The following is a 227,060-nucleotide window of genomic DNA, read 5'->3' as shown; positions in this document are numbered from 1 at the left end:
CGATTAAAAAATGAAATGTATTATGGCTATGAAAAAAACTATTCTTCTTTCGAAGAATTTTCACAAGCGGTTGAAGAATATATAGATTATTATAATAACAAAAGAATTCAGGCAAAAACAAAATGGATGCCGCCTGTACAATACAGGATAGCATCCATGTGTTCAGTCTAGTTCGTAAATATGTGTCCAGGATTCTGGGTACATATCAATATGCTGGCGTCGTTTTTCATTATGCTTTGTAGAAATCCAAAATTTGACGCTATGGGTGTTTATACAAAAATTAAAGAGAAATTATTGTATCCTGTTTTTGAGTCAATGTGTAAAGATGAGGAAGCAGAAACACTAGATGTAGGGAAAAGCGAAGGAAAAGAGTATGCAGATGAGTTAATGACCGGAATATGGTATTCTGAATTATATAAAATGTTTTTTAAGAACAAAGGTGGCTTTTATCATAATGTTGTACAACATGCTTTAAGTGGTTGTCAGATGATTCTTTTTGAAACCTACGATAATGCAGGACAATTTATTACGTCTGATAATCCAGCGTTTGAGCATAAATCTACTGTTGTCGAAAGCAATAATGGAAGTGGTCTTATATTTCCGATATCTCCTAAATATCTAGTTTTTGTCGCTAAGGGAGATGAAGGAATTAATGTTGTTGACCATAGATTTGCAGATACAGATACTGTTAAGTATTTTAATAGAATAATAAATGCACACAAGACAGAGATAATAATATCTTCATCGAAAAGCTTAATGGATATGATTTGATTCGCGAAATTTACAAGGCCTATTATAGAAAACCAAAGGAGGTATTTTATGGCAATAGCGCAAGATGCATATTTCATTCCTGATGATATAGCAACAGGATTAGCAACAGGAATATATCGAAGAATCGGTAGTGTGGTAAGGTGGGCAACTGGTCCTAATAAGGGACAAATAGTAAAGCACCTTAAGCCAATTGACCTACCAGCAGCAGAGCAGGTTCAGGGTGTTGGTGCTAAAGCATTACAGTTTGTAAAACAGCATAAAAAAGGAACAATAATTGTTGTGGCGAGTGCAGTAGCTGTTGGCGCTGGTGCTTGGGTTTGCAATAAAGTAAAAAAACATGAACCAAAGGTTGTAACAGAATTCAGAGCTAGCCTGAAAAGCTATATTGATGCAATTCGCAAGGGGGAGATGGATATTGATAAGATTAATAATCTAATGAGCTCTTTGGAAGCGTTGAAAGCTGACAAAAATTATTCAAAAATCAGTATTCAGCTTACATCAGAAGAACTTGATGTTTTAGTAGGACGAATTTATGAATATACCCTGAAGCTGGCAAGTGATAATGAAATAGAAATAGCCGCAGACGATTTAGAAGAAGAAAAAGATGTTATCAAGAATCTGCAATATTATCTTAAGGTACAGAGACGTATATTTGCTGAAGCTGCATAGAATGGAGGATAAATATGGGCTTTTTCGGGAATTTATTTAAAAGTAAATTTGAAAAATGGGTTGAAGGAGCTTCTCATGAGGAGTTATCAGAGGCTTATGAAGAAGAAAGACAGGATTGGATTAAGAACGGATTCAATGGTGGAACCGGTGAAAAAACTCCTAAAATGAATCGTCTTAATAAAGAAATAAGTAAACGTGTAGCTGAAGAATGGGAAAATGACCCACGAAGAAATAAAGACCCAAACTTCCGTTGGACAGATGCTAATCGTTGGGATAAGGATTAAAATGATAAAGACTCCCCATCACCGGATGTATTCCAGTGGTGAGGAGCCTTTTTGAGTCTAAGGGACATCATCCTTCAATCTCAATTTTCAGTCCGGACTTAAGCTCCACAGTGAAGTGGTCATCCCAGACGATGATTCGCTCAAGCCAGCGCTTTACCAGGGCCTCGTCGAAGGCTTCCAGGTGAGAGGGTTGCTGCTTGATGAAGTCCTGCAGTTCATTGATGCGGGCAATCTGTGCGTCCCTGGCCGCGGTGTCAACCGTGCATTTTTCTCGCTGTTCCCGGAGTTTGAAGATCTCGTCGGCAATCTCATCATAGGCCTCTTTGTTATTGGCTTTTTTGAGAAGCTCTTTCTGGAGCTCCTGCAGTCTTTCATTGATACCATCAGCGGTATTTTGCTGAGCGCTTCGGATCACCTTTGCAATCCGGACAGGTTGAACGTATTGTTCAGCGAATGATAAAATTGCTTGAAAAATAAGGAAAGGTTTATTTATAGCATTTAACTGCAACAGGATTCAGTTATTCGAAAAATTCGAATAACTCATAATTACAAGAGTGGTCAGTTATCCGATAATTTTGGATAACTGCTGGTAGCGGTTATTCACAGGGCGAAATTGGAAAAACAGTATCTACTCAATTCGCAAATCAGTTTAAATGAACTATTCGGAATTTCCGGATAGTTCAAATCTAATGGAAGCTAGGGCATATGTAATACCGATAAAATAATGACCGGATACCAGGTCGAGACAGTGGCAGGGAGCAGCAGTGTAAAATTGCCTTGCATTATATAGATAGCAAAGGCCTTATACAGATTTGTTCCCATAGACTTCAACGGTCAAGACCGTGATATGAATGTCAATTTTGCTACAGATTGCATCTGTTTGCATCTGTGAATGTGCGATTTCAGAAGCTGTGGACATGTTTCCGTTTTGACAGGATATGTTTCCGCGAACGGGTACAAAACCTGACATCAATCAGAAGGTATCTAAAACTGATAGGAATGATATCTATCTTATCTATTGTTACTTGTTCTGATTTCTCCATTCCCGTGGGGAGACACCATAAATATTTTTAAATGCACGGGAAAAATGAAGCTGATTTTCGTATCCGACAGCAGAGCCGACATCTGCAATGGATAAGGAAGTCAGCTTTAATAATTCCGTAGCCTTTACCATGCGGTAGTTCATAAGAAATTCCTGCGGGGAGCGGCCGATCGAGTTGCGGAAGATTTTTCCGAAATAACTCCGGTTGATGCCGCATACCGCAGCGATATCTTCAATCGAAATATTATTCTGAAAATTCTGTTCCATATAATTGATCGCTTCTTTTATATAATAATCACTCATGCGTCCGCTGGAGACCAGCTTTGTCGATTTTGCCGACTGTAGCAGATAATCCAAAAACAGATACAGATGCCCAATCAGATGGAAGGAGGATTCCTGCGGATGATTGACGATATAAAGCATTTCATCGGCAAGCTTTTCCCGTAATTCTTTGGAGTGTGAATGATAAATGGGCGCGTCTTTGCACAAATCTGTGACACTTAAAGCCTCTTTTACACGTAAGCCGTCAAATTCGATCCACATATATTCCCATGGAAGCTGTTCATCGGAAATGTAAGTATTGATCTGCCCCGGGAAAATCATAAATCCCTGTCCGCTTTTTACGGAATAGGTCTGTGTATCCCCGTTTGCATTGTCTGCCATGAGAGTTCCGGTTCCGGAAAGAATGTAGTGAAACAGGTAGTGGTTGCGTGTTGCAGGCCCGAATGAATGGCCGGGATCACACTGTTCATATCCAAACTGATACATGCACAGATCGATAAAATTTTCATTTGGAAAAATATTAAAAAATGTATTACTCATAAAACACTCCGTATATACCAAAATGCGATATTTGTATCTATTATAGCACAAAATATTGCATTTGGGTATAAAATTTAAAAAAAACGGGTATTTAAGGATGCATAAAGGTATGTTATAATCAGATTATCAAAAAGGTAAGCGGATATATTTAAGAAAAGGAGAGAAGAATATGGCAAAAAGAAGTATTTTCCGCAGTGTTGCGGTGGTGCTCGCACTTGGCATGTGTATGACGGATCTTGCCGGATGCGGAAGTGAAAAAAGGGCAGACGGGAAAACCGAAATCGAAGTGGTTTCCTACAAACCGGAAGCAGTTAAGGCATTTGAAAAGATTGAAAAGCAGTTCAATGAAACACATGATGACATCCATCTGACGATTTCATCTCCAAACGAAGCAATGACCATTTTAAAGACACGTTTTATCCGGGAGGATTATCCGGATATCATCGCAATCGGAGGAGACATCAACTATTCCAACTTTTTAGATGCAGATCTGTTTGATGATATTTCCGATCTGGATGAAGTCCAGACCGTAAAACAGGCATATCTGGATATGGATAAGGAACTGGAGTTTATTCCAAAGGATGGCACGTATGCACTTCCATATGCGGCAAACGCGGCAGGAATTTTATATAACAAAGATATGTTTGAGGAAAATGGCTGGAAAGTTCCGACCACCTGGCAGGAATTTACCACACTGTGTGATGAAATAAAACAGAGCGGAACACTTCCGCTGTATCTGGGCTTTAAAGATACCTGGACCTGTCTGGCTCCGTGGAATGCGCTGGCAGTCGGACTTACCGATTCGGATACCTGCAATCAGGTAAATATGGGAAATACCACATTTTCCGATACGTATGGACCGGTAGCAGAAAAGATGCGTGCGCTTTTGGATTACGCAGAAAAAAATCCGTATGCATATGGTTATAACGATGCATGTACAGCATTTGCCCGCGGGGAAGCTGCCATGTATCCGATTGGAAGCTATGCGATCCCGCAGATCAAATCGGTCAATCCGGATATGAATATCGGCTCTTTTACATTTCCTGCAAATGATGAGGAATCAGACAATGTATTAAATTCAGGAATTGATCTGCAGTTTTCCGTAATGAAATCATGCAAAAATAAAGAGGCTGCATATGAAGTTTTAAAATATCTGTATGACGATGAGACCATTCAGATTTATCTGGATGATCAGGGCGGAATTGCCTGCAAAGACGGGGATTTTGCAATTCCGGAAACACTCGAGGATATGCGTCCTTACATTGAAAACAACCGCATGGCAGATTATCAGGATCACCATTATCCGAGTGAGATGAGTGTGGATGCCATGATCCAGACGTTCCTGCTGGATACAAGCGACAATGCACAGGAAAAGTTTTTGAAAAAATTTGATTCCGACTGGAAGCGCTACAACCGGGATCTGATTCGGAAAGTACAGGATTATCAGAAAGAACAGGGGGATGCATAATGAAAAAGAAAATGTCAAACAGGGACAAAACATTCTGGGCGGTTATCATACCGGTTGTAATCTTATTTTTTGCATTCAATACACTTCCAATGATCAAAGGGGTGATTTACAGTTTTACCAATTATAAAGGATACGGAACTTACGATTATGTCGGGTTCCGGAACTATGCAGATCTGTTTACGGATTCCCGCGTGGGAAAAAGCTATTTGTTTACGTTTAAATATGCACTGGCGGGAACTGTACTGGTAAATGTGCTGAGCATGATCATGGCAGTTGGATTAAACAGTGCAATCCGTTTTAAAAGTGCACTGCGCGGTATTTACTTTGTGCCAAATATTTTAGGCGGACTTGTCATCGGTTATATTTTCAGCTTTATTTTTACTTACATTCTTCCAACTGTGGGAAATGTGTTCCATATTGGATTTTTACAGAACAGTATTCTTGCAAGTGAAAAATACGCATGGATTGGTGTGCTGATTGTTGGTGTATGGCAGGCAGTTGCCATGAATACCATCATCTATATTTCCGGTCTGCAGACTGTACCGGAGGAAATCTACGAGGCGAGCATGCTTGACGGAGCCAGTAAATGGAAGCAGTTCTGGAAAGTAACATTTCCACTGGTGATGCCGTTTGTGACGATCAATCTGGTACTGAGCACAAAGAATTTCCTCATGGTATTCGACCAGATCATGTCATTGACCAAGGGAGGTCCGGCACAGAGCACCGAATCCATCTCTTACCTGATTTATAAAAATGGTATGGATGGCGGACAGTTTGGATTCCAGAGTGCAAATGCAGTCATTTTCTTTATTGTGATCGTGGCGATTTCACTTTTCCAGATGACAGTCATGAATAAGAAGGAGGAGCAGCTATGATGAAAGAAAAACAGAAAACAAACTGGGTACTTACGATTGTTCTGATTTTGGGGACGGTTACGGTATTTTTCCCGCTGTATATGGCAGTGATCATTGCGTTTAAGAAACCGAGTGAGATGACAAACGATGTGGCGGGTGCACTTTCTTTCCCGAAACAGTGGAGTTTTGAAAATTTCCGTCAGGCAATGGAAGTGACCGATTTCTGGCACTCTCTTGGAAACAGTTTACTGATCACACTGGTAACAATCGTACTGGCAATCCTGATCCACTCAATTGCAGGCTACGTGATCGGACGCGGCATGGCAAGAAGAAAAAGTTTCCGATTTATCTATCTGTATATTGTCAGCGGAATGTTTGTTCCGTTTTCCATCTTAATGATGCCTCTGGTAAAGCAGACGGCGCATATGGGACTTGGAAACCGCGCGGGTGTCATTCTGTTGTATCTGGTATTTTATATGCCAATGAACGTCCTTCTTTACAGTGGGTACTTAAAAAATATTCCGATAGCGCTGGAAGAGGCGGCAGATATTGACGGAGCAAGCACATGGACTACTTACTGGAAAGTGGTCTTTCCAATGATGATGCCAATGCATGCAACAGTTGCAATCCTGACAGCTCTTGGAACGTGGAATGATGTTATGACACCGCTTGTGATCATGTCTGGAACCGGACAGAATACGCTGCCGCTTGCACAGCTTAATTTCCAGACACAGTTTGGAACCAATTACAATCTGGCATTTGCTTCCTATATTATGGCACTGATTCCAATCCTTATTTTCTATGTGATTTGTCAGAAACAGATTTTAAACGGTGTGGCAAACGGTGCAGTCAAAGGATAAAAATAAAACGAGGTGACTTCTATGGCAATTATATACAATCCAAATAAAAAAATATTTAACCTGCATACGTTGCATACAACTTATCAGATGCAGGTCGATTCACTGGGATATCTGCTGCATCTGTACTATGGAGCTAAAACAAACAGCTCCATGGATTATGTTTTAACCTATGCAGACCGTGGATTTTCCGGAAATCCTTATGCAGCGGGCATGGACCGCACCTATTCGCTGGATGCGCTGCCACAGGAGTATCCTTCCATTGGAACTGGGGATTACCGCAATATTGCGCTGAATATCAAAAATGAAAAAGGAGTGGAAAGCGCAGATCTGCTTTTTAAAAGTTATGAGATCCGAAGCGGCAAATACCAGTTACAGGGACTTCCGGCTGTCTGGGCAGACAAAGAGGAAGCACAGACACTGGAAATTGTCCTTGCAGACGAAAACGCACAGGTTGAAGTTCGTCTGCTGTATGGTGTTTTGGAAGAAAACGATGTCATTACAAGGAGCGTCCAGATTAAAAATACGGGAACTGGGCAGATTACGATCGAAAAGGCAGCGGCAGCCTGTCTGGATTTTGTACAGGGAGATTTTGATGTCCTGCGGTTTTATGGAAAGCATGCCATGGAGCGCAATCTGGAGCGTACGCCGCTGGGGCATGGAACCATTGCGTTTGGCAGCCGCAGGGGAACGTCCAGTCATCAGTATAATCCGGCAGTGATTTTGGCAGAAAAAGGAACAACAGAGACCGCAGGCAGCTGCTATGGAATGCTGTTTGTATACAGCGGAAATTTCTCCTGTGAGGCAGAAAAAGATCAGTTCAACCAGACGCGCCTGCTTCTCGGATTAAATGAAGAACTGTTTTCCTATCCGCTTGCGGAAGGAGAAACCTTTACGGTACCGGAAGTCATTTTGTCTTATTCGGCAGACGGATTGTCTGCACTGTCGCAGCAATATCATAACTGCATCCGCAACCATGTGTGCCGCAGCAAATATGTCCATATGCAGCGCCCGGTGCTGATTAACAGCTGGGAGGCAGCATATTTCGATTTTACGGGAGATACGATCGTGGATCTGGCAAAAGAAGCTGCTTCCCTTGGAATTGATATGGTAGTGATGGATGACGGCTGGTTTGGGAAAAGAAACGATGATAATTCTTCCCTTGGGGACTGGCAGGTCAATGAAGAGAAACTGGGGGGGAGCCTGGCAGAGCTTATTACCCGTGTGCATAATCAGGGGGTGAAATTTGGCATTTGGATTGAGCCGGAGATGGTCAATGAAGACAGCGACCTTTACCGGGCACATCCAGACTGGGCAATTCAGATTCCGGGGAAAAAGCCGGTGCGCTCGAGAAACCAGTTACTGCTTGATTTTTCCAGAAAAGAAGTGCGCGACTGTGTATTTGATCAGATTTGTGCCGTGCTGGATCAGGGAAAAATTGATTATGTCAAGTGGGATATGAACCGCAGTATGGCAGATGTCTATGCCGGAAATCTTTCCTATGATTACGTGCTTGGTGTCTATGATTTTATGGAGCGCCTGTGCAGCCGGTATCCGGATCTTCTGCTTGAGGGATGCAGCGGTGGCGGCGGCAGATTTGACGCAGGAATGCTTTATTATTCCCCACAGATCTGGTGTAGTGACAATACCGATGCAATCAACCGCACAAGGATCCAGTACGGAACGTCGTTTTTCTATCCGGTTTCCGTAATGGGGGCGCACGTTTCAGCGGTGCCGAACCACCAGACCGGACGGGTAACAAGTTTCCACACCCGAGGGGTGACGGCGATGGCTGGAACCTTCGGTTACGAATTAAACCCGGCGCTTTTATCCGATGAGGAAAAACAGCAGATCCGGGAGCAGATTAAAACATACAAGAAGTATGAAACGCTCATTAACGAGGGAACCTACTGGCGGCTGTCCGATCCGTTTATGGATGAAATTGCGGCATGGATGACGGTGTCAGAGGAACAGGATCATGCATTAGTCAGCGCAGTGCGTCTTAGGGCAGAGGCAAATCAGGCAGCCGTTTATGTCCGACTGCGTGGGTTAAAACCGGATGCCGTGTATCTGGAAGAACAGAGCGGCAGACAGTATTCCGGTGCAGCACTGATGCATGCGGGAATTCCGCTTCCGCCGTTTACCAGAGAATATGAGGCGTATCAGTTTGTTTTTACAGAGCTGAAAGAGGCTGGAGCATTATACGAAAAAGTACAGAAATGGTGTGAGAGGAATACCAAAAATCGCATGGTTATCAGCATTTACGGTGGCTCCGGTTCCGGAAAAACAACACTTGCCACGGCATTGCAGCAGTATTTTTTAAATGACGGCAGGGGCTGTTACCTGCTCTCAGGCGATGATTATCCACACCGGATTCCAAAACGCAACGATGAAGAACGGCTGCGTGTGTATAAAGAAGCCGGGGAAGACGGACTGCGTGGATATCTCGGGACAAAGAAAGAGATTGACTTCGACCGGATCAATGAAGTGCTTGCGGCATTTCATGAGGGAAAAGATTCAATCACATTGCGGCATATGGGACGGGAAGATGGCGAGATTTCATCGGAAGAAACCGATTTTTCCGGAATATCCGTATTACTTCTGGAGTGGACACACGGAGGCAGTGACGATTTACATGGTGTGGATCTACCCGTCTTTCTGGAAAGTTCCCCGGAGGAGACCAGGGAGCGGCGCATCCGCAGAAACCGCGATGAGAATGCCGCAAGCCCGTTTATCTGTCGCGTGGTAGAACTGGAACAGGAAAAAATTGAAGTGCAGCGCAAAAATGCAGGATTAATCGTGGGAAAGGACGGAAGAGTTTATGAACCATAAACCGATGCTCAATGCATATCCCGACAGCCTTGGAGGAAATCTGGGAGATATCGTAACATTGCTGAAAACTGAGGCTTTGCAGGATGTATTTTCTTCTTTTTACATTCTGCCGAGCCTGTACCATTCCGATCTCGACCGGGGATTTTCCGTGATCGACTATGACCTGAATGAGCAGCTTGCCGACCGGGAAGACCTTGACCAGTTAAAGAATATGGGAATTGATTTGAAACTCGATTTTATTTTAAACCATGCTTCCGCACAGTCCCCGCAGTTTCGGGATCTTGTGGAAAAAGGGGAGGCTTCTGCGTACCGCGATTTCTTCATCGATTGGAACCATTTCTGGGAAGGGCATGGAACCATGACGGAGGAAGGTTATATCCAGCCGGATGAAAGCTGCCTGAAGCAGATGTTTTTCCGCAAACCCGGGCTGCCAATCCTGATGGTGGAATTTCCGGATGGAAAAAAAGTGCCGTACTGGAATACCTTTTATCAGGAAGTGCATGGCAGACAGTATCTCGGACAGATGGATGTAAACATCCAGTCACCAAAAGTGTGGGAGTTTTATCGTGAAACACTGGAAAAAATAGCCTCTTACGGTGCGGCGATTGTGCGGCTGGATGCCTTTGCCTATGCGCCGAAGACACCGGGAAAGAAAAACTTTCTCAATGATCCGGAAACGTGGGAACTTTTACAAAAGATCCATGCACTGGCAGAACCTTTGGGACTTACGCTTTTGCCGGAGATCCACGCGGCATATGACGAAAAAATATATGAGACACTTGCAGAAAAAGGCTATGCAACCTATGACTTTTTCCTGCCGGGATTGGTCATTGATGCGATTGAGAACCGGCGGGGAACGTACCTTGCGGCATGGGCGAAGGAGATTGTGGAAAAGAAGATCTCCACGGTCAACATGCTCGGCTGTCACGACGGTATCCCGCTTCTGGACTTAAAGGGGCTGCTTCCGGAAGAGGAAATCCAGTCGCTAATTGACCGGATTGTATCCCGCGGAGGCATGGTCAAAAATTTACATGGACAAAAGAATCTGTATTATCAGGTAAATGCCACGTACTACAGTGCATTGGGAGAGTCGGATGAAAAAATGCTTCTGGCGCGGGCAATCCAGATGTTTATGCCGGGCAAACCGCAGATCTGGTATCTGGATCTGTTTGCCGGAAAAAATGACCATGAAGCGGTGCAGCGCGCGGGAGAATCCGGACATAAGGAAATCAACCGGACAAATCTTTCCACTGATCAGATCACGGAAGGGTTGAAAAAAGATGTGGTTCAAAAACAGCTTGCGTTAATCCGCATGCGAAATACCCATAAGGCATTTTCGGAAGGCGCAGAGGTAGCAATCTCCGGAGGGGAGAGGTCTCTGGAAATCCGCTGGGAATATAATAGTGCATTTGCAACATTATATGTAAATTTTGAATCAGGAACATATACAATAGTAGAAAGCAGATAGTTAAGTTGGGCTGTCGATTGTACATGAAACCTAAACTTTATAATGGAAGCTTTCATGAGAGAGTAATTCTGATAATAACCGTGGATTATATTTTTCGTCAGTCAGTATTTGAACTGCATCATCATTGAGATGCAGATCGGATACTGACTTATTTGTATGTTCACGTAGTTTGGTTCGACAAAGAAGATAATCGGTGCTTACTTGATAAAAGTCTGCAAGCGTCAGTAGATTGCCAAGTGACATATCTACATTTTCATCTTTCTCATAGTTGCCGGGTGTGGAACTTGGGATGCCGGTAGCATCAGACAATTCCTGCAATGACATTCTTTTTTCTGCGACTCTCAAATCTTTCAGCCGTTCCGGTATGGTAAGCCTTGTGTGCATAGTACAAAGGAAGTGTGGGAAGCAGGTAATCGGAAGAAAGCAATAAGGACTTGTCAAAAAAATTTTTAAAAAAATAAAACCTGCCATAATATTATTCCGTCATATAAGTGAAAACAATAATAAAAACCGGTGGAACATCGGAGAAAAGAGGAAAATATTATGGCAAAAGAAAAAAGAAATCTTTATGAAGAAGTGGAATTTGGTAACGATTATGGTTATGCAATGCAGGTAAAACGGGAAGCGGAGACACAGTTATATGAGATTCAGAAAATCTGGGGACTGGCAATTGCTGGAACGGTCTGTGGAGGTATCAGAATGATGCTGGCATTCCATCCGATTTTTATTATGATAGGATTTGTTATGGGCTGTGTTTGTTACAGCAAAGTGGGTGGTTTTGGAATAACGGCAAAATGGGCATGGAACATTGCAAAATTTGGCTGGTTTGTAGTCCCGTATTTTCCGATTGATTTATTAGTCGGTGCCATCGCATTGTGTTTAGGTTTCCTTTCCTTATTTTTCCTGCCTTTTTTCGTGGTTAATCATATCAGAAAACAGGCACAGCAGAACCAGCAGCTGGCAGAGGCATTCCTGCATACATGCCAACAGAATGATGGTGCAGCCGCATAGTTATTCGTCAAAATATATATAAAAATTATGAAATATCAAAATATTTTGATATTTCATCCAAAAAAATTCTATTCTTTCAAGATTGGTTTGTGATTATAATGAATTTAGTCGATGAGACAGGTTCGGAGAAACCAAAATCAACAAATTGCAAACCAGGAGGAAAAAAGAATGAGAAGGAAAAAATTATTAACTGTATTGGTAGCAGCAACACTTGCATTATCCATGGTTGGATGTGGCTCTTCCGGAGGAAGCGGCTCTGGTGACTCAGGAAGCACCAGCAGCGTAGCAAACAAGGATAAACCACTTTGCTGGTTTAACCGTCAGCCATCCAACAGCTCCACAGGAGAACTTGACATGGATGCATTAAATTACAACAAAGATACCTATTATGTAGGCTTCGATGCAAATCAGGGTGCTGAACTGCAGGGACAGATGGTTCTTGACTATATCAAAGAAAATGCAGCGACCATTGACCGTAACGGAGACGGAGTAATTGGTTATGTACTTGCAATCGGAGACATCGGACATAACGATTCTATTGCACGTACCCGTGGTGTCCGTTCTGCACTTGGAACCGGAGTAGATGCAAATGGAGCAATTGATTCAACACCGGCTGGTACAAACGTAGACGGTTCTGCAAAAGTTGTTCAGGATGCAACACTGGATGTAGATGGAAAGACTTATACAATTCGTGAACTTGCTTCACAGGAGATGAAGAACTCTGCTGGTGCAACATGGGATGCAGCTACAGCAGGAAATGCAATCGGAACATGGACCGCATCTTTTGGTGACCAGATTGACGTAGTTGTTTCTAATAATGATGGTATGGGAATGTCAATGTTTAATGCATGGGCAAAAGATAACAAAGTACCAACCTTCGGATACGATGCAAATAGTGATGCTGTTGCAGCTATCGCAGAAGGATATGGCGGAACAATTTCACAGCATGCAGATGTTCAGGCTTACCTGACATTAAGAGTGCTTCGTAATGCATTAGATGGAGTAGACATTGATACCGGTATCGGTACTCCGGATGATGCAGGAAACTGCTTAACAGAAGGAGAAGATTACAGATATAGTGAAGAAGAAAGATCTTACTATGCATTAAATATAGCTGTTACAGCTGATAATTATCAGGATTTCACAGACTCAACCAAGGTTTATGACAAAGTATCCAATCAGCTGGATGAAAGCAAGAGCCCAAGCAAGAAGGTATGGCTTGATATTTACAATGCTTCCGATAACTTCCTTAGCTCAACCTATCAGCCACTTCTTCAGAACTATGACAAACTTTTGAACCTTGAAGTAGATTATATCGGTGGTGATGGACAGACAGAGTCTAACATTACAAACCGTCTTGGCAACCCGGGTGAGTATGATGCATTTGCAATCAACATGGTTAAAACAGACAATGCATCATCTTATACATCACTTCTTTCAAAATAAGGTTATTGCCTGGAAGAAAACAGCATAGATACAGAAGGGCATCAGATAAAAATGGTGTCCTTCTTTTCAAAGAAAAGGAAGTAGAATTATGGCAGAGGATAAGAATAAATATGTCTTATCGATTAACGGCATGAGCAAATCGTTCGGAAGAAATAAGGTTCTGAATCATATCAATCTGAATGTCAGACCTGGAACAATCATGGGACTTATGGGTGAAAATGGTGCCGGTAAATCGACAATGATGAAATGTCTCTTCGGAACTTATCAAAAGGACGAAGGAACAATAATATTAGATGGAAAAGAAGTTAATTTTTCTGGCCCAAAGGATGCACTTGAAAATGGTGTCGCAATGGTTCATCAGGAATTAAATCAGTGTCTGGAGCGCAGTGTCATTGACAATATGTTCTTAGGACGCTATCCGAAGAATTCATTGGGAATGATTGACGAAGGAAGAATGAGAAAGGAAACTTCCGATTTATTCCGTAAACTTGGTATTACTGTTAATCTGACACAGCCAATGAAAAAAATGTCTGTATCACAGCGCCAGATGTGTGAAATTGCAAAAGCAATTTCTTATCATTCCAAAGTAATCGTATTAGACGAGCCGACTTCATCACTGACAGCACCGGAGGTTGCAAAACTTTTCAAGATGATGCGGCAGTTAAAAGAACAGGGAATTTCATTGATTTATATTTCACATAAAATGGATGAAATTTTTGAAATTTGTGATGAAATATCAGTTCTTCGGGATGGCAGCCTTGTTATGACAAAGGCAAGTAAAGATACCAATATGAATGAACTGATTTCTGCAATGGTTGGCCGTTCTTTGGATAACCGTTTTCCACCGGTAGATAACCAGCCTGGTGAAACGGTTCTTTCTATACAGAATCTTTCAACTAAGTATGCACCAAAATTACAGAATATTTCTTTTGATATTAAAGAAGGAGAAATTTTTGGACTGTATGGTCTGGTTGGAGCCGGTCGTACGGAACTATTGGAAACTATTTTTGGTATGCGTACCAGAGCGGCAGGAAATGTAATTTATAATGGAAAAGTAATGAATTTTACATCCCCGAAAGATGCAATGGATCATGGATTTGCTTTAATTACAGAAGAACGAAAAGCAAATGGACTTTTCCTGAAAGCAGATATTACATTTAATACTACAATCGCCAATATGAATCATTATAAAAATGGATTCGCACTTTCCAATGATGATATGGTTCGTGCGACGGCAGAAGAAATTAAAGTCATGCATACAAAATGTATGGGACCAGATGATATGATTTCCAGTTTGTCCGGAGGAAATCAGCAGAAGGCAATATTTGGTAAATGGCTGGAGCGCTCACCAAATATATTTATGATGGACGATCCTACAAGAGGAATTGATGTAGGTGCCAAATACGAAATATATGAATTAATTATCAATATGGCAAAACAGGGAAAAACAATCATTGTTGTATCCTCTGAGATGCCGGAAATCCTTGGAATCACAAACCGGATTGGTGTTATGTCAAATGGACATCTTGCCGGAATTGTTAATACTAAGGAAACAAGTCAGGAAGAGTTATTAAGACTCAGTGCGAAATATTTATAATCAGGAAGGAGCATTGGATATGGCAGACAGTAGTATTATTCTTTCATCCGCTGCAGAGGCAGAGCTTTTGAAGCCGATTGATGAATATGTAGGAAAAATACAGGCACAGATTGATGAACTTCGTAAGGATGGTTCAGATAAGGTGCGCAGCTTAAAAAATCACATTGCAATCGTAAAGGAAAATAAGAATTTAACAAAAGAAGAAAAGAGCAGAATGATTGCAAAGGACAAGGAAGCCTTAGAAAAGGCAAAAGCGGTAGAGTCTTCGAATAAAGACAAAGTATCAAAGCTTATCGCAGATGCAGAAGGTTATCTTGCAAAACATTATAAAAATGATTACTATCAGAAAGTTGCTGATAGCTGCAAAGCTGAGAAAGAAGCTGAAAATGCAGAATACAAAAAGATATGTGCTTCCATCAAAGCAGAGCATGAGCAGAATATGAGCAGACTCAGCGATGCAGATGAGAAAAAAGACGAGAAGTATGTTTATAAGAATAAATTATTTGATGCCCAGATGGCACATGAGTCCAGACTTCAGGAGATTAAGGACAGAAAGCATGATGCATATGCACATAAGTATCATCTGATTGACTTACTCCGTATGTCAAGATATACATTTGCACAGAAGAGAGCACAGAAATTTGAAAATTACAAATATACCTTTAATACCACACAGTTCCTTTATAAAAATGGATTGTATATTGTCATTATTTTAATCTTCATTGCTTTATGTATTATTACACCGGTTGTAAAGAATACACAGTTGCTGACAACGACAAACATCTTAAATATTCTGCAGCAGGCTTCACCAAGAATGTTCTTGGCATTAGGCGTTGCAGGACTGATTCTTTTAACAGGTACTGACCTTTCTGTTGGACGTATGGTTGGTATGGGTATGGTAACAGCAACCATCATCATGCATAACGGAATTAATACAGGTGGTGTATTTGGCCATATCTTTGACTTTACCGGTATCCCGGTTGCTGCAAGAGCAATTCTTGCATTGGCAGTCTGTATTGTACTTACAACAGCATTTTCTATGCTGGCAGGCTTCTTTATGGCGAAGTTCAAGATGCATCCGTTTATTTCAACCATGGCAAACATGCTGATTATTTTCGGACTTGTAACATATGCAACAAAAGGTGTTTCCTTCGGAGCTATTGATTCTGCAATCCCGGCTATGTTTATTCCGCAGATTGGAAAATTCCCGACAATTATCCTTTGGGCTGTTGTTGCAGTTATCGTAGTATGGTTCATCTGGAATAAAACAACATTTGGTAAGAATCTGTATGCGGTTGGTGGAAATCCTGAAGCAGCAGCAGTTTCCGGTATATCCGTATTTAAAGTAACATTAGGAGCATTTATTCTGGCAGGTATCCTGTATGGATTTGGTTCCTGGCTGGAATGTAACAGAATGGTTGGTTCCGGTAGTGCAGCATATGGACAAGGATGGGATATGGATGCTATTGCAGCCTGCGTAGTTGGTGGTGTATCCTTTACCGGTGGTATTGGTAAGATTTCCGGAGTTGTAACTGGTGTACTTATCTTTACATCCCTTACATATTCCCTTACCATTCTGGGTATTGATACAAATCTTCAGTTTATTTTCGAAGGAATCATCATTTTGGCAGCAGTAACACTTGACTGTCTGAAATATGTACAGAAAAAATAAGTAATTCGTAATCAGAATCATTCATATATAATCACCATAGGCCGCCCGCTCATCGCCAGAGATGAATGGACGGCCTAAACAATATCAGGTATTCAGAAAAAGACATTTGTCTGATATAATAAGAGCAGGAGAAGAAAGAGCTGAACATGCTGAAAGAGGAACGTCATATGGAAAAGTATAAAGTGATTTTAGTTGATGATGAAATAGAAGCAATCCAGGCAATGGAGCATAAGATGGACTGGGATGGACTGGGCTTTGAGGTGTCAGGCAGTGCAACCAATGGAGTGAAAGCCCTGGAACTGGTAGAAAATATACAGCCGGATGTTGTGATAACCGATATAAAAATGCCTTATATGAATGGCCTGGAACTGGCGCAGAAGTTAAATAATGATTATCCAAATATACATATTATTATTTTTACAGGATTTGATGAATTTGAATATGCCAAAGAGGCAGTACATCTGGAAATTGAAGAATATATGTTAAAGCCGGTAAATGCAGTTGAATTATCTGACTGCATGGAAAGATTGAAAGAGACTTTAAACAGGGAAAGAGAAGAAAAATTAAATGTTAAAAAACTGCAAAATTATTTCCAGGATGCACTTCCGGTGCTAAGGACGAATTTTTTTGTTTCGTTAATTGAAGGCAGGGTAAATGAGACAGAATATGAGAAATTTTTATCTGCCTATCAGATTCCACTGGAGGGACCCTATTATTGCAGCGTGGTATTTCATACTTCAGAGCACCATGTGCCGGAAGGAATGAATCCATTGTTGTTATCCATGTCTGTCGAGCATGAAATAAAGGAAAGGATTGCATCAGAACTCAACTGTCAGGAATTTATGTATCTTGGGAATACAGTTTTGATAGTATCGCTTGATTCAGAAGATAAGGCAACAGAACTGACAGATTTTTGCGATAGATTCTGCAGATGGGCGAACCGTGTGATTGGTGCAGTTGTAACGGCCGGTGTTGGAAGATATTGCGATAGTCTTTTGAATATCAGTAATTCTTATGAAGGTGCAAGAAAAGCAGTATCCTACCGGGTTCTTTATGGAACTGCAAGGGCTATAAATATTGCGGAAGTAGTTCCACGGGAGCAGACGGTAGCCGTACAGTCAGAAGATACGAAAATGCATGAGTTGTTTAAAACGATTTATCTTGGAAATGTAAAAGACATTGAGTCAGCAGTAGAGAGGGAAGTGGAAAAACTTCATAAAAGTGCTGCCACAGTAAATCAGTATCATTTATCAGTTATGGAGATGGTAGGTGCTTTTTACCGGTTCTGCGCCAATAATTTTATGGACTTTAATGATTTCTTTGAAGAAAAAGAAAATCTCTATGAAAAGGTGCCGGAACTGGATAAAGCAACTCTGATGAAGTGGATGAAAAAAGCAGCAGTGGCAATTAGTGAAAAGTTGAAAAGTGCAAGAAATAATACTTCAAGGCGGCTGATTACAGATGCAAAGAATGTTGTGGCAGAGCGTTATATGGAACCTGATTTTTCCCTGGATACGGTATGCTCAGTGCTTGGTGTATCCAATTCGTATTTTTCAACTATATTTAAAAAAGAAACCGGGAAATCCTTTATTACATATCTGACGGATTACCGGATGGATGTCGCAGTCAGGCTTATTGTAGAAACCAATGATAAAAGTTATGAAATTGGAGAAAAAGTAGGGTATCTGGACGCAAATTACTTCAGTTATGTGTTTAAAAAGAAATTTGGAGTATCTCCGTCAAAATACAGAAAATCACCAGAATAGGAATGTGGAGAGGTATGAATCAGAAAAAAAACAGAAAGAAAAAGCACGAAAAAAGGAATATAATTCAAAATATGATGCAGAATATTTCAGCCTGGATGGATATACAGTCACTGCTTATGACAGTTCTTTCTGCCATGACCATTGTTACAACAATAGTTATGGGATTACTGATTTATAGCCGTTTTAAAATGTCAGTAAAAGAAACCGCAATTTCCAATGCAGAAAGCCGGATAGAGAGTACAGTGGATCAGGTAAATAATGAATTGCGGAATATGAGACAGATTTGTAATGCTGTTAATTATAATATCGTACAGGAATATGATATTTCTGACCAGGAATTCAGCAGGCAGTTCAGTCTGTTGTATGAAGTAAATAATGATAAGCTGCAGAGTATGGCCCTTTATGACAGTGATGGGAAAATTATTGCAGCAGAACCAGTAGCTACCAGAGAAAAGAATCAGAAAGTAACAGAGCAGGACTGGTATAAAAGCGCTATAGATGAGATAGAAAATATACATATATCAACACCCCATATACAGGATTTGTTTGAGAATGAGACATATCAATATAACTGGGTGGTGTCTTTAAGCAGTCTTGTGGATATGAATCATGGTGACACTCCGGACAGTGGAGTATTGCTGGTTGATATGAAGTATTCCATGATAGAAGAGGTTTTAGATAACCTGAATGAAGCAGCGGGAGAGACGTATTATTATTTATGTACAGATGATGGGGAAATTCTTTATCACCCAAGAAAAGCAGAAATAGACAGGGGATTTTTTACAGAAGATAGCAGTACGGCTGCCGGTTATGCAGATGGTACATATGAGATTTCTGTGAATGGGGTAAAAAGTAATATAGTTGTGAACAGTCTATCTTATACCGGATGGAAACTGGTAGGAGTTGTACCGGAGGGGGTACAGACGGCAAGCATTAATAAGTTCCGGTATTATATAATTGCCACGGCAATTATTCTTCTGATGATGCTTTTTGTTGTGAATAAAATTATGGCAAGAAAGATTTCGAAACCGATTTTGAAATTGGATGAATCCGTAAAGTCTTATGAAACAGGAGAAAAGACTGAAATATATATAGGGGGTGCTTCAGAGATAAGGCATCTGGCATATTCTGTCCAAAATTCATATAAGCAGATAGAACAATTGATGGAAGAAATTATCCGGCAGCAGAATAAGCGGAGAAAAAGTGAAATGGATGCACTGCAAAGCCAGATTAATCCACATTTTCTTTATAATACACTGGAATCCATCACCTGGATGGTAGAGGCAAATAAGAATGAAGAAGCTGTTTTTATGATTTCGGAACTGGCAAAACTGCTTCGCATCAGTCTTTCAAAAGGAAAGACAGTGATAAGGATTTCGGAAGAATTACAACATAGCAAAAGTTATATGAACATACAGCAGATTCGTTATAAAGACCGTTTTCAGGTGGAATTTCTGATTGATAAAAACGTAGAGGAATGCTGTACTGTAAAACTGGTAGTACAGCCATTGCTTGAAAATGCAATTTATTATGGAGTAGGAAATATGGATGAAGATGAGGGTGGCAAAATTATTGTCCGCGGTGAGCAGAAAGGGAATGATATTTTCCTGTCAGTAGAGGACAATGGAATGGGCATGAGCCAGGAAGTGGTTGATAATCTTCTGACAAATAGTGAAAAAGTTCCAAAGCATGGTTCGGGAGTTGGGCTTATCAATGTGCATACCAGAATACAACTGATGTTTGGCAAAGAATATGGATTAAAAATTTACAGTGAGCCGGATGAAGGAACAAAGGCTGTAATACATATCCCGGCAATTCCTTATTCAGAGGAAAAACGTGGAGAACTTGAAAATCAGAACAGAAAAAGAGAGAGGGTAGAAGATGAAAAAAAATAAGATTACCTTTATCCTCACAGAACTGATGCTTATTGTACTGGCTGCATTTTTTATAATCAGGATTTTTTCAGATAATGAGTCTATGAAAAGAGTTGCGGTTATTGTGGAAGATTCCGGAGATAAGAGATGGGATGCATTGCTGAATGGGTTAAAACAGTCTGCGGAAAATAATAATCTGCATCTGATCATTTGTAATACAGATTTAATTGAAAGCATGGAGGATGAAGAAGAACTGATTAATGAACAACTGCAGAATAATGTAGATGCATTTGTAATCTGTCCGGCTCCGGGAAAAGAAACAAAGACTATGCTAAACCGGCTGCAGGGGGAGAAACCGTTTATACTGATTAATGAGGATACCTACGCAGAAGAGCCATCTGGTTATGCAACGGTAAAACCGGATAATTATAAGATTGGTCAGATGCTTGCGGAGCGGTTAATACAGGATGATGAAGAACAACTGGAGAATAAAAAAATCGGTGTCATTCTTGGAAAGGCAGAGACAGAGGAAAATGTGAACAGAATTGCAGGGTTAAAAGATGGACTGGAGGGAAGTGGTTGTGAAATTTCCTGGGAGTACAATTATGCCAGGGGAAACCAGAACACCAGTGAGATTATTGCATCTAAGAAACAGGTGGATTATCTGGTAATTCTGGACAATTGGGCATTAGAAGAAGTGGGGGAGGCTGCAGAAGAAAATAAGTATCACGGTGCAAAGATTTATGGAGTTGGAAGCAGTGAAAAAGCAATTGTGTTATTAGATAATCAGAATATAGAATGTCTTGTCGTACCGGATGATTATGAGACGGGGTATAAGAGTATGAATGAGATTGCAAAAAAGCTAAGGCATTCCTTTTACAAAATGAACAGTTGTAAAACAGAAGTCAGAATAATCAATAAAGAAGATTTGTATTCAAAAGATCTGGAAAGGTTTTTGTATTCATATGAGTAGAACAAGAAGAAGGACAATGGCGGTTACGGTAACACTGATAATACTGATACTGGTGCTGCCAGGATGCAATCAGAAGACAAAGCGGATAGAAAATACGCTGAGGGTGAGTGTAGTTACCTATACGCATGATGACCCGTTTATCAACGCCACGGTGGATGAACTGAAGGAAGAGTTAAAGAAGCGGGAAACAGAAGAACGGAAGATTATAACATCTGTCAGAAGTGCAGATAATGATCAGAAAGCCCAGAATGAAATTGTCGAAGAAATGATAGATGCCGGGTGTGATATTTTATGTGTAAATCTGGTTGACCGAACGGATCCGACAACCGTTATCAGACTGGCAAGACAGAATGATATCCCTGTCATTTTCTTTAACAGAGAACCGGTTCCGGAGGATTTGTCGCAGTGGAATCAACTATACTATGTAGGATGTGAGGCAAAACAGTCCGGCGAGATGCAGGGAGAAATTGCAGCAGATTACATAAAGAATCATCCTGAGGTTGACAGGAATCAGGATGGGAGAATTCAGTATATTTTACTGGAGGGAGAGGCCGGACATCAGGATGCCATCAGCCGTACAGACAGTTCGGTAAAGACACTGATAGAACAGGGAATCAATCTGGAAAAACTGAGCTACCTGTTTGCAGACTGGAACAGGGGACAGGCGGAAAATAGAATGAATCAGATTATCAGTCAGTATGGGACCGAAGTGGAGATGGTTATTTCCAACAATGATGAAATGGCATTAGGGGCAATTGAAGCTTATAAAGATGCCGGTTATAACCGGCAGGAGTGGCCGATTATATTTGGTATTGACGGATTGGAAGATGCATTAGAGGCAATACAGAATGGAACCATGCAGGGAACCGTATATAATGACAAGGAAGACCAGGCTGGAGAAATGGCAAGGCTTGCAGTGGACATTTATGATGGAAAGAATCAGGAAGTACAAAGCCTGCAGGAAGAAAAATACTATGTATCCCAGTATCGTAAAGTTGACATCAGTAATGTTGAAGATTTTATAAAATAGTGACGAAGAGGAAATATTATGCAGGAAGATTCAAAGTGGCTGAATGATTTTTATCAGGAAGTTAATGCTGGAAAAAGAATGGAACTATGGCAGAAGCACGGGTGTACGGAACAAGCAGAAGGAGATACTTTCCGGGAGCAGCTTTTATATGCTCGATATGGAAAGAAGAAAAAGAAAGAGGATACCTTTATTGGTTATCTGATGCAGATGAAATATCTTTCGGAAAGTACCGGAGTAGATTTTTCGGGACAGCGGAAGAAACAGGCAGTTGAAATCATAAATGGGTTATATCTTCTGGATGCAGAGAACCGAAGCCGGGTGGAACAGGAGATACTTCAGGCAGAATTAAAGAATACGTTTCTTACATTTATGGATGTGAGTAAAAAGGGAAGAGGTTTCACCTCTTTAGTATTTGGAATGGGACAGCTGTCAGAGGAAGGAATTGCTAAAAAAATAGCAGAGCAGATAAGTGCAATTGCATTTACAATGCCACATAAATTTCATATGGACAGGGAATTTGCAGTTTTGCAGAAAGCTGCGTTGGAAGCATTCCGGCAGCAATACCCTGAGCGGGAGCATTTTCTGATGAAATAGCAACAGACTTCTGTTGGACAATAGAGGCAAGGGCTATTTCTTGTTCAAAAAGTGTCGAAAATTGCGGGAAATCGTAAGAATATATCATATAAAAACATGAAAATTTGACAATTTTATTGAGAAATAATATTATTAACGAATAGACAAATATGAGATATTATTTGTTGAAATTGAAAAAAGGTAGCTTATGAATATAAGTAAAGGGTGGTGCTTGAAATGAGTCTGGTTTTTACCAATGACAACTGTATTGGGTGTAACAAATGTATTCGCGTGTGTCCTTGTCCGGGGGCATGTGTGGCAGTAACAGAAGAAGATGGAACAGAGCGGATTCAGGTAGATCCGGCAAGGTGTATTGGCTGTGGTGCATGTATGGATGCCTGCAAGCATGGTGCAAGAGAGTTTGAAGATGATACGGAGCAATTCTTTGCAGACCTTGCAAAAGGTGAGAAAATATCCATACTATTAGCTCCGGCGTTCAAGGCAAACTATCCTGAAGATTATGAGAGGGTATTGGGAGGATTAAAGAATCTTGGAGTGAACCGTATAATCAGTGTATCTTTCGGTGCAGACATTACAACCTGGGGATATCTTAATTATGTAAAGAAATACAACTTTACCGGTGGAATTTCCCAGCCATGTCCGGCAATTGTGGGATATATTGAACACTACTTACCGGAGCTTCTTCCAAAGTTATTCCCGGTACACAGTCCGATGATGTGCAGCGCAATTTATGCAAAGCAGGAGATGGGAATTACAGATAAACTGGCATTTATCAGTCCGTGTGTTGCAAAATGGTCAGAGATTCATAACCCGGATACAGAAGGCTATGTATCGTATAATGTGACATTTGACCATTTGATGAAATATGTAAGAGAACATAATATATCAGGCACATTTGCCAGTGATGAAATTGAATATGGACTTGGTTCCATCTATCCGATGCCGGGTGGCTTGAAGGAAAATGTATACTGGTTCTTAGGGGACGATGTATATATACGCCAGATAGAAGGAGAGAAACACACATATCGTTATTTAGAGGAGCATAAGGAAGAAATTGCAAAGGGCATGAATAAAGAATTATTCATTGACGCATTAAACTGTGGAATGGGTTGTATTTACGGAACCGGTGTTGAAGAGGAAATTGCAGGAACAGATAAAGCTTTATATAATATCCATCAGATACAGGAGAACTGTAAGAAGAATACGAAGAACAGTGCATGGTCAAGGAAACTGACTCCGGCACAGCGGCTTGCAAAATTAAATAAGCAGTTCTCAAAATTAGAACTGGAGAATTATCTTAGAAAATATACAGACTGCTCCGAAGAGTGTAATTATAAACTTCCGTCTACAGAGGAACTGAATCAGATTTATGATGAGATGGGCAAGAAGACTAAGGAAGCAAGATGCATTGACTGTGAATGCTGTGGCTATGAAAGCTGTGAAAAGATGGCATTGGCTATTTATAATGGCTTCAATAAGAAGGAAAATTGTATTCATTTTGTAAAGGATACCGTAGAGGAAGAGAAGAAGAGAGCATTAGAACTTGCTGATGAAATCAAGGCAGAAAAAGATGCAGTGGAGAAACAGCAGGAGAATATTAAAACAACGGTGGAGACAGTCAATGACTTGTTTGTATCACTCTATGATTCTGTGGATGATATGGTGAATGGAAACGAAAGTAATGCGACGGAATGCAGTGCAGTATCAGAGGAAATTGGTAATGTGTCTGAATTCTGTGAGAAGCTGACTGGCAGAATGCAGGAGATTGATATGCTGTTGGAATCTATGGCAGAGAATAATCAGGAAGTAGTCTCCATTGCTGCACAGACTAACCTTCTGGCATTGAATGCCAATATCGAAGCAGCCCGTGCAGGAGAGGCGGGAAGAGGTTTTGCAGTAGTTGCAGATGAGATAAATAAACTGGCCATGAATTCCAAGGATACGGCATCCCGGAGTACAGAGAGCCAGGCAAAGGTAAAAGAATCCATTGTGGAGATTATCAAAGATGCAGATGAGCTGGCAAATGTTGTAAATGATACCGGTAACCGGATTCAGAATCTTGCCGCAGCAACGGAGGAGATTGCAGCATCGTCCAATGTGATTTTAAGTGCCGCAAATAGTGTAAAGAGCACACTGGAACAATTATAAAAACATCGGGCAGGATAGGAGAAAAACATCATGAAAACCAGACAAATTACAGTTACTGCAATTATGCTTGCAATCTGTATTGCAAGTCAGTTCTTTAAGAACTTAAGTGTATACATAACAGGACCAGTTATCAATGCAGCATTAATCTTAACTGTATTGTATGCGGGACTGGCATGCGGAATTATTTTAAGTATTATTACACCGGTTACTGCATTCTTTATTACCGGAAGCCCGGTAATGGCAGCCATTCCGGCAATGTTTCCATGCATTATGGCAGGAAATGCCATTCTGGTGCTTTGTATAGCGTTGCTTAAGGGGAAGCTTGGTAGTAAAGCAGGATTCCCGGTTTCTATTGTAATCGGTTCTATCTTAAAAGGATTATTTATGGGAGTTGTAATTTCCCTGGTTATTTTACCAAATATGCTTCCGGAGAAAATGGCACCAATGTTAAAGGTATTGCAGCTTCAGTTCTCATTTACCCAGGTAGTTACCGCACTGATTGGTGGAGTGTATGCATTTATTATTGCGGCAGCATTAAGAAAGACTTCATTAGGCAAGCAGGATTAGTAGAGTACGAACAGAATAAAAATAAAAATGGAATCCCCCGGAGCAGGCGGTTAATAATATGATATGTACCCTCTTTACTGGACAACCAGTAAGGAGGGTGTTTTTATGCGTTATAGTTATGAGTTTAAACTGATGTGTGTTGAATTGTATCATTCAGGTTCGTATCCAGATATCCCAGAGGGTACGAATCCAGATACTCTCAAAAGACATATACGAGAATGGTCTGGATTGGTTGATTTACATGGTCCAGAAGTTTTAAAACATAAGGTGTTCAATAAAGTGTGGACACCAGAAGAAAAGCTTGAACTGGTTTTAATGGTTATTGCAGGTATACCAAGGAGAAAAGTTGCCATAGAAGCAGGAATCAGCGCAGGAATGCTTTATCAATGGGTATACAAATATAAATCACAAGGATATAATGGATTAGCAGAAAGTAAAAAAGGACGTCCAACAAAGGAATCAAGAATGAAGAAGTCAACAAATCCATTACCTTTAACAGAATCAGAACGAGAAGAACTGATACGCTTGAGAGCTGAAAACGAATATATCAAAGCCGAGAATGAAGTAATAAAAAAACGGATCGCCTTGAGGCAAGAAAAATGGGCTGCGCAACTCAAGGCGAAAAAGCAGCAATCATCAAAAAACTTAGAGAAAAAGGATACCAATTAAAATATCTCCTTAAAGCAATGCACATGGCTAGATCTACTTACTATTTTGAGATTAGCAGAAACGATGTTGTTGCCAAACGCAATCAAGAAATACTAGAAGAAATAAAAAGTGTTTTTGTTGAGAACAAGCGCAGGTATGGTGTAAGACGGGTTCACCAGGAACTTATTAATCGCGGGTATCAGGTGAACCATAAAAGAGTTCAGCGTCTTATGCATGAAGCAGGTCTAGCCGGAAAAAGACCAAAGGAGAAGTATCATTCTTATAAGGGTGAAGTTGGTAAGATTGCTGACAACATAATAGACAGGGATTTCAGTACAACTTTGCCTTTACAAAAATGGACCACAGATGTATCACAGTTCAATTTTTCATGGGGAAAGTGTTATATTTCTCCAGTGCTAGATATGAATACAAATGAAATCATCTCATATGATTTATCCATGAGTCCTAATCTTGAACAGATAAAAAGAATGCTGAATAAAGCATTTGAAAAATTTCCTTCAGTTGAAGGATTGATATTTCATTCAGATCAAGGCTGGCAGTATCAACATGCTTATTTTAGAAATGCTTTACAGGAACATGGCATTATACAATCCATGTCACGAAAAGGTAATTGTTATGATAATTGTATTATGGAGACGTTCTTTGGACGATTAAAAAATGAAATGTATTATGGCTATGAAAAAAACTATTCTTCTTTCGAAGAATTTTCACAAGCGGTTGAAGAATATATAGATTATTATAATAACAAAAGAATTCAGGCAAAAACAAAATGGATGCCGCCTGTACAATACAGGATAGCATCCATGTGTTCAGTCTAGTTCGTAAATATGTGTCCAGGATTCTGGGTACATATCAAATAACCCAAATCTGTTTCGGGGGATTTTTGGTTATGCGATAATTGGAAAAACTTGCAAAGCGTGTTTCTCGTAGTTGCCGGGTACCCGTAAAAAGCTGCCGGCAGCTATTGGTGCGGGTTTTGTAGATTGAAATTCTGCCCCAAAAAGCTGGGTGAGATAAATTTCTCATATTTTGAAACGGATGTAGACTGCACAGAATCTATCGTTTTCCTTATAGTGTTTTTATAATACGAAGAAAGGAAGGATAGATTTATGAAAATGAAACGTGCTTTAAAATGTATTGGTGCAGTGGCACTGGCAGCATCCCTGATGATGGTTCCGTCCATGATTCCGGTGCAGGCATCAAATGGACCATGCATGGAAGGAGAGTTTGCATTTGCCAATATTCAATTGAATGATACGGTTGTATTTTCCACCAATGAGAAAAATACAGTGGACGGAGCGTCTTATGACCAGGCAAGCAATACGCTGACCTTAACCAATTATGACCATCCGGATGTTGCACTTTATACCAACATGATGGGAGACGATTTTAAATTGAATCTGGTAGGCAGTAATAAGCTGCAGAATCTTGGAATCTGGCATGGCGGCTGGGGCGGCTCCCTGACAATCTGCGGTTCCGGAAGCCTTACCGTCAATGAAAACAGAAAGAACCCGGATGGTATTGAATTATTTGCAGAAGGCGGCAAGTCGCTGCTGACGGTTTCCGGGGACAGTACAGTAACGGTATATCGTGGAACTGACGGATGTCCGTTTGGTTCATCCTGGAATTATATGTCATCACCGATTGTGGCAAAGGGACAGGTTAATGACATGAAGATGCAGGCAGAGCATCCTTTTGAAATGATTCAGGTATATGGTGGTTATTTTGGAACTGATATCAGTCCGGTCCAGAGTGATGTGTATACAAAAACCGGAGAAGAAGGCCGGTTTGTTATAACAGAAGTAACCGATATGTCCGGAAATAAGACCTACCGGATTGAAAAATTGCAGGAATGCACTACGCTGGGTGCAGAGGTAGCAATAACTGTAGAAGATAAGCTTACGGATATTTCGGCATATACAGCAAATGGAGAGATAGCAGCTTATTATTCCACTACGATGGCAAGTGGAGGAAGTGATGCCTGTCTGGTAAAGAAACAGGATACGGGAGACACCTTTATTTATAGAGGAACCTATTATGAGGCTGGTAATTCTTACCGGATTCTTTGTCCGATTCTTATGAGTTATACGGATTATAATACACAGGAAACCAGATATCTTATGGACGCAGCACATCCGGTTATGAAAGAGCTTGTAGAAAACATGGCGCTTGCGGAAGATACCTTACCGGCTGGTTATGAATTTGAAGGAAAAGAAGTAGAGAATGTTTACAATGTATATTCCGGGGCGGATGTGATTTCCTTTACACCGAAGCAGGTTGTAGTGAATGGCGTAGTGGATGTAACAGATGGAGATACCGTTATTTCCGACAATGGATTCCGGCAGATATTGGCAGAGAATCAGACAAAGGACATTGTTATCAAATCCAATGATGAGCTTTCCTTTACCTTTGGAAAAGGAACCATGTCAGCCGTTGATAATGTTTCCAGCTATGATTTTGGAGTAAAGCTTGTAAAAGATTACAGTGAGCTGGGCACGCTTCCAAATGCAGTAAATAAGAATATTTTCATTGAACAGATTAAGTATAATTATTCCGGTCAGCTTCCGGCAGAAGCACAGATTCGTATTTTTGTGGGAACCCGGTATGCCGGAAAGACATTATATTACAGCCGGTTATTTGACAATGGAACGATTTTAAATATTGATGCGGGAGTAGTAGATTCAGAAGGATATCTGACCGTAAAACAGAATCATTGCTCTACTTATCTTATTACCACAGAAAAGCTGGCAGATACGGCTGCCACAGGAAATGGTGGTACAACATCCGGAAATGGCGGTACAACTTCCGGAAGTGACAGTACAGTTTCCGGTGGTGCGGCTGGAACAGCAGCAAATGCATCAACAACAGCAAATAGCCAGCCAACCGTAAAGACATCCGGTAAACCAAAGACAGGTGATAATTCTGCAATTGCAGTTTGTATGGCATTGATTGCAGCAGGTTGTGGAGGAATGTTTGTTTTCAGAAGAAAGATGGCAACTGAAAATGAATAATCAGAAATAAAAAAGAATAATCAGAATGGAATAAACAGAACAGAATAATTAGAACAACCAGAACAGAAAGGACAGGCACGGATAAAGAGCCTGTCCTTTCTGCTGCCAAAAGAATTGTGCAATCATCTTATTTGCCGTATAATAAAAAATAATATAGTAGAAAGAAGCGATAATATGCGCATACAACTTGCAGCTACCATTCGTAAATATGATAAAAAAAATTTTCCAAAGGATATTCTGGCCGGTATTATTATTATGGCAGTTTCCATTCCGATAGCTATGGGCTATGCACAGATTGCAGGACTTCCGGCAGTCTATGGTCTGTATGGTTCCATTTTCCCAATTCTGATATTTGCACTGTGTTCGACTTCACCACAGTTTATTTTTGGCGTAGATGCGGCACCGGCAGCCTTAATCGGTTCGGCACTGGTGGGACTTGGTATTGAGAGTGGAAGCAGTGAAGCAATTGCAGCAGTGCCGGTACTTACTTTCTTTGTGGCAGTCTGGTTATTGGCGTTTTATTTTATGAAAGCAGGAAAACTGGTGAACTATATTTCGGCACCGGTTATGGGTGGATTTATTACCGGAATCTGCACCACGATTATTCTGATGCAGGTACCAAAGTTAATGGGCGGTACCGCCGGCGTTGGAGAACTCATTGAGCTGGTGGAGCATATCGGGCAGACGAAGGTGAATCTGCCATCACTGATTTTAGGCGGCATTTCCCTTCTGATACTTCTTGTATCAAAGAAAATAATGCCGAAATTTCCAATGGCAGTGCTTTTAATGGCAGCAGGAGCAGTAATGACAAAATTTTTTCCGGTGAGGGAATGGGGAATCCAGACGCTGTCTGCAGTAGAACCGGGACTTCCACAGTTTGTGATTCCGGATATCCGCATGCTTCCGATGAAAGAGGTAGTAACTATCAGCCTTTCGGTGGCAGTGGTCATTATGGCAGAAACGCTTCTGGCAGAAAATAATTTCGCACAGAAGAATGGATATCGAATGAATGATAATCAGGAAATTTTTGCATTCTCCATGGGAAATTTCCTGGCAGCATTTACAGGCTGCTGTCCTATTAATGGCTCTGTTTCAAGAACTGCAATGGGAGAACAGTATCAGAGTAAGACACAGCTGACCGGAATCATAGCCGGTTTATCCATGCTGGTATTGCTGCTTTGCGGAACCGGATTTATCGGCTATCTTCCGATTCCGATGCTGACGGCAATTGTAATTTCTGCATTACTTGGGGCAACGGAATTTGAGCTTGCTGCAAGATTGTTGAAGGTCAGCCGTACAGAATTCTTCATTTTCTTAGGAGCATTCTTTGGCGTGCTGGTGCTTGGAACCATCAATGGCGTTTTGATTGGCATTATACTTTCCTTTACTGAGATGATTATCCGTACTGCCAAGCCATCAAGATGTTTTCTTGGAATCCAGCCGGGACATCGCCATTTCCGGGATTTAAAAGAAAGTCATCAGATACATGCGATAGAAGGCGTTCTGATATACCGGTTCAGCAGTAATCTCTTTTTTGCTAATGTGCAGATGTTAAAGCGGGACATTGAAGACAATATAAAAGAGGATACGAAGGCAGTCATTTTAGATGCCAGTGCTATCGGCTCCATGGATATTACAGCGGCGGATCAGTTGGAAATGCTGTATCAGGGTCTTAAGAAACGTGGTATCTGTTTTTATATTACAGAACATATTGCAGATTTGAATGAACAGATGCGAAAGCTTGGTCTGGGACACATCATAGAAGAGGGCAGCGCAAGAAGAACAATACATATTGCTTTAAAGGATATGGGTTATGAACGTCCTTATCCGCTGGAGGGCGGTGTAGACAATAAACAGCGCAGTGCCTCAAGAAAGAGGGCGGATAACCGGGTGCAGGAATTTGTCTGGGCATTTGGTTCGGAAACTGAAGATGCTATAGAGCGGCAGATTGTGGCACAGATAGAACAGCTGAAAAAGACAGGAGATGTGGAAAAGCTGTTACATGGAAGCTGGTCCCATATGGAAGAACTGGACGAAGATGAGTGGCTGGAGCATTTAGAGGAGCATTTGAAAGAGATTGTTAATATTTCCGGTAAAGATGAAAGAACGCTGGCTATGCGGTTAGAGGAACATCGACGGGAAGTACATGAGCGTATTGCAAAGGAACATCCGGAACTGGCAGAGCGCTTTAAAGAACGCCGGCATGCGTTAGACGAACATCTGAAGGAACGGAGACCGGAGGTTTATGCACTGGTAGAGGACTTAAGGGAAAAACGGACTTCAGGAAAGATTTAATTAGGCAGAGACATCTTGCTTTTTCGACAAAATTTGCAGGAACCAGTCTGATAATCTGAAACAGATTGGAAGGTATTATGCGGGATGAAAAAGGAAAAGCAGGAAAAAAGGTTTTTTACGGTATTGATTGTATGTATTGTGGTTATGGCTTTGATATTTGGCTGGATGTCAAAAGACCTTGGGGGTTCAAATCAATACATTGATAAGAACAGCAAACAGAGTTTATCTGAACTGATGGAACAGATGGAGCGTGCTTACCGGAACCGTCTGGAGATTACTTATGAACAGATAGATTCTATTGAAAAATATATGTTCGGGGATGGGGAAAGGGAAGCAGAACTGAAAGATTACCAGAACTATTTTGACTCTATGGAAAGTAATATGGTGCGGGATATTGTCTTTGTCAATGATGAAGGTGAATATCTGTGCATGCGTGGACTGAATGGCAGAATACAGATGCAGGATGGATTGTCAGAATTATTTGGTGAGAATAAAGGAATTGCCCAGTACTGTACCTGGAAGGATGGAGAGGAAATCTTTATAATTGCAAAATCAGTAGATTCTTTTTTGGTCAATGGGGAAGAATATGAAGCAATTGCATTTCTATTCCGGCCACAGATTATTAACGATCTTTTTGTAACGTCTGCTTATAACGGACAGGCTAATATCTATGTCATGGATGAAAACGGAGAAGTGGCATATGCAAGCATTAATAATGAGCCGGGTGAAGTAACCATAAATTATAATCTGTTTGATAGTTACCATGAACAAAAGATTATGAATAAGAAAGATTATGAAAAAGTGAAGTCGGACTATGCAGAACGCAGCTCCGGGTGTATAACCCTGGAACGTGAAAATGAGTCCGACTATTTTTCGTATCGTGCATTAAAAGGAACACAGTATATGATAGCCTGTGAAGTGGACATTACGATTGTGCAGAATGTACTGGCAGATTATCAGATTATGATGTTGCATATCTGGCTGACAGTGACCTGCATTATCATTGCAATGTTAGCAGCACTGGGTATTAGTATTCTATGGATTTATAATGAAAAGAATAAGGTAGCTTACGCGAGACGAAATGCAATGCAGCAGGCAGAAGCAGCAGAGAAGCTGGAAGAAGTCAATACTGCATTGGAAGAGACGGTGCTGTTTGCAAATACGGCAAAAGCAGAGGCAGAGCGTGCCAATGAGGCGAAAAGTGTATTTTTATCCAATATGAGCCATGATATGCGGACTCCTTTAAATGCGGTTATGGGACTGGCTACACTGATTTCAAGAGATGCTGAAAATTCGGATTGTGTTCGGGAATATGCAAGAAAACTGACTTATTCAGGGGAACATCTGCTTGGACTCATTAATGATGTCCTTGATATGTCGAAGATTGAGGCCGGTAAAACGGTCCTTAATATTATGAACACGAATATTGCTGAACTGGTGGAAGAACTGGATATGATTATCCGTTCACAGACCAGAGAGAAGGGGCAGGAATTCATGATTTATGTACATCGGATAGAAACAGAAGAAGTGGAAGCAGATAAATTACGTCTGAAGCAGATACTGCTGAACATTTTATCCAATGCAGTAAAATATACCCCAAAGGGCGGTAAGATAGTATTTGATATTACAGAAGTACCAAAGAAAAAGGGAAACTTTGCACAGTATCAGTTCCGGATCAGTGATAATGGACAGGGGATGGGTGAAGAGTATCTTAAGAATCTTTTTGACCCATTCAGCCGGGAAGTGCAAAGCACTGTTAATCCGGTTTCCGGAACGGGTCTTGGAATGCCAATTGCCAAGAGCCTGGTGGAGTTAATGGGTGGAAGCATTCATGTGGAGAGTAAGCTTGGAAAAGGAACTACTTTTGAGGTGATTTTGAATTTCCGGAAAATAAAGTACCAGGAGAAGGTTAACTGGTGGAAACTGCAGAAGATAAGCCAGGTACTGGTGGTTGATGATGAGAGTGAATCAGGAAGATATATTATGGATACGCTGCATCCGTTTGGGATTGATGTGCAGACAGCAGATTCTGGCGAAATGGCGGTTCATATGGCAGAACAGGCTGTGGAAGCCGGAAAAACAAAGACCTGGGATGTTGTAATTATAGACTGGAAGATGCCGGGAATGGATGGTGTTACTACAGCAGAAAAATTGCATCAGATTCTGGGAGAGAAAACAGTATTACTGCTTTTTGCCTATGATTGTAAGGAGATAGAAGAAGCAGCGGGTTATGCTGGAATTCAAAGTATTTTAAGCAAGCCGTTTTTTGTGACAAATTTTAAACGGTGCATCGAACAGGCAAGAAAAGAGCAGCAATTGCAGGGAAAAGGACAAGCAACAGAAAAAGAGAAAATGACATTAAAAGGGATGCGTTTTCTGATAGCAGATGATAATGATTTAAATGCAGAAATATTGGAAGAACTGTTAAAAATGGAAGGTGCAGACTGTGACCGGGCAGTAAATGGCAAGAAAGCAGTAGAAATGTTTGCAAGAGCGGAGGAAGGACGATATAATATTATTTTAATGGACATTAAGATGCCTGTTATGAATGGCTATGATGCAACGAAAGAAATCCGGAGACTTAAGAAGAAGGAAGCAGCGAAAATACCGATTTTTGCCATGACTGCCAATGCCTTTGCGGAAGATATCCGGACCTGTATGGAAGTAGGAATGGATGCACACATTGCCAAACCGGTGGATCTGGATTTATTGGAAGAAAACATCCGGATTTATATGCAGGCAAAAGCATAACAAAAGAAGAAGGGAACAGAAGAATGGGTATTTTTAAGAAACGTCTGACTGTAAATGAAGCAATCAATGCAGCGCATACTTCGGAAAATGCAATTATAATTGACTGCCGGGCAAAGGAAGATTACCAGAAAGGACATGTGGCAGGAACAAAGAATATTCCGCTGGACAAGATAACGGAAGACCGTATTTTGCGGAGATTCCCGGATAAGGAAAAATCTTTTTATATTATAGGAAGTTACAGCTACCGGTCCGAAAAGGCGGTAAAAGCATTTAAGAAATTAGGCTATAAGAATGCCATTTTCGGCGGTTATATGGAGGAACACCACGGAATTCTGGTGAAGTAAGCTTAATGATTAAAATTGTATAAAGTCTATAAAGAATAAGAAAAATGCAGAAAATGTTTGTGAAAAAAAAGGAAATTTCTGCATTTTTTTAATACCAAAATATACAAATTGGCGCAAGTGTACAAATTGCATAAAAAAACAACCAAAAAACTGGCAAAAATTGCAGAAGAATATGGAATATTTACACGAAAAAACGGCAAATGGTCAGACCTATTTTCACGGGAAGAAAACGGTTGCGTTTGCATTTTTTTCTTGTTAGAATTTTAACGATTTAAAAATGCCTTAGAGCAGCAGAAGGAAGTGAGACAGATGGATGCTCTGGTAAATAGCCTGATGGAAGAATTGAACTGTGAAACGGTATTTACAATTCCGATTTTCGGAGGCATTCCCATTTATGAATCCGTAGTAGTAACCTGGATTATCATGGCAGTAGTTATTGTGCTGTGCATACTCCTGACCAGGAACTTAAGTGTGGAACATCCGGGACGCAGACAGATTATTCTGGAAACGGCTGTAAACGGGTTGAATAACTTCTTCCGGGATACCATAGGCGAAAAAGGAAAGCAGTATATTCCTTATCTTATGACGGTGGCAATCTATATTGGAATTGCCAACTTAATCGGTCTGCTGGGATTTAAACCACCGACCAAGGATATGAATGTTACTGCAGCATTGTCCCTGATGAGTATCATATTGATTGAGATGGCGGGTATCCGCAGGAAAGGAACGAAGGGCTGGCTTAAGAGTTTTGCAGAGCCGATGCCGGTAGTACTTCCAATCAATATTCTGGAGGTCTTTATCAAACCATTGTCGCTGTGTATGCGACTTTTTGGAAATGTATTAGGTTCATTTGTCATTATGGAATTGCTGAAAATGGTAGTACCGGCAATTCTGCCAGCAGTATTTAGCTGTTATTTTGACATTTTTGACGGATTGATTCAGGCATATGTATTCGTATTTCTGACCGCATTGTTCGTCAAAGAAGCAACCGAATAGGGAAGAAAAAAACAAAAAGAGAAACAAAAAAGTAGAAAAGAAAAGGAGTGCATATTATGTCATCAACATTATTAGTAGCAATCGGAGCAGGTATCGCAGTATTAACAGGTATTGGAGCAGGACTTGGAATTGGAAAAGCAACATCATCCGCAGTAGATGCAATTGCAAGACAGCCGGAAGCAGAGAGCAAAATCAGCAAATCACTTCTTCTTGGATGTGCATTGGCAGAGGCAACTGCTATTTACGGATTCGTTATCGCATTGTTAATCATCCTCTTCTTAAAATAATAAAGAAAGATTATAGAAAGGCAGGTACGGGAAATGCTTAGCATTAATTTTTGGAATATCTTATGGACCGTTGTAAATCTGCTGGTATTATATGTAGTCTTTCGTAAATTTCTTTATCAGAGAGTCATGAATGTGATTGAGGCAAGAGAAGAAATGGTAAAGAAGCAGTTCGACGATGCAAAGAAAAGCGAAGAAGATGCCAGAAAATTAAAGGCAGATTATGAAGAACGCTTATCGGATGCAAGAACGGAGGCAGACCAGATTATTATTGATGCCAGAGCAAGAGCAGAAGAAGAACATGCACGCTCGGTAGAGAAGACCCGGGAAGAGACTGAGCATATGTTAGAAAAAGCCAAGGAAGATATTGCAAACGAGCAGGAAAAGGCACAGCAGGCAGCTCAGGCTGAGATTGCCAAACTGGCAGTCATCGCTGCACGGAAAATTATGAAAACAGGTGATGCTCATGACACAGGAAGCAGTAAATAACGCAAAGGTATTGTATCGGCTGGGTGCCACAAGACAGGAGGCAGATGAACTCCGGGAGCTTTATGAGCTTACACCGGAACTGCTTAAGGTTCTCACAAGTCCGGTGATTTCCATACATAAGAAGGATGCCGTGATAGAGAAAATTTATCAGGATGCCGGATTATCCAAGGTGCTTGTGAACTATACCAAGATGATGTGCAGACTGGGTTATATCGGAGAAATAGAGGATATCCTGGATGCATTTTATCTCTATTGGGACAGACAGAATCATATCCTGCGTGCAGAACTGACCTGTGCAGGCACACCACAGCCGGAAGAAGAAGCAGAGGCAAGAAAGATTCTTGCAGAGAAATATCCCGACTGTGAGATTGTTCTGACAGAAAAGGAAGATGAGAATCTCTTAGGCGGATACATCATTAAGGTTCATCATAAAGAATATGACAGAAGCTATGAAGGCCGCTTACGTCAGTTGGAAAGAAAATTAACAGGGAGGTGAAGCCTGTGGGCGCAATTAGTGCTGCAGACATAATCTCGATTATCCAGAGCGAGATAGAAGAATTTGACTGGGATGAATCCAGTCGTGAGACCGGTTCCGTAATCTGGGTTGGTGATGGAATTGCAACCATTTACGGAATTGACCATGCAATGTATGGTGAAATTGTTGTATTTGATAACGGTGTCAAAGGAATGGTACAGGATATCAGACAGAATGAAATCGGTGTTATTTTATTCGGCCGTGATACCGGAATCAAAGAAGGAACCAAAGTGGTTCGTACCAGGAAAAAAGCCGGAATCCCGGTAGGGGAAGGCTTTGTTGGAAGAATTATCAATGCATTAGGCGAGCCGATTGATGGAAAGGGCGAGATTAAGGAAGATGATTATCGTCCAATCGAAGAGGAAGCACCGGGCATTGTAGAACGTAAATCAGTAAATACACCAATGGAAACAGGAATCTTATCCATTGACTCCATGTTCCCAATCGGTAGAGGACAGCGTGAGTTAATTATCGGAGACCGTCAGACCGGAAAGACCTCCATTGCAACAGATACCATCATTAACCAGAAAGGCAAAGGTGTAATCTGTATCTATGTTGCCATCGGGCAGAAGGCGTCCAGTGTAGCAAAAATCGTATCTACACTGACCAGGCATGATGCAATGGATTATTCCATCGTGGTTTCTTCAACTGCAAGTGATCCTGCATCCATGCAGTACATCGCACCATATGCAGGAACTGCAATGGCAGAGTACTTTATGCATCAGGGAAAAGATGTGTTAATCGTATATGATGATTTATCCAAACATGCGGTAGCATATCGTGCAATCTCTCTGCTGTTAGAGCGTTCTCCGGGACGTGAAGCTTATCCTGGTGATGTATTCTACTTACATTCCAGATTGTTAGAGCGTTCCAGCCGTTTAAGTGATGAATTGGGCGGAGGTTCCATTACCGCACTGCCAATCATTGAGACACAGGCAGGAGACGTATCTGCATATATTCCGACCAACGTCATTTCCATTACAGACGGACAGATTTTCTTAGAGAGTAACCTTTTCTTCTCAGGTATGCGTCCGGCAGTCAACGTCGGTTTGTCCGTATCCCGTGTCGGTGGTGCTGCACAGACCAAGGCAATGAAGAAGGCATCCGGAAGTATCCGTATCGACCTGGCACAGTATCGTGAGATGGAAGTATTTACCCAGTTTGCATCTGACCTTGATGATATGACCAAGGCACAGTTACAGCATGGAAAAGCATTGATGGAGCTTTTAAAACAGCCGCTTTGCAATCCGCTTTCCCTGCATGAGCAGGTAGAGACACTGTGTATGGCAAACCATGGTGTATTTGATAAAGTAGAAACAAAGAATGTAAAACAGTATCAGAATGAGATGCTTGAATATATGGATTTGAAGCATCCGGAAATCGGCAGGGAAATCGAAGAAACCAAAGTGCTTTCCGATGAACTGACCGATAAGATTATTGCGGCTGCAAAAGAATTCGAAGACAGTAGAAATCAATAGGAATGAGCAGGTGTTGTTATGGCAAATGCAAAGGAAATTCAGGATCGGATGAAGAGTATCAATGATACATTGAAGATTACCAATGCAATGTATATGATTTCTTCTTCGAAGCTGAAGAAATCAAAGAAAATGCTTTCTGACACAGAACCTTATTTCTTTACCCTGCAGTCGGAAATGAGCAGAATCTTAAGACATCTTCCGGATATTGAGGACATTTATTTTAAGACCAACGAAGAGAAAAAGCCGGAAGAACGGATGGTAGGTTATATTGTTATTACGGCAGATAAGGGTCTGGCAGGCTCCTATAACCATAATGTATTAAAGCTTGCAGAGGAGCATTTGAAAGCACATAAAAATAACAAACTGTTTGTATTAGGTGAGTTAGGCCGTCACTATTTTGAACAGCGTGGAATTGAGATTGATAAGCAGTTCCACTATACCGTACAGAATCCGACACTGAACCGTGCAAGAAATATTGCAGAGGAACTTCTGGAACTGTACCGGAAAGAAGAGTTAGACGAAGTCTATATTATCTATACCAGCATGGTCAATGCGATTCAGGAGGAGACACAGATCAGACAGCTGCTCCCACTGAAGAAAGCAAGTTTTAACGTGAAACTGCCTGCAGATATTCCGATGGAGGAACTGGCATTGAAACCATCTCCGGAGGCAGTGATGGATCGAATTGTACCGGATTATGTAGTTGGTTTCATCTATGGGGCGTTAGTTGAGTCTTATTCCTGCGAGCAGAACGCAAGAATGATGGCAATGGAGGCAGCAACCAAAAGTGCCAAAGATATGCTCCATGAGCTGGATATTTTATATAATCGTGCAAGACAGGCAGCAATTACCCAGGAAATAACCGAGGTCATTGCAGGAGCGAAGGCTCAGAAACGGAAAAAGAGGCAGTGATAAGGAGGCTTTTTCATGAAGACAGGAAAAATTATACAGGTGTTAGGTCCGGTAGTGGATGTCTCATTTGAAGACGAAGAATTGCCGGCAATCAAAGACGCCCTTGAAGTGAAAAACGGCGATAAGAAGTGCATCATGGAAGTGGCACAGCATATCGGAAATCATACGGTACGTTGTATTATGTTAGCTTCCAGCGAAGGACTTTGCCGTGATATGGAAGTAACCGCTACAGGAAGCGGAATTAAAACTCCTGTCGGAGAGCAGACATTGGGAAGACTGTTCAACGTATTAGGAGAAGCAATCGATGGTGGCGAACCATTGAAGGATGCACCGGAATGGGTCATCCATCGTGAACCGCCGGCATTTGAAGACCAGAATCCGGCAGAGGAAATCTTAGAGACCGGTATTAAAGTTATCGACCTTTTAGCACCATATGCAAAAGGTGGTAAGATTGGATTGTTCGGTGGAGCCGGAGTAGGTAAAACCGTATTGATTCAGGAGTTAATCAGTAACATCGCAACAGAGCATGGCGGATATTCCATTTTCACCGGTGTTGGAGAGCGTTCCCGTGAGGGTAATGACCTCTGGACAGAAATGAAAGAATCCGGTGTATTAGAGAAGACAGCCTTAGTGTTCGGTCAGATGAACGAGCCGCCTGGAGCACGTATGCGTGTGGCTGAGACCGGACTTACCATGGCAGAATATTTCCGTGATGAGAAACACCAGAATGTGCTTCTTTTCATCGACAATATTTTCCGTTTCACACAGGCAGGTTCTGAGGTATCTGCATTGTTAGGACGTATGCCTTCCGCAGTAGGATATCAGCCGACACTGGCAACTGAAATGGGTGAATTGCAGGAGCGTATCGCATCTACAAAGAATGGTTCTGTTACATCTGTACAGGCAGTCTATGTACCGGCAGACGATTTAACTGACCCGGCACCGGCTACTACTTTCGCACATCTGGATGCGACCACCGTACTTTCCAGAAAGATTGTAGAGCAGGGTATTTATCCGGCAGTAGATCCGCTGGAATCTACATCCCGTATCTTAGAGGCAGACATCGTTGGAGAAGAACATTATCAGGTAGCCCGGAAAGTACAGGAGATTCTGCAGAAATACAAAGAGTTACAGGATATCATCGCAATTCTTGGTATGGAAGAGCTGGCAGATGAGGACAAGTTACTGGTATATCGTGCAAGAAAGATTCAGAAGTTCTTATCACAGCCGTTCCATGTAGCAGAGAACTTTACCGGCGTAAAGGGTGTTTACGTTCCATTATCTGAAACCATTCGTGGATTCAAGGCAATCATCGATGGTGATATGGATCAGTATCCGGAAAATGCATTTTTCAACGTAGGAACAGTAGAAGATGTCATCCGTAAAGCAGAAGAGATGGAACACCAGAATGCATAGCATATGTTGTGCAGGAATACGCCTGGTGACATCTTTCGAATAAAGAGGTGCAAATATGGCAGGAAATACATTTTATTTAAAAATAATTGCAGCGAACCGGGTATTCTATGCCGGCAGATGCCGTTCACTGATTGTTCCGGAATATGATGGACAGAAAGAGATTCTGGCACATCATGAGGATATGGTCATTGCCATAGATGAAGGTGAAATGCGTTTTCAGCCGGAAGGTACTGCAAACTGGGAATATGCAGTAGTCGGCATGGGCTTTGTGGAAATTGTCAACAACCGTGTGACACTTCTGGTAGAAACGGCAGAGCGTCCGGAAGAAATTGATGTTGCCAGAGCCAGAGAAGCAAAAGAACGTGCCGAGGAGCAGATGCGGCAGAAGCAGAGCATCCAGGAATATTATCATTCCAGGGCATCCTTATCCCGTGCACTGACCCGTCTGAAGGCAACCAGCAAGTACCAGTAAGCAATAGGAAACCCGCAGATTATCTGTTTGAAAACAGGTGGTCTGCGGGTTTCTTGAGCTGCCGGTGGCAGGGTCTATAGGTATCAAATATTTATGTAATATAAAAGTTATTTCATGAGTGCAGTAACGTCCTCTAAAGGAAGATTACAAAGTTCAGCTATTTCTTTCGTATCAAATTTTCCTGTTTTTAAAAGGCGAAGGGCGGTATCGGTAGAAGCCTGCTTTAATCCCTGTTCAACACCGGCATCAAATTCGGCTTTTCTCAGTTTTTTCTCTTCTTCAACTTTATCGTATTCAAAAATACTCATAGCAATTACCTCCGCCTGATTCTTCCTAAGAAAATCTGCCAGAATATTTTCCTGAATGCATTCGGTGACAGCCTTTTGCACGGCATCATCCAAAGGCATCTGTTCTGCAAAGGAACGAACCTTTGCAACATAAATGGAATATTCCTTTAATATCTGGCAATGGGACATTAACTCGTTGTTGTGTCCTGCGTTTACATTGAATGTAGTAACAATAAGTTCTAACGATGGATTGTCAGTTACATGATAAAAAGCATCTGACAAACGGCTGGTATAGCAATCATCTATCGGTGTGCTTCCATTATAAAATACAATAAAATGGGGATTTGGAATTTTTTGTAGTGCAGAAGAATACAGGGATTTCTTATCCACAAGCTTCTGGTATTCCGCTGCGATGTAGAATAAATCCCGAAGCGGAATATTTGGATTCATTGTGGACTGATGCTCGTATAGATAGAGATTCATGTCCAGAATAAAAGCCAGATCGTTCTTCATTCCCATGTAAATGGCATTTTCCAGGGTTACAATTTCGAGGGCACCGGAATCCGTGTAATGACTGTTATTAATTGCATTGTAAAGGGATAATAGTGCTTCCTTATCCGAAAACAGCATCCGGAAAACAGTGTCCTTAAATTTGCGGTTCGCCACCGGTGTGCGTTTCGTTGTTTCAGTTGCTTCATGTGCTTTTCCTGTCATAGGCAAGTCCTCCTTGTGTGTGGCAGGAGGATAAGCAGCAATAGAAAATAAATATCATATCCAGTGGCAAAAGATTATCTGCTATCGAATAATGGCAGTTATTTCCATACTGTATCGCTCCTGCTTTTTAGTTAAATAGTGAATCAAAAGCATAGATAGATACAGAAATGCGGGGTTCTATGCAGAACCGGATTTGAACTATAGAAAGTGCCATATAGATTGTATAATATATGCTTTTTCACATTTTAACATAGGAAGAGTGCAGGAGCAAGACGGAAAAATATGAAAAAAGTATTAGAAGTATAAAATCCGGTACAAGCGCAATGATGAAAAAGCCAGAAAATAAAGGAACTTACAGCCTTTTTGATAAAAAAAACGTGTCGTTGAATCTATTATGGTACTTTGTTAAAATAATGTTAAACAGTTAGTGCTAAATGTAATTTAAGCGAAAGGCAAAAAAGAAAATGAAAGAAAAAATGGTATATCAGTCAATAGCGGATTTAAAGGAACTGAGAAAAATTTTGGGTTTAACAAAAGAAGTTGTAGCAGACAATATTGGATATAGTGTAAGAACTTTGGAACGAATAGAAGAAGAAAATATAGTTTCGACAGAAAGTATTGCAAAGAAGTTATGCCAGTTATATCAATTAAATTTTGAAGAGCATTTTTATAGGACTGATAAAAAAATTGACGATAAAGTAAAAGAACTTGAGATGCAGTTAGGAAAAAGACCTGAAAATCTTATTTACAAGGAGAATGAGTATTATTATTTATATGTCAGGAAAGTAGGCTTGCTTGGAGAGTGTATCGTAGGGAGAGTAACATATATAGCAAATTATAATCGTAATAAAGAAAGAAGAAAATTAGAAAGAGTTAGTCCGGAAAGAGTATTATATAAGGAACCACATATTAATATTATAAATACTGGCGATGAGTGGAAATATTGGCGCTTTAGTTTGAAAATTGGAAAAACATATAAGGTATTAGTTTCTAAAAAGTGTATGAAAGAGTGTTTGAATTGGTGTTTAAAGGAATATATTGTCAGACGAGATGAACTTTTGATTGTGGATGGAATATCGGATTTGATATTTTTAACTTAATAGAAAAAATAATGAGGTGAAACAGATGAGCATAATGGAGGTATTAACATTACTGTTAGTTGTTTTTGAAGTGCTATCATATATAGATGGACATTATTATAAGAAATAACGATTTATCATTAGCAAAAAGGAAGGGAGACCGTTTCAAGTTTTGTGTAAACTATAAAAACTGATATAAGATTTGTGAATAGTTACAAATGGGCAGAGCCGATTTTCCGGATTCTGCCCATATCTGCATTATACAGAAGTTTTTGGGCATGTCAATAAGACCTGCCCAAAACAAGCTGGTTTTACAGGTTGTGTCCGATCAGACGCTCTTCAAAATAGATTTCAAGCTGGGAGTGAATCTGTCCCCAGTCCTGCCTGTGTCCGGTCCATTTTTTTGTGATATCCATAGTTGCCAGATACAGCATTTTCAAAAGGCTGTCATCTGACGGAAAAACGGTCTTGCTTTTGGTCACTTTCCGGAGCTGACGATTGAATCCTTCAATGGCATTTGTGGTGTAAATTAGACGTCTTACTGCCTCCGGATATTTGAAATATGTGGACAGGGTTGTCCAGTTATCATGCCAGGATTTATAGATTTTCGGGTACTTGGAATCCCATTTATCTTTGAACAATTCTAATTCATTTAATGCCGTTTCCTCCGTTGGAGCTGCATATACAAGTTTCAGATCTGCCATCAGCTTCTTTATGTCTTTGTAAGAAACAAACTTCGTTGAATTACGGATCTGATGAATGATACACTGCTGGATTTCTGTTTTTGGATAAACAGCTTCAATTGCCTGTGGAAATCCATTTAGTCCATCCACACATGTAATCAGGATATCTTCAACTCCGCGGTTCTTCAATCCATTCATGATGGAGAGCCAGAACTTGGCACTTTCGTTTTCTCCGACATACATACCAAGAACATCTTTTCTTCCATGCTTTGGAGTTTTCACTTTGTTACGATTTTTAGCTAAACGGATGCGGACATTTTCTTCGCTATAATAACTTCCGAGAGATTTCATATAAGTGAAGTTCTTCTGCTCCGGTGCACGGAAGGACAGGTGTTTTCCTTGGCGGACTTCATATCCGGCTAACTGCATTTTTTACAGAAATTCCTCATAGTTGATGGACGTCCAGATTGCTTTATCAACTGCAATACGTAGCTTGGCTTTCCAACTGGTGCCACGATGATATTCCATGTTCTCTTTATAGCTTTTTCCTTTTTCTCCGGTTGGCATACTGGTGGCAAGTCCATTTTCATGGCAGATACGATTACTGATTCTGCAGAGTTTATGGTAGCTCCGCTTATTGGAAACATACTTGTGATGGTCAACAAAGCTTGTGGCGTTGAAGATGATGTGATTGTGTATATGATTTTTGTCAACATGGGTGCTGATTACGTATTCATATTTTCCTTTCAGTACTTCATCGGCAAATTGTTGTTCTAAGCGATGGGCGGTTTCTTCATCCGTTTCACCAGGCTTAAAAGACTGGATCAGATGAAATGCCAGGTTATCGCCTTTATCCATTCCGTTCTTTTTTGCATGTTCTCTTGTCATGGCAAATTCCAGATCAGCTGTTTCGGGAGAACAGCCGAAACTGGAAACCAGCAGTTTTTCATCTGTCTTATCTGGATTGGTGATATAGTCCAGAGCTTTCTTGTCAGTTACTTTAATGGGGAAGATCTTAATATATGCCATATTTCTTTTACCATCTCTCTCAGTTCTTTCATTTCTTCAGGATACAGATCTCCGGTGGTATTTACCTTTTTTGCAATTTGGTTGATATTTACACCAATCTTGTGCATTTCCTCATACTGTTTCTTCAGAGGAGTGATATCTGTGTTGACGATGTAGCCGTCGATTGCCATTTTGCGCAGATAAGCTCCCATGTTTTTTGTTTTTGATTCTATCATCTTCCTGCGTATAAGCTTCCTTTCTTCTTCGGTGACATAAAAATGGATTTCTTTGTTTCTCTTTCTTTCAGCCATTGGTGGGTTCTCCTTTCTGAGAGGACAGTAGTATCGTTGCTTTCAGCGTTTTTTCAATTTAGGGCAGGGTACCCTAAATTGGGATTTTCCGGAAGTGTATCCTCACTTCCTGTCCTTGCTGTTTTACCCCTCTATCAGTTAAAGTCAGGAGAACCGGGAAAATGCAAAGGAATTTGGCAGGTAGTACGGGAACCGAAAATATGGTATGATTATGGGCAGGATATCAGAAGAATCAGGAGTTGAATAAACTGTGAAGAAAGAAGAAATTTTTGAATATGTGAAGAAACAGTATGGTACGATGCCGGAGTATTTATGGGCACAATCACCAGATAATGCTGTGCTGCGACATAAGAATGGAAAATGGTATGCTGTGGTCATGAGCGTTGAAAAATGCAAACTCGGATTAGAAGGAAATGAATTTGTCGATATTATGGATGTAAAATGTAATCCGGAAATGACATGTATGATTATTCAGACCTTTGGATTTTTGCCAGGATACCATATGAACAAACAGCACTGGATCACAATTTTACTAGATGGTTTGGTCAGTGAAGCAAAGATACTGGACTTTTGGGATATGAGTTATGACCTGATTGATGGTAATTTTAAAAACTAAAAAGAATATGAGGTGAGTACAATAGCAAAATCAGTAAAAAACGAACATTATGTACCAAGAAGATATTTAAGCCATTTTGCGAATGAAAAGAGATTTTTTGTGTTTGATAAGGAAAAAGAGCAAATCAGACCGGGATCAATAGAAGACTATGCCAGTGAGAGATACTTTTATGATATTGATTTCGAGGCACTCAAGGCAGATAAGATGCAACAAGATCCAGACTTTGTGTTTGAACCAGAAATTGAAAAAATAATGAAAGAAGTGGATGAACAGCATATTGAAAAATGGTTTGGAGAAAATGTTGAGACATGGTTATTTGATCCAATAGATACTATTATCTCAACGTTTGTAATGAGTAATCCTGCGAAATTGAATGTTACAGAAGTGATTTCAGAAAAGAATCTCGATTATCTTTCGTTATATATTTCGCTACAGATAATTAGATCAAAAGAATTTAGAAATTATATAATTGAAATGAATGAAAGAGTACCAGTATTATTGGCGAAGAAAATGGCTCTTCAAAAAAAGGATTATGAGCAGCTTGAGTTTTTGGAAAATATCAAAATGAAAGTCAAAAATAAAAATTATGAAAAACTTTTACATGCTCAAATTTTAATGAATGAAGAGGTTTCGTATAAAGTTGCTGAAATGCTTCGCAGTAAAATATGGGTGATAGGATATAACACATCTGATGTAGATTTAATAACATCAGACAATCCAGTTGTGAGATATGGGCGGTTGGGAAAACATGGGTTGAATAGTAAAGGAATCGAAATAATGTTTCCTATTACCCCCAAATTGATAATATGTATTCGAGATCCAGAATATTTTTGGTTCGATGCAGATGTACACAAACACTTTCAGAAATTAGCAAAAGATGAAATCGAATATTACAATTCATTTCAAGTATTACAAAGTTATAGATATGTTTTTGGTAAGAAAAAGGAATTTCAATCAGTGAGCGACATTATAAAACACAGACCGGAACTAAAAGATATTAACAGAGAGAAAATATTGATGGGATAATTATAAAATAGTATATATAAAAGAAAACCGAGGATTTTGAAGGGCATCTGAAGAAAAATTCAGACCCCTTCCTTTTTATCTCTATCCACAGTATACTTCAATTGCTTTAGCAACGAAGCAGCCGTACCCCTTTCGGCTGCATGATCGATGTTTTCGGTGAATTCGCCACCGGAAGCATACAGGGAACCAAGTTCGTTTAAAATCGTATTGGTACACTGGTAAAAATGCTTGGAAATATAATCTTGTAGGCACTTTACCAGCTTCTGGACTTCAAATTTTATGCAAAAATCACTCCACTTCCATTTCCGCCTTGATTTCATCCTCGGTTGCCGCCATTGCCTGTAAAGTCATGGTAAGAAGTTTTTCTAAGTCCCAGCCAAGCTGTGCGGCACCACGTTCAATTACTTCACGGGAACATCCGGCAGCAAAGCCTTTGCTTTTATATTTCTTCTTTAAGGATTTTAATTCCATATCTTTCATGCTCTTGGATGGACGCATCAGTGCGGCAGCCCAGATAAGACCGGTTAATTCGTCTGCGGCAAATAAAACCTTTTCCATTTCGTGAACCGGTTCCACATCAATGGTTGTGCCACATTCTACAGTAATGCCGTAGCCGTGGGAGCAGACCGCATGAATAATATCATCCGAAACGCCGTCTTCCTTTAATAATTCCGGAGCCTTAAGACAATGCTCGGCAGGATATAATTCGAAATCAATATCATGAAGCAGTCCCACGATACCCCAGTATTCGGCATCCTCGCCATAGCCTAATTCATTGGCATACCATTTCAGAACCGCTTCAACAGTAAGCGCATGCTGGATATGAAAGGGGTCTTTGTTGTATTTTTTCAGTAATGCAAAAGCATCATTTCTTGCAATGTGTTCCATTTTTTCGTCCTTCTTTCTTTTGTCAGTTCAGTAAAAATATACACCGGATAAAATAAATGTGCAAATCAAATTTGTGTGGAAAAAGGGCATTTTTTTGCATATAATAAGAGACATAAAATGAAGGGAAAGTGCAGATAAGGAAAGATGGAAAAAGGTATTTTGGAAGATATCCGAAACACTGGCATCGCAGTCTTGAGCTTTTTTATGTTTCAAAGACAGGCTGTACTGTCTGGTGTAATGGAAAGACCAACGTACTAAGAGATGATGACCTTGTGATTATAAACAGTGGAGAACCCCATGAAGTTTACGGCTTTGGTGAGGGAGAAATGGCAGACAGCATGGGAATCTATTTTGATGAAAATATTAACAACCGTCTACGTGGTGTAAGCAGGCGGGAAAGCCTTGAAATTATACTGGAACGCTATGAAGGCAAAGTTCTTTCCGAAGAAGAAAAAGAACATTTGATGGAAAGGAAGAATAGCCGTTACCGGGAGCTTTTAGGAAGCATGAGTAAAAAGGATGTTTCAGATGAAGTAAGGGATACCCTGCGGGAACTTAGGGAAAGAGGTTATCGTCTTGCCATCGGTTCTTCCAGCAAGAATGCGAAATATATCTTGGAAAAGACAGGGCTTACAGAAATGTTTGATGCTATTTCCGATGGAACCAATATTTCCCATTCCAAACCGGATCCGGAGGTATTCTTGAAGGCAGCAGAATTCATAAGCCTGGCTGATTTCAGCCGGGCTTAAAGTGGTAGCACATCAGAAAGGAGCTGCCGGTGGCAGCTCCTGTAAAGAAAAACAGGAGGGAGAACATGACAGGATTAAGAAAAGATTTTTTATGGGGCGGAGCAACTGCCGCCAATCAGTGTGAAGGAGCGTATAATGAAGGTGGCAGAGGACTTGCAAATGTAGATATCTGTCCGGCAGGAAAAGACCGTTTCTGGGTGATGTCAGGACATGATGTAAAGTTTACACCGGATGCAGAGCATCTTTATCCGGCAATGGAAGCCATTGATTTTTATCATCACTATAAAGAAGATATTGCATTATTTGGTGAGATGGGATTTAAGACTTTCCGCCTGTCTGTTGCCTGGAGCAGGATTTTTCCAAAGGGAGATGAGGCAGAGCCAAACGAAGAAGGACTTAAGTTTTACGAAGATGTTTTCCATGAGTGTCATAAATATGGAATTGAGCCGCTGGTGACGATTACACATTTTGACTGCCCGATTCATCTCATTGAAGCCTATGGCGGCTGGAAGAACCGGAAGTTAATTGATTTTTATAAAAATCTTGTTACCGTTCTTTTTACCCGTTATAAGGGTCTGGTAAAATACTGGATTACCTTTAATGAAATCAACATGATTTTGCATCTTCCGTTTATGGGTGCGGGACTGACCTTTGAAGAAGGCGAGAATGAAACAGAAGCAAAATATCTTGCAGCCCACCATGAGCTGGTGGCATCTGCAGAGGCAACAAAGATTGGACATGAAATTGACCCGGAAAATCAGATTGGCTGCATGTTAGCAGCGGGACAGACTTATCCTTATTCCTGTAATCCGAAGGATGTTTGGAAGGCGCAGCAGGCAGACCGGGAAAACTATTTCTTTATTGATGTGCAGGCGCGGGGAGAATATCCGGCTTATGCAAAGAAATTTTTTGAGCGGGAAAAAATTACACTGGATATTACAGAAGAAGATAAAAAGGTCTTAAAGGAAAATACCGTAGATTTCATTTCTTTTTCCTATTATGCATCCAGATGTGCCAGTGCCGATGAAAAAATCGATACCACCGATGGCAATGTATTTGCGTCTGTGAAGAACCCGTATCTTAAGGCAAGTGACTGGGGCTGGCAGATTGACCCGCTTGGACTTCGCATTACCATGAACACACTCTATGAACGTTACCAGAAGCCATTATTTATCGTAGAAAACGGACTTGGTGCAGTAGATAAGCCGGATGAAAACGGCTATGTGGAAGACGACTACCGGATAGCATATCTCAGCGAGCATATCAGGGCAATGATAGCTGCTGTGGAAGAGGACGGTGTAGACTTACTGGGCTATACCACATGGGGCTGCATTGATCTGGTAAGTGCCTCCACCGGAGAAATGAAGAAACGATACGGCTTTATCTATGTAGATAAAGATAATGAGGGAAGAGGCACCTTGAAGAGAACGAAAAAGAAATCCTTCTACTGGTACAAGAAAGTAATCGAAAGCAACGGAGAAATTCTAAGATAAACGGCTGTTATTATCTTAAAAAATATTGCATATTTACGAAAAAATAGGAAAAAAAGTAAAAAAAACCCCTTGTTCTATCGGAAAACCTGTTTTATAATAGAGGGAAAAATGAACAGGCAATACGGAGGAAAAAGTAGAAATGAGCAAGAAACTGATTATCGTAACATCGCCGCCAGCTTGCGGGAAAACATATATTTCAAAAGAACTGGCAAAGAGATTAAATCATATTGTATATCTGGATAAGGATACTTTAATTACATTATCCAAACAGATTTTTGTAGTGGCTGGACAGCCATATAATAGAAGCAGTGATTTCTTTGAGAAGAACATTCGTGATTATGAATATGAATGTGTCGTAAATCTGGCACTGGAGGCATTAGAGTATGAAGATCTGGTTCTTATCAATGCACCATTTACAAGAGAAATCCGTGATATGGAATATATCAAAGGTCTGAAAGCCCAGCTGGCAAAGAAAGATGCTACATTAGTAACAATCTGGGTACAGACAGATCCGGAAATCGTTCATGAGAGAATGATTACCAGAGCATCTGACCGTGATGACTGGAAGTTAGAGCACTGGGATGAATATATTGCATCCTGTAACTTTGAGATTCCGGAAGATCTGCATGATCCGAATGTAAAAGATGATTTACTGATTTTCAATAACAACAATGATGAAGAGTTTGAAAAGTCCATGAAAGAGATTACTGGAATCTTAAATGAGACTATCAATCAGGACTAATTACATAGTTTAAAAGTGGAACCCCGGGCAAAATGCTTCTTACGGGAAGAGAAGTATTTTGCCCGGGGATTTTTTACTTTACAGGAAATTGCTTTCCTGCAAAGTAAAAAACGCTCCGCGAGGATGCACACTGCGGCGCATAAGGTAGATGTCGCAGGCGCGAGAATGCGCCAAGGCACATTCTTTTTTATAACAGAATGTGGAGAACTTTTTGTATTTGTGCTATGATATGAATATGTGGAGCATATATGGAATGGATATCCGGCTGTTAAAAGAGCATCCGGAATATAAAGAACAAATAAAATTGCTTCCCACACGTTGGGAGAAGGTAAATAAAATAAAAAAAGAAGAGGACAGACTGCGGAGTCTTGCTGCAGGCATCCTGCTTTCCTATGGGCTACGGGAAAATGGTATAGATTTAGATGCCTGTCAGCTTATAATGGGAACCCATGGCAAGCCGCAGGTGGCAGGCTGTGAGGGACTGCATTTTAATCTGTCTCACACAGGAAACTATGCAGTGGCGGTATTTTCTGATGCACCGGTTGGAATTGACATCGAACACCGGAGAGCATTAAAGCAGACGCTTTTGGACAAGTGCTGCACAAAGGACGAGCAGGCATGGATACAGAGCCAGCCGGATAAAGAAATGGCATTTGTACGTCTCTGGACAGCCAAGGAAAGCTATGTAAAATGGAGTGGCGAAGGAATTACCTTTCCATTAAAGAACATTGCAGTTCACCGGAGGGAGAATGGCATCGCATCTTATCCGAAGAAAGATGGCATAGCACTTTACCGGGAAGGCATCCTGCAGCCGGTAAACTTCGCAGAGCATGATGAGATACCGGATTACCACATCTGCGTGTGCACGGAGTCTGAGAAAGAAAATGCGGCAGAAATTATATGGCTACAAGAGGACAGCTTCTCATGAGCAATGTCAGCGCATGATTCACATTTGCTGTCTGCTAATTATGGGGCGGGGGAAGTGACAGAAAGGCAGAAGAAGGATGAAAAAATATAACACTGTTATCTTTGACTTGGATGGAACCTTATTAAACACATTAAAAGATTTGACTGATGCAACCAATTATGCATTGGAAAAATATGGGCAGCCACAGCACAGTATAGAGGATGTCCGGAAATTTGTCGGAAATGGCATCCGCAAGCTGATTGAGCGTGCGTTAGAGGGCGGAGAGGAAAATCCGGAATTTGAGCATGTATTTGCAGCTTTTAAAGAATATTATGGTGAGCATTGTAATGATACCACCTGCCTTTATCCGGGCGTGGAAGAAATAATTACTTCCTTAAAGGGACAGGGCTATCGCCTTGCAATTGTTTCAAATAAAGCGGATTTTGCAGTAAAGGAATTACAGCAGATTTATTTTAAAGGAAAGATTGAAGTTGCCATTGGAGAAAAGGATGGCATTCGTAAGAAACCCGCACCTGACACTGTTATGCAGGCGTTAAAGGAGCTTGGAAGCAGCAGTGAAGAAGCAGTCTATGTAGGCGATTCTGATGTGGACATTGCAACAGCAGCAAATTCCGGTATGCCATGTATCAGTGTGACCTGGGGATTCCGGGATGTTCCATTTTTAAAGGAGCATGGAGCAACACATCTGGCAGCTAGTGCTGAAGAATTGTATGCAATTTTAGATGAATTCAATGCGTAAAAAGGAGAATGGCAAATGGAAATTATCCGACAGATGCAGGAGCGGAAGGACTTGACGGAACGGGAAAGAAATATTCGTGATTATCTGATGGAACATCCGGAGGCTGTCATTTCCATGACAGCAAAGCAGTTAGGGGAAGTTTCTTATAGCAGTACTGCTGCTGTAAGCCGCTTTTGCCGGAAAATCGGCTGTCAGGATTATGGAGAATTCCGGCTGCGTTTCCTAAGTGAATTGCAGAGTACGGAGGGTGGACAGGAGACGACCACAGAGCATTTTGTAATACAGCAGCAGGAAAATGCCATGACCATTATGAATAAGATTGCGGACATTGACACCCTTGCCGTTGAAAAGACAAAGCGTCTTCTTACGATTGATCAGCTGGCGCGGGTGGGAAAAATGGTGCATGAGGCCAAGTACATTGATTTCTATGCCTTTGATATGAATATACATCTGGCACGCTACGGCTGCAGCCAGTTCTTCCATTGCGATAAGGTGGCAAATACTTATGCGGAAGATAATATACAAAGGATGATGGCATTGCAGAATAATGAAAATCATCTGTCCATCATGATTAGTCATACCGGAAATAATAAGAAGCTGGTGGAACTGGTAAGGGATTTACATCGGGCAAAAGCAAAAACCATTCTGATTACATCCCAGGGCAAAAGCAGGATGAAAGCATATGTGGATGAGGTTCTGCTGACACCAAGAACACTGACAGAGTGTGGAAGTATCCGGATGGAAGGACTGTGGACAGTGGCATTTTCCGCAGCAACAAAATACCTTCTGGATGTTATGTTTGCAATGGAATTTTCTGCCGGTTATGCTGAAAATATAAAACTGAGCAAGCAATATTATGAGATTGGTGCAAAGAACCTGTGTGATACAGAAAAATCATAGCAATAAAATGAAACAAAATTTCAAGATTTCATTCATAAGAGCCGATTCTTTTGAAACGATCATTCAAAATCCGTCACACTTGTTGCAGAGAACAGAAAACATGTTATCCTTGGACTGTAAGGAAGACATCGCCATATGTCCCTTGCATTTATAGCATGTTGGAGCCCGGAAAATAGATTCCGGGCTCCGTTAAAAAAGGAGTGACGCATATGAAATTAAAGAAGAAAATGAAACGAATGTTAGAAGCAAATCTGATGAATGTAATACTTGCAACAGAGCAGCAGGGATTAAAGAAGCTGATGATTCATTTCTTAGAGACTTTGTAACTGCAATTTTATGACTGGAAATAATGTAACTGTAATATTACATTTATAAAATGGGGATATTATCAGGAGGGAGACGCATATGAGCATAACAGTAAATCTTTATTATACTGGTGAAAATGGAAATGCATTAAAATTTGCTCAGGAGATGGAAAACAGCGGAACAGCAGATGCAATCCGCCGGGAAGAGGGCAATTTAAGATATGAATATTTTCAGCCGCTGCAGGATAAGGAAACAGTACTTCTGATAGACAGCTGGGAGAGCCAGCAGGCACTGGATGTGCACCATGCTTCTCCGATGATGCAGACCATTGCGGCATTGAGGGATAAATACGACCTTCACATGAGAGTAGAACGTTACGTATCGGACGATGAAACCACGCAGGATGATAAATTCATTCGAAAATAAGCAGCGGATATAGAAGACACGAGGTATGTTCAGACAAACAATGGTTGGTTGAAACATACTTCGTGTCTTTTACGTTACTAAGAAGCTATAAAGCACGGTCTATGACAGAACCTGCATGTAGAAAGTTTATCCGTGCAGTCCGGTATACAACTGATAATATTTACCCTTCTGGGCAATTAGTTCATCGTGGCTGCCCCGTTCAATAATGCGGCCCTGTTCTAATACCATGATGCAGTCACTGTTCTTAACAGTGGAGAGTCGGTGGGCAATGACAAAGGTTGTTCTGCCTGCCATCAGTTTATCCATACCATCCTGAACGATACGCTCGGTTCTAGTATCGATGGAGCTGGTTGCTTCGTCAAGAATCAGTACCGGAGGATTGGCAACAGCTGCACGGGCGATGGCAAGTAACTGACGCTGTCCCTGGCTTAAGTTGGCACCATCACCGGTCAGCATGGTATTGTAACCATCCGGAAGATGGCGGATAAAGGAATCAGCATTGGCAAGCTTTGCAGCAGCGATAACTTCATCGTCGGTAGCATCCAGTTTACCGTAGCGGATATTTTCCATTACGCTGGCGGTAAAGAGGTGGGTATCCTGTAATACGATACCAAGAGAGTGTCTTAAGTCAGCTTTCTTAATCTTGTTGATATTGATACCGTCATAACGGATTTTACCATCCTGGATATCATAGAAACGGTTAATCAGGTTCGTAATGGTAGTCTTACCGGCACCGGTAGAGCCGACAAAAGCAATTTTCTGACCAGGAGTAGCAAATAATTTCACATTGTGTAAAACAATCTTATCATCATTATATCCAAAGTCTACATCATCAAAGACCACATCACCCTTTAACTCGACATAGTCAATGGAGCCGTCTGCCTGATGCTGGTGTTTCCAGGCCCAGCGTCCGCTTCGGGTATCGGAAGTCTCTACAAGTTTTTCACCGTCTTTTTCTACATTGACAAGAGTAACATAACCTTCATCGGTTTCTGGTGTCTCATCCAAAAGAGTGAAGATTCGCTCGGAACCTGCCATAGCCATAACAATACTGTTTAACTGCTGGCTGACCTGGTTGATTGGCATATTAAAGCTCTTGTTAAAGGTTAAGAAACTTGCCAGTCCGCCCAGTGTAAATCCACCGATGCCATTTAAGGCGAGGACACCACCAGCCATGGCACAGAGTACATAACTGATGTTACCAATCTGGGCATTTGCCGGCATTAGGATATTGGCAAATTTGTTGGCATTGTCAGCACTGCGGAAAAGCTGGTCATTTAATTTGTTAAAAGCTTTGATACTTTCTTCTTCGTGGCAGAAGACTTTAATTACCTTCTGACCATCCATCATTTCTTCGATAAAACCATTGGTTGCACCAAGGTCACGCTGCTGAGCGATAAAGTATTTACCACTTTTTCCGGCAAGATTTTTTGTGACAAGGAGCATGACATCAACCATTACAAGAGTAAGAACAGTCAGTGGGATATTCAGGATAATCATGTAAATCAGTACGCTGACAATGGTAATGACACTGTTGATTAACTGCGGAATACTCTGGCTGATCATCTGACGAAGGGTATCAATGTCATTGGTGTATACAGACATGATATCGCCGTGGGCATGCGTGTCAAAGTATTTAATTGGCAGTGTTTCCATATGGGTAAACAAATCGATTCGCAAATCATTTAAAGTACCCTGCGTAACATAAATCATAATCTTAGAATAAGCAAAGGTACTTAAAACTCCCACACCGTAAAAGCATGCAACACGAAGGATGGCAGCAGCCAGCGGTGCAAAGTCCTTATCCGGTGAATTCAGAATCGGGATAATATAGCTGTCAATCAGGGTTTTCATAAACATGGTTCCCTGGGTGTTGGCAAGAACACTTAGTACAATAAAGACAAGTACCAGGAAGCAGGCAATTCCGTATTTCCGGAAAATGTAAGCCATCAGACGGCAGAATAATTTGCCCGGATTCTTTACTTTCCTTTTTTCAGCCATTACTGAGCACCTCCATTCTCATCAAAGTCACCACCGCCGCCGGTCTGGGATTCATAGACATCACGGTAGATGGCATTATTTGCTAATAATTCTTCATGGGTTCCAAAGCCGTTAATCTTACCTTCATCTAAGACAATAATGCGGTCAGCACTCTGGACACTGGAGATTCGCTGGGCAATAATCAGCTTGGTTGTACCCGGAATCTCTTCGGCAAAGGCTTTGCGGATTTTTGCATCGGTTGCGGTATCTACGGCACTGGTGCTGTCATCCAGAATCAGAATTTTCGGTTTCTTTAAGAGGGCACGGGCAATACAAAGACGCTGCTTCTGACCACCGGATACGTTGGTTCCCCCCTGTTCGATGTATGTATTGTATTTATCCGGAAAAGTGTTGATAAAATCATCGGCACATGCTAATTTGCAGGCACGGATACATTCTTCTTCCGTAGCATTTTTATCGCCCCAGCGCAGGTTATCAAGAATTGTACCGGAGAAAAGCACGTTTTTCTGCAGTACAACGGCAACCTGGTTACGCAGGGTATCAAGGTCATACTTTCTTACATCAATGCCGCCAACGGAGACAGAGCCTTCATTTACATCATACAGACGACTGATTAAGTTCACCAGACTGGACTTGGAACTTCCGGTTCCGCCTAAGATACCGATGGTTTCACCGGAATGAATAGACAGATTGATATCGGAAAGAACCGGCTCAGCCGCATCTTCTTTGTAGCTGAAGGTAACATGGTCGAAGGTAATGCTTCCGTCTTTTACTTCCATAACCGGATGCTTTGGGTTATTTAAGTTACTCTTTTCGTTTAATACTTCAGAAACCCGGCGGGCACTGGCAACACTCATGGTAATCATGACAAATACCATGGAGAGCATCATCAGGCTCATCAGAATATTCATACAGTAGGTTAAGAGACTCATCAGCTCACCGGTAGTGAGGCTGCTGTTTACAATCATCTTTGCACCAAGCCAGCTGATTAAAAGGATACAGGTATATACCGTAAACTGCATGGCAGGAGCGTTGAAAACAACAACATTTTCAGCCTTTACCAGGAGCTTGTAAATATTTCCGCTGGCTTTCTTAAAAGTAGAAGCTTCATGGTCTTCACGGACATAAGCTTTTACTACGCGGATAGCGGAAACATTTTCCTGGACTCTTGCGTTTAAGTCATCATATTTTGGAAAAGCTTCATTAAAATATCTGGTAGCAAACCGGATGATGATAGCAAGCACACCACCTAAGAGGATAACGGCAATCAGATAAACGCTGGCAAGCTTCGGACTGATAAAGAAGGACATTGCCATGGCACAAATCAGACTGGCCGGTGCTCTCGTACACATGCGGAGGATCATCTGGTAAGCATTCTGCAGGTTGGTGACGTCAGTAGTCATACGGGTAACAAGACCTGCAGTGCTGTATTTATCAATGTTAGCAAAGGAAAAGGTCTGAATATTTTCAAACATGGATTTCCTTAAGTTACGGGCAAATCCGGTGGATGCCCGGGCACCATATTTTCCACCCATAATTCCGGCAAACAGGGAGAAGCATGCAGCAACGACCATCCAGGCACCGACTACATAGATGTGATGGATGTCACCCTTGTTGACACCATTATCAATGATGGAAGCCATCAGAAAAGGAATTAAAGTTTCCATCAGAACCTCAAGGATCATAAAGATAGGAGTTAAGATGGAATCACGTTTAAATTCTTTAATCTGGGCAGCTAAAGTCTTTAACATAAATTTCACTTCCTTTTTTCTAAATTGTATGCTATAACATAAATGTTAGCATACTAACAGATATTGTTATATAACAATATTTTTTATATGTCAATGAATTTTTCGGGAAAGAAAAGAAGGATTATGAAATGTGCAAAGAGAGAAAACTTGGAAACGATATCCGGGTCATACACAATATGATAGGGATGTACTGCGACCGGTATGGTGCGGATCACCGAGATGGTGTGGCACCGATGCAGGGGCGGACACTGGGCTTTTTATATTGTAATAAAGATAAGGTCATCTGCCAGAAGGACATTGAGCAGGAATTCTTAATTTCCAGGGCAACGGCAAGCAAAATGCTGCAGTCCATGGAGAAAAAGGAACTGATTATCAGAAAAGAACTAAAAGAAGATGCACGATTAAAGCAGATTCTTCTGACGAAAAAGGGGGAACAGCAGCATTTGAAAATGATGAACTTCTTTTCTGAAATGGAGAAGCTCCTGGTGGATGGAATGACAAAAGAAGAAGCAGATGAACTATATTCTCTTTTGAAACGTGTACGCTATAATCTTGAGAAGAATCTGTAAAGCTTAGGAAAAGACATAAGGAAAAGAGAAGGTTCTACTTCCTATATATATGACTTTTTGCTATAATAGATGCAAACGAAGAAAAGGGAGGAGCAGGAGATGATTATTTTCTGGTTAGCACTTTTTGTAATATTACTGATTATAGAGATTATTACGGTAGGACTGACAACCATCTGGTTTGCAGGCGGAAGCATGGCAGCCCTGATTGTGGCAGCAGTAGGAGGCCCGGTCTGGCTGCAGGTAATTTTATTCTTTGCGGTATCTTTTATATTGTTATTCTTTACAAGACCATGGGCAGTAAAATATTTAAATCCGCATAAGACCCGGACGAATTACGAGGATGCCATCGGAAAGACCGTACGTGTAACAATGAAGATTGACAATATCGAAGAGACAGGAACAGCTGTATTAAACGGACAGGAATGGACGGCAAGAAGCAATGACGATGCAGTTACCATAGAAGCAGATACTACTGCAGAAGTTGTGGCAATAAGTGGTGTCAAACTGATTGTAAAACCACAGTAGAGTAAGAAAAGATAAGGCAGGCGATTGCATATGAAACTTGGAATGGTATTTGAAGGCGGAGCCAGCAGGACAATTTTTTCCTGTGGAGTGGCAGACGCATTTCTTGAAGAAAATATAATGCCTGATTATTTTATCGGCGTATCGGCAGGAATAGCCTTTGGCTTATCCTATTTGTCAAAGCAGCACGGCAGAAACTTAGAGCTTGCAAGAAAATATATGTCAGATGGTAATTATCAGGGATTTAAGTTCTTATTTGATAAGAACCGCAAAACCTTTTATAATCTGGATTACGTCTTTGATGAAGTGCCAAATAAATTACTGCCTTTTGATTATGATGCATTTGCTGCGTTTCCGGGGCAGGTGGAAGCAGCAGTGACAAACATTCATTCCGGTAAGGCGGAGTATCTTGAGGTGCCAAGAGACAGCTCCAGTATGGCAGTTATCGAAGCAAGCTGTGCACTTCCGGTATTTTTTAAGCCGGTGCAGGTAGGCAGGCGCTATTATCTGGATGGCGGTGTGGCAGATTCAGTTCCGTTTGAGAGGGCATTAAAGCAGGGCTGCGATAAAGTAATTGTCGTACTGACAAGAGAGCGTGGCTATGAGAAGCATACAGATGGCGGAACGAAGATTTCTTCTGTATTATATCGGCGTTATCCGAATATCGTAAAGGATTTAAAGGAGCGTCCGGCAAAATATAATGAGTCTATGCAAAAATTATTCCATTTGGAAAAAGAAGGACGCGTTTTTGTAATTGCACCGGATACGACCCATGGGATAGGCAGAACCGAAAGTGACCCGAAGCGGTTAGAAGAATTATACGAAGAGGGTTATCTTGAGGGCAAAGAACAGATGACAGCATTAAAGAATTATTTAAAGAAGTAAGAAGCAGGAATGATGAGTGAACAGACAGAGCAGGAAAAGACAATTCATTATAATGATGCAAAAATCTGGCAGATTGCATTTTTTTCCATGAATAATACAGCAGCAAATCTGTATCTGGCTTTGATGGGTTATATCTCATACTATGCCAATTCCATGGCTGGCTTTTCTGTTGTGCTGATTTCTTCGCTGGTAACAGCAATGAATATTTTTGATGGTGTAACTGACCCTGTGGTTGGTTTCCTGTTGGATAAGAGTAAAGGACGGTTTGGAAAATTCCGTCCTTTTATGGTGGCTGGAAATATACTGATGGCAGTCAGTGCTGTTCTCCTGTTTGCGACAACACATCTGATTTCAAAGTGGGTACGGATTCCGTATTTTATTATTATCTATGCAATTTTTATTATCGGATATACCTTTCAGACTGTGGTTGCCAAATCGGGGCAGACGATTATTACCAATAATCCGAAGAAACGCCCGCTGTCCACTTATTTCGATTCCATTTTCATCATGGCGGCATACGGCGGCAGTGCCTTGTTTGTAGCCAATTATCTGGTGCCGAAATACGGTGGATTTACCAACGAAGAGCTGTATGTGGAGTATGTATTCTGGGTTGTGGTATTGTCGGCACTGGCAACACTTTTGGCGGTAATCGGAATCTGGAAGAAAGACCAGCCGGGACGCTATGAACATCAGCAGACACAGAAGATTAAGGTGTGGGATTTTTTCTTGATTTTAAAACAGAACAAGCCAATCCGTATGCTGATTATGGCAGCCTGCACCAACCGGTTTGCGGCAACGGTATACAGCCATACAACAGTAGGCGTTATGCTTTATGGCATCATGATGGAAAATTATGGAATCGCCGGATGGATTGGTGTGGTGGCAGCATTGCCGACGCTTTTGGTAGTGACCGTTGGCATCCGGGCAGCACAGAGGATGGGACAGAAGAAGGCACTGGTATTATTTACGGGACTTGGCATTTTCTTCCAGTTACTATTGATTGTGGTGTTGATGCAGGACAATATCAATACGGTTACTTTTAATCTCAAACATTTTAATGCCATTTCCTTCTGGTTTATGTTATTCTTTGTATTATTAAATGGCTGTAAGTCCATTACAAATAATATGGTGGTGCCGATGATTGCAGACTGCTCCGATTATGAGCAGTACCGCAGCGGTAAATTTGTACCGGGACTGATGGGAGCACTGTTTTCCTTTGTAGATAAAATTTTTGCGGCACTGGGAACGGCATTTGTAGGACTGGTAATGTTACTGATTGGATATAATAAAACATTTCCGCAGATTGGTGATGCCTTGACACCGGTATTGCGTTATACAACCATATTCCTATTTTGCGGAACACCGATTATCGGCTGGGTAAGTTCTTTGATTGCGTTGAAATTTTACCGGCTGGACAAGAAGAAAATGAATGAAATTGCGGCAGCATTGCAGGAGGAAGAGACAGAATGAAAATCGTTTTTTTAGATGCAAAATCAATTGGAGAGGATATTGATTTATCCACATATGATGCATTGGGAGAAGTTATAAAATATGATTTCTCGACAGCAGAGGAAGCGGCAGTACGAAGCGTGGATGCAGATGTGCTGGTACTAAATAAAGTAGAAGTTAACGAAAAGACCATTGGAAATGCAAGCCACTTAAAGCTTGTGTGTGTGACGGCAACCGGAACGAATAATCTCGATAAGGCATACCTTGAAAAACGTGGTATTACATGGCGCAACGTAGCGGGATATTCCACAGAATCGGTGGCACAGCATACCTTTGCCATGCTGTTTTATTTACTGGAAAAACTGCCTTATTATGACCGTTATGTAAAAGATGAAAAATATATCGGAGATAAAATGTTTACCCACTTTGATAAACATTTCGGAGAGCTGGCAAAAATGACCTGGGGCATTATTGGACTTGGAAATATCGGAAGAAGAGTTGCAGATATTGCAAAAGCCTTTGGCTGTCGTGTCATTTACTATTCCACTTCCGGGCGAAACAGCCAGCCGGGCTATGAGCGTGTCAGCTTCGAAGAACTGTTAAAGGAATCGGATATTGTATCCGTTCATGCACCGTTGGATGAAAACACGTTGGATTTGATGAATAAAGAAGCTTTTCATCAGATGAAGAAAACGGCTATTTTCTTAAACCTTGGAAGAGGACCGATTGTGGTAGAAGAGGATTTGGCAGAAGCCTTGGAACAGGGTGAGATTGCGGCAGCAGGACTGGATGTCCTCCGGGTAGAACCGATGAGTCCGGAAAATCCGCTGCGCAGAATCAAAGACAGTGAGAAATTACTGATTACGCCGCATATTGCATGGGCGAGTGTGGAAGCCCGCACCCGCCTCATGGAGATTATCTGTGGTCAGATTCAGGAATTTTTCTCTAATGGAAGTCCGGAATCATAAGAGTTGTTTCCTAGCTCTAAGGAAAGTGCATCTAACTGTTCCCGGTAAACCGGCGTTCCAATTGGAAGCGTAAACAGTCTTGCAGTTTTATTTAAGATGGACTGATACCGGGTTCCCGCAGTATCCAGAAGGTCAAAGAAGGACTCATGGGAGACATCTTCTTTGTTCCATGGATTCCGCCAACGGAAATGACGAAGATTCAGCGGGTCTACCGTAAAAGTAAAGTAGTCACTTGGAATCAACGGAGAAATACATGCATAACCTAAAGTCTTTGCCTCGATTTTACGGGCAAGGACTTTTTTCTTGCCCTGCGGGTCACGAATCCATGCGGTATTAAGCTGCACAGCTTCTAAGGCAGCCTGCATGGAGCGGTAAGTAAAGCGGTACTCTTTATATGTGGCGCTGTAAGTCTTTAATAATAAAGAAGCAATGATGTGCCGTTCCTTCCGGCTGATGTGCAGGGTGGCACTCTGGTTGAATTCAGATGGCGCACAGTTCTTATAATAGGTAAGAAGCTCTGCATCAATATCTGTTTCCAGATATACATGATGACCAAAATAACCCTTATCATAAGTGCCATAGTGTGACTTGGCAAAGATATATGGATGACAGGTAGTATCTAAGACATAATGTCCAAGAAAGCCGCAGATATAGGAAATGGCAATCTGCTGCTCCGTCTCTTCCAAGAACATGTCCTTACTTTTTAAAAGCTGGGTAAGAAAAACACCGGTATTTTTGTGGTGTGCCAACTGCCCGATATTTCCGGAAGAGCGAAGGTAGGACGGCAGGTAATAAAAGAAAATATCCGGTCCCTGTAAGCCCATACAGAATGCATGCGGAAATTTACGGATGCAGGAAACAAGATCCGGTTCCTCTAATTCACGAAAAGAATTCAGTCCAAATAAATAGTGGGTGGTAAATCCTGGCATAACAACAATCCTTTCAACTAATTATATTTTAAGTGATTGCAAAAAGGAGACATAAGTCTGCAGGTGAATTTTGATTATCCGAAGGGAATTCTTTTTCTTTGATATGAAATGCCAGCAGTTCTTAGTGCATGTTTTTCTTGATTGTAAACTGTCTTTCCGCCTGCTTTGACGGAAGTACTGCACTGTCCGCCGGATGCGGATGCAACATAAAGCCTGCAAGGGGCACTGGGAATTTCGATTTACATTTCGTTCGTTCTGGCAACCGGCGCAAATTCACATCCATGTTCAGATGCGCCTCGCTGGCACGTCCTGTGCCAGCGTTGCCGGATGCCAGACGAAATTCCAAGTGCCCCTAATAGCCCTTATCATGCATCCGCATTTCGGCGAACCGTGCAGTACTTTTGTCAAACATTGGAAAGACGGTTTTTATCACAGAAAGAAAAACATGCACTTTAGAACTGCGGTATTTTATAGCGAAAAAAGAAGCCCTTTGGATAATCAAAAATCAATCTGTTAGAAATTATTCTTTTTGCAATCGCTTATATATAGATAATTAAAGTATAGCACTTTTTGCCAGGAAATATAATACAGAAGTTTGACAAAAAATGGATATTTGATATAATCCTGTGTGTGACGAATAATCCATGGAGATACGTGGTAAAATAGACAGGCAGCAGAGGAAAAAGAGAACTGGGAGTGAGGTTTTATTAATAAGCGGATAAAGCAAATACTGAAACTGGTTTTTGTAATTGCCATCGTAGCAATTATCATTTATACGTTCCGGGATTCAGCCGGACCAATTTTAAAGGAGCTTTCTACAACTGCACCTTGGGTGGTCATTACCATCTGCGGTGCCGGTGTTATGTATAATGTGGTAGAAGGATGGATTAATTATTCCTTCGCAAAGCAGTATAATCCACAGTTTACATACCGGATGGGTGTAGAGAGCGCCTTTTATTGCTCATTTTACCGTGTGGCAACCTTAGGCAGTGGTGCCGGTGTGGCAGCGGTATATTATTTCAATGAAAAAGGAATTCCGGTTTTTCAGGGAACCGGAATGTATATGGTAGAGTATGCGATTCATAAAGTAACGATTGCAATCTTTTCCATTATTTTCTTCCTGTTAAATTTCGGATTTATGAAGGAACATTATTCCGAATATTTTAATCTTCTGATTGCAGGATATGTGTTGACGGCAGTGATAGCAACTGCATTACTTTTATTCTGCTGTTCAAAGAAGTTCCATGGAATTTTACTTTTCCTGGTGGACAAGCTGAACCGCAAAGGAAAATTCGATGCGCAGGCAGCCATGTTACGGGAACAGTGTGGCATCTTAGAGGATGCAGCAGGCATGCTTCTGACCAAGGGAAAACTAATTGCATCCATTGTAGCTAAGAATCTGTTGAAATTTGCATTCTGCTATGGCATACCATTCGTGATTTTATATCGGGAATATGGATTGACACTGTTACAGTCCTGGGCAGTTACTTCCCTTGCTTTTATGCTGGCAGCAGTCATTCCGTCTCCGGCAGGAATCGGTTCCTCAGAGTTTGTATTTACCGCATTGTTTACAGTATTGGTAGGAACCGGAGAAGCCGGTTCTGCGGCACTGTTATACCGTTTTGCAACATTCGTACTTCCATTTGTTATCGGTGGTGTGGTGGTATTACTGCATAAGCGTATTGACCGACGGATTGCAAAACGCAAGGCAGATAAGGCACAGCAGTAAGGGAAAGAGAAGGAATTAAGATGAAAGAAAGAAAAGGAATCAGTGGCAGCACACTGAAAATCATTGCGATTATAACGATGTTAATTGACCATATCGGAGCCGGAGTTCTTGGCAGACTGCTGGTAGTCCGTGGCATGAATGAGGCGGCAGATCTGAATGCATGGATTGATGCCAACAGTACCCTGGTGATTACATATCAGATGATGCGTTTTGTCGGAAGACTGGCATTTCCGATTTTCTGTTTTCTTTTAATCGAAGGTTTTGAACATACACATGATGTGAAGAAATATGCACTTCGTCTGCTTTCCTTCTGCTTGGTATCTGAAATTCCATTTGACTTATTATTCAATGGAAAAATATTGGAATTCGGTTATCAGAATGTATTTTTTACACTGTTTATCGGACTGATGGTTATGTGGGGATTTCAGGCAGTGGAGAATCAGGAACGGTTTGCGAAGTTTAAGAAAGTTATTTTTGATGCTGGAATTCTTGCAGCAGGAATCCTTGCGGCAGAATTTTTAAATACCGACTATGCTGGAATTGGCGTTGCCTGCATCGTATTACTCTATGTATTCCGTAAGAAAAAATCCTATCAGCTGCTTGCAGGATGTATCGGATTTTCCTGGGAGCTTACCGCACCGCTGGCATTCATTCCGATTGCATTTTATAATGGAAAACGTGGACTTTCTTTGAAATACTTTTTCTACATTTTCTATCCGGCGCACCTTCTGATTTTGTATATCATCTGCTGGGCAATGGGAATGGGACCGATTGCAGTCGCTTAGATTTCTTTAAGATTTTGTGAAGAGACTTGCAAACAAAAAAGACCTGCGTTATAGTAGCGGATGGACAGAAGTTCTGTCACAGAAGAAGACGGCAGGATTGTAAGGAATGAATGAGAATAAAGCAGAAAGAAATAAAATAGAACAGAATAAAAAACATTCAGCTAGACTTATCGAACTGGATTATAAGAAAACAAATATAAGAGCCGGACTCATTGCTTTTGCAGTGATGTTGGGCTTTTGTCTCTATGGTGGGGTAAATGTTCTGGTGGCAGCTGCCGCAGGGCTGATTTATTTTTGTATCAAAAATCTTAAGATTACATTGCCGGAGAAAGCCAATCCACTCTGGGCTGCTCTTGAAATTTTCCTAAGTGCCATCATGACGGAGCATATGGTGCAGTATCTTTTGCTGGATGCAGAGCTGCGGGAGAAAATCAGTGTGAATCACACCAGATGGAATGTACTCTGCTGCATGGCCTTTTATCTTGCTATGTTAGTGATTACAGCAAAGCCGAAGATTGCCTGCATGATAGGACATATTTTCCTTTTAAGCCTTGCAGGAATCAATTACTTTGTCTATCAGTTCCGTGGAAATGAATTTTCTTTCGGAGATTTGAAAGCGGCATCCACCGGACTTTCTGTGGCGGCAAATTATAAATTTGTATTGGAAGACCGGGCGGTCTATGTCATACTTCTTAGCATGATATATGTTGCCTTTATAAGGAAGCTGAATTTTGAATTTAAAAAGAAGTGGATGCTTCGGATCAGTGCCTTTGCGGCAGCACTGGTAATGGGAATTTATGTGGGAATTGCCACAGAAGATACGGTAATGGAATCCTGGGAACAGAAAGGAACTTACCGCAACGGCTATATCTTAAATTTTGTACTCAGCATCCGGGATTCCTTTGTGGCGGAGCCGGATGGATACTCAAAAGATGTGGTGGAAGAGATTTCCAAAGAATATCCGGCACCGGAGAATAAAGGCTCGGAAGATGACCCGACCATTATTGTCATTATGAATGAGTCCTTTGCTGATTTGAGTGTGATTTCCCATTATGGATTTGAGACAACGGAAGAGGTAACACCATTTTTTGATTCCATGGACACCAATGTCATTAAGGGATATGCACTGTCTTCTGTCTTTGGTGCAAAGACACCGGATTCTGAGTGGGAATTTCTGACGGGAAATTCCATGGCATTCCTGCCAAGCGGCTCCGTGCCTTATCAGCAGTATATGTCAAGGAAACCGTATTCCCTGGTGAGCACCTTAAAGGAGCGGGGATATTCCTGCATTTCCATGCATCCTTACTATGCGTCCGGCTGGAGCAGAAGCAAGGTTTATCCGTTGCTGGGCTTCGATGAGAGTCTCTTTATCGATGATTTCGACCAGACCAATATCATGCGGGAATATATTACGGACCAGGAATTATACAATAAAATTATTGACCAGTATGAGGAAAAGACTTCCGATGAGAAATTATTTATCTTAGGTGTTACCATGCAGAATCACGGTGGCTATACCGATTATTATGACAATTTCCGGAATACGATAAATCTTAAGAATCATTATTTCAGTGATGTGAACCAGTATTTAAGCCTGATTCATGAGAGTGACAAGGCACTGGAAAATCTGATTACTTATTTTGAAAATGTGGATGACAAGGTCGAAATCGTATTTTTCGGAGACCATCAGCCGAGTCTGAATAATAATTTCTATCAGTCCATGAATGGCAAGGGATTATCCGGTCTTACCTTGGATGAACTGCAGGAATTATTTACAGTACCATTTTTTGTATGGACGAATTATGACAGTGAAAGTAAAGATGTGGAACTGACCAGCCTGAATTACTTATCTACAATGACACTGCAGCAGGCGGGTATTGAACTGCCGGCATATAACCAGTTCTTAGCAGACTTGCAGGAAGAGATACCGGCAATGAATTCCAGGGCATTTTATTCAAAGAGCCAGGGTGAATTTTTTCATTATTCTGAGGCACAGGGGGAAGATGCAGACCTTCTGAATCAGTATAATATCCTGCAATACAACAACATGTTTGAAAAAGAAAAAGACAAGGATAAAAATCTTTTTCCGTATTATGAAACATCGGATTAAAGAGTGAAAAACATAGAGAAAGTGAAGTGTATGGGAAAAACGGAAAGGCAGGGGGAAGATGTACCGGATTTATCTTGTGGAAGATGATGTAATTATAGCCAGAAGTATTAAAAAACATTTAGAAAACTGGGAATATGAAGTGCAGTGCACAAAAGATTTTTCAGCAGTTACAAAAGAATTTGCGGAGTTTGCACCGCAGCTTGTGCTGCTGGACATCGGACTTCCTTTTTATAATGGATATTACTGGTGCAGTGAAATCCGCAAAATTTCCAAGGTACCGATTATCTTTCTCTCTTCAGCTGCGGACAATATGAATATTGTGATGGCTGTGAATATGGGAGCGGATGATTTTATTGCAAAGCCTTTTGACTTAAGTGTCCTAACGGTAAAGGTACAGGCGATGCTGCGGCGTACTTATGATTTTACGGAAGGCGGCGAAATACTGACCTATCACGGAGTGATGCTTCAGGTGGCAGAAGCAGTCCTTACCTATCAGGATAAGAAAGTGGAACTTACCAGGAATGAACTGCGGATTCTAAAGACGCTGATGGAAAATAAGGAAAAGGTAGTCTCAAGAGATACGCTGATGACAAAGCTCTGGGAAAGTGACTGCTTTGTGGATGAGAATACACTTTCCGTAAATGTAAACCGCCTTAGGAAGAAGCTTTCAGATGCAGGTCTGGAGGATTTTATTCTTACAAAGAAGGGAATCGGGTATCGGCTGAAATGAGATTTGTCAAAAATTATCTGAAAGAAAATCTGAAATGGCTGTTGTTAGTGCTTGCCTGCTTTGGAATCCTGTGCTTTGTAATCGGATTCGAGCAGGTGCCGCTGGCACAATGGGGATATGCGGCATTTTTGTGCTTCTTCCTGTTTTTGCTGGTAGTAATCATAGACTTTACAAGGCGTTATCTGCATCATAAGAAGTTAGAAAAGCAGACTTCTGAAATTGCTGTGACAATGGATAAGCTGTCATTGCCGCGGGGACAGATGGAAACGGATTACCAGGAAATGCTTCGCTCTTTATATATCACACTGCAGCAGCAGATTAATAGGCTGGAAAACGGGCAGGTGGAGCAGACAGAATATTTTACCATGTGGGTGCATCAGATCAAGACACCGATTGCAGCACTGCGTCTGCTGCTGGCAGAGGAAGAGGATGAGCGGAGCCAGGAAATGTGGGAAGAGCTTTTTTCTATTGAGCAGTATGTGGAAATGGCATTGCAGTTTACCAGAATATCAGCGAAAACCACAGATTTTGTAATCGGGGAAGTTGCGCTGGATAAAGTAGTACGGGAGGCAATTCATAAGTATGCAAGGTTATTTGTGCGAAAGAAGATTAAATTGGAATTAAGTCCGATTGATGCACAGGTGCTTACTGATGAAAAATGGCTGGAATTTGTGATAGAACAGGTTTTATCCAATGCAATCAAATATACTGCCGGTGGAACCATTTCTGTTTATTTAGAGGAAGAATCGGAGCAAGAGACAAAAGAGCTGGTTATCGAAGATACCGGAATCGGTATCGCACCGGAGGATTTGCCAAGGATTTTTGAAAAAGGCTATACCGGTTATAACGGTCATGCAGATAAGCGCTCCACAGGAATCGGACTGTATCTCTGCCGGAAAATTATGCGCAAGCTGTCCCATGAAATTACGATTGAGTCGGAGATTGGAGTGGGAACGAAGGTACATCTTGAAATACGGTAGGAGGGGAAGCTTCCATTTTTTTTTCAAAAGTAAGTTAAAGTTTTCTTAAAACAGTATCTACGGAGCGTGGAATCCGTATAAATTCACCATTTTCTACGTCCCGTGGGTGTACTTAAAAATGAAATTACCAGATAATCAAAGCAGAAAGGAGGAAAGCAGATGAATCAGATAATAATTGGAAAATTTATTGCAGAAGAAAGAAAAAGAAAGGGTTATACCCAGAAGCAGTTATCTGAAAAATTAGGAATTAGTGATAAAACGATTTCTAAGTGGGAATGTGGAAATGGTTTTCCGGAGGTGTCGTTGCTATTACCTTTGTGTGGGGAACTGGATATTACTGTAAATGAGCTTTTATCCGGAGAAAGAGTTTCTGAAGAAGATTATCGTAGAAAGGCGGAAGAAAATATGGTGAATTTAGTAAAAGAAGCACAGGAAAGTAAGAAAAAAATAATTTTATCAGCAATGGTGGCAATGTTAGTAATTGTTGCAGCAACACCATTATTTGTGGTGTCAGGAGCTCTTGTAATGGAAAACTGGTTGAGGATTCTTTTAATTGTGTTAGGTACGGCAGTAATTATAATGGGTATTGCGATTGCCTGCGTTCTTGACCGTGATGCAGGAGCGTATGAATGTCCGGAATGTCATGGCAGATTTGTGCCAGAGATGAAGGATTATATTATGGGACCACATACTATCCGAAAAAGAAAACTGACCTGTCCACGATGTGGTGCACGTAAGTATTGCAGAAAAGTGTTGACAAAATAAGATGGATGCACAGCATGTGAAGTAGAGATAAGTGATATACAAAATTATGTCCTGAAAAATGTAAATATTAGCAAATTTATCACCTGAAAAATGTGGAATATAATTATGGTACAATAAAAAAGCTAGAAAATATAATTTCAATCTTACAAAAATGTAAGAGATAAAGGGAAAATGTAAGCAGAATCCATGGCTGACATTTTCCTTTTTTGCTATGATAATGGAAAAGATGACAGAGCAATAAAGTGAGGAGAAAACAATGGCAATCTTAGAAGTAAATAATCTGAAAAAAGTTTATACAACCCGCCTGGGTGGAAATCAGGTAGAGGCATTAAAGAATCTTTCCTTTTCTGTGGAAGAAGGAGAATATGTAGCAATCATGGGAGAATCCGGTTCTGGAAAGACTACGCTTTTAAACATTCTGGCAGCACTGGATAAGCCCACCGGTGGACAGGTCATATTAAATGGCAAGAACATTGTGGATATCCGGGAAAAAGAGATTTCCGCATTCCGGAGAGAAAATCTTGGATTTGTATTTCAGGACTTTAATCTTTTGGATAATTTTTCATTAAAAGATAATATCGTTCTTCCGCTGGTGTTATCCGGTGTGGATTATAAAGAGATGGAGCGGCGCATAACACCGATTGCGGCGCAGCTTGGAATTCTTGATATTCTTGGAAAATATCCTTATGAAGTATCTGGCGGACAGAAACAGCGTGCGGCGGTAGCAAGAGCCTTGATAATCAAGCCGGAGCTGGTACTGGCAGATGAGCCTACCGGAGCACTGGACTCTAAAGCAACGGAAGATTTATTGACATTATTTAATAAGATTAATGAGCGGGGGCAGACAATTCTTATGGTAACACATAGCACTAAGGCTGCAAGCCATGCAAGAAGAGTATTGTTTATTAAAGATGGGGAAGTATTCCACCAGATTTACCGTGGTAATTTAACCAGTGAGGAATTGTATGCAAAGATTTCAGATACACTGACAATGCTTACGACAGGTGGTGAGAAACATGAATAGGGGGTTATATGGAAAACTGGCAGTAAATAATATAAAGCACAACAGACAGTTTTACCTGCCGTATCTGTTGACCGGGATGCTGACGGTGGCATTCTTTTATACCATGTTGTATCTGAATTACAATCCGGGACTGGACGAACTGCCATTTGGTGCCGTGGATGTAAAGTTTGTGCTGGGACTGGGTGCAGTTATCATTGGATTTTTCTCTGTGATATTCCTGTTTTACACCAACAGCTTTATTATGAAACGGAGAAAAAAGGAGCTTGGTATTTATAACATTCTTGGAATGGAGAAAAGGCATCTGGCAAAAGTAATTTTTCTGGAGACGTTTTTTTCGGCAGTGGTTGCCATCGGTGGCGGACTTGTTGCAGGAATTGCTTTCAGTAAACTGATGTGTATGTTATTGTACGCCATGATTGGATACCATGCAGAAATTGTTTTTTATGTATCAGAAAGTGGCGTTGTAAGTACCATCCTTTTGTTTTCCGGTATTTTTATGCTGACCTTTATATATAATCTGTTTCAGATACAGCTTGCCAAACCGGTGGAATTGCTGCATGGAAGCAGCCAGGGCGAGCGGGAGCCGAAGACGAAAAAGCTGATGGCAATAGTTGGAATTGTAACACTTGCAGCAGGCTACTATATGGCAATTACAGTAGATAATCCGGTAACTGCAGTGCTTCTGTTCTTTGTAGCGGTAATACTTGTAATTATCGGAACCTATTTTATATTTATGGCAGGCAGCATTGCAGTGCTTAAGTTCTTAAGAAAGAGAAAAAGTTATTATTATAAAAAGAAACATTTTGTGGCAGTCTCTGGTCTTATTTACCGGATGAAACAGAATGCAGCAGGACTGGCAAGCATCTGTATTTTATCCACGATGGTACTGGTGGTAATTTCTTCAACGGTAAGTATGTATGCCGGACTGGATGATGAACTGGCAACCCGTTATCAGGGAGATATCGGAGTATCCATTATCAGTGAAAATCCGATTACAGAAGGTGATACGTTGCGGGAGTTAGTGAACCGCACCATCCAGCAGGAGAACCGCAGTATAAAAGAAGAACAGGGCATGATGACGCTGACATTTTCCTGCATATCAGAAGATGGAAATCTTGTAATTCGAAAACATGATGATGAGGGCGATTATAGTTCTGATATTATTATGCTCCGCATGATTACAAGGGAAGATTATGAGGAAGCTTATAATGTAAGGGTTCCGGAGCTTTCGGATCACGAAGTGGTGTTGGTAACCAGTGATGGCTATGATAAAGATACGATTACGGTTGGAGATTATACTTATCCTATTTTACAGAAACAGCATTTTTCTTCTGAAAATGGACATTGGATGGATAATCAGGTCTATTATATGGTAGTAAACAGCGTAGAAGATATGGCACCGTTGTATGAAGCACAGAAAGAAATTTATGGGAAAAATGCCAGCAGCTATTATTATTCTCTGTATATCGACATCGATGGAAACAAGGAAGAAAAGATTGCCTGTGGAAATGCAGTATCTGCGGCAATTGGTGCATCCGGTATGGGAGAAGGACAGGAAGGAACCTATTATATTATGCTGGAAAATAAAGCAGAAAATGAAGATTCGTTCAAGCAGATGTATGGTGGCTTTCTGTTCCTAGGTATTTTCCTTGGAATCCTGTTTTTGATGATTACCGTACTTATTATCTTTTATAAGCAGATTTCGGAAGGGTATGAGGATAAAGAGCGATTTGCCATTATGGAAAAAGTAGGAATGAGCAATGCGGAAGTAAAAAAGACCATCAGTGCACAGATCCGGATGGTATTTTTACTACCGATTGTTACCGCTGCACTACATGTGCTGGCAGCATTTCCAATGATCCGGATGATACTGGCAGTGATGAATCTGAATAATGGAAGACTGTTTGCGTACTGTCTTCTTGGTACGATTGCAGTATTTACAGTTATTTATCTGCTGGTATACAAGATGACCTCAAGAACCTATTATCGAATTGTCGGGCATCAGATTAGGTAGAGACTCTAATAATATCAAATAACCGTAAGAATCTGCTGCCGGCAGTTTCTTACGGTTGTCTGGCAAAGAAGAGAAAACTCCCGCTGTACTATGGTGTCATTGGAGCTTTTTTCTTTGGTGTGTATTTAGCAATTGTTTTTAAAAGAAGTTCCGTATCCAGTGGTTTGGTAAGGTGTTCGTCCATACCTGCAGCATAAGTTTTCTGACGGTCTTCTGCAAAGGCGTTTGCAGTCATGGCAAGAATCGGAATGGTTGCGGCATCTGCACGGTCCAGGGAACGGATGGCTTTCGTAGCCTGGTAGCCATCCATAACTGGCATCATGACATCCATCAGAATCAGATCGTATTCCTGCGGAGAGGAGGCTTCAAATAAGGTCAGGGCTTCCTTTCCATTGTGGGCTTCAGTAACCGTTGCACCAGCATCCGTCAGAATAAATTCCGCAATCTCAAGATTAAGAGAATTATCTTCTGCCAGAAGAATATGATAGCCGGAAAGAGAGATTTCTTCATCGGAAGTTTCCGCTTCGGAAGTGGAAGCGGCATTATGGTCGATACAAAAAGGAATCGTAATCCGGTAAGTGGTGCCAATATCCTTTTCGCTGGAAAAATCAATGGTTCCGCCCATTTTATCCAAAAGATTCTTTACAATTGCCATGCCAAGTCCGGTACCGTTGTAAGTAGAACGGGCATTATGGTTTTCCTGAGTAAAAGGTTCAAATAAATGCTCCTGAAATTCTTTGCTCATGCCGATTCCAGTATCAGAGCAGGTAAATTCAATCCAGGCAGTATCTTCCGTGAAACGTACTTCATGACAACTTAGAATGACTTTTCCATTTTCCTTATTATATTTTACTGCATTGCTTACAATATTCATAAGAAGCCGCTTGATATGAATAGGACTTCCGATGAGACAGGGATGCTGGACAGAAGGAACTCCGGAAATAATTTCGATGCCACGTTCCGCAGCCTGCTTTTCTATGATGGTGGTGATATCATTGACCAGGTGTAGAACATGGAACGGGCGGGATTCTAAGACAATTTCGCCTGATTCCAGTTTTCCCATATCAAGAACTTCATTTACAAGTTCTAACAGCAGACCAGAAGACTCCTGGATTTTTTCGAGACATTCCTGCTGTTTGACAGGGTTATCTTTATAATGTCCGGCAATTTCCACCATACCACGGATTCCGTTAATCGGCGTCCGGATATCGTGACTCATCCGCTGCAAAAATTCGGTCTTGGCAAGGTTGGCACTTTCTGCCTTTTGGGCAGCCTCCTTTAGTGATTCCTGATAGAGTTTATCCTTCTTCAACTGGGCTTTCTGGTAGCTCTGGTCAGTCCTCCAGCGCAGCATCTGGAAAATCAGAAGAAGGCAGATATAACCAAACATATAATAAAATACTTTTCGCGGAGTCGTTTCAAAAACTGCATGCTCAGGCAGATAGACGTAGATATAATAATTCTGTCCCTGATCTAACATACCAAAGACATGCTTTGGTGAGGAGACTGTATTATGAACATGAACCATCTGTCCACTTACCGCTTTTTTGTTTATATTCTGTAGTACTTCAATATCATTAATATCTGTTCCTTCGAGTTTTTCTTCATTTGAGGCAATCACTTTATCACCACTGGTAATGACAATGGTGCTGTTACGGCTGATACTGTAGCCGGACAGCAAATTCTGAAAAGAGATACTGTAACTTTCAATATAATCAAGTGGTGTATGGTAATAAGTTACAATAATACCAGAGGTATCGGTACGTCCTACCGCTGCCAGGTCGATATAAGAGCCATCTTCACAGTTGATTCTGGAAGAGTATGTTTTTGCCGGATGTATGGCAACATCCAGAAGAACTTCTTTTTCCAGCGTATCGGTTAGGCCGGCACTGCCAATGGAATCAGTACAATATTCAGAGGTTACAGTTCCGGTTTCATCCAGAAAAATAATGCCGGTAATATAAAACTCTTTTGTAAATTCTTCCATGGAAGCTTTTTCCATGGATGTTGTGCCATGCAGACAGTTATCCGTAGAAATATTGTGGGCAGCCTGCTGACAGCATTCAATAATACGCATCAGGCTCTTGGTTTCGGAGGCTAAATTTAAATTGCTGTAGGTGGAGCATTGTTTCTTCAAATAATTAACCGTATCTGCAAGGTGTTCTTCTGTGGATTCGATATCATCGTTTGCGGAAGTAAAAAATACCAGAAGGAAGAACAGGATGCCAAGAAATATTGAAAAAGGCCAGAAAAAACGCAGTCTAAAGGGTTTGTTCTTATTTGACTTCATAATTTTCTACCTCCAGATAAGTACTTGGATGTGCTAAGTATTTTCCGATGATTTTCTCAGAGGTTCCATCTTTTTGCATTTCCTCTAAAGTATCAGACAGTTTTTCGTTAAGCCCGCTGGTATCATCAAGAGAGAAAGCCACACCCAGTCCGACAGTAAGAAGCGGTTTATCCAGAATGCGGTATTCCACATGATAATCAGACATATATTGTAAAATAGAAGTTTCATGGGCAGCAACCGCATCCACATAACCTTTGCTTAACATTGGGTAAATCAGCTCACGATTCTGCATGGCGAAAAGCCCGTTAATTTTTGGAATGTCGGGGTCGGTCTGGTTGAGAAAAATATCTTCCGGTTTCGTGGTGGCCTGAACGGCAATGTTTTTACCGGCAAGATCCTGCAGGGTGTAAATATTGCTGTCCGGACTGACTGCAACCACCTGCTGGCTGATCATATAAGGTCCCGCCCATTTGTATTCATCCATTCGTCCGTCCATACTAAAACAGCCCCAGGCACAGTCGATACTGCCATCCTGCAGAAGCGCTTTTTTATTTTCCCAGTCGATGGTGACAAATTCAGCCTGATAGCCCATTCTGTGGAAGGCTTCCGTGGCAAGTTCCACATCAATGCCGGTTGGTCTGCCGTCTGTTCCGCTATAATTAAAAGGCGGATAATTGTCGCTGCCGATTACAATAGTTGGCAGCGAAGTTTCCTGTTTTGTGGAAAGAGTATTTTCTGCTTTTCTACAGCTGCATAATAAAATTGTAAAGATACAGAGAACAGCCAATAGCTGTTGTAGTTTTTTCGAACCATTCATATAATAGAGTCACCCCTGAAAAAAATCTTTTTACTGTGTTACTATTATAAAGTAAGAAAGACGCAGATACAACAGATTACAACAGATTGCAATAGAAAATTACTTGAACTTTCGACAAAAAAATTGTATATTTGATATAGAAATGCAAATTTTTATCTGAAAAATTTAAACAAGTAGAAATGCTAAGGGATATGTTAGAGAAGAGGGGAATTAGGATGAAAGAAGTTACAAAACAGGCAGAGGAAACACAGATTAGCCATAAAACACTGAGACTGATGATCGGAACACTCTGTTCTGTCATCGGAACGCTGCTAGCCCTTTATGTGGGAGGCTGGCTTATGTTATGTAAACCAATACAGGGGGTGGTTTCTGCATACTTTGCAGGAAATCTTACAATTGGAATCATCGCACTGGCGGTATTCAAGTGTCTGCTGTCCGTAACAGTGGCGGGAGCCATCTGGTGTGGTGGATATATTGCTAAGTGCAAGTTTATTGGACATGAAGATTATTAATGAGAAGATTCGAAAAGGATAGGAATGAAAAGGCATGACGGATTAACGTCATGCCTTTTTGACGTTTAATTGAAATGCAAATTTGTATCTGATTTATATATAAAGAATTGCATTAAATTTAAATCCCCTCGAACCGTCCGGAAGCCCCACAAGGAAGTGTAAGTCCGTTGGAACTGACCGGAAGACCGATTTCGTCGGCTGTGACTTTGCCAGAGAAACGTTTTAGCTCTGTTCCGATAAGGTAAGAGAGAACCGCCGGCTGTAAGCCTGTAGTATAGGAATTAATCAGGAAGAACAAAGGTCTGTCCACCAGAAGCTGTGCACAGAGTTTGACCAGTGGATGGATGGATTCTTCGATTTTCCAGATTTCACCCTTTGGACCTCTGCCGTAGGATGGCGGATCCATAATGATGGCATCGTAGTGGTTGCCACGGCGGATTTCACGTTCTACGAATTTGACACAGTCGTCTACAATCCAGCGGATTGGTGCATCTGTAAGACCGGAAGAAGCAGCATTTTCCTTGGCCCAGGTAACCATACCCTTTGAAGCGTCTACATGGGTAACGGATGCACCTGCTGCTGCGGCAGCAATCGTGGCACCACCGGTATAGGCAAAAAGATTTAAGACTTTTACTGGTCTTCCAGCTTTCTTAATCAGTTCAGAGAACCAGTCCCAGTTAGCAGCCTGCTCCGGGAAAAGACCTGTGTGCTTGAAACTGAAAGGCTTTAACTGGAAAGTAAGGTTACGGTAGTGGATACTCCACTGCTGTGGCAGGTCAAAGAATTCCCATTCGCCGCCGCCCTTTTTACTGCGGTGATAGTGGGCGTTCATTTTATGCCAGCCTTTTTCTTTGCGTGGTGTATCCCAGATAACCTGAGGATCCGGACGAACCAGGATATAGTCACCCCAGCGCTCTAATTTCTCACCTTTTGAACAGTCTATTACTTCATAATCTTTCCAGTTATCTGCAAGCCACATAGCATTTCCTCCAATATTCTTACGGTATGATTCATGATGATTTCCTTAAAACATCTGAATCCTATTATATAAGGGCAAAAATGTTCCGTCAACCAAAGAATCGGTAAAGTCCGAAGAGAATCACAAGAAAAATGGCATTATAAAGAGTAAAGATACCAAGATAACGTTTCTTGTTACTGCCATCGGTATTGGCATAGAACTTAAAGGAAATAAGGCTTGCCAGTGAAGCAATAAGTGTGCCAAGACCACCTAAGTTGACACCGATAAGCAGTGCGGAATAATTATTGGTAAAACCGGAAAGCAGGATGGCAGCAGGCACATTGCTGATAATCTGGCTGCTGATAATTCCTATGGACACTTCATGCTGAACTAAAAGCACGGCAATAAGGTCGTGAACAAAAGGAATCCGTTTGATATTCCCGATAAAGAGAAAGAAACAGAAAAAAGTAAGCAGCAGAAAATAATCCACATCTTTTAACACATGGTAATCAAGAATAAGAAAACCAAAGAAAACGATAAGCAGCATTATCTGAAATGGCAGAATGTGCAGTACCGTCAGAAGGCATATCAGAAAAAGAATGCAATAAGCGGCAAACAGAATCCGGGGATTCCTGTGACTGCGGGAAGAGTCTGGCTTATCAATGGAACAGGCGGAAGACTCCGTTTGGGCTGCGGAAAAATTGTCTGCATGCAAAGAAACTTTTGGCAGAACCAGAAGAAAAAGGATAAGCAGTAATCCAGACACAGCAGAATAAGGCAGCATAATCCGGATAAAATCCCATAGAGACAGACCGGAAATTGTATACAGATAGAGATTCTGCGGATTGCCAAGGGGAGTCAGCATACTGCCGAGATTGGCGGCAATGGTTTCAAGAACGATAACTGGAATCAATGCCTGTCGCTGGTCAGCCATCGACAGCACCAGAATTGTAAAAGGCACAAAAGTGATCAGGGCAACATCGTTGGTAATCAGCATACTGAAAAAGAAGCAGAGAAAGACAAAAAGGGCTGCCAGTGTCCGCAGGGAATGTACCTTATGAAGGAGCATGGTTCCAAGCCGGGTAAAAACGCCAATCGAAGAAAACCCCCTTACCACAGCCATCAGGGAGAATAAAAGAGCCAGTACCCGGAAATCAATATAAGAAAAGTAATTTACGGATGGTGGAATAAAAAACATGGATACAACTGCCAGCAGGAAAGCAATGCAGCAGACGGTTTCTTTTTTGAAAAAATCTTTTACTTTTGTAAACATACGGGTCTCCTTCTATGAAATCATATCTTAGGCAGTTGCGAAAGATAATAACATTTTGCTAATAATTTCTTCGCTATGTAAAGTATCTTTGTTTTGCATCGAAATACCGTAGTTCTAAAATATTAGTTTTGCTTTTGGCGATAAAACCAGTCTTTCCAATGTTTAACAAAGATAGCGCCACTGTTCGTCAAAGTGCGGATGCCTGATAAAGGCTGTTAGGGGCACTTGGAATTTCGCCTGGCATCCGGCAACGCTGGCACAGGACGTGCCAGCGAGGCGCATCTGAACATGGATGTGAATATGCGCCGGTTGCCAGACGGACTTCTTAATTATCCGAAATTCCTAGTGCCCCTTGCAGGCGTTATGTGGCATCCGTATTCGACGGACAGTGGCACTATCTTATGTCAAAGCAACGGAAAGACTGCTTGCAGACAAGCAAAACATAATATTAAGAACTACTGGTATTTTGACGCACATAAATACACCTACTTCAAATAGCAAAGAAATTTCTGCTAAAATGTTATTCTTTCGCAGCACCTAAATCATTTCCCGCGGGGATTTTCCAAACTGCTTCTTATAGGCACGAAGAAAAGTAGAATAATTGTGAAAGCCGCAGGCAAAGCAGGCATCGGTTACCGCAGTGCCGGAGCTGATTAAATCCCTGGCAAAGAGAAGCCGCTTTGTGGAAAGATAATTTCCGATGGTATACCCGGTCTGCTCCTTAAAAGAGTGCATCAGATAATAGCGGCTGGTAAAAAAGTGCTCGGCTAAAGAATCCACCGTAATATCTTCCGTCAGATGTTCATTCATATAGGTAAGAACCGACAGAATCTTTTCATTTGCCTGAAAGGAATCTTCATATTGCAGAGTGCCGGATAAGGCAGCCCGGTTTAAGTGAATCATAAATTCTAAGAAAAGCGTATTCTGGTAAATCTCATTGGCAAAGCTGTCTTCGGAAAAAGAGTGGACAAGCTCTGTCATGGTATCTAAGAGCCGCCGTTCCTTCATGCCGGATAAGTGCAGGACATTGGACGGCATGGCAGCATCCGGAAGAAAGCACTGGTTTAAGAAAATAGTCTTATCGGATGATGTAACTGTAAAATCCGGGGAAACATAAATAATCATCCGTTCATAGGGTGTGGTGTCATGAATGATTGGACGGTGGACTTCACCGGCACGGACAAGAACCAGATCCCCCGGGGTAAGCTGGTAGGATTTTCCTTCAATACAATAGGTGACATTGCCGCTTAGGAAAAAGAGCAGTTTGTGAAAATCATGATAATGAAAGTCGTAGGCAGACATTTCGTGGTCAGTCAGGTGAAATATCTTAAAGTCATGATGAAGATATCCGGTTTTCTCATATTTTTTCATAAAAATCACATCCTATATACAAAATCAATCTATGGACAGTATAAAGCACGATTTGCAATAAGGAAAGCATTATTTTACTATCAATTTCAATAAAATGTTGGTATAATAATTGATATATGAAAAAGGACAAGTGCATCAATAGACGGTTGTCCTGTTAGAAATGAAAATATCTGGTGGGTAATTAAGACGAAGAAAGGCGGTAACAATATGAAAAACTTCAGCAACTATACCGATTACAGTACAAAAGAGGATTTACATTTTGAATCCAAGGCAGTACATGGAGCATTAGGAACGGAACCATTAACCGGCGCAGTCAGCATGCCAATCTTTCAGGCAGCAACCTTCCGCCATCCGGAATTAGGACAGACAACAGGATTTGCCTATAGCCGTCTTGAGAATCCGACCAGACAGGAATTAGAGCGTACCATGGCAATTTTAGAGGGCGGTATCCAGGGATTTGCATTTTCTTCCGGACAGGCTGCGAATATGGCAGTATTTTCCTTATTAAATCCGGGCGAGCATGTAATTCTTTCCGATGATATTTATGGTGGAACCTTCCGTATCATTGGAGATGTATTTGGAAAATATGGAATCGAGCATACTTATGTAGATATGTCTGAATTAGACGAAGTAAAGGCAGCTATCCGCCCGAATACAAAAATGTTCTTCGTTGAGACACCGACCAATCCGATGATGAAGGTGGCAGACATTCATGCCATTTCTGAAATTGCAAAATCCATCGGAGCATTAACCGTGGTAGATAATACATTTTTAACACCATATTTCCAGAAACCGCTGCAGTTGGGAGCAGACATTGTAACTCACAGTTCAACAAAATATCTGGGGGGACACAATGACACTATTTCCGGAATCGTCGTGGTAAAAGATAACAAAGAAATCGCAGATAAGATTCACATCCATATCAAATCCCATGGAAGCCAGCTGGCACCGTTAGACAGCTGGCTGGTATTAAGGGGAATCAAGACCCTTGCAGTCCGTATGGACCGTCACAATGAGAATGCCAGGAAGGTAGCAGAGTGGCTTCGTACACAGCCGAAGGTAAAGAAAGTATATTATGTTGGTTTTGAAGACCATAAGGATTACGAAGTAACCTGCCGTCAGACCACAGGATTTGGCGGAATGATTTCCTTTACCGTAGACAGCTATGAGACCGTTAAGAAGATTCTTAAAAATGTAGATATGATTATGTTTGCAGAGAGTCTTGGTGGAACAGAGACCCTAATCACATATCCGACCACACAGACTCATGAGGATACACCACTTGATGTGAAAGAGAAGCTGGGTATTACAGACTGCTTCCTTCGTATGTCAGTAGGAATTGAAAATGTGGATGATATCATTGCAGATTTAGACCGGGCAATGAATGCTTAAGAAAAATAAAGGAAAGAGAAAGCAAGGAGAAAATAAATGAAATTTACAAAGATGCAGGCATTTGGAAACGATTATGTATATATCGATGCCATTCATCAGCATCTTGACAATCTGCCGGAGCTTGCGAGATTCGTAAGTGACCGGCATTTTGCCATTGGTTCTGACGGAATGGTATTGATTTGTCCGTCCGAAAAAGGGGATTTCCGGATGCGGATGTTTAACCCGGATGGAACAGAGGGCGAGATGTGTGGAAATGCATTGCGCAGCGTAGGAAAATATGTATACGATCACAGACTGACGGATAAGACAGATCTTGTAATTGAAACCTTAGGCGGCATGCAGCATCTGAACCTGACTGTAACAGACGGTCTGGTAAGCAATATCAGAGCAGATATCGGAGCACCGAGAATGTCTGCAAAAGTGATTCCGGTCAACACAAAGCTGGATGAATTTGTAGAGCAGCCGGTACAGGTACTGGATAAGACCTTCCATATTACGGCAGTATCATGGGGCAACCCGCATTGTGCCATGTATGTAGACAGCGTGGCAGACCTTGATGTAGAAAAATACGGAAAAACCATTGAACATATGACAGAGCTTTTTACCAATAAGACCAATGTAACTTTTGTGGAATTTGTGCGCAGGGATTATGTGAAAATCCGGGAATGGGAAAGAGGAACCGGAGAGACTATCGGATGCGGAACCGGATGCTGTACTGCAGTGGTAGCCGGCGTATTAACCGGACGCTTAGACCGGAAAGTAACGGTAGAGCAGATTGGCGGACCGCTCTATATTGAGTGGGAGGAAGAAAGCGGACATATGTTTATGACCGGACCTTCCCATACGGTATTTGAATCGGAAATTGATGCAAGCCACATTATCGGAACAGCGGAATAATACATTAGGAGAGAAGTATGAAATTAGCAGAAATATGTGAAGAATTGACCTATACCTGCCTGCAGGGAGAGATGGAGAAAGAAATCAGTGATATTATCTATGATTCGAGAAAAGTAGAAAAAGACACCGTATTTGTCTGTATGGTAGGAGTTGTTGTAGACGGACATGACTTTGTTGAAGATGCGGTAAAGAAAGGTGCTTCCGCCCTTGTAGTAGAGCATGCAGTAGAAGTCGATATCCCGGAGAGTTGTACGGTTCTTCAGGTAGAAGATGCCCGTTATGCCCTGGCAATTATGTCGGCTGCTTTCTTTGGACACCCGGACAGAGAGCTTACCACCATTGGACTGACCGGAACCAAAGGAAAGACCACTACTACTTATATGATAAAGAGCGTTTTAGAGGAAGCCGGCAGGAAAGTCGGACTGATTGGAACCATCGGTGCCCTGATTGGGGAGGAAAAGCTTCCGGCAAAGAATACCACACCGGAATCTTATGAATTACATAAGATGTTCCGTGCCATGGTAGATGCCGGCTGTGAATATGTAGTAATGGAAGTATCCTCCCAGGGACTTAAGATGCACCGCGTGGCAGGAATTGTATTTGATTATGGAATCTTTACCAACTTATCACCGGATCATATCGGACCAAATGAGCATGCTAGCTTTGAAGAATATCAGGAATGCAAGAGTCTCTTATTCCGTCAGTGCAAAGAGGGAATCGTAAATGCAGATGATGAGCACGTAGATGGAATAATCAAAAATCATACCTGTAAGCTTCATACCTTCTCCTGTAAGAAAGACGCAGACCTGATGGCGGGAGCTGTTGGCTATCTGGATGAAGAGGGACAGATTGGCATGCATTTTACCACTACCGGCTGTATGAATGTTTATGCAGTGGTTCATATTCCGGGAAGCTTTTCAGTATACAATTCACTGGTAACCATGCTGACCTGTCATCTGGCAGGAATTTCCGATGAGGCAATTTTACGGGGACTGGATAAAGTAAAAGTCAGAGGCCGTGTGGAATTGGTTCCGGTTTCCAAAGATTTTACGGTAATTATAGACTATGCCCATAATGAAGTCAGCACAAGAAGCGTGCTTACCACATTAAAAGAGTATCATCCGAAACGTTTAATCTGTGTCTATGGTGGCGGTGGAAACCGTTCCAAGCTGCGCCGCTATGACATGGGAGAAGTGACAGGAGAACTGGCAGATTTAAGCGTGCTGACCTGTGATAATCCAAGAGATGAAGAAATCCGCGACATCAACAACGATATTAAGATTGGCCTTGCAAAGAGCAACGGAAAATATATCGAAATCGATGACCGCAAGGCAGCCATCAAATATTGTATCGAAAATGCCAAAAAGGGTGATATGATAGTGCTCCTTGGAAAAGGTCATGAAGATTATCAGGAAATCAAAGGTGTAAAATATCATTTTGATGAAAGAGAAGCAATTGCCGAAATAAAAAAAGAGTTAAATTTATAATTCACATATGTGAATTGTACTGAAATATAAGAATAGCAATAAGTAACCGGAGTCATTGACTTATAATTGTGCCACTATTATAATAAAGATTACGTATCAGCAAAACAGGTGAAAGCCTGTGACGCAAAGCTATAGGGTCTTTGAAATGACAGCCAGTTGCAAGAAGGAAGCATCCGTGCATTGGCGGAAGCTTCCTTTTTTCGGTTATGCAGAAATGCGCAAAGCGTGTTTTCTGTAGCCGTACGCAGGTAACAAGGGAAAGGAAAAAATATGCAGAAGTTTGATTATGAAGTATACACAGGAAATGATTTAGGAGCGGTATACTCACCGAAAATGACAAGATTTAAGGTCTGGGCACCGGAGGCAGAATCTGTGAAGCTGAACCTTTATAAACAGGGCGAAGGAGATAATCTCATAGAACAGCATGTTATGAAGAAGTCAGTAAACGGTACTTACGTTTTTGAAAAACAGGGCGATTGCAATGGAATCTACTATACCTATACAGTAGTAAATCACGGAGAAGAGCAGGAAGCAGTTGATCCATATACACGATCAGCGGGTGTAAACGGGCAGCGTGGAATGGTAATTGATCTTGCAAAGACCAATCCGCAGGGATTTGAACTGGATGAATACCGGAATCCGGAGCAGATTGTAGATGCAGTGATTTATGAAGGCAGTGTAAGAGATTTTACGATGGATGAATCCAGCGGCGTATTTCATAATGGAAAGTTCTTAGGCCTGACGGAAGCCAATACTACAAATCATTTTGGAGAAGCAACCGCACTTGATTATATCAGTGGCCTTGGTGTGACACATGTACAGATTCTTCCGGCATTTGATTTTGAGACCGTAGATGAGAAAAATCAGAAAGCACAGTATAACTGGGGATATGATCCGGATAATTATAATGTTCCGGAAGGTTCTTATGCAGTCAGCCCATATGATGGAACAGTGCGGATTCAGGAAATGAAACAGATGGTGCTGGCATTGCACAGCAGAGGAATCGGAGTGATTATGGATGTGGTCTTTAATCATACCTATCGAAGGGATGATTCCAACCTTCAGAAGATTGTGCCGGGCTATTATTATAGAAGTGATGAGACCGGATATACTGACGGATCCGGCTGTGGCAATGAAGTGGCCAGTGACCGTCCGATGGTGCAGAAATTAATCGTAGATTCCCTGATTTACTGGGCAAAGGAATATCATATCGATGGATTCCGCTTTGATTTGATGGGAGTTCTGGATATTGATACAATGAATGTTATTGCAGAGCGTTTAAAAGAAATCCGTCCGGATATTTATCTTTATGGGGAAGGCTGGAACGGTGGCCCATCTTCTCTGGCAGAGGAGAAACGTGCATTTAAAGCCAGTGCGAAAAAGATGCCGGGAATCGGCATGTTCAATGATGACATCCGTGATACCATAAAAGGAAGCGTATTCTATGATGATCATCTGGGCTTCGTTAATGGCGGCACCCATCTGGAAAATGCATTGCGCTATGGCATTACAGGAGCAGTCGCACATCCACAGGTAGATTATGATGCCTATGGCAGTAAGCCGTGGGCGAAAGAGCCGGGACAGAGTATTAATTATGTCTCCTGTCATGATAACTATACCCTGTGGGATAAATTATCCGTCTCCTGCCCGGAGGCATCGGAAGAAAAGAAGAAAGCCATGAACCGGTTGTGCGCAGCCATTGTATTTACTTCCCAGGGTGTGCCTTTTATCCAGGCAGGTGAAGAATTCCTCCGCAGCAAACCGCTGCCGGAGAAAAAAGGTTTTGCAGAAAACAGCTATAATATGCCGGATGCGGTAAACAGCATCAAGTGGGATAATATACATGAATATCCGGATATGATAGCATACTATAAGGGCTTGATGGCACTGCGGAAAGCCCATCCGGTATTCCGTATGCAGAGTGAAGCGGAAATGACACAGAATCTCTGCTTCTTATTAGATACACCGGAAAATGTTGTGGCATATCTTTTAAAGGGAAAAGGTGCAGATGATACACCAGAAAACATTTTGGTAATATTCAACGGAAATGATGAAGAGATTTTGTATAATTTGCCGGAAGGAAAATGGAAAATTCTGGTGGATGACAAAACGGCAGGTGCAGACGGCAAAAAAATTATTTCCGAAAAGGCCGATGTAGAGCCGCTTTCCGCTCTTGTATTAGAAAAAGAATAAACAATTTGGCACAATACCTTGAAAAGATAATTTAATCTGATACAATATATAGTATACGCGTTGAAAATGAATTATTTTGAATAGGGGTGCGAATATGAAAATCATTAAGAGAAGCGGGACGGAAGTTATATTTGATAAAGAGAAGATTTTAGCGGCTGTGTGTAAAGCCAATGAAAGTGTGGTAGACAGCGAGCGTATGACAGAGGCACAGATTAATGCCATTGGTGAAAATGTGGAGAAGGCATGTAATACCATGAACCGTGCATTAACCGTAGAAGAGATTCAGGATCTGGTGGAGAACCTGATTATGAATCAGCGTGCGTATACGGTAGCCAGAAATTATATCACTTACCGCTATAAACGTGCTCTGGTAAGGAAGACCAATTCTACCGACGACCAGATTCTGACGCTGCTTGCCTGCAAGAATGAGGAAGTAAAGCAGGAAAACAGCAACAAAAATCCAACTGTAAGCAGTGTGCAGCGTGATTATATGGCAGGAGAAGTCAGCAAGGATATTACCAAGCGCTTCCTGCTGCCACAGGATATTGTAGAAGCCCATGAGCAGGGAATTATACATTTCCACGATTCCGATTATTTTGCACAGCATATGCATAACTGCTGTCTGGTTAATTTGGAGGATATGCTGCAGAATGGTACGGTAATCAGTGAGACCATGATTGATAAGCCAAAGAGCTTTGAGACTGCCTGCAATATTGCAACCCAGAGCATTGCCCAGATTGCAAGTTCCCAGTATGGGGGACAGAGTATTTCGCTGGCACATTTAGCACCATTTGTCAATGTGAGCCGTCAGAAATTCCGTCGTCAGGTAGCAGCGGAATTTGAAGCGGCAGGACTGGAATTAATAGAAGAACAGATTAATAAAGTAGCTGAGATTCGTGTCAAAGATGAAATCAAACGTGGTGTCCAGATGATTCAGTATCAGGTGATCACATTGATGACAACCAATGGACAGGCACCGTTTGTAACCGTATTTATGTATATTGATGAAGTACCGGAAGGACAGGTAAGGGATGACCTGGCAGCTATCATTGAAGAAGTCTTGAAGCAGAGAATTCTTGGTGTGAAAAATGAGCAGGGCATCTACATTACACCGGCATTTCCAAAACTGATTTACGTGTTGGAAGAAGACAATGTTGAGCCGGATTCCAAGTATTATTATCTGACAGAGCTGGCTGCAAAATGTACCGCAAAGCGTCTGGTACCGGATTATATTTCAGAAAAAATCATGAAACAGCTGAAAGAGGGCAACTGCTATCCATGTATGGGCTGCCGTTCTTTCTTAAGTGTATACAAAGATGAAGAAGGAAAGCCGAAATATTACGGACGGTTCAATCAGGGTGTCGTAACACTGAATCTGGTGGATATTGCATGTTCCTCCGGCGGAGATATGACCCGTTTCTGGGAAATTTTTGATGAGCGTCTGGAATTATGCTATCGTGCGTTGATGGCAAGACATAACCGTCTGAAGGGAACGCCTTCTGATGTGGCACCGATTCTCTGGCAGTATGGTGCACTGGCCCGTCTTAAGAAGGGCGAGACCATAGACAAGCTTTTATATGGCGGCTATTCCACTATTTCTTTAGGCTATGCAGGATTGTGTGAATGTACCCGTTATATGACTGGTAAATCCCATACTAATCCGGAAGCAACACCATTTGCACTGGCAGTGATGCAGCATTTAAATGATGCCTGCGATAAGTGGAAGACAGAGACAAATATTGCTTTCAGTGTATATGGGACACCGCTTGAGTCTACGACCTATAAATTTGCAAAATGTTTACAGAAGCGTTTCGGAATTATTCCGGGCGTTACGGATAAGAGTTATATTACTAACAGCTATCATGTCCATGTAACAGAGCACATTGACGCATTCAAGAAGCTTGGTTTTGAAGCAAAGTTCCAGGAGCTTTCCCCGGGCGGCGCAATCAGCTATGTGGAAGTGCCGGATATGCAGGATAATATTGAGGCAGTACTGTCTGTCATTCGTTATATATATGACCATATTATGTATGCAGAACTGAATACCAAGAGTGATTATTGTATGGAATGTGGTTACAATGGCGAGATTAAAATTGTAACAGACAAATACGGCAAGCTGGTGTGGGAATGCCCAAGCTGTGGTAACCGTGACCAGGATAAGATGAACGTGGCAAGACGTACCTGTGGTTATATCGGAACCCAGTTCTGGAATCAGGGAAGAACTCAGGAAATCAAAGACCGTGTATTACATTTATAAAGAAAATTTAGAAAAAGGAGTACTTTAAAGCTGGCTCCATAAAAATACCCCGGAAACAGAAAGATTCATTCTTTGGAAGAAGGAACCATCTGCTTCCGGGATTTTCTATAGTGCGCTTTTTCGGAACAGCTTCCTGCGCAGCAGGTAATAGGCAAGGAGCATCATGCTTCCGGTCAGCACCCAGGAAATCGGATAGATAATCATAACTACCCAGAACTCATGGAAATACCGGCAGACGGTAGATACCCAGATGAGCCGCAGGACGCAGGAACCGAAAACGGTAATCAGTGCAGGCGACAGGGAATGTCCCAGCCCACGCATGGCACCTCCACTGATTTCATAGGTAGAAGTCAAAAGCTCCAAAGTTGTTGCTATTAACAGACGCTGGACGGCAAAGGTAAGTACCTTCGGGTCATTGCTGTAAAGGTGCAGGAAGAAGCCCCGTCCTAAGATGAAGACGCTGGAAAGGAGTCCACAGAAGATAAGGGAAAATATCATATTTAAGCGGAATACCTTTTTGCAGCGGTCATATTCACCGGCACCGTAATTCTGGCTGGTGAAAGTAACAGTAGTCTGGGCAAAAGCATTTACCACAAAATAGGAAAAATATTCAAAGTTTAACGCTGCGGCAGAACCGGCGACAGCATCAGAGCCGAAGCTGTTAATGGTACTCTGGATGCAGACATTGGCAATGGAAAAGACCATACCCTGCAATCCGGCAGGAACACCGATGACAAGAATCTTCTTTAATTCATGCCAGGAAATAGCAAGTGCCTTTGGCTCTAAACGAATCGGATCATCCTCATGCAGCAGGATGTAAATCAGGATTCCGGAGCTTACAATATTCGAAACCACGGTAGCGATAGCAACACCGGATACGCCAAGGTGGAAGGCAATGACCAGAATAAGATTCAGCCCGGTATTGATAACACCGGCTGCAATCAGTGCATAAAGCGGCCGTCTGCTGTCTCCGGTACTCCGGAGAATCGAGGAGCAGAAGTCATATAACAGAATAAATGGCATACCAAGGAAGTAAATCCGAAGGTATAAGACCGCAAGGTCAATGACATCATCCGGCGTTCCCATCAGTACCAGAACCGGTCTTGCAATAAACTGTCCCAAAACCAGCAGGAAAATGCCGCCAGCCAGAGCCACAACAATGGCAGTGTGAATGGCTGCTTTGATATTCTTATGGACACCCTGACCGATATATCGGGAAATAATAACATTCGAACCCAGTGAAATACCGATAAAAAGGTTAATCATCAAAGCAATCAGGGAACTGTTGCTTCCCACGGCAGCTAAAGCCTGGCTGCTGGCAAAGTTGCCGACGACAGCGGTATCGACAGAGTTAAAAAGCTGCTGTAAGATACTGCTGGCAGCCAGCGGCAGAGCAAAAATCAAAATTTTATTCCATAAAGATCCATGAGTCATATCAATGGAGTTTTTCTTCTTTTCCATCATTTAAATCCCTCGTATATTAGATGTATTGGCAATCGCGAAAGAAAAAGATTCTAAAATATTTTGAGAAATAAATCTTTTGTTTCTTTTTCTTAATAGGAAATATTATGTAATTCCTGCTTCGCATTTTTCCTGATTGCCGGCTGTCTTTCCGTTTGCTTTGATAAAAGACGCTTGTGCTGTCCGTCGATTACGGATGCCGCCTGAAATCTGCAAGGGGCACTAAGAATTTCGATGGGATTCTACTTTCGTCTGGCAACCGGTGTATATTCACATCCATGTTCAGATACACCTCACTGGCACATCCATGTGCCAGTGTTGCCGGTTGCAGACGAAATTCCAAGTGCCCCTAGGCAGATTTCAAAAGGCGTCCGTATTTCGGCGAACAGCCCAAGTGTCTTATCAAACATTGGAAAGACAGGCGGAATAGCAAAAAGAAAAATGCGGGGGATGGAATTACAATATTTCCTATTTAAAAAGAAACAGAAGATTTATCGGCTAAAATATGTTATATATGTTTTCTTTCGCAATTGCTCTATCATTCATGATAACCACAGTGATTATAGTTTCACGGAAAAGAAAAGTCAATAGAATGGATTCCGGATAGAATAAATTAAAAAAAATATTGATTTTTTGAAAAAATTGAAGACAATAGAAAAAGATAATCGTTATATAGTATGAGAACGTTCTTAAAAGACAAGGAGGTGGATAAAAATGTGTCAGGAACCATTTACGCAGATGGTTCATAAATATCAGAATCTGGTATTTTCTATTTGCGTTAAGATGACCGGAGATTACTTTGCAGCAGAAGATTTGACGCAGGAAACATTTTTATCTGCCTACCAGCACAAGGAAGAGTTCGACGGTAAGAATGAGAAAGCCTGGCTTTGCAGGATTGCTTCGAATAAATGTATTGATTACAGCAGACAGGCGGCAAGGAGGATGGTTCCCACCGAAGACGAAGTCTTAGGAAGCCATCCTGCGAGAGCGGGAGGACCGGAAGAGCAATGCATCGAAGAGGTGGTCCGAGAAGAACTGCAGGAAAAATGCGGACAGTTGAAACCGCCTTATGATGAAATCGCAAAGCTATACTTCTGTGAAGAACATCCTGCCGGCGAGATAGCAGAGTTAAAGCAGAAGAATTTGAAAACCGTGCAGACACAGATATACCGGGCGCGGGCAATGCTTAGAAAACTATATGGAAAGGAGCGGAGCTGATATGAGAAAAGAAGATACACAGGAGTATTTAAGTGACGAAGCGTTAGAAGCACTGATTCGGGAAACAGAAGAAGGACCGATGATAAAAGCACCGGAATATTTAGAAGAAAATATTCTACATAAAATTGAGCAGCAGCAGAAGGTTATTGTATACAAAGAAAAAGTGTCAGCGAAGCGGAAGCTCCTGACTTATAGCATGAAAGTAATGGCAGCGGCGGCAGCGGCAATCGCATTTCTGATTGTAGTTCCTACGGTGGAGCAGCAGAGCAGACCAAACATGGAAACTTATGTAGCAGAAGCAAAAGAGCAGGTCAATAAGGACTTACAGGAACAGAAAGAGAAAGCGAAAAAGCGTAGTGAAGAGCAGAATTTCTTACAAAGTGTAAATGATGCGTCCAGTGCATTTTGCAATTTTATTACTGAGACGACAAATGGATGGTTTTTAAAGGAGGAAAGATAACATGACGAAAAAGAGAAATGGATTTTTAAGATTTTGCTGTTCCCTTTTACCGGGAGCAGGGGAAATGTATATGGGATTTATGAAAATGGGCTTAAGCCTGATGTCGATGTTCTTTGGCATTATTGTAGCAGCATCTATTTTTGAACTTGGACCGCTGGCAGTGCTTGCAGTAATTGCATGGTTTTACAGCTTCTTTCATGTACACAATTTAGCAGGCTTATCAGATGAAGAATTCTATGCCGTGGAGGATGAGTATTTATTCCATTTAAGTGGAGAAGGCGGGAAAGATAAATCCTTTGTAAAGCGTTATCATACCATTATTGCAGTCGTGCTGATTCTGCTTGGTATTATGTTAATCTGGAACAGTTTCTATTGGATGATTGCAAATTTAATTCCGGATGAAACGGTCTGGGTACTTCAGGAAATCAGTTACCGGCTTCCAAGACTGCTGGCAGGAATTGCAATTATAGCAGCAGGAATTTATCTGGTTCATGGTAAGAAAAAATCCCTTGAGGAAGAAGAGAAAAAGGAGGCATAAGGAAAATGGATGAGAATGTGAAAGAAGTACGCACCCACAGAGTGGGCAGCATTACCTTAGGCAGTGCACTGGTTTTATTTGGAATCCTGTTTCTGGTGCATCTGTTTGTGCCGGTATTGACCTATGAAATCATTTTCCATATTTGGCCATGTATCTTTATCCTGCTTGGAATAGAAATTCTTCTTGCCAACCGGAAGAAGAATGTGGAATTTGTCTATGATGGTAAGGCGGTATTCCTTACCATCACATTAACCTTCTTTGCCATGCTGATGGCAGGAGCAGATGTGGCAATTCAGCAGGCAGATATCTACATGCACCTTTAAGAATGCAGCATTAAGAATGTACCTTTAAGAGGAATGCTCCTTCCGGTATTGCTTTGGCGTCATTTTGTGCTTGTTTCGGAAAGCCTTAATAAAATGGCTGCAATCGGAAAATCCGGTTTCCTGACTGATATAATTCAAGTCAAGATTGGTAAAGAGCAGCAAATCCTCAGCCTTGCAAAGGCGGATAAATTCAATATATTTTTTACAGGACTGGCCATAGAGTTCCCGGAAGCTTTTGGCAAAATAGGAATAACTCATATTACACATTCTGGCAAGGTCTTCCACCTTTAATGGCTCCTGGGCATGAGCGTCGATATATTCCGTAATGGAGTGTATGGACGCTTCTTCTGTATTTTGCGGAATAGCCAGAGCTTTATCCGTATTAAAACCCTGTGCCCGCCAGATACGCAGGATAAAGGTTAAAAGGGAATTAATCTGGGACTGTACCAGAATCCGGTAACCGTATTCCTGCTGCTGCATTTCGTGTTCACAGGAGGAAAAGATTCCGGCAATGGGATAGCCTGTTAACATCGCTTTGGAAAAATATTTCGGAGCATGGGAATCACCCTTCGCCAGATTAAAAAGTGATACAAAATTAATCCCGGAAAAAGTGGTACTTAATGCATTGCCGGATGGTGCAAGCTGGTTTAAGTCAAATTTCATGACATAATAAACCAATGGCTGCTCTGTGGCAGTATAGATAGAATGGATTGCCTGCGGAAGAAATAACGTCATATCACCTTCTTCTAGTACATAAGTATCATCATCACAGTTGATGATGGCGGTGCCCTCTAACATATACAGAATTTCAACAAAATAATGCCAGTGGGACCGGATGGGAAAAGAATGGATTCTTGTGTCAAATAAGAAGCATTCAAAAGGAGCATTCAGCCGGTCGCTGTATTCAAAAAGTGAATTCATAAAGTCGTCCCCCAATATATTTAAAATAAATGAATTCCTGCCATAAGAGATTTTTACTATTTTTATAATAAATCATTATAGCAAGATTCCAGGGCGAATGCTATAGTTCCCATCATAAAAAGTCATTGAAAGAGGAGAAAGGAAATACTTACCATGGAATATATCTGCGGCATGACATATGCACCATTTGCAAGAAAAGGGAGCTATCAGGAGAAGAGTGCTTTTGACAGCTTAAAGAAAATGAAAGAAAATACCAACAGCAATTTTGTTATTTTAGCACCCAACGGATTGCAGGACACGGCACAGTCGGAAGAGATTTGTTATACTTCTGAAGCAACGGTGTCAGATGATGAATTAAAGGGCATGATTGATTATGCGAAAGAGCTTGGTATGCGTGTGGCATTAAAGCCTACGGTAAACTGCAAAAATGGAACCTGGCGTGCCCATGTCAATTTCTTTGATGAAGACGTAGTCTGTGAACCAAAGTGGTGTAACTGGTTTGAATCCTATACCGAATTTCAGCTTCATTATGCAAGGCTGGCAAAAGAAATGGGTGTGGAAATGCATATTGCAGGCTGCGAAATGGTTATGGCAGAGCGCAGGGAAGCAGAGTGGCGGAAGCTGATCGCTGATATCCGGAGTGAATTTGACGGACTTGTTTCCTATAATACCGATAAATATCAGGAGCATAATGTGAAATGGTGGGATGCAGTAGATGTGATTTCTTCCAGTGGCTATTATCCGTTGGAGGACTGGGAGAACCAGCTTGACCGGATTGAAGCGGTGGTAAAGAAATTTCAAAAACCATTTTTCTTTGCAGAGGCAGGATGTATGTCTATCGTGGATTCTAATAAAGTGCCAAATGACTGGACGGTGCAGGGAGAAGCAGATGCTAAGGGACAGGCAGACTGGTATGAGGCAATGTTTGAAGCCTGCTTAAAAAGAGAATGGGTGAGGGGCATGGCATTCTGGTCCTGGAACAGTCATCTCTACACGAAGAATGCTGCCCTAAAGAGAAAAGATTATGAAATATATGCAAAACCAGCGGAGAAAATCGTGAAAAAATACTACGATTCTATTCAAAAGTAACAAAAAGTTAAAAAACCTAAAATAAACTGTTATGGCATATGGAATCCGTACATTCTGATTTTTCTTAATAAAATAGATTTCTACCATTTTTAAGGTAAAACACTCTATCCCGAAACGGGCGTTTCGTGGTAGAGTGTTTTTATAACGAAAACGATTGAGAGAATGCTTCTGCAATTGTGAAAAATGATATGTTTTTATGATAGGAATATATCTGGGTGGTTCGTCGAAGTACGGATGCATTATAAGTACTGCTAGGGGCACTTGGAATTTTGTCCGGCATCTGGCAACGCTGGCACAGGGAAGTGCCAGCGAGGCACATATGAACATGGATGTGAATTTGTGCCGGTTGCCGGAAGAAAGAACAGGTCTTGCAAAATTCTTAGTGCCCCTTGCAGTTCTTATGTGGCATTCGCACTCGAGGAACTGCACAGATATTCGAACTGAAAAAATTATAGTGTTTTTCATAATTGCAGAAGAATAACACAAGAAATAGAATCAGGAGGAAAACAAATGTTTCGAAAAGACTTTGTATGGGGTGTTGCCAGCAGTGCCTATCAGGTAGAGGGAAGAGACAAAAACGATGGCGCAGGAACCTGCATCTGGGACACCTTTACCGAAGAGGGAAGAACCTTCGAACATCATAATGCCTATGTCAGTGCCGATGACATGCACCGTTACAAAGAAGATTATGCATTGATGAAAGAACTTGGCGTGAAGGCATACCGTTTTTCCGTAAGCTGGGCGAGACTGATGCCGGAGGGAACCGGAAGAGTCAATGAAAAAGCGGTGGCACTCTATCGTGATATGATTCTTGAAATGAAGAAAAACGGCATTGAGCCATATATGACACTTTATCACTGGGAACTTCCGCAGGCATTGGAGGATAAAGGCGGCTGGCTCAATGAAGAAATCATAGATTGGTTTGCAGAATATGCAAAAGTAGTAGCAGAGAATTTTACTGATATCTGCGACAAGATTTTTACTTTGAATGAGCCACAGTGCTTTATCGGACTGGGATATTACCGTGGTATTCATGCACCGGGAAAGAAAGTCACACCAGAGGAAAGCTTCCGGATTGCGCATAATGCATTGCGGGCACATGGAAAAGCAGTTATTACTCTCCGGAAATATGCAAAGCAGCCGATACAGATTGGCTATGCACCAACCAGTGGGGTGGCATATCCAGCAAGTAATTCCCCGGAAGATATTGAAGCTGCAAAGAAGGTATATTTTGGCTTTTATAATGATGTCGACAACTGGACCTGGAATGTATCCTGGTATTCCGACCCGGTTATTTTAGGACATTATCCAAAGGAAGGCCTTGAGAAATACAAGGAGTATCTGCCGGAAATCACGAAAGAAGATATGGAACTGATTCACCAGCCCATTGATTTTTACGGTCAGAATATTTATAACGGATATCCGGTTCGCGCAGGAGCAGATGGAGAGCCGGAATTTGTAGACCGTCCGGCAGGATTCCCAAAGACTGCCGCAGAATGGCCGGTGACACCGGAATGCCTATACTGGGCAGGAAAATTCCTCTACGAACGTTATCAGCTGCCGATTTATATTACGGAAAATGGAATGTCCTGTCATGACAATGTGGAAGCAGATGGCAGTGTACATGATGCCAACCGTATCCAGTTCTTGGATGAGTACCTTGGAAATCTGCAGAAGGCGGCGGACGAAGGAGCAGAGATTGCCGGTTATTTCTTATGGACTTTTTTAGACAATTTCGAATGGCATGAGGGCTATTCCGAACGGTTCGGAATTATTTATGTGGACTTTGCAACCCAGCAGCGTTATGTAAAGGATTCAGCATTCTGGTATAAGAAAGTCATGGAAAGCAATGGAGCAGCGTTATCCTGCAACCAGCCGGATAGAAAAATCCGGATAGAGCGTGGTGCTGCAGAAGTAACAGGTGCAGGATTTAAGGTAGAGAGGGAAATGGATCTGCTGCTTTCTGACAGCACAGATGTCATTTATGTGGCATCCGGCAGCGGTTTAATTGGCAGCATCTGGGTAGATACCGGAGACAGGCTTACGATACCGGAGGGCATCCGGAAGATGCATTGCAGTGGAAAAATGACACTGGTGCAGGCGTAGCATGAAAAAATAATTGTTTCTTCTAGACCAGAGAAGATGAGAATAAAAAAGTTTCTTTTATTCCGATGAGCAATCAGAAGGAATAGAAGAAACTTTTTTTGCTTTACAGGAAATTGCTTTCCTGTAAAGCAAAAAACGCTCCGCGAGGATGCGCACTGCGGCGTATAAGGTAGATGTCGCAAGCGACCGCCGCAGGCGCGGGAATGTGCAAGGCACATTCTTTTTTAATGTTCAGATACATTTTAGATACAAATATATGTTAAAATAAACATCAAAGAGTAGTAAAAGGAGCGGGCAGCATGATACGGATATTGGTTGTAGAGGATGAAAAGGCAATATCGGATTTAATCCGGCTGAATCTGATGAAGGCAGGCTATCAGTGTGTCTGTGTATACAATGGAATGAAAGCTGCAGACCTGTTGGAAACAGAAAATTTTGATTTGATTATATTGGATGTTATGTTGCCGGAATTAAATGGATTTGAATTGATGGAATACATCCGTCCAATGGGAATTCCGGTGATTTTTCTGACTGCAAAGGATTCCCTAAAAGACCGGATGCAGGGGCTGACCTCCGGGGCAGAGGATTATATGGTAAAGCCTTTTGAAGTGGTAGAACTTTTGGCACGGGTTAATATTGTGCTGCGCCGCTATCATAAGATGGAGCAGAAGATTACTTTTATGGATATTGAATTAGACAGTGAAAATCAGGTGGTGACAAAGGCAGGAAAAGAAGTGGAACTTACGCCAAAGGAATTTGAACTCTTAGAAATTCTGATGCGCAACCGGAATATTACACTGTTCCGGGAAAGAATCTATGAAGAAATCTGGGGAACGGAATATTCCGTAGAGTCAAGAACCTTAGACCTTCATATCCAGAGATTACGGAAAAAGCTGAATCTTGGAGCGGAGCTTAAAACAGTATTTAAGGCAGGATACCGGTTAGAGGATAAAGCATGAAATTTCGATATAAAGTATTAATTACAAATTTAATCCTGCTTTCAGTCAGTCTGGGACTGGTGGGCTATCTGATGATACATAAGAATTTTGAACTGGCGAAGGAAACACAGATTTCTAATGCAGTCATTCAGAATAATCTGGTGCAGTCCTCGGTGGAATATGAAGTACTTCAGGCGTTGAACCGGGAAGAGTCGGTAAAGGGCGCACTTCCAGACATTGGAGCACAGGTCAGCAGCGGTATGCGGGCAGAAAATGTGACATTTTTTATTTATTATGGGGATAAGCTGGTTTATAACGAAACAGAAGAAAATGCCAATTTAAAGAAAGTCTGGGAAGCACAGCAGGAGGATGGAAATAAGAATTATGCCATCTTTGAAGAGGACGGTCATTATTATATTTATGTGACGGCAGCCAGTAAGGTAGGGGATGAGAACCTCTGCATGATCAGCAGAAGTGAGGTGTCCGATGCCTACGCATTAAGAGACCGGGAAATCCGTTATTTCCGGCTGATTCTTTTCATTTGCCTTATGATAGAATCTTTGTTTATTTATGTTATCAGCCGGTATCTGACCAGGCCATTGGAGCAGTTGAACCGGGTGGCAGAGGAGATTACCGATGGCTCTTATGAGACGAGGATTACAGTAAAGAGTCAGGATGAAGTAGGACTTCTGGCAGAAAACTTTAACCGGATGGCAGAAGCAGTATCAGAAAAGATAGGAGAGCTTCAGGGAATGGTACGGAAAAGGGATCAGTTTGTAGCAGACTTTACCCATGAGATTAAGACACCGATGACTTCCATTATCGGTTATGCAGATACCATGCGTTCCATGGAGCTTCCAAGAGAAGAACAGCTTCTGGCATTAAGTTATATCTTTTCCGAAGGCAGACGGTTAGAGCGGATGTCGGGAAAGCTCTTTGATTTGATTTATTTAAGGGAACATGAAATGGAAAAGGAAGCAGTTCAGGTTGAAAATGTAAGCAGTGAAGTACTTAAGGTGGTGACACCGTCCTTTGAGGCAAAAGGGCTTGTGTTAAAGGAAAATATCGAGCCGGCAGTACTGTACGGAAATAAAGAACTTCTGGTGACTGCACTGGTGAATTTACTGGATAATGCAAGAAAAGCATCCAAAGAGCATGGTGTCATTGAATTTAGCGGAAAGAGAATACAGGAAGAGGAAAATCCATTTTATTATGAACTTTCCGTAAAAGATTATGGAATCGGCATGACCAAGGAAGAGACAGAGCGGATTTGCGATGAATTCTATATGGCAGATAAATCCCGGGCAAGACAGGAAGGCGGAGCCGGAATCGGAATGTCATTAGTGGCATTGATTTTAGAACATCATCAGGCGGAACTTATCGTAGAAAGTGAGCCAAAGAAGGGGACGAAGATGCGGATATGTTTCAGAAAAGAACAAAATTAAAGATAAAAGGAAGTGTCTGTGGAATGATAGCAGGAACACTTCTGGTGGTGCTGACAGGAATTTTTCTGCCGGGAATTCTGATTGAAGGACAGGAGCGTAAAGTAGTGGGAGAAGTGCAGGCAGTTCCGGCGCAGTACATAGCTTCCGATTCCCTGCTGGCAAAGGAAGCATCGGAAAGCCTTAAGTTAAGCGAACGCATCCAGTTGATTACCGGGCAGTGGGAGAGTGAGACGCAGGAAGCTTATTCTTATGAAATGACTTTGACGGATTATGAGGCAGCGGCACTGGCAAGAGACAGCATGGAAGCCATTTATCAGAATGGACAGTATCCTTCTGATTTAGCTTCTTCTTATGCCAACTGGTATACCTGGGAAGCATTTCCGGAGAAAGCAGTGGATACCACATTTCACACCTACAGTGCTTACTACTGGAAGCTTGTTTTTACAAAATATGACGGCACAGAGAAGCATATGGTATTTCTCTTAGAGGATGGCACCGTTTTACTGGCTGAGGCAAAAGGAGAAGATATTTTATCGGAGACGGCAGCAACAGAGGAAACTTCCTCATCAGGTAAAGATGATGGCGAAGAGAAAGAAAAAACAGTGGAGAAAGAGCTGGCAGAACAGCTTTCCTACACGGGGTTGGACGTAGCCGGACTGAGGATAAAATCCGATAACATACAGGAAGAAAAGGATGCCACATACCGGTACTTTGAACTCTTTGATAAAACAAGATTTATCTATGGAATCAGCACAATATCAGATAGCCAAACGAAGCGTAACATGGTAAAATAAAAAAGAAGGCAAGGTATTTTCAGTGGCATAGATGGTCACCTGCAGTTATTGCGAAAATGATCCTTCCATGTATGATTTGGGAAATTTTGTTCTGGAACAGGCTTTGTGGGACAGTAAAAGCTTTTTACAGCAGAAGCCTTCCGGTATCGGTAATCAATGAGCGGATGGCAGTATTAAGAGGCTATGGAATCAAATTTGCCATGGATGATTTTGAAACAGGAAGTTCATCTTCTGCCATGGCGCTTGAGATGCTGATTGATGAGATTAAGATTGATATGAGCTTTATCCGGAAGATTCTTGTAAACAAAAAGAATAAGGCGATTGTCCAGAGTATGGTGGATTTTGCCAATGCAGCCAATATCAAGAGTTGTCTGGAGGGCGTGGAAAATAAGGCATTAGAAGATTATCTCCGGACTGTGGGAGCCACTTGGTTTCAGGGATACTATTATTCCAAACCGGTTGGAGCAGATGAACTGGAGATACTTCTTTCGAACAGATGGAAAAAATAAGAAAAGACAAAAAATAAAAGTAAAAATAGAATTATCGAGACCGGCAGTTTTGTGGCGATAGGAAATACAGCCATAGAATTGCCGGTTTTATTGTAATGATAAGATACAAAAAGTTTACATCTTCATGTTAAAGTAACACCAGAAACGAGGAAAATGGAAAGGTAAACAGAAAATAAAAGATGGAAAACGGAGGGGACAGCATGAAACATCCAATCTTACGAAAAATGATTCCGGCAGGTATGGTGATGGTACTTCTTGCCGGATGTGGTGAGAAAAAAGTAGATTATGAGATGGAAACAGAACAGGAAACCAAAGGGGTGGTTGGTACACTGGATGAATTCCGGGAAGCGGATAACTGGGATGACAGCTTTACGGTAACAACCTCTGACGGAGATGTGAAGGTAAGAATCAATGCATCTATTGATGTGCCGGAAGCAGATGCCATGTCTGTGGTAGCGGCAGAAGAATTAAAGATAGATGTCGATTATAAGAAAAAGTTCCTGAAAGCATATTTTAAAGATTCTGAAATTTATTACCATGATTTTGAGCATCTGACAAAAGAAGAATTACAGACTGCCGTTGACAGCATGGATGGAACGATTGTTGCTGTCCAGTCTCAAATCGATGATTTGGAGAATAATGTACATCATCAGGATGTAGAAAGACATAAGGAAATGCTGAATGACTGGAAGGAAGAAACCGAAGAACAGAAAAAACAATACGAAAAAGCATTAGAGACTGCAAAAGATACCTATACTGCAGCAGAGGATTATGACAGCTGCAATGAATATGCAGGGTATTGCGGAGACCTTTTATGTAATGTGCGATTTGAAGTAAAAGAAACAAACGAAAATGCAATTGCCTACATTGTGGCATCGCCATTAGTGAAAAACAAGACGGACATTTATGTGAATCAGTATTATGGCCCACAGTCTCTAAAGGATTATGATGCTGTATATGGGAATGATACAGTAACTGCATATATCGACAATTCGGAAAAGGAAAATGGATGCAGTATTTCCCAAGAAGATGCAAAGCAGTTAGTGGAGCAGTTCTTAAAAGAAACAGGACGTGATAATCAGGTGCTTTATGGGCAGCAGGATTATTCCTGGGATGGCGCAAATGAGATAGAAGTGGATGGAGAACAGTATACCGATTATGCGGAGGTCATCGACTGGGGCTACCTCTTTGGTTATGGAACCGGTGTCAATGGACTGGCATTTAGTGATTCTTTGGATTATAACGACTTTGATATTTCCTGGGTTACGCCGGAAAACAGTGATGTAAATTTTGAATTAGAGGATGAGATACGATTTGCGGTTACGGATAATGGAATTACAGAAGTATTTATGCAGTATCCGGTAAGCGTTACAAAGATTTCAAAAGAAGTGGAACTGCTGCCGTTATCAACGATTCAAAATATAATCAAAGATGAGATTATAAAAAATGGAGACGATTACCAACTGGATGTGTGCAAGAATTTTAATAAGTTAAAGCTTGGTTATGCGCGTATCAAAGATGACCAGAAGGAAGGCTGTTACAGTTATGTGCCGGCGTGGTGTCTTTATATGGCATCCGGAAATGATATGAACCGGCATCCGGTATTTGTCAATGCCATGGATGGTACACTGATTCATCCTTTGGATGAAAGGTAAGGTGTGCCTATGGCAGATAGAAAGAAAAGAACGGGAAAATGGAAACTGTTTTTGTACCTGGCAGCAGGCAGTTTTCTGACGGGATGCGGAAAAGCAGAGCCAGAGCTTGTGTCAACTGCCCGGACACCATATGAGAAGCTGGCTTATGATACCACGGAAGTGAAAAAAGGAAATCTGACGCCGGAAATTACCTTGAAATTAAAAGCAGAGGGTTTGGAAAAGATTACTTATGATGCAACAAATACGGAATTGAAATTAGACAAAGTATATGTGGCAGTAGGCGATAAAGTGGAAAAGGGAGAGTTGCTGGTATCCTTCCGTTCAGACAGTCTGGAAGCAAAAATGACACAGTGTCAGGATGAGATTGCGGATAAACAGCTTCTGGTGGAACATTATGTAAACCTCATGAGCTGTGATGCATCCTTGGATTATAATGAAGATATTGCAAATTTAAAGCGGGATATTGAAGTAGCAGAGCTTTATGTGGAAGAGGCAGAAGAAAAGCTGTCCCGCTATCAGATTACAGCAAAAGAATCCGGTACCATTACAGCCATGGATAATTATCTGCAAAAAGGAGGCTTTGTGCCGGGAAATAATCTGATTACTGAAGTGTGTGGAACCGGTAACTATGAAGCAGACCTGCCGGAAGGCTATGAATTTAACATGGGAGATACTTATACAGCTACACTGGATGCACTGTCCTATGAATTAAAGGTTGCCGGTGTGGAAGAAAATAAAATCATATTTTCACCGGTATCGGATATGACATCACTTTCAGAGGCAGACGTGCTGAGTCTTGTGATTACGAAGCCCACGCTGGAAAATGTCATTTATGTGAAAGCCTCTGCCGTAAAGGAAGGTGAAGAGGGACACTTTGTCTATCTTCTGGATGATAGCGGATATCGAAAGGTAGTGCCGGTAACGGTTGGAGAAAAAGTAGGGAATCATTGGGTTGTTACATCCGGACTTTCCGGTGGAGAGAAGGTGACTCTGTGAGAAAGAAAAAAAGTTACGCAGGAAACGCACAAAGCGTGATTCCAGTAGTCCTGACAGGCCTGTTTTTTGTAATGTTAATTGGCGGCTGTGGAAGTAAGAAAACAGAAACAATACCAGACCTGGAAGAGCCGGCGGCAAGTAATGCTTCTTATCAGCAGGTGACCTATGGAAATATCGGAACCACCAACGTGCTGCTGGGAACGGCAGTGCCAAAGGAGTACGGACAGGCATATGAAGCCAATGTCACGGTGACAAAGATTCTGGTAGAACCGGGCGATACCGTAGAAAAAGGTGATGTGCTGGCATACGCAGATGTAGACGAGGCAAGTGCGTCCCGGAAAGCAAAGCAGCAGGAGCTGTCGCATGAAAATACCGTATACGAATTAAACCAGAAAATCAACCAATTGAAGCAGGATAAATTGGCAAACCAGCAGAAGCAGCAGGATACTGCAGAGAATAACATTCAGGATGCCGCAGAGAATAACATTCAGGAAGAGGATGATATGCAGGAATCTGCAACAGAGAATAACACGCAGGAGACAGAGGCAGAGGACATCACCTCCCAGATAGCCGTCCTGCAGGAAAACAGCCGCTACGATACGAAGCTTCATGAGTACCGGGTGCAGAAGCTGAATGAAGAGATTGCAGCATTGGACGCTCTGATAGCAGATGGAACGTTAAAGGCAAATCACAGTGGTGAAGTGGTTTATACCAAGAGCCTGACCGTAAACCGGAAAGCCGGCGCGGGAGAAAATGTTGCGATTGTGGCAGATACTGAAGACCTTGCAATAGAGCTTAAGGATGTAACGGTGCAGAATTATAAGTATAAAGATGTTTCCGAAAAATATATGCTGCAATCTGGCGAAAGAGTGCCGGTTACCGAGCGGGAATACAGCACTGACGAGCTGGTGCTTGCAAAGATAAATAATAATTATCCCAATGTTTTGATAGAAAAGCCGGAGGGCGTAGAGCTTAAGGCGGGAGAGTTATATCCCATATATTTTGAAGAGAAAAGAGCGGAGCATGTCCTTCTGGTGGGAAACGATTCCCTGTATCAGGAAGATGGGGAAACTTATGTTTATGTGAAAGCCGGGGATGATACCAGAGAAAAGCGTAAAGTAACAGCAGGGGCGGCAGATGACCATAATACCCAGATTACGGATGGATTAGCGGAAGGAGAAGCAGTCTATTATGAGACTACGGAGCGGATGCCTTCGGATTATACCGAGTATACGGTGGAGCGGTCAGATTTTCAGGTGGAAAATCACGGATTAAAATATGGCAGGGCAGATAAGAATGCCAGGGTCTATCTTGCTGCAAAAGAAGGAGAGATTGTAAAAATAGCGGTAGAAAAGGATGCGGAAGTGAAAAAAGGTGACCTTCTTTATATCATCAATACCGGAGAAGGAAAGGCAGCCATTACAGAAGCAGCCAATGCCATAGAGACGGAGAATACTTCATATCAGAAACAGCAGGCAGATTACGATGCACAGCTTGCGGAATTAGAGAACGGGCTGGATTCTGCCAGTGACTATGACCGGCAGATGATAACCCTTCAAAAAGAAATTGCAGAAGCAGACCATAATCAGACGCTGCAGCAGTTGCAGGCAGCTTATGATACGTTAAGCCGTGGAAATGACGGAACAGGGAAATTATCTGTTTATGCAGATGCGGATGGACAGGTTTCGAAAATAACTGCCTGGGAAGGAGACACAGTAGAAGCCGGAGAGGAAATCCTTAAGATGAAAGGAGAAACTTCGGATTTGCTTCTGGTGCAGATGGTGAGCAGCAAATCAGTGACGGTCTATACAGATGATATTGCAGAAGTGGGAGAGCCGGTAAGTATTACTTCCGGGGATACAACCTACACCGGAACCTGCGTGGGATTTGCAGCAGGCAGCAATAATCTGGATGAAGGCTGTATTTATACAGACGAAGATGGTGTACATTATACTTTTCAGACAACTTCCGGCTACGATGCACCGGCATTTTATGTACGGATGGACGATGAAATCGTAGATGATATGGGAAAGGGCGGAAGCGTGGATTTTCCTTATATTTCCATGGAGGATGTGGTGGTACTTCCGGCAGGAATGATTTACGAAGAGAAGGATGCGATGAACCCGAAGAAGGTATCGTATTTTGTGTGGAAGGTAGAAGAGGGACATCTGGTGAAGCAGTATGTTTTACTGGATGATACGCTTACCGGAAATGGAAAAGTAGTCCTGACCGGAGTAGAGGCTGGCGATGTACTGGCAAGAGAGTAGGAGGAGTTGGAATGTTACATTTTGTCTTTTGCAAGATAAAGAATAAAAAAGGACTGAATTTGTGCCTGCTCATGGGAATTGCACTGTTTGTCGCATTGTTCGTCTGCCATCCGATGTTTGAACGCGGTGCTGGAAATCAGGTGCTAAGAACCGGATTTGAGACTTATGCCAAGGAACAGGAAACATTTCCGGCAGTGATGAATCGTAGTGGCAGCTATTCTTCGAAGGATTATAGTTCTGCAAAGGAAGTGTTAGAGAAACTTGTGGCATATGAGAAAAAATGGACCGAATATGTGGCGGTGGATACCGTGGCATCGGAGCAGTATTTAAGCCTTTCCGGTGGAAAAGCAGATACCAGCCTGGGCGGAACCAATGAATATTTCACCATTGGATATCTGTTGGAATTATCGAAGAACACAGATATTACATACGGAGAGGGTTTAGACAGTGAAAATCAGACGGAAACAAACGGCTGCTATCCCTGCCTTGTCAGTGAAGAGACGATGGATGCCTATGGACTGGTGACAGGAGAAGTGCTTCATCTGAAATTGCAGAGTGAAGCAGAAGCTTATGAAGTGGATTTTAAGGTAACAGGAATCATAAAGGAAAAGGATATCAATGACAGTTACTGGTATCATACTCTCAGTGATTTTGGAAATACGCTGTTTGTATCGGAAAATACTTTTGATACATTGATTGCTTCCTTCGGGCAGGATGAAATCGGTTACGAAGAAAATCTGATGTTGGACTACCGGCAGATAGATGCAAAGCATGCAGCAGAGTATGCCGATTATATGCAGCAGTTCCGGTCATCGGATACAAAGTATCAGGATAATATGGCAGATACTCTGACGTCCTTTTTCACAAAACAGCGGACGATACAGCAGATGTTGTGGGCATTGGAACTGCCATGCATTGTACTGCTGCTGTTATTTATCTATATGGTATCCTCCCAGATACTTTCTCTGGAAGAAGGGGAGATTGCAGTACTCCGGAGCCGTGGAGCAACAAAATTGCAGGTGGGTGCGATTTACCTGTTGCAGGCATCCTTTTTGGCACTGACAGGCGCAGCGATTGGACTTTTGCTGGGTTACGGAATGTGCAAAGGAGCAGCTTCCACCGACGGATTTTTAAAATTTACCGGAAAAGATGTAAGCATGTATACCTTAAATGGCGGAATGATTCTCTACGCTCTGGTGGCGGCGGCTATTGTAATTCTGTTTCTGACCATACCGGCGCTGCGGCGGACAAAATACACCATTGTAAATGAAAGTATGGCAAAAAACGGTGTTGTGAAAAATCCTTTCTGGAAAAAATGTTATCTGGATATTCTGCTATTACTTTTATCCGGGTATCTGCTTTATAACTACAACCGGCAGAAGGAGAGGCTTGCGCTGGAACTGATTGCGGGAAAGGGGATGGATCCGGTAATTCTTTTGAATACATCGGTATTTATACTGGCAGCAGGCTTATTGTTTATACGTCTTTTTTATAATCTGATTCTTGCAGTGGACAGAGTCTTTAAGAACAGATTCCACCCGGCAGGATATGCGGCATTTTTACAGTTGAAAAGAACCTGGTATCAATCGGGATTTTTAGCAGTGTTTCTCGTTATGACCATAGCCAGTGGAATCTTTGATGCGAATATGGCACGGACCATGAATCAGAATATGGAAGAGCAGATTGCATATGTCACCGGAGCAGATGCAGTGGTGGAAGAAAACTTCCGGCTGCAGGTTTCGAAAATGGAAGAAAAGGAAACCAGCTGGAAATATCTGGAGCCTGATTTTGGAAGATATGAAACATTAATCAAAGAAAATGTCTGTGAAAATGCCACAAGGGTACTGATAGATGAAAAGACGGATATTACTGCGAAAAACGGAACAGTTTTTGATGGAAAACTTATGGCAATCAACACAAAAGGATTCGGGGAGACTGCACGGCTTAAAGATGGTGTCAACAAAGAACACTGGTTTTATGCACTGAATGCACTGGCAGAGGAGCCGGATGGGGTAATAATTTCTTCCAATCTGGCAGACAAATTAAAGTTAAAGGTGGGAGATACTTTAAGTTATACAAGGTATCTGCCGGCAGAGATTGGTGAAGATGCCATGGGCAGCAGGCAGGCAAAGGTCTGTGCAATCATAGACTGCTTCCCTGGTTATGAAAGATATGCTTATGTAAAGGATGAAGAAGGCAATCTTACGGAACAGGAGCAGTATCTTCTGGTGGCAAATTATGCCACGGTAATCAGTGCCTTTGGTCAGACCCCTTACCAGGTGTGGATGAAGCTTTCGGAGGGCGTGAAAGAGGCAGCGCTTACGGACAGTCTTGCGGCAGCCGACATTCAGCCAAAACAGCTTACCTTATTGCAGGAACAGCTTGCCGGCAACCGGAATTCAGCCATGGTACAGGTGACGAATGGAATGTTTACATTAAGCTTTATTTTATCATTGGTGATATGTTCTGTAGGATTTCTGCTGTATTGGATCATGACACTGAAAAAACGGGAATTGCTGTTGGGAGTCTACCGTGCAATGGGAATGCGGATGGGAGAAGTCCGGAAGATGATTTTAACGGAACAGCTTTTTGCCTCGGCAGGACCGGTACTGGCAGGTGGAGGAATCGGAGCAGTGACAACGCTTTTGTTTGTACGTCTGCTTATGGTGGTCTATCTGCCGCAAAAGCATAATCTAGCCATAGAAATATACATTTATCCTACAGACCTTTTGAAGCTTTTAGCGGTACTTCTGGCAGTGATGTTATTCTGTTATCTGATTATCCGGAAAATACTGCGGAGCATGAAAATTGCAAAGGCACTTCGGTTAGGGGAGGACAGCTGATGGAACAGACGATAGCAATACGCACAGAAAATATAAAAAGATATTTTTCGTCGGGAGATGGCAGCATCGTCCGGGCTTTGGACGGCGTTTCCATGGAGATACCAAGCAACAGTCTTACTATTTTAAAGGGACGTTCCGGCTCCGGCAAGACAACCCTTCTTAATCTTTTAAGTGCTCTTGATGTACCGACGGAAGGAAAAGTGGAATTTTTCGGAAAAGATTTGGAATATTTAAAAGACAGGGAGCGGGAGGACTTGCGGCGTTACCGGATGGGATTTGTTTTTCAGTCTGTGGCATTGATTCCTGTGATGAATGCCTATGAAAATGTGGAATTTGCCCTGCGGTTATCCGATGATAAAGAGAAACGGAAGAAGGATAAGGAAGAGCAGAAAAATAGGGGAGAACAGAAGAAGCGTGTAATAGAAATCTTAGAGCGGGTCGGACTGAAAGAACGGATTTATCATATGACATATCAGTTGTCCGGCGGTGAACAGCAGCGGGTGGCAATTGCCCGGGTAGTTGCCCACAGACCACAGGTGATTTTTGCAGACGAACCAACCGGTGCACTGGATACGGCATCGGGGCTTGCAGTCATGAAACTTTTCCGTGAACTGGTAGAGCAGGAGCATATCACTGTAGTCATGACCACCCATGACCCGAATCTGATGGAACTTGGTGATTTCGTCTATGAATTAAAGGATGGGAGGCTGGTAAAATGATTCAGTGTGACAGCCTGGTAAAGATATATGAGATGGAACAGCATAAAGTCATGGCACTGGAAGGACTGGATCTTACGATAGAAGATGGGGAAATGATGGCAATTATCGGCAAATCCGGCAGTGGAAAGTCGACGCTGCTTAATATCATCGGAGGACTGGAATCACCCACAGCAGGAATCCTTATGGTGGATGGAAAGGACTTATCGTCCTATACGGAAAAAGAACTGGTTTTATACCGCCGTGACAAAGTGGGATTCGTCTGGCAGAAGAGTGCAAGAAATCTTTTCTCTTATCTTACGGCGCTGGAAAATATTGAAGCACCCATGCAGGTTCATCCGGGAACATCCGCCCGGGAGAAGCGGAAGCGTGCCAGAGATTTATTAAAGGCAGTCGGTATGGAAGCACATGCGGATAAGTTCCCTTCCCAGCTATCCGGTGGCGAGCAGCAGCGGATTGCCATTGCCGTTGCACTTTCCAATCAGCCGTCGATTCTTCTGGCGGATGAACCTACCGGCGCAGTAGATACAAAGACTGCAAATCAGATATTTGAGCTGTTCCACAAACTGAATGAAGAATTTAAAATTACAATAATCATAGTGACCCATGATATGGCATTGGCGGATAAAGTGGAGCGGACAGTGCTGATTTCCGATGGCAAAATCAGTACCGAAAAGATTCGGAAAGTATCTTTAGAAGAACTGCAGCGTCTTGCAAGTGCAGCAGAATTTACCCATGAAGAATATTCCGTTTTAGATAAAGCCCACCGGCTGCAGCTGACAGAAGAAATGTTAGAAGAAGCCGGTATCGATTCCAATAAAGTGCGGATTGAGGTTCAGGATGGCAAAATCCTGATTCAAAAAGAATAAACCGGTACTTGCTGCAACAAAGTATTTATGAAGTAAGAAACCGCTTCGTTTCCTCCATGACATTGCGAAGCGTTTTGATATTATCAAGTGTATCCTTTGTTTCTAAAGAGTGATTGGCATCCGGATAGAGGAAAAGAGGAATCTTTTGCCCTCTGCTGATGCCAGTCACTTTTTCAATATCGCTCCAGGGATCGGAAGTGCCGAGAAAAGCAATGGCATTCTGCGGGTGGAAATCATAGGTTTCCCGTAAAGGGGTATAGAGAATCTGGCGGCAGGAAATATTTTCCTTCCTTGCATAGGCAGAGGCAATAACCGTTCCGATGCTCTTTGAGATAAATATAATTTCATCATAATCCTGCCAGTTTACGGAAGAAAGCTGTTTTACAGCCTGTTCATAAAGATAAGAAAAAGCCTGCTGCATTTTCTCCCTATTACCCCGGATATTTCCAGTGATATCGCTGCCGGCAAGGGAATAGTCCAGTGTAAGAGCGGTTTCATAACCTGCTTCGGCAACAAGCTTTCGGCTGTAATAGAGCAGTGGTTTGTCACAGTGATAACCGATGCCCGGAAAAAAGACCGCCAGTTTATTTTTCGATAAATGCATAAGAAATTGTCCTTTCTGTTCCGGCATTTTCAGGTGGCAGAAACCGGAGCTTTTTAACCTTAGAAAATATAGTAGCACAATGGGAAATAATGACTTCTCTAAGGATATAACAAATGCGATAAAGTTAATTGTAATAAGGAACTTTATCGCATTTGCTATTAGATGAGCCGCATTGGAAATGGTGTAAATTGGAACTAAAAAATAAACTGGAACTTATCACCGATACATAGCTGTTTGCAAAGATTCGTGATAGTGTTGTCAACATCGTGGATGGTACTTGATATCCGGAGCAGAGGATACCCCTTACTGATGTTTAAAGTCTTAGCCTCTTGGGCATTAGCGAAAACAATATCAAGTGTTTTACGTGAATGATCCAGAATGATATTGTGTTTTCTTAGTATTTCATACAAAGAAGAGTCGTTTAAATCTTCTCCAAATAAAAAAGAAAAGGATTCAGGAAATTTATTGAACTCTAAGATGACAGGGACATTATCCATATAACGGATTCTTTCCACTACGAGTATTTTATCCCCTTCGTGTAGTGACATTTCAGTTAAATCCCGTTCAGAAGGATCTTCCAATGCAATTTTTATGGTCTTAGCTCCAGGTGTTGCGTTTTTCATCCGGCACATATCAGAAAAACTTATGACTTCTGTAATATTACGCTGCAATTTTTTCTCAGCTACAAAAGTCCCTTTTCCTGATTTCCTTTCTAAATATCCGGATTCAGATAAAACGGCTAATGCTTTTCGGACAGTAACTCTGCTCACATGGTATGATTCACTTAATTCATTTTCTGTAGGCAGACGACTGCCGGCCGCCCGTTCTCCGGCGTCAATTTCTTTTCGTATTTTTTCCTCCAATTGTTTGTACAGTGGTGTGGCAATGGTGTTGTTCAGTTCCATATAAATACCTCTCTCCTAATATAACTTTCACAAATATTATAAAACAAAGTTGCAAAAATGTATATATTTTCCTATATTGTATGATATATATTGACAGAATGTATTATATTGTATTATAGTAAACGCATAGAACAAATAAATACATTATAAAAAGGAGAGAAAAAATGGGATACGTAAGTAAAGACATTAAAAACATTGTGAAAGAAATTTTAGAAGAAAAAAAAGACATCGGTGGAATTAAAAATATTTATTTTGTGGGATGCGGAGGATCACTTGGCGCACTTTATCCGGCAAAAACATTTATGGAGAGAGAATCACAGGTTTTGAGATCAGCCTGGATAAACAGTAATGAGTTTGTGCATAGCACACCAAAGGACTTTGGAGAAAATTCTATTATATGTCTTGCCTGCCACAAGGGAAATACACCGGAAACGATTAAGGCTGCCAAATTAGGAAAAGAAAAAGGAGCGGCGGTTATTATTCTGACATGGCTGGAGGAATCAGAAATTATAGAATTTGGAGATTATATTATACATTATACATTTGATGCAAGTCCTGATCATCTTGCAGGGGATATTGATTATGCAGGAGAAAAGACGCAGTGTGCATTGCTTGTGGCAGTGGAATTAGTTGCACAGACGGAGGGATATGCTAATTATGATAAATTCTATGAAGCTTTAGGCATGATTAGCAATATCATCAGAAATGCACGTACACATGTGGCTGCCAGGGCAGAGGCATTTGCAGAAGAGTATCAGAATGATTCAGTGATTTATACAATGGGAAGTGGTGCAGCATATGGAGCTGCCTATATGGAGAGTATCTGTATATTTATGGAGATGCAGTGGCTTGATTCAAGCAGTATTCATACCGGTGAATTTTTCCATGGTCCATTTGAAGTTACAGATGCAAACCGTCCGTTTATGATTCAGATATCAGAAGGCTCAACCCGCGAACTGGATGAGAGAGCACTTACATTCCTGAAAACATATGCAAAACGTATTGAGGTTCTTGATGCGAAAGAGCTTGGCTTATCCACAATTGATGCAACAGTAGTAGATTACTTTAACCATGCACTGTTTAATAATGTATATCCGATTTACAACCACGCACTGGCAGTAAAGCGTGAACATCCGTTAACAACCCGCCGCTATATGTGGAAGGTAGAATATTAATGAAAAAATTCTGTGAAAAAAAATATGTATTGTTTGACTTTGATGGAGTTATAGCAGATACAGAAGAGAGTAATGGTAATTATCTGGGTCTGGCATTAAAAGAGTTTGGAGTGGAACTGACACAAAAAGACAGGGATAGACTAATTGGCTCACATGATTCCCATATTCTGCTGGAACTGCTGGAACGCTCGCCGGAGAAAATAACAATGGAACAGCTTTTGCAAAAAAGAAAAGAAATAGGAAATACATATGAAAATGGCTGCATTAAGCCAATGGATGGGGTGCTGGAGTTTATTGCCGGTTTGAAAAAACAGGGGAAAAAGCTGGCAGTGGTTTCTTCAACCTCTACACGGCTGATTGTAGTAGCATTGAACCGGATGAAAATGCTGGGTTTGTTCGATGTGCTGGTATGCGGAGACATGTGCCGGAATAGAAAACCGGATCCGGAATGCTATAGAAAAGCAATGCAATATTTAGAAGCAAAGCCGGAAGAATGTATTGCAATAGAAGACTCGTTTATTGGTATACAGGCAGCAAAGGCTGCAAATATAGAGGTAGTTGCGTATACAGGAGCTGGTGAGAATCAGGATGTAAGTCAGGCGGATTATGTTATTTCTTCATACGTTTAACTGCCTGAGTGAAAGAAAGAGAAAACAGAAGAATAAAAAGTATTTAATTGTATGCCCGCCAGTGCTCCTGGCGGGTTTTACTATGCACAATTAAATTGATATTGATGTACAAAAAGTGAAACAAAAAATTGTGCATAATGTCGAAAATGTATTTCTTTATTGACACAAATGTATGGAATCTATATAATACAAATAGATACAAAATAAAGTGATACAAATAAAAACAAATTAATACATTTTGGTTTTAAAGTAGTGCACATGCTTTGGAATAAATAAAAAAGAGGAGGTAGATGTCCATGTTTTGGATTGAATTTATTGTTTTAATGCTGATTATTGTGTGGGGAACCAGAAAAGGTGGAAGTTTCCTGGCAATGGCTGGCGGCATCGGAATGTTGATTTTCGTATATATCTTTAGAGTGACTCCATCAGATCCACCGATTACTGTTATACTGATTATGTTGGCGGTAATTACCGCAGCCTGTACGATGCAGGCGACTGGCGGATTGGATTTTATGGTACAGCTTGCAGAAAAAATATTACGGAAAAATCCGAAAAACATTACTTTGGTAGCACCTTTTGTAGCGTATTTATTTACATTCTGTTGTGGAACCGGACATATTGTATATTCGTTACTTCCGGTTATTAATGAAATAGCATTGGAAAATGGAATTCGGCCTGAGCGCCCGATTTCTGTTAGTATTATTTCATCCCAGCAGGCAAATACCGGATCACCAATAACAGCTGCAACAGTAGCTATTGTGGGTTATATGACTATTTTTGAAAAAGTAAATCTGGCAACAATTATGCTGGTAGCAATTCCGGCAGCACTGATAGGAGTATTGGTTGCAGCATTGTCTGTATACAAGAAAGGTCTGGAATTAGAGGATGATCCTGAATATCAGCAGAGGGTTGCAGATGGACTGGTAAAAGATTTTAAAAAGAAAGTAGAAGGAGAAAAACAGGTAACCAAAAAAGCAAAGATTTCTGTTGCTATCTTCCTGGTTTCTATGGTAGTAATTGCAATATGCGGTATTTTCCCGGCGCTCCGTCCAACATTTAGCGATGGTACACAGTTAGCAATGACATCTTTAATCCAGATTATTATGTATGTAGCTGCCGCAATTATTGTTATTGTAAGTAAAATTGATAGTAACGACATTTTAGAAGTACCGTTGTTAAAGACTGGATTCTTTGCTGTTATTCTTGCAGCGGGACTTTGCTGGCTGGTAAATACTTTTGTTGGTGCACAGACAAACTTCATTACAGAAAATTTGTCAGCTTTAACAAATGAACATCCATGGATTTATATTATTGCAGTATTTCTGGTAGGTGCACTGACAAGTTCACAAGCGTCTACGACAATGATTATGATTCCAATTGCAATTGCATTGAATCTGCCGGCTTATATTATTGTAGGTGGATGGATGGCATGCTCATCCAACTATTTTATCCCGGATTCCAGCCAGTGTATAGCAGGTCTTGCTTTTGACACGGCAGGTACTACGAAGATTGGAAAATTTATATTTAATCACAGCTATATGCGGCCGGGACTTGTATGTACAATTGTATCAGTATTAGTAGCAACAGGAATAGGATATTTTGTTTTCTGATAAAAACCGGTGGTGGCAAAATAAAGAAAACAGTAACAGCACACAGCCTGTGTTATTCTGACAGGCTGTGGGAACTGCCACCTCATGATGGATTGCCAGATATACATAAATATTAATAATGGCTATCTGAAAAAATGAAAGAGCGAATCTGGAAAAATAATTGCTTGTTGCAAAAAGAAGAGGTGAGGGAGTCTGGGTGAAAGAAAAATTGAAAGAAAGGAGAAAGAAATAAAAATGAGACAGCCTAGAATAATTGCAATTGGAGATGCAGTTTGTGACAAATATCTTTCCAGGGGGAAAATGTATCCAGGAGGTCAGTGTGTTAACACATGTGCATATGCACATATGAATAATGCAGAAAGTGCATTTTTAGGTAAATTTGGAAATGATGAAGTAGCAGAATGCATTCAGGCAGCACTGAAAAATATGAATGTAGACTTTTCACATAGCAGGAATTATGAAGGTGAAAATGGATTTGCATGTGTGACACTGAATCAGGGAGATCGCGTATTTGTCGGGTCCAATCATGGAGGTGTGGCAAAAGAGTATCCTTATGATTTTACGCAGGAAGATTTTTCATATATAAGAAAGTTTGATTTGATTTATACAAATCTGAATGCCTATATAGATGATGACATAGAAGAAATTGCTTCTTTGGGTCTTCCAGTTGCATTTGATTTTTCAAATCGATGGACAGACGAATATCTGAAAAAAATTTGTCCGCATATTAAAGTGGCAATGCTTTCCTGTGCACATTTAAGTGATAAAGAACGCGAAAGGGAAATGAGTAAAGTAAAAGAGCTTGGAGTTCCGCTTGTTCTGGGAACAATAGGAGAAGATGGTTCATACATTTTATACCATGGTGAAATGATGTATGAAAAAGCTGTAAAGGCAGAAAGCATTATGGATACTATGGGTGCAGGAGACTCTTATTTCGCGACATTTTTGACATATATTTTACGGTATAAAGAACCGGAATTTTTTAAAGAAGAAAGTAAAGATGATGGGAATGTTAAAGAACTTTTAAAGAAAGCCATGCAGGCTGGAGCAGAATTCGCTTCAAAGATTTGCGGTGTCGAAGGAGCGTTTGGGTATGGAACGCCAATTGCAGGAAGAATAATTGATAATAGAAATAATTAAAAGGTTTAAGGAGGAACGCTATATGGATATAAAGCCGACAAGTTACAGGTATGATGGAGAAGGAATAGAATGTGCATATCGGAATGAAAAATGGGTTGTTTGTATCAAAAATTGGAAACCGAATAATGACATTGATGGGTTAGAACATTTAGAGATACATCATACGACAGATGAACAATTCATTTTGATTTCTGGAAAATGTATTATTATTACAGCGGACAGAATAGATGGAAAGTTTAATATTGAATTAACTCCGGTGGAGAAAGGAACTTTATACAATGTACCGAAAGAACGTTGGTTTTTTACCATTGTAGAAAAGGATACCAAAATGATGTATGTGCAGGATGCCGGATGTAGTATGGATAATAGTGAGTATTGTAAACTGAGCCAGGAAGAAATTTCATATATTCAGAAATTAGCAAGACCAATGCTTGCAGAATAATATAACAACAATGTATTAAAAATATTTATGGGAGGATTATCAATGAAACCAACAGAAATCAAGAATGTAATTACAGAAATTTTAGAAAGCAGAAAAGAAGAAGGCGGTATTAAAGCATTATATTTTGTGGGATGTGGTGGCTCTAATGGAGCACTTTATCCAGCGAAAACATTTATGGAAAGAGAATGTGCAAATATTAAGTCAGCACTAATTAATAGTAATGAATTTGTATATAGTACTCCGAAGGATTTGGGAAAAAATGTAATCGTGTGTTTATCGTGCCATAAGGGAAATACACCGGAAACAATTAATGCAGCGAAGCTGGCAAAGGAAAAAGGTGCAGCTGTAATTATTCTGACATGGAAAGAGGAATCAGAGATTACCCCATTTGGTGATTATATTATCAATTATACTTTTGGGGATAACAAGGATATTGCTGGTGAAAAAATTATCTGTGCACTTCTGGTGGCAGTGGAACTGTTGAATCAGACAGAAGGGTATGAGCATTATGAAGAATTTATGGATGGTGTTGGACGTATTGATGGTATTGTGAAACATGCATGTAAGCATGTGGAAAAACGGGCTGAACTGTTTGCCAAGGAATATAAAGATGATAAAATTATTTATACTATGGCAAGCGGAGCGGGTTATGGTGCAGCATATATGCAAAGTATATGTATTTTTATGGAAATGCAGTGGATTCATTCTTCCAGTATTCACAGTGGGGAATTTTTCCATGGACCTTTCGAAATTACAGATAAAGAAGTACCATTTGTGCTTCAGGTTTCTGAGGGAACCAATCGACCGTTGGATGAACGTGCATTGAAGTTTTTGAAGACTTATGCAAAACGGATTGAAGTAATTGATGCAAAGGATTTAGGGCTGTCTACAATTGATGCATCAGTCGTAGACTATTTTAACCATTCCTTATTCACAAATGTATATCCGGTTTATAATAAGGCTTTGGCTGAGGAGAGACAGCATCCACTGACAACACGACGCTATATGTGGAAGGTAGAGTATTAAAAAACTTAAAAAATGATGTAAACATACAGCATGTCAGATTTTGATGGAAAATTTGAAGTACATTACAAGGAAAGCCTGGAAATGATAATGATTTCCGGGCTTTCTGAACTTTGACACATGACCTGAGGAAGAAGGAACGGAATTGAAAAAAACAATAGGTATTATTGGTGGCATGGGACCGATGGCTACCTGCGATTTAATGAAAAAGATTTTTGAAGTGTCAGATGCAGACTGCGATCAGAACTATGTGCATGTTTGTGTTGATTGTAACACGAATATTCCGGATAGAACGAAAGCTATTCTTGAAAAGGGAGAGGATCCTATACCAGAGATGGTAAAAAGTGCAGTAAGTCTGCAAAATATGGGAGCAGATTTATTGATGATACCTTGTAACACAGCACATTTTTTTTATGATCGGTTAAAAATATTTACTGATATCCCGATATTGCATATGCCCCGCGAGACAGTAAAAGCTTTAAAAGAGCAGAATATATCATGTGCAGCCGTATTGGCTACGGATGGCGTGATAAAGAGTGGGGTTTATGAGAAAGAGCTTCGGGCACAGGGAATCAAAACGATTTATCCGGATGCAGAGCAGCAACAGAAAATTATGGCAGTAATCTATCAATGTATTAAAGCTGGAAAAAAGGATGTAGAAAAGTACGGACTTGACGATATTTTAAAATCCTTGATTAAACAGGGTGCGCAAAGTGTGATTCTGGGATGTACTGAATTACCAATTGCTTTTTCCCTGGCAGGAATCAGAGAAAATATAGTTGACCCGACGGAGATTGCAGCAAGAGCTGCATTAAAATTTCTGCAATTACCAATACATGCATTATAAAACTGCAGTATTTTAATGAAAATAAATGGTATCGGAAAAGTGTGAAAACTCCCTTCAAAAAGCCCCCAAAAAGTCGCAACAAACATTGACAATCCGTGGGTTTGAGGACTATACTAATATATAAATTATAAATACCAGACAGGTTATTACAGAAAGAGAAAGGGAGGTATATGATAACAGGGAATTATCATATATTTTCAGAGCCTTTTTGAATATTTCTGAAGGGGGAAACAGATGATTCAAAAATATTATAACAGTATTCTGGAACAGGTTTTTGCACAGATTGGAAAGAAAGAACACAACATTGTTCTGGCAAAATACAGCAATGATTTTTCATTAAAGCAGTTGGAAATATCAGAGCAGATAACGAATAATAAAGAGGTTCGTTTTGTAGCCCACGAATTCCGGGCAGAGAAATTATCGGGAGCATATGAGCCGTTTCTGGATTTGATTTTGGAACTTTTCGACCAGCAGAAGGAGATGACATTTGATGAATTCCTGGACAAGTGTAATGTCTATTCCCTGCAGCGTCCAATTATTGCAGCATACCGGGAGACCGGAAAATGTATCCGGAAAGAGAGTTTATTGTATACAGAAGTTGACTATGAGCGGGAGCGGATGCATGATGCTATTGTGGCAATGCTTGTTGAAGTTTCTAAGATACAGCCGTTTATGCTTTGGATTAACCGCATGCAGTTTGCCGGAATGGGAACCATAGAAATAGTCTATGAACTGTTAAAGGCAGAGCATACAGAGAATATCGGAATCGTTCTCGGCATGAATGAGCAGCAGCGGCTGCCGGAATATATGCTGCCGGGCTGGGAAAGCGTAACGGAGGAATTGGACAATAATGTTGCAATATTCCGCATTGGAAATGCCGGAGAATCCCGGGAACAAAGAGATGAGGTTATTACAGCAGAAAGTATTGCAGATGATATCAGAACATTGCAGAATCTTGTTTTTTTCATGGATTTTGAACAGGCGTTGTTTTATCTGGAAAAAGTAGACCGCAGAATCAGATTTGATAATTTTACAGTATCGGATGAAGTGAAATACGAACTCTGGCAGTTCTATGCATATGTATCGGTATATATGAGGGATTTGCCAAAAGCACTGGAAATAAGTGAGGGTATCTTACAGCTTGCAGAGAAGAAAAAGAACCGCAGGATGCGTTTTTATGCATATTATCTCCGCTCTGTAATTTATATGTATCAGTCAAAACTGCAGGAAGCCACTGAATGTGCAGGTGTTGCAAAAAGTATTGCAACAGAAGGTGGCATGGAGCGCGGTCAGTTTGAAGCAGAGCTGGTAGAAATACAGGCGAAGATGGCAGGCTGGAATAATATTTTCTTTTGTGCACAGAACGTGGAAGTCAGCGATGCCATGATTGAAAAATTAATAAAATATGACTACCGGAATCATCTGGCGTACATTTATGTGTATGCCTATGACAATAAGCCGGAGATTGTAGCAAAGGCATATTATTCCGAATCCCAGCTTATTTATTTCAGTAAGGGAATCAGACTGGCAACAGAAATTGGCAATACACAGCTTATTTACAATGCATACCAGAAGAATATTATGCTGGCGTCTACCAACGGTATGTATCCGATTTCATTGCTGTATTCGGTAAGAACTTTCGAAGCACTGGACAACAAACGTTCTGTGGAAAGTGGACGTATTTTCTCGGGAATCGGTTATACCTTAACGGCATTAAGACAGAATGATCTTGCAAAGCGTTATTTTCAGAAAGCAGTAGAAATTTTATATAATCTGGAATTGCCGGAGGATATTGCGGAAGTATATTACAATATGGCAATTAACTGTATTGCAGCAGAAGAATTCAAGGAAGCCAATGAATATCTGATGCGCTGTATGAAGACCATTGAACGTCTGCATTTAAATAGTCTGAGGGTCTGTAATTTAAGTAAATTGTATGGACTCTTAGCATTGTGCAATCAGAAGCTTGGCAACCGCTTCAACTGTGAACAGTACCTCAATAACTGCAAACAGTTCTTAAATTACATAATTGAAAAAGAAAAGCTTCAGAATGATGTGGGAATCATCCACGATTATGCACGTTGTGATGACGATATGTTCCTTTATCATTTCACACGGGCATTACTTGGAATGGATTCCGGTAATGATTCGTCAGCATTTGAAGATTTTAATTGTGCAGAGACACATCTGGTGCGGACTGAGGGAAACCAGTTCTTCTGTTATCAGCTGTTCCGTAAGGACAGGATCCGCTTTTATGGGCAGACAGGAAGAATGGAACTTAAGAGCAATGAAGAGGCAATCTTAAAACAATATCTTGAGGATAATACCCATTCTCTCACAGATGAAGAAATTAAGGTATTAGAGCCATTGGAACAGTATTTATCAGAAGAACCTCTTCATGTGATATCTTCCCAGGAGATGGAAATGCAGCTGAAGCAGGAAAGCATAAACCGTGCTTACAAGCAGGAACGCCGTCAGATGGATTTTCTGTCGACATGGCAGAAGACCATTGATGTGACGGATGTTTCGGCAGAAGTAATGGTAGAGAATGTGATGCGGACATTCCTGTATCATTTTAATTTGGACCGGGCATTATATATACAGTATCATGGAAGAAAACCAAAGGTACTTTATGATAATACAGAAGCCAGTCTTTCTATGAAGGAGCAGAAGTATTTAAAAGAAGTGTTCGAAAAGACACAGAGAGGGTTTGTTGTATCGAAAATCAGCAGTAACTATTCGGAACATCTGAATGTGGTCAAACTGTTTGGTGAAGATAATGTATGCTCCCTTGTTGCTATTCCATTCTTTGACAATGGAAAAGTAACAAGCATTATGATAGCATATATTCTGATGAAGGATAACTGGCATTCTTCCGTCAGCCGCTATATGTTAGATGAGAGTGATATGCGGATTTATGAGCTTTTGTTCCGGGAAGTGCAGTATGCACTGAATCGTCTCTATGCATATGAGAAGCTCTACGAAATGAATACTGCATTGTATAAATCTGCAGTAACCGACCAGCTGACAGGAATTTTCAACAGGAAGGGATTCTATCAGAACATCGAGGAAATTATCCGGAAGATTAAAAAGGGCCACATGAAGCATGATTTTGGTATTATGTTTATCGATCTGGATAATTTCAAAGGATATAATGATACCTTTGGACATGATGTGGGAGATTTGCTGCTTAAGTCCATGGCAAATATCTTCAGCAGGGTCTGCAGGGACAAGGGCTTTGTGACACGTTTCGGTGGTGATGAATTTATTATTTTCCTCTACACCGGAGAAAAAAAGACCTTAGAGGCTACCGCAAAGGCTATCTATAAAGAGATTAAGAAACAGGATGGGTTCAGGGAACTGATTGCAAAAGAAATCGGACAGCCGGTTGAGATTGATGATAAGAAATTACTTTCCTGCTCTATTGGTATTATTTCTTCCAATCAGGTAAAGAAGGCAGAAGACATTGATGAAATGATTAAAGTGGCAGATGATCTTCTGTATGCAGTAAAAGCAGAATCCAAAGGAACGTATAAGTTCTTTGAAGAACAGGAACAGAAGTAAAGCAAAGGAAACGGGAAAACGTATGGTAATGAAGCTTCCAGAGCATGTTAAGTTTATAATTGAGAAGCTGCAGGAAGCAGGCTTTGAAGGATATGCAGTAGGAGGGTGTGTCAGAGACACCCTCCTTCAACGTGTGCCTCAGGACTGGGATATTACCACTTCTGCTTATCCGGAAGACGTAAAAGAAATTTTTGGGCGCACCATTGATACTGGAATTGAGCATGGAACGGTAACGGTAATGCTGGATAAAAAAGGGTATGAGGTGACAACTTACCGGATTGATGGCGAATATGAGGATGCCAGACATCCGAAGGAAGTAACCTATACAGATAATCTTTTAGAGGATTTAAAACGCAGGGATTTTACCATTAATGCCATGGCATATAATGAACAGCGGGGACTGGTGGATGCTTTTGACGGAGCAGGAGATTTAAAGCGTGGCATCATCCGCTGTGTAAGAGAACCAAAGGAGAGATTTGGGGAAGATGCTTTAAGGATGCTTCGGGCAGTGCGATTTGCGGCACAGCTGGGCTTTGATATAGAAGAAGAGACAGCAGAAGCGATTCAGGAGCTTGCACCGATGTTAAAAAAGGTCAGTGCAGAGCGTATTCAGGTAGAACTGGTTAAGCTTCTTACCTCAGTCCATCCGGAGGAGATGCATACCGTATATGCCACAGGAATTGCGGATGTGGTACTGCCGGAATTTTCGGTGATGATGCGTACACCACAGAATAATCCCCATCACTGTTATACAGTAGGAGAGCATACCATTGAAGTGTTAAAAGGTGTGGAAGCAGACAAGGTGCTACGGCTTGCAGCATTATTTCATGATGTGGCAAAGCCCGATTGCCGCAGTACAGATGAAGATGGAATTGACCATTTCTACGGGCATCCGCAGGTGGGGGCAAAGAAGACGAAGACAATTTTACGCAGATTAAAATTCGACAATGCAACCATTGATATGGTCTGCCGGCTGGTGGCAATTCACGATATTAACCCGGTACTGACACCGGAGTCCGTACGAAAGGCGGTACAGAAAGCCGGATTAGAGTGCTACCCGGTTATATTTGAACTGAAGAAAGCAGATATTTTAGCCCAGAGTGATTATCAGAGGAAAGAAAAGCTTGAAGCATTGGACGGATATCATAAGATTTATGATAAAATAATCAAAGATGCAGACTGTCTGACACTAAAAGACCTTGCACTTAACGGACGGGACTTAATAGAACTTGGTGTGAAGCCCGGTCCGCAGATAGGGAACATTTTGGCAAAACTTTTAGATGTGGTAATTGAAGAACCGGAAAAGAATACAAAAGAATATCTGACAGGTTATACTTTAAAGAACCTCTTCATATGATAGAAAGACGCATAAAGATTTGTGCGAATTCGTCGTATGGAGGGGTTTTTGTGTATAATTTATCGAGCCAGTTGTTAGAACAGTATCCGTTTGAGGTAACCGCCATCCAGAAAGGAAGGGGAACCTATATCTGCACGACATCAGAGGGCGGAAAAATAATAATAGGATCTTTTCGCGGGTCAAAAGGCAGAGCGGAAGCTATAGAACATGTTTTGCTCCGTCTGAAAGAAAATGGAATAGAAGCAGATGAAATCATACATACCAGGGAAGGAGAAATTTTAGTCCAGGAGGTGGATGAAACCTGGTACTATGCCAGAAAATATATGGAGGGCAGGGAGTGTGAGACCAGGAGCCGTGATGATGTACTTGCTGCGGTAGAAGAACTGGCAAAGCTGCATCTTGTCCTGCAGAAGGTGGAGGATGAAAATTTAAAAATTGGCGGACAGGATTATGCCATGGAGGTATTCCGGCACAACCGGGAGCTTAAAAAGGTGCGCAATTATATTCATGGAAAGCATAAAAAGAATGAGTTTGAAATGATATTTATGCGCAATTATGAGATTTTCTTAAAACAGGCACTGGACGTGGAACATCGGCTGATGAAACCAAATCCGGGTGAAACGCAGGGGCAGAGCGGAAAGCAGAGCCGGGAAGCAGCAATGTATGGAATCTGCCATGGAGACTTTAACCAGCATAATGTATTATTTACCCATGGTAAAATTATAATTACAAATTTTGAACAGGCACATTATGATGTGCTGGTAGGGGATCTGGCGCATTTCTTACGGAAACTGATGGAAAAACATAATTTTAATATCGGGCTGGCAACGGATATGCTGGCAGCTTACGAAAAAAGACGAAAATTATTACCAGAGGAATGGGAGCAGCTTTATGTAAGGATGGCATACCCACAGAAGTTCTGGAAAGTGGCAAATCACTACTTTAATGCCAATAAGGCGTGGGTGTCCGGCAGAGACATTGAGAAGTTGAACCGGGTTATCGAACAGGAAGAAATCCGCCAGCAGTTTTTAAGAATGTTATTTTATTTTGTGGAATAATCATGTATAATCATGTACAGGCAATTGCCGGAGGAAAAGAGCATACAGGAGAAAAAGAGGTGCGAAATGAAGCAATCAGGGAAGCACTGGCTGTTGGCCTTGGCTATTTTCACAGTATTTGTGGCCTTGAGCGGCTGTGGAAGGAAAGACGATGGGCCTGTCAGCATGAAAGGCTATGTATCAGGTGTTGAGGCAGCAACGGAGGAAGTGACACAGGCAGAGGAAAGCAGCTTGTATACGGTAAGTGGTGCTGATACAACACTTTCAACAATGACATTTCTGAATATTGACACGGGACGTTATGAACAGTATTCTTATACAGATGGGACAATTTTTAAAGACAGACATGGCAGTCTGATTTCGGCTGCATCCATGGTACCGGGAAAAGTGGTTACTTTAACACTCCGGGATAAAGACCTGATATTAGAAAAGGTGGAGCAGTCGGCAGATGCATGGGAGATGGACGATATCGGAAAATTTTCCTATAATGAAGAAGATAAGATATTTACCATAGGAGACACAAAGTATTCTTATGATGAAGAATTACAAGTGTTTTCCGGAGATGCAGCCATAGAATTGTCCGCAGTTACCGGACAGGACACCTTAAGAATACAGGGAATTGACCGGAAAGTGCTGTCAGTGTCCGTTACAACAGGACATGGAGTCATCCAGCTTGTAAATACACAGGCATTAGAGGGCGGCTGGTTAAGCCTGAATCATAAGAATTATTATAAGATCACGGAGAATATGCAGTTAGAGGTGCCGGAAGGAACCTATGAATTAACCGTTGCCGGCAATGGCTACGGCGGTTCCACAGAGGTAGCTGTAACAAGAAATGAGCAGATTTCCGTGGATGTAGATTCCATAAAGGGTGAGGATCCGAAATATTGTACTTTAACCTTTGCGGTTGATGTTGCAGGCGCTTTGATGTATATTGATGGTAGTCAGGTTGATTATACACAGCCATTACAGCTGCAGTATGGCATCCATTCCATACAGATTACTGCAGATGGATATGACACCTGGTCGAAGCGGCTATATGTAAATTCGCCGGAAGCGCAGATAGAGATTGCGTTGTCAGGTGATGATACGGGCAGTACAGAGACAGAATCGACGGAAACTGCCGGAAATGAAGAGAACACAACCGTGGAGCATAAGCATTCCGACAGTACATCGAATTCCAGTGGAACGAACAGCTCCAGTGGAAGTTCATCCAGTGACTCTGATGCATATAGGAAGGCATTGAGTGAAATTATTGATACATTAACCAGTAACAATAATTCTTCGACAAGTACATTAAATCAGGTAGTTAACAGTCTTACGAATTAGTGAGAGAAATGAAAGGGCGAGACATCCGAAGGAGGCTGCCACTGGCAGGCTCTTTTGGTAAACAACATAAATGAAAAGTAGGAGGAAATCAGGAATGGGTTACAAGGAAACTTACGAAGCATGGCTTGAGGGAGCGTATTTTGATGAGGCAACCAAGGCTGAACTTCAGGCAATCAAAGACAATGACAAGGAAATTGAGGATCGTTTCTATAAAGATCTTGAGTTTGGTACAGCAGGATTACGTGGGGTAATCGGTGCCGGTACCAACCGTATGAACATCTATACTGTCCGCAAAGCAACACAGGGTCTTGCAAATTATATTTTAAAAGTAAATGCACAGGATAAGGGTGTGGCAATTGCCTTCGATTCCAGACATATGTCACCGGAATTTGCAGATGAATCCGCACTTTGCCTTGCAGCAAACGGAATCAAAGCATATGTATTTGAGTCATTAAGACCAACACCGGAATTATCTTATGCAGTCCGTAAATTAGGATGCACTGCCGGAATTAATATTACAGCAAGCCACAACCCGCCAGAATACAATGGGTACAAGGTATACTGGGAGGACGGTGCACAGATTACACCACCTCATGATACCGGAATTATGGATGAAGTAAAGAAAGTAACTGATTACAGCACCGTTAAGACCATGTCCTTAGAGGATGCCAGGGCAGCAGGCCTTTATGAGACTATCGGTGCGGCAATCGATGATGCTTATATTGCAGAGCTTAAGAAGCTTGTGGTACATCAGGATGCCATTGATGCAGTAGGCAAAGACCTTAAGATTGTATACACACCATTACATGGAACAGGAAATATCCCGGTCCGCCGTGTGTTAAAAGAGCTTGGCTTTGAAAATGTATATGTTGTTCCGGAACAGGAACTTCCGGATGGAGATTTCCCAACCGTAAGTTATCCGAACCCGGAGGCAGAGGAAGCATTTGCATTGGGACTTGCACTGGGCAGGAAAGTAGATGCAGACTTAATCCTTGCAACTGACCCGGATGCAGACCGCCTCGGTGTATATGTAAAGGATTCTAAGACGGGAGAATATCATTCCTTAACCGGAAATATGTCCGGCTGCCTGATTGGTGATTATATCATCGGACAAAAGAAAGCAATCAACGGCTCCCTGCCGGCAGATGGTGCATTTATCAAATCCATCGTATCTACCAATATGGCAGATGCCATTGCAGAATACTATGGCATTCAGTTAATCGAAGTATTAACCGGATTCAAGTTTATCGGCGGCAAAATCTTAGAGTTCGAAAAGACCGGAAAAGGAACCTACCTCTTTGGTATGGAAGAAAGCTACGGCTGCCTGACCGGAACCTATGCAAGAGATAAGGATGCAGTGGTAGCATCTATGGCGTTATGTGAGGCTGCTGCATATTACAAGACCAAGAATATGACTCTTTGGGATGCAATGCTTGCCATGTATGAAAAATATGGATACTATAAAGACCATGTTGAGTCTATTACATTAAAGGGAATCGAGGGTCTGGCTAAGATTCAGGAAATCATGGATACACTGCGCAGCGAAACTTTAACTGAAATCGGTGGCTATAAAGTTGAAAAAGTACGTGATTACAAGAAGGATACCATTACAGACCTTGCAACCGGAGCAGTAACAGCAACAGGACTTCCAAGCTCTAATGTACTTTACTATGAATTAAACGATGCTGCGTGGTTCTGTGTAAGACCATCCGGTACCGAGCCGAAAGTAAAATTCTACATTGGTGTGAAGGGTTCATCTATGGAAGAAGCAGAACAGAAATATGAAGTCCTTGGAAAAGCAGTTTTAGACAAAATCAACAAAATGTTATAGACCAAATTGTATGCCTTAATTTACCGTATTTTCCTTGACAAATAAAGGAAAAACAAGTATAAATATATTCGTAGGTAATCTTGGAGAGTGTAGACCTCAAGAAGAATTATAAAATCCAGAGGAGGAATTTTAACATGAACAAAGCAGAATTAGTATCAGCTATGGCTGAAAAAACAGCTTTATCTAAAAAAGATGCAGAGGCAGCTTTAAAAGCTTTCACTGATATCGTAGCTGAAGAATTAAAAAAAGGTGAGAAAATCCAGTTAGTTGGATTCGGTACTTTCGAAGTATCTGAAAGAGCTGAAAGAACAGGAAGAAACCCACAGAGCGGTAAAGAGATGGTTATTCCAGCTTCTAAAGCACCTAAGTTCAAAGCAGGAAAAGCTTTAAAAGATTTAATCAATAAATAAGTTGATAAAATGATTCTGATTAGAGGTGTAACGAAAGTAGAAAACTGCTTTTGCTACACCTTTTTTTATTGAAATTCGAATGAAAAAAGAATTTTCTATCATTCTATATGCATGAAGACACAGAAACGGAAACTGTTTTTGTGAAACCAGAATGCTGTAATTGCAGCCCTGATTTTTCCTTTTGTTAATTGAGCCTGTCTTTCCAATGTTTGACAAAATGCGGTGGGTGTTCGTCTGTATGCGGATACATGAACGAGACGGTTAGGGTGGCTTGCATTCTGCATAGCAACCGGCAACGCTGACACAGGGAGGTGTCAGCGAGGTGCAATTGGAGCATGGATGCGACTTTGCACCGATTGCCAGAATAACCATTTTCTTTAAGCAGAATGCTTAGCCACCCTTGCTGGCGAGTGGTCGTATCCGCAGCAGACGGACACCCGCCGCATTCCGTCAAAGCAAGCGGAAAGACAGCCTTACATCAAGGAAAAATCAGGACAGAAATTACAACGCATTCTGATTAGATACAAAAGCCAGTTTCCGTTTCTTTGCTTCATGGAACATAGAAGGATGGACAATGCTGCTTTGAATTTCAAAAAGAAAGAAGGTAAGCAAATGAGATTAGACAAATATTTAAAGGTAACCCGCCTGATTAAACGCAGAACCGTTGCCAACGAAGCCTGTGATGCCGGACGTGTCACCGTAAATGGCAAACCGGCGAAAGCATCCGTCAATGTAAAAGCAGGTGACATCATCGAAATCATGTTTGGCCAGAAGACGGTGAAAGTAGAAGTGGTTGCAATCGCAGATACCACCAAGAAAGAAGAGGCAGGAGAATTATTCCGCTATCTGTAAAAGAGTAAAAACGCATAAAAAGAGAAACAGTCTCATATATTTTGGAAAGGACTAACTTTCGGGTAAAGGAGTATGAGACTGAATGGAAGAATTGAAAACAGCAAAAGCACATAAAGTATTGCTGGCAAACCGGAAAAGTGCAAACTTCAGCGGAGTGCTGGATGTGCTTTCTTTTGATGTAAATGAAATTTTACTGGAAACAGAACAGGGAATGCTTCTGATAAAGGGAAATGACCTTCATGTAAACCGCCTGTCCTTAGAACAGGGGGAAGTGGATGTCACAGGGAAAATTGATGGCTTAACCTATTCGGATGTGGAAACCTATCACAAAGGTGGCGGAGAATCCTTCTTAGGCAGGTTGTTTAAATGATAGAAATCAGCCCGGAAATTTCCGGTGAAGCCTTAAGGTTCCTCCGGTTCATGCTGGTGGGATTTCTGTTAATCTTAGCCTTTGACCTGCTTCGGATTCTGCGCAGGCTGATACCCCATAGAACCGGGATGGTTGCAGTGGAGGATATGCTGTACTGCATCGGCAGTGCCATATTTATATTTATTATGCTCTGCCGGGAAAATGACGGAGCAATCCGGGGCTTTTGCATGCTGGGCATGAGCGTTGGGATGCTGTTATGCAATTATGCCATCAGTCCATGGCTGGTGAAGGGAATCGTAAAAGTATTTAAGAAACTGTTTCAAGTAGTGGGGAAACCATTGCGGGCAGTATTTCGCATGGTGGCAGTACCCTTACGTTTCCTGAAAGGGAAAATCAGAAGATTATTACGAAAATTACAAAAAACGTTGAAAAAAATCCGTAAAACTATTAGAATGGTGTTATGTAAACTATAGATGAGGAAATGAGTATGACAAATAGTCGAAGAAAAAGAAAACAGAAACGAAACGGAAGAATCTGTATCTCTTTGATTGCGATAATGTTCTTGGTGATTATGTCAGTTCAGATTGTTAAGCTCTACCAGAAGGAGCAGGAGTATACTGCCAGAGAGAAGGCACTGACGGAATCTTTAGAAGATGAAACAGAACGTCAGAATCAGCTGGATAATTACGAAGAATATACCAAGAGTCAGGAATATATTGAAGACCAGGCAAAGAGCAAGCTGGGACTGACCCATGAAAATGAGATTATCTTCAAGGAAGACAAGAAGTAGAACAGCTTCGAGAACATAAAGACCATAGAAAAACTTAAAATAGACAAACCATTCCGCTTTTTGCCGAAAACTTTTTTGAAATGAGACAACGGTTTGACAAAGATTTCGGACAAACATTTCTATAATAGCTTCTGCTGTCACAAATGACAGGAGAAGGAGGAACAATGGAAATGAAGAAATTGAGAACGAAACAGGCGGTAATATGCTTTATAGGGGTAGCAGTGTGTAAATTAGGATTTGCAGGCTGCTACCCTTTTATCCCGGCATATTTTGCGGCAGCTTACCTGGAACGGGGTGGACGGCTGCTGCTGGGAATTGGAATGTTTCTTGGAATGGCATTTATGCTGCCGCTGACACTGATGACAAAATATGTAATGACACTGCTGGTAACCATAGTAATCATCAAGCTGGCAGAATGGGTAAATAAAGGCTGCTATACCTGGATAGCTGCCTTTGGCGCAGGTTGTTCGGCAACCTTATTATCCGTATTTGGAGAAATGTTAAACGTAAGAGACGGAATGCGGACGGAAATGGCGGTCTTAGAAGGAGTCTTTATATTTGCAGCCACCATGGTGTTAAGCCGTATCATACATAGTTTCTTGGAATTCACATTTGTGAATCAGCCAATACCGGAGATAAAGAGTAATGAAGAAGAAAAACTACTGACCTATGCAAAGTCCTTTCAAAGCCTTTCAGATATATTCGGGCGGATGAATGTGGAACATACCAGTTTCTCGGCAGAGGAAATGGGCAGGATGCAAAATGAGATAACCGGGAAAATGTGTGTTTCCTGCGACCAGTGCGCTCTTTGCTGGGAAAAGGATGACAGCCCCATGTACGGCTATTTGTCGTCACTGCTGCAATCTATCCGGGAGGCGGGAAAGACAAACCGCGATATTGAAAAGAAAATGGAAGAATATTGCCCCTATATGCAGGAAATGACGGCGGAGGCTCTTCGGATATTTGAAAAAGCTTCTTTAAATATGGCGTGGTACAACCGGCTGGTAGAAAACCGTGAGGTCATAGCCGAGCAGCTGGATGCCATGGCATATATCATGGAGGATTGTGCAAAGAAGCAGAAAAATATTACAGAAGAGTGCCGGTCAAATCTGCAGGACATAGCTTACCGGGCAAGAGAGCGGGGCATAAAAGTGATTGATGAACAGCTCTGGGAAAAGGAAAACGGCCGCTGGCAGCTTGTGATGAAAGTCATGGTAAAAGAAGGCTGTGTCACTACGAGAGAACTGACAAAGGCAGTAGCCGGAGCACTGAACCGGCGCATGATTCCGGAGAAGGATACCAAGACGCTGATTGGAAAAGGCGTCAACCTCTATACCTATGAAGAAGAGCCGCGGTTTCAGGCAATTTATGGCGTAGCCCGGATGGTAAAGGATGGAGCAGCAGTTTCCGGGGATAACTTTTCCTTTTTGGAGCCGGAAAGTGGAAAAATGGTCATGTGCTTATCGGATGGCATGGGTTCTGGAAGTCTTGCCTGCAAGGAAAGTGAAATGGTTATTGAACTGGTGGAAAAATTCCTGGAGGCGGGATTTGATGTGGAAACGGCAGTCCGCATGATGAATTCTGCCATGGTGATGAAAGGGCAGGAGGATTTATTTTCCACGGTGGATATCAGTGAACTGGATTTATATGACGGAACCTGCCACTTTTATAAAATCGGAGCGGCGGCAACCTTTATCCGGCGAAATGGCATAGTGGAATGTCTTATTTCCACCAGTCTTCCGGTGGGCGTATCTTATAAACTGGATATGGAAAAAAGCGAAAAGGACTTATATAACGGAGATTTCCTTGTCATGGTATCAGATGGTGTGCTAGAATATTTACATGTGCCGAATCCGGAAGAAACCATGCAGGAAATTATAGAAAGCATTGAGACCAATAATGCAACAATTCTTGCAAAACGCATTTTGGAGCGGGTGTTACTTTTTACCGGAGGAAAGGCAGCAGACGATATGACGGTGCTTGCTACCGCAATTTGGGAGAAATAATATGATTCCTGGTGTAGAATCTTTTCTGGAACAATATCATATGATTGAGCAGTCGGATGTAGTGGTTGCCGGAGTGTCCGGTGGCGCAGATTCCGTATGCCTGCTGCTGCATCTGCTGGAATTGAAAGAAAAACTTTCCTTTACGCTGGCAGCAGTCCATGTGCAGCATGGCATCCGGGGCGAAGAAAGCCTTCAGGATGCAGCGTTTGTAGAGGAACTTTGCAGGCGGTATCAGGTGCAGCTATTCCGCTATGATTATGATGTGCCGGAATATGCAAAGCAGCATGGATATTCGGAAGAAGAGGCGGGAAGAAATTTACGATACGAAAGTTTTCATAAAGCGTTAGAAGAACTGGGTGCGCCGGAAGGGAAAATTGCAGTTGCCCATAACCGTAATGATCTGGCAGAGACCATGCTCTGGAATATGATCCGGGGCAGCGGCATGCGTGGCATGGCTGGAATTCCGCCGGTGAGAGATGGCATCATCCGTCCGCTTCTTCATACGGCAAGGGTGGAAATCGAAAATTATTTAAAAGAAAAAGGTGAAAGCTACTGTACGGATGCTACCAATGCATCTTTGGATTATAGCAGAAACCGGATCCGTAATCAGGTGCTTCCAGTGTTGGAGGAACTGAATGCCGGAGTTTATGCCCATATGGAACAGCTTGGGGATGACATCCGGAAGACACAGGAATATCTGTCTGCTGTAATAGAAGAAAAAAAAGCACAATATGTAGAAAAAGATTTCCGGAAGACGCAGGCTTTCCTGATATCGGAGGAACTTTTAAAAGAACCGGAAATCCTGTATACAAGCATGATAAAGGAGTGTATCTGTGAGACGGCCGCAAGCAGTAAAGATATTACAAGAACCCATGTAGAACTGGTGCAGAAACTTTTTGCCATGCAGACGGGAAGAAGCGTGAACCTGCCTTACCAGGTGGTGGCAGAGCGGACTTACGGCGGGGTGCGTCTGCAAAAGTGCGAAAAACAACCGGAGCATAAAATTACAGAACCGGTAGGAATGCTATCCAGTCAGTCTTCCAGTCAGCCGGTCGGACGACAAAGCGGTCAACCAGCCGGTTGTTGTGGGATTTCAATAGAAGAACATCCGGATTTTACCTGCCGGATTTATAAACGGGAAGAGTTACCGGAAGGAATTTCTAAAAAAAAGTATACGAAATGGCTGGACTATGATAGAATAAAAAATAGTCTTTTGATTCGGAACAGACAGCCGGGCGATTATTTTGTGCTGGATGAGACGGGCAGAACACAGAAGCTGAAGCAGTATTTTGTAAATGAGAAAATTTTAAAAGAGCAGCGGGACACGATTCCGTTGGTGGCAGACGGTGCTCATATCCTGTGGATTGTGGGATACCGAATCAGTGCATATTACAAAGTAAGCAGTACAACGAAGACAATTTTGGAAATACAATATCATGGAGGAAGAGAAGACAATGAGTGAGCAGATTCGTGTATTACTCTCAGAGGAAGAACTTGATCGTAAAATTGCTGAATTAGGAGAAAGAATTAGCAAGGATTATGAAGGTGAAAGCGTTCATTTAATCTGCATACTGAAGGGAAGTATATTCTTTACCTGTGAACTGGCAAAGCGTATTACCGTGCCGGTAACAATTGATTTTATGTGCGTTTCCAGTTATGGCGCGTCAACCGTGTCCAGTGGAAAAATCACCATAAAGAAAGATTTGGAAGAATCTATTGAAGGTAGAAATGTAATTGTCATTGAAGACATTATTGATACAGGAAGAACACTGCGTTATCTGCTGGATGATTTATCCGCCAGAGGACCGAAGAGCTTAAAATTGTGTGCAATGTTAGATAAACCGGATCGCAGGATAACAGACGTTGCGGTAGATTATACCGGTTTTGAAATTCCGGATGAATTTGTAGTAGGATATGGTCTTGATTATGACCAGCGCTATCGCAATCTGCCATACATTGGCATTCTTGATTTGGGATAGGAAGGAGTTTGCGTGAAGAAATCATATAGAGGATGGGGCTTTTATATCAGTCTGATTGTAGTTGTGGTTTTGGTCTGGTTCTTACTGGACGGACAGCATCTGAATCAGGATGACTATAATTATGCCCAGTTTAAACAGGAACTGGCTGATGATGAGATTAAATCTGTAGAAGTGCAGCCAAACAGAGTTTATCCAACCGGAAGACTGGATATTGTCAAAACGGATAAGTCAGAAGAGACCTTATATGTGCTGGATGTCAGTGAGGCTCAATCGCTGATGGATAAGGAAAAATTTACTTCTTATGTGGTGAATGATATTCCGGCAGAAAACTGGCTGATGAATTTATTGCCGCTCTTACTTGTGTTTGGAGCAATGTTTATTCTGTTTATGATTGTTATGAACAATCAGGCAGCAGGCGGTGGTGGTGGCAGCAAGATGATGAATTTTGGAAAAAGCCGGGCAAAGATGACCACCGATGAGAACCGCAATGTAACCTTTGAAAATGTGGCAGGACTGCGGGAAGAAAAAGAAGAATTAGAAGAAATCGTAGATTTCTTAAAAGAGCCGAGAAAGTATACCAGACTGGGAGCGAGAATCCCGAAGGGAGTTCTTCTGGTGGGACCTCCCGGAACCGGTAAGACTCTGCTTGCCAAGGCAGTTGCCGGAGAAGCAGGCGTTCCGTTCTTTAGTATTTCCGGTTCTGATTTCGTAGAAATGTTTGTGGGTGTCGGCGCATCCCGTGTACGTGATCTTTTTGAAGATGCCAAGAAAAATGCACCATGTATCGTATTTATCGACGAGATTGATGCAGTGGCAAGAAGAAGAGGAACCGGTATGGGCGGCGGGCATGATGAACGGGAGCAGACGTTAAACCAGCTGCTGGTAGAGATGGACGGATTTGGTGTCAACGAGGGTATTATCGTGATGGCAGCCACCAACCGTGTGGATATCTTAGATCCTGCTATCATGCGTCCGGGCAGATTTGACCGTAAGGTACATGTGGGACGTCCGGATATTGGTGGAAGAGAAGAAATCTTAAAGGTACATGCAAAGAATAAACCCCTGGCAGAGGATGTGGATTTGAAACAGATTGCACAGACTACAGCAGGTTTTACCGGAGCAGACCTGGAGAATCTTTTAAATGAGGCGGCAATTGTTGCAGCCAAAGAAAACAGAAGTTATATTATCCAGAAAGATATTAAGGAATCCTTCTTGAAAGTAGGTGTCGGTCCGGAGAAGAAGAGCCGGATTATTACCGAGAAAGAAAAGAAGATTACCGCATATCACGAATCGGGTCATGCGATTTTATTCCATGTACTTCCAGATGTGGGACCGGTATATACCGTATCCATTATCCCAACCGGAGGTGGAGCAGCAGGCTATACGATGCCATTGCCGGAGCGTGATGAAATGTTTGATACCAAGGGAAGAATGCTGCAGCAGATAATTGTTTCCTTAGGTGGACGTGTGGCAGAAGAGTTGATTTTTGATGATATCACAACCGGAGCTTCACAGGATATCAAGCAGGCAACCGAGCTTGCCAAAGCAATGGTAACGAAATATGGATTTTCTGAAAATGTCGGACTGATTAATTATAACAATGATGATGACGAAGTGTTTATCGGAAGAGACCTTGCACATACCAGAGGCTATGGCGAGGGTGTGGCATCCAAAATTGATGAAGAAGTAAAACGTATCATTGACGAATGCTATGCCAAAGCAAGGGCAATCATTCAGGAAAATAGTGATGTACTCCATAAATCAGCAGACCTTCTTTTGGAAAAAGAAAAGATTGGAAGAGATGAATTTGAAGCATTATTCCAGAGCGGAGCTGATGTTGTAACTGAGACAACGGAGGAATAGAACACAAATAGAAAGTTTTTTCGAAAATGGGAAAAAGGTACTATATAAAGTATACAAAAAGTAGGCACAACTTTTGTGAAGTTTGTGCACACTTTAAACGGGAGAGGTGATACTATAATTAATGTAAAAACCCCCCAATACATTATATATATAGTTTTTACTACACCCCATAGTAAAAATACCTTCTCCTTAAAAGGGCAGCCGATCGGTGGCTGTCTTTTTTTTGCTTTACAGGGAATTGCTTTCCTGTAAAGCAAAAACCACTCCATGGGGATGCACGCTGCGGCGTATAAGGTAGATGTCGCAAGCGACCGCCGCAGGCGCGAGAATGTGCCAGGGCACATTCTTTTTAAAAAAAACTCACAAAACGTGTTTCCCATGGCTTGTGAGTAAATATATTTTCTCGTCTATCCTGACTAAGCAGGGGCAAAAAATGGTCAGACCAAAATAGAAGCCTAAAAAAGCCATTCTTTTGTGCAAAAAATAAGTGGTATTTTCGCCATGAAATTTATGAACTATACAGATTGAATAAAAGGAATGTGATTTTTTTTGGAAGTTTGTGCACACTTTTGAATGGGAAAATGGTACTATAATTAACGTAAAAACCCCCCAATACATTATATAATTTTTGCTACACCCCATAGTAAAAATACCTTCTCCTAAAAGGACGACCGTGCGAAAGGTCGTCTTTTTTTTACGCGAGTAATGAGAAAAAGTGACAGGCGAGGAAAAGAAACCAAGCTTGCTTGAGTTTCTTTTTTACAGCTTGGAACTTTGACGAATACCGCGATAGCGAGGGAACTTGTTCCCGAGCCTATCGCGGAAGTGAGGGAGCTTGTTCCCGAGCCTATCGCGGAAGTGAGGGAGTTTTTTCCTCACTTATCTCGCATAGAAAACTCCCATCCCTCAAACAGTGGACATCGGCTCCAAAACTGCCTATAATGAATCTTGAGAAAAGAATATTTCGATAAAGTTGCTACATAGATGGGAGATACAACATGATAAAGGCAGCATTTTGCGATGATGACGATACGGTTTTAAAAGAACTGCAGAGCTTACTGGAGGAGTATCGCAGGGAGCGTGATTACAGAATAGATGCAAAAGTCTATCACAGTCCGCTGGATTTGCTGAATGAAATGGAAAAAGGAACCCGCTTTGACATTTTGTTTTTGGATATTTTAATGCCGGGGGTAGATGGAATCCAAACGGCATCCGAGATTCGGAAGTTTGATAATAATATCAAAATTATTTTTCTTACTTCTTCGGTGGAGTTTGCGGTGCAGTCTTATGAGGTGAAAGCATATTATTACCAGTTGAAGCCGATTGAAAAGGGCAGCTTTTATCATCTGCTGGATTCTGTGCTAGAACAGATGGAAAAAGAGCATGGCAGCAGTATTGTACTGCGCTGCAAGACGGGAATTACCCGGATTGCGTTAAAACAGCTGGAATACTGTGAAGTAATCCACAGGACATTATTGATACATCTGACCGATGGAACCGTATATGAATGCAACGGCAGCATGGATGAACTGGGCCGGCAGCTTATGCCTTATGGAACTTTTATACGTCCACATCGTTCATATCTTGTGAATCTGGAATATATAAAGAATCTTTCTTATCGTACCATTACGATGTCAAGCCTTGTGGAAATTCCTGTTCCAAGAGGGAAATACAATGAAATAAAGAGTGCATTTCTGAAAAATGCATTTGAAGATGGGCAGGTGACGTTATGAGCCTTTGGATGTCCCTTTTTAACAATGTGGCAGTCAGTGTTTTTGGAAGTGTGCTGGCGGCATCCTTCTGTGATGCACTGGACCGGCGGAAAAACCGGATCATATTCTGGATATGCATCGCACTGATTCCGATTGCACAGGGGATTATTTACTATGTATGGGATGATGGCTTTTTGAGGCAGATTTATCCGCTGCTGGTACATGTTCCGTTGATTTTACTGTTATGTGGACTGACCGGTAAATTGCTATGGCCATTTTTCTCTGTGATGGCAGCCTACCTTTGCTGCCAGTTACGACGCTGGCTGGCACTTCTTGCAGTAGAAATTTTGGGTGGAGGAGTATTGATGCTGGATGTGGTGGAATTATTGATTACGCTGCCACTACTGTTTGGACTGATGCACTTTATGACGCCGGCAGTCCGCTATATTTCTGGTTATTCCAGAAAAATGCAGTGCCAGTTTGGTGTGATACCGGTGCTGTATTATGTATTTGATTATCTGACAAGGGTGTACACAGATCTTTTGTCCAGTGGGGCTCCGGTTGTTGTGGAATTTATGCCGTTTATCTGTTGCGGGGCATATCTTGTGTTCTTGTTGTATAACTTTACAAAAGGGCAGGAAGAAAACCGGATGAAGGAGATTCAGAAAAGCCTTGATATGCAGGTAGCACAGTCCATGCGTGAAATAACGGCGTTGCGGGAGTCGCAGAATCTGGCCAGCCGTTACCGCCATGACCTGCGTCATCATTTACAATATCTATATGCCTGTTTGGAGAACCATCAGATACAGAAGGCAGAGGATTATATATCTGATATCTGTAATGAGCTGGAACAGCAGAAGGTGATACAGTATTGTGAAAACGAAGCTGCGAATCTGATTTTGTCATCCTTTGCAGGAAGGGCAGAAGCGGAAGGAATTGTGATGAAAGTGGAAGGCGGCATGAAAGCGAAGACGGTGATAAGTGATACTGACTTGTGTGTGCTATTGTCTAATGCCCTGGAAAATGCCATCCATGCCTGCAGGGAAGTACAAAAAGAGGGAAAAGAAGCCAGAATAGAAGTACAGATTTATGAAAAACAGCAGCAGGTATTTTTACAGATAAAAAACTCCTGTGCCGGAGCACCAATCTTCGAAAACGGAGTCCCGGTTTCAAAGAAAAAAGGACATGGTATCGGAACCCGGAGTATCTGTGCCATTGTGGAACGCTATGGAGGTGTATATACATTTTCATTGGAAAAAGAGTATTTTGTACTCCGTCTGAATCTGTCGGAAAAGAATGTCGATTCAGTACATTTTACTGCCGTTTGAGACGTGAATCTCCTGCTGGATAAGAAAGAATGGTAAAATATATCTAAGTCGAGGATGACACACAAAAGACAGGAGGAAGATAAAAATGAAGAAAATAATTTCATGTTTAGTGGTATTAACTATGTGCATTTCACTGGCTGCCTGCGGGGGAACGGATAAACAGGCTGCAATTGATGCATTCAATAAAGCAAGCACATCATTCAATGAAGTAGCGAATGCCATCAATGCGAATCCGGATGCATACGACCAGGATGTGATTGATACCATGGTTGAAATGGCAGATGTCTTACAGCAGCACAAAGAGCTGTTAGAGGGAGACACTGAAATTGAAGAAGACAAATTAAATGAAATGATTGAATGGTATGGTACCGTAGAAGAATGGGTATCAGACGTAAAGGCGGAGTTAGGTATATAATAGATTTCATAGAGTTACTTCTTTAAAGAGGGGACGGATACGGAAAATGTATCCGTCCTTTTCTGGTTGTAATCTTTGGAACTTTCGTATATTATAGTAATAAAAATAATTATTTAGAAACGAGAGGCTTGTTGTAAGATGATGAAGAAACAGCAATCGATTTATGAATTGAACAGAATTCAGCAGTATATTATGCAGATGCGCCCGATTCTTAGAAAACGCGCACTCTTTTCTGATGGAACAGAAGATTATCGTAGTCCGGCAGAACCCAAAGTCGGAGAGCTGGTGACCATTCGTTTTCGTACAGCAAGAGATAATGTAGATGCAGTCTGGCTTTGTACAGAACAGAAAAAATATTTTATGGAAAAGACCGAGTCAGAGGGGCTCTTTGATTATTATTCCGTAGAAATCCGTATGACAGAGGAGCATTTCTACTATTACTTTGAAATTGAGACGGGAATGCTTCACTGTATCTTTGACCGCTATGGCGTGAATCAGACACCAAGACCGCAGTATAATTTTGAAATTGTACCGGGTTTTTCCACGCCGGACTGGGCAAAAGGGGCGGTTATGTATCAGATTTTAACAGACCGTTTTTACAATGGAGACACTTCCAACGACCCGTTGACGGATGAATATTTCTATATCCGTGCTACCAGTCAGAAGGTAGATAACTGGGAGAAATGCCCGGAGAATTTTTCGGTAGCAGAATTTTATGGCGGAGATTTAGAGGGCGTGAGAAAGAAAATGGATTATCTCACAGAACTTGGAATAGAGGTGATATACTTCAATCCACTGTTCGTTTCTCCGTCCAATCATAAGTATGATATTCAGGATTACGATTATATTGACCCGCATTACGGCAAAATAGTGGTGGATGAGGGAGAACTTTTACAACCGGGTGACCGCAATAACCAGCATGCCAGCCGCTATATCACCCGCGTGACGGATAAACGGAATTTGGAGGCAAGCAATGAACTTTTTGCAACGCTGGTAAAGGAAGCGCACCAGAGGGGCATCCGCGTCATCCTGGATGGAGTGTTTAATCATTGCGGTTCCTTTAATAAATGGCTGGATCGTGAAAAAATCTACCGTAGTGAAGCAGGCTATGAACCGGGAGCCTATATCAGCAAGGACAGTCCGTACAATGACTTTTTCCAGTTCCATGATCAAAATGCGTGGCCGGATAACGGAAGTTACGATGGCTGGTGGGGACATGATACATTGCCGAAGCTTAATTACGAAGATTCAGATACATTGCATGATTATATTCTGCATGTGGCTGCAAAATGGGTTTCTCCACCTTATAATGCCGATGGCTGGAGACTGGATGTTGCGGCAGATCTGGGACACAGTCCGGAATATAACCATCAGTTCTGGAGAGAATTCCGTGATGCCGTAAAGAAAGCCAACCCACAGGCAGTGATTTTGGCAGAACATTACGGCGACCCGAGAGACTGGCTGGGTGGAGACCAGTGGGATACAGTTATGAACTATGATGCTTTTATGGAGCCGGTGACATGGTTCCTTACCGGAATGGAGAAACACAGTGATGATTTTAAACCGGAAAATATAGGAAAGTTTGAGAACTTTAAAGGCGCTATGAAGCATTATATGGCAAGCTTTTTGACACCATCGCTGCAGTGCTCCATGAATGAACTTTCCAACCATGACCATTCCAGATTTTTAACCAGAACCAATCATAAAGTAGGTAGAGTGGAACACCTTGGAACAAAAGCGGCAGAAGAGGGCGTAAATACAGCGGTTCTACGGGAGGCGGTTGTTATTCAGATGACCTGGCCGGGAGCACCTACCGTTTATTACGGTGATGAAGCCGGACTATGTGGATTTACAGATCCGGATAACCGCAGAACTTATCCGTGGGGCCGGGAAGATAAAGAACTGATTCGTTTCCATCGTGATATCATCAGAATTCATAAAGAAAACCCGGCACTTCGTACCGGAAGTGTGAAATTTTTAAATGGTGAGGATAATCTTCTCTGCTATGGAAGATTTAACCGGGAACAGCAGTTTGTCATTATTGTAAATAATGATGAAAATATCCGGCACATTGATTTGTCTGTATGGGCAGTGGGGCTTCCGAAGTATGGAACTTTAGAACAGATACTTTTTACCAGTGAAAATGGATACTCCATTTCTTCTGTCAGCTATGACATCGACAATGGAAGATTGGATATTACATTGCCAAAGCATGCAGCTGTCATTCTGAAAGGAAAGAATCCGGAAGAATAAAAAATGCAAAAAATGCATAAAACGCCTTGCACACAGCAGGGCGTTATGCTATAATCTATATTCGTCAGGACAATTAATGACTGATAAATGGGCAGATTCCCGAGTGGCCAAAGGGGACAGACTGTAAATCTGCTGCAAATTGCTTCGGTGGTTCGAATCCACCTCTGCCCATTCTCGTTGTGGTTATGCAATGAGAATTTTTTTATGTAACCATAAAAAGATGCTTGCCCGCGTGGCGGAACTGGCAGACGCGCAGGACTTAAAATCCTGTTGTGGTGACACAGTACCGGTTCGATTCCGGTCGCGGGCATTAAAAAAGGAAACGGTCGTTTTCTTTTTTTTTATGCCGGAAATCCGCAAAGCACATTTCCATTGTTGTGATGTTCCCTTTGTGAATAGTCCTATTCTTCTTCTGCCTCTTCTTCTCTCTCTGCACATGGAGCAGTAGAAGCTCTTGTAATAAGCTGCGGACGCAGTAAAGTCATGCTGACGGAGACATGATTAATAAGGTTACTCAGAGCAGCATATCCACATTTGCCGAGCTCGGTTCTTTCCTGACGGACTGTAGTCAGTGGCGGCTCTAAGAAAGAAGAAATCGGCAGGTCGTCAAAACCAACCACACTGATATCATCCGGAACAGAAAAACCTCGAAGCCGGCATTCTGTAATGACTCCGGAAGCAATCAGGTCATTACCACAGAGAATTGCTGTTGCTCCGGCAGCAAGAAAATTCGGTACATGATATTTTGCACTGTCTGCAACATAGTAGCCATGTGCAACCATATCTTCTTCTACTGGAAGATTGTGGGATTTCATGGCATCTAAATATGCCTGATAGCGTTTCTCACTGACCATGGAATAGAGAGAACCGTTGAGAAAAGCAATCTTTTTGTGACCAAGCTGATAGAGATGGTCGACTGCAGATTCAATTCCTTCAGAGTTATCTGTTCCTACATAGCACACATGTGGATTCTTCTTAATATAATTATCGAAAAGAACGGTCGGAATGGAGGTGAAGGCAAGCTGCCGCATCCAGTCATCATGGAGAGCAAAGCCTACCAGGAACCCGCCGGAATAACCGTTCTTTAACATGTAAGTATCATATTTTTCAGTCATCTGGAAAGCCGGAGTAACCGGAATTACACTGACGGACCAGCCATCCCGGAAAGCAGCCTGACGGAAACCCAGGATGATTTCGTATCCGAACTGGTTGGCTGTTTCATAGTCCATATTTTCTATAAAAAGGCAAAGCTTCTTGTTTTCGTCCTTTTTCATCTTCTTGGACTGATATCCCATTTCTACAGCGGTATCAAGAACCATCTGCCGTAAATCTTCACTGATATCACTGGCACCGTTTAATCCTTTGGAAACAGTGCTGACGGAAATACCGAGCCGGTTGGCAATATCTTTAATTGTGACCATAACAAGCCTCCATAAATCTGGTATATTTTAAGTAAAATCATATCAAAAACCTCTTATATTCTGTATTATATAGAATTTGCATGACAGGTGCAAGTACTGCAAAATATTATTTTTCGAAAAAAACAGGGTTTTAAATAGCAATATAACCAAAAAAACAATGCGAATTCCGTTAAAAACGGCAAAAATGATGCTAAAAGGACTGTTTTGTTTGACAAAGTTGTTAAAAAGACGTAAAATAACCTCAGATACGAAAATTAACGAAAAGCAAAAAACAAAAACCGATGTGGGGGAAAAACATTGGAGGCAAAGAGACTAACCAGAGGAGCAGGAATCCTGATGGCAATAACAAGTCTTCCATCTGATTATGGAATCGGAACTCTGGGTGATGCAGCTTTCAATTTCGTAGACTTACTTGTAGACCTGAAACAAAGATACTGGCAGATACTTCCGATTGGACCAACCAGTTTTGGAGACAGCCCGTATCAGTCAATATCAGCATTTGCAGGAAATCCGTATTTGATAGATTTAGATGACCTGGTTCGCGACGGTCTGCTTATGGAAAGCGAGATTCGAAGCTATAACTGGGGTGCAGATGAGAAAGATGTTGATTATGCCAATCTTTTTGAAAACCGTTTTCAGATATTAAAGAAAGCATTTGAACGGTTTGATACCGCAAAGCCTTCTTTCCGGAAGTTTGAAGAAGACAATGATTGCTGGCTGGCTGATTATGCATTGTTCATGGCAGTCAAAGGAAAAGAAAATAACCGGGAATGGATGGCATGGGAACCGGGAATCAGAAATCGTACACCGGAGGCATTACAGGAATACACAGAATTACTAAAAGAAGAGATCCTGTTTTGGAAATTCTGCCAGTATAAATTTTATGAACAGTGGAAATTCTTAAAACAGTACGCAAATACAAGAGGAATACAGATTATTGGGGATATACCGCTGTATATGGCAATGGACAGTGCTGATGTGTGGGCAGACCGGAAACTCTTCTTATTAGAAGAAGACGGAAGCCAGCAGTATGTAGCAGGCAGCCCGCCGGATAATTTTTCAGAAGAAGGTCAGAAATGGGGCAATCCCGTATATGATTACTCTTATATGGAAGAGTACCGGTTTGACTGGTGGAGACACCGGATTGAGAAAAACGCAGCATTATATGATGTAATCCGGATTGACCACTTCCTTGGAGTTGTAAGGTACTATACGATTCCGTTTCGGGAAAAGGATTGCTGCAATGGGAAATGGAACAAGGGTCCTGGAAAGAAATTGACAGATGTGATGGAAGAAAGTGCCGGTGACTGCAGAATCATAGCAGACAATGCCGGAAGTGCCATCGCCGGGAGCAGAAAGCTTCTTGCAAGAATTGGATGGCCTGGAAGTAAAATCCTGATGTTTGCATTTGATGGAAATACAGGAAATGAAAATCTTCCACATAACTTTGAAGAAAATAACATAGTGGTATATACCGGAACACATGATAATGATACTGTTGTTGGTTATTTCCGGGATAAGACAGAATATGAACTGGCTTACCTCTATGAATATTTGAATATCGGCTCGAAGGAAGAAATTCCGGACGCCTTAATCCGTCTGGCTTATTCAAGCATAGCGGATGTGGTAATTATTCCAATGCAGGATATTTTACAGCTTGGCAATGAGGCCAGAATGAATCAGCCATCCACAGTCGGACAGAACTGGAAATGGCGGGTGGGAAAAGATACTCTGAGTGAAGAACGAAGAGCGTGGATCCGCACCATTGCGGCAGTATACCGCAGATAATTTCTATATGATATAGAACGGATTACCGTTTTATATAAATGCTTAATCGAAATCACATTTTTAAGGAGGAAGAAAATGAAAAAGAAAGCATTATCATTATTTCTTGTAACAGCTATGGCAGTATCCATGGTAGGATGCGGTAGCAAAGACGCAGACAAGAACACAGACAAGAACACAGACAAGAAAGATACTGAAGTAGTAGCAGCAACAGAAAAAGAAGCTGCAGCAGAAGATGAAGCTTGGGAGGGTGACTTAACAGTATGGAGCCCACAGGAAGATCAGGATACAAACTGGCTTCAGGATCAGTGTGAAGCATTTGCAGCTGAGCATCCAAACTGGAAAATCAACTTCAATTATGGTGTATGTGCAGAGGGTGAAGCAAAAGACAACGTAACAAAAGACGTTGAAGCAGCAGCAGACGTTTACATGCTTGCTAACGATAACATCCCGGATCTGGTATCTGCAGGCGCATTATCAGAGCTTGGTGGAGATTATCTTGGATATGTAACATCTACAAACTCTGATTCTATTCTTGCATCTGTTACATACAACGATTCAGTAGTAGCATTCCCATTTACCTCTAATACATGGTTCATGTACTATGATAAGAGCGTATTCTCAGAGGATGACGTAAAGAACTTTGATACAATGTTAGAGAAAGCTGGAGAAGCTGGAAAGAAAGTTTCTTTCAAATTAACTGATTCCTGGTATATTCAGGCATTCTATGTAGCTAACGGATGTACATTATTCGGTGATGGAACTGATACAGATGCTGGTATCGACTTCGGTGGAGACAAAGCAGCAGCAGTTACAGAGTACTTAGTAGACTTAGCAGCTAACCCTAACTTCTTAGTAGATGCTGACGGATCTGGTCTTGCTGGATTAGGCGACAGTGTAGCAGCAGTATTCTCCGGAACATGGGATGCTGATGCAGTTAAAGAAAAACTTGGTGACAACATGGGTGTTGCAGCTCTTCCTACCGTTACAATCGACGGAAAAGAAGGCCAGATGAAATCCTTCATCGGATCTAAAGCAATCGGTGTTAACCCTAATGCTGAGAACCAGCAGGTAGCTATGTCTCTTGCAGCTTACTTAGCAGGTGAGAAGGCTCAGACAGCTCATTATGAAATGAGAAACATCCTTCCTTCAAACATCAACATCTCTTTAGCTGACGATCCAATCGCAACAGCAGTTACAAATGTTATGACAGATACATCTATCATGCAGCCATTATGTAAAGAAATGGGTAACTACTGGTCACCAGCAGAGAATATGGGTAAAAATATCCAGTCTGGCGAAGTAACAAAAGACAACGCTGCTGAGAAGACAGAAGAAATGAACACAACTATGAATACAGACGTTGCTGAATAAGCAGAAGATGTAATTGGAAGTTCATTATAAGAATTCCTAAAAAAGCGGTTTGGAAAAGAACCGGGGACTCCAGGATACCGGAAACGGTACCCTGGATGTCTTACTATAGAGAGTATAGGAGGCCCATAGCGTGAAGAAGGCTGCTACAAAAAAGAAAAAAGCAAAAGAGTTCCAGACACCATATACTGTTGCTGGTGCGTTAGTTAAGGGAAATGCAATTACTAAGCTCTCCATGTTGATCATGGGCTTGGGCAATATTGCGCATAAACAGATTGTAAAAGGTCTTATGTTTTTGGCAATCGAGGTTGCGTATCTTTATTACATGATTTCTTATGGATTCTATGCAGTTTCCATGCTGCCATCACTTGGATGGAGAGAGCGGGAAAAGGTATGGAATGATGCAAAGAGTATTTATGAATATCAGGCTGGTGATAATTCACAGCTTATCTTACTTTATGGAGTTGCAACATTATATATTACCTTCATGTTTATCATTGTATGGAGGGAAGCAGTAAAAAGTTCATATAAATCAGAACTGCTGGCAAAAGCAGGTAAGCATTTAAACACATTTAAAGAAGACTTCAAGAGTTTGTTTGATCAAAATTTACATAAATTGCTGTTGGCACTCCCACTGACGGGAATTTTGCTCTTTACTGTTCTTCCATTGATTTACAATATTACAATGGCATTTACCAACTACAGTACGTCTGGAGAACACTTAGTGTTATTCGACTGGGTTGGATTTGCTACCTTTAAGAAAATATTGAATGTTGGAGACAGTATTGGAAAACAGTTCTATTCCGTATTAGGATGGACCCTGATCTGGGCTGTGTTTGCAACAGCATTAAACTATATTTTTGGTATGATTCTTGCAATCATTATCAACCGGAAAGAAACAAGGGCAAAGGGATTCTGGAGATTCTGCTTTGTATTATCTATCGCAGTACCACAGTTCGTTTCCCTTCTGATTATGAGAAGTATGTTACAGCCAACCGGTATTGTTAACACGCTGCTTATGAAATATGGTATTATCGACACTGCATTGCCATTCTTTACCAAGGCAATCTGGGCGAGAGTTACCGTTATTGTAATCAACCTGTGGGTAGGTATTCCATATACGATTCTTCAGGTAACCGGTATTTTACAGAACATTCCGGCTGAGTTATACGAAGCAGCAAAGATTGACGGTGCTAACGCTGTCCAGACTTTCTTCAAAATTACTCTGCCATATATGTTATTCGTAATGACACCGTACTTAATTACGCAGTTTACAGGAAACATCAACAACTTCAATGTTATTTACCTTCTGTCCGGAGGAAATCCTACGCCGGTGGATGCAACCGCAGGAAAGACAGACCTTCTGGTTACCTGGTTGTATAAGTTGACTGTTGATAAGAAATATTATAACCTGGGTGCCGTTATTGGTATTATGACATTCGTGGTATTGGCTATTGTTGCCCTGGTTACTTATCGAAATACCACATCCTACAAAGATGAGGAGGGATTCATGTAATGAGTAAGCAGAAAACAGCCACATCTGGCGCAAAAGTACGTAAAACACTTGTAAATGTTTTGGTTCATATATTTCTTGCAGTATTAGCATTTATCTGGGTACTTCCGGTATTCTGGGTAGTACTTACAAGCTTCCGTGCGGAGAAAGGTTCTTATGTTGAGACCTTCTTCCCGAAGAGTTATACTTTTGACAATTATATTAAAATATTTACAGATACAAGTATCCTGAACTTCCCTAAGATGTTCATGAATACACTGATTATTGCAATCTTTACCTGTATCATTTCAACCATCTTTGTACTTTCAGTTTCATACTGTATGTCAAGAATGCGTTTTAAAATGAGAAAACCGTTTATGAATATTGCAATGATTTTAGGTCTGTTCCCATCCTTCATGTCCATGATTGCGGTATACTTTATCTTAAAGGCACTGGGATTATCCGAAGGATCCATGATTCGTATTGCGTTGATTATTGTATTCTCCGCAGGTAGTGGTGTTGGATTCTATGTAGCAAAGGGATTCTTTGATACCATTCCAAAGTCCTTAGATGAGGCAGCAATCATCGATGGAGCAAGCAGATGGCAGGTATTTACTAAGATTACCATTCCGCTTAGTAAACCAATTATTGTATATACCATCCTGACTTCCTTCATGGGACCATGGATTGACTTCGTATTTGCAAAGGTTATCTGTGGTGCAAATGCAGACCAGTTTACCGTATCAATCGGTTTATGGAAGATGTTAGAGAAAGAGTATATCAACAGCTGGTATACATGTTTTGCAGCAGGTGCTGTAGTAGTATCAATTCCGATTGCTATCCTCTTTATGTTTACACAGAAATTCTATGTAGAAGGAATGAGTGGAGCAGTAAAAGGCTAAATTTTACAGCTATTTAAAATGTTTAAAAGAGAGGCAGTTTTTTGCCTCTCTTTGTTATATCAGTTGATAATGAAGGGTGTGGAAGATTGCGAAGGATATTTGTTCTGTGTTTGAAATAACAGGTGTTTTCATTCAGACAGAATGCGTCTCAATTCTTGGCAGTACATTTTTCTGATTTTCAGATGTCTTGCCACTGCTTTGACTGGATGCAGTGGGTGTCCGGCTGATACGGATACCTCATGCAACCGGTAAGGGGCGCTAAGAATTTCAATCTACATTATATCTATTCCGGCAACCGGCGCAAAGTCACATCCGTGTTCCAGTTGCGCCTCGTTGGCACGTCCTGTGCCAACGTTGCCGGTTGCCAGATGAAATTCCAAGCGCCCCTAACCAGTCACAAAATGGTATCCGCATTCAGCCGGACAACCACTTGCATTTTGTCAAACATTGGAAAGACAGATGATAATAAGAAAAGAAAAATGTGCTGGTTAGAATTGGAGCATTCTGTCTGGAAAATAACGTTATTTCAAATGCAGAACAAAAGCATCGCATTTACATCACCCCTTCATTTCAATGAAATAAGAAAGAGAAGAAAAGGAGAATCATATGAAAAAAAGACTACAGGCGTTACTTCTTGCACTGTGCCTTACCCTTGGAACTATAGGTTCTGGCTGTGGCGGCAGACAGGATAACAATGCTGCGGGAACAGAGACTGCTGCGGCGACAGAAACTGAAAAGACCGCAAGTGTGGAAGACTCTGCTATGGCAAAGGCAAATGCAGGAGAACTGAATATCATTGATGATAAATACCGCACCTATTATGAAGTGTTTTTATATAGCTTTTATGACAGTGATGGAGATGGAATCGGAGATATCCAGGGATTAATTGATAAACTGGATTATATCAATGATGGAGATGACAGTACAGATACAGACCTTGGCTGTAATGGAATCTGGCTGATGCCGATCATGCCATCACCGACCTACCATAAATATGACATTTCTGATTATGAAAATATTGATGAGCAGTATGGAACTATAGATGATTTTAAACAGTTAATCGAAGCATGTCACAAGCGCGGAATCCGTGTGATTATTGATTTCCCGATTAACCATACATCATCGAAACACCCATGGTTTACACAGGCAGTGGAATATCTGGAGGGACTAAGTGACGGACAGCAGCCGGATAGCAGCGTTTGTCCGTATGTAGATTATTATAACTTTACAACAGATCAGTTAAGCAGTGTGTATTATAAAGCTGGCAGCAGCAATTGGTATTATGAAGGAAAATTCTGGAGTGAAATGCCGGATTTGAACCTTGACTGTGAAGCGGTGAGAGCTGAATTTGATGAGATTACATCCTTCTGGATGGATCTTGGGGTAGATGGTTTCCGTATGGATGGTGCCAAAGAATATTTTTCAGATAATACCACAGAAAATGTGGAAGTCTTAAAATGGTTTAATGATATGGTAAAGGCAAAAGATGAGAATTCCTATATCGTGGCAGAGGTCTGGACGGATCGTGAGACATATGCAAAATATCTGGAAAGTGGAATTGACAGTGTATTTAATTTTGATTTTGGAGATGGCGATGGGATTATTGCCAATGCAGTAAAAGGAAGCTCAGAGTCCGGAGCAAAAGGATATGCCAATGTCTGCGGCAAAATGGATGAGCTTTTAAGCCAGTATAATGAAAATTATATTGATGCACCGTTTTATACAAATCATGATATGGCAAGAGGTGCCGGATACTATAGCGGCGAGTATAAGGCTGCACAGATTAAGACTGCCGGAGCCATGAATCTTATGATGAGCGGCAATGTATTTCTTTATTATGGGGAAGAAATTGGTATGAAAGGCTCTGGAAAAGATGAAAACAAGCGTGCACCAATGCAGTGGTCCGCAGATACATCTGCAGAGGGTATGTGTAAAGGGCCGGATGGAATGGAAAGCATTAAGATGACAAATGGAAGCTTGGAAGACCAGCAGGATGACCCGGATTCCATTTATAATTATTTCAAACAGGCAATCCGCCTGAGAAACCGTTATCCGGAAATCGCCCGTGGTATCGCTGCAAATGTAGAGAATCTTTCTGATAAGAATATAGCAGCAATTACCAAGACATATGATGGTAAAACCACATTACTGGTATTTAACCTTTCCCAGGAAACTCAGAAGGTTGACATTTCAGGTGTAGATTTAGGCGGAGAAGGTACTATCGGTGGAATGCTTCTGACCGGAGAAGATACAATTACGCTGGATAATAATGAACTGACACTGCCATCTTATTCCATGGCACTTATTACCGTAGAATAAAGCCGAAATGCATAAAACCGGAACAGAGTTATCGTGCCACCGGAATAAAAATGAAAAAAGCAGGAAAATTGTCTTGACAACCCCTGCTTTTTCCGATAAAATAATCAGTGCTGTGAGTGCTTTACAGCACAAGCCCAGTTAGCTCAGTTGGTAGAGCAGAGGACTGAAAATCCTCGTGTCTCTGGTTCGATTCCGGAACTGGGCATTGCCGAAAGGCAATGAACTGCGGGTGTAGTTCAATGGTAGAACACCAGCCTTCCAAGCTGGATACGTGGGTTCGATTCCCATCACCCGCTTTGCAGACTATAATTGCATATGCGATAGTGGCGTAGTTGGTAACGCGCGACCTTGCCAAGGTCGAGACCGCGGGTTCGAGCCCCGTCTATCGCTCTTTCGAAAAGCAAGAAATTTATCTTGCTTTTTTTTGACTTTACAGGAAATTGCTTTCCTGTAAAGTCAAAAACGCTCCGCGAGGATGCGCACTGCGGCGTATAAGGTAGATGTCGCAAGCGACCGCCGCAGGCGCGGGAATGTGCCAAGGCACATTCGATGTTCTATAAAAGTCTGATTTGGGAACATAAGAAATAAAAGAAAGGTAGTAAAGGAGTAGATTCATAGTATGGATAAAAAAGGTGTGGCAGAGTTAAAGAGACGTTTTACAAAAGAAAATTGTACCTTTACCAGATTGTGTGGCTGTTATGTAGATGCCGGTAAGAATAAGGTAGTTGATTTAAGTGAGACATTTTTAAATCTGGAAGATGAAGAGTTTTATAAATATTTGGAGATTGCCAAGAAAACCTTATCAGGAACTATTGGAAATAATCTTTTGGAATTGAATTTTCCACTGGATGAAGAAGCAGCAGGAGGAAGACAACAGTTTCTTTTAGGTTTAAGGGAAAGTAAATTAAAAAATCCTGAGTTACTGGAACGTTTTTATGATATGGTCATTGAAAGCTATGACTATGCAGGCAACTATCTGATTTTGCTGTTCCATGATGCTTATGATGTCATGACCAAGACCACGGATAATAATGCGCTGGATGAATCAGAAGAAGTGTTTGAATACCTTCTATGTGCAATCTGTCCGGTACAGTTATCCAAACCGGGATTGGGTTACAGAGAAGATGAAAACCGTATCGGACCAAGAATCCGTGACTGGGTGGTAAGCGTACCGGACAGCGGTTTCTTATTCCCGGCATTTACCGACCGCAGTACAGATATTCATTCCCTGATGTTCTATACTAAGGATACCAAGGCACCGCATGCGGAATTTATGGAGTTGGGATTAGGCTGTGGCGCAAGACGCACCGCAACGGAGCAGAAGATGACCTTCCATTCTATCGTCAAACAGGCATATGGCGATGATGTGGAAAAGAGCGGTGAAGTGCTGATGGAGATTCAGCAGAACTTAAATGATCTGGTAGAAGAGAAAGCAGAACTGGAAGAAGACCCGGTAATTCTGACACCGGAGCTTTTGACCAATGTTATGGAAGAAAGCGGCGTTGCACCGGAAAAGGCAGAAAAGATTGGAAAAACCTGTGCAGAGGAATTTGCAGAAGAAGCACCGCTGGCAGAAAATGTAGTAGACAGCAAAGCACTGGCTGCCAATGAGCAGATTCAGAAGGAAAAGGAGCTGGTAGCCCAGGTTGAAGTGCTGCAGCAGCAGTTAAAAGAGAAACAGATCGAGGAAGAAGCTGACGAAGTAGTTAAGACCTATGATGTTGTGCTTCGTGTAAAACCGGAAAAGGTTTCCCAGATTAAATCCGAAGTAATCAACGGACAGAAATGTCTGGTAATTCCGATGGCAGAAGATGAGCATGCCAATGTAAACGGAGTAAATACAACGGTATAATAAATAAGAATACCATCCTTACCGGCAGGTAGATTGAGCCGGTAAGGATGGTATTTGTATATAGAATCATTAAGATGAAATACTTCTTTTGAATGTCAGATTAGTGCAGATTCCGGAGATAGGATGCAAAAAATCAGCAATCCACACAGCAGAAGAAATAGGAGAAGCTGGAAGAATCTGCCCCAGCGGAAGCTGCGATGGTTTAACTGGGTGCCGTCAATGAGAATGACATCATTGGCTTCGGCAAGGGCAATGGCACCGGGATAGAAAACGCTGTTGGTAATGACGATTGCTTCATCACAATCATAATAGGATTTGCCGGCAACGGCTTCCTGTACGGCACTGTTTCCTACTTTGCCCTGATATAATTTGCACTGGACTGCATAGGTAGTCCGGTGTTTTTTTGCAATTAAATCCACACCAAAATCTCTGGAAGCTTTGGTGACAGTAACCTTTGAATATCCGTTGCGTTTTAAATATCCGGCAGCATATTCTTCAAATTCGTAGCCATTCATTTTGTCAAAATTGACACCAAAAAAGAACCGCCGCAGTCCATGGAATACGGCGAACGGAAGATGTATAATAAATCTTATGAAAAAGAAAAGTATTTTTCCAATCAGGCGAAACATAAAAGAATTCCTTTCCGTTCATAATAACGGATGCTATACTGTAATTGACCCGCTTGCATTCATTATAGCATAACATAGAGGTGATAGATTTGAAAGAAGAATTGATGGAATTAAGACAGAAGATGAAAGAATACGGCATGGCGGCATATCTCATTGTTTCCGATGATTTCCATGCATCAGAATATGTAGGAGAATATTTTAAATGCCGTGAATATATTTCAGGATTTAGCGGTTCGGCAGGAACACTGGTAATTACTGAAGATATGGCAGGACTTTGGACAGACGGAAGATATTTTATCCAGGCAGAAGAACAGCTTGCCGGCACCGGCATTATGTTATTCCGGAGCGGACAGCTGGGAGTAGTGGATATTGGTACTTTTCTGGCAGAAAAAATGGAAGCCGGCACCGTATTGGGGTTTGATGGAAGAACCGTAAGTACCGGCATGGCAAAGAGTTTAAAAGAAAAATTGCGGGAGAAAAAGATTACATTTGCTCCAGACCGTGATGTCGTAGGCGAAATCTGGGTGAATCGTCCAGCATTATCCTGTGATCCAATCTGGGAGCTTGGTGTGGAATATGCAGGTGAGAGCCGGAAGGATAAGGTGGCAGGGGTACGAAAAGCAATGGTGGATTGCAAGGCGGATTATTTTCTGATTCCGTCTCTGGATGAAATCGCATGGCTTTTTAATATCCGGGGAAATGATATTGCATATAATCCGGTGGCATTATCTTATGTACTGATTGCACCGGATGAAATCCGCTGGTATGTAAATGAAAAGAGTGTGCCGGCTGACTTAAAGGAAAGACTTTCCACTGAAAAAATCGTTATTTACGGATATGAACAGATTTATACGGACGTAAAGAAAATTCCGGCAGACAAAAGCATTCTTATAGACGAGAGTATGACAAATTATGCACTGTATGATGCCATTCCAAAAGAGATATATATGATAAAGAAGAACAGCCCGATTGAACTTATGAAGGCAGTGAAAAATGCCACCGAAATGGAGCATGAGCGGCTGGCGCATAAGAAGGATGGCATTGCTTTAACAAAACTTATCTACTGGTTAAAGCATGTGGAAGATAAGCGGCAGATAACGGAGCTTACGGTATGTGATAAATTAGAAGAATTCCGGAGACAGGGAGAAGGCTATCTGGGACAGAGCTTTGCACCGATTGCTGCATATGGTGCTCATGGAGCTATTGTGCATTATGAGCCGGATGAGAAGAGCAATATTCCACTGGATAACAAAAGCTTTCTGCTGCTGGATACCGGCGGACAGTATCTGGATGGCACAACGGATGTGACAAGAACCATTGCCCTTGGAGCATTAAGCTCAGAGGAGAAGAAGCATTATACTGCCGTATTACGAGGAAATCTGAATCTTTCGGATGCAAAATTTAAATATGGCTGTACGGGAGTCAACCTTGACTATCTGGCAAGGGAACCGTTGTGGCACATGGGGCTTGATTATAACCACGGAACAGGCCATGGCGTTGGCTATTTGTTAAATGTACATGAAGGACCGAATGCATTCCGTTACCGGGAACGGTATGGCACCGGAACTGTCATGGAAGAAGGTATGATTACTTCGGATGAACCGGGACTGTACCTGGAAGGAAAATACGGCATCCGCCTTGAGAATCTGTTGCTTTGTAAGAAAGTGGAGAAAACGGAATATGGACAGTTCATGGAATTTGAAACATTGACAGTTGCGCCATTTGATCTGGAGGCTATTGACTGGGAAGAATTAGACAGCCGGGAAAAGGCACTGCTTCGGAAGTATCAGCAGTATGTCTACGATACGATTGCAGACTTCCTTTCTGAAGAAGAAAAGAAATGGCTGAAGGAGCAGATTCCGGCATAGAGATATGGGTATTTATTGCACAGGGAGAACAAAGAATGTGCCTTGGCACATTCTCGCGCCTGCGGCGGTCGCTTGCGAAATCTACCTTATACGCCGCAGTGCGCATCCTCGTGGAGCGTTTTTTCCTTTACAGGAAAGCAATTTCCTGTAAAGTGAAAAAAGAGGCTTGATAAATCAAGCCCCTCTGTGTTTCTCGTAGTTTATTTCCCATAGTTTATTTATATGGAAGAATATCCTCGGTATAAGCCCGGAGAATTTCTCCGACACTCCATGCCTGGGCATAGCAGCCGCGGGAGGTGTGCGGTTCATTACCATCAAAAATTTCTGCAATAGAACCGATACAGCCGTGGTAGAACTGTTCTCTGGTGGCATCTAACATGGCATCTACCTGTGTGATAACTTCTTTGGAAGTTCCATAGACATGCACATAAGCAGTCAGGAAACTGCCTAAGAGGAAACCCCAGGAAGTACCCTGATGATAAGCGTGGTCACGTTTATCAAGACAGCCTTCATAGGTCGGATGGTATTCCTTATCATCCGGGCTTAAGGAACGAAGACCGGTTTTAGCATATAGTTTCTCGTAAACCTTATCTACAATCGCCTTTTCTTTGTCTGCATCTAACATGCGGTGTGGCAGGGAAACGGCATAAATCTGATTTGGACGAAGGGTGGCATCACCTTCCAGTCCGTCTACCACATCATAGAGACATCCATCTTTTTCATTCCAGAATTCTTTTGCGAAAGATTCCTTTGCATGAGCTGCAAGAGCAGCATAGTGGGAACCGTCTTCCCCAAAACGCGTTGCCCATTCTTCCATCAGGCAGAGTGCGTGATACCAGAGCGCATTGATTTCTACCGGCTTGCCGTGCCGTGGTGTAGCAACCCAGTCGCCCACACGGACATCCATCCAGGTTACCTGGTCGAGACCGCTTCCGGCATGGATAAGTCCATCTTCTTCCATATAGATGGAGAAATCTGTTCCGTGCTCATAAGCTGCAATAATTTCTTTTAATTTCGGATAAATGGTTTCCTGCACAAAAGCATAATCTTCCGGAGTGCCGGTATAATCGAGATATTTTCCAACTGCATAGAAATACCACATGGAAGCATCCGCAGTGTTATACAATGGGGCGGTTCCTTCATCCGGGAACATATTTGGTACCATGCCATGGTGGACATAGCGGGCAAATGTGGTCAGGATGTCTCTGGCATCCTGATAGCGCCCGGTAGACAGAGTTAAGCCGGTGAGGGCAATCATGGTATCCCGGCCCCAGTCGGTAAACCAAGGAAGTCCGGCAAGAACAGTCATCAGTCCGGTAGACTGCCGGTATGCAAGAAAATGGTCGGCGGCAATGGTCAGAGTCTCTGCCAGTTCATCATGGTAGCCAGCTTTTTTCTCTAACGCATCAAAACGTGCCATTTCTGCGGCAGCAGTGGCAAAAGCATCCTTTTCATAAACATCTTCAATGGTGCAGACGATAGATATTTTCTTGCGGCATCCGGCGTCCAGCGGAAATTCAATCTGGTATGGCGTGTAGTTATCATCTAATGCATCAGATTCTACATCCAGTTCTTTTTGTAACTGCATTCCGGTGGTATATTTTTCTTCACATGGAACAACGGTTCCGTCATCGGTAAAAAGACGGATGGTGACATCTTTATTCTGCTGCGGAACCAGTCTGATTTCCGGCTGCTCATAAGTAGTATCGAATTTTAAAGTGTCTACGGTAGAAGCATCATGGTGTACCCGGTAATTAAAGAGCGGAGTCAGCACCAGTGTAGCAGCCTCTCCATCATTCTGGATATCATAGGAAACTGCAATAGTATTCTTGCCGTGTTCAAAGGCGAGAGTCTTTGTCATGGTAAATTCCGGAGCTTTGGTGGTAAAATGTACCAGCCCGTCATAAGTAAAGGAATTAAGGTATTCAATACCTTCACGGTAAGCAGTGCTGCCATCACCGGCAAGATATTGTTCTACGGTAAAATCTATTTTCTCGGAAGAACGAATCAGACACTCGTTGATTTTGGAGAGAATGACGAAACGTTCTACCGGCGGGTGCAGGCTGGCAATCAGATAGCCGTGGTGTTTTCTTGCGTGGGCGCCGGTTACAGAACTGCCGGCATAGCCGCCGATTCCGTTGGTCAGAACCCATTCTTTCTGTACGCCCGCTGACATTGGGGTGAGGGCATCTTTATTTAAATGATATGCTTTCATAGAAATCTCCTTTATCGTGTAATCTGTCCGGGTGGCGGGGGAGAAAAACGAATCGTCTAACATATTGTAAGCGTATTCCGGATTTCTATTATTTTTTGTTGATGCAGAATGCGTTGCAGTTCTTAGCTGTTTTGTTTTCTGATTGTAGGCTGTCTTTCCGCTGCTTTCACTGCATAGCGTCACTGTCCGTTGTATGCGGATGCGGCAGAAAACCTGCAAGGGGCACTATGAATTTAAAAAAAGGTAATCGTTCATCTGGCAACCGGTGCAAATTCACATCCATGTTCAGATTGCACCTTGCTGGCACATCCTGTGCCAGCATTGCCGGTTGCTAGATGAAATTCCAAGTGCCCCTAACAGCCTTTCTCATGCATCCGCATATCAGCGAACCGTGTCGCTATGCTGTGAAACATTGGAAAGACAGGCTCAATAGCAAAAGAAAACAAAGCAGCTTAGTTCTGCAGCATTCTGTATTAAAAAATAATAGAAAGCCGGGATATACTATACAATAGTTTGATTTCGTATGCTTCCCCCACCCCCGGACTGTTTGCCTCTATTGTAACGAAATAATTCGAAAAAATCTACTGAAAAACACGGAAAAAACATAATTATTAAATAAATATAATCTACTGGATTAATCGCAGAAAAAGAGATATAATGAAAAAGAATCTGCATGAGAAGCAGCTGCAAAAAGAAAAATTGAGAGGTTTGAAGTATGAGTATTTTTGAAAACACAGTTTTAGTAGATAAGAAGGTGTCTGTTGTAAATGTAATCTTAAGGTATCTTTGTATCGCATTGGCGATTTTCTGTGTACTGGTTTCCATTATTGTGTATCCAGGAATTTTACTGGTTCCTGCAATTATCTTTGCAGTTTTCTGGTATCTTCTTAAAATTGCATCACAGATTGAATGGGAATATACCTATATTGAAGGAAGACTTAGCTTTGCACGCATCAAGGCAAAGAGAAAGAGAAAAAATGTTGCAAAGATTGAGATGGAAGAGGTTGTGCTGATTGCACCGTCAACTGCACATGAATTGTATAATTATCATAATAACAATCAGGTGAGCGTAAAGGATTGTTCTTCCAAGCAGTCGGGAGCGAAGACCTATGAAGTGATTTATAAGAACGGTAGCGGACTTGGAGATATTATCTTTGAGCCGGATGAAAATATGCTGGATATGATCTGCAACCGGAATGCAAAGAAAGTCATCAGATAGGAGAGGTGATTTTATGGCAGAGCAGGGAAATTGTGATACCTGTGTAAATTTTGTTTATGATGAAGATTACGAATATTATGTCTGTGATATGGATCTGGATGAAGATGATATGGTAAGATTTCTTACCGGCAACACCAATTCCTGCCCGTATTATCAGTTATATGATGAGTACAAGATTGTGCGTCATCAGATGTAAATTTTAAATAGGAACGGTTTTAAAGAGGTCTGCATTTTCTTCATAGACCTGATTGAGCCAGTCGCAAGCCTGACCAATGCCTTCGTCGGAATATTCGAAGGTGTTGGTCTTTTTTTTCTCATCCGGCGTGGCGGTAAAGCAATAAGGACCCGGCCACCAGGTGGCAAGCAGTGTGGTGGAGTCGTCTTCTACATGCTTCTCAATGCGGTAGCGCATGCCCAGATGGCTTCCGGTATACTGTGTTTTGTTATAAAAAGGAATGGAAAATAAATCTTTACGTTGTATCATAATTGCACCTGCTTTCGATTCTTTATTAAAAATAGCATGAAAAAAGTTGTCTGGCAAGGAAAAGGGATTAGATGATAATCCCTTTTTTTCTATATTCGGTTGGTGTGATTTTCAGATTTTTCTTAAATAATCTTATAAAATGTTCCGTTGTATCATAACCCACCTGGGAAGCAATATCTGCAACCGTAAGATTAGTATCAGAAAGAAGTACCTGGGCTTTTTCAATCCGGACCTGCTGTAACAGCTGGGTAAAGGTTTTCCCGGTAGTGCTTTTAAAAAGTCTTGAAACATGTTCAGGTGTATAGTGAAATTTTTCGGCAACCTGCTCTAATGTAACCGTTGCATAATTTTCCTGAATGAATTGAAGCAGGGCAAAACGCTGCACATCAGATTTACGGTTGAAAGTAGGAAGCTCGGAACTTTTTTCATAATTCCGGATTAAAAGACCAAAAGTTATCATCAGTGTGTAGGAAATCATCTGATCCCAGTAAAGGGAGCGGTTCAGAGATTCCCAGTACATCCAGAGAAAGCCAGAACGTATTTCATTATCATTGCCGGTGTGAAATACAATATAATCGTTGCCGTTTTCGGAATAGATATTATTTAAAAAGAAAGCGGACAGGATGTTTGGTGAATTTAAAAAATTGAAAAAGATATTATGTAAAGTGCTTTTTCGAATCAAAATATTTAAGATAACGCTGTTGTCATCGAAGACACTGACGGAATGTTTGATGCCGGGTGGAATAATACAAAGGTCTCCGGTGCGCAGTGTGAGCTGACTGTCACTGATTTTCTGGGAACAGCTTCCGTCATAGACATATAAGAGTTCAAAGAAAGTGTGGTCGTGAGTAAGTGCCGGAGAGTAACGGTTATGTCTGGTTACAGTAATAGAAACGTGGTTTCCTGCATCAAAAAAGAAATTATCTTCAAAGCGTGGAGGAATGGTTTCTTTGATTTCCGGAACCAGCAGATGCCGGCGCAGTACATCATCTATATTGATAGTACTTAAGAATTCCTGCAGGGAATACTCCTGCTGTTTGGCATAATAATATTTTTTGTAAAACTGCTCATCTTCATTCAATTTATATATTACTGTTCTTAACGCTTCATGATCCATAATGGAATCCTCCAATTCAAATATCAAAAATAGTCAATAACAACATAAAGAAAATGATATATCTATCAAAAAAAGTAAATAGAATTGGTTGTTACAAACAATTGGAAAACCACTTGAATAGATTATAATAGATTTAACAACAAAAGAAAAGTGATTTTCACAAAAACAATGATTACAGAGAAGGGGCATATGGATGAAGCAGGAAATCTTAGTAAAAGTAGAACATATGAATAAAAGATTTGGCTCTACCGTTGCATTAAAGGATGTTTCAATAGAGGTTTGTTCAGGCAGAGTTCTCGGACTTATTGGAGAGAATGGTTCTGGTAAATCAACAGTTACATCTATTATTGCAGGAATGCAGAACGCAGACAGCGGTACGATGACATATCATGACAAAGAATGGAAGCCGGAATCAATGCTGTATTCGTTGGAACATGGAATTGGAATGATTGTCCAGGAAACTGGAACAGTGCCGGGAATTACAGTAGCAGAGAATATATTCCTTGGCGAGACAAAATTTTTTAAGAGTTTTGGCGAAAAGCATAAATGGGGACCGGTTAAAAGGAAGCTGTTAAATCAGAAAGCACAGGAAGCCTTAGATGCAATCGGTGCCAGCCATATTCGAGCAGAACAGATGACAGCAAACCTTGATTTGCAGGAACGTAAGCTGATTGAGATAGCAAGAATTATGAATAAGCATCCGGAAGTGCTGGTAGTAGATGAGACTACAACTGCATTGTCACAGAAGGGAAGAGAGATTATCTACAATATTATGGAACAGATGAAAAAAGAAAACAAAGCGGTGGTTTTCATCTCCCATGATTTGGAAGAGATTATGGAAAAATGCGATGCATTGACGGTTCTTCGTGATGGAAATATTATAGTTACTTTTGATAAGAGCGAATTTGATGAAGACAAAATAAAATCAAGTATGATTGGAAGGCAGCTGGAAGGCGACTATTATCGAAGTGATTATGATGGAAGCTGCGAAGATGAAGTTGTCTTAGAAATGAAAGATGTAAATCTGACTGGCAAACTGATTGATTTTAATCTGCAATTGCATAAAGGAGAGATTCTTGGAATCGGCGGACTTTCGCACTGTGGAATGCATACACTTGGCAAAGTCATGTTTGGAAATAAAAAACCGGAGTCTGGTGAAATAAGAATCAAAGGAAAGAAATTGAAAAACGAAGCCGATGCAATGAAGCATATGGTTGGATATGTGGCAAAAGACAGAGACACTGAGTCGCTATGCCTGAATGCCAGCATCAAAGATAATATTGCTGTTGGCGGACTGGACCAGTTTACAACTGGTGGATTCCTGATTTTCCCGTGGAATGAAAAGAAATATGTTCAGAAACAGGTGGAAACATTAAGCATTAAATGTGCAGGAATAAATCAGTATGTTTCGGCATTATCCGGTGGAAATAAACAGAAGGTTGTATTTGGAAAATGGATTGGACGAGGCAGTGATGTATTGATTCTGGACTGCCCGACGCGAGGCGTTGATATTGGTGTGAAGCAGGCGATGTATCAATTGATGTACCAAATGAAAAAAGAAGGAAAATCAATTGTTATCATTTCAGAGGAATTAACAGAACTGATCGGTATGTCAGACCGTCTGATGATTATGAAGGATGGAAAGATTATGCATGAATTTCCAAGAAGTGAATCGCTTTCAGAAGCAGATGCGATTCAGTACATGATATAGGAGGCGGATGAAATGAAAACAAAGAATTTAAGAAAAAATGTTATGCTCCTTGCACCTTTATTTGGTCTTGTGGCATTGCTGGTTGCTTTCTTTATCATTGGAACATCTAAAAATATAAATGTTGCATATGGAATGAAAAGTATTATCAACCAGTCAGTTGTGGTTGCAGTAGTAGCAACAGGTGCAATCTTTATTTATACCCTTGGTTCCTTTGATATCAGTCTTGGAGCATCTGTAGCAGTAAGCGCACTGGTAGGAGGGATTGTTTATAACAAAACAGAGAGCCTGGTAATAATGTTTGCAGCTTGCCTTGGAGTGGCGGTCTTTATAGGACTATTTAACTCAGTACTGGCATCTATTTTTAACCTCCCTGTTTTCGTAACAACGATTGCAATGCTAAGTGTATTGAATGCACTGGTACTGGTTCTGATTAAGATGAATGGAACAGGTTCTGAAATAAGAGTGCCAATGATGGCGGTCAGTAAGCTGAATACAACACAGTTTAAAATATTCGTATTAGCTGCATTTTTCTTAGTATGTTTACTGGTATTCTCTTTTACTAAAGTAGGAAGAATGCAGAAATTCCAGGGCGGAAATCCAATTTGTGCAAAATTAAGCGGTATTTCTGTAAAGAAAATGTCGATTATAGCATTTATCATGTCTGGAATAGGAGTTGGACTTGGCGCATGTCTTTCCATTGTCTATGCTCCGACTTTAACGAGAAATACTGCATCCAGTGTAGGAATGGATGTCATCATAGCGATTGTATTTGGTGGTATGCCGGTATCAGGTGGCGCAAGAAGTAAAATTTATGCAGCAGTAATCGGAGCTTTTTCCATGACATTGCTCAGTCAGATTATGGTGATGTTTAATCTGAATTCCGGAATTGGACAGATGGTAAAAGCAGCAATATTTATATTGGTAGTATTCCTGGCAACCAGTGACCAGAGAGGAAAGATGTTACCAAGATAATATCCATATGGTATTAAGTGATAGTCACTTTATACATAAACATGTAATGTACAGGAGGAAAGAAACATGAAAAAAATTCTAGCAATGTTGCTGGCAACGGTCATGGTAGTAGGATGCTTTACCGGATGCGGAAGCGACAAGAAGAATGACAGTTCTGAAGTAGTAAGTACAGAACAGTCAGGCAGCAAAGAAGAGACACCAGAACTTGATATGAGTGAAACCGTTAAAATGGGTATTCTTGTATCAGATGCAACAAGTGCAGAGGCGTTGGCATTCCGGACATACTATACAGAGTATATTCAGAAACAGTACAATGTTGAGCTTATTTATTCTGATGAATTAAAGGATGCAGCAGGGGAAACATCAGCAATTGATACTTTTATTACAAATAATTGTAAAGCAATTATTTCATTCTCATCCTTTGACCGTGCAGCACAGATTGAGCAGTGTGAAGCGGCAGGTGTGTATTATGCAGTTGCAACAGGAACTTTAACCGATGAAGAATATGAGACTTATAAGGGATATGAGCATTATGTAGGTGCAATCGGGCCATCTCTTGAAGTAGAATATCAGACTGGTTATGATATGGCAAATTACTATCTGGAGCAGGGCAAGAAAAACTTTGCTATCTTCGGTGGAGCAATTCCATATTATACAGATATGCATATTTATCGTGCAGCAGGTATGATTGCAGCTATGGTAGATGCAGGTGGAGCAGATGCTAATTACAAAGGTGCTACAGATGAAGCTGGAATTATTGGACAGATTTATGCAGATGGACAGATTGAAACCGGAGCAATTGGTGATGTAAATATCGTTGGTTATGTAGGTGGATATGACATGGATGATGCATGGTTTGGAAAATGTGCTCAGATGGCACAGACTCCTGACTTAGAGGTTATCTTAGCTGTTGGAAATGGTTCTGACTTCTTTGGAACAGCAATTGAAGGCACAGATGTTAAGATTGCCAGCGTAGATGCTTATGCAGAAAGCTATGGTACTGCAATGGATGGTGGAATGCTTGATTACCTTGCAGGTAAGTTCTCAGCAAGTATCGGACCTATCTTTATTGCAACTTATCGTGCAGTACTTGGAAGCCCGATCCGTACAGAAGATGGAAATGCTTTAGCTCTCAGCCAGGGTTACTGGGTTGCAACTTCACCAGAAGAGTTCTCTGAGTACTATGCAGTAGACAGCTCTGTAGACAGCCCTGCATATACAAAAGGTATGTTAGATGGACTTCTTACAGCAGATTATGCATCATTTGAAAAATTTGTAAGTGCTTATGGATTTAAAGATATCCAGGAAGAAGCAAAATAAGTAACATATTAATAAAATTTTTGTTCTGCTCCGGAATTCTCCGGAGCAGAATTTAGAAAAGACATGAGGGAAAATAACATGAAAAGTAAAGGAAGAAATAGCATTTTAAAAAAGATAATTGGAACTTTGTGTATTCCGGTAGTGACACTGCTCGTAATGATACTCTTATGTCAGAGGAATGGTGTTGTATTTTTTGAATCAGAAGGAAACTGGATTTTGTTTTCCCGGGCAACAGCAACAGTAATGTTAACGACATTTGCTCTTTCATTGAATCTGAATTCCGGAAGATTTGATTTCTCAATCGGAGCAATTTCGTTATTGTCATCAGTAATCAGTGCATCAATTTGTTCATCCCATGGACTTTCAACACCATATATGCTCGTGATTTCTATTGTATCTGGAGCATTGCTTGGACTGATATCCGGAGCAATTTATGTAATTGTAAAATTACCACCGATTATTGTGTCACTGGGAGTAACACTGTTTTACGAAGGAATGGCATTCGCACTTACCGATGGTTATGGCGTGTCATTTGTAGCAAATAAAGAATTAACAAGTTTTCCAGGTGTTTTGAATTATGTACTTGTAATTGTAATTGGACTCGTTTTATTTATTGCGATTTTTGATTATACACAATTTGGTTATGAATATAAGTCACTATTATCCGGACAGAAGGTTTCTGTTAATACAGGAATTCATGAAGTATCCAATGCAGTAATCTGTTATACCATTGCAGGCGGCTTCATGGGTGTAGTTGGATTTATTAGTGCTTCAAATACAGGAAATATTCAGATGTCTTTAAACTTTGGCTCAATTGGAGTAATGTTTACAGCTTTCTTACCGATGTTTATCGGTGGATTTATCGGACGGTTCTGCAATGAAAAAATTGGTTATCTGTTAGGAGCAGTAACAACAGCATTCATATCATTGATGTATGCAAGATTAAATGTAGATGCATCCATTCAGCAGATTGTTACCGCAGTTATCCTGGTATTGTTCCTGATTTATCTGAATAACGAGAATAAGGTAATTGAGCTTGTAATGCTGAAGAAACAGTTGAAGAAAAAAAGACAAGAGGATAATTAGATGAAATATAAAGGAATCATTTTTGATTTGGACGGAGTAATCTGCTTTACCGATAAGTATCATTATCTGGCATGGAAGAGACTGGCAGATAAACTGGGAATATATTTTGATGAAACCATAAACAACCGGTTAAGAGGCGTAAGCCGGATGGAAAGCCTTGAGATTATTTTAGAGAAAAGTACAAAGAAATATTCCAAAGAAGAGAAAGAAGATTTCGCAGAGCAGAAAAATAAGATGTATGTGGAATTGCTGGAAGACATGACACTGGCTGATTTGCCAAAAGAAGTAAAAACAACCTTAGATGATTTAAGGAAACAGGGAGTTTTACTGGCAATTGGTTCATCCAGTAAAAATGCAAAGAGAATATTAAAACATTTAGGATTAGAAAATTATTTCGATGCCATCAGTGATGGAACGAATATTACAAAATCAAAACCTGATCCGGAGGTATTTTTGAAAGCAGCAGAATACCTGCAGTTAGAACCACAGGAGTGTCTTGTTGTAGAAGATGCGGTGGCAGGAATAAAAGCAGCTACAGCTGGAGGCTTTGATAGTGCAGGATTGGGTGAAGCGTCCGAATGTGAAATGACAACATATCCATTGAGCGGTTTTGCTGAACTGAGAAATATTAATTAAGAAAAGGAGCAGCCGTGGCTGCTCTTTTTGTGCCTTAAATGAAAGGAAAAAGAGATGAATTATAAAGAAAAACCATTTTATTTAGATGATGTAGACATTGCCTGGGTAGAAAATACGCTGGAAAATATGAGCCTGGAAGAAATGATAGGACAGTTGTTCTGCCCGATTGGATATTCAACGGATCCGGAGTATCTGAATATGTTATTACATTTCCATATCGGCGGATTATTTTTCCGGGATGGTGTGGCAGAAGAGATGCAAAGTACATTTACCTATGCGCAGGAGCACACAAAGATTCCGCTTCTGATTCCATCAAATTTAGAAGCGGGAGGAGATGGAGCGGCTACCAATGGAACTGCATATGGAAAACAGATGGCATGTGCAGCTGCAAATGATCCGGTATATGCATATCGTCTGGGAAAGATTGCCTGCTCAGAAGGAAGTGCATTAGGAATTAACTGGGCTTTTGCACCGGTAGTTGACATAGATAGAAATTATCATAATCCAATTACCAATGTCAGAACATATGGCGATGATCCGGAGAAGGTTTATGCCTATGCAAGGGAGTATCTTCGTGCAGCAGATGAATGCAATATGGCAGTCTCAATTAAGCATTTCCCGGGAGATGGTGTGGATGAAAGAGACCAGCATCTTTTGACATCGGTAAATAGTCTTAGCATGGAAGAATGGGATAAATCCTATGGAAGTATTTATCAGCGGCTGATTGACGATGGTGCCAAAACTGTTATGGCAGGGCATATTGCAATGCCAGCGTATCAGGAACATTTTAATCCACAGTTAAAGGGCAAGATTGTTCCGGCTTCTCTTTCCAGAGAGCTTTTGGTGAATTTGCTTCGGGACAAATTAGGATTTAACGGACTTGTCATTACAGATGCAACACCGATGGTCGGATTTACGGCAGCCGGTAAACGAAGTGAAACGGTACCAATGGCAATAGAAAATGGCTGTGACATGATTTTATTCAATAAAGATTTAAAAGAAGATTATCAGTTTATGCTAGATGGTTATAAGAATGGTCTGTTATCCCGTGAAAGATTACTGGATGCAAACAGACGCATACTGGCATTAAAGGCTTCTTTAAGATTACATGAAAAGAAGATAAAAAGACAGCTGGTTCCTGGAAAGGAAGCATTAAAAAACTTACGCACCACGGAGCATATACAGTGGGCAAAAGAGCTGGCAGACCAGTCTGTTACACTGGTGAAAGATATTGCAGAGAATCTTCCAATCAGTGCGAAGAAGACACCGCGTATTTTGCTGGAAATTTTAGGACATTTTCCGTCCAATGAAAGAGTAGTCGGAAAAGTAAAAGAAGAACTGGAAAAGAGAAATTTCCAGGTATTCCTCTATGAGAAGGAAGATTTCGAAAAGGGTGTCGATAATGTAACAGCTTTTAAAGATAAGTATGACATGGTAATTTACATCGGAAATGTGGAAAATGCCAGCAATCAGACCACCAACCGGTTAAACTGGTATACTTTCTGGGGACAGGGAAATAATGTTCCGTGGTTTGCAGAAGAAGTACCGGTAATTTTTATCAGTGTAGCCAATCCATATCATTTACTGGATGTGCCAATGATAAAAACGTATATTAACTGTTACTCCAATAATGATTATGTATTAGAGGCAGTAATAGCAAAGATTGCCGGAGAAAGCAGATTTAAAGGAGTAAGTCCGGTAGATCCATTCTGTGGACGAATCGAACTTTCCTACTAAAAGAATAACGAGACATAAGGGAGAACCGGTTATATGTATATCAGCAGATTAAGAGTAAATCATAAAAAAAATCCATTAGGTTTTAATTTGGCAAAAATCCATTTGTCCTGGGAAGTAAAGGATGTCTGTGGAAAATGGGCCGTGGAAACAAGAATTATAGTATCAGAGAGCAGCAATATGGAAAAGCTGGTATATGATTCCGGAGTACAGGAGAATTATCATGAGAACCAGATGCTGGTTTCCTTCGACTTAAAACCAAGAACCAGATATTACTGGCAGGTAGAAGTTAAAGATGACAAGGGAGACTGCGCAAAAAGTAATCCGGCATGGTTTGAAACGGGAAAACTGCAGGAAAGCTGGACCGCAAAATGGATTGGAACAGAAGAAAATGAAAAGAGAATGCCTCTTTTATATAAAGAGTTTGAATTAAAAGAGAAACCGGAGTCTGTCAGATGGCATGTATGTGGTCTGGGATTATATGAAGCATATGTCAATGAAAAGAAGGCGGGCAGAGAATTTCTTATGCCGGGTTATCATTGCTATGACAGCTTTTTAGAATATCAGACACTGGATGTTACAGAACTGTTATCTCAGGGAAAGAATAAAATTGCGGTTCTGTTAGGCGAAGGCTGGTATAAAGGAAGATTTGGATTTGATGGTGATTACAGAAATCTATATGGTAATCAGAAGAAGTGCATTGGAGAATTACATATACGATATGCCAATGGACAGGAAGAATGTATTGTAACAGACAGCAGCTGGAAGGCAGAAGAAAGCAGCATATGTGAAAATGGAATCTATGATGGAGAACATATTGATGAGACATTAGAACACAAAATGCTTTCCGTGGAGGAAATAGAAGAAACAAGACCACTTGTGGAACGATTTAATCCAAGAATTCATAAAGTAGAAGAATTTCAACCGGTATCAGTAAAACAGGAAGATGAAGCACTTTTGCTGGATTTTGGGGAAACAGTCACCGGTTGGGTAGAAATAACTGGTGCATTTGAAACAGGTCAGAAAGTTATGATGCAGTATGGAGAAGTTCTGCAAAAGGGCAGATTTTACAGGGATAATCTCCGTACTGCCAAAGCAGAATTTACATATGTATCGAAGGGAAAAGGAGAAACCATACGTCCTCATTTTACCTATTATGGATTTCGCTATGTGAAAATAAAAGGTCTGAATCCGGAAAAAGAATATAAATTTATTGCTTATCGTATTATGTCTGATATTGAGAGAACCGGCTGGGTGGCAACAGATCATGATAAGGTAAATCATTTATTAGAAAATACACTGCGTTCCCAGAAATGTAATTTTCTGGATATTCCAACGGATTGTCCGCAGCGTGATGAACGAATGGGCTGGACAGGTGATGCGGGAATTTTTGCATCCACAGCATGTTTTCATATGGATAGCGGAAGTTTCTTTCATCACTATATGAAAAATATGCAGGCTGAGCAGGAAAAATGTAATGGAGCTATTCCGTTCTTTGTTCCAAGACCAAAGGTAAAAAAAGAAGAACATACGAATCCTTTCTATCTGGATTCCGGAGCGGCAGTATGGGGAGATGCAGCAACGCTGATTCCATGGAGACTCTATCAGTTTTATGGAGATAAGGCAATGTTAGAGGAACAGTATCCTGTTATGAAAGCCTGGGTGGATTACGAATATGAGAGAACAAAAGAGAATGAGATTCCGTATCTGTGGCAGAATGACAGGCAGCTGGGAGACTGGCTGGCATTAGACAATGGAAATATCAATAATCCGATTGGAAAGACAGACAGTGGCTTTATCGCATCCGTTTACCATTATTGGTCAACCAAAATGGTGAAAGAAGCGGCAGAAAGTCTAGGATTAGAGGAAAGTAAAGTATATGCAGAGAGAGAAAAAGAGATTCGGAATGCAATTTTAAATTATTACTTTCCAGATAAAAAGTTTTGCTTGGAATACACACAAACCGCTTGTGCACTTTTGCTTTATTTAAAACTTTATCCAGAGGGAGAAAGAGAAGTTATAACGGCAAAACTGGCAGAGTTACTTAAGAAAAATAATGGACATTTAAATACAGGTTTTGTTGGAACACCAATTCTGTGCATGGCTTTGTCAGAGAATGGACAAAATCAGCTTGCTTATGACCTGCTTTTAAACGAGGACTATCCAGGATGGCTGCATGAGGTGAACCTTGGTGCAACAACGGTATGGGAACGATGGAATTCATTGGAAGAGGATGGAAGTATCAGCGGAACCGGTATGAACAGCTTAAACCATTATGCATATGGAAGCATTGCAGAATGGATATACAGATACATGTGTGGTCTGAATCCGTCTATAGGAGAGGCGGTAAAGATGACCATATATCCGATGCCAGATCAAAGATTAAAAAAAGCAGAGGGAAGCTGGAGAAGTGTATTTGGTAAATATGTCTGTGCATGGAACTGGAAGAGTGAGCAGGAAGTAGTCTGTAACATAGAAGTTCCATTTAATGCAAATGCGAGATTTATTTTGCCGGATGGAACGGAAGAGATATTAGACTGCGGAAAATATGAAAAAATTTTAAACATGCGTCCTTAGAGAAGGTGTAAATATGAAGAAAACAATAAAAAAAGAATTTCTATTTATGGCAATTGGTTTATTTCTGGTAATGGTAATTGGAATTACGGTAATTATCGGAGAGGTAACAAAAATTGAACAGGCAGAGCAGCTTGTTACGGATGGCTATATTTCCATGGAGAAATATTATGGAAGAGTGGAAAAGAAAATTGAAACCTGTCAGAAATATGCCAATATTTTAACCGCACTCAGTGATGAAGACATGCTGATTGCCGGGGATATCAGTGGAAATATGGAAACAGAGGAAGAAGCCATTGCCCAGTATCTCACGGAAATGGAAAAGCTGACCAAAGATATTTCAGAGCAGAGTTTAACCGACAGTTTTATGACTTACAGCAGTGTAAATAAAGAACTGATGGAGCAATTGAAAGAATGCAGACAGGCAAGAGATGATGGAGATATTGCAAAAGCAAAATCCATCATTGGAGGCAGTGCATTAGAAAAAATACAGGCGCGGGAGTCGGCATGCAATGATTTTCAGGAAAAGTTAGATGAGAATGTAAAACGCAGTTCACAGAATATGAAAGCCCGGACCCAAAAAACTTATCTTATCAGTGTAACAATCGGCATATGTTTTCTGATTATCTGCTTAGTTACATACATACTGGTGAATAAGGCGATTATTCAGCCACTCAAAAAAGCAAGTTTACAGTTAAACCAGATGGTAGAGGATATCCAGAATGGAAATGGAGATTTAAGCATCCGGATTCCGGTAAAAAGGATGGATGAGATAGGACAACTGGTTACAGGAGTAAATCTTTTTGTAGAAAAATTACAAAATATCATGAAGCAGTTAAAAGATGGTTCATCCGATATGGACGAAGTTGCAGATAAAATGAACAGGCAGGCTGGAAATATCGGAGAAGAGACCATGAATATGTCAGCTGTAATTGAAGAGTTATCTGCAGGAATCATGGAAATTAATGACCGTTCCGGACAGGTTAGTGAACGGGTTGGAAAAATAGTAGAAAATGTCAGAGATATATCAGAGGAAACCGGAAATGGAGTTCAATTCGTAGATGAAATGCGTGAACGGGCAGATTATATCGAGAAAAAAACAGCAGAAAGCAAAAAAGAAACCAATGATATGATTGGCAGTTTAGGACATAGCATTGCGGACAGCTTAAAAGGAAGCAAAAAAATCTATGAAATAGGAAATCTGACAGAACAGATTCTTGGAATTGCAGAACAGACTAATCTTTTGGCTTTGAATGCTGCAATAGAGGCTGCAAGAGTAGGAGAAGCGGGAAAAGGATTTGCAGTAGTAGCATCTGAAATCAGGGAACTGGCAGATAATAGCCGGGAGACGATGGGTGAGATACAGACAATTAATATGTCTGTGACCACAGCAGTCAGCACACTGATTGAACAGGTGGAAAAAATGATGGAGTTCTTAAATCAGAACATATTGCAGGATTATAACGGTTTTGAAATGATGGCTTCCCGCTACCGCCAGGATGCAGACTATATGGGAGATTTTTGCGGAACAATCAATCATAATGTGCAGGATATGTATCAGGCAATGGATGAAATGAAAGAAAACATGGATACCATAGCAACGTCTATCGATGAAAGCTCGGAAGGGTTACAGGTCTTCGCAGGAAGTGTCGAGGATTTGGCAAAAGCAGTAGAAGATATCAAAGAGCAGTCATATGTAAATCAGACCGTATCAAATGGACTTAAAGGAGAGACAGAAAGGTTTATTAATATATAGTGTTTATTAAAGAAGATATTTAATGGAGAGGGAAAATGCTTTTTTGTGGGAGAAAAAGGAAACATAAATTTCATATAGTACAGGCATTATTAGCGGTAACACTATTACTTCTGCTGTCTTTTGCACAGAATGCGAATGCAAAAGAGCAGGAAAATGGTGAAGAAATTTATGAAACAGAGATAGGTGAGTTAGAGCAGAGTACAGAAGAAACAGAGGACACAGAAGATGTAGATAATACAGAAGAAAACAAGATAGCCTTTTTTTCACAGACTTATGGAAGTGGCACGATTTCACTGGGCAGTTATAACGGTGGAGGAACAATTTCTTTGACAGAGGATGTGACAGCTTCAGGCATTTGTCAGTTAAATGGTGTTTTGGATATTGATTTGAATGGCCATAAGATGGCGATGCAGAATAACGCAAGTTTTATGTTATGCAGCGATAATGCAGTACTCAATATCCGGGATTCTGCCGGTGGAGGTGTCATTTACGCATCCTGTCAGTTAATCTGGATCTATAGTGGCGGCACAGTAAATTTATATGGTGGAACATTGGAAGGGGAGAATATGACAAAGCTTCCACAGAGTGGTGGCTGCGTGAATTTATCCAGAAGCAATATGGGAACACCGGTATTCCACATGTATGGTGGAGTTATACGTAATTTCCAGGCATCACAGTATGGCGGTGCAGTATATGTGGCAAGCACTTTCTCCGGGAAGAAACCGTCTTTTTATATGTATGGAGGTACAATTGAAAATTGTAATGCATCAGAAGGAGCTGCTGTTTATGTAGATGATTCCGGAGATGGACCAGGCTATTTCTATATGAAAGGTGGAACGAAGACAGAAGAGGGCGGTGAAAGCAAGGCTGTGATACATTGCGCAGCTTATAATGGAAATAAGACTAAGAGTGCCATATATAATTATGGATATTTTGGAATAGAGGGTGTTATAGATATAGAAGGAATTGTATATCTGCACCAGAATAACTGGGCAAGCACGACGAAGCATTTTATTAAGGTTACAGACAGGCTTGTTGTAGTGGGAGATGGATATATAGATATTGATTCAGCATATCCCAACAGTAATGCAGTCTGTACCGGACATACAGTTATTGAAAATGCGACACAGACCGAAGGAACTTCGCAAAATCCAATCTCACAGGAAGAATTTTATACTTATTCCAGTTATTTTATTAATTCTACAAAAGGATTGATGATTTCGGCGGGATTTGACCCGACGAAGAATGAAATGGCTGGAAAGGAATATCCATCCAACTGGCCGTCTTATCAGGCAGATTTGTACAGCAGGAAGTATACCTATAAAGATATAAAGGGACAGACCATGCTGATTCAGGCATCTGATTCACCAGGAGACAAAAGACAGATGCAGAATTATAATTATCTGATTTATACAGAACGGGATAAATTAGAGGAAGATTATGCTGTGTACTATAGTATCAAAATATCAAAACGGGATATGGGAACGGATGACAGATTAAATGGGGCTGTATTTTCACTTAAGAAAAAGAATATAGCGGAAGACGGAACAGTGCGTTATGAAGATATCGGAATAAGTGGAACAACCGGTATGGAAGAAGATGGCGTGGCGGCCGGTGAAACTTATATTTATCTGGATGCTGAGAAAATGGGAAAGTTAATGGTAGATGATGGAACTTATGTTTTGACAGAGGATACTGCGCCGGATGGGTATGTGGCAAGAGGTGAATTAGCTGTTATTGAAATTAAACATAAGCTGGATGAAAGTACCGGAAAGACAGTATCAGTTGTAGAAGTGGTTGCCAATAACAAAGTGCTTGGAACGTCTGAACAGGTAGTGAATTCTACATATGGCGACAAAGGAATGCTGGTGAATAAAGAAATTGTGTTTACTTTGAAGAATTCTACGGAACTGTTAGAAGAAAATATAGATTATACCATTCAGGTGGATAAGTACCGTGACACAGAATACCAGCAGAGACTCTCAGGAGCGCATTTTGAATTATATACAGCAGAAGAACCGGTTACACTGGTGGCAAACGGAACAACAGATACAAATGGTACGGTAAAACTGCTGGATTTAAATGGCTCAGAATTTACCTGTTCAAAAGGAGCCCATTATAAATTAAAAGAAGCAGAAGCACCGGAAAACTTTTATCTGATGTCAGATGAGATAGATATCAGGATAAAAGAAGAAAATCAGGTATTTATCAATGACGTTTTATTGGAAGATGGAAATACACTTTCCGGGGCAGATGCAGGTGGCACAACAGAATATGGGGACTGGCGTGTGACAAGGCAGGAAGATGCCATAGTATTTTCTGTTTATGATGAGGAAAAACCACCGACATGGACTTTACAGGCAAGAAAATATGGAACAAAAGTAATTGATGCATTGGCTCTGTCTGGTGCAGAATTTACGCTATATCAGGTGGAATCATCCGGCGAAACGGAAATTATATCGCTTACAAGTTCGGATGGAACAGATGGACATGAAATCGGAGAATTAGAATTTACAGATACAAATGGAGAACCACTGCAGCTTGCATGTAATACAACCTATATTCTGCGGGAAATACATGCACCTGTGGGATATGAAATAATGGAAGATATTATCTTAAGTATAAATGAGGATGCTTCACAAATAGAAGTAACGCAGGGTGGGGCAGGTTATGGAGAGGCATCATATGATGCGGTAAATAAGGTATTAACACTTTCAATTATAGATAAAGCAGTATATCGTATGCCAGAAACAAAAAGTGGAGGGCTCTATCCGCTTGCGGTTATCGGTACACTTTTCATGAGTTTTTTTGCCGTACTAATGCTGGTGATTTCCCAACGCCAGCAAAAAGTATAGGTTCTTCCCCAATCAGTAGTATAACTTAGTTTTTTTAAAATTCCCTAAAAATGTAAGAATGATTGACAGTGTTGATATAAACTGGACGATTGCAAGGCGGCCTGGAGCACCGCTTTGATAATTGTCTGAACAAGTAAAGGAGAGAGAATATGAAACAGAGAGTAAGAAGATGGAAGGCAATGATGATGGCAGTAATGCTGGTACTTAGTATAATTCTGCCGGCGAAAACGGTTAGGGCAGCAGATCCTGCCACTACGATTCAGGTAACCGGAATCGAGGAAGGCTGTAATGTTTATGCATATGCAGTTGCAATTGATGCTGTAGATGCAAATAGAAATCATTACTGGAAATACAATCCGGAGGGAAATGTTGAGTCGAGAGTAAAAGATGGTAAAGTGGATACAGATGATCTGGTTTATTTTTATATGAATCTGAATTCAACAATGGGAGCTGATGACTGGGATTTACATGATGGAGAAGGAGATGCTGTTGTAGATAAGACTGTATTACACATGCAGTATAATGCTGCAGATGCTTCCTATAGTGTATCAAATGTAAAACCTGGTTTATATGTAATCGCTGCAAATAAACAGGTCAAAGAATATTCTTATAGTGGTAATGTGGTTGCGGTAAATTATCAGTACAGTGGTACTGGAATAGCATCTATTGCAGATGAAAACGGAGTGATTCATGTAGCAGCGAAGAAATCCAGCGATCCAACCATGAAGAAGGAAGTAATTGAAAATGGAAATGCATATAAATATGGGGATGCGAATATTGGAGACACAGTAGAATTTAAGATTACGATGACAATTCCGGATTATCAGGGATCCTGGTTATCTGATAAGTTACATTATAATATTAAGGATTCACTCACAGATGGACTGACTCTGGATGTAAGTTCTATTAAATTAGAAGGAACATCCATCAATGATTTATTTGTAACAAACAAGAAATGTACTTCAACCAATATTACAACCTCCACAAGTGGTTTTACATTAGATTTATATGGTGAGGATGTTTATCAGTATGCAGGAAATACGATTGCAATTACTTATCAGGCAAAAGTAAATGAGAAAGCAAAAGTAAACTTTGATTCAGATGAGAATAAAGCAACTTTAAAGTATTCTACGGTAGCATCCGGTACTGATATGAGTGATCCGATGCAGGATATCACACATCATTATACATTTGGATTTGATACTCTGGTAAATGGAACTGGTTCTGAGAAAACTACAGAGATTACCAAATATGGTGTAAAGACAACGACAGAACTTGATAATAAAGTAGCACTGGACGGTGCACAGTTCCAGTTATTTGATGCAAATGGAAAGCAGTTATATTTTACCAGTGATGGTGAATATACTACCGAGACAAGTGGAACATATGATTATATTGTATCAAAAAACAATGGTCAGCTGACAGCAACCGGTCTGGATGCAGGTACATATACTTTAAAAGAGTCCAAGGCACCATTGGGATATGCATTGGATAAGACTACTTATACGATTGTAATCACACCGACTTATAATGAACTGACAGGAGAATTAAAGAATTATACGGTAAGAGTAAATGGCGCAACTGGAAATTCTATTACTTTTACACATGAAAAGCTGGATAATGGAACAATAAATACAACAGACAATGCTGCAAATGCAGATACGTTTGGAATTAATAATACACCACTTATTACCTTACCGGAGACAGGTGGAGCAGGAATGATTGCACTGACTGTTGCAGCAGTTGTCTTAATGGCAGGATTTGGAACAATGTTTGTTTCATTGAGAAAAAGAAAACAGGTAAAATAATTAAGAGAGGGCAAAGTAGAATGAAAGAATCTGTACGTAAAACATTAATGTTTCTCATGGCAGTTGGCTTTTTGACAGGCTTTGCCCTGCTGCTTTATCCAATGTTTTCTAATATGTGGAACGAGTATAATAGCAAATTAAAGTTTGAAGAATATCAGTATGAAAATGCAGAAAAAGCGGAGGATACCAGTTTAGAAGAGGAGTGGGAGAAAGCAGCGGCATATAACGAGCGGTTGCAGCCAATTGTAATTCCTGATAGTTTCATTCAGGCAGAACAGGAGGAAGTAACACAGCAGGATAGTGAATATATGTCCTGCCTGAATCAGAATGGGGATGGTATGATGGGTTATCTGTCTATTCCGAAGATTGGCGAAATTATACCTGTATATCATACTTCCAGAGAAGAGGTATTACAAAAAGGAGCAGGACATATCCAGGGTTCATCGCTGCCAATCGGTGGAACTTCAACACATGCATCCATAGCAGCGCATCGGGGAATTCCAGGAATGTCCCTGTTTACAGACCTTGATTTACTGGAAGAAGGAGACCAGTTCTACTTATATATATTAGATGATATTCTGGCATACGAAGTAGATCAGATAGAAACTGTGATGCCGGAAGATACAGAGATTTTAAATGTAGAAGAAGGGAAGGATTATGTAACGCTGGTTACCTGTACGCCATATGGTGTAAATACGCAGCGTTTATTGGTGCGTGGACACAGAGTGCCTTATGTAGAGGAACAGGAGAAGGAGCAGGAAAGACAGGCAAAGAAAAGCATTCATACGAATTATCTGGCATGGATTTTTATTGGAATAATAGCTGCTATAGGCTCCATTGTAATATGCAGAAGTATCATCTGGATGATAAAGAAAAAAAGCAGCCATGGAACAAAAGGGAGAAAGCACAGGAATAAAATAGTTTGTAAAATACTATTCATAATGATATGTTTTGCTGGTCTGCAGCCAGAGAGTGTACGGGCAGAGGAGGATATTCCGGTATCGGAACCATGTTCTATTACTTTTGAAATTCCCAATGCATACCGTGCAGCTTTAAAAGAGCAGAAGCTGGAGCTTAGGCTATATCGCATTGCAGATATTACAGAGACAGGGGAATACCGTGATTTAGAAAAATATTCCGGGTTAAATATACAGGAGTTATCCGTGGAATCATCCGCCCGTGAATATAAGAAAAAAGCAGAAGATGTGGCGGCATCTCTTGGGGTTACCAAATGGGATGAGAGTGCAAAGACAGAACCGGATGCAGAGATTGAACTGACAGATAATACAGGAAGCAAGGATGGAATGGAAGCCGGAGTATATTTAGTTTGCATGAAACCGCTTTATTTATCCGATGAAGTCTATCAGGCAGATCCGTATCTGATTACACTGCCTGGTTTTATGGAGAATATCGAAAAAACAGGTGATGGAAAGTATGTCTGGATGAAGGATGCGGTAGTGGATTTAAAGCTGGCAAGGAAGGCAGTTTCAAGACCTCAGGAACCGCAGGAAGAAAGGGAGAAACCTGTGACTCCACTGGAAACAGAGGAGATTAAGACAGGCGATGAGACGGAATGGCAGCAGACTTTCGTATTACTGGCAGCTTCTGGAAGCATATTGGCTGTATTGTTGTTTTTAGGAAAAGTTTCATTGAGGAGAAAACGGGATGAGAAAAGAACTTCTGGACGAATTGATGATAATATCGGAGGAAGAAAAGAAGTATAAATCAGGACAAAGTACGGTGGAACAAAGTCTGTATGCGAAAGATAACCTGACAGAGATTGACAGAAAAAGATTACTGCAGCGTGGAAAGTTGATTACGGTACGTCCACACAGCCGGTTTGTGGATTTCCCGGAACATAGGCACAATTATGTGGAAATGATGTATGTGGTACAGGGCAGTATTACACATTATATAGAAGGAAAAGAACTGGTACTGCGTAAAGGAGATGTGCTGATGCTGAACCAGCATGTGTCACATGCAATAAAAAGGGCTGAGTATGAAGATATTGGAATTAATTTTATTGCATTACCGGAATTTTTTGAAGTTCCACTTACGATGCTGCATGAGAAAAATGTACTGGCTGATTTTGTAATTGGTGCAATGCGGCAGAAGAATCCGGTTGCCCATTATCTGCTATTTCGTTTAAAAGAAGATTTACAGGTGGAGAATCTGATGGAAAATATGATAGAATCCATGCTACATACACATTGTAATGAAGATATTGCAAATCAGTATACCATGGGGCTTGTATTTTTATATCTGTTGAATCATCTGGAAAATTTGAGCCATAACTCATCCCTTGATTATAAGGAAACTGTTGTACAGGCGGTGATGGAATATATTAACAGTGATTGCCAGAATGCAAATCTGACTAAGATTGCGGAAGATACCCATCAGTCGATGACAGTATTGAGTAAATTGATGAAGCAGAAAACAGGATATACATTTCAGGAACTATTGCAGAGAAAACGGTTTCAAAAGGCAGTATATCTGTTAGTAGAGACTGAACTTACGGTGGAGGACATTGCACTGGAAGTTGGTTATGAAAACCAGAGCTATTTCTATCGGCAGTTTCAGAAACGCTATGGAATGACACCAAAAAAATATCGTGATTTACATAAGAAAGACGTGCATATAAGAATTTAAAACAAGGAAAATAAGGACAGTTTTTTGGTCTAATGAGAGGCTAAAAAACTGTCCTTATTTTTGTTAGATTTAGATTAACGAACAGGAAGAAGGAGTGTGAAAATGAATACAAAATATTATCTTGCAGTGGACATTGGCGCATCCAGTGGCAGACACATGCTGGCACACTTAGAGGATGGAAAAATAGTTTTAGAAGAAATCTACCGCTTTTCTAATGAAATGATTGATCGGAAAGGTTATAAAGTGTGGAATGTCAGAAGACTGTTTCAGGAAATTCTTTCAGGAATGAAAAAGTGTGCGGAACTTGGAAAAATTCCATATAGCATGGGAATTGATACCTGGGCAGTGGATTATGTGCTTTTAGATGAAAATGACAGAAGAATTGGTGAAACAGTTGCTTACCGGGATAAGCGGACCTATGGAATGGATGAAGAGGTATACAAATTAATAACGGAAGAACAGTTATATTTGAGAACAGGAATCCAAAAACAGATTTTTAATACAATTTACCAGCTGATGGCATTAAAAAAGAAAGAACCAGGCCAGTTAGAACGTGCAGAAACTTTTTTGATGGTTCCGGATTATTTTAATTTCCTGTTAACAGGCAGGAAAGTGCAGGAGTATACGAATGCAACTACAACACAGCTGGTAAATCCGGCAACAAAAGACTGGGATGATGAACTAATTGAAAAGCTTGGAATAAAGCGGAATATCTTTCAAGAGATAAAAATGGCAGGCTGTGAAGTCGGAGAACTTGAACAGGAGATTCAAAAACAGGTGGGATTTAACTGCAAGGTGATTCTGCCACCGACACATGATACAGCATCAGCAGTTGTAGCAGTGCCGTCCCGGAAAGAAGAGACCTTATATATCAGTTCTGGTACATGGTCTTTGATGGGAACAGAACGGCTGCAGGCAGATTGCAGCAAAGAAAGTATGTTTCACAATTTTACCAACGAAGGCGGTTATGGATATCGTTATCGTTTCTTAAAAAATATCATGGGATTGTGGATGATACAGTCGGTTCGAAAAGAACTTGTTCCGGATATGAGTTTTGCGGAAATCTGTGAACTGGCAGAGAAAGAAGAAATAACCTCGCTGGTAGATGTAAATGATGAAAGATTTTTAGCACCGGAAAGTATGGTAGAGGAAGTAAGAAGTGCTTGCTGGGAGACGCTGCAGCAGGTTCCAAAGACAATCGGAGAAATAGCGGCTGTTATTTATAACAGTCTGGCAAACTGTTATGCCATGGCAGCAAAAGAGATAGAAATAATTACCGGACAGAAATATCAGGAACTCCATATTGTTGGAGGTGGTGCAAATGCAGATTTTCTGAACAAACTGACAGCAAAATATACCGGAAAAACAGTTCTGGCTGGACCGACAGAGGCAACGGCATTGGGAAATATTTCCGTACAGATGATTACAGCAGGAGAATTCGCTGATTTGAAAGAAGCGAGGGAGTGTATTTATCATTCCTTTGAAATTAAATTATATAAAGCATAGAGAAGGAGATTAGAAAGTATGACAAGTTACGAAATGGCAAAAGAAAAATATGCCGCATGGGGAGTAGATACGGAAAAGGCAATGGAGCAGTTAAAAAAGGTTCCGGTTTCCCTCCATTGCTGGCAGCTCGATGATGTAATGGGATTTGATAATGATGGTGCATTGACCGGTGGAATCCAGACAACAGGAAATTATCCGGGAAGAGCGAAGACACCAGAACAGCTTATGGCAGATATGGAAGAAGCAATGAAACTTATGCCGGGTACAGCAAAATTAAATATTCATGCGTCTTATGCTATTTTTGAAGAAGGCGAATTTGCAGACAGAGATGCTTTAGAGCCGAAGCATTTTGCAAAATGGGTTGCTTTTGCAAAAAAACATCATATGGGAATTGACTTTAATCCTACATTTTTCTCACATGAAAAAGTAAAGAATGGATTGACACTTTCCAGTCCCGATGAGGAAATCAGAAAATTCTGGATTGAACATGGAAAGGCATGTATCCGCATTTCGGAGTATTTCGCAAGAGAAACGGGAATGCCTTGCGTTATGAATATATGGACCGGAGATGGTTTTAAGGATGTGCCGGCAGACCGAATGGGACCACGCATGAGATATAAGGATTCCATAGAGCAGATATTATCAGAACCATATGACAAAAATCTCGTAAAACCATGCGTGGAATCGAAAGTCTTTGGCATCGGAGTAGAATCTTATACGGTAGGTTCTGCAGAATTTACGTTAAGCTTTGCTGCAATGCATGAGGGCTGTATGCCGCTTATGGATAATGGACATTATCATCCACAGGAATATGTTTCAGATAAAATACCTGCAATGTTGTGCTTTTATCCAGAATTTGCATTACATATTACAAGAGGAGTGCGCTGGGATTCCGACCATGTTCTTTTGCTGGATGATGAAACAAAGGAAATGGCAAAAGAGATTGTAAGAAATCAGGCACTGGACAGGGTGTATATGGCATTGGATTATTTTGATGCAAGCATTAATCGTGTTTCTGCACTTGCAACAGGATTCCGAAGCTGGCAGAAGGCTCTGCTTATGGCTTTATGTACTCCGAATGAACAGTTGAAGAAATTACAGGATACCAATCAGCTGGGCAGATTAATGGTAATGCAGGAGGCAGTAAAGATGCTTCCAATTGGAGAAGTCTGGGAAGAATATTGCAGACGGGAAGGTGTTACAGATGATGCACATTTCTATGATGCAATCGAAAAATATGAAAAAGAAGTATTGGTAAACCGTAACTAGAGAACATACAAACAATAATAGTTGAGAAAGAAAAATATCAGAAAGATATAATAAGAGGAAAAGAGAGAATGAAGTTTTTAGATGCAGAATTTGTACAGGGATTCATCCGTATGGCAAATGATGGCTGGGAACAGGGATGGCATGAAAGAAATGGCGGTAATTTATCGTATCGTGTAAAACCGGAAGAAGTAGAAATGGTAAAAGAAAATTTTAATAGTAAAGAATGGCAGCCAATCGGAACATCTGTGCCATATCTTGCAGGAGAATATTTTCTGGTAACTGGAAGCGGCAAGTATTTTCGAAATGTGATTTTGAAACCGGAAGATTCCATCTGCATGATAGAACTGGATGAAAAAGGAGAAAATTACCGTATTGTCTGGGGACTGGTAAATGGTGGAAGACCAACTTCTGAATTACCGAGTCATTTGATGAATCTGGAAGTAAAAAAGAAGAAAAATCCAAATTACCGGGTTGTATATCATGCACATACCACCAATATTATTGCTCTGACCTTTGTTCTTCCACTGGATGATAAAGTATTTACAAGGGAACTTTGGGAAATGGCAACAGAATGTCCGGTTGTATTCCCGGATGGAATTGGTGTTGTTCCGTGGATGGTGCCAGGCGGCAGAGAAATAGCTGTTGCTACCAGCAAATTGATGGAAAAATATGACTTGGCAATCTGGGCGCATCATGGTACGTTTGCGGCAGGAGAAGATTTTGATCTGACATTTGGACTTATGCACACAGCTGAAAAATCAGCAGAGATACTGGTGAAGATGTTATCTATGCAGAGTAAGAAACGTCAGACCATCCAGCCGGATGAATTCCGGCAGCTGGCAAAAGATTTTAAAGTAACATTGCCGGAAGAGTTTTTATATGAAAAATAGAAAGTAATCGTTTTTGCTGGAAAAGTATTCAAAACACAGGTCTGTTATGGCTTGCACATCCCTTCCCAAGATGATAGAATAAAGATGACATTAGAAACATAGTGTTGGGGCGATAAAGAGTAGATAGGGGAAAGAATGGAAAACAAATTCTGTTACCTGAAAGGGCTTGTGGACTGCAGTTCGGGACAGATTCAGGACTGCAATGTAAAGCATGTGTCCAGGTGTCCGCGGGAAGAAGACATGGCTAAGAAGGAGAGCCGGCAGGCGTTCTGCTACTTAAAAGGACTGGTAGACTGTGCTCCGTGTGATGTGCAGGACTGCAATATTAAGAGAGTGCGTAGATGCCCGAGGGAAAACTAAGAATCGCTGCTGAAAACGGAAAATCTGTTTTCAGCAGTTTTTTACGAAAGAAGAGAACCTATTTGTATGCGAAAACAGGGGGCTATCATGAAACAGACCGAAAGACCAATTGCAGTATTTGATTCAGGTGTAGGTGGAATAAGTGTATTACGTGAACTGGTACGCCTGATGCCAAATGAAAATTATATATTTTTTGGAGATTCTAAAAATGCACCTTATGGTGGAAAAAGCTTAGAAGAGGTGCGGGAACTTACGGAATGCCATGTAAGACATCTTCTGTCGGAAGGAGCAAAAGCAGTAGTGATTGCCTGTAATACAGCAACCAGTGCAGATGTCTCGATTTTGAGAAAAGAATATCCGGATGTACCGGTGGTTGGAATTGAACCTGCATTAAAGCCTGCAGTACAGTTTATGGAGCATCCACGGGTACTTGTTATGGCAACGCCAATGACAATCCGGGAAGAAAAATTTCATCGTCTTATGGCACGGTATGAAAAGGATGCGGAGATTTATCCGCTGGCATGTCCCGGAATTGTGGAATTTGTTGAACGTGGAGAATTAAACAGTGCAGACTTGAAGGCATTTTTATACAGACTGTTGAAACCATATTGTGAGGGAACAGTGGATGCAATCGTTTTGGGATGTACCCATTATCCTTTTGTAAAGGATGCAATAGCAGAAGTAATGGGGAATACGGTGGAATTTTTTGATGGAGGTGCTGGTGTGGCACGGGAGACCAGACGGCGGCTTATGGAAAAGGAATTATTGTATACCGGAGACAGAAAAGGCAGGGTAATATTTGAAAACAGCGCGGCAACACTGGAAAAGCTGCAATTGTGCGAAACATTACTTAATTCTAAATAAAATATAAATTAAATGGGAATAATTTTTTAGATTTTTTTAGAATCCTTTTCGAAAGCTGACACACTTTAGACACATTTCATGGATATAATGGATTTATCAAATGAAGGAACGAAAAATTAAAAAACAGATTTCCTTTCGTTTGAGAAAAAAGTGGCAATAATTTCCTTTTAATAGATGAAACATTTTCATAACTAAACTCCTCGAAAAAACAGTCCGGAAGGGCTGTTTTTTCATGCTAAAAAGAAGGACTGATTTTTAATTGTGAAAAAGTAACAAAAAAATCTGGAAAATATATAAATATTAAGTAACAAAAAAAGAAAAAATGTATTGCTATTACCCACAAAAAGAGTTAACATAGTTCCGGGTTTAGGAGAATGTAAAAAGAAAAAACAAGAGAAGAAAGGAAAGAGGTCATATTATGGAATCTTATGAATTTCTGCTTTTTTTAGCAATTATTTTAATTTCAACAAAAGTATTAGGACTTTTCTCACGAAAAGTGCATATGCCGGCAGTAGTAGGAGCACTGGCAGCCGGTATTATTTTAGGACCATCTGTATTAAAACTTATCACACTGGATGGAACCAACGGAGTATACCTTGAAATTACAGCTGAAATCGGAGTTATTTTTCTGATGTTCTCCGCAGGACTGGAGACTGATCTGAAAGAAATCAAGGCAAATGCATTGGCATCCTTTATCGTTGCTTTAATCGGAGTTATTGTTCCTCTGATTGGTGGATTTTTAGGGTATGCATTGTATTTCCATACAGATTTTGCAGATTATCAGGAGGTATTGAAATCTGTCTTTATCGGAGTTGTGCTGACAGCAACATCTGTGAGTATTACAGTAGAAACATTGCGTGAACTGGGACGTTTAAAGGGAAGAGTCGGAACAACCATTCTTGGCGCAGCTGTTATTGACGATATTCTTGGAATTATTGTACTTACCATTGTAACGAGCTTAAAGGATACCAGCGTAAATCCGGTTACTGTTATGGTTAAGATCGTTCTTTACTTTATTGTAATCGGAATCTTATTCTTCCTGGTATCAAAATGCAAACCATTAATTGAAAGCGAAGGTCAGAAAAGACGTGTTACTGTATTTGCACTGGCATTCTGCTTCCTGTTATCCTATGTATCGGAAAAATTCTTCGGCATTGCAGATATTACAGGGGCATATTTTGCAGGACTGATGCTTTGCAGCATGAAGAATGGTGAATATGTAAAAGACAGAATCAACTTCCCGTCTTACTTATTCTTCTCACCGGTATTCTTCGCAAGTATCGGTATTAAGACATCCTTAGACGGAATGACAGGTTCTATGGTAGGATTTACCATTATCCTTTTAGTTATTGCTTTACTGACCAAGGTGGTTGGATGCGGACTGGGCGCAAAGTTCTGCCGCTATACAAATAAAGAAGCATTACAGATTGGTGTCGGAATGATTTCCCGTGGTGAGGTTGCGTTAATTGTTGCCCAGAAGGGATATCAGTGCGGCATGTTAGATGATAGATTCTTCGCACCAATCGTACTGGTAGTAATCGTGACAACATTGATTACCCCGATTCTGCTGAAGCTGGTAATGCATGATAAACAGTCTGAACAGCCGGCAGCATAAAAGTCAGATAGCGCAGTAAAATAAAATCCTGCAGACCAAAAATAAATGTAAGTTTGTTACATTTGCGTCCGCAGGATTTTCTTGTAATTGCGCATAGCTATTGATTTTATTATTATTTGCAGCTTGCTATTTAGTATTTGCTATTTAGATAAACGTTTGTGTAGTCTGCCAAAGCAGGGATGCTTATCGGGGCTGTTAGTAGTATCCCGTCTTGGCAGACTACACAGACGCCATTCAAAAAGATAAATTATAAAATGTAAAGAACTATTGAAAGAAAAGAAAGAGGACAAAACGTGGAACAAAAGAAAACTCTTGGACAATTGTTTGTACCAATCTGCCTGGAAACATTATGTTATATGCTTTCCGGCATGGTGGATACACTGATGCTTTCATCTGTGGGAGATGCAGCAGTCGGTGCTGTTGGAACAGCCAATACCTATATAGGTATTTTTATCATTATGTTTTCTGTTATTTCAGCCGGAATGATTGCGGTTATGACGCAGTATATCGGTGCCGGAAAAGAGGGGATTGCATATCAGGCAAGACAGCTTGGCATGTTATTTAACGCCATTGTAGGAGCAATTCTTGCGGTATTTTTGTTCTTCCAGTCAGGAATGATATTATCAGCGGTTGGTGTGGCAGATTCTCTGATGGAGTATGCAAAAACATATCTTAGGATTGTGGGAGGCGGATGCATTTTAAACGCACTGATTCCGATTTTCTCCAGCTACTTAAGAGCGTTTGGATATACCAGACAGCCTCTTGTGGCAACGGTATCTGCCAACATTTTAAATTTTATCTTAAATGCAGTATTCCTTTTTGGGTTCCACTATGGAGTAGCAGGAGTTGCTGCAGCAACAGTAATTTCAAGGGTATTGAATCTTGGCCTGGTAATCTGCTTCGGACATTATTATATTCATGCGAAGGAGAAGAAGGAGAGGCTTAAGAACCGTGTGGTATTCGGACAGATTGTCAAGATCGGACTGCCTTCTGCCTTGGAAACAGCACTATATAATGTGGCAATGACTTTGATTATCCGTTTCTTAAATCAGATGGATGCCAATGGAATGAACGTAACAGCCCGTTCCTATGCCATGCAGATTACAAATTTTTCTTACTGCGTAGGTGCAGCGTTAGCCCAGGCAAATGCAATTATGGTCGGCTGGCGGATAGGTGCACAGGATTATGAAGCCTGTGATAAAGGAACCAGAAAAGCAGCAGTTGTAGGCGTAATTGTTGCGACGATACTGGAGAGCATCTTTGCATTATCGTCCCACTGGCTGATACGGATGTTTACGGATGACCCACAGATGGTATCTCTGGTTGGAAAGCTGCTGGCAATCGATATTGTCCTTGAAATTGGACGGGTGACTAATCTGGTATACGGAAATGCTTTAAAGACCAGCGGCGATGCAGCATTTACTACAGTAATTGCTGCGATATTCATGTACCTGTGTGCGGTGGGGGGAACTTATTTCTTCGGAATTCATCTTGGATTGCTGGTTTGTGGAGCATATATCGGTATGGCAATGGATGAATGTGTCCGGGCAGTGGGAATGATTTTACGGTGGCGGAGCGGAAAATGGAAACAGAAGGTATTGATAAAAGAAAACGCCTAGTATAAAATAAGAGAAAAATTGAAAGTAAGGAGCGGAAGCATGGCAGATACTGAGATTAATCTGGCACAATTAAAAGAATATAAGACTGGGGAATACCAGTTAATCGATATCAGAAATGAGGATGCCTTCCGCTATGGAAGTATCAGGGGAGCAGTCAATCTGCCGGAGCAGGAGATTCTTTTGAGAAAAGAGGAACTATCGGCAGACAAGCGTCTGATACTATTTTGTGCCAAAGGAATCAACAGTATCGGAGCAGCGGAAAGACTAAGGGAAGAAGGTTTTGATGCAGTCAGCTTAGAGGGCGGCTATGGCGCATATCTGCTGGACAGTTTCCAGAAGAAAACATCAGAGAAAGAGGAACGCTGTCAGGAAATTGAGAAGAGCATCCGCAAGAAATTTCATAAAGCAATCTTTAGTAAATTCGCAAAAGCAATCAATGAATACGAACTGTTGCAGCCGGGAGACAAAGTGGCAGTATGTATTTCCGGTGGTAAAGACTCCATGTTGATGGCAAAGCTCTTTCAGGAATTGCAGCGGCATAATAAATTCCAATTTGAACTGGTATTCTTAGTGATGGATCCGGGATACAGTGAGATGAACCGTAAAGTGATTGAACGGAATGCAGAGCTGATGCAGATTCCGATTACGGTATTTGAAACACAGATTTTTGATGCGGTATATGAGATTGAAAATTCTCCGTGCTATCTGTGTGCGAGAATGCGCCGCGGTTATTTATATAGTAAGGCAAAGGAATTAGGCTGTAATAAGATTGCACTGGGACATCATTATGATGATGTCATTGAGACTATTTTAATGGGAATGCTCTATGGTGCACAGGTACAGACCATGATGCCGAAGCTTCACAGCACGAATTTTGAAGGAATGGAACTGATTCGTCCGATGTATTTAATCCGGGAGGATGATATCAAGCACTGGAGAGATTATAATGATTTGCATTTTATCCAGTGTGCCTGCCATTTTACCGATACCTGTACCACCTGTGACCCGGATGGACGTACCGTATCAAAACGGATGGAAATCAAACAGCTGATTGCCAGATTAAAAGAAGTGAATCCATATGTGGAAAATAATATCTTCCGCAGTGTGGAAAATGTAAATTTAAGTACCATTATCGCTTATAAGAAAGATGGGGTAAAACATTCTTTTTTAGAAACCTATGTGAATGGAGCGGATGAGTAACATGCAAAAAGAACCCAAAAGGAGCATAAAACCATGGGAAAAGAAGTAAAGACTAATGCCATGCGGATTTTAGACCGGCATAAAGTGGCATATGAAATCTTAAATTATGAATGTGATGAATTTATTGACGGACTGCATACGGCAGAGCTTACCGGAGCACCGGTGGAGCAGACGTATAAGACACTGGTCATGCAGGGAAAAAGCAAGGCATATTATGTCTTTGTGGTACAGATTGCAGAAGAGGTGGATCTAAAGGCGGCAGCAAGGGCGGCCGGTGAGAAATCCGTAGAAATGATTCATGTAAAAGATATTACAAAGATTACCGGTTATGTAAGAGGCGGCTGCAGTCCCCTTGGAATGAAGAAACAGTTTCCGACCATTTTAGATAAAAGTATGGAACAGTTTGATAAAATCTATATCAGTGGAGGAAGGATCGGCACATCCATGGCGTTATCTCCGGCAGACTTAGCAGCAGTAACCGGAGCAGCCTATGCAGATATTACTGCAAAATAAAGGAAAGAAATGAAATAAAAAAACAAGTGGAAGGAGCGTATTTATTATGAAGGAAACATTAAAGAGAATCAAAGCAGATGTTATATTATCCGCTATTCTTTGTGTGGCACTGGGAGTTATTCTTATGATATGGCCTACGCAGGTAACAAAGGTACTTTGCTATATTTTGGCAGCTATTTTATGCGTGATGGGAATCGGACATATTATTTCTTATATGAGAAATAAACTCGAAAGCAGGCTGGGACTGGCAACCGGAATTGCACTGGTTATTTTGGGGGTATGGATTCTGGTACAGCCATTGAACTTTGCAAAGATATTCCCGGTAGTAATCGGAGTCGTATTGCTGATGCATGGTCTGGAAGACTTACGGATGACCATCGAAGCAAAGCAGAATGGTGACACAGCATGGGGAATCCTGCTTTTGATTACAATTCTTAATTTTGCATTCGGAATATTATTAATCTGGAAAGCCATCGAGATGGTACAGATTGCTATGGTAATCGTAGGAATTGCACTGATTTATGACGGACTGAGTGATTTGTTTGTAGTATATCGTGTGGCAGGTGCTGTCAAAGCGGCAAAACAGGCGGCAGAAGCCATTGATGTAGAAGCAGTAGAAGAAGATTCAGAAGAAAATGAATAATTTAGAAGCATAATCAGGAGGCGTATTATCAATGCGGCAGATGGAGTTTAAAATGGAGAGAACCGGGTTACTGGAAGTAGGAGATGTGTTACCGGTGACAGAGAGTAAGCTGCCGACTTCCTATTACTATACACTTGGAAATGCATTTGCAATGTCAGCAAATTATACCTTCCGGGAACGCCTGAAGTCTACCGAAGGGACGGTAGTGGACGTAAAGGAAACACCGAAGGGCTTTTTTGTGACGGTAGAATTTGATGAGTAAAAAAGTTGTAATCGCAGATAAAATGTTATAGAATAGGCGTGTGGGGTAACAAAAGACAAAGAGGAGCAATTTAGATGCGTTATCTACCAATAAAAAAGGTGGAAGCCGGAATGGCACTGGCTCAGGACATATTAGACGGTCAGGGAGTCATGCTTTTAGGCAGACATCAGATTTTGAATCAGGAACAGATAGAGAATCTGGATAAGATGGGTTATCCGGGTCTTTATATTGATGATAAGTTTTCCGAAGAAATAGAGATTGCCGAAGTAATTAAGCCGTCTATTCACTCAAAGAGCCTGGAAATAGTACATCATCTGTTTGTTGACCGCATGGAAGAGGAAGATGTCAGTGAACAGGAATGGCAGATCCGGGAAGCTGTCATGCAGGTGGTGGACAGTCTTCTGGAAAATGAAGAAGTAATGTATAACATGATGAGCCTTAAGAATTATGATGATTATACTTATTTTCATTCTGTAAATGTGGGAATTTTATCCGCAGTAATCGGAGCACATTATGGAATGGATGAGTATGAGCTCCGCATTCTTACTACCGCTGCATTACTTCATGATATCGGAAAGAAATTCTTAGAGATAGATATATTAAATGCACGTCGTGCACTGACCGAGGATGAAAGAAGAATCGTATTACAGCATCCGAAGTTAGGATATGAGTTCCTGAGGGATAATTTTGATTTCGCACCGGAAGTATATCTTGGTGTATTAGAACATCATGAATGCTATAATGGCGAAGGTTATCCGATGCGAAAATCCGGTGATGAAATCAGTATTTATGGAAGAATTATCAAACTGGCAGATGTGTATGATGCCATGATTTCAAAACGGCCATACCGTGATCCGATGCCACCGGCAGATGTCATTGAATATATAATGGCAATGAACGGTTCGGAGTTTGATCCGAAGCTGGTGGAAGTATTTTTACGCTGGGTGGCTGTCTATCCGGCAGGCTGTGAAGTGGAGCTTTCTGATGGCAGAATGGCAGTAGTAAAGCATAATTATCAGGGATTTGTGCTTCGCCCGATTGTAAAAGTCTGTGATACAGGAGAAATCATAGACCTTAAGAATGATAAGGAAGCAAGAAGTATCACCATAGTGCGACTGGTCGTTTAGACGGCTGTTTGATAGGAAGATGAGAGGAAGTTATGACGAATCAGGGAAGGAACGCAATCGATACACTGCTTGCGGAGAGCCTAAAAGAGCTGACAATCAAGCAACCTATAGAAAAGATTACAATCAAGGAGATAACTGATAAAGCGGGAGTTATCCGTCCGACCTTTTATAATCATTTTCAGGATAAGTATGAACTGTTAGAGTGGATTATCCGGACTGAATTATTAGAGCCGGTAAAGCCGTTGATTCAGAATGGAATGATTGATCAGGCGTTAATTATTATATTTGCTGGTATTGAAAAAGAAAAAGATTTCTATACCAAAGCAAGCCGCTTAGAGGGACAGAACTCTTTTGAAGATATTGTAAAGGAATGCATTACGGGAACACTGATAGAAGTATTGGAAGAGAAGAATCTGGATAAGAAGATTCCGTCGCCATGGCTTACAAAAGAGCGGATTGCCCGGTATCATGCCCAGTCCTTATGTTTTCTGGTAATTACCTGGATAAAAAGTGGAATGTCTATGCCTGCAAAAGAGATGTCGGATATTTATAATTATATGATCCGCAATTCTATCGCAGATATTATAGGCGATAATTAATATACAAATTGGCAGATATGTATAGCAACTGTTACAGATTCAACAATTTGTATATTGGATTGATACAGCCAAAAAAGATTGCATATGTTCGGATGCAGTCTTTTTTTTTATACTCTTACCTAGAAAAACATGAAAAAGAAAGAGATGGTAAAGAGATGATTAAATTTGGAAAGGGCGTCGTAAAGCACAGAGTCCTGATACTTATTATCAGTTTTGCTTTACTGATTCCAGCAGCATTTGGTTACTTTAACACAAGGGTTAACTATGATATCCTTTCCTATCTGCCAGATGAATTAGAGTCCATGAAAGGACAGGATATTCTGGTAGATGAGTTCGGTACAGGAGCATTTTCCCTATGTGTCATTGAAGGTATGGAAGATAAAGATATCTCCACCCTTCGGGAACAGATTGCAGATGTAGACCATGTTAAATCTGTTATATGGTATGATTCACTGGCAGACTTATCCGTACCAATGGACGTATTGCCGGATGAAATTTATGACATATTCAACAATGATGAATCGGACAGCACGCTGATGGCGGTTTTGTTTGATACTTCCATGTCAGCAGATGAGACAATGGATGCCATTGAAGAGATTCGTGGAATCACAACAAAACAGTGTTACTTAAGTGGTATGTCAGCAGTTGTAACAGACATTAAGGATCTGACCAACAAAGAGGTTCCGTTTTATGTATTGATTGCAGTATTGTTATCTGTTCTGGTACTTTCCCTGACAATGGATTCCGCAATCATTCCGTTGTTCTTCTTATTAAGTATCGGAATGGCAATCGTATATAATCTGGGAAGTAACGTAATAAAAGGAGAAATTTCCTATGTAACGCAGGCATTGGCGGCAGTCTTACAGCTTGGTGTTACCATGGACTACTCCATTTTCCTGTGGCACAGTTATCAGGAGAATCAGGAACGATTCCCGGGAGATAAGAATCGTGCCATGGCACATGCAATTTCAAATACCATTACTTCTGTAGTCGGAAGTTCCATTACTACAGTAGCCGGATTTATTGCATTATGCTTCATGAGCTTTACCCTGGGACTTGACCTTGGTGTGGTAATGGCTAAGGGTGTTATCTTTGGTGTAATTGCCTGCGTAACCATCCTTCCATCCCTGATTCTGGTATTTGATAAGGCAATTGAGAAAACCAAACACCGTGTTATTCTGCCGGACCTTGGAAATATTGCAAACTGGATTACCAGCCATTATTACATATTCATTATTTTATTCCTGGTAATCTTAGGACCTGCAATCTGGGGTTATAACAATACGAACGTATATTATGATCTGGCTGGTACATTGCCGGATTCACTGGAAAGTATTGCAGCAAATAACAAGCTGGAAGAAAATTTTGATATGGGTGCTACCCACATTGTTTTAGTAGACAGCAGCTTAGAGCCAAAGACCATATCGAAGATGATTGATGAAATCGATGATGTGGATGGTGTAAAGGCAACACTTGGTCTGGATGCAATCGTCGGACCGGCAATTCCAAGAGATGTCATCCCGGATTCTATCCGTGGCGAGCTGGAAAATGAAAATTATGAACTGCTGCTGATTACTTCCGAGTATAAAGTAGCATCAGATGAAGTAAATGCACAGTGTGATGCCATCAGCGGCATTATTAAGAACTATGATGAAAATGGCATGTTAATTGGTGAAGCACCATGTACGCAGGATCTGATTACCACGACAGACCATGACTTCAAAGTCGTAAGTGCAGTATCTATCGGAGCAATTTTCGTAATCATCGCAGTTGTATTTAAATCTATATCACTGCCGATTATCCTGGTAGCTGCAATTTACTTTGCAATCTTTATCAACATGGGTATTCCGGCATACACCGGTACACAGCTTCCGTTTATCGCATCCATCGTAATCGGAACCATTCAGCTGGGTGCAACGGTTGACTATGCAATCCTGATGACCAATAAATATAAAAAAGCAAGATATAAGGGAGCCGGGAAGAAGGAAGCAATTACAAGTGCCTTGCAGAGCTCCATCCAGTCCATTATCGTATCCGCATTAAGTTTCTTCGCAGCAACCTTTGGTGTAGGACTTTATTCTGATATCGATATGATTAGTTCCTTATGTACATTGATGGCAAGAGGTGCACTGATTAGTATGTTGGTTGTAATCTTTGTACTACCTTCATTGTTTATGATATTTGATAAAGTAATCTGCGTAACCAGTGCTGGTTTCCGCAACAAGAACAAAACGGTATAGATTAAGAAGGAGGACATAACAATGAAATTTTCAGAATTAAAGAATAAATTCAAAAATAAATATGCGATTCGTGTAATCGCAGGTGTGCTGATGGTGGCAATGCTTGGAACCAGTTATGGCGTATGGCAGGTAAATGCAGCAAAGCCATCTACCGAAAGCGTATCAGAGGAGACTACTGAGAAAGAAGCTTCTACGGAGGATACAGATGCAGAAAATGCAGACGCAGAAGAAACCAAATCGGAATTAAAAGACCAGCTGGGAAATCTTCTGAATTCCGATAAGGAAACAGAAGAAACCGGAAAAGATGAAACAGTATATATGATTGCAGATGCAGATGGTACCGTAAATAAAACCATCGTAAGTGACTGGTTAAAGAATAAAGAGAATGCAGATACTTTGGAGGACGCATCTGATTTAAAGGATATCAAGAATGTAAAAGGCGATGAGACCTTCAAACAGGATGGAGATAAAGTAACCTGGGATGCACAGGGAAATGATATCTTCTATCAGGGTACTACGGATAAAGAAGCTCCGATTACCCAGAAAATTACTTACTATCTGGATGGAAAAGAAATTGCTCCAAAGGATTTAGCCGGAAAGAGCGGAAAAGTTACCATGCGTTTTGAATTTACCAATAATGAGAAGACAACAAAGACTATCGATGGCAAATCCACAGATGTCTATGTTCCGTTCTCTGTTGTAACCGGAATGGTATTAAATGATAACTTCACGAATGTAGAAGTTACCAATGGAAAAGTAATTTCTGATGGAAAAAACAATATTGTGGTAGGAATCACAATGCCAGGTTTAAAAGAAAGCCTTGGTATTGATGATGCTGACCTTGGTGATGATGTCCAGTTCCCGGATTATGTAGAAGTAACTGCAGATGTAGAAGATTTCTCACTGGACATGACAGTATCCATGGCATCCAGCAACCTTCTTTCTGAAATGAATGTAAATGGAGATATTGACTTATCTGTATTATCCGATACAATAGATGAGATGACTGATGCATCTGACCAGTTGGTAGATGGCAGCAGCGAGTTATCCGACGGACTGAAAACATTACAGAGCAGTCTTGGAGAATTTAAAGCTGGTGTTGGAACAGCACAGTCTGGTGTGAAAGATTATACTTCTGGTGCATCTGCAGTAGCAGATGGTGCAAATACCTTAAACTCCGGCATTGCAAAGCTTGCAGAAAGTGCTCCGGCACTGACAAGTGGTGTATCTGCATTAAAGACTGGTGTGCAGCAGGCAGGAGCCGGTGCAACACAGATTAATGGTGGAGTTGCCCAGCTGGTAGATGGAATCGGAACCTTGAAATCTACTGTAAATGGCAGTCTTGCAGGAATGGATGCTTATGCATCTTCAGCAGATGCACAGGCAGCATTTACTTCCGCATTGACTGATTATACCAGTGCAGCAGTAAATTATCTTGCAGTATTACAGCAGTTACAGACCCCGGGAAGTACATTAAACGGTGCCTATTCACAGGTAGTAGCAGCAACCGGTGGCGGATTACAGGCGGTTAATGCAGATGCTAATATTTATATGCTGGATGATACAACCAATGCAACACTTTTAGCAGTAACTACCCAGGCAGGCAGTGCGGTTGATTTCAATAGCTTAAGCACAGCTTATGCAGCCCAGTTACAGAATATTTCAGCAGTTGCAACCAAGCTTGGAACTACAGGTGGTGCACAGGCACTGGCTCAGGTACAGGCAGGACTTGCACAGTTTGATGATACACAGCTTGCAACCTTAAAGACTGGAGCAGCATCCTTAGATGCAGGCCTGAATGGTGACGATGGAATTGTAGCAGGTGTTAATACATTAGACAGCTCTGTAAATGGCGCACTTTCACAGGGAATTACAGATTTGACCAATGGTGCAAAACAGCTGGCAGACGGAGCAAATACCTTAGTTGCAAATAATGACAAACTGAATGCAGGAATGACTTCTTTGAAGAGTGCAACAGACCTTCTGATAAATGGTGTAGACCAGTTAGAGGATGGCTCTGAGACACTGGCAGATGGAATGGCACAGTTTGATGAGCAGGCAATTGAGAAACTTGCGGATGCTTACAACGGAGATTTGAAAGAGCTCTTGGATAAAGTAGATGCAGTGCTGGATGCTGGAAATGAATATAACACATTTACCAGAACAGCAGATGGTGTCAAAGGAAATGTAAAATTTATTTGGGAAACTGCTTCCATTAAGGCAGAGGATTAAGTATAATAATTTTAAGAGAAAGGAGGACGGAAGATGAACTGGATAGAAACATTAATAATTGTATGCGGACTTTCCATGGATGTATTTGCTTCAGTAGAATGTCAGGGAGCAATGTTAGCTAAGATTCGTACCAAACAGCTTGTGCTGGTGACATTACTGGTATCCGTATGGCAGGTAATTGTTTTATATCTTGGAAATCTTGGAGCCGACCTCCTGTGTAAATATGATATTAAAGAATCACAGGTTATATTAGGTGAAGTGATTTCAGTGGCAGTATTCCTGTGTCTGGGAATCCGGCTTTTGATTAAAGCCTGGAAGAATGACCGGATTGATGAACGCCGGGAAGAGAACCTTGGCGTACATAAATTCGTACGGATTTGTGCTGTAACATCATTTTATACATTCCTGACCGGTGCGGCATTTGGCTTTCTGGGAACAAGCCTACTGTCATTAATACTGGTTGGAATCATACTAACTGTTGTCTGTGTAGTCGGTGGTGCTTATGTTGGATATCATTTCGGCTATGAACAGAAGACAAAGGTATATCTGATTGGAGGAATTCTTCTTCTGATTGGCGGAGTAGATGTAATAATAAGGTTTATATTATAAATATAAGGGCGTGAAAATACCGCCGGCAGCTGCGTTGGGAGCACAGCTGCCGGCGGTATTTGTATTTTCCCCTTGTTAAGTAGCAATGTCGGGGGGTATAATAGCCACAGTAGTGCAAATAAACAGACTTTCCGGTATTTGATATCGTAGCTGCATTGTCCATCGACTTCGAATGCATGATAAGGGCTGTTAGGGGCACTTAGAATTTTGCCTGCTTCCAGGCAACGCCGGCACAGGGAAGTGCCGGCGAGGCGCAATTGAACATGGATGTGAATTGGCGCCGGTTGCCGGAGTATACGATAGCTATGTCGAAATTCTTAGTGCCCCTTGCAGGCATTATGTTGCATTTGTAGTCGATGGATAATGCAGCGAGGCTATCAAAACAATGGAAAGGCGTTTTCGAGGAATGCTGGACAAGACTGCTTATAGGCAACCACAAGGAAAGGAGGCAGTGACCACAATGCTGAAACTTCGAATTGGACAACTACATCAGGACATTGTTATGCAGCCGGGAGAAAGCATCGCACAGGCACTGCTTCGGAAAGATTATAAGGTTCCTATGGCATGTGGTGGAAACGGCACCTGTGGGAAATGCAAAGTAGAGATAGACGGTGCATGGGTGAATTCCTGTAAACTCTATCCGAAACCGGAAGAAGATATTATAATTTCTGCCTTTGGCTGGGGAGAGGGAAGAGAAGAATTAACCCAGATTGCAGGAGTAGAAAAAATAAATATAACAGAAGGCAGAGCACGGGAGGCAAAAGGACAAACGAGAAAAACTTTCCTTGCAGTAGATATCGGGACTACCACCATAGCTGCAGCGCTGGTAGAGAAGGAAACAGGAGCGGTGCTTGCCACAGCAGGCTGCGGCAACAGCCAGCGTATATTTGGACAGGATGTATTAAGCAGAATTAAGGCATCTGTAGCGGGAACGGGTGAAAAATTAAAGACATTAATCCGGCAGGATATTTTAAACCTGTCAGAAGAGATACAGAAGAAACAGAAAGACATTGTAATTGAGCATATTTATATTGCAGGAAATACCACCATGGAACATCTTTATATGGGAGATTCCTGTGAGGGACTTGGTAAGGCACCATTTACTCCGGTCAGTCTTGCAGAACGAAAGGACAGCCTTTCGAACATACCGGTGACGTTACTGCCTGGAATTTCAGCATTTGTGGGCGCAGATATTGCAGCTGGCATGCTGGCGTGCGGGATGGATGAAGAAGAAAGACCTTCCCTGCTTTTGGATTTGGGAACCAATGGAGAAATGGTGCTGGCATTAGAGGATAAGATGATTGCCACCTCTGCACCGGCAGGACCGGCATTAGAAGGTGGAAATATTTCATGCGGTGTTGCCAGTGTGACTGGAGCAATCAGCAAGGTGCGTGTCATTGGAGAGCGGACAATTATTGGAACGATTGGAAACACACCGGCAACGGGAATCTGTGGAACCGGCGTGTTAGAGCTGGTAGCTGGACTTTATGAAAATCATATCATAGATGCATCCGGTCAGATGAAGGAAAAATACAGGGAAGAAGGCTTTCCTCTGGCACGGATGAAGGATGGAAAACAGATTACTTTTACCCAGCAGGATATCAGAGAGGTGCAGCTTGCTAAAGCGGCAATTCACAGCGGAATCGAATTACTGTTAGAGCATGCCGGCATTTCCATGGGAGAGATAAAAAAAGTATATTTGGCAGGAGGTTTTGGGGTATATCTGGATGTGCATATAGCAGCAGGCATTGGACTGCTTCCGGCGGAATTAGAGAAGTGTACAAAAGCAGTCGGAAATACATCTCTGCAGGGCTGTATCGCCTATGGAAGTTCGGAAGAAAACAGGAGCCGCACGGAAGAAATGATAAAAAAATGTGAATCAATCAATCTTGCAGAACAGGCGGACTTTGAGGAACGATATGTTGCCAATATGAATTTCCCAGAATAGAAATAAAAGAGGAAGAAATCATGAAGAAAATATTACTCACGGCAGTAAATGCAAAGTATATTCATTCGAATCTTGCGGTTTACAGCCTGCGGGCATATGCCAGAGAATTAAAAGAAAATATAGTACTGGCAGAATACACCATTAATAACCGGACAGAATATATTTTAAGGGAGATTTATCTGAAAAAGCCGGATGTAATCTGCTTTTCCTGCTATATCTGGAACATTTCCATTATTTTAGAAGTGGCAGAGGAATTTCATAAACTTTGTCCCAAGGTTCCAATCTGGGTAGGAGGCCCGGAGGTTTCCTATGAAGTGGAGGCGTTCTTAAAAGAGCATCCGTTTATTACCGGTGTCATAATCGGCGAAGGGGAGAAAACTTTCTCGGAGCTTTGCAGGTATTATGTGAAGGGAAAAGGCAGTTTGGAGGAGATGAAGGGCATAGCCCTTTTTGATGGAGCTGGAAATGTGCAGATTCATGAGTCACAGGAAATTCTTGATATGAATACGATTCCCTTCTGCTATGATTTGTCGGAGGATTTTTCCCACCGGATTATCTATTATGAATCCAGCAGGGGCTGTCCGTTCCGTTGCAGCTATTGCCTGTCCTCGGTAGAGAAGATACTCCGGTTCCGGGATGTGGAAATCGTAAAAAGAGAGTTACAGTTTTTCTTAGACCAGAAGGTAAAACAGGTTAAATTTGTTGACCGTACTTTTAATTGTGACAAAAAGCATGCCATGGCAATCTGGCAGTATATTTTAGGACATGATAATGGAATCACGAATTTTCATTTTGAAATTGCAGCGGATTTGCTGACGGATGAGGAAGCAGACTTAATTGCAAAGATGCGTCCGGGCCTGATACAGTTGGAAATCGGGGTACAGTCCACCCATGATGAAACAATCCGGGAAATCCACCGCCATATGGATTTAAAAGATGTGCACCAGATGATGAAAAAAGTCCAGAAGGCAGGAAACATTCATCAGCATCTGGATTTAATTGCAGGACTGCCTTTTGAAGATTATGAAACATTTACCCATTCCTTTGATGATATTTATGAATGGAAACCGGAGCAGCTGCAGCTTGGTTTCTTAAAGGTTTTAAAAGGCTCTTATATGTATGAACATGCAAAAGAGTATGAGGCAGTATACCGGGCAAAACCACCTTATGAGGTGCTTCGGACGAAGTGGCTTTCCTATGAAGATATCTGTAACATTAAGCTGGCGGAAGAAATGCTTGAGGTATATTATAACAGCACACAGTTTCCGGTGAGCATCCGGCTGCTAGAGACGATACACGAAAGTGCTTATCATATGTTTGAAAATCTGGGACATTTCTATGAGGAACATGGCTACCTTGCCATGAGCCATACCAGAATGCGGCGAAGCGAGATTCTCTTGGAATATGTAGAAAGCCTTGGGGTGGCTGACATGGAAGTGTTCTATCAGGCGGCAACTTATGATATTTACAGCAGGGAAAATGCCAAGAGCCGTCCAAAATGGGCAAAGGATTATGCGCAGTGGAAAGATGTGACAAGAGCATATTGCCCGAAGGGAAGCCTTGCACATATCGAGTGCTTTGACTATAGCTTCGAAGAAGATGCATTTGGTAGAAAATGCGAACCATACTATCTGAAATTTGATTATGAAAACAGAAATCCTCTGACGAATCAGGCGGAAGTTACGATAATTCAGTGGGAGGGAGAGACAAAGTGAAAAAAAGGACGGCAGAAATATTAAAAAGATTAGATGAAACCTATGGTACCGAATACATCTGTTATCTGAATCACGAGACACCTTGGCAGCTTCTGATAGCAGTAATCTTAAGTGCGCAGTGTACCGATGCCAGGGTAAATATTGTGACAGAAACATTGTTTAAAAAATATGACACCTTGGAGAAATTTGCCAATGCAGATCTGGCGGAATTAGAGGAGGACATCCGTTCCACCGGATTTTATCACAATAAGGCGAAGAATATCATATCCTGTGCGAGGACGCTGGTTCAGGAATATCATGGAGAAGTTCCGTCTACATTGGAAGAACTTACTTCCCTTGCAGGAGTTGGACGAAAGACTGCAAATGTCATCCGGGGAAATATTTACCATGACCCAAGTATCGTAGTAGATACCCATGTAAAACGTATTTCCAAACGCCTTGGATTTACAAAAGAGGATGATCCGGTAAAAGTAGAATATGATCTGATGAAAGTATTACCGAAGGATCACTGGATTTTATATAACATCCAGATTATAACATTCGGAAGAAATATCTGTTTCGCAAGAGGACCAAAGTGCAGCGAATGTTTCTTGCAGGATTTGTGTAAAGCAGAGGATAAGCGGAAATGATACCACAGGATTATACAGTAATTGACCTTGAAATGACGGGGCTTCATCCGAAAAATGATGCCATCCTTGAGGTGGGAGCAGCAAAAATAAGAAATGGTGAAGTGACGGATACCATGGACATTTTTGTGAATCCCGGCAGGAAAATTACGCAGGAGATAACAGAACTTACCGGAATTACCGATGCGATGGTAAAGGAAGGCTTAAGTCCGGCAGCAGCATTTCATAAGACAGCAGAATTTATCGGAGATGATATTCTGGTGGGACACAATATCATATTTGACTACAGCTTCTTAAAGCAGCAGGCAGTCAATGAGAAAGTGCCGTTTGAAAAAAAAGCAGTAGATACGTTGAAAGCAGCACGCAAATGTATGCTGCGTCCGGAAAAAAAGTCTTTGGAATGTCTCTGCGATTACCTTGATATTGAGCGGGAACGGGAGCACCGGGCAATCTATGATGCACTGGCAACCCATGAACTTTATCAGTATTTACAAAAGACATATGGAGAAACAAATCCGGAAGTATTTGAACCGAAAGATTTGATATATAAAACAAAACGCCAGACTCCTGCAACGAAAATTCAAAAAATTCACTTGAAGGAACTGGCGGATTATCATAAAATAGAACTTGACATTGTCTGGGAACAACTGACCAGAAGCGAAGCATCGCGTCTTATGGATAAGTTGATTTCACAGTATGGAAGATGCCCGAAAGATTAGGAAAGTTTTTCTTTGATACGTTTTCTGGAGCCTTCCGGCAGTGTGGCAAGCTTCTGATATACTTCGGTCAGTGAACTGCAGTCGTTTGTTTCTTTTAAAAGAGGAACTAACAACGTATAATTATCTGTAATATCGCTTCCGCAGCGGATGCCAAAGAGCAGAATATCGATGGCGGCTTTTGCTTCAGACTGGTCGCAGAGCAGTTTGCCAAGTTTTGCAATGGTACAGATTAAAGTATTATAATTTTCATCAAACTCGGTCAGAGCTGCAAGGCTGGCAGCACCGTAAGCTAATTTTAAATCGGTATTGGTTTTGCCATTCAGATTAACGATTTTTTTGGCAGACAGCTGACGAAGTGTTTCATAAAGGGTGAGGACATCTTCAGATGCCTGTGCCGGGGGAGTCAGCAGTTCTTCCGGAATAGTAATATAAGGAAGGTTGTCAAGACTGCGGCGGCGGGTGGCGTTGGCTTTATTTTCACGGGCCCAGAACTGCTCGGTAATTTCCTGTTCCTGTTTGGTAATCTGACGCTTTCTGGAGTTTAGAAAAACAACAAAAATGATAAAGCATATGAGTATGATAGGAAACATAGTTTGCTCCTTTCGAAAGTATAGTAGTATAAAAATAAATATGAGGTGAATGAAATGATTAATTTTAAAAATTCAAAAGGGAAAAAATATTTCGCGGGATTTATCGCAATTATTCTCGTTGCGGCAATGGTATTATCCCTTTGCATCACTATTTTTTCATAGAATTTTTTATGCATTCATCATGTCATAATATACAGAAATCGCGTATTTCTGTCAAATATATTAGTAGTTATGACGCTTGAAAATGCAAAGTTATATGATAAAATGAGTGTTAGCAAAACTATCACAGTGTAATCTGCTGAATAAAAAGCTTTAAAATGTCTTGAGGGTTTAAGAGATTGAGAGGAAGAATATGAAAAAAATAAAATTAGTGCTTCCGATTCTGGGACTGGTACTCGCAGTAACAGCGGGTGTATCAGCAACCGCAATTGTGAAAGCGGATGAAAATGCAGAAGTGATTCCACAGAACGTATATATCGGGGATGTGTCTGTAGGCGGAATGAGTGAATCAGATGCAGAGGCAGCTGTAGAAGCAGCAGTATCTGCTTATGAGGATGCGACCTTTGAACTGTCCGCCGCAGAAAACAGTGTAAAGGCAAGCCCTTCTGATCTGGGATTGAGCTGGAGCAATAAGGATATCGTAAAAGAAGCAATGAATTATACCCGTACGGGAAATCTTCTGGAGCGTTACAAAGCGAAGAAAGATCTGGAAAAGGAAAATAAAGTATTTGATATTATATATACCGTAGATACAGACACCACAAAAAGTTTTCTGGAAAATCACGCCAAAGAGCTGAACCAGGAAGCGGTCAACAATGGCCTTACACGTGAGGATGGTGAATTTAAAATCATCGATGGCCAGGAAGGTATCGAAGTAGATGAGGATGCTTCTGTAGAAAGTTTACAGAAATATTTTACCGAAGAATGGAAGGGCGGAGATGCAGCCATCAGTCTGGTAGCAAATGTGGTAGAGCCGGAAGGAACTGCAGAAGAACTTTCCAAGGTAAAGGATTTACTGGGCTCTTTCTCTACCGACTTCAGTGATTCTTCTGCCGGTCGTGTGGCAAATGTAAAAAATGCGGTAAGTAAAATTGATGGAACCGTACTTTACCCGGGAGAGGAATTTTCTGTGTATGAAGCTATTGCACCACTGGACGCTTCCGGTGGATATGAACTGGCAGGTGCATACGAGAATGGTACAACCGTAGAATCTTATGGTGGTGGTGTATGTCAGGTTTCCACAACGCTTTATAATGCGGTTATCCGTGCAGAACTGGATATTACTGAGCGTTATGCACATTCCATGCTGGTAACATATGTACAGCCATCTATGGATGCAGCGATTGCCAGCAATTTAAAGGATTTGAAATTTAAGAATAATCAGGAGGCTCCGATTTATATTGAAGGATACTGCAGCGGCGGTATTGTATATTTCAACGTATTTGGTCAGGAGACAAGACCGGCTGACCGTCAGGTAAACTTTGTCAGTGAAACGGTCAGTGAAGAAGAGCCGACTATTCAGGTGCAGACTACTGAAGACCCGATTGGAACTGTAACCGTTCAGAAAGCACACATCGGTAAATCGGCAAAACTCTGGAAGATTGTTACCGTAGATGGCGTAGAAGAAAGCAGAGAGGTATTTAATACCAGTAAATATAAAGCAACACCTAGAATTATTTCTGTTGGTATGGGCTCTGATAATGAAGAGGCAATTGGAGCAATGAATGCAGCGATTGCAACGCAGGATGAAGCAGTTATCCGTTCTGCAGCAGCAACCTGGTGCTCAGATGCGGTAGCAGCAAGAGCGGCAGAAGCTGCAGCGCAGCAGCAGCAACAGGCGGCTTCCGGTGGAGTAGAGCCACCGGCTGATGCACCTGCCGCACCAACAACACCGACGACACCGACTACACCAACAACACCAACAACACCGACGACACCGGATACAGGAACCGGAGATGGAGCTGCAACCACCCAGTAAAACGGTGAAAGATGATGCAGGCATGCGATTTTTATCGCCATCCGCGTAAATAAGAAGCAAGAAAGGCTGCCTCGGCTATGAGACAGCCTTATGCTGTAAAAATGGGAAGAAGAATCTATGAAGATAGGAAAAGTGCCGGAAAGCGTATTAAAACGCTCCGTAATCAGACAATTGCATACGAAGAGAAAGGAAGTTGTGTTAGGTGCAGGCGTGGGAGAAGACTGTGCTGCCCTTACCCTTGCCCCGGATGAGATGTTTGTAATGTCTACGGATCCGATTACAGGAACAATCCATGAAATCGGAAAGCTGGCAATTCTCATTACTACTAATGACCTGGCAAGTGCCGGAGCAGAACCAATTGGAGTTATGTTAACCATATTGCTGCCGGAGTACACGGAAGAAAGCCTTTTGAAACAACTGATGCAGGAGTTGGAAGAGGCTGCCGCGGCGGTGTCCGTTCAGATTATGGGCGGACATACCGAGATTACCAGGGTGGTAAATCAGCCACTGGTTACTGTATGCGGTGTAGGGAAGGTAAAGAAGAACGGACTCATTTCTACCGGAGGAGCCAGACCGGGCATGGATATTATTGCAACGAAATGGATTGGCCTGGAGGGAACAGCTATTATTGCCCATGAAAAGGAAGAAGAACTCTGTACTCATTTTTCCAGGCATTTTGTAGAACAGGCACAGGCACTTGACCGGTATTTATCTGTAATGCCGGAGGCCGCCACCGCCGTGAAGTCTGGCGTGGGAGCAATGCATGATGTAACAGAGGGCGGAATATTTGGAGCACTCTGGGAGATGGCAGAAGCATCCGGCGTCGGACTGGAAATCGACTTAAAGAAGATTCCGCTTCGGCAGGAGACAGTAGAAGTCTGTGAGTTTTTCCATATCAATCCCTATGAACTGATCTCCAGCGGCTGTATGCTGATGGCAGCAGCTGATGGAAATGAGCTGATCAGAAGATTAAAGGAAAATGGTATTGAAGCAACGGTAATCGGAAAAGCAACTGCGGGAAATGACCGCGTGCTTATGAATGAGGACGAACGCAGATTTTTAGAACCACCGAAGACGGATGAATTATATAAAGTAATTCAGTAGTAAATCAGAAATCAATTGGAGGAATTGAAGCATGAGAGAGAAGATTTTAACCTTTATAGAGAAGAACAGCAGAATTGATTTAAAAGAGCTGGCTGTTGTATTGGGCGTAGAAGAAGCAGTCGTTATGAATGAATTAGAAGCAATGGAGAAAGAAAATATCATCTGTGGCTATCATACCTTGATTAACTGGGATAAAGCCGGCGTAGAAAAAGTATCCGCATTAATTGAAGTACGGGTTACTCCGCAGCGTGGTATGGGATTTGATAAAGTAGCAGAGCGTATTTATAATTATCCGGAAGTAAATTCTGTATATCTGATTTCAGGAAGCTTTGACCTTTTGGTGACCATCGAGGGAAAGAGCCTGCGTGAAGTATCCCAGTTCGTATCTGAGAAACTTTCTGCATTAGACTCCGTATTAAGTACACAGACCAACTTTATTTTGAAAAAATACAAAGACCACGGAACCATTATGGCAGCAAAATCAAAAGATGAAAGGATACAGATGATACCATGAGAAATCCATTATCAAAAACAATCGTAACGATACAGCCATCTGGAATCCGGAAATTTTTTGATATTGTAAATGAGATGGAAGATGCTATTTCCTTAGGAGTAGGCGAGCCGGATTTTGATACTCCATGGCATATCCGGGATGAGGGAATTTATTCCTTAGAGAAGGGACGTACCTTCTATACTTCCAATGCCGGATTAAAAGAATTAAAAATAGAAATTGCAAAATACTTATTCCGTAATTATGACTTGCAGTATGATTATCAGCATGAAATCGTAGTAACCGTAGGCGGAAGCGAGGCAATTGATATTGCCATGCGTGCCATGCTTGACCCGGGCGATGAAGTGTTAATCCCGATGCCAAGTTATGTATCATATCTGCCATGTGCCGTGCTTGCCAATGGTGTGCCGGTGCCGATTAATCTTAAGGCAGAAAACGATTTCCGTCTGACTGCAGAAGAATTAGAAGCGGCAATTACACCAAAAACCAAGCTTCTTGTTATGCCTTTCCCGAATAATCCGACCGGAGCAATCATGGAGAAAAAGGATTTAGAAGCAGTGGCAGAGGTAGTAAAGAAGCATGACCTCTTTGTCATCAGTGACGAGATTTATTCTGCACTGACTTATACCGAGAAACATATTTCTATCGCATCCCTTCCTGACATGAAGGAGCGTACCATTGTTATCAATGGATTTTCCAAATCCCATGCGATGACCGGATGGCGTTTGGGCTATGCCTGTGGACCGAGAATCATCTTAGACCAGATGTTAAAGATTCATCAGTATGCAATTATGTGTGCACCGACTACCTCACAGTATGCAGCAGTGGATGCACTTCGGGCAGGGGATGAAGATGTCCAGAGAATGCGGGAAGAATATAATGGCAGAAGAAGATATCTGATGCACCGTTTTGAAGAAATGGGCTTGGAGTGTTTTGAACCATATGGAGCCTTTTACTGTTTTCCATGTATCAAAGAATTTGGAATGACTTCTGAAGAATTTGCCACCAATCTCTTAAAGACAGAGAAGGTAGCGGTTGTTCCGGGAACTGCATTTGGTGACTGCGGAGAAGGATTTATCCGTATTTCCTATGCTTATTCCCTGGATAATCTGAAAGAGGCATTAGACCGTATGGAGCGTTACATAACAGGATTGCGAGGCGGGAACAATGGCGAAGCTTAATATCGTACTTTATGAGCCGGAGATTCCTTATAATACCGGAAATATCGGAAGAACCTGTGTAGCAACCGGAACCAGACTGCATCTGATTGAGCCGCTGGGCTTCCATCTGACAGAGAAAGCAATCAAGCGGGCAGGAATGGATTACTGGGACCAGCTGGATGTGACAAGATATGTCAATTATGAGGATTTCTTAGAGAAGAATCCGGGTGCAAAGATTTATATGGCAACCACCAAGGGGCGCCATGTTTATACAGAAGTAAATTATGAGCCGGACTGTTATATTATGTTTGGAAAGGAAAGTGCGGGTATTCCGGAAGAAATTCTGATACAGCATCCGGATGAGTGTATCCGGATTCCTATGATCGGAGATACCCGTTCCTTAAACTTATCCAATTCAGCAGCAATCGTATTATATGAAGCACTGCGCCAGAACAATTTTGACCATATGCGGCTGGCGGGTGAACTGCACAGATTACATTGGTAGAAAGGTAAATTATGGGCATCATCAAAGCAAAAGATTTGGTACATGAATATATAAGACGTGATGAAGAAGGCAATGTGGAGTCTATCCAGACTGCCCTTGATAAAGTAAGCCTTGATGTAAAAAAAGGTGACTTTATCGCAGTATTAGGACACAACGGTTCCGGAAAATCTACCCTTGCCAAGCATATCAATGCAATTTTAGAGCCCACAGAGGGAAGTCTCTGGGTAGATGGCTTTGATACCACAGATGAGAAAAATATCTGGGATATCAGACAGCGTGCCGGAATGGTATTCCAGAATCCGGACAACCAGATTATTGCAAGCGTGGTAGAAGAGGATGTCGGATTTGGACCGGAAAATATAGGCGTGCCGACAGATGAAATCTGGCAGCGTGTGGAAGAAAGCTTAAAAGCGGTCGGCATGTTAAAATACAGAGAGCATTCCCCGAATAAATTATCCGGCGGACAGAAGCAGCGTGTGGCTATTGCCGGGGTAATGGCGATGCAGCCGGAATGTATTGTTTTAGACGAGCCGACAGCCATGCTGGATCCGGTAGGAAGAAAAGAAGTATTAGAAGCTGTTCATGCACTGAACCGGGAAAAGGGTGTGACCATCATTCTGATTACACATTATATGGAAGAAGTGGTAGAGGCAGACCATGTCTATGTTATGGATGCCGGAAAAGTGGTTATGCAGGGAACGCCGCGCAGCATCTTTTCCCAGGTGGAACGATTGAAGGAATATCGTCTGGATGTGCCGCAGATTACATTATTAGCATATGAACTTAAGAAGGCGGGACTGGATATACCGGATGGAATCCTGACCAGAGAAGAACTGACGGAGGCGTTGGAAAAGCTATGTCAATCCTAATAAATGAATTAAATTATGTTTACAGCTCAGGCACTGCCTATGAGATACATGCCTTAAGGGATGTTAATCTGAAAATAGAAGATGGAGAATTTATCGGTATCATCGGACATACCGGTTCTGGTAAATCCACCCTGATTCAGCATTTGAACGGACTGGTAAAAGCTACCAGCGGCGGCATTTATTATAATGGACAGGATATTTACGAAGAGGACTTTGATATGAAAGCCCTGCGTAGTAAAGTGGGACTTGTCTTTCAGTATCCGGAGCATCAGCTTTTTGAAACTACCATTTTTGATGATGTATCCTTTGGACCAAAGAACCAGGGACTGACCAAGGAAGAGGCAGGACTTCGGGCATTTGAAGCATTACGGAGCGTAGGACTTCCGGAAGAATTATATTATCAGTCACCCTTTGATTTGTCCGGTGGACAAAAAAGACGTGTTGCAATCGCAGGGGTGCTTGCCATGCGGCCGGAGGTGCTGATTTTAGATGAACCGACAGCGGGACTTGACCCGAAAGGCCGTGATGAAATCTTAGATTTGCTTGCAGCAATGCATAAAGAACGTGGAATTACCATCATTCTTGTTTCACACAGCATGGAAGATGTGGCTAAATATGTGGGAAGAATTATTGTAATGAATCAGGGACAGGTGATGTTTGATGATGTTCCAAAGAAAGTATTCCGCCACTATAAAGAACTGGAAGCAATCGGACTTGCGGCACCACAGGTAACTTATCTGATGCATGAATTGAAGGAAGAAGGCTTCCCGGTAAGCACAGATGCAACTACAGTAGACGAGGCACGGGATGAAATCCTGCGTGTAATAACAAAGAGACAGGATGGAACAGTATGTTAAGAGATATTACATTAGGACAATATTATCCGGCAGATTCCGTTATTCATAAGCTGGATCCGAGGGTGAAATTATTTGGAACACTGATTTATATTATTTCCCTGTTTGTATTTAAGGGACTTCCGGCATTTATACTGGCAGCAATCTTTCTGGTAGTATTAATTAAGCTGTCAAAGGTGCCATTTTCCTATATGGTTAAAGGATTGAAAACCATTGTACTGATTATGTTATTTGCAGCGGTATTTAATTTGTTTTTGACACCGGGAACAAAGCTGGTTTCCTTCTGGATTTTTACCATTACTTATGAGGGATTGAAAAATGCTGTTGTCATGATGGTTCGTCTGATTTTCTTAATTATCGGAACCTCGCTGATGACACTTACCACAACACCAAACGAGTTGACAGATGGTCTGGAAAAAGCGTTATCTCCATTGAAATATATAAAAGTACCGGTGCATGAAATTGCAATGATGATGTCAATTGCACTTCGATTTATCCCGATTCTGATTGAAGAAACAGATAAAATCATGAAAGCACAGATGGCAAGAGGAGCAGATTTTGAACATGGAAATCTGATTCAGAAAGCCAAAAACATGGTTCCACTTCTGGTGCCGCTATTTGTATCTGCATTCCGCCGTGCCAATGATCTGGCAATGGCAATGGAAGCCCGCTGTTATCGTGGTGGGGAAGGCAGAACCAAGATGAAACCGCTTCATTACCAGAAACGTGACCGCATGGCTTATCTGACTTTACTGGTCTATCTTGCAGCAGTCATCGGACTTCGCATCCTCTGGATTAACGTATTGTCCGGTATGGCAGCCGGTATACTTCCGGGAGCATTTCCATTATGAGTACAGAGATAAATCCGGTTGTGAACATAGAAGAGGTAGAAGAGCAGAAAACTCCATCTGCCCCAAACCGATTGAAACGGGTGAAGCTAATTGTAGCCTATGACGGTACGAATTATCACGGCTGGCAGGTGCAGCCCAACGGAGAGACAATAGAAGGCGTGCTAAACCGCACCTTGAGCAGTCTCTTAGGGGAAAAGATTATTGTGACCGGAGCATCCCGGACGGATGCGGGCGTACATTCCATGGGAAATGTAGCAGTATTTGATACGAAGAGCCGCATTCCGGCGGAAAAGATTTCTTATGCCCTGAACCAGCGGCTTCCGGAGGACATCGTAGTGCAGAAATCAGAGGAAGTACCAGCTGATTTTCATCCGAGACACTGTGACAGCCGGAAAACCTATGAATACCGGATTTTAAACCGGGAGTTTCCGCTTCCGATGTATCGGAATAACACATATTTCTGTTACCGCAAGCTGGATTTAGAGAAGATGCAGCAGGCGGCAGAATATTTAAGGGGAGAACATGATTTTAAAAGCTTCTGTGCTACAGCGGCAGTGGTTGAAACAACGGTTCGTACCATTTATGAGCTGACGGTAAGCAGGCAGGAGGATATCATTACAATCCGTGTTACTGGAAATGGATTTCTTTATAATATGGTCCGGATTATTGCAGGAACCCTGCTTCAGGCAGGCATGGGAATGATAGAGCCGGAAGAGATAAAAACAATTCTTGCGGCAAAGGAAAGAAGTGCTGCAGGACCAACGGCACCGGCACAGGGATTAACGATGATTGGAATCGAATATTTATGATAATAAGATAGATGGTATATGGCGAATGTTGTGGAAAATATTTGTAGAGAATTTACTTGACACACGAGGGGTCGTGTACTATAATATCTAAGTCTGACATAGTACAAGAATGTCAATCCAAAGCCCCGGAGCGACATTTCAACTATAGAAACAATAGTGTGGAACGCAAAGCGGACTGCGTCCGGACATTACGCAGAATGTATATGTTCCTTATAATTTCAAGGAGGTAAACCAATGAAAACTTTTATGGCTAGTCCAGCAACCATTGAGAGAAAATGGTATGTAGTAGACGCTGATGGAAAGACATTAGGACGTTTAGCATCAGAAGTTGCTAAAGTATTAAGAGGAAAGAATAAACCAACATTTACACCACATATCGATACAGGTGATTATGTAATCGTTGTAAATGCAGAGAAGATTAAAGTAACAGGTAAGAAATTAGACCAGAAGATTTATTACCATCATTCCGATTATGTAGGCGGTATGAAAGAGACTACATTAAAGGAAATGTTAGCAAAGCATCCAGAAAGAGTTATTGAGTTCGCTGTTAAGGGAATGCTTCCAAAAGGACCTTTAGGAAGAGAAATGTATACTAAATTATTTGTATACGCAGGACCAGACCACAAGCATGAAGCTCAGAAACCAGAAGCTTTAACATTTTAATAGGAGGTAAAAAACATTGGCTAATACAAAGTATTACGGAACAGGAAGAAGAAAATCCTCTGTTGCCAGAGTATATTTAGTACCAGGAACAGGTAAGATTACAGTAAATAAAAGAGATATCGATGAATATTTCGGATTAGAGACTTTAAAAGTTATCGTTCGTCAGCCATTAACAGTTACTGAGACAGCCGACAAGTTCGACGTATTAGTAAACGTAAAAGGTGGCGGATATACAGGACAGGCTGGAGCAATCCGTCATGGTATTGCAAGAGCATTACTTACCGTTGATGCAGATTACAGACCAGTTCTGAAATCTAACGGATTCTTAACAAGAGACCCACGTATGAAAGAAAGAAAGAAATACGGTCTCAAAGCTGCACGTCGTGCTCCACAGTTCAGCAAACGTTAGTTGTTTCCGAATTATATTCAAAACATTCAAACAATATTCCCGGAAGCTTTGGGCTTCCGGGATTTTTATCTAAGTACCAGGTCGGGTACACATTTTCCAATATATAGAAGTAGTCTTATAAATAGCATTATTTTAACAGAAATTAAGATTATATAATTTCAGATTACCGTTACAATTTAATGATAAGCATTATCATAATCAGAATATGATTACATTTACAAGCTGCTACTGGCGACTATTGCAGCACAAAATGAGCGATTCAGGGAAAGAGCTGTAGACGGGAAGATATAGTTACAGCCGAAAATGAGAGATTCGAGAAAAAAGCTGTAGAAAAGGGTGGAAAGTTACAGCTGAATTTGGGAGAGTCGGAGAAAAAGCTGTAGAAGGGGTGATTTAGTTACAGCTGAAAATGAGAGGGGAGAAAAAACAACTGTAATAGAATGGAAAAGTAGAGTTATTTATTGCAATTAATAAGAAGTGGAGGAAATGCATGAAGGGGTTAAGAAAATTATTGATAGAGGAATACTTGAGATTGGAGAAGATTGCTGGAAAGCTGAGAAAAGAATTAGCAGATATGCCAGAGGGAACGCTCAGGGTATCAAAATCTCATAATTATACTCAGTTTTATAATGTGAAAAAAGAGAATGATATGAAATGCTAAAAATTTCTTCAAGCATGATGGATAACCCTGAATATGCAAGAGCAGCAATAAGAAAAATTGAATCTTATGAAAAGAACGGAATATATCCGGGTGAAAATCTGATACTTACATTTGAAACTCAGCAGAATGTGCTGGATTTTAAAATTATAGAAGAGATGATAGACAGATATTTACAATAGATATATAAACAAGCAGGGCACTTTTAAAGCTCCCTGCCAGCCAATAGTCCAGTACTTAGCCGAAGCCCGATCATTCAGACCAATAGACCGGGCATTAGACAATTTCTCTGGAAAATACCCGAAATATCTTCCGGTTATTTCAGAAAGAACCGGATAAGCCTGTCATGAAGAGAAGTATATGGCTGGTATCTCATAGGCAGATCAATACAGGTTTTTTTATCAACGATGCTTTTATAATGGGAAAAGGTATCAAATCCGGTTTTGCCATGATAAGAACCCATGCCACTTTCGCCGAAGCCGCCAAAGCCCATTTCTGTTGTGGCAAGATGGATAATGGTATCGTTGATACAGCCACCACCGAAACCAGTATGGGAAATGACTTCATCTGCAGTCTTTTTGCTTGAAGTAAAGATATAGAGAGCAAGAGGATGAGCCATGGAATTAATTTTGTCGGTAGCTTCACTCATGTGTGAAAAAGTTAATACAGGCATAACCGGACCGAAGATTTCTTCTGACATGACGGCATCTTCAAAAGTCACATGATCCATGACGGTTGGCTCAATCTGCAGCGTTTCTTCGTTGGAATTACCGCCATAAATTACTTTTGAAGAATCAATCAACCTATTGATGCGATGAAAATGCTTTTCGTTGATGATTTTGCCATAATCGGAATTCTCAAGAGGAGATTCCCCATATTGCCGGATGATTTCTTTTTTTATTTCTAGGAGCAAAGCATCTTTGATCTGCTCATCGCAATATACATAATCCGGTGCCACACAGGTCTGGCCGCAGTTGAGATATTTCCCAAATACGATTCGTCTGGCGGCTAATTTCAGGTTGGCATCTGCTGCAACGATGCAGGGACTTTTTCCACCAAGCTCAAGTGTTACCGGAGTAAGGTGGGAAGCTGCATGCTCTAAGACAGTTTTGCCGACCGCCTGACTTCCGGTAAAGAATATATAGTCAAAGTGCGACTGCAAAAGAGCCGTATTTTCTGCCCGGCCACCGGTTACAACTGCTACATATTTCTCTTCAAAACATTCTTTTATCAGAGATGTGATGATGGCACTTGTGTTAGGCGAGTAGGCGCTTGGCTTTAAAATGACAGTATTTCCTGCGGCAATTGCATCGATTAATGGGTCAATGGTTAACAGGAAAGGATAATTCCAGGGGCTCATAATCAGTACAACACCATATGGAGACGGTTTTTTGTAGCTTCTGGAATGAAATTGTGCAAGGGGCGTATGAACGTTTTTTTCACTGGCAAATTTTCTGGTGTGCTTTATCATATAGGTAAGTTCGCTTAAAGCCAGTCCGGCTTCGCACATATAGCTTTCGTGGGCTGATTTTCCAAGGTCAGCCTTAAGCGCTGCTAAAATTTCATTTTCATGGTTTGAAATAGTATTTTTCAGCTTTTTTAAAGCGGCAATCCGGTAAGCAACTGATAATGTTTCACCGGTTTTAAAATAATTGCGCTGCGTAGAAACAAGTTCTGTTATTTCAGCTTCAGTCATTATTTTTCCTCCTCTGGCATAAGCATATAATAGTATTTTTCGAGCTCTTTTGCATTCATCAGAACTGGAACCGGATAAAGCGGGTTTGCTTCTTTATCGGCATATCTGGAAAGCTCCGGAATATCTTCTTTTTGAATCTCGGAAAAAGTATCACCAATCTGGAAATATTTTTTCATGTCTTTGATGGCAGAGATAAATTTATCAGCAGCTACTTCATAATCATCGGATTCGTCAGCAATACCTGCATAAACAGCAAGTTGGTAAAGCTTTTTGCAAATGGTAGAACCATAATCTTCTAATACCATCGGAAGTATTGTCGCATTGGCAAGTCCGTGTGGAATATTATATTTGCCGCCAAGGGAGTGGGCTACGGCATGGACATAGCCGACATAGGATTTGGTAAAAGCACATCCGGCAAAGAAAGAGGCTTTCAACATTTCTTTTCTTGCTTCTATATTCTGACCGTCGTCATATGCTTTGTAGATATTGTCAAAAATTAATTTAGTTGCTTTTTTAGCATATTTTCTGGTATGCCTTGTAGTAGAACCGCCAATATAAGCTTCTACGGCGTGGGTTAAGGCATCCATACCGGTGGTGGCGGTAAGAGATGGCGGAAGACTTATGGTTACTTTCGGGTCTAATACAGCATATGCAGGAATTAAAGGAAAATCATTGATGGCATATTTGTGTCTTGTCTGGGCATCTGTGATAACAGCAGCGAGAGTGGTTTCGCTTCCGGTTCCTGCAGTTGTCGGAATCGCAACCAATAAAGGCAGTTTTTTATGCACTTTTAAGATACCTTTCATTTTGGATAAAGACTGCTTAGGTTTTGCAATTCTTGCACCGACGGCCTTGGCACAGTCGATACTGGAGCCACCACCAAAACCAATGATAGCATCACAATGTTTTTCAAGATAAAGCACTCTTGCTTCTTCTACATTTGTTGTAGTTGGATTAGCGACCGTCTTATCATAGATAAAATAATGGATGTTATGGTGGTCAAAATGCATAAGCATCCGGTCTAAAAGACCAAATTTGCGGATACCGGCATCTGTAATGATTAATATAGTATCAATGCCTTTTTCTTCAAAAAGCCCGGTCAGTTTGGAAGTGCTGTAAAAAACTTCCGGATGTCTGTAAGGCAAAAAAGGGATTGCAATTTTAAAACATTTCTGAAAAATTCTGCAATATGCAGCTTTACATTTATTCATGATCATCATTCCTTTCTAATTCATTACAATATTGTTCTAAGTTTGCGGAAATTGTTTTTAATGCAGAATAAAAAACAGCCCGGGTTTCATCGGAAAGATCTGAGCCGCCAAAAGATACCGCATTGTTGATTGCGGCATTTACTTTTTGGGCATAAGCAATCCCTTTGGGTGTCAGGATGACCTTGGCGCGGTATTTCCGCTTGTCGGACGTATCTTCTGCGTTGACATATTCTACCAGCCCCTGTTCTAGGAGGTCGGCAAGTGCCCTGGAAATACCAGCCTTGTTTTCTTTGGCGAGAACACAGATTTCAGCGGCAGTAAGACCTTCCGGAGAATTGTTTAGAAAATTCATGCATGTAACATGAGTGCCCTTAAGACCAATTTTGTTCATCTCATATTTCTTTATTTTTACAATGTTTTTGTAAATCGATGCAATATTGGTGGTAAAGGTTTCAAATCGTTCAATCATAGCTGCCTCCATAAAGCTACGGAAAAGTGTATTATTTTCCGTTGTTTACATAAAAAAATGTTGCATACTCAACATATAAAAGCATAACAGTTAAAAGTTGAATAGTCAACATCTTTGCACATATATAGAATAAAAAAGTATTGGAAGCGAACTAATTTAATATAGAAAGAATAAATCTCCGGTTTCAGTCGTAGTTTACAGAAACCACACATCCGGATTGGTGGAAGAGATGCAGACAGCTCCGGCATATGTGGGATACAACCTTAGGCATCAGTGCCGGCAGGATTTCGATGTAATCCGGTTTAACAGAGCGAAGCTGCTTTTCGATGCTGCTGTAAGCCATGGAATCGATGACAAAGAAACGCAGAATCGTGGAAAGTTCTAATTCCCTGGCTCGTTTAATAAGGGCTGGTTTGGTAGTGATAATACCGTCAGCCCGGGTAAATTTCTGAATGAAATCCACGGCAATCTCTTTCACGGAAAGACCGTTAATTAAATCAATGTGTACCATAGCGGTTTTTCCGGCAGATTTCACTTTGTCTACAATATCTGAAATATTGCAGATATCTCCAAACAGAATAAAAATAACCTGGCTGTCACAGGTCAGACATTTTTCTAATCCTGTCATATCTTTAATCGCCGCAATAATCGGTGAATTCTCCATAGCGTCTCTACAGTTGGAAAGCATAATATAACCGCTTTTCTGAATCTTTGTAACTATTATACCTGTATTTGAAAAAATGATAAAGAGAAATGAAAAGAAATATGTTATAATTTAAAGACAAATACATCGTAAAGAGAAAGAGGAAATAAATGGATTTTAATGCAGTTTATCATCAGGCGAGTGACAATTATTGTTATCCGTTGAATGAAGATGAGTTAATTATTAATATTAAGACGGGATATGATGTGCAATCGGTATCCATCATATCAGGAGACCCATTTGCTGCTGGTATCTTAGGTGGCGGAGAGCATTGGGATGGAACGGAAGAGGCAATCATTTATAAGAAGCGTCTGAAAAATCAGATTTGGTGGACAACAACTGTCCGACCGGAGTATAAACGTCTGAAATATTATTTTAAGTTACAGACAGAAAATGAAAGCTGGTTCTATTTTGAGGATGGATTTGTCAGTGATGAGCAGATGCATCTGGAAGGCAGAAGCCGCCAGTGTTTTGTATTTCCGTGGATGAATCCGTGCGATGTGCCGCGTACACCTGCATGGGTAAACGATACCGTGTGGTATCAGATTTTCCCGGACCGTTTCTGTAACGGCGACCATTCCATTGACCCGGAGGATGTAGTGCCGTGGCGTGAGCATGGCAGAGTGAAAAATGAGGAATGCTTTGGCGGAGATCTGGCTGGAATCACAAGTAAGCTGGATTACCTGCAGAATCTTGGAATCAATGGATTATACCTGACACCAATCAATGAGTCACCATCCAACCATAAGTATGATACGACGGATTATACAAAGATAGACCCACGGTTCGGAGATGAAGAGACATTGATTCATCTGGTGGAAGAAGCACATAAACGTGGCATCCGTGTAATGTTAGATGGCGTGTTTAATCATTGCGGATATTATTTTGCACCATGGCAGGATGTTCTGGAAAAGGGTCCGGAGTCAGAATATTATGACTGGTTTATGATTAATGAATGGCCGTTTGACCGGAAAGGAAAGGCAGCAAAGAAAAAACAGATTTATACCTTTGCTTTTTATGATGGAATGCCGAAAATCAATACCAATAATCCGGAGGTCAGAAAATATTTTGTAGATATCTGCGCAAACTGGGTGGAACATTATGGTATTGACGGAATCCGTCTGGATGTGGCAAATGAGGTATCTCATCGATTCTGTAAGGAACTGCATGCCAGAGTGAAGGAAATTAACCCGGATATTTATATCCTCGGAGAAATCTGGCACAATGCACTTCCGTGGCTTCGCGGGGATGAATTTGATGCCGTTATGAATTATCCACTGGGACAAAGTATTAAGGATTTCTGGATAGATAAAAGCCTGACCAATGAGGATTTTGAGTATACGATTAACCGCTGCTATACAAGCTATATGCAGCAGACCAATGATGTGCTTTTCAATCTTCTGGATTCTCATGATACAAAGCGGCTCCGCTCGGATGTGAAAAATCTGGATGAGTATTTTGCGCAGATTGCAGTATTATTTGCAATGCCGGGCAGTCCTTGCATTTATTACGGAACGGAAATTGCAATGGAGGGAAGCTATGATCCGGATTGCAGACGTTGTATGCCTTGGAAGGATATTGAGGCTGGAAAATATGCTGAGCGCAGCAAAATTATTGCAACATTGATTCATCTGCGCAGACAGGAACCTCTTTTAAAAAGCCGCAATTTCCATTTCCCAAATGATTATGCCAAGTACAAGCGTGTTATCCAGTTCCGGAAAGTGGATTTTCCGGATTGTTATGTGGAGGTAATCATCAACTGCTGTGAAGAAGATGTTGAAGTGGAACAGCAGGGAGAAATCCTGCTTGCCCGCCACTACATTGATTCCACACTTTTGTCAAATGGTGTGCTGATAAGAAGAATAAGAAGGTAGATTAAAAAGGAAGAATATTTTGAAGAAAGAAGTAATTATAATGAAATGCATTATTTCTTTGCAATGCGGTCGGCCTCTGTAATCGGACGGAGAACACGGCATGGATTGCCGGCGGCAACGACATTGGAAGGAATGTCCTTTGTGACGACGCTTCCGGCACCGATAATGGTATTTCCACCAATGGTGATACCTGGAAGAATGGTGACATCACCGCCCATCCAGACGTTATCGCCAATAGTGATCGGAAGCGCCTTTTCCAGCCCAAGATTGCGTTCTTCGGCGATGGTAGCATGAACGGCTGTATACATGCCGCAGTTTGGACCGATAAAACAGTGGCTGCCAAGAGTGATTGGAGCACAGTCCATCAGATAGGCATTGTGATTGATAAAACAATCAGAGCCAATGTTACAGTTATAACCATAATCGGTATAAAATGGGGAGAGAATGGTAACACGTTCCCCCATTTTTGGAAGCAGTTTTTTAAGAATATCTTCCCGTAGCTCCTTTTCCTTTGGTGCAGTATGGTTGAAAGTGAAATATAAATCTTCGGCTTTCTCACGTTCTTCTGATAATTCCTGGTCATAATTGGCATCATACCAAAGTCCCAGCTTCATTTTTTCTGATTCTGTCATAGGAAACCTCCTGATTCGTTACAAATAGAAATTGTATAAAATAAATTGAAAATCATATTACAAAAACCACACATCCGGATTCGTAGATGAGATGCAGACTGCTCCGGCATTCAGCATGGAAACGACATCTTCTTTATCGGAAATGAGTCCGCCGGTAATAACCGGAACTTTTGAAAGCCGGCATATGCGGGATACAACCTTAGGCATCAGTGCCGGCAGGATTTCAATATAATCCGGTTTTACAGAACGAAGCTGCTTTTCAATGCTGTCATAAGCCATGGAATCAATGACGAAGAATCGCAGAATCGTGGAAAGCTCTAATTCCCTGGCTCGTTTGATAAGGACTGGTTTTGTAGTGATAATTCCATCGGCGTGGGTGTATTTGCGGATGAAATCCACAGCAATCTCTTTTCCGGACAGGCCATTGATTAAATCGATATGTACCATAGCCGTTTTCCCTGCAGCTTTGACCTTATCTACAATATCTGCAATATTGCAGATGTCTCCAAACAGGATAAAAATAACCTGACTATCGCAGGTGAGACATTTTTTCAATCCTGCCATATCCTTGATGGCTGCAATAATCGGAGAATTATCTATAGCATCTTTACAATTTGAAAGCATAGTAAAACCGCCTTTCTACGCATCGTATTTTCGTATTTATAAATATTATACCGTCATTTCCGGAAATAATAAAGGAAAACTATAAAATCATAAAGAAAAACAAACAGATACGCCAGCATCCGACCCCTCAATCAGATACTGGCGCACCAAAACAGTTATTCCCCTTGGAATAAATATTTATCAGAATAATGTGAATCATTTGATAACAATGAGATTATAATTTTGCAGGAACATTTTTTGTGGCAACAATATCCACGCCGGTGCCTGCAACGTCCTGAACCAGAATATCTCCGATAGAGACCGGTGCAGGAACAGTGATGCCACAGAGAGCATTGATAATTGCAAAAATCTTTTCTTTTGGGATATCCTCTTTAGTTTTGCAGGACACCATCGGAATCGTGCCACCGGATACCCGGACGGTAGAAGTTACAATTCTGGTTGGATGGGTAACTTCCTTACGGGCATAAGCATCGCCGCGTTTGCAGGTGTTGCCGGTAACATCAAGAATTTCTGCATTTTCCATGGTTACGGTAATGGAGCAGCCTAAAGGGCAGCCGATACAGGTTAATTCACGTTTTTCCATCCTCTTACGCCTCCTCTATACAAATGGTAATCTGCTCTAAACCAGGGCAGTTGGTAAGTTGTTCTCTGGTAAGGACAACGGATTCCATCTCGCCCGGAGCCATAACCGGACGTTTCCGGAAGCTGATACGTTCTTTGCCGAAGTAAGTGGCAATTCCGCAGTTTTTATAAATTTGTCCCACGCGGAACCGGACAGTAACTTTGTCTGCCATAGCCTCCGGCCGGATGTATTTTGGAACGGTATAGCGGACGCCACCGGTTGGAATAATTTCGACAGATGGCTGGCTGCATTCGGAAACGGATGCATCGGAATGCTGGCTGCTGGTATTACATGCATCAGCAGTATTGCCGGATAAAATATAATGTGCAGCATTCGCTCCGGCGATACCGGCTTCTTCAGAAACATAATCCACCAGGTCATGGACATGCAGGACATTTCCACAGGCAAAAACACCGGAAATACTGGTTTCTAAGCTGTCATTTACAACAGGACCGGAGGTGACCGGATTTAAAGTGACACCGGCGCTGCGGCTTAATTCATTTTCCGGAATCAGACCACAGGATAAGAGGAGCGTATCGCAGGAATAATATTCTTCTGTACCGGCAATTGGCCTTCCATCGGAGCCGACTTCTGCAATGGTAACACCGGTGACACGCTCTTTTCCTTCAATATCAATAACGGTATGGCTTAATTTCAACGGAATATCAAAGTCATTCAGACATTGAACAATATTACGCTTGAGACCGCCGGAATAAGGCATCAGTTCTGCTACGACTTTTACTTTGGCACCCTCTAAGGTCATGCGGCGTGCCATAATCAGACCGATATCACCGGAGCCTAAGATAACGACTTCTCTGCCCGGCATATAGCCTTCCATATTGACAAGACGCTGTGCCGTTCCGGCGGAGTAGATACCTGCCGGACGATAGCCCGGAATATTAAGGGCACCACGGCTCCGTTCCCTGCAGCCCATGGCAAGGATAATTGCTTTTGCCTGAATCTCAAACATGCCATCTTTCCGGTTCATGGCAGTTATTTTTTTCTTATGGGAGATATCCATTACCATAGTGTTTAACTTGTAAGAGATGCCAAGAGCGAGTACTTTTTCAATAAAGCGGAAAGCATATTCCGGCCCGGTCAGCTCTTCCTTAAAGGTATGAAGGCCAAAACCGTTGTGGATGCACTGGTTTAAGATGCCGCCCAGCTCTTTGTCACGTTCAAGAATGAGAATATCATTTATTCCATTTTCTTTTGCGGATACAGCGGCTGCAAGTCCTGCAGGACCGCCGCCAACGATTACTAAATCATATGATTTCATGGCATTTCCTCCTGAATCTCTTTGTTATATCCATAGACAAACTGTGAAGAGCCACCACATTTGCTGATGTCCGTCATTTCCATAGGAACTTCTCTGGCAAGAATTTCCATGGTACGCGGGGAACAAAAACCTGCCTGACAGCGTCCCATGCCTGCTCTGGTACGACGCTTGATGGCATCTAAAGAGCGGGCACCCAGCGGGCGGTGAATAGCATCGAGAATTTCTCCTTCTGAAATCATTTCACAGCGGCAGATAATGTTTCCATAGGCAGGCTGCTTTTTGATCAGTTCATTTCTTTCTTCTAAAGAAAGCTTTTCTGGTCTTAAAATTCCTTTGCGGGTGGCAATGAAATTTTCTTTTTCGGTTAAATGCATCTTATCCTGCACCAGTCTGGCCATCATGACGCCAATGGCTGGTGCAGAGGAAAGTCCTGGAGATTCGATACCAGCGGCATCAAAGAAGCCGGGAGCATCAGCTGCTTCGCCAATGATAAAGTCGCCATTATCTTCATGGGCACGTAGTCCTGCAAAAGAAGTAATGACCTGACGCATCGGAAGATTCTTAACGCTGTGGGAGGCTTTTTCGGAAAGAGAAGCAAGTCCTTCTCTGGTGGTATTGCTGCCTTCTTTGTTATCGGTATCCTCTGCGGTCGGACCAACGAGAAGATTGCCGTGAACCGTAGGAGTAACCAGGACACCTTTTCCCATTTTACCCGGTAGCTGGAAAATCGTATGGGATACATGAGTTCCGGCAGATTTATCAAGAAGCTGGTATTCACCTTTCCGGGCGGTAATGTGAAGTTTTTTGCTGCTTACCATATTGTGAAAAACATCTGCATATACACCGGCAGCGTTGATAACAGTTTTTGCGGTGATATCCTGCTTATCAGTGGAAATCAGGTATCCATCTTCTAGGCTGGTGATAGAAGTTACAGCAGTATTTAAAAAGAATTCAACGCCATTTGCAACGGCATTTTCCGCGAAGGCAATTGTCATATGAAACGGACAGACGATACCACCTGTGGGTGCATAGAGAGCACTTGTGACATGGTCGTCTAAATTTGGCTCCATGGTGTGTAAGGCTTCGCGGTCAAGAATGCGTAAGTCTTTGACCCTGTTTTCTTTTCCCTGTTCCAAAAGATGTTCCAATTCGCTGGCATCCTGTTCATCGGTGCAGACCACCAGAGAACCGTTTCGTACAAAAGGAATGTCCAGATCCTTAGAGAGAGTATCCATCATGGCATTTCCTTCTACATTAAGCTTTGCTTTCAGTGTGCCCGGTTTTGCGTCAAATCCGGCGTGGATAATGGCACTGTTGGCTTTGGAGCTTCCGCAGCAGACATCCTCTTCCCGTTCAATGACACAGATGCCTGCCTGATAGCGGGATAACTCTCTGGCAATGGCACAGCCGGTGACTCCGGCACCAATAATTGCAATATCGTACATATAAAACTCCTTTCTGCTGGCAACAAAAAAAGCAAGATAAATAAAAGCGATGCTCTCGCTCTTCTTTACCTTGCTCTCGTCTCTTGGTAATTCAATCTTTATTTATACATATTATAACATGAATTGGAATGGGTGACAATTCCTTTTTTACAGTAAAATGAAAAACATAATTTGGGCGAGTGACGAGAAAATGTCAGAAAATTTGAAAAACAGGTATCACAAAGTTTTGCCCTATGCTATACTAGAACTATGGGAAAAACAGAGCATCAGAAACTGAAAATATTATATATATTAGAACTGCTGTATGAACAGACGGATGAGAAGCATGCTGTCAGGATGAGGGATATTATAGCATATCTGAATCAGAAAGGTATTTCGGCAGAACGCAAAAGTATTTATCGGGATTTGGAGATGCTGCAGGACTTTGGCGTGGATATTTTAAGGGAACAGGAGTACCGAGGCGGATATTATATCGGAAGCCGTGATTTTGAACTGGCAGAATTGAAACTTTTGGTGGATGCGGTGCAGTCATCGAAGTTCATTACACAGAAGAAATCAAGAGAGCTGATACATAAGTTGGAGAAGCTGGTCAGCGTCTATGAGGCAAAACAGCTTCAGCGTCAGGTAGTGGTAACCAACCGGAATAAGACCATTAATGAGAATATTTATTATAACATTGATATGATTTACAACGGAATTTCCGGAGATGTAAAAATCCGTTTCCAGTATTTTTCGTGGAATATCGAAAAAGAAATGGAGCTTCGACGGGACGGAGCATTTTACGAGGTGAGTCCGCTGGTGCTTTCCTGGGATGATGAGAATTATTATCTCATAGCATATGATGAGGAAGATAAGATTATCAAGCATTTCCGCGTGGATAAGATGCTTAAGATTTCACTGACCAGAAAGAAGCGGGAAGGTCTTAAGCAGTTTGAAACCTTTGATATTGCATCTTATTCAAAGAAAACTTTTGGTATGTTTGCCGGTGAGGAAGAAACGGTGACACTGCTTTGTGAAAATGATATGATTGGCGTGGTGATTGACCGGTTTGGGCAGGAAGTAAAAGTCAGAAAAGCAGATGATATGCATTTTAGAGCAAGACTTCATGTGGCAGTCAGCGGACAGTTTTACGGCTGGCTTTGTGGCCTTGGAGAAAAGGTTGAGATTATCGAGCCGGCAGAGATGAGAGAAAAATATGTGACATATCTTCAGAGGATACAGAATAAATACAGTTAGCAGGTGATGGGAAGAATGGAGACAGAAGTTAAGTATTGTAAGATGTGCAGAAAGGCATTGCCGCCTTTGTCAGACAGGGAATACTGTTATGCCTGTGAGGAACTGCTTCTTTTTGATAAAGTGAGGGAATTTGTACGAAACAATGATGTAAATGAATATCAGGTGGCAGAGTATTTTGATATTCCGGTACGGATGGTAAAGCAGTGGATTAAAGAGGGAAGAATTGAATATAAAGAAAAGGATAAAGCAGGTATTATGTCGAATTATTGTTCCCGGTGCGGACAGCCGGTTTCCTTTGGAACACTTTGTCCACAGTGCCTGCGTCTTTTAAATGGAGAAAAGGCCAGAATGATTGGCTTCTCAAAACCGGAAGAAGGGGAAGAGGGCGAGATGCGTTTCTTAGACGGAGAAAGAAAGTAAGCAGTACTGCTTTGATTTTTGGTTATATTTGTAAAACAGAAACAGCCTGTGATTTTCATGATGTATCATGAAAATCACAGGCTGTTTTTAAAATAAAGTCTATTTCTGCTTTCTGATTTCAGTTGCTGCTTTAATAAAGCCTTTGAATAAAGGATGTGGACGGTTTGGTCTGGATTTTAATTCTGGATGGGCCTGGGTTGCAACGAACCAAGGGTGTCCAGGAATTTCTACCATTTCTACGATACGTCCATCTGGAGAAAGACCACACAGCTTCATACCGTTTTCGGTAAGAATGTTACGGTAATCATTGTTCACTTCGTATCTGTGACGATGTCTTTCGTGGATGGTTTCTTCTCCGTAAACCTGATAAGCAAGGGAATCAGTATCCAGAACACATGGGTAAGAACCGAGACGTAAGGTTCCACCGATGTCTTCAATGCCATCCTGATCCGGCATCAGAGCAATGACAGGATGTGTGGTATTCGGATCCAATTCGATGCTGTGCGCGTCATTGAGTCTGCAGACGTGTCTTGCATATTCAATGATAGCAACCTGCATACCAAGACAGAGACCAAGGTATGGAATTTTATGTTCTCTTGCATATTTTGCAGCAGTAATCATTCCTTCTACACCACGGTCACCGAAACCACCCGGTACAATAATTCCGTCAGAATTACCAAGAATTTCTTCTGCATTTTCATCATTTAATAATTCGGAATCTACCCAGTTTAAATTAACGGTTGCACGCTCGGCAATTCCACCATGTTTTAATGCTTCTACAACAGAGATATAAGCATCATGAAGCTGTGTATATTTTCCGACTAAGGAGATATTTACTTCCTGAATCGGATTGCGTAATGCTTCAACCATATCGGTCCAGTCTTTTAAATCCGGCTCCGGACATGGAAGATGAAGAGAATCGCAGGCAACCTTTGCCAGATTTTCTTTTTCCATGGCAAGTGGTGCTTCGTAGAGATATTCTACGTCCAGATTCTGCAGCACATGGTCATTTGGCACATTACAGAATAAAGCAATTTTATCTTTTAAGCCCTGGTCTAAAGGATGCTCGGAACGGCATACGATAATATCCGGCTGGATACCCATTCCCTGTAATTCTTTTACGCTGGACTGTGTCGGTTTGGTCTTTAATTCACCGGATGCCTTGATATAAGGAATCAGTGTTACATGAATCAGAATTGCATTTTCATGTCCGACTTCATGCTGGAACTGTCTGATGGACTCTAAGAAAGGCTGGCTTTCAATATCTCCGACAGTACCACCTACTTCAATGATGGCAATATGGGTATCATTGGAAGTAAAGTTACGGTAGAATCGGCTCTTGATTTCATTGGTAATATGTGGAATTACCTGAACAGTACCTCCACCAAAGTCTCCACGGCGTTCTTTCTGAAGTACAGACCAGTAAACCTTTCCGGTAGTAACGTTAGAATTCTTGGTAAGACTTTCGTCAATGAAACGTTCATAATGGCCTAAATCCAGGTCGGTTTCTGCTCCATCATCGGTAACGAAAACTTCACCGTGCTGGATTGGGTTCATGGTACCCGGGTCAATATTGATATACGGGTCAAATTTCTGCATGGTAACCTTGTAGCCTCTGGCTTTTAACAGACGGCCAAGTGATGCAGCAGTAATGCCTTTTCCGAGACCGGAAACAACTCCACCGGTGACAAAGACGTATTTTACAGGCATGGTAGTTCCTCCTTAAATGTGTGTATATGGTTAAAACTTAGATAGACCGACAGTGAATGCGCCGTCGGTCTCATTTTTTCTCAAACTTAGTCTATTATACAACGACAGTAAAAATAAATCCACAAAAATTTATAAAATATTTAGAAAAGAAAGGAAAACTTAACAGAGTTATTATTGATTTATCCGGGCAGATTACATATAATAAGAACTATATTTTGGGAGAGTTTCGAGAATCATATACGGAGGATACAATGGAT

General features: G+C 41.4%; 201 protein-coding genes, 5 tRNA genes, 2 pseudogenes and 1 riboswitch (1 of these 209 only partly in view). Of the genes and pseudogenes, 170 read left to right on the top strand and 38 right to left on the bottom strand.

The features are described 5' to 3' along the window. The 4 genes from DV740_RS09030 to DV740_RS09015 all read left to right on the top strand — a co-directional run. Positions 1-171, top strand: a 171-nt coding sequence (locus DV740_RS09030; protein WP_147342278.1) for an IS3 family transposase, incomplete at its 5' end; no start/stop codon positions are given. Positions 172-231: 60 nt separating this feature from the next. Then, the gene (locus tag DV740_RS09025; protein WP_158561545.1) at positions 232-771 is read left to right on the top strand and encodes a DUF4238 domain-containing protein; all 540 of its coding nucleotides are present in this window, start codon (positions 232-234) and stop codon (positions 769-771) included. Between the two features lie 48 nt (positions 772-819). After that, a complete protein-coding gene (locus tag DV740_RS09020) occupies positions 820-1,440 on the top strand; it encodes a hypothetical protein (RefSeq protein ID WP_118087893.1) in 621 nt (206 codons plus the stop codon). Between the two features lie 14 nt (positions 1,441-1,454). Then, on the top strand, positions 1,455-1,724 hold the full coding sequence (locus DV740_RS09015; RefSeq protein WP_118087892.1) for a hypothetical protein: 270 nt from the start codon (positions 1,455-1,457) through the stop codon (positions 1,722-1,724). 67 nt (positions 1,725-1,791) lie between these two features. On the opposite strand, the gene DV740_RS09010 is transcribed toward DV740_RS09015, so the two are convergent. Together DV740_RS09010 and DV740_RS09005 are read right to left on the bottom strand one after the other, a co-directional pair. Further along, positions 1,792-2,232 (bottom strand): hypothetical protein, encoded by a 441-nt coding sequence (locus DV740_RS09010; protein ID WP_242994253.1) that lies wholly within the window; start codon positions 2,230-2,232, stop codon positions 1,792-1,794. 513 nt (positions 2,233-2,745) lie between these two features. Next, the gene (locus DV740_RS09005) at positions 2,746-3,588 is read right to left on the bottom strand and encodes an AraC family transcriptional regulator (protein ID WP_117841541.1); all 843 of its coding nucleotides are present in this window, start codon (positions 3,586-3,588) and stop codon (positions 2,746-2,748) included. Positions 3,589-3,757: 169 nt separating this feature from the next. On the opposite strand from DV740_RS09005, the gene DV740_RS09000 reads away from it, so the two are divergent. From DV740_RS09000 to gtfA, 5 genes are read left to right on the top strand one after another with little or no spacing between them, the layout of a single operon-like run. Further along, on the top strand, positions 3,758-5,056 hold the full coding sequence (locus DV740_RS09000; protein ID WP_118087891.1) for an ABC transporter substrate-binding protein: 1,299 nt from the start codon (positions 3,758-3,760) through the stop codon (positions 5,054-5,056). Next, positions 5,056-5,931: a carbohydrate ABC transporter permease gene (locus DV740_RS08995; RefSeq protein WP_118087890.1), complete on the top strand. Its 876-nt coding sequence runs from the start codon at positions 5,056-5,058 to the stop codon at positions 5,929-5,931. The genes DV740_RS09000 and DV740_RS08995 overlap by 1 nt, the downstream gene beginning before the upstream one ends. Beyond that, entirely contained in the window at positions 5,931-6,770 is an 840-nt protein-coding gene (locus DV740_RS08990; protein WP_442969663.1) for a carbohydrate ABC transporter permease, read from the top strand. Before DV740_RS08995 ends, DV740_RS08990 begins: the two co-directional genes overlap by 1 nt. Before the next feature lie 21 nt (positions 6,771-6,791). Then, positions 6,792-9,599 (top strand): alpha-galactosidase, encoded by a 2,808-nt coding sequence (locus tag DV740_RS08985; RefSeq protein ID WP_118087889.1) that lies wholly within the window; start codon positions 6,792-6,794, stop codon positions 9,597-9,599. Beyond that, on the top strand, positions 9,589-11,067 hold the full coding sequence (gene gtfA, locus DV740_RS08980) for a sucrose phosphorylase (RefSeq protein WP_118087888.1): 1,479 nt from the start codon (positions 9,589-9,591) through the stop codon (positions 11,065-11,067). The genes DV740_RS08985 and gtfA overlap by 11 nt, the downstream gene beginning before the upstream one ends. 30 nt (positions 11,068-11,097) lie before the next feature. On the opposite strand, the gene DV740_RS08975 is transcribed toward gtfA, so the two are convergent. Further along, a complete protein-coding gene (locus DV740_RS08975; RefSeq protein WP_118087887.1) occupies positions 11,098-11,538 on the bottom strand; it encodes a helix-turn-helix domain-containing protein in 441 nt (146 codons plus the stop codon). Between the two features lie 72 nt (positions 11,539-11,610). On the opposite strand from DV740_RS08975, the gene DV740_RS08970 reads away from it, so the two are divergent. The 25 genes from DV740_RS08970 (at position 11,611) to atpC (ending at position 41,397) form a co-directional block, all read left to right on the top strand. After that, the gene (locus DV740_RS08970; RefSeq protein ID WP_117841544.1) at positions 11,611-12,078 is read left to right on the top strand and encodes a hypothetical protein; all 468 of its coding nucleotides are present in this window, start codon (positions 11,611-11,613) and stop codon (positions 12,076-12,078) included. Between the two features lie 168 nt (positions 12,079-12,246). Then, positions 12,247-13,524, top strand: coding sequence for a substrate-binding domain-containing protein (locus DV740_RS08965; protein ID WP_117841545.1), 1,278 nt, complete (start codon positions 12,247-12,249; stop codon positions 13,522-13,524). An 88-nt stretch (positions 13,525-13,612) separates the two neighbouring features. Then, positions 13,613-15,121 carry a sugar ABC transporter ATP-binding protein gene (locus DV740_RS08960; RefSeq protein ID WP_117698237.1) on the top strand — a complete coding sequence of 503 codons (1,509 nt, stop codon included), beginning with the start codon at positions 13,613-13,615 and terminating at the stop codon, positions 15,119-15,121. 19 nt (positions 15,122-15,140) lie between these two features. Next, positions 15,141-16,793: a galactose/methyl galactoside ABC transporter permease MglC gene (locus DV740_RS08955; RefSeq protein ID WP_117698266.1), complete on the top strand. Its 1,653-nt coding sequence runs from the start codon at positions 15,141-15,143 to the stop codon at positions 16,791-16,793. Positions 16,794-16,960: 167 nt separating this feature from the next. Further along, positions 16,961-18,559, top strand: coding sequence for a response regulator (locus DV740_RS08950; protein ID WP_117841665.1), 1,599 nt, complete (start codon positions 16,961-16,963; stop codon positions 18,557-18,559). Positions 18,560-18,630: 71 nt separating this feature from the next. Beyond that, positions 18,631-20,454, top strand: coding sequence for a cache domain-containing sensor histidine kinase (locus DV740_RS08945; protein WP_242988743.1), 1,824 nt, complete (start codon positions 18,631-18,633; stop codon positions 20,452-20,454). Next, entirely contained in the window at positions 20,441-21,406 is a 966-nt protein-coding gene (locus tag DV740_RS08940; protein WP_118087886.1) for a substrate-binding domain-containing protein, read from the top strand. Before DV740_RS08945 ends, DV740_RS08940 begins: the two co-directional genes overlap by 14 nt. Next, complete coding sequence (locus DV740_RS08935; protein ID WP_117698235.1) at positions 21,399-22,436, top strand: galactose ABC transporter substrate-binding protein; 1,038 nt, start codon at positions 21,399-21,401, stop codon at positions 22,434-22,436. Before DV740_RS08940 ends, DV740_RS08935 begins: the two co-directional genes overlap by 8 nt. 18 nt (positions 22,437-22,454) lie before the next feature. After that, complete coding sequence (locus tag DV740_RS08930) at positions 22,455-23,030, top strand: DUF6553 family protein (RefSeq protein WP_117841547.1); 576 nt, start codon at positions 22,455-22,457, stop codon at positions 23,028-23,030. Between the two features lie 216 nt (positions 23,031-23,246). Next, on the top strand, positions 23,247-25,178 hold the full coding sequence (locus DV740_RS08925) for a [Fe-Fe] hydrogenase large subunit C-terminal domain-containing protein (RefSeq protein WP_118087885.1): 1,932 nt from the start codon (positions 23,247-23,249) through the stop codon (positions 25,176-25,178). A gap of 30 nt (positions 25,179-25,208) precedes the next feature. Further along, positions 25,209-25,745 carry an ECF transporter S component gene (locus DV740_RS08920; protein WP_118087884.1) on the top strand — a complete coding sequence of 179 codons (537 nt, stop codon included), beginning with the start codon at positions 25,209-25,211 and terminating at the stop codon, positions 25,743-25,745. 105 nt (positions 25,746-25,850) lie between these two features. Continuing rightward, a complete protein-coding gene (locus DV740_RS08915) occupies positions 25,851-26,414 on the top strand; it encodes a helix-turn-helix domain-containing protein (RefSeq protein WP_242994252.1) in 564 nt (187 codons plus the stop codon). Continuing rightward, positions 26,345-27,232, top strand: a complete 888-nt coding sequence (locus DV740_RS08910; protein ID WP_118087882.1) for an IS3 family transposase — start codon at positions 26,345-26,347, stop codon at positions 27,230-27,232. The genes DV740_RS08915 and DV740_RS08910 overlap by 70 nt, the downstream gene beginning before the upstream one ends. 291 nt (positions 27,233-27,523) lie before the next feature. After that, positions 27,524-29,425 (top strand): NPXTG-anchored protein, encoded by a 1,902-nt coding sequence (locus DV740_RS08905; RefSeq protein WP_118087881.1) that lies wholly within the window; start codon positions 27,524-27,526, stop codon positions 29,423-29,425. A 174-nt stretch (positions 29,426-29,599) separates the two neighbouring features. Continuing rightward, positions 29,600-31,720: a SulP family inorganic anion transporter gene (locus tag DV740_RS08900; RefSeq protein ID WP_117841550.1), complete on the top strand. Its 2,121-nt coding sequence runs from the start codon at positions 29,600-29,602 to the stop codon at positions 31,718-31,720. Between the two features lie 84 nt (positions 31,721-31,804). Then, positions 31,805-34,471 (top strand): hybrid sensor histidine kinase/response regulator, encoded by a 2,667-nt coding sequence (locus DV740_RS08895; RefSeq protein ID WP_118087880.1) that lies wholly within the window; start codon positions 31,805-31,807, stop codon positions 34,469-34,471. Positions 34,472-34,494: 23 nt separating this feature from the next. Next, entirely contained in the window at positions 34,495-34,815 is a 321-nt protein-coding gene (locus tag DV740_RS08890) for a rhodanese-like domain-containing protein (protein ID WP_022243517.1), read from the top strand. A gap of 309 nt (positions 34,816-35,124) precedes the next feature. Then, positions 35,125-35,811, top strand: coding sequence for a F0F1 ATP synthase subunit A (locus DV740_RS08885; protein ID WP_118087879.1), 687 nt, complete (start codon positions 35,125-35,127; stop codon positions 35,809-35,811). Between the two features lie 56 nt (positions 35,812-35,867). Continuing rightward, complete coding sequence (gene atpE, locus DV740_RS08880; RefSeq protein ID WP_012743658.1) at positions 35,868-36,098, top strand: ATP synthase F0 subunit C; 231 nt, start codon at positions 35,868-35,870, stop codon at positions 36,096-36,098. A 33-nt stretch (positions 36,099-36,131) separates the two neighbouring features. Further along, positions 36,132-36,584, top strand: coding sequence for a F0F1 ATP synthase subunit B (gene atpF / locus DV740_RS08875; protein ID WP_117841553.1), 453 nt, complete (start codon positions 36,132-36,134; stop codon positions 36,582-36,584). After that, positions 36,562-37,080, top strand: a complete 519-nt coding sequence (gene atpH, locus DV740_RS08870) for an ATP synthase F1 subunit delta (protein WP_118087878.1) — start codon at positions 36,562-36,564, stop codon at positions 37,078-37,080. The genes atpF and atpH overlap by 23 nt, the downstream gene beginning before the upstream one ends. A gap of 5 nt (positions 37,081-37,085) precedes the next feature. After that, a complete protein-coding gene (gene atpA, locus DV740_RS08865; protein WP_118087877.1) occupies positions 37,086-38,597 on the top strand; it encodes a F0F1 ATP synthase subunit alpha in 1,512 nt (503 codons plus the stop codon). A gap of 18 nt (positions 38,598-38,615) precedes the next feature. Beyond that, positions 38,616-39,509, top strand: coding sequence for an ATP synthase F1 subunit gamma (atpG, locus tag DV740_RS08860; protein WP_022243512.1), 894 nt, complete (start codon positions 38,616-38,618; stop codon positions 39,507-39,509). Between the two features lie 15 nt (positions 39,510-39,524). Continuing rightward, positions 39,525-40,925 (top strand): F0F1 ATP synthase subunit beta, encoded by a 1,401-nt coding sequence (atpD, locus tag DV740_RS08855; RefSeq protein ID WP_022243511.1) that lies wholly within the window; start codon positions 39,525-39,527, stop codon positions 40,923-40,925. 55 nt (positions 40,926-40,980) lie between these two features. Next, the gene (atpC, locus tag DV740_RS08850) at positions 40,981-41,397 is read left to right on the top strand and encodes an ATP synthase F1 subunit epsilon (protein WP_117699298.1); all 417 of its coding nucleotides are present in this window, start codon (positions 40,981-40,983) and stop codon (positions 41,395-41,397) included. A gap of 107 nt (positions 41,398-41,504) precedes the next feature. Here the strand turns inward: atpC and DV740_RS08845 are convergent, their stop codons facing one another. After that, positions 41,505-42,398 carry a hypothetical protein gene (locus tag DV740_RS08845; protein ID WP_118087876.1) on the bottom strand — a complete coding sequence of 298 codons (894 nt, stop codon included), beginning with the start codon at positions 42,396-42,398 and terminating at the stop codon, positions 41,505-41,507. Positions 42,399-42,862: 464 nt separating this feature from the next. Here DV740_RS08845 and DV740_RS08840 point away from each other — a divergent pair, with 464 nt between their 5' ends. Continuing rightward, positions 42,863-43,498: a helix-turn-helix transcriptional regulator gene (locus DV740_RS08840; protein WP_118087875.1), complete on the top strand. Its 636-nt coding sequence runs from the start codon at positions 42,863-42,865 to the stop codon at positions 43,496-43,498. A gap of 290 nt (positions 43,499-43,788) precedes the next feature. Here the strand turns inward: DV740_RS08840 and DV740_RS08835 are convergent. From DV740_RS08835 to DV740_RS08825, 3 genes and pseudogenes are all read right to left on the bottom strand, one after another. Then, a pseudogene (locus tag DV740_RS08835) lies at positions 43,789-44,427 on the bottom strand (IS256 family transposase); the annotation flags it as partial. A gap of 165 nt (positions 44,428-44,592) precedes the next feature. Next, positions 44,593-45,189, bottom strand: coding sequence for a relaxase/mobilization nuclease domain-containing protein (locus DV740_RS08830; protein WP_118087874.1), 597 nt, complete (start codon positions 45,187-45,189; stop codon positions 44,593-44,595). After that, positions 45,156-45,479: a plasmid mobilization protein gene (locus DV740_RS08825; protein WP_118087873.1), complete on the bottom strand. Its 324-nt coding sequence runs from the start codon at positions 45,477-45,479 to the stop codon at positions 45,156-45,158. The genes DV740_RS08830 and DV740_RS08825 overlap by 34 nt, the downstream gene beginning before the upstream one ends. A 250-nt stretch (positions 45,480-45,729) precedes the next feature. On the opposite strand from DV740_RS08825, the gene DV740_RS08820 reads away from it, so the two are divergent. Together DV740_RS08820 and DV740_RS08815 are read left to right on the top strand one after the other, a co-directional pair. Then, positions 45,730-46,095, top strand: a complete 366-nt coding sequence (locus tag DV740_RS08820) for an MmcQ/YjbR family DNA-binding protein (protein ID WP_118087872.1) — start codon at positions 45,730-45,732, stop codon at positions 46,093-46,095. 12 nt (positions 46,096-46,107) lie between these two features. After that, complete coding sequence (locus DV740_RS08815) at positions 46,108-47,121, top strand: DUF4238 domain-containing protein (RefSeq protein WP_118087871.1); 1,014 nt, start codon at positions 46,108-46,110, stop codon at positions 47,119-47,121. 59 nt (positions 47,122-47,180) lie between these two features. Here the strand turns inward: DV740_RS08815 and DV740_RS15420 are convergent, their stop codons facing one another. Both DV740_RS15420 and DV740_RS08805 read right to left on the bottom strand, forming a co-directional pair. Beyond that, positions 47,181-47,441 (bottom strand): TipAS antibiotic-recognition domain-containing protein, encoded by a 261-nt coding sequence (locus DV740_RS15420; RefSeq protein ID WP_199534939.1) that lies wholly within the window; start codon positions 47,439-47,441, stop codon positions 47,181-47,183. Next, complete coding sequence (locus DV740_RS08805; protein ID WP_118087870.1) at positions 47,410-48,009, bottom strand: HD domain-containing protein; 600 nt, start codon at positions 48,007-48,009, stop codon at positions 47,410-47,412. The genes DV740_RS15420 and DV740_RS08805 overlap by 32 nt, the downstream gene beginning before the upstream one ends. Before the next feature lie 128 nt (positions 48,010-48,137). Here DV740_RS08805 and DV740_RS08800 point away from each other — a divergent pair. From DV740_RS08800 to DV740_RS08765, 7 genes and pseudogenes are all read left to right on the top strand, one after another. Further along, positions 48,138-48,737 (top strand): annotated as a pseudogene (locus tag DV740_RS08800) (HAD-IA family hydrolase); the annotation flags it as partial. Positions 48,738-48,823: 86 nt separating this feature from the next. After that, positions 48,824-50,251: a 6-phospho-beta-glucosidase gene (locus DV740_RS08795; protein WP_118087868.1), complete on the top strand. Its 1,428-nt coding sequence runs from the start codon at positions 48,824-48,826 to the stop codon at positions 50,249-50,251. A gap of 139 nt (positions 50,252-50,390) precedes the next feature. Beyond that, positions 50,391-50,993 carry an AAA family ATPase gene (locus DV740_RS08790; RefSeq protein WP_117697827.1) on the top strand — a complete coding sequence of 201 codons (603 nt, stop codon included), beginning with the start codon at positions 50,391-50,393 and terminating at the stop codon, positions 50,991-50,993. Positions 50,994-51,204: 211 nt separating this feature from the next. Beyond that, positions 51,205-51,921, top strand: a complete 717-nt coding sequence (locus tag DV740_RS08780) for a 4'-phosphopantetheinyl transferase family protein (protein WP_118540796.1) — start codon at positions 51,205-51,207, stop codon at positions 51,919-51,921. Positions 51,922-51,997: 76 nt separating this feature from the next. Then, entirely contained in the window at positions 51,998-52,660 is a 663-nt protein-coding gene (locus tag DV740_RS08775; protein WP_118087866.1) for an HAD family hydrolase, read from the top strand. Between the two features lie 15 nt (positions 52,661-52,675). Further along, a complete protein-coding gene (locus DV740_RS08770; RefSeq protein ID WP_118087865.1) occupies positions 52,676-53,560 on the top strand; it encodes a MurR/RpiR family transcriptional regulator in 885 nt (294 codons plus the stop codon). A gap of 405 nt (positions 53,561-53,965) precedes the next feature. Further along, entirely contained in the window at positions 53,966-54,292 is a 327-nt protein-coding gene (locus tag DV740_RS08765) for a putative quinol monooxygenase (protein ID WP_117697819.1), read from the top strand. A 126-nt stretch (positions 54,293-54,418) separates the two neighbouring features. Here the strand turns inward: DV740_RS08765 and DV740_RS08760 are convergent, their stop codons facing one another. Together DV740_RS08760 and DV740_RS08755 are read right to left on the bottom strand one after the other, a co-directional pair. Beyond that, a complete protein-coding gene (locus DV740_RS08760; protein ID WP_118087864.1) occupies positions 54,419-56,293 on the bottom strand; it encodes an ABC transporter ATP-binding protein in 1,875 nt (624 codons plus the stop codon). Then, on the bottom strand, positions 56,293-58,044 hold the full coding sequence (locus tag DV740_RS08755; protein ID WP_117841563.1) for an ABC transporter ATP-binding protein: 1,752 nt from the start codon (positions 58,042-58,044) through the stop codon (positions 56,293-56,295). The genes DV740_RS08760 and DV740_RS08755 overlap by 1 nt, the downstream gene beginning before the upstream one ends. Before the next feature lie 128 nt (positions 58,045-58,172). Between DV740_RS08755 and DV740_RS08750 the strand changes: the two genes are divergently transcribed. From DV740_RS08750 to DV740_RS08730, 5 genes are all read left to right on the top strand, one after another. Continuing rightward, positions 58,173-58,613 carry a MarR family winged helix-turn-helix transcriptional regulator gene (locus DV740_RS08750; RefSeq protein ID WP_118087863.1) on the top strand — a complete coding sequence of 147 codons (441 nt, stop codon included), beginning with the start codon at positions 58,173-58,175 and terminating at the stop codon, positions 58,611-58,613. Positions 58,614-58,712: 99 nt separating this feature from the next. After that, the gene (locus DV740_RS08745) at positions 58,713-59,138 is read left to right on the top strand and encodes an NfeD family protein (RefSeq protein ID WP_118087862.1); all 426 of its coding nucleotides are present in this window, start codon (positions 58,713-58,715) and stop codon (positions 59,136-59,138) included. Positions 59,139-59,168: 30 nt separating this feature from the next. Continuing rightward, complete coding sequence (locus tag DV740_RS08740; protein WP_118087861.1) at positions 59,169-60,020, top strand: patatin-like phospholipase family protein; 852 nt, start codon at positions 59,169-59,171, stop codon at positions 60,018-60,020. 12 nt (positions 60,021-60,032) lie between these two features. Next, on the top strand, positions 60,033-61,490 hold the full coding sequence (locus DV740_RS08735) for an MFS transporter (RefSeq protein WP_118087860.1): 1,458 nt from the start codon (positions 60,033-60,035) through the stop codon (positions 61,488-61,490). After that, on the top strand, positions 61,487-62,437 hold the full coding sequence (locus tag DV740_RS08730; RefSeq protein ID WP_118087859.1) for a D-2-hydroxyacid dehydrogenase: 951 nt from the start codon (positions 61,487-61,489) through the stop codon (positions 62,435-62,437). The genes DV740_RS08735 and DV740_RS08730 overlap by 4 nt, the downstream gene beginning before the upstream one ends. On the opposite strand, the gene DV740_RS08725 is transcribed toward DV740_RS08730, so the two are convergent. Both DV740_RS08725 and DV740_RS14800 read right to left on the bottom strand, forming a co-directional pair. Continuing rightward, complete coding sequence (locus DV740_RS08725) at positions 62,401-63,366, bottom strand: zinc dependent phospholipase C family protein (RefSeq protein ID WP_118087858.1); 966 nt, start codon at positions 63,364-63,366, stop codon at positions 62,401-62,403. The genes DV740_RS08730 and DV740_RS08725 overlap by 37 nt on opposite strands. A 121-nt stretch (positions 63,367-63,487) precedes the next feature. Next, positions 63,488-63,712, bottom strand: a complete 225-nt coding sequence (locus DV740_RS14800; RefSeq protein WP_147340210.1) for a hypothetical protein — start codon at positions 63,710-63,712, stop codon at positions 63,488-63,490. 360 nt (positions 63,713-64,072) lie between these two features. Between DV740_RS14800 and DV740_RS08715 the strand changes: the two genes are divergently transcribed. The 8 genes from DV740_RS08715 to DV740_RS08680 all read left to right on the top strand — a co-directional run bounded on the left by DV740_RS08715 (position 64,073) and on the right by DV740_RS08680 (position 73,503). Continuing rightward, positions 64,073-65,095, top strand: coding sequence for a lysylphosphatidylglycerol synthase transmembrane domain-containing protein (locus DV740_RS08715; protein WP_330415620.1), 1,023 nt, complete (start codon positions 64,073-64,075; stop codon positions 65,093-65,095). Positions 65,096-65,115: 20 nt separating this feature from the next. Beyond that, positions 65,116-65,880, top strand: coding sequence for a TraX family protein (locus tag DV740_RS08710; protein ID WP_117947177.1), 765 nt, complete (start codon positions 65,116-65,118; stop codon positions 65,878-65,880). Positions 65,881-65,986: 106 nt separating this feature from the next. Next, positions 65,987-67,990 carry an LTA synthase family protein gene (locus DV740_RS08705; protein WP_118087856.1) on the top strand — a complete coding sequence of 668 codons (2,004 nt, stop codon included), beginning with the start codon at positions 65,987-65,989 and terminating at the stop codon, positions 67,988-67,990. 58 nt (positions 67,991-68,048) lie between these two features. Further along, a complete protein-coding gene (locus DV740_RS08700) occupies positions 68,049-68,720 on the top strand; it encodes a response regulator transcription factor (RefSeq protein WP_118087855.1) in 672 nt (223 codons plus the stop codon). Beyond that, positions 68,717-69,700: a sensor histidine kinase gene (locus tag DV740_RS08695; RefSeq protein WP_118087854.1), complete on the top strand. Its 984-nt coding sequence runs from the start codon at positions 68,717-68,719 to the stop codon at positions 69,698-69,700. Before DV740_RS08700 ends, DV740_RS08695 begins: the two co-directional genes overlap by 4 nt. A 159-nt stretch (positions 69,701-69,859) precedes the next feature. Then, entirely contained in the window at positions 69,860-70,465 is a 606-nt protein-coding gene (locus DV740_RS08690) for a helix-turn-helix domain-containing protein (protein ID WP_118087853.1), read from the top strand. Positions 70,466-70,721: 256 nt separating this feature from the next. After that, the gene (locus DV740_RS08685; RefSeq protein ID WP_022243488.1) at positions 70,722-71,489 is read left to right on the top strand and encodes an ABC transporter ATP-binding protein; all 768 of its coding nucleotides are present in this window, start codon (positions 70,722-70,724) and stop codon (positions 71,487-71,489) included. Further along, entirely contained in the window at positions 71,482-73,503 is a 2,022-nt protein-coding gene (locus DV740_RS08680) for an ABC transporter permease (RefSeq protein ID WP_118087852.1), read from the top strand. The genes DV740_RS08685 and DV740_RS08680 overlap by 8 nt, the downstream gene beginning before the upstream one ends. 88 nt (positions 73,504-73,591) lie before the next feature. On the opposite strand, the gene DV740_RS08675 is transcribed toward DV740_RS08680, so the two are convergent. Beyond that, on the bottom strand, positions 73,592-75,793 hold the full coding sequence (locus tag DV740_RS08675; protein ID WP_118087851.1) for an ATP-binding protein: 2,202 nt from the start codon (positions 75,791-75,793) through the stop codon (positions 73,592-73,594). Then, complete coding sequence (locus tag DV740_RS08670) at positions 75,780-76,610, bottom strand: substrate-binding periplasmic protein (RefSeq protein WP_118087850.1); 831 nt, start codon at positions 76,608-76,610, stop codon at positions 75,780-75,782. Before DV740_RS08670 ends, DV740_RS08675 begins: the two co-directional genes overlap by 14 nt. A 215-nt stretch (positions 76,611-76,825) precedes the next feature. Between DV740_RS08670 and DV740_RS08665 the strand changes: the two genes are divergently transcribed. After that, positions 76,826-77,122, top strand: coding sequence for a hypothetical protein (locus DV740_RS08665; RefSeq protein ID WP_117697786.1), 297 nt, complete (start codon positions 76,826-76,828; stop codon positions 77,120-77,122). 118 nt (positions 77,123-77,240) lie between these two features. On the opposite strand, the gene DV740_RS08660 is transcribed toward DV740_RS08665, so the two are convergent. Together DV740_RS08660 and DV740_RS08655 are read right to left on the bottom strand one after the other, a co-directional pair. Further along, entirely contained in the window at positions 77,241-78,101 is an 861-nt protein-coding gene (locus tag DV740_RS08660) for a class I SAM-dependent methyltransferase (protein ID WP_118057039.1), read from the bottom strand. Between the two features lie 88 nt (positions 78,102-78,189). Then, complete coding sequence (locus DV740_RS08655; RefSeq protein ID WP_118087849.1) at positions 78,190-79,353, bottom strand: SLC13 family permease; 1,164 nt, start codon at positions 79,351-79,353, stop codon at positions 78,190-78,192. Between the two features lie 225 nt (positions 79,354-79,578). On the opposite strand from DV740_RS08655, the gene DV740_RS14680 reads away from it, so the two are divergent. Further along, on the top strand, positions 79,579-79,851 hold the full coding sequence (locus DV740_RS14680) for a hypothetical protein (protein ID WP_147340209.1): 273 nt from the start codon (positions 79,579-79,581) through the stop codon (positions 79,849-79,851). A gap of 39 nt (positions 79,852-79,890) precedes the next feature. Here the strand turns inward: DV740_RS14680 and DV740_RS08650 are convergent, their stop codons facing one another. Then, complete coding sequence (locus tag DV740_RS08650) at positions 79,891-80,724, bottom strand: AraC family transcriptional regulator (RefSeq protein WP_118057041.1); 834 nt, start codon at positions 80,722-80,724, stop codon at positions 79,891-79,893. Between the two features lie 207 nt (positions 80,725-80,931). Here DV740_RS08650 and DV740_RS08645 point away from each other — a divergent pair, with 207 nt between their 5' ends. From DV740_RS08645 to nrdD, 5 genes are all read left to right on the top strand, one after another. Then, positions 80,932-82,116 carry a trans-sulfuration enzyme family protein gene (locus DV740_RS08645; protein ID WP_022243024.1) on the top strand — a complete coding sequence of 395 codons (1,185 nt, stop codon included), beginning with the start codon at positions 80,932-80,934 and terminating at the stop codon, positions 82,114-82,116. Positions 82,117-82,152: 36 nt separating this feature from the next. Next, positions 82,153-83,013, top strand: a complete 861-nt coding sequence (gene dapF / locus DV740_RS08640; protein ID WP_022243023.1) for a diaminopimelate epimerase — start codon at positions 82,153-82,155, stop codon at positions 83,011-83,013. 17 nt (positions 83,014-83,030) lie between these two features. Next, positions 83,031-84,500, top strand: coding sequence for a UDP-N-acetylmuramoyl-L-alanyl-D-glutamate--2,6-diaminopimelate ligase (locus tag DV740_RS08635; protein WP_118057042.1), 1,470 nt, complete (start codon positions 83,031-83,033; stop codon positions 84,498-84,500). 88 nt (positions 84,501-84,588) lie between these two features. Continuing rightward, positions 84,589-84,664: riboswitch (cyclic di-GMP riboswitch) on the top strand. A 106-nt stretch (positions 84,665-84,770) separates the two neighbouring features. Then, entirely contained in the window at positions 84,771-86,693 is a 1,923-nt protein-coding gene (pulA, locus tag DV740_RS08630; RefSeq protein ID WP_118057043.1) for a type I pullulanase, read from the top strand. A 94-nt stretch (positions 86,694-86,787) separates the two neighbouring features. After that, entirely contained in the window at positions 86,788-88,950 is a 2,163-nt protein-coding gene (gene nrdD / locus DV740_RS08625) for an anaerobic ribonucleoside-triphosphate reductase (RefSeq protein ID WP_117841589.1), read from the top strand. Positions 88,951-89,055: 105 nt separating this feature from the next. Here the strand turns inward: nrdD and DV740_RS08620 are convergent, their stop codons facing one another. Beyond that, positions 89,056-90,414 (bottom strand): MATE family efflux transporter, encoded by a 1,359-nt coding sequence (locus DV740_RS08620; protein WP_242988745.1) that lies wholly within the window; start codon positions 90,412-90,414, stop codon positions 89,056-89,058. Positions 90,415-91,125: 711 nt separating this feature from the next. Between DV740_RS08620 and DV740_RS08610 the strand changes: the two genes are divergently transcribed. From DV740_RS08610 to DV740_RS08595, 4 genes are read left to right on the top strand one after another with little or no spacing between them, the layout of a single operon-like run. Next, on the top strand, positions 91,126-91,629 hold the full coding sequence (locus tag DV740_RS08610) for an RNA polymerase sigma factor (RefSeq protein ID WP_117697773.1): 504 nt from the start codon (positions 91,126-91,128) through the stop codon (positions 91,627-91,629). A gap of 1 nt (position 91,630) precedes the next feature. Further along, on the top strand, positions 91,631-92,089 hold the full coding sequence (locus tag DV740_RS08605) for a hypothetical protein (RefSeq protein WP_117697771.1): 459 nt from the start codon (positions 91,631-91,633) through the stop codon (positions 92,087-92,089). Position 92,090: 1 nt separating this feature from the next. Further along, positions 92,091-92,627 carry a hypothetical protein gene (locus DV740_RS08600; RefSeq protein ID WP_117841592.1) on the top strand — a complete coding sequence of 179 codons (537 nt, stop codon included), beginning with the start codon at positions 92,091-92,093 and terminating at the stop codon, positions 92,625-92,627. A gap of 5 nt (positions 92,628-92,632) precedes the next feature. Continuing rightward, positions 92,633-92,950: a LiaF transmembrane domain-containing protein gene (locus DV740_RS08595; protein WP_117697767.1), complete on the top strand. Its 318-nt coding sequence runs from the start codon at positions 92,633-92,635 to the stop codon at positions 92,948-92,950. A gap of 24 nt (positions 92,951-92,974) precedes the next feature. Here the strand turns inward: DV740_RS08595 and DV740_RS08590 are convergent, their stop codons facing one another. Continuing rightward, the gene (locus DV740_RS08590; RefSeq protein WP_118087847.1) at positions 92,975-93,871 is read right to left on the bottom strand and encodes an AraC family transcriptional regulator; all 897 of its coding nucleotides are present in this window, start codon (positions 93,869-93,871) and stop codon (positions 92,975-92,977) included. 153 nt (positions 93,872-94,024) lie between these two features. Here DV740_RS08590 and DV740_RS08585 point away from each other — a divergent pair, with 153 nt between their 5' ends. The 13 genes from DV740_RS08585 to DV740_RS08525 all read left to right on the top strand — a co-directional run bounded on the left by DV740_RS08585 (position 94,025) and on the right by DV740_RS08525 (position 110,098). Beyond that, the gene (locus tag DV740_RS08585) at positions 94,025-94,960 is read left to right on the top strand and encodes a glycoside hydrolase family 113 (RefSeq protein ID WP_117841594.1); all 936 of its coding nucleotides are present in this window, start codon (positions 94,025-94,027) and stop codon (positions 94,958-94,960) included. A 196-nt stretch (positions 94,961-95,156) separates the two neighbouring features. Continuing rightward, complete coding sequence (locus DV740_RS08580) at positions 95,157-95,441, top strand: hypothetical protein (RefSeq protein WP_118087846.1); 285 nt, start codon at positions 95,157-95,159, stop codon at positions 95,439-95,441. A 29-nt stretch (positions 95,442-95,470) separates the two neighbouring features. Continuing rightward, on the top strand, positions 95,471-97,066 hold the full coding sequence (locus DV740_RS08575; RefSeq protein WP_118087845.1) for a GH1 family beta-glucosidase: 1,596 nt from the start codon (positions 95,471-95,473) through the stop codon (positions 97,064-97,066). 299 nt (positions 97,067-97,365) lie between these two features. Then, the gene (locus DV740_RS08570) at positions 97,366-98,025 is read left to right on the top strand and encodes a response regulator transcription factor (RefSeq protein ID WP_022243011.1); all 660 of its coding nucleotides are present in this window, start codon (positions 97,366-97,368) and stop codon (positions 98,023-98,025) included. After that, positions 98,022-99,449, top strand: a complete 1,428-nt coding sequence (locus DV740_RS08565; RefSeq protein WP_118087844.1) for a sensor histidine kinase — start codon at positions 98,022-98,024, stop codon at positions 99,447-99,449. Before DV740_RS08570 ends, DV740_RS08565 begins: the two co-directional genes overlap by 4 nt. Continuing rightward, on the top strand, positions 99,425-100,243 hold the full coding sequence (locus DV740_RS08560; protein WP_118087843.1) for a hypothetical protein: 819 nt from the start codon (positions 99,425-99,427) through the stop codon (positions 100,241-100,243). The genes DV740_RS08565 and DV740_RS08560 overlap by 25 nt, the downstream gene beginning before the upstream one ends. Before the next feature lie 71 nt (positions 100,244-100,314). Then, a complete protein-coding gene (locus tag DV740_RS08555; RefSeq protein ID WP_158561544.1) occupies positions 100,315-100,752 on the top strand; it encodes an EAL domain-containing protein in 438 nt (145 codons plus the stop codon). A gap of 200 nt (positions 100,753-100,952) precedes the next feature. Beyond that, a complete protein-coding gene (locus DV740_RS08550; protein WP_118087841.1) occupies positions 100,953-102,407 on the top strand; it encodes a DUF6034 family protein in 1,455 nt (484 codons plus the stop codon). Between the two features lie 9 nt (positions 102,408-102,416). Next, complete coding sequence (locus DV740_RS08545) at positions 102,417-103,403, top strand: efflux RND transporter periplasmic adaptor subunit (protein WP_118087840.1); 987 nt, start codon at positions 102,417-102,419, stop codon at positions 103,401-103,403. Continuing rightward, positions 103,400-105,670 carry an efflux RND transporter periplasmic adaptor subunit gene (locus tag DV740_RS08540; protein ID WP_118087839.1) on the top strand — a complete coding sequence of 757 codons (2,271 nt, stop codon included), beginning with the start codon at positions 103,400-103,402 and terminating at the stop codon, positions 105,668-105,670. Before DV740_RS08545 ends, DV740_RS08540 begins: the two co-directional genes overlap by 4 nt. A gap of 11 nt (positions 105,671-105,681) precedes the next feature. After that, positions 105,682-108,513, top strand: coding sequence for an ABC transporter permease (locus DV740_RS08535; protein WP_118087838.1), 2,832 nt, complete (start codon positions 105,682-105,684; stop codon positions 108,511-108,513). After that, a complete protein-coding gene (locus DV740_RS08530) occupies positions 108,513-109,232 on the top strand; it encodes an ABC transporter ATP-binding protein (protein WP_118087837.1) in 720 nt (239 codons plus the stop codon). Before DV740_RS08535 ends, DV740_RS08530 begins: the two co-directional genes overlap by 1 nt. Next, positions 109,229-110,098 carry an ABC transporter ATP-binding protein gene (locus tag DV740_RS08525; RefSeq protein ID WP_117697743.1) on the top strand — a complete coding sequence of 290 codons (870 nt, stop codon included), beginning with the start codon at positions 109,229-109,231 and terminating at the stop codon, positions 110,096-110,098. The genes DV740_RS08530 and DV740_RS08525 overlap by 4 nt, the downstream gene beginning before the upstream one ends. Positions 110,099-110,123: 25 nt before the next feature. On the opposite strand, the gene DV740_RS08520 is transcribed toward DV740_RS08525, so the two are convergent. Together DV740_RS08520 and DV740_RS08515 are read right to left on the bottom strand one after the other, a co-directional pair. After that, entirely contained in the window at positions 110,124-110,702 is a 579-nt protein-coding gene (locus DV740_RS08520; protein WP_118087984.1) for an alpha/beta hydrolase, read from the bottom strand. Positions 110,703-110,896: 194 nt separating this feature from the next. Beyond that, positions 110,897-111,607: a GntR family transcriptional regulator gene (locus tag DV740_RS08515; RefSeq protein ID WP_117697741.1), complete on the bottom strand. Its 711-nt coding sequence runs from the start codon at positions 111,605-111,607 to the stop codon at positions 110,897-110,899. Between the two features lie 164 nt (positions 111,608-111,771). Here DV740_RS08515 and DV740_RS08510 point away from each other — a divergent pair, with 164 nt between their 5' ends. The 27 genes from DV740_RS08510 (at position 111,772) to DV740_RS08375 (ending at position 141,900) form a co-directional block, all read left to right on the top strand. Then, complete coding sequence (locus tag DV740_RS08510) at positions 111,772-112,782, top strand: SIS domain-containing protein (protein ID WP_117697739.1); 1,011 nt, start codon at positions 111,772-111,774, stop codon at positions 112,780-112,782. Next, positions 112,782-113,411: an HAD family hydrolase gene (locus DV740_RS08505; protein ID WP_118057058.1), complete on the top strand. Its 630-nt coding sequence runs from the start codon at positions 112,782-112,784 to the stop codon at positions 113,409-113,411. The genes DV740_RS08510 and DV740_RS08505 overlap by 1 nt, the downstream gene beginning before the upstream one ends. A gap of 296 nt (positions 113,412-113,707) precedes the next feature. Further along, a complete protein-coding gene (locus DV740_RS08500; RefSeq protein ID WP_117697735.1) occupies positions 113,708-115,021 on the top strand; it encodes an anaerobic C4-dicarboxylate transporter family protein in 1,314 nt (437 codons plus the stop codon). 234 nt (positions 115,022-115,255) lie between these two features. Then, complete coding sequence (locus DV740_RS08495; RefSeq protein WP_117697733.1) at positions 115,256-116,161, top strand: fructoselysine 6-kinase; 906 nt, start codon at positions 115,256-115,258, stop codon at positions 116,159-116,161. Positions 116,162-116,183: 22 nt separating this feature from the next. Further along, positions 116,184-116,603 carry a hypothetical protein gene (locus DV740_RS08490; RefSeq protein WP_022242350.1) on the top strand — a complete coding sequence of 140 codons (420 nt, stop codon included), beginning with the start codon at positions 116,184-116,186 and terminating at the stop codon, positions 116,601-116,603. A 42-nt stretch (positions 116,604-116,645) separates the two neighbouring features. Then, a complete protein-coding gene (locus DV740_RS08485; RefSeq protein WP_117697731.1) occupies positions 116,646-117,629 on the top strand; it encodes an SIS domain-containing protein in 984 nt (327 codons plus the stop codon). 142 nt (positions 117,630-117,771) lie between these two features. Beyond that, positions 117,772-118,473 carry an aspartate/glutamate racemase family protein gene (locus tag DV740_RS08480; RefSeq protein ID WP_117947143.1) on the top strand — a complete coding sequence of 234 codons (702 nt, stop codon included), beginning with the start codon at positions 117,772-117,774 and terminating at the stop codon, positions 118,471-118,473. Between the two features lie 234 nt (positions 118,474-118,707). Continuing rightward, entirely contained in the window at positions 118,708-122,037 is a 3,330-nt protein-coding gene (locus DV740_RS08475; RefSeq protein ID WP_118087836.1) for a tetratricopeptide repeat-containing diguanylate cyclase, read from the top strand. 22 nt (positions 122,038-122,059) lie between these two features. Beyond that, a complete protein-coding gene (locus DV740_RS08470) occupies positions 122,060-123,394 on the top strand; it encodes a CCA tRNA nucleotidyltransferase (RefSeq protein WP_118057117.1) in 1,335 nt (444 codons plus the stop codon). A gap of 50 nt (positions 123,395-123,444) precedes the next feature. Next, complete coding sequence (locus DV740_RS08465; RefSeq protein WP_158561543.1) at positions 123,445-124,452, top strand: phosphotransferase; 1,008 nt, start codon at positions 123,445-123,447, stop codon at positions 124,450-124,452. Between the two features lie 66 nt (positions 124,453-124,518). Next, the gene (locus DV740_RS08455; RefSeq protein ID WP_147337970.1) at positions 124,519-125,781 is read left to right on the top strand and encodes a hypothetical protein; all 1,263 of its coding nucleotides are present in this window, start codon (positions 124,519-124,521) and stop codon (positions 125,779-125,781) included. A 94-nt stretch (positions 125,782-125,875) separates the two neighbouring features. Continuing rightward, positions 125,876-127,612: a phospho-sugar mutase gene (locus DV740_RS08450; protein WP_117697716.1), complete on the top strand. Its 1,737-nt coding sequence runs from the start codon at positions 125,876-125,878 to the stop codon at positions 127,610-127,612. Between the two features lie 134 nt (positions 127,613-127,746). Then, positions 127,747-128,022 (top strand): HU family DNA-binding protein, encoded by a 276-nt coding sequence (locus DV740_RS08445; protein ID WP_022242343.1) that lies wholly within the window; start codon positions 127,747-127,749, stop codon positions 128,020-128,022. 612 nt (positions 128,023-128,634) lie between these two features. Beyond that, positions 128,635-128,874 carry an RNA-binding S4 domain-containing protein gene (locus DV740_RS08440; protein ID WP_022242342.1) on the top strand — a complete coding sequence of 80 codons (240 nt, stop codon included), beginning with the start codon at positions 128,635-128,637 and terminating at the stop codon, positions 128,872-128,874. 82 nt (positions 128,875-128,956) lie between these two features. Then, positions 128,957-129,244 (top strand): sporulation protein YabP, encoded by a 288-nt coding sequence (gene yabP / locus DV740_RS08435; RefSeq protein WP_022242341.1) that lies wholly within the window; start codon positions 128,957-128,959, stop codon positions 129,242-129,244. Next, positions 129,241-129,717: a spore cortex biosynthesis protein YabQ gene (yabQ, locus tag DV740_RS08430; protein ID WP_117697715.1), complete on the top strand. Its 477-nt coding sequence runs from the start codon at positions 129,241-129,243 to the stop codon at positions 129,715-129,717. The genes yabP and yabQ overlap by 4 nt, the downstream gene beginning before the upstream one ends. 14 nt (positions 129,718-129,731) lie before the next feature. Beyond that, complete coding sequence (locus DV740_RS08425) at positions 129,732-130,034, top strand: septum formation initiator family protein (RefSeq protein ID WP_022242339.1); 303 nt, start codon at positions 129,732-129,734, stop codon at positions 130,032-130,034. 170 nt (positions 130,035-130,204) lie between these two features. Further along, positions 130,205-132,040 (top strand): SpoIIE family protein phosphatase, encoded by a 1,836-nt coding sequence (locus tag DV740_RS08420; protein WP_242994251.1) that lies wholly within the window; start codon positions 130,205-130,207, stop codon positions 132,038-132,040. 1 nt (position 132,041) lies between these two features. Beyond that, positions 132,042-133,502 (top strand): tRNA lysidine(34) synthetase TilS, encoded by a 1,461-nt coding sequence (tilS, locus tag DV740_RS08415; protein WP_118087833.1) that lies wholly within the window; start codon positions 132,042-132,044, stop codon positions 133,500-133,502. Further along, positions 133,495-134,019 carry a hypoxanthine phosphoribosyltransferase gene (gene hpt, locus DV740_RS08410; protein WP_022242336.1) on the top strand — a complete coding sequence of 175 codons (525 nt, stop codon included), beginning with the start codon at positions 133,495-133,497 and terminating at the stop codon, positions 134,017-134,019. The genes tilS and hpt overlap by 8 nt, the downstream gene beginning before the upstream one ends. A 12-nt stretch (positions 134,020-134,031) precedes the next feature. Continuing rightward, positions 134,032-135,882, top strand: coding sequence for an ATP-dependent zinc metalloprotease FtsH (ftsH, locus tag DV740_RS08405; protein ID WP_022242335.1), 1,851 nt, complete (start codon positions 134,032-134,034; stop codon positions 135,880-135,882). 998 nt (positions 135,883-136,880) lie between these two features. Next, positions 136,881-137,615 (top strand): LytR/AlgR family response regulator transcription factor, encoded by a 735-nt coding sequence (locus DV740_RS08400; protein WP_117697707.1) that lies wholly within the window; start codon positions 136,881-136,883, stop codon positions 137,613-137,615. Continuing rightward, positions 137,612-138,922 carry a sensor histidine kinase gene (locus tag DV740_RS08395; protein ID WP_242986082.1) on the top strand — a complete coding sequence of 437 codons (1,311 nt, stop codon included), beginning with the start codon at positions 137,612-137,614 and terminating at the stop codon, positions 138,920-138,922. Before DV740_RS08400 ends, DV740_RS08395 begins: the two co-directional genes overlap by 4 nt. 85 nt (positions 138,923-139,007) lie before the next feature. Continuing rightward, a complete protein-coding gene (locus DV740_RS08390) occupies positions 139,008-139,337 on the top strand; it encodes an LptM family lipoprotein (RefSeq protein ID WP_118087832.1) in 330 nt (109 codons plus the stop codon). A gap of 141 nt (positions 139,338-139,478) precedes the next feature. Next, a complete protein-coding gene (locus DV740_RS08385) occupies positions 139,479-141,590 on the top strand; it encodes an alpha-glycosidase (protein ID WP_118087983.1) in 2,112 nt (703 codons plus the stop codon). A gap of 89 nt (positions 141,591-141,679) precedes the next feature. Further along, positions 141,680-141,761: transfer RNA gene (locus tag DV740_RS08380), tRNA-Tyr, on the top strand. Positions 141,762-141,816: 55 nt separating this feature from the next. Continuing rightward, a tRNA-Leu gene (locus DV740_RS08375) sits at positions 141,817-141,900 on the top strand. 91 nt (positions 141,901-141,991) lie between these two features. Here DV740_RS08375 and DV740_RS08370 read toward each other — a convergent pair. Then, positions 141,992-143,011: a LacI family DNA-binding transcriptional regulator gene (locus tag DV740_RS08370; RefSeq protein WP_117841617.1), complete on the bottom strand. Its 1,020-nt coding sequence runs from the start codon at positions 143,009-143,011 to the stop codon at positions 141,992-141,994. 336 nt (positions 143,012-143,347) lie between these two features. Here DV740_RS08370 and malQ point away from each other — a divergent pair, with 336 nt between their 5' ends. The 9 genes from malQ (at position 143,348) to DV740_RS08325 (ending at position 152,732) form a co-directional block, all read left to right on the top strand. Next, positions 143,348-144,799 carry a 4-alpha-glucanotransferase gene (gene malQ, locus DV740_RS08365; protein WP_197420814.1) on the top strand — a complete coding sequence of 484 codons (1,452 nt, stop codon included), beginning with the start codon at positions 143,348-143,350 and terminating at the stop codon, positions 144,797-144,799. A gap of 75 nt (positions 144,800-144,874) precedes the next feature. Further along, a complete protein-coding gene (locus DV740_RS08360) occupies positions 144,875-146,170 on the top strand; it encodes an extracellular solute-binding protein (RefSeq protein WP_118087831.1) in 1,296 nt (431 codons plus the stop codon). A gap of 130 nt (positions 146,171-146,300) precedes the next feature. After that, complete coding sequence (locus DV740_RS08355) at positions 146,301-147,683, top strand: carbohydrate ABC transporter permease (protein WP_118087830.1); 1,383 nt, start codon at positions 146,301-146,303, stop codon at positions 147,681-147,683. Further along, entirely contained in the window at positions 147,683-148,561 is an 879-nt protein-coding gene (locus DV740_RS08350) for a sugar ABC transporter permease (RefSeq protein WP_117947131.1), read from the top strand. Before DV740_RS08355 ends, DV740_RS08350 begins: the two co-directional genes overlap by 1 nt. A gap of 606 nt (positions 148,562-149,167) precedes the next feature. Then, entirely contained in the window at positions 149,168-150,880 is a 1,713-nt protein-coding gene (locus DV740_RS08345) for an alpha-amylase family glycosyl hydrolase (protein WP_118087829.1), read from the top strand. A gap of 132 nt (positions 150,881-151,012) precedes the next feature. Next, positions 151,013-151,085, top strand: a tRNA-Phe gene (locus tag DV740_RS08340). Between the two features lie 20 nt (positions 151,086-151,105). Then, positions 151,106-151,176 (top strand) — tRNA-Gly (locus tag DV740_RS08335). Between the two features lie 21 nt (positions 151,177-151,197). After that, positions 151,198-151,270, top strand: a tRNA-Gly gene (locus tag DV740_RS08330). Positions 151,271-151,499: 229 nt separating this feature from the next. Then, positions 151,500-152,732: a DUF4317 domain-containing protein gene (locus DV740_RS08325; RefSeq protein WP_022242942.1), complete on the top strand. Its 1,233-nt coding sequence runs from the start codon at positions 151,500-151,502 to the stop codon at positions 152,730-152,732. Between the two features lie 95 nt (positions 152,733-152,827). Here DV740_RS08325 and DV740_RS08320 read toward each other — a convergent pair whose 3' ends face one another. After that, positions 152,828-153,361 carry a restriction endonuclease gene (locus DV740_RS08320; protein WP_118087828.1) on the bottom strand — a complete coding sequence of 178 codons (534 nt, stop codon included), beginning with the start codon at positions 153,359-153,361 and terminating at the stop codon, positions 152,828-152,830. A gap of 80 nt (positions 153,362-153,441) precedes the next feature. Here DV740_RS08320 and DV740_RS08315 point away from each other — a divergent pair, with 80 nt between their 5' ends. Continuing rightward, positions 153,442-155,229: an aminopeptidase P family protein gene (locus tag DV740_RS08315; protein ID WP_334294252.1), complete on the top strand. Its 1,788-nt coding sequence runs from the start codon at positions 153,442-153,444 to the stop codon at positions 155,227-155,229. Further along, a complete protein-coding gene (locus tag DV740_RS08310; RefSeq protein ID WP_118087827.1) occupies positions 155,202-155,399 on the top strand; it encodes a hypothetical protein in 198 nt (65 codons plus the stop codon). The genes DV740_RS08315 and DV740_RS08310 overlap by 28 nt, the downstream gene beginning before the upstream one ends. 44 nt (positions 155,400-155,443) lie before the next feature. On the opposite strand, the gene DV740_RS08305 is transcribed toward DV740_RS08310, so the two are convergent. Beyond that, complete coding sequence (locus DV740_RS08305) at positions 155,444-157,444, bottom strand: amylo-alpha-1,6-glucosidase (RefSeq protein ID WP_242994250.1); 2,001 nt, start codon at positions 157,442-157,444, stop codon at positions 155,444-155,446. A 715-nt stretch (positions 157,445-158,159) separates the two neighbouring features. Here DV740_RS08305 and DV740_RS08300 point away from each other — a divergent pair. Both DV740_RS08300 and DV740_RS08295 read left to right on the top strand, forming a co-directional pair. Continuing rightward, positions 158,160-158,663 carry a hypothetical protein gene (locus DV740_RS08300; protein WP_117841622.1) on the top strand — a complete coding sequence of 168 codons (504 nt, stop codon included), beginning with the start codon at positions 158,160-158,162 and terminating at the stop codon, positions 158,661-158,663. A gap of 13 nt (positions 158,664-158,676) precedes the next feature. Further along, entirely contained in the window at positions 158,677-158,859 is a 183-nt protein-coding gene (locus tag DV740_RS08295; RefSeq protein WP_117697689.1) for a DUF6472 family protein, read from the top strand. A gap of 3 nt (positions 158,860-158,862) precedes the next feature. Here the strand turns inward: DV740_RS08295 and DV740_RS08290 are convergent, their stop codons facing one another. Further along, a complete protein-coding gene (locus DV740_RS08290; RefSeq protein WP_117841623.1) occupies positions 158,863-159,147 on the bottom strand; it encodes a GNAT family acetyltransferase in 285 nt (94 codons plus the stop codon). Between the two features lie 67 nt (positions 159,148-159,214). Continuing rightward, entirely contained in the window at positions 159,215-160,264 is a 1,050-nt protein-coding gene (locus tag DV740_RS08285; protein WP_118057068.1) for an AraC family transcriptional regulator, read from the bottom strand. Between the two features lie 193 nt (positions 160,265-160,457). Here DV740_RS08285 and DV740_RS08280 point away from each other — a divergent pair, with 193 nt between their 5' ends. From DV740_RS08280 to DV740_RS08125, 32 genes are all read left to right on the top strand, one after another. Continuing rightward, entirely contained in the window at positions 160,458-161,975 is a 1,518-nt protein-coding gene (locus DV740_RS08280; protein WP_118057069.1) for a sugar ABC transporter ATP-binding protein, read from the top strand. 12 nt (positions 161,976-161,987) lie between these two features. Next, a complete protein-coding gene (locus DV740_RS08275; protein WP_242988749.1) occupies positions 161,988-162,947 on the top strand; it encodes an ABC transporter permease in 960 nt (319 codons plus the stop codon). A 66-nt stretch (positions 162,948-163,013) separates the two neighbouring features. After that, positions 163,014-164,267 carry a sugar ABC transporter substrate-binding protein gene (locus tag DV740_RS08270; RefSeq protein WP_022242958.1) on the top strand — a complete coding sequence of 418 codons (1,254 nt, stop codon included), beginning with the start codon at positions 163,014-163,016 and terminating at the stop codon, positions 164,265-164,267. A 78-nt stretch (positions 164,268-164,345) separates the two neighbouring features. Next, the gene (locus DV740_RS08265; protein WP_118057071.1) at positions 164,346-165,353 is read left to right on the top strand and encodes an ABC transporter permease; all 1,008 of its coding nucleotides are present in this window, start codon (positions 164,346-164,348) and stop codon (positions 165,351-165,353) included. Further along, on the top strand, positions 165,354-165,989 hold the full coding sequence (gene pgmB, locus DV740_RS08260; RefSeq protein ID WP_118087826.1) for a beta-phosphoglucomutase: 636 nt from the start codon (positions 165,354-165,356) through the stop codon (positions 165,987-165,989). It abuts the gene before it with no gap. 54 nt (positions 165,990-166,043) lie between these two features. After that, positions 166,044-167,726 (top strand): glycoside hydrolase family 3 protein, encoded by a 1,683-nt coding sequence (locus tag DV740_RS08255; RefSeq protein WP_022242961.1) that lies wholly within the window; start codon positions 166,044-166,046, stop codon positions 167,724-167,726. A gap of 33 nt (positions 167,727-167,759) precedes the next feature. Then, a complete protein-coding gene (locus DV740_RS08250) occupies positions 167,760-170,300 on the top strand; it encodes an alpha-L-rhamnosidase (RefSeq protein WP_118087825.1) in 2,541 nt (846 codons plus the stop codon). A 13-nt stretch (positions 170,301-170,313) separates the two neighbouring features. Further along, positions 170,314-172,053 (top strand): methyl-accepting chemotaxis protein, encoded by a 1,740-nt coding sequence (locus DV740_RS08245; protein WP_022242963.1) that lies wholly within the window; start codon positions 170,314-170,316, stop codon positions 172,051-172,053. Positions 172,054-172,088: 35 nt separating this feature from the next. Beyond that, on the top strand, positions 172,089-174,908 hold the full coding sequence (locus DV740_RS08240; RefSeq protein WP_118087824.1) for a prealbumin-like fold domain-containing protein: 2,820 nt from the start codon (positions 172,089-172,091) through the stop codon (positions 174,906-174,908). A 149-nt stretch (positions 174,909-175,057) separates the two neighbouring features. Then, positions 175,058-176,716: an isopeptide-forming domain-containing fimbrial protein gene (locus DV740_RS08235; protein WP_118087980.1), complete on the top strand. Its 1,659-nt coding sequence runs from the start codon at positions 175,058-175,060 to the stop codon at positions 176,714-176,716. 20 nt (positions 176,717-176,736) lie between these two features. Then, positions 176,737-178,440: a class C sortase gene (locus DV740_RS08230; protein WP_117697665.1), complete on the top strand. Its 1,704-nt coding sequence runs from the start codon at positions 176,737-176,739 to the stop codon at positions 178,438-178,440. Beyond that, complete coding sequence (locus tag DV740_RS08225; protein WP_117697663.1) at positions 178,382-179,365, top strand: AraC family transcriptional regulator; 984 nt, start codon at positions 178,382-178,384, stop codon at positions 179,363-179,365. Before DV740_RS08230 ends, DV740_RS08225 begins: the two co-directional genes overlap by 59 nt. 102 nt (positions 179,366-179,467) lie before the next feature. Continuing rightward, entirely contained in the window at positions 179,468-180,871 is a 1,404-nt protein-coding gene (gene rhaB / locus DV740_RS08220) for a rhamnulokinase (RefSeq protein WP_118087823.1), read from the top strand. An 18-nt stretch (positions 180,872-180,889) separates the two neighbouring features. After that, positions 180,890-182,140: an L-rhamnose isomerase gene (locus DV740_RS08215; RefSeq protein ID WP_117697659.1), complete on the top strand. Its 1,251-nt coding sequence runs from the start codon at positions 180,890-180,892 to the stop codon at positions 182,138-182,140. Positions 182,141-182,208: 68 nt separating this feature from the next. Beyond that, entirely contained in the window at positions 182,209-183,030 is an 822-nt protein-coding gene (gene rhaD, locus DV740_RS08210) for a rhamnulose-1-phosphate aldolase (RefSeq protein ID WP_118087822.1), read from the top strand. Between the two features lie 135 nt (positions 183,031-183,165). After that, complete coding sequence (locus DV740_RS08205) at positions 183,166-183,390, top strand: hypothetical protein (protein ID WP_117697657.1); 225 nt, start codon at positions 183,166-183,168, stop codon at positions 183,388-183,390. An 87-nt stretch (positions 183,391-183,477) separates the two neighbouring features. Next, entirely contained in the window at positions 183,478-184,254 is a 777-nt protein-coding gene (murI, locus tag DV740_RS08200; protein ID WP_117697655.1) for a glutamate racemase, read from the top strand. A gap of 418 nt (positions 184,255-184,672) precedes the next feature. Continuing rightward, positions 184,673-185,869 carry a cation:proton antiporter gene (locus DV740_RS08195; protein WP_117841635.1) on the top strand — a complete coding sequence of 399 codons (1,197 nt, stop codon included), beginning with the start codon at positions 184,673-184,675 and terminating at the stop codon, positions 185,867-185,869. A 293-nt stretch (positions 185,870-186,162) separates the two neighbouring features. Further along, positions 186,163-187,488 (top strand): MATE family efflux transporter, encoded by a 1,326-nt coding sequence (locus tag DV740_RS08190; protein ID WP_117696570.1) that lies wholly within the window; start codon positions 186,163-186,165, stop codon positions 187,486-187,488. Positions 187,489-187,527: 39 nt separating this feature from the next. Next, positions 187,528-188,688 (top strand): ATP-binding protein, encoded by a 1,161-nt coding sequence (locus tag DV740_RS08185; protein WP_117696573.1) that lies wholly within the window; start codon positions 187,528-187,530, stop codon positions 188,686-188,688. Between the two features lie 33 nt (positions 188,689-188,721). Continuing rightward, a complete protein-coding gene (gene ybaK / locus DV740_RS08180; RefSeq protein WP_022242976.1) occupies positions 188,722-189,201 on the top strand; it encodes a Cys-tRNA(Pro) deacylase in 480 nt (159 codons plus the stop codon). Positions 189,202-189,247: 46 nt separating this feature from the next. Next, the gene (locus tag DV740_RS08175; protein ID WP_118057082.1) at positions 189,248-189,844 is read left to right on the top strand and encodes an HdeD family acid-resistance protein; all 597 of its coding nucleotides are present in this window, start codon (positions 189,248-189,250) and stop codon (positions 189,842-189,844) included. A gap of 31 nt (positions 189,845-189,875) precedes the next feature. Then, entirely contained in the window at positions 189,876-190,106 is a 231-nt protein-coding gene (locus DV740_RS08170) for a hypothetical protein (RefSeq protein WP_022242978.1), read from the top strand. 74 nt (positions 190,107-190,180) lie between these two features. Next, positions 190,181-191,233 (top strand): HD-GYP domain-containing protein, encoded by a 1,053-nt coding sequence (locus DV740_RS08165; protein WP_117696580.1) that lies wholly within the window; start codon positions 190,181-190,183, stop codon positions 191,231-191,233. Positions 191,234-191,265: 32 nt separating this feature from the next. Continuing rightward, positions 191,266-191,832 carry a TetR/AcrR family transcriptional regulator C-terminal domain-containing protein gene (locus DV740_RS08160; RefSeq protein ID WP_022242980.1) on the top strand — a complete coding sequence of 189 codons (567 nt, stop codon included), beginning with the start codon at positions 191,266-191,268 and terminating at the stop codon, positions 191,830-191,832. 155 nt (positions 191,833-191,987) lie between these two features. After that, a complete protein-coding gene (locus tag DV740_RS08155; RefSeq protein ID WP_117696583.1) occupies positions 191,988-194,072 on the top strand; it encodes an efflux RND transporter permease subunit in 2,085 nt (694 codons plus the stop codon). A 21-nt stretch (positions 194,073-194,093) separates the two neighbouring features. Continuing rightward, positions 194,094-196,304 (top strand): hypothetical protein, encoded by a 2,211-nt coding sequence (locus DV740_RS08150; RefSeq protein ID WP_118057085.1) that lies wholly within the window; start codon positions 194,094-194,096, stop codon positions 196,302-196,304. A 33-nt stretch (positions 196,305-196,337) separates the two neighbouring features. Further along, positions 196,338-196,913, top strand: coding sequence for a manganese efflux pump (locus tag DV740_RS08145; RefSeq protein WP_022242983.1), 576 nt, complete (start codon positions 196,338-196,340; stop codon positions 196,911-196,913). A 460-nt stretch (positions 196,914-197,373) separates the two neighbouring features. Continuing rightward, the gene (locus tag DV740_RS08140) at positions 197,374-198,861 is read left to right on the top strand and encodes an ASKHA domain-containing protein (RefSeq protein ID WP_158561542.1); all 1,488 of its coding nucleotides are present in this window, start codon (positions 197,374-197,376) and stop codon (positions 198,859-198,861) included. 20 nt (positions 198,862-198,881) lie between these two features. Next, positions 198,882-200,576, top strand: a complete 1,695-nt coding sequence (locus DV740_RS08135) for a B12-binding domain-containing radical SAM protein (RefSeq protein WP_118087820.1) — start codon at positions 198,882-198,884, stop codon at positions 200,574-200,576. Then, positions 200,573-201,205: an endonuclease III gene (gene nth, locus DV740_RS08130; RefSeq protein WP_118087819.1), complete on the top strand. Its 633-nt coding sequence runs from the start codon at positions 200,573-200,575 to the stop codon at positions 201,203-201,205. The genes DV740_RS08135 and nth overlap by 4 nt, the downstream gene beginning before the upstream one ends. After that, on the top strand, positions 201,202-201,921 hold the full coding sequence (locus tag DV740_RS08125) for a 3'-5' exonuclease (RefSeq protein ID WP_118087818.1): 720 nt from the start codon (positions 201,202-201,204) through the stop codon (positions 201,919-201,921). The genes nth and DV740_RS08125 overlap by 4 nt, the downstream gene beginning before the upstream one ends. Here DV740_RS08125 and DV740_RS08120 read toward each other — a convergent pair. Continuing rightward, complete coding sequence (locus tag DV740_RS08120) at positions 201,918-202,511, bottom strand: hypothetical protein (protein ID WP_117841646.1); 594 nt, start codon at positions 202,509-202,511, stop codon at positions 201,918-201,920. The genes DV740_RS08125 and DV740_RS08120 overlap by 4 nt on opposite strands. 352 nt (positions 202,512-202,863) lie before the next feature. On the opposite strand from DV740_RS08120, the gene DV740_RS08115 reads away from it, so the two are divergent. The 13 genes from DV740_RS08115 (at position 202,864) to DV740_RS08060 (ending at position 213,064) form a co-directional block, all read left to right on the top strand. Next, positions 202,864-204,489, top strand: coding sequence for a VanW family protein (locus DV740_RS08115; protein ID WP_118087817.1), 1,626 nt, complete (start codon positions 202,864-202,866; stop codon positions 204,487-204,489). Positions 204,490-204,606: 117 nt separating this feature from the next. Then, a complete protein-coding gene (locus DV740_RS08110) occupies positions 204,607-205,593 on the top strand; it encodes an AIR synthase family protein (protein WP_118087816.1) in 987 nt (328 codons plus the stop codon). A 31-nt stretch (positions 205,594-205,624) separates the two neighbouring features. Beyond that, complete coding sequence (locus DV740_RS08105) at positions 205,625-206,107, top strand: Lrp/AsnC family transcriptional regulator (RefSeq protein ID WP_118087815.1); 483 nt, start codon at positions 205,625-205,627, stop codon at positions 206,105-206,107. Beyond that, complete coding sequence (locus DV740_RS08100) at positions 206,104-207,285, top strand: aminotransferase class I/II-fold pyridoxal phosphate-dependent enzyme (RefSeq protein ID WP_118087814.1); 1,182 nt, start codon at positions 206,104-206,106, stop codon at positions 207,283-207,285. Before DV740_RS08105 ends, DV740_RS08100 begins: the two co-directional genes overlap by 4 nt. Continuing rightward, entirely contained in the window at positions 207,272-207,769 is a 498-nt protein-coding gene (locus DV740_RS08095) for a tRNA (cytidine(34)-2'-O)-methyltransferase (RefSeq protein ID WP_022242739.1), read from the top strand. The genes DV740_RS08100 and DV740_RS08095 overlap by 14 nt, the downstream gene beginning before the upstream one ends. A gap of 11 nt (positions 207,770-207,780) precedes the next feature. Continuing rightward, entirely contained in the window at positions 207,781-208,638 is an 858-nt protein-coding gene (locus DV740_RS08090; RefSeq protein ID WP_022242740.1) for an energy-coupling factor transporter ATPase, read from the top strand. After that, positions 208,626-209,495, top strand: coding sequence for an energy-coupling factor transporter ATPase (locus DV740_RS08085; protein WP_118087813.1), 870 nt, complete (start codon positions 208,626-208,628; stop codon positions 209,493-209,495). Before DV740_RS08090 ends, DV740_RS08085 begins: the two co-directional genes overlap by 13 nt. Further along, complete coding sequence (locus DV740_RS08080; protein ID WP_117947109.1) at positions 209,489-210,343, top strand: energy-coupling factor transporter transmembrane component T family protein; 855 nt, start codon at positions 209,489-209,491, stop codon at positions 210,341-210,343. Before DV740_RS08085 ends, DV740_RS08080 begins: the two co-directional genes overlap by 7 nt. A gap of 71 nt (positions 210,344-210,414) precedes the next feature. After that, on the top strand, positions 210,415-211,152 hold the full coding sequence (gene truA / locus DV740_RS08075) for a tRNA pseudouridine(38-40) synthase TruA (RefSeq protein ID WP_118087979.1): 738 nt from the start codon (positions 210,415-210,417) through the stop codon (positions 211,150-211,152). 234 nt (positions 211,153-211,386) lie between these two features. Then, positions 211,387-211,815: a 50S ribosomal protein L13 gene (gene rplM / locus DV740_RS08070; RefSeq protein ID WP_022242744.1), complete on the top strand. Its 429-nt coding sequence runs from the start codon at positions 211,387-211,389 to the stop codon at positions 211,813-211,815. Between the two features lie 16 nt (positions 211,816-211,831). After that, positions 211,832-212,224 (top strand): 30S ribosomal protein S9, encoded by a 393-nt coding sequence (gene rpsI / locus DV740_RS08065; protein WP_022242745.1) that lies wholly within the window; start codon positions 211,832-211,834, stop codon positions 212,222-212,224. 490 nt (positions 212,225-212,714) lie between these two features. Next, the gene (locus tag DV740_RS14795; protein WP_158561541.1) at positions 212,715-212,885 is read left to right on the top strand and encodes a hypothetical protein; all 171 of its coding nucleotides are present in this window, start codon (positions 212,715-212,717) and stop codon (positions 212,883-212,885) included. After that, positions 212,879-213,064, top strand: a complete 186-nt coding sequence (locus DV740_RS08060) for a hypothetical protein (protein WP_118087812.1) — start codon at positions 212,879-212,881, stop codon at positions 213,062-213,064. The genes DV740_RS14795 and DV740_RS08060 overlap by 7 nt, the downstream gene beginning before the upstream one ends. Before the next feature lie 134 nt (positions 213,065-213,198). Here the strand turns inward: DV740_RS08060 and DV740_RS08055 are convergent, their stop codons facing one another. From DV740_RS08055 to DV740_RS08040, 4 genes are all read right to left on the bottom strand, one after another. Continuing rightward, positions 213,199-214,578 carry an aldehyde dehydrogenase gene (locus DV740_RS08055; protein ID WP_118087811.1) on the bottom strand — a complete coding sequence of 460 codons (1,380 nt, stop codon included), beginning with the start codon at positions 214,576-214,578 and terminating at the stop codon, positions 213,199-213,201. Next, positions 214,578-215,789, bottom strand: a complete 1,212-nt coding sequence (locus DV740_RS08050; protein WP_117696629.1) for an iron-containing alcohol dehydrogenase — start codon at positions 215,787-215,789, stop codon at positions 214,578-214,580. Before DV740_RS08050 ends, DV740_RS08055 begins: the two co-directional genes overlap by 1 nt. Next, the gene (locus tag DV740_RS08045; RefSeq protein WP_158561540.1) at positions 215,782-216,258 is read right to left on the bottom strand and encodes a MarR family winged helix-turn-helix transcriptional regulator; all 477 of its coding nucleotides are present in this window, start codon (positions 216,256-216,258) and stop codon (positions 215,782-215,784) included. The genes DV740_RS08050 and DV740_RS08045 overlap by 8 nt, the downstream gene beginning before the upstream one ends. A 184-nt stretch (positions 216,259-216,442) precedes the next feature. Then, the gene (locus DV740_RS08040; protein ID WP_330415601.1) at positions 216,443-216,946 is read right to left on the bottom strand and encodes a glycerol-3-phosphate responsive antiterminator; all 504 of its coding nucleotides are present in this window, start codon (positions 216,944-216,946) and stop codon (positions 216,443-216,445) included. 125 nt (positions 216,947-217,071) lie between these two features. On the opposite strand from DV740_RS08040, the gene DV740_RS08035 reads away from it, so the two are divergent. Then, positions 217,072-218,835, top strand: a complete 1,764-nt coding sequence (locus tag DV740_RS08035) for a glycoside hydrolase family 13 protein (protein ID WP_117841657.1) — start codon at positions 217,072-217,074, stop codon at positions 218,833-218,835. Positions 218,836-218,885: 50 nt separating this feature from the next. On the opposite strand, the gene DV740_RS08030 is transcribed toward DV740_RS08035, so the two are convergent. From DV740_RS08030 to DV740_RS08010, 5 genes are all read right to left on the bottom strand, one after another. Further along, the gene (locus DV740_RS08030) at positions 218,886-219,467 is read right to left on the bottom strand and encodes a sugar O-acetyltransferase (protein ID WP_117696640.1); all 582 of its coding nucleotides are present in this window, start codon (positions 219,465-219,467) and stop codon (positions 218,886-218,888) included. A 57-nt stretch (positions 219,468-219,524) separates the two neighbouring features. Then, positions 219,525-220,091 carry a glycerol-3-phosphate responsive antiterminator gene (locus DV740_RS08025; RefSeq protein ID WP_117841659.1) on the bottom strand — a complete coding sequence of 189 codons (567 nt, stop codon included), beginning with the start codon at positions 220,089-220,091 and terminating at the stop codon, positions 219,525-219,527. A 214-nt stretch (positions 220,092-220,305) separates the two neighbouring features. Further along, positions 220,306-220,674: a DUF1667 domain-containing protein gene (locus DV740_RS08020; RefSeq protein WP_117696644.1), complete on the bottom strand. Its 369-nt coding sequence runs from the start codon at positions 220,672-220,674 to the stop codon at positions 220,306-220,308. 4 nt (positions 220,675-220,678) lie between these two features. Next, positions 220,679-221,992, bottom strand: a complete 1,314-nt coding sequence (locus DV740_RS08015) for an NAD(P)/FAD-dependent oxidoreductase (RefSeq protein WP_118087810.1) — start codon at positions 221,990-221,992, stop codon at positions 220,679-220,681. After that, positions 221,989-223,437 (bottom strand): NAD(P)/FAD-dependent oxidoreductase, encoded by a 1,449-nt coding sequence (locus DV740_RS08010; RefSeq protein WP_118087809.1) that lies wholly within the window; start codon positions 223,435-223,437, stop codon positions 221,989-221,991. Before DV740_RS08010 ends, DV740_RS08015 begins: the two co-directional genes overlap by 4 nt. Positions 223,438-223,686: 249 nt before the next feature. On the opposite strand from DV740_RS08010, the gene DV740_RS08005 reads away from it, so the two are divergent. Beyond that, the gene (locus DV740_RS08005; protein ID WP_118087808.1) at positions 223,687-224,673 is read left to right on the top strand and encodes a helix-turn-helix transcriptional regulator; all 987 of its coding nucleotides are present in this window, start codon (positions 223,687-223,689) and stop codon (positions 224,671-224,673) included. Between the two features lie 15 nt (positions 224,674-224,688). Beyond that, positions 224,689-225,093: a hypothetical protein gene (locus DV740_RS08000; RefSeq protein ID WP_022243589.1), complete on the top strand. Its 405-nt coding sequence runs from the start codon at positions 224,689-224,691 to the stop codon at positions 225,091-225,093. A gap of 99 nt (positions 225,094-225,192) precedes the next feature. Here DV740_RS08000 and DV740_RS07995 read toward each other — a convergent pair whose 3' ends face one another. Beyond that, on the bottom strand, positions 225,193-226,803 hold the full coding sequence (locus DV740_RS07995) for a CTP synthase (protein WP_117947730.1): 1,611 nt from the start codon (positions 226,801-226,803) through the stop codon (positions 225,193-225,195). Between the two features lie 251 nt (positions 226,804-227,054). Here DV740_RS07995 and ftsH (DV740_RS07990) point away from each other — a divergent pair, with 251 nt between their 5' ends. Next, positions 227,055-227,060 carry the start of an ATP-dependent zinc metalloprotease FtsH gene (gene ftsH, locus DV740_RS07990; RefSeq protein WP_118087807.1) on the top strand. The gene runs 1,956 nt beyond the window's last position, so the window shows 6 of its 1,962 coding nt (coding positions 1-6); its start codon is at positions 227,055-227,057; its stop codon lies off the right edge, out of view.

This window comes from Roseburia sp. AF02-12 (genome assembly GCF_003461765.1).
Classification (GTDB): Bacteria; Bacillota; Clostridia; order Lachnospirales; family Lachnospiraceae; genus Roseburia_C; species Roseburia_C amylophila.
The sequence above is the reverse complement of the archived record's forward strand: the minus strand, read 5'-3'. Positions and strand labels throughout refer to the sequence as shown.

Coding starts and splice junctions, on each gene's coding strand:
- DV740_RS09025 (WP_158561545.1), top strand. CDS start 232: ATGCTTTGTAGAAATCCAAAATTTGACGCTATGGGTGTTTATACAAAA.
- DV740_RS09020 (WP_118087893.1), top strand. CDS start 820: ATGGCAATAGCGCAAGATGCATATTTCATTCCTGATGATATAGCAACA.
- DV740_RS09015 (WP_118087892.1), top strand. CDS start 1,455: ATGGGCTTTTTCGGGAATTTATTTAAAAGTAAATTTGAAAAATGGGTT.
- DV740_RS09005 (WP_117841541.1), bottom strand. CDS start 3,588: ATGAGTAATACATTTTTTAATATTTTTCCAAATGAAAATTTTATCGAT.
- DV740_RS09000 (WP_118087891.1), top strand. CDS start 3,758: ATGGCAAAAAGAAGTATTTTCCGCAGTGTTGCGGTGGTGCTCGCACTT.
- DV740_RS08995 (WP_118087890.1), top strand. CDS start 5,056: ATGAAAAAGAAAATGTCAAACAGGGACAAAACATTCTGGGCGGTTATC.
- DV740_RS08990 (WP_442969663.1), top strand. CDS start 5,931: ATGAAAGAAAAACAGAAAACAAACTGGGTACTTACGATTGTTCTGATT.
- DV740_RS08985 (WP_118087889.1), top strand. CDS start 6,792: ATGGCAATTATATACAATCCAAATAAAAAAATATTTAACCTGCATACG.
- gtfA (WP_118087888.1), top strand. CDS start 9,589: ATGAACCATAAACCGATGCTCAATGCATATCCCGACAGCCTTGGAGGA.
- DV740_RS08975 (WP_118087887.1), bottom strand. CDS start 11,538: ATGGCAGGTTTTATTTTTTTAAAAATTTTTTTGACAAGTCCTTATTGC.
- DV740_RS08970 (WP_117841544.1), top strand. CDS start 11,611: ATGGCAAAAGAAAAAAGAAATCTTTATGAAGAAGTGGAATTTGGTAAC.
- DV740_RS08965 (WP_117841545.1), top strand. CDS start 12,247: ATGAGAAGGAAAAAATTATTAACTGTATTGGTAGCAGCAACACTTGCA.
- DV740_RS08960 (WP_117698237.1), top strand. CDS start 13,613: ATGGCAGAGGATAAGAATAAATATGTCTTATCGATTAACGGCATGAGC.
- DV740_RS08955 (WP_117698266.1), top strand. CDS start 15,141: ATGGCAGACAGTAGTATTATTCTTTCATCCGCTGCAGAGGCAGAGCTT.
- DV740_RS08950 (WP_117841665.1), top strand. CDS start 16,961: ATGGAAAAGTATAAAGTGATTTTAGTTGATGATGAAATAGAAGCAATC.
- DV740_RS08945 (WP_242988743.1), top strand. CDS start 18,631: ATGATGCAGAATATTTCAGCCTGGATGGATATACAGTCACTGCTTATG.
- DV740_RS08940 (WP_118087886.1), top strand. CDS start 20,441: ATGAAAAAAAATAAGATTACCTTTATCCTCACAGAACTGATGCTTATT.
- DV740_RS08935 (WP_117698235.1), top strand. CDS start 21,399: ATGAGTAGAACAAGAAGAAGGACAATGGCGGTTACGGTAACACTGATA.
- DV740_RS08930 (WP_117841547.1), top strand. CDS start 22,455: ATGCAGGAAGATTCAAAGTGGCTGAATGATTTTTATCAGGAAGTTAAT.
- DV740_RS08925 (WP_118087885.1), top strand. CDS start 23,247: ATGAGTCTGGTTTTTACCAATGACAACTGTATTGGGTGTAACAAATGT.
- DV740_RS08920 (WP_118087884.1), top strand. CDS start 25,209: ATGAAAACCAGACAAATTACAGTTACTGCAATTATGCTTGCAATCTGT.
- DV740_RS08915 (WP_242994252.1), top strand. CDS start 25,851: ATGCGTTATAGTTATGAGTTTAAACTGATGTGTGTTGAATTGTATCAT.
- DV740_RS08910 (WP_118087882.1), top strand. CDS start 26,345: ATGGGCTGCGCAACTCAAGGCGAAAAAGCAGCAATCATCAAAAAACTT.
- DV740_RS08905 (WP_118087881.1), top strand. CDS start 27,524: ATGAAAATGAAACGTGCTTTAAAATGTATTGGTGCAGTGGCACTGGCA.
- DV740_RS08900 (WP_117841550.1), top strand. CDS start 29,600: ATGCGCATACAACTTGCAGCTACCATTCGTAAATATGATAAAAAAAAT.
- DV740_RS08895 (WP_118087880.1), top strand. CDS start 31,805: ATGAAAAAGGAAAAGCAGGAAAAAAGGTTTTTTACGGTATTGATTGTA.
- DV740_RS08890 (WP_022243517.1), top strand. CDS start 34,495: ATGGGTATTTTTAAGAAACGTCTGACTGTAAATGAAGCAATCAATGCA.
- DV740_RS08885 (WP_118087879.1), top strand. CDS start 35,125: ATGGATGCTCTGGTAAATAGCCTGATGGAAGAATTGAACTGTGAAACG.
- atpE (WP_012743658.1), top strand. CDS start 35,868: ATGTCATCAACATTATTAGTAGCAATCGGAGCAGGTATCGCAGTATTA.
- atpF (WP_117841553.1), top strand. CDS start 36,132: ATGCTTAGCATTAATTTTTGGAATATCTTATGGACCGTTGTAAATCTG.
- atpH (WP_118087878.1), top strand. CDS start 36,562: ATGACACAGGAAGCAGTAAATAACGCAAAGGTATTGTATCGGCTGGGT.
- atpG (WP_022243512.1), top strand. CDS start 38,616: ATGGCAAATGCAAAGGAAATTCAGGATCGGATGAAGAGTATCAATGAT.
- atpD (WP_022243511.1), top strand. CDS start 39,525: ATGAAGACAGGAAAAATTATACAGGTGTTAGGTCCGGTAGTGGATGTC.
- atpC (WP_117699298.1), top strand. CDS start 40,981: ATGGCAGGAAATACATTTTATTTAAAAATAATTGCAGCGAACCGGGTA.
- DV740_RS08845 (WP_118087876.1), bottom strand. CDS start 42,398: ATGACAGGAAAAGCACATGAAGCAACTGAAACAACGAAACGCACACCG.
- DV740_RS08840 (WP_118087875.1), top strand. CDS start 42,863: ATGAAAGAAAAAATGGTATATCAGTCAATAGCGGATTTAAAGGAACTG.
- DV740_RS08830 (WP_118087874.1), bottom strand. CDS start 45,189: ATGGCATATATTAAGATCTTCCCCATTAAAGTAACTGACAAGAAAGCT.
- DV740_RS08825 (WP_118087873.1), bottom strand. CDS start 45,479: ATGGCTGAAAGAAAGAGAAACAAAGAAATCCATTTTTATGTCACCGAA.
- DV740_RS15420 (WP_199534939.1), bottom strand. CDS start 47,441: ATGAAATCAAGGCGGAAATGGAAGTGGAGTGATTTTTGCATAAAATTT.
- DV740_RS08805 (WP_118087870.1), bottom strand. CDS start 48,009: ATGGAACACATTGCAAGAAATGATGCTTTTGCATTACTGAAAAAATAC.
- DV740_RS08795 (WP_118087868.1), top strand. CDS start 48,824: ATGACAGGATTAAGAAAAGATTTTTTATGGGGCGGAGCAACTGCCGCC.
- DV740_RS08790 (WP_117697827.1), top strand. CDS start 50,391: ATGAGCAAGAAACTGATTATCGTAACATCGCCGCCAGCTTGCGGGAAA.
- DV740_RS08775 (WP_118087866.1), top strand. CDS start 51,998: ATGAAAAAATATAACACTGTTATCTTTGACTTGGATGGAACCTTATTA.
- DV740_RS08770 (WP_118087865.1), top strand. CDS start 52,676: ATGGAAATTATCCGACAGATGCAGGAGCGGAAGGACTTGACGGAACGG.
- DV740_RS08765 (WP_117697819.1), top strand. CDS start 53,966: ATGAGCATAACAGTAAATCTTTATTATACTGGTGAAAATGGAAATGCA.
- DV740_RS08760 (WP_118087864.1), bottom strand. CDS start 56,293: ATGGCTGAAAAAAGGAAAGTAAAGAATCCGGGCAAATTATTCTGCCGT.
- DV740_RS08755 (WP_117841563.1), bottom strand. CDS start 58,044: ATGTTAAAGACTTTAGCTGCCCAGATTAAAGAATTTAAACGTGATTCC.
- DV740_RS08750 (WP_118087863.1), top strand. CDS start 58,173: ATGTGCAAAGAGAGAAAACTTGGAAACGATATCCGGGTCATACACAAT.
- DV740_RS08745 (WP_118087862.1), top strand. CDS start 58,713: ATGATTATTTTCTGGTTAGCACTTTTTGTAATATTACTGATTATAGAG.
- DV740_RS08740 (WP_118087861.1), top strand. CDS start 59,169: ATGAAACTTGGAATGGTATTTGAAGGCGGAGCCAGCAGGACAATTTTT.
- DV740_RS08735 (WP_118087860.1), top strand. CDS start 60,033: ATGAGTGAACAGACAGAGCAGGAAAAGACAATTCATTATAATGATGCA.
- DV740_RS08730 (WP_118087859.1), top strand. CDS start 61,487: ATGAAAATCGTTTTTTTAGATGCAAAATCAATTGGAGAGGATATTGAT.
- DV740_RS08725 (WP_118087858.1), bottom strand. CDS start 63,366: ATGCCAGGATTTACCACCCACTATTTATTTGGACTGAATTCTTTTCGT.
- DV740_RS08710 (WP_117947177.1), top strand. CDS start 65,116: ATGAAAGAAAGAAAAGGAATCAGTGGCAGCACACTGAAAATCATTGCG.
- DV740_RS08705 (WP_118087856.1), top strand. CDS start 65,987: ATGAATGAGAATAAAGCAGAAAGAAATAAAATAGAACAGAATAAAAAA.
- DV740_RS08700 (WP_118087855.1), top strand. CDS start 68,049: ATGTACCGGATTTATCTTGTGGAAGATGATGTAATTATAGCCAGAAGT.
- DV740_RS08695 (WP_118087854.1), top strand. CDS start 68,717: ATGAGATTTGTCAAAAATTATCTGAAAGAAAATCTGAAATGGCTGTTG.
- DV740_RS08690 (WP_118087853.1), top strand. CDS start 69,860: ATGAATCAGATAATAATTGGAAAATTTATTGCAGAAGAAAGAAAAAGA.
- DV740_RS08685 (WP_022243488.1), top strand. CDS start 70,722: ATGGCAATCTTAGAAGTAAATAATCTGAAAAAAGTTTATACAACCCGC.
- DV740_RS08680 (WP_118087852.1), top strand. CDS start 71,482: ATGAATAGGGGGTTATATGGAAAACTGGCAGTAAATAATATAAAGCAC.
- DV740_RS08675 (WP_118087851.1), bottom strand. CDS start 75,793: ATGAAGTCAAATAAGAACAAACCCTTTAGACTGCGTTTTTTCTGGCCT.
- DV740_RS08670 (WP_118087850.1), bottom strand. CDS start 76,610: ATGAATGGTTCGAAAAAACTACAACAGCTATTGGCTGTTCTCTGTATC.
- DV740_RS08665 (WP_117697786.1), top strand. CDS start 76,826: ATGAAAGAAGTTACAAAACAGGCAGAGGAAACACAGATTAGCCATAAA.
- DV740_RS08660 (WP_118057039.1), bottom strand. CDS start 78,101: ATGTGGCTTGCAGATAACTGGAAAGATTATGAAGTAATAGACTGTTCA.
- DV740_RS08655 (WP_118087849.1), bottom strand. CDS start 79,353: ATGTTTACAAAAGTAAAAGATTTTTTCAAAAAAGAAACCGTCTGCTGC.
- DV740_RS08650 (WP_118057041.1), bottom strand. CDS start 80,724: ATGAAAAAATATGAGAAAACCGGATATCTTCATCATGACTTTAAGATA.
- DV740_RS08645 (WP_022243024.1), top strand. CDS start 80,932: ATGAAAAACTTCAGCAACTATACCGATTACAGTACAAAAGAGGATTTA.
- dapF (WP_022243023.1), top strand. CDS start 82,153: ATGAAATTTACAAAGATGCAGGCATTTGGAAACGATTATGTATATATC.
- DV740_RS08635 (WP_118057042.1), top strand. CDS start 83,031: ATGAAATTAGCAGAAATATGTGAAGAATTGACCTATACCTGCCTGCAG.
- pulA (WP_118057043.1), top strand. CDS start 84,771: ATGCAGAAGTTTGATTATGAAGTATACACAGGAAATGATTTAGGAGCG.
- nrdD (WP_117841589.1), top strand. CDS start 86,788: ATGAAAATCATTAAGAGAAGCGGGACGGAAGTTATATTTGATAAAGAG.
- DV740_RS08620 (WP_242988745.1), bottom strand. CDS start 90,414: ATGATGGAAAAGAAGAAAAACTCCATTGATATGACTCATGGATCTTTA.
- DV740_RS08610 (WP_117697773.1), top strand. CDS start 91,126: ATGTGTCAGGAACCATTTACGCAGATGGTTCATAAATATCAGAATCTG.
- DV740_RS08605 (WP_117697771.1), top strand. CDS start 91,631: ATGAGAAAAGAAGATACACAGGAGTATTTAAGTGACGAAGCGTTAGAA.
- DV740_RS08600 (WP_117841592.1), top strand. CDS start 92,091: ATGACGAAAAAGAGAAATGGATTTTTAAGATTTTGCTGTTCCCTTTTA.
- DV740_RS08595 (WP_117697767.1), top strand. CDS start 92,633: ATGGATGAGAATGTGAAAGAAGTACGCACCCACAGAGTGGGCAGCATT.
- DV740_RS08590 (WP_118087847.1), bottom strand. CDS start 93,871: ATGAATTCACTTTTTGAATACAGCGACCGGCTGAATGCTCCTTTTGAA.
- DV740_RS08585 (WP_117841594.1), top strand. CDS start 94,025: ATGGAATATATCTGCGGCATGACATATGCACCATTTGCAAGAAAAGGG.
- DV740_RS08580 (WP_118087846.1), top strand. CDS start 95,157: ATGATAGGAATATATCTGGGTGGTTCGTCGAAGTACGGATGCATTATA.
- DV740_RS08575 (WP_118087845.1), top strand. CDS start 95,471: ATGTTTCGAAAAGACTTTGTATGGGGTGTTGCCAGCAGTGCCTATCAG.
- DV740_RS08570 (WP_022243011.1), top strand. CDS start 97,366: ATGATACGGATATTGGTTGTAGAGGATGAAAAGGCAATATCGGATTTA.
- DV740_RS08565 (WP_118087844.1), top strand. CDS start 98,022: ATGAAATTTCGATATAAAGTATTAATTACAAATTTAATCCTGCTTTCA.
- DV740_RS08560 (WP_118087843.1), top strand. CDS start 99,425: ATGTTTCAGAAAAGAACAAAATTAAAGATAAAAGGAAGTGTCTGTGGA.
- DV740_RS08555 (WP_158561544.1), top strand. CDS start 100,315: ATGATTTGGGAAATTTTGTTCTGGAACAGGCTTTGTGGGACAGTAAAA.
- DV740_RS08550 (WP_118087841.1), top strand. CDS start 100,953: ATGAAACATCCAATCTTACGAAAAATGATTCCGGCAGGTATGGTGATG.
- DV740_RS08545 (WP_118087840.1), top strand. CDS start 102,417: ATGGCAGATAGAAAGAAAAGAACGGGAAAATGGAAACTGTTTTTGTAC.
- DV740_RS08535 (WP_118087838.1), top strand. CDS start 105,682: ATGTTACATTTTGTCTTTTGCAAGATAAAGAATAAAAAAGGACTGAAT.
- DV740_RS08530 (WP_118087837.1), top strand. CDS start 108,513: ATGGAACAGACGATAGCAATACGCACAGAAAATATAAAAAGATATTTT.
- DV740_RS08525 (WP_117697743.1), top strand. CDS start 109,229: ATGATTCAGTGTGACAGCCTGGTAAAGATATATGAGATGGAACAGCAT.
- DV740_RS08520 (WP_118087984.1), bottom strand. CDS start 110,702: ATGCATTTATCGAAAAATAAACTGGCGGTCTTTTTTCCGGGCATCGGT.
- DV740_RS08515 (WP_117697741.1), bottom strand. CDS start 111,607: ATGGAACTGAACAACACCATTGCCACACCACTGTACAAACAATTGGAG.
- DV740_RS08510 (WP_117697739.1), top strand. CDS start 111,772: ATGGGATACGTAAGTAAAGACATTAAAAACATTGTGAAAGAAATTTTA.
- DV740_RS08505 (WP_118057058.1), top strand. CDS start 112,782: ATGAAAAAATTCTGTGAAAAAAAATATGTATTGTTTGACTTTGATGGA.
- DV740_RS08500 (WP_117697735.1), top strand. CDS start 113,708: ATGTTTTGGATTGAATTTATTGTTTTAATGCTGATTATTGTGTGGGGA.
- DV740_RS08495 (WP_117697733.1), top strand. CDS start 115,256: ATGAGACAGCCTAGAATAATTGCAATTGGAGATGCAGTTTGTGACAAA.
- DV740_RS08490 (WP_022242350.1), top strand. CDS start 116,184: ATGGATATAAAGCCGACAAGTTACAGGTATGATGGAGAAGGAATAGAA.
- DV740_RS08485 (WP_117697731.1), top strand. CDS start 116,646: ATGAAACCAACAGAAATCAAGAATGTAATTACAGAAATTTTAGAAAGC.
- DV740_RS08475 (WP_118087836.1), top strand. CDS start 118,708: ATGATTCAAAAATATTATAACAGTATTCTGGAACAGGTTTTTGCACAG.
- DV740_RS08470 (WP_118057117.1), top strand. CDS start 122,060: ATGGTAATGAAGCTTCCAGAGCATGTTAAGTTTATAATTGAGAAGCTG.
- DV740_RS08455 (WP_147337970.1), top strand. CDS start 124,519: ATGAAGCAATCAGGGAAGCACTGGCTGTTGGCCTTGGCTATTTTCACA.
- DV740_RS08450 (WP_117697716.1), top strand. CDS start 125,876: ATGGGTTACAAGGAAACTTACGAAGCATGGCTTGAGGGAGCGTATTTT.
- DV740_RS08445 (WP_022242343.1), top strand. CDS start 127,747: ATGAACAAAGCAGAATTAGTATCAGCTATGGCTGAAAAAACAGCTTTA.
- DV740_RS08440 (WP_022242342.1), top strand. CDS start 128,635: ATGAGATTAGACAAATATTTAAAGGTAACCCGCCTGATTAAACGCAGA.
- yabP (WP_022242341.1), top strand. CDS start 128,957: ATGGAAGAATTGAAAACAGCAAAAGCACATAAAGTATTGCTGGCAAAC.
- yabQ (WP_117697715.1), top strand. CDS start 129,241: ATGATAGAAATCAGCCCGGAAATTTCCGGTGAAGCCTTAAGGTTCCTC.
- DV740_RS08425 (WP_022242339.1), top strand. CDS start 129,732: ATGACAAATAGTCGAAGAAAAAGAAAACAGAAACGAAACGGAAGAATC.
- DV740_RS08420 (WP_242994251.1), top strand. CDS start 130,205: ATGAAGAAATTGAGAACGAAACAGGCGGTAATATGCTTTATAGGGGTA.
- tilS (WP_118087833.1), top strand. CDS start 132,042: ATGATTCCTGGTGTAGAATCTTTTCTGGAACAATATCATATGATTGAG.
- hpt (WP_022242336.1), top strand. CDS start 133,495: ATGAGTGAGCAGATTCGTGTATTACTCTCAGAGGAAGAACTTGATCGT.
- DV740_RS08400 (WP_117697707.1), top strand. CDS start 136,881: ATGATAAAGGCAGCATTTTGCGATGATGACGATACGGTTTTAAAAGAA.
- DV740_RS08395 (WP_242986082.1), top strand. CDS start 137,612: ATGAGCCTTTGGATGTCCCTTTTTAACAATGTGGCAGTCAGTGTTTTT.
- DV740_RS08390 (WP_118087832.1), top strand. CDS start 139,008: ATGAAGAAAATAATTTCATGTTTAGTGGTATTAACTATGTGCATTTCA.
- DV740_RS08385 (WP_118087983.1), top strand. CDS start 139,479: ATGAAGAAACAGCAATCGATTTATGAATTGAACAGAATTCAGCAGTAT.
- DV740_RS08370 (WP_117841617.1), bottom strand. CDS start 143,011: ATGGTCACAATTAAAGATATTGCCAACCGGCTCGGTATTTCCGTCAGC.
- malQ (WP_197420814.1), top strand. CDS start 143,348: ATGGCAATAACAAGTCTTCCATCTGATTATGGAATCGGAACTCTGGGT.
- DV740_RS08360 (WP_118087831.1), top strand. CDS start 144,875: ATGAAAAAGAAAGCATTATCATTATTTCTTGTAACAGCTATGGCAGTA.
- DV740_RS08350 (WP_117947131.1), top strand. CDS start 147,683: ATGAGTAAGCAGAAAACAGCCACATCTGGCGCAAAAGTACGTAAAACA.
- DV740_RS08345 (WP_118087829.1), top strand. CDS start 149,168: ATGAAAAAAAGACTACAGGCGTTACTTCTTGCACTGTGCCTTACCCTT.
- DV740_RS08325 (WP_022242942.1), top strand. CDS start 151,500: ATGGATAAAAAAGGTGTGGCAGAGTTAAAGAGACGTTTTACAAAAGAA.
- DV740_RS08320 (WP_118087828.1), bottom strand. CDS start 153,361: ATGTTTCGCCTGATTGGAAAAATACTTTTCTTTTTCATAAGATTTATT.
- DV740_RS08310 (WP_118087827.1), top strand. CDS start 155,202: ATGGCTGAAGGAGCAGATTCCGGCATAGAGATATGGGTATTTATTGCA.
- DV740_RS08305 (WP_242994250.1), bottom strand. CDS start 157,444: ATGAAAGCATATCATTTAAATAAAGATGCCCTCACCCCAATGTCAGCG.
- DV740_RS08300 (WP_117841622.1), top strand. CDS start 158,160: ATGAGTATTTTTGAAAACACAGTTTTAGTAGATAAGAAGGTGTCTGTT.
- DV740_RS08295 (WP_117697689.1), top strand. CDS start 158,677: ATGGCAGAGCAGGGAAATTGTGATACCTGTGTAAATTTTGTTTATGAT.
- DV740_RS08290 (WP_117841623.1), bottom strand. CDS start 159,147: ATGATACAACGTAAAGATTTATTTTCCATTCCTTTTTATAACAAAACA.
- DV740_RS08285 (WP_118057068.1), bottom strand. CDS start 160,264: ATGGATCATGAAGCGTTAAGAACAGTAATATATAAATTGAATGAAGAT.
- DV740_RS08280 (WP_118057069.1), top strand. CDS start 160,458: ATGAAGCAGGAAATCTTAGTAAAAGTAGAACATATGAATAAAAGATTT.
- DV740_RS08275 (WP_242988749.1), top strand. CDS start 161,988: ATGAAAACAAAGAATTTAAGAAAAAATGTTATGCTCCTTGCACCTTTA.
- DV740_RS08270 (WP_022242958.1), top strand. CDS start 163,014: ATGAAAAAAATTCTAGCAATGTTGCTGGCAACGGTCATGGTAGTAGGA.
- DV740_RS08265 (WP_118057071.1), top strand. CDS start 164,346: ATGAAAAGTAAAGGAAGAAATAGCATTTTAAAAAAGATAATTGGAACT.
- pgmB (WP_118087826.1), top strand. CDS start 165,354: ATGAAATATAAAGGAATCATTTTTGATTTGGACGGAGTAATCTGCTTT.
- DV740_RS08255 (WP_022242961.1), top strand. CDS start 166,044: ATGAATTATAAAGAAAAACCATTTTATTTAGATGATGTAGACATTGCC.
- DV740_RS08250 (WP_118087825.1), top strand. CDS start 167,760: ATGTATATCAGCAGATTAAGAGTAAATCATAAAAAAAATCCATTAGGT.
- DV740_RS08245 (WP_022242963.1), top strand. CDS start 170,314: ATGAAGAAAACAATAAAAAAAGAATTTCTATTTATGGCAATTGGTTTA.
- DV740_RS08240 (WP_118087824.1), top strand. CDS start 172,089: ATGCTTTTTTGTGGGAGAAAAAGGAAACATAAATTTCATATAGTACAG.
- DV740_RS08235 (WP_118087980.1), top strand. CDS start 175,058: ATGAAACAGAGAGTAAGAAGATGGAAGGCAATGATGATGGCAGTAATG.
- DV740_RS08230 (WP_117697665.1), top strand. CDS start 176,737: ATGAAAGAATCTGTACGTAAAACATTAATGTTTCTCATGGCAGTTGGC.
- DV740_RS08225 (WP_117697663.1), top strand. CDS start 178,382: ATGAGAAAAGAACTTCTGGACGAATTGATGATAATATCGGAGGAAGAA.
- rhaB (WP_118087823.1), top strand. CDS start 179,468: ATGAATACAAAATATTATCTTGCAGTGGACATTGGCGCATCCAGTGGC.
- DV740_RS08215 (WP_117697659.1), top strand. CDS start 180,890: ATGACAAGTTACGAAATGGCAAAAGAAAAATATGCCGCATGGGGAGTA.
- rhaD (WP_118087822.1), top strand. CDS start 182,209: ATGAAGTTTTTAGATGCAGAATTTGTACAGGGATTCATCCGTATGGCA.
- DV740_RS08205 (WP_117697657.1), top strand. CDS start 183,166: ATGGAAAACAAATTCTGTTACCTGAAAGGGCTTGTGGACTGCAGTTCG.
- murI (WP_117697655.1), top strand. CDS start 183,478: ATGAAACAGACCGAAAGACCAATTGCAGTATTTGATTCAGGTGTAGGT.
- DV740_RS08195 (WP_117841635.1), top strand. CDS start 184,673: ATGGAATCTTATGAATTTCTGCTTTTTTTAGCAATTATTTTAATTTCA.
- DV740_RS08185 (WP_117696573.1), top strand. CDS start 187,528: ATGGCAGATACTGAGATTAATCTGGCACAATTAAAAGAATATAAGACT.
- ybaK (WP_022242976.1), top strand. CDS start 188,722: ATGGGAAAAGAAGTAAAGACTAATGCCATGCGGATTTTAGACCGGCAT.
- DV740_RS08175 (WP_118057082.1), top strand. CDS start 189,248: ATGAAGGAAACATTAAAGAGAATCAAAGCAGATGTTATATTATCCGCT.
- DV740_RS08170 (WP_022242978.1), top strand. CDS start 189,876: ATGCGGCAGATGGAGTTTAAAATGGAGAGAACCGGGTTACTGGAAGTA.
- DV740_RS08165 (WP_117696580.1), top strand. CDS start 190,181: ATGCGTTATCTACCAATAAAAAAGGTGGAAGCCGGAATGGCACTGGCT.
- DV740_RS08160 (WP_022242980.1), top strand. CDS start 191,266: ATGACGAATCAGGGAAGGAACGCAATCGATACACTGCTTGCGGAGAGC.
- DV740_RS08155 (WP_117696583.1), top strand. CDS start 191,988: ATGATTAAATTTGGAAAGGGCGTCGTAAAGCACAGAGTCCTGATACTT.
- DV740_RS08150 (WP_118057085.1), top strand. CDS start 194,094: ATGAAATTTTCAGAATTAAAGAATAAATTCAAAAATAAATATGCGATT.
- DV740_RS08145 (WP_022242983.1), top strand. CDS start 196,338: ATGAACTGGATAGAAACATTAATAATTGTATGCGGACTTTCCATGGAT.
- DV740_RS08140 (WP_158561542.1), top strand. CDS start 197,374: ATGCTGAAACTTCGAATTGGACAACTACATCAGGACATTGTTATGCAG.
- DV740_RS08135 (WP_118087820.1), top strand. CDS start 198,882: ATGAAGAAAATATTACTCACGGCAGTAAATGCAAAGTATATTCATTCG.
- DV740_RS08125 (WP_118087818.1), top strand. CDS start 201,202: ATGATACCACAGGATTATACAGTAATTGACCTTGAAATGACGGGGCTT.
- DV740_RS08120 (WP_117841646.1), bottom strand. CDS start 202,511: ATGTTTCCTATCATACTCATATGCTTTATCATTTTTGTTGTTTTTCTA.
- DV740_RS08115 (WP_118087817.1), top strand. CDS start 202,864: ATGAAAAAAATAAAATTAGTGCTTCCGATTCTGGGACTGGTACTCGCA.
- DV740_RS08110 (WP_118087816.1), top strand. CDS start 204,607: ATGAAGATAGGAAAAGTGCCGGAAAGCGTATTAAAACGCTCCGTAATC.
- DV740_RS08105 (WP_118087815.1), top strand. CDS start 205,625: ATGAGAGAGAAGATTTTAACCTTTATAGAGAAGAACAGCAGAATTGAT.
- DV740_RS08100 (WP_118087814.1), top strand. CDS start 206,104: ATGAGAAATCCATTATCAAAAACAATCGTAACGATACAGCCATCTGGA.
- DV740_RS08095 (WP_022242739.1), top strand. CDS start 207,272: ATGGCGAAGCTTAATATCGTACTTTATGAGCCGGAGATTCCTTATAAT.
- DV740_RS08090 (WP_022242740.1), top strand. CDS start 207,781: ATGGGCATCATCAAAGCAAAAGATTTGGTACATGAATATATAAGACGT.
- DV740_RS08085 (WP_118087813.1), top strand. CDS start 208,626: ATGTCAATCCTAATAAATGAATTAAATTATGTTTACAGCTCAGGCACT.
- DV740_RS08080 (WP_117947109.1), top strand. CDS start 209,489: ATGTTAAGAGATATTACATTAGGACAATATTATCCGGCAGATTCCGTT.
- rplM (WP_022242744.1), top strand. CDS start 211,387: ATGAAAACTTTTATGGCTAGTCCAGCAACCATTGAGAGAAAATGGTAT.
- DV740_RS14795 (WP_158561541.1), top strand. CDS start 212,715: ATGAAGGGGTTAAGAAAATTATTGATAGAGGAATACTTGAGATTGGAG.
- DV740_RS08060 (WP_118087812.1), top strand. CDS start 212,879: ATGCTAAAAATTTCTTCAAGCATGATGGATAACCCTGAATATGCAAGA.
- DV740_RS08055 (WP_118087811.1), bottom strand. CDS start 214,578: ATGACTGAAGCTGAAATAACAGAACTTGTTTCTACGCAGCGCAATTAT.
- DV740_RS08050 (WP_117696629.1), bottom strand. CDS start 215,789: ATGAATAAATGTAAAGCTGCATATTGCAGAATTTTTCAGAAATGTTTT.
- DV740_RS08045 (WP_158561540.1), bottom strand. CDS start 216,258: ATGATTGAACGATTTGAAACCTTTACCACCAATATTGCATCGATTTAC.
- DV740_RS08040 (WP_330415601.1), bottom strand. CDS start 216,946: ATGCTTTCCAACTGTAGAGACGCTATGGAGAATTCACCGATTATTGCG.
- DV740_RS08035 (WP_117841657.1), top strand. CDS start 217,072: ATGGATTTTAATGCAGTTTATCATCAGGCGAGTGACAATTATTGTTAT.
- DV740_RS08030 (WP_117696640.1), bottom strand. CDS start 219,467: ATGACAGAATCAGAAAAAATGAAGCTGGGACTTTGGTATGATGCCAAT.
- DV740_RS08025 (WP_117841659.1), bottom strand. CDS start 220,091: ATGCTTTCAAATTGTAAAGATGCTATAGATAATTCTCCGATTATTGCA.
- DV740_RS08020 (WP_117696644.1), bottom strand. CDS start 220,674: ATGGAAAAACGTGAATTAACCTGTATCGGCTGCCCTTTAGGCTGCTCC.
- DV740_RS08015 (WP_118087810.1), bottom strand. CDS start 221,992: ATGAAATCATATGATTTAGTAATCGTTGGCGGCGGTCCTGCAGGACTT.
- DV740_RS08010 (WP_118087809.1), bottom strand. CDS start 223,437: ATGTACGATATTGCAATTATTGGTGCCGGAGTCACCGGCTGTGCCATT.
- DV740_RS08005 (WP_118087808.1), top strand. CDS start 223,687: ATGGGAAAAACAGAGCATCAGAAACTGAAAATATTATATATATTAGAA.
- DV740_RS08000 (WP_022243589.1), top strand. CDS start 224,689: ATGGAGACAGAAGTTAAGTATTGTAAGATGTGCAGAAAGGCATTGCCG.
- DV740_RS07995 (WP_117947730.1), bottom strand. CDS start 226,803: ATGCCTGTAAAATACGTCTTTGTCACCGGTGGAGTTGTTTCCGGTCTC.